Genomic DNA, 230,686 nt, shown 5'->3' with positions numbered 1-230,686 from the left:
CACCAACGAAAAAGAAAAGTGCAGGCAGAGAATGGCTCGATGCTATCGTTTTCGCTGTTATAGCAGCTACTTTAATTCGTGGTTTATTTATAGAAGCTTATACCATACCTACAGGTTCAATGGAACGCTCCTTATTAGTAGGCGATTTCTTATTTGTAAGTAAGGTTAACTACGGTGCTCGTACACCTATAACACCTATTGCCTTTCCTTTTGCTCATCATACGATGCCCGTAACGGGTACCAAAGCTTATTGGGATGGTTGGCAATTACCTTATTACCGTTTACCTGGTTTTCAGGATATAAAGCGTAATGACGTAGTGGTTTTCAATTATCCTATGGACGCTGATGAACCTTTAAATCGTCCAATTGATAAACGTGAGAATTATATTAAAAGATGTTTAGCTATTGGCGGCGATACTTTAAGCATTGATAATGGTGTTGTTTTTGTAAACGGAAAACAAGTTGATATTCCAGAAAGAAGCCAAACAACCTATTACGTTAAAACTGATGGTAGCGAATTTAACCCTAAAGCCTTAGAAGACATTGATACTGATGTAGAGCGTGTTAGTGCCGATGAATATGTTTTTATCATGCCATCTACAGAAATCAGTAAAGTGAAAGCTTTTTCTAATGTGAAAGTTTTTACACCCATGATAGCTCAAAAAGGGGAGTTTAAACAAGAGATATTCCCTCATGATCCTAATTTGAAATGGAACGAGGATAATTACGGACCTATCATTGTTCCTAAACAAGGCTGGACAGTTACTTTAGATAGCTTAACTTACCCTATTTATAAAAGAGCTATCCAGTTGTACGAGGGTAACCAATTAGAAGTAAAGGGTAATGATTTTTATATTAACGGGAAAAAATCTAATACCTATACTTTTAAAATGAATTATTATTGGATGATGGGAGATAATCGTCATAATTCATTAGACTCTAGATATTGGGGTTTTGTACCGGAGGATCATATCGTAGGTAAAGCTTTATTCGTATGGATGAGCTGGAACGAAAATGGAACTTTCTTTGACAAGATAAGATGGAATAGACTATTTATGGGGATTCATTAATTCTCATTTAAGCTTAAAAAAAGCGAACTTCTGCTGAGGTTCGCTTTTTTGTGATTACACGTGTATGTTTTTTATTTATAACACGTATTTGATGTTTAGTAGTTATATTTGTAATGATAATTTAAATAGCTATGAATACCAAACTAACTTTAACCATTGAAGAAGAGATTATTGCCAAAGCAAAGAAATATGCTAAAAGTAAAAATCGTAGCTTGTCTGATATCATAGGAAATTATCTTAAAAGCCTTACGAAAGAAACTGAAAGTCAAAAAAATGAGCATTTAACTCCTGTAGTAAAATCTTTAAAAGGAAGTTTTAAAATAGCTAATGAAATAGACTATAAAAAAGAGCTAAGAGATAGATTACAAGCAAAATATTTGTAAAATGGATCATGTATTAATAGATACAGATGTAATTTTAGACTTCTTTTTTGACAGAGAACCTTTTGTTAAAAGTGCCGCAGAAGTTTTTACCTTATGTGAAAAAAAGCAGATAAAAGGTTTCACAACTCCAGTTATCATTTGTAACGTTTATTACCTCTTAAGAAAAATTGCACAGCATCAAGTTATAGTTGAAAAGTTAAAACAACTGCTTACTATAATAGATGTTCTTCAGATGGATAAAAACACGATTATGAATTCTTTAAATTCTGACTTCAAAGATTTTGAGGATGCGTTACAGAACTTTTCGGCTGTTAATCACAAGCTTGTTTCTTTTATTATAACCAGAAATGTTAAAGATTATCAAAAAAGTGAGTTAGCTGCTTTTACTCCAGATATGTATTTAAGCTATTTTAAAAATCGGTAAGATTTATAAAATAGGCAAACCAAATTTGGCAGCAGCCTCGTTCATATCTTTAACAACAGCTTCTATTAAAGGTATACCATTAATTTTTCTGTCCTTTTCTGCTTCTAGTTCTGGCTCGCCAGGGATGATAACTTTTTGATTTTCGTTAATAGGTTTAGCTTCTTTAAAACGCTTTATCCAATTATCCATGTGTGCTTTAAAATCTGCTTTAGGTCTAAAACCATCAACACGCATAGCACCTAAGAAATGACCAAGCCCTTGCCCTGGTTGATTTGGTAGCGGGTCCATAAATGCTACAAAAGGCGGAGCCCAAGGCCCATAACTAGCGCCAGATAATACTGCCGATAAAATATCAACCGTAGCACTTAAGCCAAATCCTTTATGGCTGCCATGTTCTCTATCAGAGCCTAGTGGTAGTAAAGAACCACCAGCTTTTAATCCGTGGGGGTCTATGGTAGCATTTCCTTCTTTATCTTGTATCCAACCGCTAGGTACTTCTGTGTTTTTTCTTTGTGCTATTTCTAATTTGCCATTAGCTGCTGTAGAAGTTGCCATATCTACCACCATTGGCGGGTAGTTTTCTGCCGGAAAAGCGTAACAAATAGGGTTGGTCCCTAGCATTCTTTCGGTAGAAAAGGTTGGTGCCACCAAAGGACTGGCATTGGTTACAGCAAAGCCAATCATATCTTGCTCTACAGCCATTAAAGTATGGTAAGCGGCAATACCAAAGTGGTTCGAGTTTCTTACTGCTACCCAGCCAGAACCACATTCTTCGGCTTTTCTGATAGCTACTTGCATAGCCCAAGGCGCAACAATAAGCCCTAATCCTGCATCACCATCAACGGTAGCCGTACTGTTAGTTTCGTGTACTACTTTAATATGTGGTTTGGTATTAATTCGTTTTTTCTCCCATAGCCTTACATATCCTGTTAAACGGGCTACGCCATGCGAGTCTATACCTCTTAAATCAGCTTTTATTAAAACATCAGCAGCTAGTTGGGCATGCTCATCAGAACATCCCATGGCTTTAAAAATATTTTCTGTAAAACTTCTTAATTGCTGCTCAGGGAAAATATGGTATTCCATTAAATAAGTATGGTAAATTTAAAATCTAAAGGTATAAAATGTTGGATTAGGTTTTGGATAAAATCATCTCCATGAGCTACATAAAATAAGCCGAAATTCTCTTTCCGTTCTTGCAAACCTCCACCAGGGAATAGGGCAGATTTTATTTTATCTAGATTGTTCATCGCGTCAGCAAAATTCTTTTTTTCGGCTTTTAAGAGTTTCTTCTCGAGATTCAGAATGGCTTTTTCTAGTCTTACTTTTACAGCTTCTGTACTTGGCGATAAAGTAGGGTCTATTTTATGAGCTCTTAATTTTAATCTTTCAAAAATACATTCTAGCTCTCGCCACTCGTTTTTTAAGTCTAAAACATGGTTAGAGTGTATTTTTAGCCAACGAGCTTTTAAGGTATCTATATCCTCGAAAATATCTTTAAAATCTAATTTTAGTCTGCTTAATTTATCCTTAAGTTTAGTATTGGCAATCATGGCCGAGTTTCTAAGTATCAAAATAGGGAAATCTACTTTATAGAAATCAAAATTTGATTTTAGTTGTAGCCAATAAATAACCTCAGCACCACCGCCTATATAAGCTATGTTGGGTAATATCACTTCTTGATAAAGTGGGCGCATCACCACATTTGGGCTAAATCTTTCGGGATGATTTTCTATTTCATGATTTAGTTCATCCTCGCTAAACGTTATATCTGTATTTAATACTTGATATTGATTGTTCTCAAAAACAATTCGCTCACGTAAATCATCCGTTAAATAAAAGAAGTTTATCTCACGAGCATTAACTTGCGGTGTTATCCCAATGCTCGTTAATACTTTATTAGTATCAGAGATATTTTTGAAGCTATGCTGCCCAACAATATCTTGTTTAATGATAGGAACAAACTGTTTTTTTAGCTGTGGATGATCTGCATCTATAATCACCAAACCGTGTTTTCCGAAAAGTTCATTCACTAAATATCTGGTAGCATCAGCAAGTTTAGTAAACTTAGTATAGGCTTCATCAACTATTTTACTCAATTGTAAAGCATTATCAGCAAGACCTAAAATTCCTTTATATTCATTTAAAGCTTGGATGATGGATTTCGTATCTACTCTGCCTGTTGCACCAGCTGTTTCTTTTTTCCACGCTATTTTTTTACCTCCAATATAGGTATGGTTAATTTCTTCAAAATCATGATCTTCTGAAGCCATCCAATAAACAGGAATGAAATTTTGGTTAGGAAACTCTTTTTTAAGGTCTTTGGCTAAATTAATAGCGGTTACTATTTTGAATATAAAATAAAGCGGACCTGTAAAAATATTGAGTTGATGACCGGTTGTAATGGTATAACTATTATCTTCTAATAGTTGGTTGATATGTGCCTGCGTTGCAGCAGATTGGTTGTTGATTTGTTGATATTGCTCCTTTAAAACCTCAACCAAAGTTTGCCTGTTGGCGATAACTTTTTTATCTGTTAGCAAGGCTTTAAAACCTGCAAGATTTGCTGAGTGCTTATAAAAAGGCTTTAAATCGGCATCTTGCCTGATGTATCTGATTAAGGCCGTTGAGAAACATCGGGTTTCTTCATAATCAATATACTGAGCTTCCATTGAAAACGAAAATAGGAGAAATTCATCATTTCCCCTATTTCTATCAATTATTTGACAATAGTTCCATAAAGGTCAAAGTCCTCGGCTCGGTCTATTTTAACTTGAACAAAACTGCCAGTAGTAGCATAATTATCTGCAGCATGTAGTAAAACTTCGTTATCTACTTCTGGAGAATCAAATTGTGTTCTGCCCACAAAATAATCGCCTTCTTTTTTATCAATTAAAACTTTATATGTGTTGCCAACTTTTTGCTGGTTAAGGTCAAAAGAAATACCTTGCTGCACTTCCATAATAGCCTCAACACGTTCTTCTTTTACCTCTTGCGGTACATCATCAATCAAATCATAAGCATGGGTTTTTTCTTCATGCGAATAAGTGAAACAGCCTAATCTATCAAATTTGGTTTCTTCAACCCAATTTAACATTTCCTCAAAATCTTGTTGAGTCTCGCCTGGGTAACCGCAAATTAAAGTCGTTCTCATGGCAATATCAGGTACTTTATCTCTAATCTGATTAACCAAGTCGATAGTTTTCTGTTTAGTTGTGCCTCTTCGCATTGATTTTAACATATTATCGCTAATATGTTGTAGTGGCATATCTAAGTAATTACAAATATTAGGGCGCTCGTTCATCACATCCAAAATATCCATAGGGAAACCAGACGGATAGGCATATTGTAATCTTATCCATTCAATACCATCAACATCAGAAAGGTGGCGCATTAAATCGGCTAATTTACGCTCATTATAAAGGTCTAAACCATAATAAGTAAGGTCTTGAGCAATTAAAATAAGTTCTTTTGTGCCATTTTTAGCTAAATGTTTAGCCTCTTTTACCAATTCTTCAATAGGTTTTGATAGGTGTTTACCACGCATTAAAGGAATAGCACAAAAAGAGCATGGTCTGTTACAACCTTCGGCTATTTTAAAATAGGCAAAATGTGATGGTGTTGTTAAAAGTCTTTCTCCAAGTAACTCATATTTGTAGTTGGCACCTACCGAGTTTAGTAGGTTTTGTAAATCGTTAGTACCAAACCAGGCATCAACATTGGTGATTTCTGCTGATAATTCTGGAGTATAACGTTCTGATAAACATCCGGTAACGATAACTTTTCCAACTTTTCCTTGTTCTTTAAGCTCGCTAAACTGCAATATCGTATCAATAGATTCTTGCTTAGCATTATCGATAAAGCCACAAGTATTGATAACAATAATATCGTTTTCTTGCACACGATCTGCCTCATGAACAACATCTATTTGATTACCTTTTAATTGCCCCATAAGAACCTCAGAGTCATAAGTGTTCTTAGAACAGCCTAAGGTAACTACATTAACACGTGGTTTTATGATAGGGGATTTTGTTGATTTTACTTTCATTATTTTTTGATTTCACCGATTTTTTGATTTCACTGTATTTAAACAGAGAATCTTTTTACTTCGCAGCTTGTATTGCCGAAATTTATTAACAAACCGGTTTTTACTTTACTAGCTTTTAAATAAGATATTACTTGACTTTGAAAAAGTTTAGGCATTATTCCTGTGACTGATTTTAATTCAACAATAATTTTATTTTCTACTAAAAAAATCACATCTAAATTTACCTACAGATTGTCCTTGAAATAAAACTGTGAATTCTTTTTCATACTCAAATTTCAAATTCTCCTTACTAAATTGAAGTATAAGAGCTCTAGCGTATATTTTTTCTAAAAAACCTGGGCCTAATTCTTTATGCACTTCATAACAGCATCCAATTATCTTATGTGTAAGAGTATCTTTTACTAAATTTGATTCTGCCATGTTATAGATAGATTATCTTGAGATCAGTGTAATCAAATCAATCTGAGTAATCATGTATTAAACAAACTATCCACAAACTCTTTTTTATTGAAAAGCTGTAAGTCGGTCATTTTTTCGCCAACACCAATATATTTTACTGGGATTTTAAACTGATCAGAAATTCCGATAACTACACCGCCTTTGGCTGTACCATCTAATTTAGTTAGTGCTAAGGCGTTAACATCTGTTGCTTGCGTAAATTGCTTACACTGCTCAATAGCATTTTGCCCTGTTGAAGCATCCAAAACCAATAAAATTTCATGAGGTGCACCAGGTACAACTTTATTCATGACATTTTTAATCTTAGAAAGCTCGTTCATTAAGCCTACCTTATTGTGTAATCTTCCGGCAGTATCAATAATAGCTATATCTTCTTGGTTTGCCACAGCAGATTGTAAAGTGTCAAATGCAACAGAGGCAGGGTCGGCATTCATGCCTTGAGATACTACTCTTACGTTAACACGCTCTCCCCAAAGTTTAATTTGGTCTACAGCTGCAGCTCTAAATGTATCGGCAGCACCTAAAACAACTTTTTGTCCGGCTTCTCTTAATTGATAAGCTAACTTGCCTATGGTGGTAGTTTTTCCAACGCCATTTACGCCAACTACCATAATTACATAAGGTTTTTGGTTAGTGTAAGAAGCTAGATTCTGAAAGTCTGAAGAGTTGTTTTCTTCTAATAATGCTTGAATTTCTTCTTTAAGAATACCATTAAGCTCGCTTGTATTTAAATATTTATCTCTAGCAACTCTCGCTTGTATTCTATCTATAATTTTTAGTGTGGTGCTAACACCAACATCAGAGGTTACTAATATTTCCTCTAATTCGTCTAAAACATCATCATCAACTGTAGATTTTCCAACAACAGCCTTACTTATTTTAGAAAAAAAAGTGTCTTTAGTTTTTTCAAGCCCTTTATCCAGCGCTTCTTTTTCTTCAACAGTTTTTTCTTTTTTCTTAAAGAAATCAAATAATCCCATAGGGTATAAAATTAAATAAAAAAAGCCATTCTAATGGTTATTAGAACGGCTTCAATATCATAGAAGTTTTAAATTAAGCGTTAGTGCCTTCTTTTGCAGCAACGATAGCATCTTTGATATGATCATTGTGTGCAATAACTTCTTTAAAGGTATAAGCGCCTGTTTTAGGAGACTTAACCATAGTAATAACCTTTGAATACTCTTTACCGGTTCCGGTTTTTAGGGTTGCAACTACTTTCTTTGCCATGTTAAATATTATTTTATGCTAACAGGTAGCTATTTCTTACTTAATTTCTTTGTGTAAAGTAACTTTCCTTAAAACAGGGTTAAATTTCTTTATCTCTAATCTCTCTGGAGTGTTTTTACGGTTCTTAGTAGTGATATACCTTGAAGTACCCGCCATTCCGCTTTCTTTATGTTCAGTACATTCTAAAATTACTTGAACTCTGTTGCCTTTCTTAGCCATTCTATTTCGGTTTTAAAAGTCTTTAAATTAGATAGATCCTTTATTGATGAATCTGTTAATAGCCTCGGTAATACCGATTTTATTGATAGTTTTTATTGCTGATGTGGAAACTTTTAAAGTTATCCAACGGTCTTCTTCAGGGATATAAAATCTCTTTAATTGAAGGTTAGGATGAAACTTACGTTTGGTTTTCACGTTCGAGTGAGATACGTGGTTACCTACTAATGATGCTTTTCCTGTTAAATCACAAATTCTTGACATGACTATATCGTGTTTTCTATTAAAACTCAGTTTTACAAAGAGTGTGCAAATATCAGAAAATAAAATGTATTAGACAATAGTATTCTCAATTATTTTTAGAATTTATTTCTTTTCCTGTGAATTGCTAAAAATCAAAGCCATATAAATAGCCTTTTATGTAGTTATCTATTTCTTATTGAGAATTTATTGCTAATTTGCTATAGTTTATGGATACATCAAAAAAAGTTAAAAAAACTTGTCCCAAGTGTCAATCAACTCAAATCGTAAAAAGCGGAATTATCAATAATAAACAACGCTTTAAGTGCAAAGATTGCCAATATTATTTCACTGTAGATAAAATAGGTAAACAAGTAGATAATTATTACATCATCAAAGCTTTGCAGCTATACGTTGAGGGAGTTTCTTACCGAGAAATAGAACGTTTGTTGGGTATAAGCCATGTTTCCGTAATGAAATGGGTTAAAAAGTTTCAGTTAACAAGACCGGTTAAAACGGTCTATAAACCTTCATATAAAATATTTAAACATCAAGAATTGATAGATTTTTATGCTCAGGAAGAGAATTTAAAAGGAGCAGGAATGATTGTTACAGAATTAGGAGACAAATATATGCTCATCAAGTGGGATAGGTTTAAATAAGCTTATGTATATAGTTAGCATTTTTAAGATTGAGGTTTGTTTTTAAGCGACTTTATAACAAGCTTTATAAAACTTTTATAAACCAAACAACCTAGAATTTTAATTATGTTAGAAAGTGTTCCGCAACAAAAGGTGGATAAAAAAAACCTTTGGAAAGTAATTGGTGTCTCCAGTGCAGGCACCCTCATTGAATGGTATGACTTCTATATCTTCGGAAGCTTAGCTGTTATTATAGCAACTAAATTTTTCCCGCAAGACAATCCCACAGCAGCGTTTTTATCAACTTTAGCCACCTTTGCAGCAGGTTTTGTGGTAAGGCCTTTTGGCGCATTGTTCTTTGGTAGATTAGGCGATATCATAGGAAGGAAATACACCTTTATGGTAACATTATTATTGATGGGCTTCTCAACTTTTGCCATCGGTTTAATACCAAGTTATGACACTATAGGTTTTATAGCCCCAGTTTTAGTTTTGATTTTAAGATTATTACAAGGATTAGCTTTAGGTGGCGAATATGGTGGTGCAGCAACTTATGTGGCAGAGCATTCTGAGCCTAACAAAAGAGGTTTAAGAACAGCTTGGATACAAACTACAGCCACAGTAGGTTTATTTATTTCGCTTTTTGTGATTCTGATTACTAGAAATGCAATGGACAAAGCCTCTTTTGAAGATTGGGGATGGCGTGTACCTTTCTTAATTTCTATTGTGATGGTAGCCGTTTCTTACTTCATTAGAAGAAATATGGATGAATCTCCATTATTTAAAAAAGCTAAAGCCGAGGGTAAAACCGTTGCTAATCCTTTAAAAGAATCTTTCGGGAAAAAGTTAAACTTCAAATTTGTTTTACTAGCCTTATTTGGTGCAACTATGGGCCAAGGTGTGGTATGGTACACTGGGCAGTTTTATGCTTTATCATTCTTACAAACCGTTTGTCATATAGAATTTGATCAAACCAACTATATCATTGCCTTAGGTTTAATGCTAGGCACAGGGTTTTTCGTGTTTTTCGGTTGGTTATCTGATAAAATAGGCAGAAAAGGTATCATGATGGTGGGTATGCTTGTCGCAATTTTAACTTACCGACCAATATATGATAAAATTTATCAGACAGCAGATGTAACTAATAAAGTAGAACTTCAGGATCAATTAAAAACGGATATTGCTGTTTCGCTTAAAGAAGGCACTTCAGATTCTATCAAAACTATAACAACTACCAAATACTATACAGATGGAACTATCTATACAGAGCTATCAGAACAAGTTATTTCAGCATCAGCGCAAGCGAGTAAAGCTAAAATTACTAAAATAGTAAATGTAGGTAATGAGAGCTTTTATATTCTTGTTGCTTTGGTACTGATACAGGTTATTTATGTAGCTATGGTTTATGGTCCAATTGCAGCATTTTTAGTAGAGATGTTCCCAACCAATATCAGATATACTTCTATGTCTTTACCATACCATATTGGAAATGGTGTTTTTGGAGGATTATTACCTGCTATAGCTACTTATTTAGCATCGCAAGCTACTACGGCTAATGAGGCCGCTGCCGCTGCAGGACAGGTATTACCTTTTGATAAGCCTTATTTAGAAGGTTTATGGTATCCAATTATTATTGCCGGAGTATGCTTTATTATAGGAGTACTCTACATTGGTAAACAAAAAGCTATGAACGATTAATTTTAAAAGACATGAATTTTATAAAAAGAATATTAGGAATAGTATGGATTCTTCTGGGAATTGCAGCTGGTTACTATTTATTGGTTAGCCAGGCTCTTCCAAAATTTGCAACAGGCAGTACGGAAGATTTAGTACCTGCCATTATTTACTGCTTTATTTTAGCCCCTATCATAGTAGGTGGGATGTTTGTTTTTGGTTTATACGCTATGCAAGGCGAGTATAATCAGGAGGATTAAGAGAAATGAAAGAGCGATTAATGAAGGAAAAGTTGGTTTTCTTTAGCGCCATATTTTGTGTGCTATTGCTATATCCTGTACTTTCAATTTTTAATCGCTCTTCTTTAATTTGTGGTATCCCAACCCTGTATTTATACCTATTTATGGGTTGGATTTTCATAATTGCCGTATTATTTTATGTGGTAAGAAAGGATAGTCGAGAATAGATATGAATACTTTATTGGTTGTCATATTTTCTTTTGGTTACCTACTTTTATTGTTTGGTGTGGCTTATTGGGCTGAGAAAAGATCTAACCAAAACAGCAATACACTTAAGCCTTACGTTTATGCGCTTTCTATGGCGGTTTACTGTACCGCATGGACTTTTTATGGCAGTATTGGCAGGGTGGCAGATTTTGGTCCTGATTTTTTAGCTATTTACATAGGGCCTACTATTGCAGCACCGCTTTGGTTCTTGATTATCAGGAAGATGATAAGAATCTGCAAAGCACAAAGAATTACCTCCATTGCCGATTTTATTTCTGCCCGTTATGGTAAAAACACCTCTTTAGGTACTTTAGCAACTATTGTTTGCGTGTTAGGCGTAATTCCGTACATTTCTTTGCAAATAAAGGCAATTGCTACAACCTTTGCTTTTTTAGTTAATCATCCTCAGCATACCAGTTCAAGTACAAACATCTCTTTATTAAGTAATATTCCCTTTTGGATAACTGTTTTACTAGCTATTTTTATCATCATTTTTGGTACACGTAAAGTAGATTCAACAGAAAGACATGAAGGGATGGTAACTGCCGTAGCCTTTGAGTCGATAGTGAAATTAGTAGCTTTTTTAGTAGGCGGAATTTTTGTTGTTTTCTTTCTTTTTAATGGGTTTGATGATATTTTTAGCAGAGCCGCCGCCATACCCGCATTGCAAAAGAGTTTTACTTTTGACTCTTCTTACAATTATACCGATTGGTTGGTGATGTGCATCCTATCTATGTTTGCTGTGTTATTATTGCCAAGGCAGTTTCAAGTTGCGGTGGTAGAAAATGTTGATGAGAAACATCTTTACAAAGCTATTTGGTTATTTCCTTTGTATCTTTTAATTATTAACGTATTTGTATTACCGATAGCCTTAGCTGGGCAGTTATTACCTATATCATCAAATTTTGAGGCTGATTTTAGTATACTCTCTCTGCCATTTGTATATCAGCATCAAGAGATTACCTTATTAGTTTATTTAGGAGGTTTTTCTGCAGCAACCGGGATGATTATTGTGGAAACTATTGCTTTAAGCACTATGTTAAGCAATAATTTTTTGATACCACTTATTCTTAAAGTAACTCCATTTAAAAAGATTTTCATCCATAAAGTAGAGCGGTCTATTAAAAATATCCGGAGGCTGTCTATCATCCTAATCCTGCTTTTGGCTTATGCTTATTTTGCTGAGATAGCAGAAAGTTACTCGCTAGTTTCAACAGGCTTAATTTCTTTTGCAGCTGTAGCGCAATTTGCTCCTGCTGTTATTGGCGGAATGTTTTGGTCTCGGGCTAATAAAAATGGAGCTTTATTAGGCATCATCAGTGGTTTTATCATTTGGTTTTTTACGCTAATTATTCCGGCTATTATTGGGGCAGGGTTATTACCTAAAGAAATTCTAAGTGAAGGTTTATTTGGTTTGGGATTATTAAAACCTAATCAACTATTTGGATTATCGGCTTTTACAACCTTAACACATGCTTTCTTTTGGAGTATGTTTATCAATGTTTTATTATACGTTTTAGGCTCTTTATACACGAAATCAACCAATCAAGAAGAAATACAAGCTGAACTTTTTATCAATGTTTCTAAATATCGAGTTGCTTACGAAACCTCAGTTAACAGAACAGGGCAAATCAAAATAAAGGAAATTAAAAGTTTAATGGAGCAATTCTTAGGACAAGAGAAAACCAAGCAGCTTTTGACACATTTTTCCAGAAGATATCAGCTTAATTTGTTACAAGAAGATGCCAATGCAGACCAACGCCTAATCACTTATGCGGAAAAAATTCTGTCAGGTGTTATTGGTTCTGCATCATCAAGAATATTAATAGAATCTATCGTTAAGGAGGAAGAAATAAGCTTAAATGAAGTTGTAGAAATCCTGAAAGAATCTCAGCAATTTATCAGCTTAAATAAAGAATTGCAGCAAAAATCAGAACAATTAAAAAAAGCTTCTGATGCCTTAGAACTGGCCAATATGCAAATGAAAGAGGCAGAAATTATTAAAGATGATTTTCTGTATAGCATTACGCATGAGCTACGTACGCCGCTTACTTCTATTAGGGCTTTCTCTGAAATTTTATACGATAACCCGGAATTAGATACCTTACAAAGACAGCAGTTTTTAGCCACCATGATTAAAGAAATTGAACGCTTAAGTAGGTTAATTACTCAGGTTTTGGATTTAGAGAAATTAGAATCTGGGAAGCAAAGTTTACATCATCAAGAAATAGCTATTAAAAAATTAGTTGAGGATGTCTTGCATGCTTTATCTCAATTAATAAAAGATAAAAATATCACCTTATCTACTTCTTTTCCAGAGCATATTCCAATAGTTCACGGAGATCAGGATTTATTATCCAGGGTGGTTAACAATCTGGTTTCTAATGCTATTAAGTATTGTAGTGAAAAGGATGGAGAAATAAAAGTAATGGTTTTAGAGAATGAGGGCTGTATAAAAATTAACATCACAGATAATGGTGAAGGTATCCCTGACAAGGATAAAAATTACGTTTTTAATAAGTTTTATCAAACAGAAAATCAAACCAAAAAGGCAGAAGGAAGCGGTTTAGGCTTAGCCATTTGCAAAAAAATTGTAGAGTTACACCAAGGGGAAATAGGCGTTGTTGATGCCGAAACATCTGGTGCTTGTTTTTATTTTACATTACCTATAGAGATTATATCATGAGCGTAGCTAAAAAAGTTTTAATAGTTGATGATGATCCAGCCATAGTCATGTCTGTAGAGTTTTTATTGCGGAAAGCGGGCTATGAGGTTTTTATTGCTTTAAGCGGTACAGAAGCTATCCTGAAAATAAAAGAGCATGAGCCAGAATTAATACTACTAGACATCATGATGCCTGATGTAAATGGCTATGAAGTTTGTGATTTTGTAAAGCAAAGCGAAGCTTACAAACATATAAAAGTGATTTTTATTTCGGCAAAAAGTAAAGATGAGGATATTAAACTTGCCTACAGCAAAGGGGCAGATTTGTTTATTATAAAACCTTTTTCTACCCGCCGTTTAATAGAGAAAATAACAGCATTAAATAAAGAAGATTATAAAACAATAAATTAAAGAGAAAAATGGATTTAAGCATCAAGTCGTTTGAAGATTATCAGAAAGTTTATCAACAAAGTGTTGAACAGCCAGAGCAATTTTGGGATACTGTTGCAAGCAGCTTCTTATGGAAAAAGAAGTGGAATAAAGTATTAGACTGGAACTTTAAAGAGCCTGATATCAATTGGTTTGTTGGAGGAAAATTAAATATTACAGAAAACTGTTTAGATAGGCATTTGGCAGATAAAGGCGACCAGCCAGCTTTAATTTGGGAACCAAACGACCCCGAGGAACATCACCGAGCTTTTACCTACAAGCAACTACACCAAAAGGTATGTTTGTTTGCCAATGTTTTAAAAAATAACGGAGCTAAAAAAGGCGATAGAATTTGCATTTACATGCCTATGGTGCCAGAATTAGCTGTTGCTGTTTTAGCTTGTGCCAGAATTGGAGCTATACACTCGGTAGTATTTGGTGGTTTTTCTGCTCAATCTATAGCAGATAGAATACAAGATGCTAATTGCAGCATAGTTATTACTGCCGATGGATCTTACCGAGGCACCAAAGAAGTGCCTTTAAAAAATGTAATGGACGATGCTTTGGTACAATGTCCATCGGTTAAAAGAGTTATTGTGCTAACCCGTAGCAGAACGCCAATATCCATGATAAAAGGTCGTGATGTTTGGTGGGAAGATGAAATTAAGAAAGTAGAAACTTTAGGTATGCTAGATTGCCCTGCAGAAGAAATGGATGCAGAAGACCCATTGTTTATTCTATACACATCCGGTTCAACCGGGAAACCTAAAGGCGTAGTGCATACTTGCGGAGGCTATATGGTTTACGCTGGTTACAGTTTCCAAAATGTTTTTCAGTACCAGCCAGAAGAAATTTATTTCTGTACTGCAGATATTGGATGGATTACTGGACACACCTATATAGTTTATGGGCCATTAGCTATGGGTGCCACAAGTTTATTGTTTGAAGGTGTGCCAACTTGGCCAGATGCAGGCAGATTTTGGGATATTGTAGCAGAATATAAAGTAAATATCTTATACACTGCGCCTACGGCAATTCGTTCTCTTATGCAATTTGGTTTAGATTTCGTTAAAGATAAAGATTTAAGCTCTTTAAGAGTGTTAGGTTCTGTGGGCGAGCCCATAAATGAAGAAGCATGGAATTGGTATAATGAGCATATTGGTAAAAAGAATTGTCCTATTGTTGATACATGGTGGCAAACAGAAACTGGCGGAATTTTAATATCTCCATTAGCTAACGTTACGCCTATAAAACCTTGTTTTGCAACCTTACCATTGCCAGGTATACAGCCTATTTTAGTTGATGAAAAGGGTGAAGAAATTGTTGGAAATGGTGTTTCTGGTAATTTATGTATCAAATTTCCGTGGCCCGGTATGTTAAGAACAACCTACGGAGATCATGAACGTTGCCGCGTAAACTACTTTGCTACTTATGATAATTTATATTTTACTGGCGATGGTTGTATGCGTGACGAGGATGGTTATTATCGTATTACAGGTAGGGTAGATGATGTTATCAATGTATCTGGACATAGAATTGGCACAGCAGAAGTAGAAAATGCCATTAACATGTTCTCTGATGTGGTAGAGTCTGCAGTGGTAGGTTATCCGCATGATATTAAAGGACAAGGTATTTATGCTTATGTGATACTTTCTAAAGAGACAGATGATGAAGAGTTAACCAGAAAAGATATAGCTATGACAGTTAGTCGTATCATTGGGCCTATTGCTAAACCAGATAAAATACAGTTTGTAAGTGGTTTACCTAAAACCAGATCAGGTAAAATTATGAGAAGAATTTTAAGAAAAATTGCTGAGGGTGAGGTGAATAGTTTAGGCGATACTTCAACCTTGCTAGACCCTAATGTTGTAGATGAGATTAAGAATAGTAGGTTATCTTAAATTCTAGTGGCATGATGCTTGGACATTATTTAGAAATATTTATTCATCTAAAAAAGGAGAACATCATGGACAAATTAGAATTAAAAGGTAAGTGGAATGAAATTAAAGGTAAAGTAAAGCAGGCTTATGCCGATTTAACCGATGATGATTTAACTTACCAAGAAGGCCAAGAAGATGAAATGCTTGGAAAAATACAAAGCAAAACAGGTAAAACCAGAGACGAAGTTGTAAAATGGCTTAGAAGCCTGTAAACAAAGATTAAACTAATGTAAGGTTACTTTTTTGTTACACTTATTATAAAAGTTTGGTATGAGCTTTGTTTAATTTTGAATGTAATCTTCTCAGTAAGATTATTCATACGTTTAGGTTTAGGTTTAGTAAAGATTAAGGAGACATGCCCATGTCTCCTTTTTCTTTTTCATATCTATTTTTCAAACAAACGGTCTGGATAATTTAAATATTGATTATACATGTTTAAAACTTTATATCTTGAAACATAACCCATAACATTTCCTTTTTTACTCACTAAAATATGATTAAGATTTATAAGTTCAGGATTACTAACTAATTGATTTCTAAGTTGAGCATATTCAATCAAAGTAAATTCTGTTTGTAAAAGTTGCTCAGCAATAATGCTATCATATTGTTCGAAATTTTTCATTAATTCTCGTACTGTTTTTAGTTCAATAATTCCTACAACTTTATTCTGATTATTCAAAACTGGTATTATAGCGTAGTCATGGTTAGAAAAGTGTTCAATAATTTTACGTAATGTATAGTTGCTATATACAAAACTATTCACTGTCTCTATGATATGATGCAAATTAATCTGGTTAAGGATAAATTTTTCTATTTGTAATGGTCCATGACCATCTTTTTTAAGAGGTTGATGAGCATCTATATAGTTTTTAAAAGTGTAGGCTACGGTTGTAGCTATCATTAAAGGGACAATTATCGCATAGCTTTGGGTGGTATCAGCAATTAAGAAAATAGCTGTTACAGGTGCTCGCATCACACATGCAAAAGTGGCAGCCATACCTAAAAATATAAAAGTATTGCCTTCTAAATCTAAATGAGTTCCGCTTATCATGATAACAAGTTTATATAACAAGTAACCACTTATACCACCTGCTACTAAAGATGGTGCAAAATAACCTCCTTCGCCACCTGCACTCAAACTCAGGCCGGTGCTAAGCGGCCGTAGTAATAGTAGTACCAATAAAATAAATAATCCCTGAAAAGGGATATTTAAATTTTGGAAGATGGAATTTTTCCAAACCTCAGTTTCTTGTCCGTGTAGTAAACGATTGATGCTTACATAGCCCTCGCCATATAAAGCTGGAAAAATATATATCAAACAACCTAAAAGACCACCACCTATTAAAGCCATTAAATACGGATTGTTTAGCCTAGACAATACTTTGTAGCAAAAACCATAAGTTTTAATCATGTATATGGCTGTAAAAGCACCGGCAAAACCTATCAAAACCACATAAGGTAAACTTTCATAAGAGAAAGCATCTACATGAGCATCAAACCTTAAGTTTTCGCCCATGATCATTTCAAATAAGATTTTTCCTGTAGCAGATGCTATCAGTAAAGGAATAAGTAAAGCAGGGGTGAATTCAGGTAATATCACTTCTAAGGCAAATAAAAATCCGCCAATAGGGGCATTATACATTGCAGAAATACCTGATGCCGTTCCGCAACCAATTAATAAAGTTCTAAGTTGGTAATTTAAGCCTAATGATTTTCCTAGATTAGAGCCAATAGATGCCCCAGAAGTAACAATAGCTGCTTCCATGCCAGAGCTTCCTCCAAAACCAATAGTTATACCTGCTGTTACAAACTTGGCATATATTAGCCTGATATTGATGAAAGACTGATGATTCTCTATAGCTTGAATTACATGCTGCATGCCTTTAAAAGCTACCAGCTTTTTAAAAATATTACCGTTTAAAAAAGTTACCAGCAACAAGCCTATCATGGGTAAGACAAAAAACAAATAGCCCGGAAAGAAACTTACCGCATAATTTTCTACCGCATAAATAATCTGTTTAATTAAAATAGCAGCTAAACCAACAATTAATCCTACTAGAGCACTTAAAATGATAACGGTTATATTCTTGTTTTTTTGCTGACTTACAATCTTTCTTAGTTTTACCCTCAGCTTTCTTAACTTTGTAATATTTGGTGTGTTTTTAGGCATGCGAATCAAGATAAATAATAATTACGATAAAACAGATGAGTACAAAAAAATATAAAATATTAGTGGTTAATGATGATGGTATAACTGCTCCGGGAATAAAAGCTTTAATAGAAGTGATGAAAGAGTTAGGAGAAGTAACCGTAGTTGCTCCTGATAGTCCGCAATCGGGTATGGGCCATGCTATTACTATAGGTAAGCCTTTAAGAATGGATAAGGTTAGTTTGTACGAAGGGGTAGAGATGTATAAATGCTCTGGTACGCCTGTAGATTGCGTAAAACTAGCTGTAACCAAAATTTTTAAAGGTAAAAAACCTGACATCTGCGTTTCAGGAATTAACCATGGTCTTAATAATTCTATTAATGTTTTATATTCTGGTACCATGTCTGCAGCTGTTGAAGGCGCTATAGAAAGTATTCCTTCAATTGGTTTCTCTTTAGATGATTACACATGGGATGCCAATTTTGAACATTGCAAAAAATACATCAAAGAAATTTGTTTACAAGTACTTAAAAATGGCTTACAACCGGGTGTTTTGTTAAATGTTAATTTTCCAGCAGGGTCTCAGTTAAAGGGTATCAAAATATGCCGACAAGCAAATGCTAAATGGGCCGAGGATTTTGATGAGAGACAAGATCCTTACAAAAGAAGTTATTATTGGTTAACAGGTGTTTTCCAATCGCATGACCATGGAGAGGATTCTGATGTTTGGGCCTTAAACAATGGTTTTGTTTCTGTTGTGCCTGTACAGTTTGATATGACAGCTCATCATGCAATTTCTATTTTAAATACGTGGGATTTTAATGTTTAAAAAAGATAATGTTTGGTTAGGCTTAGCACTAGGACTTGTTGTACCTGGTATAGCTTTTTTGCTAGTGCAATTGATAAAAAGAAATCTGGTAGTATTAGCAAAAGACGATTTATTATACATAGGTTGTGTAGCTTTAAATCTAGTACTTATAAAGTTTGTATATAAAGACGAGTACGAGCAAACAGTTAGAGGTATCATTTCTGCATCTTTTATTTGTGCAATTATCTTCTTTTTTTACAAATACAATCTTTAAACATCTATCATGAGATATTACATCGTAGCTGGTGAGGCCTCTGGAGATTTGCATGGTGCAAACCTCATGAAAGCGCTTAAAAATTTAGACGCTAAGGCCGAGTTTAGATTTTTTGGTGGCGATTTAATGCAAGCACAAGGAGGAACCCTCGTAAAGCACTATGCAGAGATGGCTTTTATGGGTTTCTTAGAAGTACTCATGAATTTAAGAACTGTTCTTAAAAATATTAGTTTCTGTAAACAGGATGTATTAGCTTACCAGCCCGATGTTTTGATTTTGGTCGATTTCCCTGGTTTTAACCTAAAAATTGCCGAGTTTGTCAAGAAGAACAACATCAAAGTATGCTATTATATCTCCCCTAAAGTTTGGGCATGGAACCAAAAACGTGTACTCAAAATTAAAAAGGTAGTAGATAAAATGTTTTGCATTTTACCTTTTGAGGTAGATTTTTATAAAGAATGGGGCATGGAGGTTGATTATGTTGGAAACCCTTTATTAGATGCTATCGCAGCCTTTACACCTCAGGATGATTTTCTAAAGGCATATAATCTAGGTGATAAAAAAATCATCGCACTTTTACCCGGAAGCAGAAAGCAAGAACTACAATACTTATTGCCAGATATGTTAGCTGTAGCCGATAAGCTACCCGAATATCAATTTGTAATTGCCGGAGCGCCTAGTTTTAATCAAGAACATTATGATAATTTTTTAAACGGAAGACATATTCCTGTTGTATTTGGTGCTACTTATGATTTATTGCACCATGCGCATGCTGCTTTGGTAACTTCCGGAACAGCAACCTTAGAGACCGCTTTATTTAAAGTACCAGAAGTTGTTTTATATAAAGGCGGAAAAATAAGTATTACTATTGCTAGGATGCTTGTAAAAATTAGGTATATCTCTTTAGTGAATTTAATTATGGATAAAGAGGTAGTTAAAGAATTAATTCAGGAAGATTGCAATGCCCCGCAAATCTTGAAAGAACTGAAACCTCTTTTAGAAGGAGAGAATCGAACGCTTCAATTACAGCAATATCAGCTATTAGCTGATAAAATGGGACTTCCAGGTGCTTCTGAGAAAACCGCAAAGCTTGTTCATAAGTATTTGAATAGTTAAGATAACTTACTTTTTACTGACGATTAACTGTTTCTTTTATGACAAGTGGGAATGATATTTGTAATATGTTTGTTTAAACATGTAATTACAATATGAGCAATCACTTATTTCAGACCTATAACTTAGGTCAACTTACCTTACAAAATAGAGCTGTTATGGCTCCAATGACTCGTTCAAGAGCTATAAATAACATTCCTAACGATTTAATGGTAACTTATTATCAGCAAAGGGCAGGAGCAGGTTTGATTATCACAGAAGGTACTTCTCCGTCACCAAATGGTTTAGGTTATGCCAGAATTCCTGGTATTTTCAATCAGGAACAAGTAGCGGGTTGGCGTAAAGTTACAGATGCTGTACACGCAAAAGGTGCTAAAATATTTATACAATTGATGCATACTGGTAGAGTATCTCACCATGTAAATCTCCCAGAAGGAGCAAAAGTTATTGCCCCATCTGATATGACTGCAGCTGGAGATATGTGGACAGATGCAGAAGGAATGAAGCCTCATACCCAGCCACATGCACTAACTACGGAAGAAGTTAAGGCTACCATTCAAGAATATGTAAACGCAGCAAAATTAGCTATTGATGCAGGTTTTGATGGCGTAGAACTTCATGCGGCTAATGGTTATTTGATTGAGCAATTTATTAACGGAGTTGTAAACAACCGTAAAGATGAATACGGCGGCTCTGTAGCAAATAGAAGCAAATTTTTATTAGAAATTGCCGAACAAACAATTGCAGCAATAGGTAAAGAAAAAGTAGGAGTAAGGTTTTCTCCATTTAGCGGTTTTAATGACATACCAGCTTACAATGAAGTAACCGAAACTTATGATTACCTCTCTAAAAAATTAAATGATTTAGGTGTGGCTTATTTACACTTTTTAGATCATTCTCCAAACGGGTTAGATTTAGTACCAGCAGATTTAAGAGCAACTGTAAGAGCTAATTTTAAAGGTGCTTTAATTTGGTGTGGTGCATATGATTTAGAAAGAGCTAACCAAGATTTACAAGATGGAAAAGTAGATTTAATTGCTTTTGGTAAGCCTTTTATTTCAAATCCTGATTTGGTAGAACGTTTAAAACAAAATGTAGCTTTAGCACAGCCAGATTTTAATACACTTTATACGCCAGACGAAAAAGGTTATACAGATTATCCTGCTGCTGTTTAAGTTAAAATAATTTTAAAAAGGTAGTTTCGCTGAAAAACGCAGAAACTATCTTTTTTAAAAGTTTATCCTATCCCAATCTTTATTTTGATTTATACTTCTATCTTTTAGGTTCTTTCTCATTCTACTCAATATTTTACTTTCGCTCACTTAAATTCTCTAAATTAAGAACACCTCTTGGGCACACCGCCGAGCATATACCACAACCAACACAAGAAGCTCTGATGATATTTTCGCCTTTTTGTGCGTAAGCTCTTACATCAATACCCATTTCGCAATAGGTAGAGCAATTGCCACAAGAGATACACTGTCCGCCGTTGGTAGTTATTCTAAATTTAGATTTAAACCTTTGAAATAAACCCAAAATAGCAGCCATTGGGCATCCAAACCTACACCAAACACGATTTCCAAAAATAGGATAGAAGCCTGTACCAATAACTCCAGAGAAAATTGAGCCTATAAAAAAGCCATACCATTGAGAAAAATTACCAGACCATGTGCCTAACAAGCCACCTTCCCAAGCAGAATTAAGCCATAACATGATGGTGGTAATGATGATGAAAACCAAAACACCATGTACAGTATAGCGTTCAATTTTCCATGCTTTTAAAGATTTATCAGAAAGTTGCCTGTAAGGGTCGCCCATGGTTTCTGCCAAACCGCCACAACCACAAACCCAAGAGCAATACCACCTTTTACCATACTTATAGGTAAGTAAAGGCGTGGCAATAAAAGTCATGACAGCTCCCCAAAAAATCATGAAATAGCCCAAACCTCCTGATGAAATCACATAATTAATATCATTTGGCCATAAATAACCATATTTTAAAGGCCAGAAATAAGAGAAATAGAATTCGGGCTCATTAAACATCAATAGCAATCCGGGCAAAACAAAGGCAAAACCCAACTGAAAAAACATCACCGAAAGGGTACGGATAATTTGATAGCGGTTATGTCTATATTTTCCAATAAACCTAAATCCCATCACCAAAACGGCAAGAGTATATAAAGTACCGTAAAGAAACCATTGGTCGGCAGCTTTATTTCTAAGTAGCCAGCTTAAAGGGTCGCACATCCTGATTAAGCCGTCCAGATACTGTGGAAACCAATATAAAATAATGTAAAAACCAGTAAGAACTAGTCCTGTAAACCAGGCGATAGCACCTCTGTTGGTCATTCCGTTTTTAAAGATGTTATTGTTTTTTATACCCGCTTCATGCTGAAAATATGGGTAGGCATAAACCAAAGTTCCGGCAATTATGAAACCTACAGATAGCCAAAAGAATAATACAGGTTGCGTAGCGCCAGCACCAAAAGCAGCTATAATAGTAGCTAATAAGCCAAATGCCAAAAGAGCAATGCCTGTTTTTTGAAGTATATTAGCTCCCGAACCATCGGTTATAGCTAAGGAAATATCTTTACTCATCTTTCTATCTTTACCAGATTAAAAACTTCTTTTTCTTTTTCACCGAGATTGCCATTTCAGGATAATCGGTATTAAATTTCTCTACAATTGCCGGGTAATGATTCTCAAAAAACTCGGGGTCGAAAAAACCTTTTTCTAATTCTTGCATAACGTTTTGTAAAGGCGTTTCATTTTTTATCCAGTCGTTTGCCGTTTGCTGTCTAAAGCGCATCCCAAAAAAATTAAATCCGGTAACAGCTTTACTTGCTGCTTTATAATTTATTCTACACGCTATTTTACCTTTCGGATGTTCCCAATAAAAGCTTTGTTCATCTTCCAAAGGTTTATTAAACATGTAGCCATAAGTTTGATACTCTATATCCAGAAACTTGGCCGAGTTAAACCAAATACCTCTTTCATAAGCTCTTTTATCACCACAGATATTTTGTGCTAAAGTTTCGGCTTGCATTTTACCTGTATACCAAAGTTGTTCTACAGCAGGGTGTAAGCTTATAGGCTGTCTAAATTGGGCGCAATCTCCAACGGCATAAATATCACGATAGTTAGTTTCCAAATATTCATTGATCAGAACACCTCTATCGGTTTCAATTTCGCTATTTTGAAGGAAATTAATATTAGGGTTTACCCCGATGGTTAAGCCTACAAACTGACAAGCTATTTCTTTACCATCATGAGTTATTACGGCTTTCACTTTGCCATTTTCATCGCCAATAATTTCTTTTAATTGTGTGTTTGTATGTAAATGGATATGATGAGCAGCTATATGTTTATTAATTAAACTGGCTTCTTCTTTGGGTAATACGCTATTCCAATAATATTGTTCTCTTATTAAAAAATGTACATTGATGTTTCTAGAACGTAGCATTTCAGCCATTTCTATCCCAATTAAACCACCACCTACAATAACAGCATCAGTAATGTCTTTGGTGTTTTCTTCCATCAAATCTACATCTTGTTTGCTGTATAAATCTTGCACACCTTTTAAATGTAAACCCGGCCATGCTAGCGTTTTAGGAGTAGAGCCTGTTGCAATAACCAGCTTATCAAAAGTTATAAGGCTACCGTCTTCAAGCTGCAATTGTTTTTGCTGGGCTTGTACTTGGGCAACTTTGGCAAATAGTAAATCAATACGGTTTTTCTCCCAAAACCAATCTTCGTATGGCTTGGTATGCTCGTATTTCATGTGCCCCATGTAAATATACATTAAGGCTGTACGGGAGAAAAAATACTCTGTTTCTGAGGAAATAACCAATATTTCGTGGTTACTGAGCTTACGGATATGCCTGGCTGTAGTAATCCCACTGATACCATTACCAATGATAACAACTTTCATGTTTGAGGTTTTATGGATACAAGCTACAAATTATTTGTCATTCAAAGACCAATTGTAATTGATATAGCTTAGTGGGGTGTTTTCTTTGATTTTTACCTTGGCATATTTATTAATGAAAGCGGCAACACTTCCTTCTGCTTTAGCAAAATCTGCCTTGTACCAATTAAAAATATTAGATAATTGAGCTTTGGAAGGAGATAGTTTATTAAACTCTGTATTATTTAAAAATGCCGAAGTATTTGCGTTTAAAAGACTTTGTACGTTATCTGCTGTGTAAGCTTTGTTTAATAATTTAGGGCAAGATACCGCTGCGCAGTTTACTGCAAAATGCACTCTGGCATCGTTTAATTCCTCAATCAGTTTTACCTTTTCTATTTCATTTAAAGTATAGCTTTTCCCTGCAAAAGTATAAGGTAGTTTTTGGTCCCATACTTTACCTCCAGAAATATCCATGATGGATTTTACAGGATAATTTCTTAGAATTTGATCTATGGTTGCTGCATTATAAATGTTTATCCAAAAAGCTAATTGTTCATCTTTAGACAAGGTACTTACCTTAACATTTACTAAAGATTTTAAATACTGTTGTAAGGTTAATTTATCTTTCATAAAAGCTTTATAATTAACTATACCAGCACTGTTTACATAAGTATTTAACAGCTTATTTAAAACAGCATGATTTGGTTTTGAATTTTGTAAGATTTCTAAACCTGAGCTAGAGACTATTTTCAACTTACTTTCTGCTGTAACCTGAGATACTACTAAAGAAGCTAGCATGAAAGCTGCGATATACTTTTTCATTTTATACATACCTTAAATACGGTTGAAGATGCGGATAAGTTTTTCACTATAGTAGATTATAGCGTTAAAATATGTTAAATGAGATATTCAGCTTCTTTGCTACTTAAAATCAGCTCTTTGATAAGCGCCTGGCGAGGCATGATCTCCTGCTTCAAAATCAAAATAAACAACCTTTATCCCGGGTATTTCTGTGATAGAAAATGTGCTTTCTGCTAAAAATATTCTTGCCCCTAAAGAGCCGCTAGATTGTGTTAAATAAAAAGCATTCGGGATACTTATGTAAGCCGTGTCGTTGCTTTTTTTCTTCCAAATCAATTGGTTATCTGGGTATTTTTTGTTGATAATCTCAATTACATTCTTTTCATCTAAGTTTTGAGTGGATACCTGATGATTTCTTTTTAAAGAGATATTTAGGCTAACTGTATCAACTTCTGCAAGCCAAGGTAGTTCTTTAAGTTCTACGCTTTTATGAGGAGTTTCGGTTGCAGTAGGTGCAACATTAAAATTAGAGCTATCTGCTGTTTCTTGTGTTTCTTGTTTGTTATCTCTTACACAAGATGTAAGTATGATGATAACCATTAATACAGAATATAATTTAAAATTCATCATGGTGTTTTTTTAATAGCTTCACAATATTGCTGCCAATAAAACTTATTTATGGCGTTGCCAAAGCAACTGGAAGCACTTTGCCATTAAAGAATTTATGCCCGGTTAAGGCAAAATCTGCTACATATTTACCCATTTCATAAGCTTGTACCGGAGATTGATAACCAGGAAATGCTTTTTCTAGCATCTCTGTTTGTGCCGAGCCTAGTGCTAAACAATTGACGCTTATTTTTTCTTCACTCAATTCTTGCGCTAAACATTCTGTCAAATTATGTAAAGCAGCTTTACTTGCCGAGTATGCCGCTAATCCTGGGAATTTAGAACTCCCTAAATAACCACCCATCGAGCCAATATTGAGAATATGAGCATTTGGTAATAAAAAAGGTAAGCAAGCTTGTATCATTCTAAAATGCCCCATCACATTAGATTGAAACATTTCTGCCATATCTAATTCGCTAAGCTCTTTAAAAGGTTTATTAATTAAAGCGCCTGCATTGTTTATCAAAATATTGAAGCTTCCCCATTTTTGTTGTATAAATTGGGCTAAACCCTGATAATCATCATTAACAATATCAAAAACAATAGGATATAAAACAGCATCAGGATTTAAGCTGAGCGTAATTTTCTGCAAATTTTGCAACTTTTCTTTAGAGCGTGACAATGCAATTACTTGATGACCTTTAATAGCCAATTCTATAACGGCTTCAAAACCAATACCACTACTTGCACCTGTAATGATGATTTTTTGAGGTAATTGCTCGTCTGTTAATGATGTAGATTGCATAAAAAATGTGATAGTCTATTTTTTAAATATGGTTTTGATACCTTTCTTAATCTTGTTAACTTTTTGTACGCCTTTGATAAATAATTCTGCATTCATATCACTATACTCGGTGTACTTATTATCAGATGTTTTAACAGAAGGATAAATCAATAAAATATTATGGTCGTTAATATCTTTATTAAGTGTTGAGTTTAAGTTATCTAGCATAGAATGATAAGAGATGGAACCTTTACGGGCTGATACAAATATCATCAAATGATCAAAAGGCGCATTACTGAGCAGTTGTGGATATTCATCAAAATTTAATAGGCTTAAACTATAAGCGGTTTTGCTTTTTACTATTTTGGTATATTTAATAATGGCATTCTGGGTTTCTGCCGCAGCATGAAAATCAATCATTACACTTAACTCATTAGCTAGTTTCAAAATTCTATCCATCCAATAAGAAAAACCATCTTCCAGCTCGGTTAAAGGTGGGCAAACCAAAACTATTTTTTTACTTGTATTTAATGGTTTTACAAAATCACAAAAGAAAATTGTTTTGGTTGTAGCATTGATGATTGCTTCAGATTTTGGTCCAAAAATTTTATCCAGAAAAGTTTCTTTATGCGGCCAACCCAAAATTAGTGTGCTTGCTAAAATTTCTTTTGATATACGCGTAATGCCATCAGATATGTTAATATCTATAGTAGCAATTGGGTTTACCAATGTTTCTGTTGCGGATGCGTATTTTACAAAATCTTCTAATTTTCTTTTTACCTGTACAATATTGGTTTCTGCATCGCTATCATTACTTACAATAGACAAAATATTGAGCGGGTAAGGAGATTTTTTATCTTTGATAAGAATTGTAAAATCAACGATAGGTTCAAGCTTATTAAAATTTGAAACTGGAATTAAGATGTTCTCATAATTAACAACTTCTTCGGGTTCTTCTTTAAAATCCGGATTATCTTGGTTTTGTACAATCTTTTTAACTGCTGCCTCGGTAGCAAAAGAAGCAACAACACAAGTTACTAATATTAAGATAATAGTTCCATTTAGAATGTTTTCATCCAAAATATTAGCTTTATAACCTACCAATATTACTGCTAATGTTGCTGCAGCATGGGCACTACTTAAGCCAAAAATAAGTTGCCTTTGTTCTGCTTTGTATTTAAACGTAATTTGAGTTATAAATGCAGCCACCCATTTACCTGCTAAGGCTACAATAGAAAGTGTTGCGGCTACAAATATGGCAGTATAGCCACTTAAAATTACTCTTATATCTACCAACATCCCAACACTAATTAAGAAGAATGGGATAAATATGGCGTTACCTACAAATTCTAACCTATTCATGAGTGCTGATGAATGGGGGATAAGTCTGTTTAATGCTAAACCAGCCATAAAAGCTCCAATAATAGGTTCTACACCCGCAACTTCTGCTAAGAAAGCCGATAAGAAAACTAATGAAAGCACAAAGACATAATTTGAAGTTTTATCGCCATCCATACGGTTAAAAAACCATTTGGCAATACGCGGTAATATCAAAAATATGATGAGTAAAAATATAGTTAATGATATTCCTAGCTTCATCCAAAATTGGGTGGTTAAACCTCCGTTTGCAGATCCTACAATAATGGCTAGGATAATTAAAACTGCGGTATCTGTTAAAATAGTTCCGCCAACGGTTATGGCTACAGCTGGGTTTTTAGTAACACCAAATTTGGTTACAATAGGGTAAGCCACTAAGGTATGTGTTGCAAACATACTGGCAATTAAAAGACTAGCATTTAAATCGTAACCTAAAATGTAATAGCAAGCAGGCAAACCTAAAGCAATAGGGATGATAAAAGTGAAAAATCCGAAGCCTAAACTTTTAAATTGATTTTTCTTAAACTCGTTCATATCCAGCTCTATACCGGCAATAAACATAATATACAGTAAACCTATGGTAGAGAATAAATCAACAGCCGAGTTTTTAGCCAAAAGGTTTACGCCATGTGGGCCAATAACAACCCCAGATAGGATAAGTCCTATAGTACCTGGTATTTTAAGCCTCCTAAGCAAAATAGGAGATAGTAAAATGATGAATAAAATGAGCGAAAATATTAATACAGGATTTTGTAATGGTAGCTCAAATTCATGTATTAGGTGCTCAAAAAAGTCAATATTCATAGCCTCTAAGATAACAATAATAATAAAAGAGACTTATTTATTTCTTTATAAATGGGTGTTTTGGAGAGATTTTTATCGCTCAAAATCTAGGCGTAAAGAAAATACATTGCTATAAAGTGCATCGCTTTGGTTACCTACATTGGTTAAAGCATAATCTATAGAAAAGTTCTTAATTCTAATACCTAAACCTATATTAGGTTGTATACTATAAGTTTGTTTGCCTTCAAAATCACTTATCTTTTGGATGTTACCAATACCGCTTCTAAGGTAAACGGTCTTTTTGAAATCGGCTTCTAGACCAATGGTTGGGTCTATACTTATAGGGTCGGCAGAGAGTAATACATTTCTTTGCCCATCTGTGGTTAAATTAAGATTGGTTTCTGTAGTTAGTCCAAATTTATCACCAAAAGCTTTATAATAAGCTGCACCTAAAATGATTCTTGGTAAGGTAGTTTCAGTTGAGTTTTGAGGAATATCGTTTCCGGTTGTAGTATATACACTTCCAAATTTGTCTGGATTATAACTCCAAGCATTAAAAGTGGTGGTAATATCTCTTCCAACGGCAGAGAAAATAAAGTTTTTTAATTTATATTGAGCGCCAACATCAAAGCCAAAGCCCCAAGATTTTCCGTATTCTCCAACTTTTCTATGGATAACTTTTACATTGGCTCCGTAACTTAAGCCATCCTCATCTTTTTGTCTTCCTTTGTGGTTGCGGGCATAACTAAACATAAATGCATAGTCTGCTGCCGAGAAAGAGCGTACTCTATCGTAATTAATGCTCCCATCGGCACTAATCAATTCTGAAGTGTCAGGGATATCATCTACACCAAATCTTATAACAGATACACCTACAACTGCAGTATTATCGGCAACAAAAGTGGCAAATCCTGCATAATCGTATTTCGCGATTCCGGCAAAGTAAGAAGAGTGCATTAAGCTAGCTTGTGCATTTGTTCTCATTCTGGTTAGACCGGCTGGGTTCCAATAGCCCGAAGTTACATCATTGGTTGATGAGGCTACTGAGCCTGACATACCAAACGCTCTAGAGCCAATACCAATCTGTAAAAATTCATTAGAATATTTTCTAGTTTGGGCTTGCGCAAGAAAAGGTATCGTTAAAAGTAATAGTAAGAAGCGTTTAGTCATTCAATAATTGCCGTTCTATCTGCTCAAATATAATTATAAATTTTTCTTCGATATCAAAAATATAATCAATTAGTATTTGAGTAAGTGTATCTTCTTGTTTTGTGGTAAGTGGATTGGGCCAGATACGCATAAAAATTCTTTTTAAAGCATAGCTAATGTTAGCCACATCCTCATAACTTTTAAGGTATTGCTCTTTTTTAAACATCTCGAAAAAAGTAAAGAATTTTTCTTGCTCTTTTACGCTATTGAGGTTTAAAAAAGCAGTTAAATGATGCTTTGATACATTATCTAAATGCTTATATAATCTTGTTGCATCTATTTTCTGATGTTTTAAAAGTAAATGGTCTAGTATTAATTCTATTGCAATATGGCCAGCAAAAAAAGGCTTTATAGGAGTATTTTCTAATAAGTCTTTTATTTTTAATTTTATTTGATGCTGGTGTTCTAAGAAAAATGTAGCATTATGAAATAGCTTATCTACTTTTAAGTGTTTCTTCCATCCTTTTAAAATAGCTAATTCATAAGGTTGTGTAAACTTATCTTCGTTTTTCTCTGGAAATATATTACTGATTTTATCCGCATTCTTTAACAAATCGGGCAAAATACTCCCTAAAACTTCATAAGAGTTGGGGTTGTAACGGTCAAAATAATAGTGCGAAAGGAAATTCATTTTTAATAGTTAAACCAATTCTATCTAAATCTTATATTTGCCACCTTGTTAATATAGTAAAAATTTTAAATCTTATAAGATGAATTTTGTTGAAGAATTACGCTGGAGAGGTCTTTTGCATGATATTATGCCCGGTACAGAGGAAGAATTGGCTAAAGGTATGGTTACTGGTTATATTGGTTTTGACCCTACAGCAGATTCTTTACATGTTGGTAGTTTATCGCAAATATTCACTTTAGTACGTTTCCAACAAGCTGGACATAAGCCTTTGGCTTTAGTTGGTGGAGCAACTGGTATGATTGGCGACCCTACAGGGAAGTCTCAAGAACGTAACCTTTTATCTGAAGAAGATTTACAAAAAAATCTTCAAGGTATACAAAAGCAATTAGAGCAATTTTTAGATTTTGATTGCGGTGCTAACAGTGCAGAAATTGTAAATAATTACGATTGGTTTAAAAACTATTCTTTTCTAGATTTCATCAGAGATGCTGGTAAGCACATTACTGTTAATTACATGATGGGAAAAGATTCTGTTAAAAAACGTCTAGAGAGTGAAGTGGGTATGTCTTTTACAGAGTTTACTTACCAATTGATACAAGGTTTTGATTTTTATCACCTTTGGAAAGAAAGAGGTTGTTTGTTGCAGATGGGAGGCTCAGACCAATGGGGGAATATTGTAACAGGAACCGAGTTTATAAGAAGAAAAGCGGGCGGACAAGCTTTTGCTTTAACATCTCCTTTAATTAAAAAATCAGACGGAACAAAATTTGGAAAAACCGAAGGCGGTAACATTTGGCTTGATGCTAAAAAAACTAGTCCATATCAGTTCTACCAATTTTGGTTAAATTCTTCTGATGAGGACGCTGCTAATTTTATTAAAATTTTTACTTTCTTTTCTAAAGAAGATGTTGATAATTTGATAGCTCAGCACCAGCCTGCTCCTCATTTAAGGTTATTACAAAAGGCTTTAGCAGAAGATATTACCAGAAGAGTACACGGCGAAGCAGCTTTGCAAACAGCTATCAATACTACTGATTTTCTTTTTGGCAATGGTTCTTTAGATTTCTTAAAGGCTTTAAGCCACGATGAAGTTTTAGGTGTTTTTGAAGGTATTCCGCAATTTACGATACCTAAAACATCTTTAGATACTGACACTGATATTTTAACTTTATTGGCAGAGCAAACTCAAATTTTTCCTTCTAAAGGCGAGGCCAGAAAAATGATTCAAGGTGGTGGGGTTTCTTTAAATAGAGAGAAAATTGCTACCGCAGATGTGGTTGTAAATTCCTCATTATTAATAAGTAATAGCTTTTTGGTAGTACAAAGAGGTAAGAAAAATTATTTTTTGATTATAGCAGAATAAATTTGCAAAACAAGACAAAATTTGTATTTTTGTGTACAAATGTCTGTTTTATGGAAAATGATAAAGTTGAAGAACCCCTCATAGAATACCTAACACAACCGCAAGAGATGCTTCATGCGGTTGTGTATTTGTTTGGTGGTTTAAGTGTTTTAAGTTTCAAAAAACCTATATCTTCAGATTTTGATTTACTTGAACTCACCAGAGCTGGTTTACCTAAAAAAGCATTGGTTCATTTAATTAAATCTATTGCTTTTACTTTTCAAGAGTTGGCTGCTATTATGCATATCTCTGAGCGTACTTTACAACGTTTTGATGAAAACGCTTTAATAGATGCAGCATATTCAGAAAAAGCCATTGAGCTAGCTCGTCTTTATGTAAGAGGTGAGCAAGTTTTTGGTTCTTTAGAGCGCTTTAAACTTTGGATGAAAACGCCTTCTTATGTTTTTAAAAATCAAACTCCTGCATCTTTCTTAGACACTTCTTTAGGTTTTGATTTAATCTCAAAAGAACTTGGTCGTATAGAGCATGGTTTATTTGCTTAATAATGGAGCTTTTTAGATTAGCCAATGCTAAATATATTGAGGATTTATCGGGTACAGGTGCCCGATTATATGGTGGCAGGTGGAATAGTGTTGGCACTCCGGCAGTTTATTTGGCTTCTTCAAAATCGTTGGCAGTTTTAGAGGTTTTGGTACATTTAAATCCAGCACTTTTTCCTGATGATTTTTGTATGGCAAGTTTTGCGGTACCTGATGATAGTTTTACAGCTTTGTCTATAGAGAAACTTCCGACAGATTGGAAAAATAATCAGGAACAATTACTTAAGCGATTTGGTGACGAGTTTATCCGTAAGAATGAATATCTAGGTTTAAAAGTCCCTTCTGCAATTGTTGATGATGAGTTTAACTATATTCTAAACCCAAATCATCCATTGATGAATAAAGTTAAAATAAAATTGGTGAAGCCTTTTATTTTTGATAATCGTTTAGTTTAACTTATCAACAGGTTACATCCTCTGATATCACTATTATCAAACCTACCCAACACCTCAAAAGTATTATCGTTATAACATTTACCTAAATCTTGAGTTGCAATAAATGAACAGGAGTTGATATTGGTTAAATCTATCACGTTGATGCCACCTGTTTTATTTTGTTCTAAATAGGTCAAGGGGTCATTTACATCCCTTATCATGACTTTCATCCAAGGTGGGCATTCAAAAATGCCATCTCTTTTAGAATATGCTTGCGATAAAAGCTCGGTCATTCCATATTCAGAGTGAATGTGTTTTACACCAAAACCTTTGCAAAGTGTTTGATGCAGTTCTTCTCTTATCATTTCTTTTCGCCTGCCTTTCATGCCTCCGGTTTCCATAATTATCAACTCAGGAAAATGTATTTGGTAGGCCTCAATAAAATCTAGTAAAGCATAGGTTACGCCAATTAAAACTGTTTTTTGGTTTTGTTTTCTTAGCTTTTCTAGTTTGTTGAAAAGTAATTCATGATCATACAATAAAAAAGCACTTTCTGGGTGTTGGCTGGTTTTAATCAAATCATCAATCATATAAATTAATGACGAGCCTTCTCTTTCTAAATAATTAGGTAGTAAAGCCAAAAAACAATATTCGGAAGCAGAACCATAAAATAATTCGAAACTTTGTTGATAACTATTCTCATAATAGCTAACATCTTGTACAAAATGTTTACTTGTAGAAGTACCTGTAGTACCAGAACTACTAAAAATAATTTCTGCTGTTTTATTTGGAGCTATAAGTTCGTGAGTTTTAAAAAATTCTATCGGTAGAAATGGTATAACTTTATATGTTTTGATGGATGACCAATTTGGATTTAAGTGCTGTACAAATTCTTGATATACAGGGATATTTCTCATCTGAAAGTTAAAAACTTCTAAAGCCAATTTATTAAATTGGGCTTCAGTTTTAATTTTGAAAATATGTTCCCTATCCACGTTCATAAGCTGCAAATATAAGCATTAGCCGTACGAAGCTTGATTTGATTAAATAAAATTATTGATAAGTAATAGTTTCTATGAAATGTATTAGTATTAATAAAATGTTTTTTTTATTGATATAATTTCAAAAAAAATAGCTTTTGATGATTAATATTGTAGCGTATTTGTTGAAAATAAGTGTTTTATTTGTGCTAGATAATCATGATATTAGAAAAAAACAATTGATAATATGAAAGAACAAGAGCCTAAAGGCCTCCCTATAGAGTTAACCTCAGAAGATTTAGAACAAGAAATACAACATGTTAACAACCCCATTGTAGGTTTAAAGCCTATTGAGAAAAAGTATTTGGGTAAGGTAATAGAAGTTAGACAAGAAAATAACCGTTATATATTTAGTGATGGAGATGCTTCTGTTGAGATAAGAGTAGTAAGCGATGAGATTATTAAGGTCAGAATGGCGCCTCATAGCGTATTCTTAGAAGAATTTTCTTACGCAGTACCAAAGTTAGACCAACGTGTGGCAGTTTTTACCTTTACTGAAGAAGATGATAGGTATGCCGTTTCTACCAATACGGTAACTTGCTTTATCAATAAAGCTGATTTTAGAATCTCTTTTGCAGATAATGACAGCAATATCATCAATGAAGACTTCCAAGCTATGCATTACGAAGAAAATGTACAGTTTGGTGGTTATTATGTGTATTGTACAAAAACTTGTTTCCCCGAGGAGAGTTTCTACGGTCTAGGCGATAAACCTACCGATTTTAATTTAAGAGGTAAGCGACTTCAAAATTGGAATTCTGATACTTATTCTTTTGCAAAACATCAAGATCCATTATACAGAAGTATTCCTTTTTACATCAGTTTAAATAAAGGTGTTGCTCATGGTATTTTCATGGATAATACCTTTAAAACGCATTTTGATTTTGCGCATGAAGATGCTGGTAAAACCAGTTTCTGGGCAGATGGTGGCGAACTTCAATATTATTACATTCACGGCCCACACATGATGGATGTGGTAAAAAGATACCACACCTTAACTGGTACCCATAAATTACCTCCGATTTGGGCTTTAGGCTATCATCAATGTAGGTGGAGTTATTATCCAGAATCTAAACTTAAAGATTTAGCAGATAATTTCAGGAAGAGAAAAATACCTTGCGATGCTCTGTATCTGGACATAGATTATATGGATGGTTACCGTTGTTTCACCTGGAATAAGAAGTATTTCCCTAATCCTAAAAAGATGATTAAGGAGCTTTCTGATGATGGTTTTAAAACGGTAGTTATTATAGACCCAGGTATTAAGGTTGATAATAATTACTGGGTATTTAAGGAGGGTAAAGAAAATAAATACTTCTGCCGTAGAAGTGATGATTATTTTATGGAAGGCCATGTTTGGCCAGGTCGTTGTCAATTTCCTGATTTCACCAACCCAGAAGTAAGACAATGGTGGGGAACTTTATTTAAAGAATTAGTTGAAGTTGGCGTTGCCGGTGTTTGGAATGATATGAACGAGCCTGCTGTATTTGGCTCAGGTACTTTCCCTGATGATGTTCGTCATCAATACGATGGTCATCGTGGGTCTCATCGTAAAGCACACAACGTTTACGGTATGCAAATGGTAAGAGCTACTTATGATGGTTTAAAACTCCTACAAAAAAATAAAAGACCATTCACCATTACCAGAGCAGGTTATGCAGGTGTACAAAGATACAGCAGCGTATGGACAGGCGATAACGTAGCAACTTGGGAACATCTTAAAATAGGAAGTATTCAAATGCAGCGTTTATCCGTATCCGGAATTCCTTTTGCTGGAACAGATATAGGTGGTTTTAGTGGCGAGCCTTCTGGCGAGTTATTCACTAGATGGATACAATTAGGTGTATTCTCTCCATTTATGAGGGCCCACTCTGCTGGAGATACTGCCGAGCGTGAGCCATGGAGTTTTGGTCCTGAATTAGAGGATATCAACCGTAAATTTATCGAGTTACGCTATAAACTTCTACCATATATCTACTCTACATTTTGGGAGCATCATCGTTATGGTTTCCCAATTTTACGTCCGGTAGTGATGATAGAACAACACAACCCTACCAATCATTATCGTGAAGATGAATTTACTTTCGGAGATAAAATTTTGGTTTGTCCTGTTTTAGAGGAAGGTGCTACCAGTCGTCGTTTATATTTGCCAGAAGGCCAATGGTTTGATTACTGGACACATGAAAGTATAACAGGTGGCAAAGAGTTAGATGTGCTAGCGCCTTTAGATTCTATGCCGATTTTTGTAAAAGCGGGTTCTGTTATTCCAGAATTCCCGGTTATGCAACATGTTAACGAGTTTGAAGTTGAAGAAATGATTTTCCAAGTTTACTATTCTGATTATGAAGTAAATTCTTTCTATTTTGAAGATCATGGAGATACTTTTGCTTACGAACAAGACATTTATCTGGAGAAGAAATTTGTAGTCAATGGAGATAAAAAATCTATGCTGATTAAACAAAGCATAGAGGGTTTATTTACACCTCGTTACGAAACTTATGATTTAAAAATCATCGGGCTTCCATTTAAGCCATCTAAAGTAGTGATAGATGGTAAAGATTATACCGGAGATCTTGCTTTTGATGATTTAAAAAGAGTAAGGTTAAAAGTGAATAAAAACTTTAGACAAGTTCAAATCTTTAAGTAATAAACAATAAAGCCGGATAAAAAATCCGGCTTTATTTATTTTAATCTGTACCCTAAGGATAAGCCTAAATTATTGTGATACATAGTTTTGTTATTGTTGGGGCTAACATCATAAATACCAAGTCCTAAACTCAAACCTAAATTAAATCCTTTTTTAAACTCGTAACCAAGCTGAATATTAGCGCCAAAATCTAAGTTTTTAAAATCATCCTCAGTACTATTACCAAAATTGGTTTTTTCTTCTTCTTTTGAAACTAATTCTAAGGTATTGCTAGAAGTGGTTGACTGCATGAATAGTTCCGTTTTAATTTTACCATTTATACCGATAGCTGCATAAGGTCCTGCACCGATAAAAAAGTTACCTTTCCCAGCATTAAATCTAAAAAGACCATAAATAGGAATTTCAATATAGTTACCTTTAATGTCACTTGTTAAAGAAAAAAACTTCCCGACATCATCTATGCCGATAATATCCTGTTTATATCCTTTAACAATATAATTTAAGCCTCCTTGTATATAGAAAAGTTTTCCAACATGATGTTCCGCAAAACCACTTATCGTAAAGGACGAAATACTATTTATATCTAAACTCATATTTGCTGGCGTAAAAAGTGTTTCTGTTGCAACAGAAGCATTACTAGATGTAACTCTTACTCCATAGGTGAATTTTTTAGGGCTATCTTGCGCCAAACTTTTAAAGTAGAATAAAGCCAAAAAGGGTAGAAGTAGTTTTGTTTTCATTAAATTAATTTTCGTTAAAAATATGATTTTATTTATTTCCTGATAAATTATTCTTTCAATCGCAATCCTTTTCATAAATTGTACATGTAAAAACAGGCATGGCTTGTTTATTGCTTAAATCCATCCAAAAAATCAAACAAGAAAGCATCAACTATAAAATTATTCATGGCAAAAAAAACTAAAGAAACTGATATAACAGAGGTTAAGAAAGAAGTAAAGAAAAAAGCGCCTACTGTAAAGAAAAAAGCTGTAGTAGAAAGTGCAGGGGTAGAAAAAGTGAAAAAAACAGCTATAAAGAAAGTTGCTAAAGCCAGTGAAGAGTCATTACCATTTCATGACTTTCAAGTTAAATACTATTCAAAATTTACCGATTTTGATATCAGTTTATTTAGAGCAGGTAAGCATTTCAAGTTGTATGAAAAATTTGGCTCGCATGTTCTAGCGCTTGATGGTGTAGTAGGAACTTATTTTTCTGTTTGGGCACCCAATGCCCAATATGTTTCTGTTACGGGTAATTTTAATGGTTGGGATAAAGGCTCTCATCCGCTCATGGTAAGGTGGGATGGTTCTGGTATATGGGAAGGTTTTATTCCTCATGTAGGCAATGGCGAAGTTTATAAATATTTCATCAGTTCTTTTAGTGGCGAGGAAATGGAAAAAGCTGATCCTTTTGCTTTAAGAAGTGAAGAAGCTCCTAAAACAGCATCTATAGTTTGGGATACTTGGTACGAGTGGAAAGACCAAAACTGGATGAAAAAAAGGCATCAACATAATGCGCTAAATAAACCTATGTCTGTTTATGAAGTTCATTTTGGCTCTTGGGCTCGTGGTCCAGAATCTCCTGATCAATTTCTTTCTTTCAGAGACATGGCACCAAAATTAGTAGCTCATGTTAAAGAAATGGGTTTTACACATGTAGAATTTATGCCTTTAATGGAGCATCCATTTTACCCGAGTTGGGGTTATCAAATAACGGGTTATTTTGCCGCTACTTCCCGTTACGGTATGCCACAAGATTTAATGTTCTTAATAGAAGAGTTTCATAAAAACGATATAGGCGTCATATTTGACTGGGTACCTTCTCATTTTCCTGGAGATGCCCATGGGTTATACAAATTTGATGGTACACACCTTTATGAGCATGCTGATGAACGGAAAGGCTTTCATCCAGATTGGAAATCATATATTTTTAACTATGGAAGAAATGAAGTAAGAGCTTTTCTTATTTCAAATGCCTTGTTTCTACTAGACCGTTTCCATACAGACGGTTTACGTGTTGATGCTGTAGCATCGATGCTATATTTAGATTACTCTAGAAAAGAAGGCGAGTGGATTCCTAATGAATATGGTGGCAGAGAAAATCTAGAAGCTATCTCTTTTTTAAAAGATTTTAATGAGGCTGTTTATGCTCATTTTCCTGACGTACAAACCATTGCAGAAGAGTCAACATCTTTTGGTGGCGTAAGTCATCCTACTTTTACAGGAGGTTTGGGCTTTGGACAAAAATGGATGATGGGTTGGATGAATGATACCCTTAAATATTTTAAAAAGGATCCAGCACATCGCAAATTTCATCATCAAGACTTAACATTTAGTACCGTTTACGCTTTTAGCGAAAACTTTATGTTACCACTTTCTCATGATGAAGTTGTACATGGTAAAGGTTCTTTGATTCATAAAATGCCAGGAGATGAGTGGCAAAAGTTTGCTAATCTAAGAACATTATACGGTTATATGTGGACACATCCAGGTACCAAGTTATTATTTATGGGTGGTGAGTTTGCTCAAACAAAAGAATGGAATCAGCAGTATTCTTTAGATTGGCATTTGTTAGAATATGCTCCGCACCAAGGCATCAAAAAATTAGTTGCCGCACTTAATAAACTTTACAAAACAGAACCTGCTATGTATGAACGTTCTTTTACAGGTACAGGTTTCGAGTGGATTGTAAATGATGATGCTGAGAACTCCGTTTTGGTATACGCTAGAAAAGGTAATAATCCTAAAGACGATTTAATTGTAGCCGTAAATTTAACTCCCGTTCCAAGAAATCAGTACAGATTTGGTGTTACAAGACCAGGCAATTGGCATGAAATTTTTAATTCTGATGATGAACAATATTGGGGTAGTGGTTTAAAAAATCCTCCTACAATTAGTGAAGCTCATGGTAGCCATTGGAAATCAAATTCAATAAAAGTTAATATACCGCCTTTAGCAGTTGTTGTATTTAAAGCTATTTAATAAAAAAAGGAGCTTGTTTTAAATTTACCTTTCATTTAAATGAGTACCAACCGCAAGAAGGTGCCTAGATAAGGTAATACGCTTTCCGGAAACAAGCTCCTTTTGTATTTTAAATCTAATGATAACAGCAAATTTGCCCTTTACATTGGATAAGCCCATCTTAATAAAAGTGTAAAAAAAGAGTAGCGCATTTTAATGTTACTAGCATGACTTTTTTAATCTTTTTTAATTTCCGCATTTAGTAAGAATTCATAATTTTGCACACTTATCAAATAGCTTAGATGAGCGACTCTATTAAACACGAATGCGGAATTGCATTCATCCGCCTACTCAAACCATTATCATTTTATCAGGAAAAGTATGGAACATCACTTTATGGCTTAAATAAGCTTTATTTGTTGATGGAGAAACAGCATAACCGTGGACAAGATGGCGCTGGTATTGCCACCATCAAACTGGATATTAAGCCAGGAAATAGGTATATCAGCAGGTACAGGTCTATGGAGAAAAATGCTGTTCAAGATATTTTCTCTTACGTGATGAAGAAATTTGCCGCCGTAGAAAAAGAAAATCCAGCTTTACTGAAAGATGCAAATTGGTTAAAAGAAAATATCAGTTTTACCGGCGAAGTATTATTAGGGCATTTGCGCTACGGTACACATGGTAATAACAGTGTTGAAGCTTGCCACCCTTTTCTTCGTCAAAATAACTGGATGACACGTAACCTTGTGATAGCTGGTAACTTCAATATGACAAATGTTGATGAATTATTACAGCAATTGTATGACTTAGGTCAGCACCCAAAAGAACAAGCAGATACTGTTACCGTACTTGAAAAAATAGGTCACTTTTTAGATGATGAAAATCAGGAGCTTTTTGATCATTTCAAAAAAGATGGATATGATAATGCTGAAATTTCTCGTCTAATAGCTCAGCATCTTGATGTAGGGAAAATTTTAAGAAAATCTGCTAAAACTTGGGATGGTGGTTATACCATTAGTGGTATTTTTGGTCATGGTGATGCTTTTATTTTAAGAGACCCAGCAGGTATTAGGCCAGCATTTTATTATCAGGATGATGAGATTGTTGTTGCAGCATCCGAAAGACCTGCATTACAAACAGCTTTCAATATCAAAATAGGTCAGGTTAAAGAAATACAACCAGGACACGCTTTAATCATTAAAAAAGATGGTACTGTAACAGAAGAAATGTTTACAGAGCCTGTAGAGAAAAAATCATGTTCTTTTGAGCGTATTTATTTTTCTAGAGGTAGCGATGCAGATATTTACAAAGAGCGTAAAAAACTAGGTCAGTTATTATGCGATAAAATTTTAGAGCATGTTAATCATGATTTAGAACATACCGTATTTTCTTATATCCCAAATACAGCCGAAGTAGCTTTTTATGGTATGGTAGAAGGTTTACATACCTACAACCGCAAAATACAAAGAGATGCTTTGGTAAATAGCCGTCATAACTTAACAGACGAAGATTTAGATAGGATTTTAAAAACTACACCAAGAGTAGAAAAGTTAGCTATCAAGGATGTAAAGATGCGTACTTTTATTACGCAAGATGCCGATAGAAGTGATATGGTTTCTCATGTTTATGATACCACCTATGGTTTAATTAAACGTGATGTTGATACCCTTGTAGCTTTAGATGATTCTATTGTAAGAGGCACAACTTTAAAACAAAGTATCCTAAGAATTTTTGATAGATTAGGACCTGTTAAAATTGTTATTGTATCATCGGCACCCCAAATAAGATACCCAGATTGTTACGGTATAGATATGAGTAGGATGGGAGAATTTGTGGCATTTGAAGCAGCCATCAAACTTTTGAAAGAAAGAGGAATGGAGCAATTGATACATGATGTTTATGCAAAATGTAAAGCACAAGCAAATGTGCCAAAAGAAGAGGTTATCAACCATGTAAAAGAAATTTATGCACCTTTTACACCAGAAGAAATTTCAGCTAAAATTGCTCAAATTATTACACCGCCAGAAATTGGTGCTAAAGTAGAAGTAATTTATCAAACCCTTGAAAACCTACATGAGGCCTGTCCTAACCATTTAGGCGATTGGTATTTCTCTGGAAATTATCCAACACCGGGAGGCAATAAAGTTGTAAACAGAGCTTTTATGAATTGGATGGAAGGCAAAAATGCAAGAGCATACGTATAGTTTTCTATAAACTTTTCAGGAGAAAGTCGGTTGGAGTAAAGCTCTAACCGACTTTTTTTATTGGCATACATTATGATTTTAAAGGGTATGATTTCATTAACCAAATTTTCGACTATAGTATTTTTTATACTGTTGTTTACTGCCTGCACAGAAAATAAACTCAGTCAAATTGATAAAGCAAAGTATGAATCGCTAATAAGAGAAAATGACAGCTTAAAAAAGCTTTTAAATGCTCGAGATAGCTTGATAAAAGTTCAAGAGCATACAAAAATCAAAGACACAATTAGCAAACAAACTTTAAAAGCCGGAAAGCATCCTATTACTTTACAGTGGATAAGTTGGGATAAACCTGGTTATGTTGAGGTAACCCCTGTAGCAAATGATTGGTATCTGATAGCAGGCACTCAAAACAACACAAATGGAGATTATCTTAAAATAGAAGGCAAAATAAGGCGCTTAAATGAAAAAGAACTTGAGTTTGAAGGTAGAATAGAAACTTTAGTAAGCAGTATCAACAATGGCGAGCCTTGTATAAAAGAAGGTAAACAAACCTTTTATGGGAAAGGAAATCGTAAATACTTTAGATTACAAAATATGACCAGTTGCGAAGGCGGTATGGTGGTAGATTATATTGATATCTATCCAGGAACAAGCAGCTTATAATTAAATTAAGGTTTCGGTAAATATCAGGTTATAAACCAATTTTAAAGCAAAGGTTATGATTAAAATCCCAGCTATCCTGTTTACTTTTTGGATGGTTTGCTCTCTTATTTTATGCCTTAAACGATGAGCAAAATAGGCTTTTAAAGTATCCATCCCAAAAAGGGTAATTAAAATACTTCCAAAAAATGGTATAATTTGCTCGCTTTTAAGTTCCCCGTTTAAAGAGTAAATCCCACTGGTAACACTTATCCAATACAATAAAATAAAAGGATTGAAAATGCACATGAAAAATCCCTTAAGAAAATAACCGGCATTTTTCTTTGAAGAGGGAATATGTTCATAAGTGATTTTAACTTTTTTCAACAAATAATAAAGCCCAATTCCAAAAAGAATGGCACTTCCTAATATCCCGATAGGTAAACGATATTTGTTTTCAAAATTAAGTAAAGAAGAGCCAAATAGAGTTACAGCTACATAAACGGCATCAGAAATGACTACTCCTAAAGCTAAAGAAACGCCTGCATGAAATCCTTTCTCAATACTCGTTTTAATCAACGCAAAAAATACGGGTCCTGTTACAAAAGAGAGCACTATTCCTAATCCTATACCCGAAACAATTAATTCTAACATGTAATAAAGGTTCTTTATGTGATGCTATGATGCGAATATGCAATTTTATTGGTTAAAATTAACTGTAAAATTACATTCGTTACAATTCAAATAAATTTTAGAAGGATAAAAGTATAAGGCGAGTTTGATTATACCAAACTACATAATCTAAAAATTAACGTTAAAGCTTAAGGGTTATTACTATTTTAGCGCATCAAATAAATAAGCAGGAAACATTTAAGTATATATGAAACTAAGTTTTGATTCTATATTCATGAATTTAGCTTCTGATTTAGCAAGGCGTTCGCATTGTGTGAAAAATCAAGTAGGGGCGGTACTTACAAAAGATACACGTATTATATCTATAGGTTATAACGGCCCACCAGCAGGTACGCATAATTGCGATGAAGAATGGCCTCAAGACGGTTGCCCAAGAGATTCTAGAAATAGCTGCTCTTTAGCTTTGCATGCCGAGGAAAATGCTATTTTATACGCTGTTAAAAATGGTACACAAATACAAGATGCTACTTTGTACACCACTTTATCGCCTTGTATTGCTTGTGCTAGATTAATTTTATCATCAGGCATTAAGCATGTGTATTTTAGAGATTCTTATGCAGCTTATAAAGGTTTACCTTCTGATGAAGGCGTAGATTTTTTAAATAAGTTTGGTGTAGTTTGTGAAAAGCTAAAAGAATAAAACAGGCAAGTTGTATGATAAACAACTTAACCTGCTTCTTTCGCGGGGTTTAAAGATTTTATTTGATACTAGCAGGTAATGCAATAACTACATTTTGCAATTGTAAAGTAAAAGTCACAGCCGCACTGGTTGTAATTTTTCCTTTATCATCATAAGCTTTAGCAGTTATGGTATTAGGTCCGGCAACAAATGGCGCACCTTCAATAAATGCAGAAAATCTTCTAGAATAATCTATAGCGATTTCAGTAGCTGAAATGGTTATACGGTCTTTAGAAAAGGATAATTTTCTGCTATCAGGAATAGTTTCTGTAGCTACTAAAGTAGTGCCTCTGTAAAATTCTACTTTAGCAATAGTTCCGTCGTTATCATACGCTTCAGCGGTTATCTCAACATAAGGTTGAGAACCAACATAGGTATAAGTTGTGGTAGGAGAGGTAATACTTACAATAGGAGCTTGGTTGTTGTCCTCGTCTTTTTTACAAGAAAATAAGGTTAAAGCCAAAGCTAAAGACATGGCAATTTTTGATAAGTTTTTAATCATAATATTTTTGTTTTAATTAATTAAGCAAAAATATTATGAAGAATTAAACGCTGTACTACCCGAAATGGGTAGGTTTTTTTAATTATAATTTTTAATAAAATGATAATAGAACATAATCCCTTTTTTAAATTCGGTTACTTTAATTCTTTCATTTACACCATGAAAACCCTCAGGATCTGTAAAAGGAGTAAACCTGAAAACTTGTGTAGTTAAATCGCCAAAGAACCTACTATCTGTAGCACCCAACACCAAATAAGGTGTTACAATAATGTCTTCCTGAAAAGCACTTATAGTTTTTTGCAAATAATCAAAAGTTTTATCGTTAACCTTAGCAATTTGTGCTGTTGCAGAGCTACCTTGTCTTAAGGTAACTTCAATATCAGGGTTGTTAATTACTTTTTTTACATGATTGATGACTGCCAAAGTATCAACCCCAGGTAATGTTCTGAAATTTACAGTAGCACTAGCCTCGCCTGGGATAAGATTTTCTTTTAAACCCGCATTAAAAATGGTAGTAGCTGTTGTTGTTCTTAAAGTAGCACTCCCGGCAGCGGTTTTTTCATAATTACTTTTAATGATAGATGAAAACAGCCAACGGTTAGCCATTGCCATTTTACTAACAAACGGCATTTCTGGACCAACATAATCCATAAAAAGATTGGTTACCGGACCTAACTCTAAAGGGAATTGGTTTTCTTTAAGCTTTACCAAAGCTTTGGCAAGCTCATCTATAGCGGTTTGTTTTTCTGGCATAGAAGAGTGTCCACCTGCAATTCTTGCTTTTAAATCTACTGTTACATAACCTTTTTCTGCAATGCCAACAACAGCAGCTGGTTTATCTAAACCTGGCACTTTATAATGGGTAATAATACCGCCTTCATCCAAAACCATAGCAGGTTTTATCCCTCTTTGCTTAAATAAAGCAGCAATTACTTTTGCGCCTCTTTTGCCTGTAACCTCTTCATCGTGGCCAAATACAAAATAAATATCATTTTCAGGGATGAAATTATCTTTCAAAAGTAGCTCAACACTTTCTAAAATGGCTATCAAGCTTCCTTTGTCATCAATAGTTCCTCTACCATAAATAAAGTCGTCTTTTAAAGCTCCAGAAAATGGATCGGCATGCCAATTCTTTCTAGTAGCTTCTTCTACAGGTACAACATCCTGATGAGCCATTAAAATGATAGGTTGTAATGCCTTGTTTTTACCTTGCCAATGTAATATCAGGCTTAAGCCGTTAATTTTTTCTAGTTTTAATTTAGAAAAAGTTAAAGGATAAGCTTGCACCAAAAAAGTATGAAAATCTAAAAATGCAGCACTATCTATTAAATCAGGACGATCATAAGAAATGGTTTTAAATTGAATAGCTTTCTGTAAATTTTGTATACAAGTTTGAGGTATATTTATAAATTCTGCGGGTTCAGTATTTATTTGCTTGCTTTTAAAAGTGAAAGTATTGATTAAAACTACTGCTCCTAGCAAGATAACACCCACAACAAGCATAGATGATAATTTTTTCATTCCATTTAGATTTTCTACAAAATAGGAAATTTTTATTACTATCAAATCAGATAAGGTTTTGGAAAAGCCCCAAATCATAGCTAAACTTATTTACCTTATTTACTAGTTACAAAGCTTTAAATTTTTACCTTTGCGCATGCAAGAGAAAATCCTCATTTTAGATTTCGGCTCGCAATATACCCAATTGATAGCCCGTAGGGTAAGAGAGCTAAATGTTTATTGCGAAATCCACCCCTTTAATAAGGTCCCAGCAATTGATGAATATACAAAAGGTGTTATCCTATCAGGGAGTCCGTCTTCTGTAAGACAAGCCGATGCCCCACAAGTAGATTTCAAACAATTTCATGAGAAACTACCTTTGCTAGGTGTTTGTTATGGGGCACAATATATGGCGCAGCATTCTGGCGGACAAGTTGTAGCATCAGAAATTAGAGAATACGGAAGAGCAAATTTGGAGTACATTCATGCTAATAATCCTTTATTACATGGTATCCCTGCCAAATCACAAGTATGGATGTCTCATGGAGATACCATTAAAGAAATTCCTTCAAATTTTGAGGTTATTGCCAGTACAGATACTGTGAAAGTTGCTGCTTACCAACTAAAAGGCACACAAACTTACGGTATACAATTTCACCCAGAGGTAACACATTCTACAGATGGGAAGCAGTTATTGCAAAACTTCTTGGTAGATATTTGTGGCTGCTCACAAGATTGGACTCCACACGCTTTCGCGGATATTACCATAGATGATTTAAAAAGTCAATTAGGCGATGATAAAGTGGTTTTAGGTTTATCTGGCGGGGTTGATTCGTCTGTTGCGGCATTGCTTTTGCATAAAGCTATTGGCAAAAATTTACATTGTATTTTTGTTGATAATGGCTTATTACGTAAGAACGAGTTTGAATCTGTTTTAGAATCTTATAAAGATTTAGGTTTAAACGTAAAAGGTGTTAATGCTAAGCAGTTATTTTACGATGCCCTAGCTGGTTTAACAGATCCTGAGCAGAAAAGAAAAGCCATAGGCAGAGTTTTTATAGAGGTTTTTGATGATGAAGCGCATCAAATTTCTGATGTAAAATGGTTAGCACAAGGTACCATTTATCCGGATGTGATAGAATCAGTATCGGTAAATGGTGGTCCGTCTGCAACTATAAAATCTCACCATAATGTGGGTGGTTTGCCAGATTTTATGAAGCTTAAAATTGTTGAGCCTCTAAAATCCTTATTTAAGGACGAAGTTAGAAGAGTTGGTAAAGCACTAGGTTTACCAGAGAATATCTTAAACAGACATCCTTTCCCGGGGCCAGGTTTAGGTATCAGAATATTAGGAGAAGTTACTCCAGAAAAAGTAGCTATCTTACAAGAAGCAGATTATATCTACATAGAAAACCTAAAAAAAGCAGGTTGGTATGATAGAGTTTGGCAAGCAGGAACTATTTATTTGCCTATACAATCTGTTGGGGTTATGGGAGACGAAAGAACTTACGAAAACGTTGTAAGTTTAAGAGCCGTAGAATCTGTAGATGGTATGACTGCCGATTGGAGCCATTTACCTTACGAGCTACTAGCTAAAATATCTAATGAAATTATCAATAATGTTAAAGGTATAAACCGGGTAGTGTATGATATCAGTTCTAAACCGCCTGCTACCATTGAGTGGGAGTAGGGTTTATGTATTACTATTTTTAGCTTTCTTGGCGGCTTGTTCGCCAAAAACCACTCCTAAAGTTGTTGAGCGTATAGAGCCCGCACCAGATAGAGAGATTAAATTAAAGCCAAAACTAGAAACAATACCCGAAGATAAACTAGCAGAAAAGCCAGAAATGGTGATTTCGCTGGTTCTTCCTTTTGAACTTTCCAGTATCAACCATCAAACGGCTGGTTTAAATGATATTGCCAAAGCAGAAATTGCGATTGATTTTTATCAAGGTTTTAAGATGGGTTTAGATTCTGTAGCAAACAATTTAGGGGGTAACTTTAAGTTACAGGTTTACGATTCTAAGGATGATCCTGCTAATATTGCTATTCTAGCAGCTAAAGCAGGTATCAAAAATTCCGATTTAATTGTTGGGCCTATTTTCCCTAATGGGATAAAAGCTTTTGCCACATACAGTAAAAATATGCAGAAACTGGTGGTTTCTCCTCTAGCAGCAACAGGTCCGGAGCAGTTTAACAATCCTTATTTAATTACCATTAACAATTCTTTAGAACAGCATACCTTAAGTGCTGTTAATTTTATAAAATCTGATTTAAAGCCTCGAAAAATCATCATGATTAGAAGTGGGCAGGCAGATGAGTTTAAATTTGCTGTTCCATTTAAGAAATATCGCGATAGCTTATTAAAACAAACCGCATTTTCTGAAATTGGTATAAAAGCTGTTGGTTACGAAAATGTGTTTAAGCATTTAAATCCGGTTGGTTTAAATGTTGTTGTTTTGCCAGCTACGGATAGAAACTTCCTGCTTTCTATCACTAAAGAATTATTAAAACTAAGTGCAAACTTTCAAATTGCGGTTATTGGGCATCCCGGCTGGGAGAAGCTACAGTTTTTGGATGCTACAACCATGCAAAAACTCAACACGCATATAACCTCATCTTACAAAGTAGATTATAAAACCCCTAGGGTAGAGCAGTTTTTAGCTAAATACAGAGCGAAATATAGTTTAGAGCCTAGTGAGTATGCCATCAAAGGTTTTGATATTGCTTATTATTTTGCTTCTTTAATGAGTAAAAATGGTAAAGCTTTCGCTGATGACTTGACCAAAACATCGTTAGAAGGTTTACACAACGAACTTGATTTTTTGAAGGATGCTAAATTGGGCTACTATAACCACAGCTTAATGATTTTAAAGTATCAAGATTATCAGCTTAAAAGGGTTAAATAAATGAAAGCTATTCACCAATTGGCTACGGTAGAGCAAATTTTAGCCCATTACCAGCAAGACCAGCCTTTGCATCGTTTTTTGGCTATATACTATCGTCAAAACAAGCAAATGGGGTCTAAAGACCGTAAAATAGCTAGCAGGTTGGTTTACAATTACTTTAGGCTAGGTCATGCTCTTCATCAGGAAACTTTGCTTAACCGCTTAATTATTGCCGAGTTTCTTTGCAATACCATTAGCAATTCTTTTATTGCTTTTTACAAGCCAGAATTGGAAACTGCTATCAATTTCACCCTTAAAGAAAAGCTTGTTATAGCAAAACAAGAGTTTCCGGCTTTCGATGTTTTAGATATTTTCCCTTTTCATAAACATCTTTCAGAAGGGGTAGATACAACTTTATTCTGTAGTAAAATTCTAGTACAGCCAGATTTATACATCAGGGTTAGAAAAGGAGCCGAAAAACGTTTTACCAGCACTTTGCTAAATGCTGATATTAATTTTCAGCATTTGGGAGAACAAACCTATGCTTTAGCAAACGGCACAAAACTAGATCATTTATTTACTGATAAAGGTTTATATGAGGTGCAAGATTTATCCTCGCAGCAAGTAGGACATTATTTTAAACCACAAAAATGGGATAAATGGTGGGATTGCTGTGCAGCATCTGGCGGTAAATCATTACTATTACATCAGCAGCAGCCAGATATTAAACTTTTAGTTTCTGATATTAGAGCTTCTATTTTAGACAATTTGGATGAACGCTTTTTACATGCAGGTATCAGAAACTATCAGAAAAAAGTACTGGATTTAACCTTAGACCAATCTTTATTCTTGCATGATTATGAGTTTGATGGTATCATCTTAGACGCACCTTGTAGTGGTTCTGGTACGTGGGGAAGAACGCCAGAAATGATTAATCAGTTTGAAGAACATACCATACAGTTTTTTCAAGATTTGCAGCGTAAAATTATCCGTAACGTTATATCTTATCTAAAACCAGGTAAGCCTCTTATTTACATCACCTGTTCGGTTTTTAAAGAAGAAAATGAGGTTCAGGTTGCTTGGATACAAGAAGAATTTAAATTACAAATAGAGAGTCAGGAACTTATCAAAGGTTATCAGCATAAAGCTGATACTATGTTTGTAGCTAGGTTAGTTAAATAGTTTTATTAATTTTAATAAGAAATTAATTGTTTCTTTTCGATAAGAAAATTAAACCTGCTAAATCATAATATCTCTAGGATAGCGAAAAATACTATGCAAAAAACCACCATGAAAAGAGAGCTAGGGCTGCTAGACTCTACAATGATTGTAGCCGGCTCTATGATTGGCTCAGGAATATTTTTAGTGAGCTCTGATATCGCTAGACAAGTCGGTTCTCCAGGTGTTATACTTTTAATTTGGCTTATTACAGGCGTTATTACCTTAATAGCAGCTTTAAGTTACGGAGAGTTAGCAGGCATGATGCCACAAGCAGGTGGTCAATATGTTTATTTAAAAGAAGCCTATAATCCCATGATTGGTTTTCTTTTCGGATGGACGGTTTTTACCGTTATACAAACCGGAATTATTGCTGCTGTAGCCATTGCATTTGCTAAATATACCGCAGAGATTATCCCTTTTTTCGATCAAAAAAATATTTTATTCAGTTTAGGAGATTTTGGCTTAAATCATACGCAATTGTTAGCTATCATTATGATATGCTTTCTAACCTTTATCAACCTACAAGGAGTGAAAAGTGCCAAGCTGGTACAAACAATTTTTACTATTGCGAAGCTATTGGCTTTATTAGGGCTTATTATAGCAGGTATTTATGTTGGTTTAAATAGCGAAGCTTTTTTTTCTAATTTGGATAATTTTTGGGCTCCTTACCAAACTAAAGTGAACGAAGATGGAACAATTTCTACAGAGCTACTTGGAGGTGTTTTACTTTTTGGTGCCATGGGAGCCGCCATGGTGGGTTCTTTATTTTCATCAGATACTTGGAATAACATTACCTATATTGCCGGTGAGGTGAAAAATCCTGAAAAGAATATTCCACTGAGCTTATTGTTTGGAACTTTAATCGTAACCATACTTTATATCTTGGCCAATGTGGCTTATTTGATGCTATTACCTGTAAGTGGTTTGCCAGATGGTGCTACGGTTTTAGAGCGTGGAATCATGTTTGCCTTACAAGATAGGGTAGGTACGGCAGCGGCTTCAGTTATTTTTGGAAGTGCAGCAGCAGCTATCATGGCTTTATTGATTATGGTATCTACTTTTGGTTGCAATAATGGTTTAATACTTTCTGGGGCAAGGCTATACTATGCCATGGCTCAAGATGGTGTGTTTTTCAAAAAAGCGGCAACTCTAAATAAAAAAGATGTACCAGGTTTTGCGCTTATCCTACAAGCTTTTTGGGCTGCTTTATTGTGTCTATCTGGTACTTATGGGCAGTTATTAGATTATAGTGTCTTCTCTGCTTTATTATTTTACATTATCACCATTGCTGGGATATTTGTGTTGAGGATAAAAAGACCAGATTGGAAAAGACCGTATAAAGCTTTTGGCTATCCTTTTTTACCAGCGCTATACATCTTGTTAGCTTCTGCTATTTGTATAGATTTACTCATTTACAAGCCAGATACTTGTGGCTGGGGTTTAGCTATTGTTGTTTTAGGAATTCCAGTTTATTATGTTTGGAAATATTTTGATAAAAAATAAACTCAATTTACCCTATGAAAAAACTTTTATTGATGTTGGTGATAGCTTTTGCTACAGCCAAAAGTTTTGCACAAACTGAAGCTCCAAAAATTGAAACACCTCCTGTTACTAGAGAGATTACTGTGGTAGATTCTACTGGTTTACCTTATTCTACAGAGTATTGGAATAAAGCAGTAAAATCAGGTAAATATAAATTAGAGCGTAGGTATGAAATGGGACAAAAGCCTGTTTTTTTGCTTAAAGAGCGTACAGAAGATGAGATTGATGCGCAATTAGCAAAAGCTCCAAGACCACGTTTAAGTACTTGTTTTAAAGATGGAGACACCTTTAAATATTCTAATTTAACAGATGTTAAAGGTAAGAAAATAGCTGCTAAAGATTTGATAGGGAAAATTTTAGTGATAAATTTTTGGTTTGTTTCCTGTGCGCCTTGTAGACAAGAAATACCAGAGTTGAATGATTTGGTAAAGAAATTTTCCAACGAAAAAGATGTGATTTTTGTAGCTATAGCCTTAGACCAAGCTGAGCAAATAGAAAACTTCCTAAAACTATTTCCTTTTAATTATACTCAAGTTCCAGATGCGAGGTATTATGCAGATAAATTTGGCGTTACCCAGTATCCCACTCATGTTATCATAGATAGAAGCGCTAAAGTAAGTTATCACTCCGTAGGGGGTGGTGCGGTTAATACTTATTGGTTAAAGAAAACCATCAAGAGCTTATTGTAATTCTCATCTTGATATCATCTATGATATAATCTCGTCATAATCCATACATAATTGTTAATTTTGCCGCCTGTTAATAATTTGTGGAATGAATAAAAATGTAAAAGTAGGTATAGTACAGATGTCTTGCACTTCAAACAAGCAAGAAAATCTAGATAAAGCCATCCAAAAAGTAAGAGAAGCAGCCGCAAAAGGTGCTCAAATCATTTGTTTACAAGAACTTTTTACTTCCTTATATTTTTGTGATGTAGAAGATTACGACAATTTTGCCTTAGCAGAACCTATTCCTGGTCCTTCTACAGATGCTTTGCAATCACTAGCTAAAGAATTGGGGGTAGTGATTATTGCTTCACTTTTTGAGAAACGTACTGAAGGATTATACCATAATACAACAGCAGTTTTAGATGCTGATGGAGCTTATTTAGGAAAATATCGTAAAATGCATATACCTGATGATCCGGGTTTTTACGAGAAATTTTATTTCACTCCGGGTGATTTAGGCTATAAAGTATTCAAAACTAAGTTTGCCACTATAGGAGTATTAATCTGCTGGGATCAGTGGTATCCAGAAGCGGCTAGAATTACCGCATTAATGGGTGCCGAAATCCTATTTTATCCAACAGCTATTGGTTGGGCAACCACGCAAGATGATGCAACTAATGAAGAACAACACAATGCTTGGCAAACCATCCAAAGTTCTCACGCAGTAGCTAATGGTATCCATGTAGTGGGAGTAAACAGAGTAGGAGTAGAAGCCGGAGTAAAATTTTGGGGGGGCTCATTTATTGCTAATCCATTTGGGAAATTATTATATAAAGGCTCTGTAGAGCAAGAAGAAGTACATGTGCAAGAAGTAGATTTAGCCAAATCCGATAGTTACAGAGTTCACTGGCCTTTCTTAAGAGATCGTAGAATTGATTCTTACCAGCCTATTGTTAAAAGATTTATTGATGAAGAGTAGATGTCCGAAGTCGGAGGACCGAAGACGGAAGTCTATAGCGTTTTAAGACTTAATATTATGGCTTTTAAATTTGAAGGGCTCAAAGTTTGGCAAAAAGCAATGGATTTATCATTTGATATTGATTTGCTCACAAAATCTTTTCCAAAAGATGAACTATATGTTTTGACTTCTCAGATTAAAAGAGCTTGTGATTCCATCTCTCTAAATATTGCAGAAGGAAGTACCGACCAATCTAATGCTGAATTTGCAAGATTTTTATCTTATTCAATTCGCTCAAATATTGAGGTAGTAAGTTGTTTGCATTTGGGCAAAAGAAGAAATATCATTAATCAAACTGATTTTGAAAAGCTCTATACAGAGTGTGAATAAATTCATTTTATGCTAGTTGTATTAAAGAAATCCTTAAAATAAATGAGTAAAGAAAATATAAATCAAACTTCATACTCTAGACTTCGGTCTTCGGACCTCAGTCTTCCGACCTCTTACTACTTCCCACCAGAGTGGGCGCCACATGAAGCAACATGGCTTTCTTGGCCGCATAAAGAAGCTAGTTGGCCGGGTAAAATAGATAGTATTTATAAGCCCTATGCTCAATTTATCCAAATATTAAGTTTAACAGAAAAAGTTAGAATCAACGTAAGAGATGAGGAGATGAAGGCCTTTGCATTACAGCATATTGAGGCAGCTGGAGCTGATTTATCTCAAATAGAGTTTTATTTTAACCCTAGTAACGACGCTTGGTGCCGAGACCATGGGCCGGCTTTTTTGATTAACCCAAATGCCGAGCAAAAGAAAATTATTGTTGATTGGGGTTTTAATGCTTGGGGTGGTAAATATCCTCCTTTTGATTTGGATGACGTTATCCCAACTAAAATAGCCGAGCATTTTGATATTCCAGTTTATCATCCAGGAATTATCATGGAAGGTGGTTCTGTAGAATTTAATGGTGCTGGAACTATTTTAACATCCAGAAGTTGCTTGCTAAATGAAAATAGAAATCCGCATTTAAATCAGGAACAAATAGAAGAATATCTTAAAACTTTTTACGGTCAGCAACAAGTACTTTGGGTGAGTGATGGCATTGTAGGTGATGATACAGACGGTCATATTGATGATACCGTAAGATTTGTGAATGAAAATACCGTTTTAACCGTAGTTGAGGATAATCCGGAAGATGAAAATTACGAACTCTTGCAAACCAATTTAAGAGAGTTAAAAGAGATGCGTTTGTTAAATGGTGATGCGCTTAATATTATAGCATTACCCATGCCAGATGCTGTTATTTTTGAAGATACCCGCTTACCAGCTTCTTACGCTAATTTTTATATCAGCAATGGCCATGTGATAGTGCCAACTTACCGTTGCGATAAAGATAAAATTGCATTGGACATTATAGCTAAATGTTTTCCAGACAGAGAAACTATCGGGATAGATTCAACAGATATTATTTGGGGATTAGGAAGTTTTCACTGTTTAAGTCAGCAAGAACCTTTGGTATAAAATTAAACTATAAAAAAAAAGCCTCGAAATTCACGATTTCGAGGCTTTTTTATATAGTTAGGATATTTCTTTATTTTCTATAATAAGCTGCTGCTTCTGGCAGATATTTTTTAATATCATTAATTCTAGTAGCATCACTAGGGTGAGTGCTTAAAAATTCAGGTGGTTTTTGACCATTACTTTTGGCCGCCATTCTTTGCCAAAAATCTATAGCACTTGCAGGGTCATATCCGGCCATAGCCATAAAAGTTAAACCCAATCTATCTGCTTCTGATTCTTGTTTTCTAGAGTTTGGTAATAAAACCCCAGCTTGTGCACCAATACCAAAAACCTGTTGGAAAACACCATATCCAGCTTCTGATTTGGTTACCGCAGCACCAGCTAAAGTACCTAATCCTTGCGCTATCATCGTTTGCGAGTAACGCTCGTTAGAATGTTTCGCAATAGCGTGAGCAATTTCATGCCCCATTACTGTAGCTAAGCCAGCGTCTGTTAAAGTTACAGGTAAGATGCCTGTATATACAGCAACTTTACCGCCCGGCATACACCAAGCATTAACATCAGGACTTTGGACCAAGTTAAATTCCCATTGAAAGCCAGCAATTTGGTTTCCATAACCATTATCATTCATGTATCTGGTTACGGCTGCTGCTATTTTATTACCAATATCTTTAACTTTTCTGCTTTCTGCTGTATTGTTAACAACTTTATTTTTTGGATCAGATAAGAACTCACGGTAGCTTTGTGCCGCCATTTGGTTCATTTCGGTATCACTTACCAAATTTGCTTGCCTTCTGCCTGTTAAAGGTACTGTAGAACAAGCGGTAAGAATAGCTGTAAATGCAGCTACTGATAAAATTTTGATGGTTTTGTTCATATATAATTAATAAAAATTATTTTTTCTTAAACAGATTTACTTTGGATTCTCGGCCTCGTAATAGTCTTTCTATGTTTTTCTGATGTGTAACCAATATCAAAACACAAATGCACATACCGTAAATAACGATAGCTTTTACTGAAACTTGATATACGAAAATAACACTTAGTGGAAAGGTAAAACCTGCCGAAATAGAGCTTAATGATACGTATTTACTCAATAAAAGTACAACTGTAAAAACCAGAACACAAAGCAATGCTGCTGGCAAGTGAACGGCTAAAATCATACCAAAGAGTGTAGCAATACCTTTACCCCCTCTAAAACCAGCAAAAACAGGAAAAAGATGTCCCATTACAGCAACTATACCTAAAGCTAATTGGTAATTTACATATTGAACAGAGTGCTCTGGTCCGGTTACAGATAGTCCAATAAAATAGGCAAGATTAGTAGCAGTCCAACCTTTTAAAATATCGATAATCATCACAGGAATACCAGCTTTTTTACCTAATACCCTAAATGTATTGGTTGCACCGGCATTACCACTGCCATATTCTCTAACGTCTATCCCGTAAAAAGCTTGTCCTATCCAAACCGCTGATGGGATAGACCCCAAAAGATAAGCTAATAATATTGCTCCTAAAGAATATATTGATATCATGTATGTGCAATTATATTAAATAGCTTTTTCTTTCTTGTATAAAAATGAAAATCATTTTATGAAATTAAAGCTTTAAGACTCATATCCAAGCTTTTAACAGAATGTGTTAATGCCCCCATAGAAATGTAATCTACGCCACAAAGGGCATAATCTATGGCGTTTTCTGGTGTAATACCGCCAGATGCTTCTGTTAAAACACTTTTATTCACCAATTTAACAGCCGTTTTTAAATCTTCAAAACCAAAATTATCTAATAAAATTCTGTCTATGCCGCCGCATGCTAAAACTTCTTCCAGTTCTTTAATATTTCTTACCTCAATCTCAATTTGCAACTTTTTTTGATGTTGTTTGATATAAGATTGTGCTGCTTGAATGGCATTTTTAATTCCTCCGGCATAATCCACATGATTATCTTTAATCAAAATCATATCATAAAGACCAAAACGATGGTTAACGCCTCCTCCAATTTTAACAGCAAGTTTTTCTAGGTAACGTAAATTAGGAGTGGTTTTTCTGGTGTCTAAAACTTGGGTCGAGCTACCTTTTAATTTTTCTACAATTTGCTTAGTGGTTGTAGCTATACCACTCATTCTTTGCATGGTATTTAAAACCAATCTTTCGGCCATTAGAATGGAACGTACATGGCCACTCACAATTAATACAATATCACCATACTTAACTTTTTCTCCATCTTTAATAAAAACATCTATTATTAAATTTGCATCAACTTCTTTGAAAATTTCTAAGGCAATTTCAACACCAGCTACTATTCCTTCATCTTTAATCAAAAGCTTAGCTTTTCCTTGTGCATCTGCCGGTATGGTTGATAAAGAAGTATGGTCTCCATCTCCAATATCCTCAAATAGGGCTGTTTTTATAAATGTAGTAATGATTTCTTTATCCAGTTCCATAAAATTTTGAAAGCGCAAAAGTATAAAAATTTAAAACTGTTGCTAAGCTTTATTTTCTTCTATCCTGATTTGGTTAATTAAGAATTTACCGCCCATATTTTTAAGTTCATAGCTTACCCTGAAGTTACCTTTCGAAGTATTTAGAACTAACACTCCAAACTTATAATTTGCATTGGAAATTACTTTATGGATAATTTTAGAAGAAATTGGAGGATGTTTAAGAAAGAAATCTTTTAAAATAATTTCGGCTTGTGAGCCAGAGTATATTTCTTCCTCATTTAAGATGCTTAATTCTATAGTAGAGGAGAAATACTTTGATAATTCTTTACTATTACCAGTTTTAAAAGCATTAGAAACTTCATCAATAACATCAAAAGAGAGCGCCGTTTTAAATAAAAAAAGTAACAAAATAGTGAATGCTGGTTTCATAAATGTTTGATTAATGAGTTAAAACTACATAAAAGATGCCATAAATATTGTTTCAATATAGCAATTTAAGGCATATATCACTTCCCTTAAAATTATATATTTGCATTGTGAAAAATAAAAAAGTTGCACTTATAATTCTTGACGGCTGGGGATACGGTCGGAAAGATACCTCAAACGCCATTAATGTGGCAAACACTCCTTTTTTTGATTCTTGTCTTCAAAAATACCCAAATAGTACTTTAGAAGCTTCAGGTTTAGCTGTAGGTTTGCCAGAAGGGCAAATGGGTAACTCAGAAGTTGGCCACATGAACCTTGGTGCTGGGCGTGTAGTTTACCAAGAGTTAGGGCGTATCAACAAGGCGGTAACTGATAAAGAATTTACTTCTAACCAGGCTATCAAAAATGCTTTTGAGTATGCTAAAAAAGAAAATAACGATGTTCATTTTATTGGATTAGTTTCTGATGGTGGTGTACATTCGCACATCAATCATTTAAAAGGATTATGTGATACAGCGCAGGATTTTGGTTTGGAGAATGTTTTTATCCACGCTTTTTTAGATGGTAGAGATACAGACCCAAATTCTGGATTAGGTTTTATAACCGAGTTAAATGATCATTTGCAAAGTACATCAGCAAAATTAGCTTCTGCTATTGGTAGGTATTACGCTATGGATAGAGATAACCGTTGGGAACGTGTAAAATTAGCTTATGATTTATTGGTTAAAGCAGAAGGTAAAAAAGTAGATGCCATAACCAATGGTATTCAAGAATCTTACGAAGAAGGTGTTACCGATGAATTTATAAAACCTTTAGTAGTTTGCGATAAAGAGGGTAATCCTACTGCTACTATTAAAGATGGCGATGTGGTCATCTGTTTTAACTTTAGAACAGACCGTGGACGTGAAATAACGCTAGCCTTATCGCAAAAAGCATTTCCAGAGTATGATATGAAGCCTTTGGATTTGTACTATGTTACCATGACTAGCTACGATGAAACTTTCCAAAAAGTTAATGTAGCTTTTGGTAAAGATGATTTGGTGATGACCCTAGGCGAGGTTATAGAACAAGCAGGTAAAAATCAAATCAGAATTGCTGAAACAGAGAAATATCCGCATGTTACTTTCTTTTTTTCTGGTGGCAGAGAGAAAGAGTTTAAAAACGAAAAAAGATTGTTAATTCCTTCTCCTAAAGTAGCTACCTATGATTTACAGCCAGAAATGAGCGCTCATGGAATTACAGAAGCTATCATCCCTGAATTGGTTGCAGAATGGCCAGATTTTATTTGCTTAAACTTTGCTAACCCAGACATGGTTGGGCATACAGGTGTATTTGATGCCGTTGTTAAAGCAGTAGAAACTGTAGACCACTGTACAGAACAAGTTGTTAAAGCTGGTTTAGCACACGGCTATTCTTTCATCATCATTGCAGACCACGGTAATGCAGATTTTATGGTGAATGAAGACGGTTCTGCCAATACAGCTCATAGTACAAACTTAGTCCCTTGTATTTTAATTGATGAGGATTACAAGCAAGTTAAAAATGGTAAACTTGGAGATATAGCGCCAACTATACTAAAAATAATGAATATAAACATCCCAGCCGAAATGACTGGTGATGTATTGGTATAAATGATTAGGATACTATTGATCATATCCGCATTATGCTTAACAGCTTGTTCTTTTTCTGATAAAAAAAAGGAACAGGCTGTTAACTATTACAATCTGCAAAAATATTTTTTTGAAGAAGCAGGTAGATTAAATCAATCAAAACCAAAAGTTGTAAAAACAGTAAAGCACAATAATGTTTCTGAAACACAAAACATAAAAATTGAAGATTGGACACAAGAACTTGCTCTTTTTATAGAATCAGATATTAATAAAGCTGCTTGGAAAAATAGCTATCAAAAAGATAGTACCAGCACCAAAATCTCTTATATAGCTAAAGAAGAAAATTTAAGAACAAGAAAAATTGTTATTCTACTTAACGGTAATAAGCCAACAAAAATTAGCATTACCAACCAAACAAAAAACAACTTATATCATACCAAAGAAGAACTTACTTATATTCCAGATACGCTTTACCAAATAGAGAAATTTCAGGATGTAAAAGTTCTGGGTATAAATAACTATAAAGTTTCAGGTGTAATAGATTAATTTTTGATATTGATAAGTAGTTGTTTAGATTTTTCTATCTGAGAAACAATATCTTTCCTGGCAGCGTTTTCTGATAAAACTTTCTTTAAATCCGTGATAGAAGAGTTGGCAGCAGCAATAGCCACATTTTTATTGTAAATGTCATTTACTTTTTGACTTTTAAAGGCACTGTACTCTTGGTACGCTAAGCCTCTATTCTGGTAGAACTTCATGTCGCTAGGCGTAAGCTCAATACCGCTAGAGAAATCTTTAATAGCACCAAGTAAAAGTTCTTCTTTCTCAGGATTTTTATAATCTTTTATTTGGCTACTTAAAAGCATTTTTGCTTTACCTCTATAATAATAAGCAATAGCTTCTGAGGGTTTGTAAGCAACTAATTTATCAAAAGACTCTATTGATTTTTTATAATTTGAAGAATGGTAATAAGCATAACCCAAAAGATAAAGTGCATTCATATTGCTATGATCTTGTTTAACAGCTTGTTCAAAAAAAGTAGCAGCAGTAATAAAGTCGCCACTCATCATGGCTTTTTGCCCAAGGCGCTCAAATGGAGTTTGTGCCACTAGGGTAATGGGTAAAATAAGAGCTAAAACTGTTAAAATTTTATATTTCATGGATATAACTATTACCTTTAAAGATTGTAAATTGTGAAAATATAAACGATTTTAAAACTAAAATATTTCTTTTTCTGCAATTAATTAACTGACTATTTTTCAGTTTACAAAGATGGTAATAAATAAAACTGGCCACATGAAGTAATTATTAACCTAAAATTATCATTGGCATAACTGTTGAACTTTTAAATAATTCAAAAATAATAGACAAATAGGTAAATCTAATCTGCCAATTTGGCTTTATTCAAAACATAAGATAATATGAGCAAATTCGATCCGTTCGATTTTAACCAAGCAATGCCACTAATAAATGAAGATACCGAGTTTTTTCCTCTCATGTCTCAAGAAGACGAGGAAGAAATGAATAATGAACAAACACCAGAAATTCTTGCTGTTTTGCCTTTAAGAAACACAGTTTTATTTCCCGGAGTTGTTATTCCTATTACAGTTGGTAGAGATAAATCTATCAAACTGATAAAAGACGCTTATAAAGGCGATAGGGTTATTGGTGTAGTAGCGCAGCTAGATGTGAGTGTAGAAGACCCAAAATTTGACGAGCTTAATAAAGTTGGTACAGTAGCTGTTATTGTTAAAATGCTACAAATGCCTGATGGTAATACCACCGTCATTATACAAGGTAAAAATCGTTTCGAGCTGGTAGAGCAAGTACAATCAGAACCTTATATAAAAGCTACTGTAAAGAAATTTGAGGAGGTAAGACCAAAGGTAGATAAAGAATTTAAAGCGATGGTTTCATCTGTCAAAGAGATGGCCATGCAAATCATTCAATTTTCACCAAATATTCCTTCTGAGGCTGCAATTGCTATTAAAAATATAGAAAGCGTCCCTTTTTTAATCAACTTTATATCTTCTAATATGAATGCCTCTGTTGCAGATAAGCAGAAGATGTTAGAAGTTGCAAATTTAAGAGATAGGGCTCAAATGGTTCTAAGCCATTTAAGTACCGAGTTACAATTATTAGAGCTTAAAAATCAAATCCAAAATAAAGTAAAGGTTGATTTAGATAAGCAGCAAAGAGATTATTTCTTAAATCAACAACTCAAAACCATTCAGGAAGAATTAGGTGGTAATTCTCCGGATATGGAAATTGATGATTTAAGAAAAAAGGGTAGTAAGAAGCAGTGGTCTAAAGAAACAGCTAATCATTTTAACAAAGAGCTAGATAAATTAGCCAGAATGAATCCGGCTGCGGCCGATTACTCTGTGCAAATTAACTACTTAGAAGTGTTGTTAGATTTACCTTGGCAGCAATTTACTAAAGATAATTTTGACTTAAAACGAGCTCAAAAAATATTAGATAAAGACCATTATGGTTTAGATAAGGTTAAAAAGCGTATCATAGAATATTTGGCTGTATTAAAGCTAAAACATAATATGAAAGCGCCTATTTTATGCTTAGTTGGCCCTCCGGGAGTTGGTAAAACTTCATTAGGGAAATCAGTGGCAAAGGCTTTAGGAAGAAAATATGTAAGAATGGCTTTGGGTGGTGTAAGAGATGAGGCTGAGATAAGAGGACATCGCAAAACTTATATTGGTGCTATGCCGGGGCGTATTATTCAGTCTATTAAAAAGGCAGGAACCTCAAATCCGGTTTTTGTTTTAGATGAGATTGATAAAGTAGGAAATGATTTTAGAGGCGACCCTTCATCGGCTTTATTAGAGGTTTTAGATCCAGAACAAAATAACGCTTTTAATGATCATTTTGTAGAGTTAGATTATGATTTATCTAACGTGATGTTTATCGCAACAGCCAATTCTTTAAGTAACATACAACCTGCTTTATTAGACAGGATGGAAATTATCGAAGTAAATGGCTATACGATTGAGGAAAAAATAGAAATCGCTAAGAAGCATCTTTTACCAAAACAAAAAGAACAACATGGCTTAAAAGCTAAAGATGTTAATCTAAAATCATCAGTCATAGAGAAAATTATTGAGGATTATACCCGCGAATCTGGTGTTAGAGGTTTAGAGAAAAAAATAGGTTCGGTAGTGCGTGGTGCCGCTACCAAATTAGCCATGGAAGAAAGCTATAATGTTAATTTTACTGCTAATGATATAGAAGAAATTCTAGGTCCGCCAATTTTTGATAAAGATTTTTACGAAGGTAATGAAGTTGCTGGTGTAGTAACAGGTTTAGCTTGGACACAAGTAGGCGGGGATATCCTATTTATAGAAGCCAGCCTAAGCCCTGGAAAAGGTAGAATGACTTTAACGGGTAATTTAGGAGATGTGATGAAAGAGTCTGCTACCATTGCCATGGCTTACATGCGAGCACATGCTGCAAGTTTCGGTATAGATTATCGTGTTTTTGACCAATGGGATATTCATATCCATGTTCCTGCTGGGGCAACTCCAAAAGATGGTCCTTCTGCCGGAATAACCATGTTAACAGCTTTAACATCAGCATTTACACAAAGAAAAGTTAAAGAACATTTAGCCATGACAGGTGAAATCACCCTACGTGGTAAAGTTTTACCTGTAGGCGGTATTAAAGAAAAGATTTTAGCAGCTAAGCGAGCGAATATTAAGGATATTATCTTATCTAAAGCAAACAGAAAAGATATTTTGGAGATTAAAGAGTCTTATATCAAAGATTTAAACTTCCATTACGTAACCGATATGACGGAAGTTATTAAACTTGCTTTGTTAGATAAGAAGGTTAAAAATGCTTTAGATATTGTTTATAAAGAACCTGTTAAGCAAAACCAAAACTAATTTCAAAACCCGGTTAAGCCGGGTTTTTTGTTTCAGGGTAAAATAAATGACTTCACTCATATTTTATTCTATATTTAAAAGCTATTTTTACTTTATATAAGCTATTTATCAATTATACCATGATCAAGATTCTTGTTACTACCGATTTTTCCTCCAATTCTAAAGCAGCAATTAAATTTGCAATTAAATTTGCTGAGCAATATCCAGAAGTTTCATTAACTTTTTTCCATTCTTATCATATTTTAAAGCCTACTTCTTATAGCGATGCTAAATTTGAAGCTTATGAAAAAGCTCAAAAAGAAAACATTAATAAAAGGTTAGAAAAGTTTGTAAAAGATGTTTACCATACTTCCGGGATAAAGCCATCAGAAATAAATTGTGTTTGTAGAGAATCTGTAGTGGCGCATAGCAATATCATGAATTATGCTAAACAAGAAGGCTTTAATTTTATTTCTATTGGTACAAGAGGAGCAGGTAAAATAGAAAAACTATTTGGTACACATACCTCTTATGTCATTAGTCAATCATCTATTCCTGTAATTGCAGTACCTAAAACCTATCGTTCAAAAAATATAGAAAGAGTTTTGTACGCTTCAGATTTGATTCATTTAGATAAAGAGTTAGATCAAGTGGTTGATTTTGCTAAGCCTATTGATGCTAAAATAGAAGTTGTGCATTTTGGTTTCCCTTCTGATATAGAGAAGAAAATAAAATTAGCAGAAGAAAAAGTTAAAAACCACGCTGATTACCCGGTAGATTTTCATGTACAGCCCAGCGACTTCATAAAATCTCTAGTTGATAATATAGAAACAGCAGTAAAGAAAAATAAACCTTCTATATTGGTAATGTTTACCGATCAAAAAGTTTCTTTTTTTAAAAAGATGTTGTTTTCTGGTAATACAGAAGAATTTGCGTTAAACACTAAAGTTCCTTTATTAGTCTTCCCAAAATAAATTGAAGAAAATTTTTACTTGTTTATGTAGTCTGCTATTTATTAAAACAATAATAGTTCAAGCTCAAGAGACTAATTATAAATACGAATTTGGCTTTAGAAGCGAAAACGATGCTTATTTAGCTATCGGCCAGGATCAGTATTATACCAATGGTTTGTTTTTAAACTTTAGGTCGGCTATAAATCCTGCAAAAAAACAAGATACCAGTAAGCTAGTAAAGAAGATATGGGCTTTAAGCATAGCGCATAAAATGTATAATGCAGCATCAGGAAATATTAGAAATATAGCTAGTGTTGATAGGCCATTTGCAGCTTATGCTTATGGTGCAGCTTCTTTAAATTATTACTTTAAGAAGGAAACTATTTTAGGAGTAGAATTACAAGGCGGTATTCTTGGTCCATCAGCTAAAGGAGAGGAGGGGCAGAAATTTTACCATGAGGTTTTTGGTTTTTATGATATTAATGGCTGGCAATTTCAGGTTAAAGATGAAATAGGTGTAAACCTTCTCCTTAATTATCAAAGTCTTTTATATCGTAACCAAAAACGTACTTCAGATTTTAGCTTACCAGTAGAAGCTACAATAGGTAATACCTTTACAGGTTTGAAAGCGGGGGTGTTGTTTAGAACAGGTACATTAAATCCGCTTTACTATAGCATGGCAACAAATAGTTTTGTATCTACCTACAAAGAAGCTAAAGTTAAAGAAAAAGAGCTGTACTTCTTTTTAAAACCATCTTTAGATGTAGTTATTTATGATGCAACCATTTCTGGAGGTTTATTTAGGCAAGATAAAGGACCGGTAGTTTATGATGCTAAGCCTTTGGTTTTTTCGCAAGAATTGGGTGTGGCTTTTGCGCAAAAAAGGTGGACTTTCAATTTCTCTTTGATTTTTAAATCAAAGGAATTAAAAAGTGCAGCCAAAGCACATCAATATGGTATCATGGATTTGTATTATAGGTTTAATTAATGTATGATAGGAGATTCTACTTATAGAAAAGACATTGATGGGTTAAGGGCTATTTCAATAATAGCAGTAATCTTATTCCATCTTAAATTAATAACTAATGGATACTTAGGGGTAGATATTTTTTTTGTAATAAGTGGGTATTTGATAACAAAGCAAATCTATACGCAAACATTAGTAGGTGAATTTTCAATAATAAGCTTCTTTGAAAGAAGAATAAGAAGGATTGTCCCTTTAGTATTATTTACATCTTTTTTAGCGCTTATCTTAGGCATGTTTACTATGTTGCCCGATGATTTGGAAAATCTGAGCCAATCCGTAATTGCTACAAATTTTTTCAGTAATAATATCCTGTTATTATTAACTTCTGAAAACTACTGGAAACTCGTAAATGATTATAAGCCACTAATGCACACGTGGAGTTTAGGTATAGAAGAACAGTTCTACATTATTTATCCACTCATATTTATAATATTTAAAAAAAGCAGTTTAAGAATTTTAAAAGTATCACTCGTTTTTTTAGCATTATCTTCATTTGTTTTATTTATAGTTATAGATAAAAGTGCTTATAAGTTTTTTTTACTACCCTTTAGATATTTTGAATTAGCTGCGGGCGGCATAAGCTATATTTTATTTAGTCAGAAGAGGTTTTCGAGTAATGTAAAATGGGTTTCTCTGTTAGGTTTATTATTTATTGTTTTCTTTGATTTTAAGCTTGTTAATGAAGTTAAAATTTTGATTATTGTTATTAGTTCTTTAGGTATTCTATTTAGTCAAGATGATAGTGGTTTATCTAAATTATTAGAAAACAGAGTCATGGTTTGCATAGGTAAGCTAAGTTTTAGTTTATACATGTGGCATCAAATAGTATTAGCTTTTTATAGATATTTGTATTCTTCAGAAATAGTTATACTTTCTATTATTAGCTTCTTCGTTATTATAATATTTCTCTCTGTTTTTTCTTATAGGTTTATTGAAGTTCCGTTTAGGGATAAAGATAGGATACCAACAAGATATTTTTTTAGTGCTATTATTTTAATGCTATTTGTGTCTACATTTATTTCTTTAGCTATTTACACACGAGCAGGTATTATTAGAGACGTTCCGGAGCTTGATATTAAAAGTGCGAGTATTAAAAAGAACTTCAATATCCTCAATGTTAGAGATAATCCGCATATAAACTATAATTCTAGGATTTATAAATTAGATAAAAATTTTAAAACTCAAAAGATTAGAATCTTAATAATTGGAGATAGCTTTGCTCGGGATTGGGCAAACGTTTTATTAGAATCTAGTTATAAAGATAAAATTGAAATTTCTTATATTGTAAAACTTATTACACACCCTGAAGCAAATATTCGAATTAATAATTCTGATGTAATTTTTTTCTCTCCAATTCTTAAAGAGGATTTTGAACCTTTAAGAAAGCAATATCAAATACCACTAAATAAATTATGGATTATAGGGACTAAGAATTTTGGTTCTAATAATGGTGTTTTTTATAACCAAAAGGGTAAACTAAATTATTGCTTCCAAAGAACAAAGGTTGAAGCTAAATATGTCGAAGAAAATATGATATTAAAGAAACAGTGGGGTAATAGGTATATAGATTTATTAGGTTCAACAATGGATACTGATGGTTTAATGCCAGTTTTTACTCCCGATTGTAAATTCATCAGTCAAGACGGAATGCACTTTACTGAAAACGGTGCGAAATACTTTGCAAAAGTATTATCTATAAATAAATATATCAGGAAAAAAATTAATCCCAAGTGATATTCCTATTGATTTTCTTAAGCGCTTGTTTCTTTTTGCTCTCTAATCGTTTATGAACAGCTGCTTTGCTAGGTTTAGTGGGTTTTCTTGGCTTTTCTTCTATTAAACTTTCTTTAATCAGCTTAAAAAGTTTTTTAATAGCAAGTTCTTTATTTCTGTGTTGACTACGGTCATCATCAACTACAATATGCAATAAACCTTCTTTATCAATTCTGTTTGCTAGCTTTTGTATGATGAGTTGTTTTTGATGTTCATCGCAGGCAGCTGTTTGGTTAATATCCCAAATCAATTCAACTTTAGAAGAAACTTTATTTACATGTTGCCCGCCTTTACCACCACTTCTAGAAGTTTTAAAGGTAAGTTCTTGAATAAGAATCTGAAAATCTGGTTTCTTCGGCATAACTAAATATCTAAATCTCTTTCAAAGGTTTCGCAATTAATTTAATTTAGCAATTATAAATGCAGAATTTTAAAATATTACTGTTCTTTCTCCTTTTTACTAGCGTACAGCTTTTTGCTCAAAACGGGGGTAATGGCGTATTTCAGTTTCTTAATTTGCCTAACTCTTCCAGAACAGCGGCTTTAGGTATGGGCTATCAGGTTGCACCTATGCAAGACATCAGCGTAAGCTTTATAAACCCTTCTTTATTATCAACCAAACAAAAAAATACAGCTTTGTTAAATTATAGCAATTATGTTTCTGATATTAATTTAGGAGCTTTACAATATAATTTGGCAGTTCAAGATATTCCTTTATCGGCTACGCTATTATATATAAACTACGGTAGCTTTAATGAAACTAATATTTCTGGCGAGCAAACAGGTAATACTTTTTCAGGTGGAGATTACCTCTTAAATATAGGGATTGGACATAACTGGAATAAGCAAATTTACTATGGTTTAAATTTTAAGACCATTTATGGTGCTTATGATATTTATAGGTCTTTCGCCTTAGCAGCGGATGCTTCAATAACTTATCAGGATACTGTTAATAATTTTTCGGGAGGTATCATTCTAAAAAATATGGGCTATCAACTAAAGCCTTTTAATAACCAAAGAGAAAATTTACCTTTTGAGATAGCTTTAGCCATATCTCAAAAGCTTAAATATGCACCTTTCAGATATCATATCACTTACAATAATCTGCAACAATTTGATTTAACTTTTCAGGATTTAGAAAATCCTGATAACCAAATTGATTTAGTTACTGGGGAGCCTATAGCTGTCCAATATTCAAAAGCGCAAAAGTTAATGAGGCATTTTATTTTTGGTTTAGAATTAATGCTTTCTGATGCTTTTCAGCTTCAGTCGTCTTATAATGTGCGTAGAAATCAAGAGTTAAGTATCAGCAATACAGGTGGTGCGCCGGGGCTTTCATTTGGTTTTGCTTTGCAATTGAAAAGATTAAGCTTTTCTTATGCACACTCCAGATTAAACGTTGCAGGTGGAAATAATTTCTTTACCCTACAACTAAAACCATCAATTTTTAACACTAAAAAATAATGCTAATTCGGGGGCAATTATATAGCTTTGTCTCCCGGGATGAGTAAAAATATAATTGTAGCTATAGATGGCTATTCTTCTTGCGGTAAAAGTACTTTAGCTAAAGCCTTAGCAAAAAAACTCCATTTTATATATGTAGATAGTGGTGCCATGTATAGGGCCGTTACTTTATATTTTCTACGTAACCAGACTGATTTAAGCAATCACGATTTAATTATTGATGCTTTAGAACATATAGATTTAAATTTCCATTCTAGAGATTATCAATCGCACATTCTTTTAAATGGTGAAGAAGTATCTGAAGAAATTAGACAAATGCCTGTTTCTGAAAATGTAAGTAAAATAGCAGCTATAAAAGAGGTAAGGCAAGCTATGGTAAAACAACAACAGAAGATGGCAAGATCTAAAAATATGGTGATGGACGGACGAGATATAGGTACTACTGTATTTCCTCATGCTCAAGTAAAACTATTTATGACAGCCGACCCAAAAATAAGGGCAGAACGTAGGCATAAAGAATTATTAGCAAAAGGTGAACAAGTAGAACTAGAAGAAATATTTGAAAATATAGCTCACAGAGATTACTTAGACACCACACGTGAAGAAAGCCCGTTGGTAAGAGCCGATGACGCCATAATTTTAGATAATACCAATTTGTCAGAAGAGCAACAGTTAGATTTTGCTTTAGAGAAAATTAAGCCTTTCCTTAATTGATACTTACCCAGCCTTTAATGTCCTTTTGTTGGATATAGAAAAATCCGTCCGTTTTGCCTAGTACGGTAAATTGTTCTTCAGGATTTAAAATCCCAATTTCAATATCATTTACAATTGGTTTGGCATATAAATATTTTTGTGTTTTAAATTTAGGTTGATTGCTTATTTTCTCTAGTTTAACATTATTAGTATTTTCAATTTCTCCTAACTCGTTCTCATAAATAATAGCTGCATTTGAAACCGCTAGTATTTTTATAGGGATAATTTTGTTGTTCTTTTTAATGATAATTTCTTCACCTAAATATTTGATTTCATTTTTGAGAGTAGGTGTTGTAGTGTTATTCAGAAGAACATAGTCTAACGGGTCTATTGCCCCTGAAGAGGTGTAAATGCCAAAATGGAGATGAGGAGAGGTGCGTTTGGCGTTACCCGTATTTCCAATTAAACCAATAGTATCTCCTTTATTAACTATTTGCCCGTCTTTTACAAGCTGGCTATCTAGGTGAGCATAATAAATAGATTGAGAAATGCCTAATCTTTGCCAAATTACTTTACCTCCAATAGCAGTTTCTTGCACTCTGGTAATAGTTCCTTTATCTACCGCTAAAACCGGTGTTCCTTTTTTAGCGAAAATATCTATCCCTTCATGTTTACGGCTGCCTCCATCTCTGTCCATTCCCCAAAAACTTTGAATGTTTTTATTTCCAGCATTACTTACAGGAAAGCCTAGTTTCGGCTCATCAACAATTTTTAGATTTACTTTTCCACTGATTAATAATTCAGGTTGAAGTCGTAAAATCAAAATTTTATCATCTTGGTTTTCATAAATCAACGTAGTATCGGCTGATTTTAAACTCCAATAATTACGATTTTTGTCACCCTCAAAAAGATCAATAAAGATTTTGAAATTTGCTTTCTCGTCAGTCTTTATGCTAAAGATATACTTCCTTCCTTTTTTATAGTTTATTTTATAACCTAAAGCCTGTGGTGTATGGTCTTTAAAAAATATTTCTTCTTGGTGTGGGGTTTTAATTTCTTGTGTAGGACTAGTAATAGCCTTGCCACCTCGCTCTTTCCATAAAATAGCCATTTTAGAATTTGCTAAGTCAGCGCTTTCTAACGATTTTAAATATTCCTGATATGGCGATGTTTTAAAAATAGTTTTGCAAGAAGCAATAAAAAGTAATAGGATAGTACTATAAAAAATATAAATCTTAAGGTTTTTTCTCATACTGTTGCTCATCAGCTGGGATATCTTGTATAGATTTAACACCCTCACTATCTGGAGTAAAATCTTTCATAGAAGTCACTTTTTTTGAAGGGTATTTTTCTTTTAAATCAAGTTCTGCCGTAATTTCATCCTGATTCTTTTGTTTGATTTTATCTTCTTTTTTGTTTTTCATAACCTTGTATTGAATGATGTAAGACTATGCAAGTACTGTACCCAAAATGCAAATGCTTAAAAATCAATAAAAAAAGCTTTTTATTTCTTTTTCTGTAAGAATATATTCCTACCTTTGCAGTCCCCAAAGCGGGAAAAAAGGAGACAAATTATTTAATGGCAAAAAAACAAGTAGCAGAAAAGGAGTTAAAAGCAAAAGAAGCAGAACTTCAAGAGACTGTAAAAAGAGAAAAAGAGGTATTTGAATCAGAAGCTGATTCATTATCTATTGAAGACATTAAATCTTCATCACTCGTAGCAGACCCTAACGATTTTGATTGGGATGCAGACGATAAAGTGTTTGGTAACTACAACCAAGCAGATAGAGAAAAAATGGAACAGATGTATGCTGGTACATTCAACTCTGTAGAAAAAGGAGAAATTATTTCTGGAACTGTTGTAACGATAAACAGTAAAGATGTGGTTTTAAACATCGGTTTCAAATCTGATGGTTTAGTTCCTTTAAACGAATTCCGTGATACACCAGACCTTAAAGTTGGTGATTCTGTTGATGTATTTGTTGAGCAAAGAGAAGATGCTAACGGACAATTAGTTTTATCTCGTAAAAGAGCAAAAACTCAACGTTCATGGGAAATGATTAATGAGGCGTTAGAAAACGATACAATCATCAACGGTTATGTGAAGAGCAGAACTAAAGGTGGTTTAATCGTAGATATAATGGGCGTAGAAGCCTTCTTACCAGGTTCACAAATTGATATTAAACCAATTCGTGATTACGATATTTACGTTGGTAAGACGATGGAATTCAAAGTTGTTAAAATCAACCACGAATTCAAAAACGTTGTTGTTTCTCACAAAGTTCTTATCGAAGACGATTTGGAAAGCCAAAAAGTTGAGATTGTTTCTAAATTGGAGAAAGGACAAGTTCTTGAAGGAACTGTTAAAAACATTACAGATTTCGGTGTATTCATTGATTTGGGTGGTGTTGACGGTTTACTACACATTACTGATATCTCTTGGGGTCGTATCGAGCATCCAAAAGAGGTATTATCTTTAGATGAAAAAGTTAATGTTGTTGTTCTTGACTTTGATGACGAGAAAAAACGTATCGCTTTAGGTTTAAAACAATTAACTTCTCACCCTTGGGAATCTTTAAATACTGATTTAGCTATCGGTTCTAAAGTAAAAGGAAAAATCGTAACTGTTGCAGATTACGGTGCATTCTTAGAAATCATCCCTGGAGTAGAAGGTTTAATTCACGTTTCAGAAATGTCTTGGTCTCAAAACTTACGTAACCCACAAGAGTTTATGAAAGTAGGAGATGAGATTGAAGCGGTAGTTTTAACTTTAGACAGAGATGAGCGTAAAATGTCTTTAGGCATTAAACAATTAACTCCTGATCCTTGGGAAAAAGCGGCAGAAAGATATCCAATCGGAAGCAAACACAAAGCAGCTGTTAAAAACATGACTAACTTTGGTGTGTTTGTTGAAATAGAAGAAGGTATCGATGGTTTAATCCATATTTCTGATTTATCATGGTCTAAAAAAGTTAATCACCCTAACGAATTCACTAAAGTTGGTGAAGAATTAGACGTGGTAGTTTTAGAGCTTGATGTAGATAACCGTAAATTAAGCTTAGGTCACAAACAATTAGAAGAAAACCCTTGGGATACTTTTGAAACTATCTTCACTTTAGATTCAATCCACGAAGGAACTGTAACTAAAGTAACTGACAAAGGCGCTTTAGTAGCATTACCTTACGGTGTTGAAGGTTTTGTACCAACAAAACACTTAAACAAAGAAGACGGTTCTGTATTGAAAAATGATGAGACTTCAGAGTTTAAAATCATTGAGTTCAATAAAGATTCTAAGAGAATTGTAGTATCTCACGCCCGTATATGGGAAGAAGTGAAAGCTGAAGCTGTTGCAGAAGAAAGAGCTACTAAGAAAAAAGAAGCAAGTGCAGCAAGTAATGCAGTTAAAAAAGTTAAAGAATCTGTAGAGAAATCTACTTTAGGAGACTTAGACGTATTGGCACAATTGAAAGATAAGATGGAAGGCGATGCCAAAAAAGCTGCTAAAAAGAAAGAAGAAGCTAAGTAATTAGCAATTTCTATCATAAACGAAGCCCCTCTGTGAAAACAGAGGGGCTTTTTTTATGCAGTTTGCATCTTTAATTAATTAAATTATAACAAAAACAATTGTAATATTTGATATTTTAGTAATCTAGATAGGTGTAATTTACGAAAAGTATTAAATTAGTACAAAAAAAGGATTTTATGAATTTAGTTTTACGTTATTTGGTTTGTATTTTCTTATTCTTAACGCATACTTGTATAGCTAAAATGATTGATTTAGATATTCATAGTAAGTTTAATTATGTTGAAAACAAGGATAAGAATTTTAATTCGTTAGTTACATGTACACTAGTTGCTTCAATATCCTCTAAAACCCAGCTTGGATGCGATGGAATAAAAATTGGTACTGCAACGGTTACCGCGTCAGGTGGGACAGGGCCTTATACTTATCAATGGTTGCCATTCGGAGGTACTAACGCTACTGCATCTGGGCTTACTGAGGGGACTTATACCGTAACTGTTACAGACGCTAATGCTTGTCAAGTATCTCAAACCTTTACTGTTGAAGCTCCTGATTTGCCTCTATCAGCAACCACAACCTTTACAAATGTTTCTTGCCCCAAAGGCACTAATGGAACTATTAATATAACCCCGTCTGGTGGGATATCTCCATATTCATATAAATGGAATGATGGCATTACTACAGAAGATAGAAATAACTTAAAGAAGGGGATATATAGTGTATTAATTACAGATGCTGCCGGATGTACTATTATAAAATCAGTAACAATCAACGAATCTGCTTTGGCGATAAATTTAATAAGTGTATCAAACGCAAATTGTGGTTTCAATAATGGTGAATTAAAAGTAGAAGCACAAGGAGGTACTGCACCTTATACTTATAAACTTCAAGGTGTAACTATGCCATCTGGGACTTTTTCAAATATATATGCTGGTGCTTATTTAGTTTCAGTAACTGATGCTACAGGATGTACGGTATCAAAATATTTTGCTATTAATGATGTAGAAATGCAGTCCATTGTATTATCGCAAACCAATGTATCTTGTAATGGTGGTGCTAATGGAACAGTAGAAGTAGTTAATCTCTCTGGGGCTTCACCTGTTCAATATGAGTTAAATCGTAGTGGGACAAGACAATTTTCTGGATATTTTGCTGGTTTAAGTGCAGGAACTCATGTAATAACCGTTTATGACGGAGGTAATTGTATTTCCAATAATACAATCACAATTACTGAACCAGAAGAAATAATTGGTATCATATCAGTAACTCCTGCTAGTTACATGGGCGCAGCAGATGGTGCAATTACATTAAGCCCATCAGGAGGTAAAACACCTTATACATATAATTGGGGAGGTGGTATCACAACTAAAGATAGAACAAATCTTACAAGTGGAAATTATACAGTAACAATAAAGGATGCTAATAACTGTACAAAAACATATACATTAAATTTATCTGCATTAAATAGTTCGCCTACAGCAAATAATGATGTATTAATTATAAACAAAAATTCTTCAGCTACCATAGTAGATGTATTATCAAATGATAATATCTTACCTGATGTAGGAGAAACATTAACAATTTCTGGGGTGAGTTCGGCAATCAATGGTACTACCAGTCTTATGAGTGGGGTTGTGAGATTTACGCCTGCCGCTAATTTTATTGGTACCACCAGTTTCACATATACTATTTCTGACGGTAAAGGAGGTCTAGCTAGTGCAACTGTAAATGTTACAGTTAACGATGTATTACCTGTTGATTTGGTTAATTTTAATGCTGCACCACAAAATAATGCAATTAAGCTAATATGGTCAACAGCTTCAGAGCAAAATAACCTGCAATTTGAAATTGAGAAATCTGTTGATGGATTTTTGTTTGATCTGTTAGCAATTGTAAAGGGCAGTAATACAAGTAATACAATAAATAATTATCATACTTTTGATAAAACTCCTACCAATGGGACTAATTACTATCGTTTATCTCAAGTAGATTATAATGGCAATTACAAACATTTAGGAACTACAGAAGTTTATTATGATTTAACCGGTGAGAAAATTAGTATCTATCCTAATCCAGCTTCTAAGCAGATAACATTGCTTTTTCCTTTTGGTACAGAAAAAATAGAAATAATTGATTTGAACGGGAGGATTTTACAAAGCTTAGAAATAAAAAAGACAGAAAATAATTTCATCATTGATACAAGTAATTTAATACAAGGTAGTTATCTAGTTCGTTTAAACGGACAGAGTGGCACAATAATTCGTAATTTTATTAAATTATAATGGTGTTTATTAAACCTTGAAGAATGCTCTAATATTGATGGAGATTGTTTGAAAAGTAATCTTTTTTTTGTTCTAATATGCATAGGTGTAAAAACGAAATTTAAAAATTTCACCTCTTTTATCTTATTTTTTCTATTTTTGACCAAACCAAAAGACTGATGCAAAATTTAACCCTTCTTGACGGTCAGAAATTTCAAATTACTTTAAAACGCCTTTGTCATCAGTTAATAGAAAATCATAATGATTTTTCTGATTCTGTTATCATTGGTATACAACCACGCGGACCTTATTTATCCAATAGAATTGCTAGTGAGCTAAAGCAAATCATCCCGAATGCTACTATCAATCATGGTAATTTAGATATTACTTTTTACAGAGATGATTTTAGAAGAAGTGATTCTCCTTTACTACCCAATAGCACACATATAGATTTTATCATCGAAGGAAAAAAAGTAATTTTAGTAGACGATGTTTTATGGACAGGCAGAACTATTAGAGCTGCTATGGATGCCATGCTTGCTTTTGGCAGGCCCGCAAAGGTAGAATTACTGGTTTTAGTAGATAGAAGATACTCTAGACAATTACCTGTTGAGCCAGATTATATAGGTATACAGGTAGATTCTATATCATCACAAAAGGTGGTTGTAAGTTGGAAAGAAGCAGACGCAGAAGATAAAGTTATTTTGATATCAGACAATAAAAAGTAAAATGCCAGAACAAGCAAATAGATTAAGCAGTAAGCATCTTTTAGGAATTAAAGACCTTAATACAAAAGATATTGAACTGATTCTTGAAACTGCTGATACTTTTAAAGATGTGATAAACAGACCTATAAAAAAAGTTCCATCTTTAAGAGATATCACCATAGCAAATATCTTCTTCGAAAATTCTACCAGAACAAAGCTTTCTTTTGAGTTGGCACAAAAAAGACTATCGGCAGATGTTATTAATTTTGCTGCTTCAAGCTCGTCTGTAAGTAAAGGAGAAACCTTAATCGATACGGTAAACAACATCCTCTCCATGAAAGTGGATATGGTAGTCATGAGACACCCTTACGCTGGTGCTGGTGTTTTTTTAAGTAAACATATCAATGCGCAAATTGTAAATGCTGGTGACGGAGCGCATGAACATCCAACGCAAGCATTATTAGATGCTTTCTCTATCAAAGAAAAATATGGTGATGTAGCAGGTAAAAAAGTAGTAATTGTTGGTGATATTTTGCACTCAAGAGTAGCTCTATCTAATATACTATGTTTACAAAAACTAGGAGCAGAAGTTAAAGTTTGTGGTCCTACAACGTTAATTCCCAAATATATCCATACCCTAGGTGTAAAAGTAGAACACAATTTAAGAAAAGCATTAAACTGGTGCGATGTTGCCAATATGCTGAGAATACAACTAGAAAGACAAGATATTAAGTATTTTCCATCATTAAGAGAATACTCTATGATGTATGGACTAAATAAACAAATTTTAGACTCTTTAGATAAAGAAATCACGATTATGCACCCAGGCCCTATCAACAGAGGGGTAGAGATAACCAGCGATGTAGCAGATAGTAAACAGTCTATCATCTTAGACCAAGTAGAAAACGGTGTTGCCGTAAGAATGGCAGTTTTGTACCTATTAGCCAGCCAAAAGCAATAAATTCATGGATGCAGAAGAATTAGCTTTTTTAGAAAGTTGGGAAATTAGAAGAAGAAAATGGAGGTGGGGCAGAGTTTTTTTTAATACCATTTTATATATAGCTGTTCCTGTAGTGCTAACTATAGACTTTATCAATTTTTTCATCATTGCTGATACAAATTTTGGTTTTTTTAGTTTAGAACATTTATGGGAGTTTTTAAAAACACTTTTAGTTTTCTCTCTTATTATTGGCTCGTCTTTTGGAGTATTTTATTGGTATTCTAACGAGCTAAAATTCCAAAGACTTACCCGAAAGCAAGAAAAAGAGAATAAAAACATAATTTAAATTAATGTTATTAGTTTTTATATTAAATGTCTGTTAAATTCGTTTCAAACATTTAATAATTAAATTCTGGTGCATTTGTTTAAATACACAAATAACCTTTTAGAATGTTAAATTACTATGCTTAAAAAAATTACTGTATTTACATCATTCCTATTTTTTGGTTTACAAATTCAGGCACAAATTCCACTTCAATATGATTTAAATAATCAGTATAAAAAAGGTTTAGAGTTATTAGAGCAGAAAAAATATGTAGCTGCCTCCTCTATTTTTCAGGAGGTTGAGAAATTACGATACACAACATCTACACAAGTTGATGGCAGATTAAATATTTCTGAAATAAAAATAAATGCTCAATATTATAGAGCTTTATGTGCATTAGAGCTTAAAAATGAAGATGCTGAGGAATTGTTTCTAAAATTTATTAGGCAACATCCAGAAAACGCTAAAACAAAACAGGCATATTTTCAAGTTGGTAAATCATACTTTCAACAAGGGAAATATCAAGACGCTTTAAATTGGTTTACTAAAGTAAGCTCTATAGATTTGGTTGGAGATGATGAAACAGAGTATAAATTTAAAACCGCGTACTCATATTTTGAAACTAAAGATTATGCAAATGCCAAACCGCTATTTGGTTTAGTAAAAGATCGTCCTTCGGTATATCAAGAACAGTCTATTTATTACTATGCTTATATTTCCTATCTGGATAAAGATTATAAAGTTGCCTTAACTAACTTCGAGAAGCTAAGAAATGCTAAAAATTACGAGTCTAGCTATCCATATTATATCTCTGCTATTTATTTTTTAGATAAGCGTTATGATGATGTTTTAGCCTATACCATACCGATTTTAAACACCACCAAGCAGCAATATGAGACAGAAATGTTCAGGATTGTAGCCGCTTCTTATTTTGCTAAAGAAAATTACAATGAAGCGCTTAAATATTATGAGCGTTTTATGGCAAATGATAAAGGAAAAACCCAAAACAACCAAGACTCTTACCAAATAGGCTATACTTATTATAAGCTAAAAAACTATAATAAATCTATAGATCAATTAATCAAGCTTAATAAAGATTTGAATAATTACAGTCAGTATGGTTTATATACTTTGGGTGATTCTTATATCCAAACCAATAATAAACAAGGTGCAAGAAATGCTTTTTTAGAGAGCTCAAAACTAAATTTTGATAAACAACTTAAAGAAGATGCTTTGTTAAACTTTGCTACGCTATCTTACGAATTACAGTTTCATAACATCGCATTAGATGCAACTCAAGAATATATCAAAACCTATCCGCGTTCTGCTAAAATTAACGAGGCTAAAACCTTATTAGCAAATGTGTTATTAAGCACCAAAAATTATCGCGATGCTATTGATATCTTAGAAACCATCAACAATAAAAATGAAGATGCGCAGGAAGCTTATCAAAAAGTAACTTATTACAGAGGTCTAGAGCATTTTAATGAAAGAGCTTTTGAGAATGCTATTGGTATGTTTTTGAGGTCTAATAATTTCCCTTTAGATAAAGACATCCATGCTTTAGCCACTTATTGGTGTGCAGAAGCCATGTACGAAGTGCGTAAATTTGGAGAATCTGTAGAGTATTTTGAGAATTTCTTAAAAATGCCAGCTGCCAGAAAAACAGATTTATTTAATTACGCCAATTATGCCTTAGGTTATGCCGCTTTAGAAGGAGAGAATTATCCCAAAGCAGTAACGCACTATAATAGATTTTTAAATGGAAGTGAGAAGGATAGTAAAACTATTAATGATGCTACATTAAGATTAGCTGATGCTTATTTTGGAGCTAAAAATTACGGCAGTGCATTAACTTATTACAACAGAATTATAGCGCTTAATACCAGCAGTAAAGATTATGCTTTATTTCAAAAAGGGATTATTGAAGGCTTACAAAATCAGCCTCAAGCAAAAATTGCAACTTTACAATCTCTGTTAAGTCAGTTTCCAAATTCTAACTATGCTGATGATGCAGGTTTTGAAATTCCTTATACCTACTTTTTAATAGGTGAGGGAGAAAAAGCTAAAGCAGATTTAACCGTCTTTATAGCTAAATATCCTAGAAGTGCTTACGTTTCTAGAGCGCTTATTACCATTGGTTTGGTGCAATATGACCAGAAGAATGATAATGAAGCTTTAGCGACTTTCAAAAAGGTAGTGAGCGATTATAAATCAACCGACGAAGCTCAGCAAGCTATCAAATTAATAGAAAGAATTTATGTTGACATGGGTAACGCATCAGCATTTATAGATTATGCTAATTCAACCTCCATAGGAAACTACACTTTAGCAGAACAAGATAATATCATGTTTCAGGCGGCAAATAACATGTATTTAAGAGGAGATTGGGCAGGTGCTGTAGAGTCTGTAAACGCTTATTTTGATAAATTCCCTAAGGCCATTAAAGATAAGCATGCAAAATTCATTAGGGCAGAGAGCTATAAAAACTTAGGTAAATTTGCTCCAGCCATTATTGATTATGAATATATCCTTAACGATTGGACGAGCGAGTTTACTGAAAAAGCCTTAATCAGTATCTCAAATATCTACTTAAAAAATAAGCAATATAACGAGGCTATTGTACACCTTAAAAAGTTAGAAATTGCTTCTGAATATAAATCAACCTATCAATTTGCTATCAATAATTTAATGGTGGCTTATGAAGGCTTAGCCGTTCCAGATCAAACATTAAAATATGCCCAAATTATAAAAGACTATGAGAAATCATCAGAGCAAGATAAAAATCTAGCTACTTTATATGCCGGTAAGGCTTATTTGCTAACCGCAGATACAACAACGGCTGTTAAAGAATTAACTTTCTTGTCTAAAAATGCTAAAACTATTCAAGCGGCAGAGGCAAAATATCTTTTAGCCAATATTCAATATTTGAAAAAGGATTATAAAGAATCTCAAAAAACATTATTTGATTTAATTAACAACCTGCCCAATTATGATTATTGGGTGGCTAAGAGCTTTATTTTATTAGCTGATAACTATGTGGCTTTAAAAGATACTTTTCAAGCTAAAAGTACCTTGCAAAGTATCATAGAAAACTATGAGGGAGACGACGATATATTACCAACAGCTAAAGAAAAACTTCAAGCTATAACAAGTAAATAAGAAATTTATTTTATCAGCATTTCTATAATAAGAAGTACAATTAAATGATAAACATGATATTAAAATATAAGATAAAAGCATTTTTAAGTTTAGGATTGATGATTTCTTTGCCTGTTTTTTTACAAGCACAGGTTAAGCCAGAGGAGCAAAAACCTAAAACTACTCAGCAACCTACAGAAGAAGAAAGCAAAACATCTGTAACAGAGGAAATAGAGGTTGTTAGAGAATATAAACCCATTTTGGCTGATGCTGTTAAAATAAGACGTAATCCAGATTTAAATAGTAATAAAGCTTTTAATCCGAGAGTTCGGTATAATTTATTAGATAAAAGATTAGAGCTCAACTCAGAAATAAGGACTTTAGAAGCGCAGCAATTAAAACCTATTAAAGATGAAGATTTGCAGAATAACTACGCAAAAGCTGGTTTAGGTAATTTAGGAACTACTTTAGGCAGCTTACATTTAGGTACTGGCAGAGACCAAGCACTACAAGCTGGGTTTAATTTTGACCATTGGAGTATGAGTGGTAAGTTAAATCAGCAAAAAATGTCTGAACAAGATTTAGGTATTTACGGCAGAAGTATAGGCGAACAAATTGTATTAGATGGAAAGATTAATTATAACCGTAGAACTAATTATTTTTATGGTTTAGACCCGGCAGGTTCTTTTACCAATACAGACCCAGTTAAGCAAAGATTTAATTTTATTGAAGGTAAAGGCGAGCTTTACAATCGTGTTGATGCTTATGACGAAAATAAGCTGGCTTACGCCGCTCAGTTATACGGTTATTTATTTAATAATATTTTTGAAGGGAAAGAAAACACCATCATTGTTTCTGGTGGTTTAAGCAAAAACATTAGTAAGTTTCAAATTGGTGCAAATGCCAATTTAGATTTTACCACTACTAGAGATAGGGGATATGGTTCCTTAAATAATCATATTTTAAAGTTAAATCCTTTTGTTAAAATAGATGGCGAGCAATTTAAAGTTATAGCGGGTATTAATTATGTGAATGAATTTGGTGGTGATAACCAACGTATGAATTTATTCCCTGCTGCTAGTTTAGATTTTACATTGATAAAAAATTACCTGTCTGTTTTTGGTGTTTTAGGTGGCGATGTTCATAAAACCCGTTTAAAAGATTTAAGCTATACCAATCCGTTTTTAAACGAGAATATTAACATCAGAAACCAAATAGAAAAATTTAGTATTGAAGGTGGTGTAAAAGGTACTTTATCTGCTAATATTGGTTATAAAGCATCGGTACACTATAAAACTATTGGAGATTTTAGCTATTTCGTAAACGATTCTACAAGACTGCAAACTTTCCAAGTTGAATATCTTACAGAAAACAGTAATGTCTTAGGTTTAACCGGAGAGCTTAATGTTCAATTTTCAAAAGCCTTTAGGTTAGATGGTAAACTAGAGTTAAATCAATACAACTTAAAAAACGAATTAAATGCTTGGTATTATCCAGGTGTTAGATTAAGTTCTACAGCATCATTCAACATCACAGAGAAACTGAAAATAGATGCTGATGTTTATTTGCAAGGAGAAACTAAAGCAAAGCTGTATAATACATCATCGGTAGATCCTAATGATTTTCAGGTAAGAACCATTAAAGCTTTTGCTGATTTGGGCGCAGGGGCATCTTATCAGATAAATAATAAATTTGGTGCATTTTTAAGGGTTAATAACCTTTTAGGTACAGCTTATGAGCGCTATTTATTTTATCCAAACTACGGATTTAATATCTTAGGTGGTTTAAGTTATGGTTTTTAAAGGCAATATTTTTTGGTAGGATAAAAAAGACTATTTTTACAACATCAATGGATATTTCCTTTAATATAAAAGATATTTTAGACAAGCATAGTCTGGTTATTTTGCCAGATTTAGGTGTGTTTTATAAAAAAAGACAGGAAGGTTTTTATGATGATCAAAAACAGGCTTTCTGTCCACCTAAAGAAATCATTGGCTTTTCTAACATCATCCCAGAAGAATCTCAAAATCCAGCTTTAGAATATATTTGCAAAACCAGAAAGGTTTCAATGGCATCTGCAGATTATTTATTAAACCAATTTGTATCTGAGCTCCGTGATATCTTAAACCAAAAGAACGAGTTACCCTTACAAGGTTTAGGTAAATTAATTAAAAAAGATGAGGTATTGGTTTTTGAAGAAGAAAAAGCAATTGAAACCAATTTAGCTTACTTTGGTCTACCTCTAGTTAGTTTAACTACTCATAACGAAACCGAAAGCACAAAAGATAAACATGAGGAAGAGGAGTTATCTTTTTCTTTAGCGGAACAGGCGTTACAAGCTTCTTTACCAATAACAGATGGTACGCATAAAAGAAAATCTAACAGGTGGATTTTTATATTTATCCCGGTAATAGTAGTTTTAATAACCGCTTTATCACTTTATTTCATTAGACCCGATTTATACAATCAGTATTTTAATCCTAACCTTTATAGTAAAGACAATAAGGTAGTGGTGCCAATTGGTTTGCCACAAGAAAATAGCCGTATAGGTATTAGTCAAAAAGATGCTACAATAGCAGACTCTGTTTATAATGAAATAGAGAAAAATGCAAAAGCACAAGGCTTAGAAATAGAGAAAATTAAAGATTCTACCAATGTTACGATTAGCAACACTGCTGTACCAAATAAGTCTGATATACGTTATGAAATTATCATTGCTGCGTGGCAAACCAGAGCTAAGGCAGAAGATCAGGTTAAAAAACTTAAAGCAAATGGTATAAATGCTTTTATTGTAGAAGATGCCGATGGGCCTATGATTAAAATAAGTGCTGCCACTTTTTATAATAAAGCAGAAGCAGAGGCCGAATTAAAAAGAGTAAGAGAAGAATTAAATCCAGAGGCTTTTATTAAGCCTATAAAACCTTTAAAATAAATTATATATGTTTTTACAAGATATCGGAGTAGATACTTTATCCAATACCATCCAAGCTATGCAAGCCCCACAACAGGCAGAAGAATTAAGCTTATTTGACTTGTTAACAAAAGGTGGCTGGGTAATGATTCCCTTAGCCTTATTAGCTTTTTTAGGTTTGATTATATTTTTTGAGCGTTATTTTACCATCAGAAAAGCAGCAAAAGACGAATCGCAGTTAACCATGCAGGTACGCTCTAGTATCAAAAGTGGAAATCTGGATGCTGCCTTAGCTATTTGTAAAAGTAGTAATTCTCCTTTAGGTAGAATGCTACAAAAAGGCTTGTTAAGAATTGGTAGACCCATAAAAGATATAGAAGGAGCCATAGAAAACGTAGGAAAGCTAGAAGTTTCTAAGCTTGAAAAAAACATTGGTATTTTGGGTATTATAGCAGGTATTGCGCCTATGTTAGGTTTCGTAGGTACTATTATTGGAGTAATTACCATTTTTCATGATGTATCCGTAAAAGGAATTATAGAAATTGGTACCATTTCTGGAGGTCTATATGTGAAGATGATTTCATCTGCCACAGGTCTTATCATCGGTATTATTGCCTATATCTTTTATAATATCTTAAATATCATGGTAGATAAGGTAATCCTAAAAATGGAGACAGATTCTATCGAATTTATTGACTTGTTAGAAGAACCAGGAAGATGAATTTAAAAAAAAGAAAAAGACCACATGTAGAAGTACATACAGCAGCGTTAAACGATATTATGTTTTTCCTGTTATTGTTCTTTCTATTGGCTTCTGCAGTTGTAAACCCAAATGTGGTAAAGTTATTTTTACCGAGATCTAGCTCTGGACAGGCTGTTCCACAAAAAACCATAAATGTCTCTATCACTAAAGAATTAGAATATTTTGTGGAGAAAGAGCAGGTGCCTTTTGAACTTCTGGAACAAAAGATTTTACCCTATCAGCAAGCCAACCCTGATTTAACTATTATTTTGTTTGCAGATAGAAGTATTGCCATTGAAAATATCGTTAATTTAACAGATATAGCGAACAAACTCAAAATAAAGCTTGTTTTAGCAACAGAAACTAAAAAATGATTAACCTCTTAAAATCAAATCCTGATAACAATTACCCAAAAGCCATTGCCTGTGCTTTAGGGCTTCTTATTGGTTTTTTATTGTTAAGCATTTTTTACATCATTAACACGGCACAGCCACCTGAAGAAGTTGGTGTAGGAGGAATTATTGTTAATTACGGGACTTCTGATGAAGGTATGGGTAATGATTATATGAGTATCGAGGAACCTTCTGTAGATCCTAATGCTAATTTAACCGCCCCAGATAAAATTGTACCCGATGCTAATACAGCCGAGACACCTACCACGCAAAATAATGCTAACGATATTGTAACGCAGGATATGGAAGATGCGGTGGCTGTTAAAACTAAAACAAATGCTAGTAGTACAGCTCCTAGCCAAAATACAGATGTTAAAGAAACAAAGCCAACCATTAACCAAAACGCTTTATATAAGGGGAATAAAAATAAAGGTTCTGGTGCTGGCGATGGTATTACAGGTACCCCGGGAAACCAAGGTAAACCAACTGGCGACCCTTTAGCTAACAATTATGATGGTACTGGCTCTGGCAATGGAGGCGTGGCATTATCTTTAGCGAGTAGAAGATTTGTGAGTAGTCCTACTATTAAAGATAATGGACAGAAATCAGGTAAAATAGTTGTTGAGATTAGGGTTGATAAAAACGGAGTTGTTACCAGTGCCAAAGCGGGTGCGAGAGGTACAACTTTAACAGATGCTGATTTATGGGATAAATGCGAAGCCGCCGCAGTAGGTTCAAGATTTAATATCTTAGAATCTGCCCCAGAAACACAAATTGGATACATCACTTTTAACTTCAAAGTGAAATAAAACGAATTTTTAAACGGTATATAGGTGTCTAGAATCTCATATCGCAATACGCATATCTAAAAAGGCATCTCAATACTCACTTCTCAATACGCATATCTAACAAAAGTGTCTCCATACTCAAATCAAAAAAAATATCAGCAAACGCTGGATTATTTATACGCTAAGTTGCCGATGTTCACTCGTATCGGAGCTGCGGCTATAAAGAAAGATTTAACCAATACATTAGCCTTTTGTGAGGTTTTGGGTAATCCTCATCAAAAAATAAAAACCATACATGTTGCGGGTACCAATGGAAAAGGTTCCGTATCACACATGCTGGCAGCCGTTTTACAAAAGGCGGGTTATAAAACCGGTCTATATACCTCGCCACATTTAAGAGATTTTAGAGAGCGTATTAAGATAAACGGAGTAATGATGTCTGAAGATGATGTTATTCGCTTCGTAACGCTTCATCAAAAAGTTATAGAGGATATATCACCTTCTTTTTTTGAGGTAACCGTTGCTATGGCTTTTGATTATTTTGCCCAGCAAGAAGTAGATATAGCTGTTATAGAAGTAGGTTTAGGAGGGAGATTAGATTCTACTAATATCATCACTCCAGAGCTTTCTGTTATTACCAATATTGGTTATGACCATGTGAATATTTTGGGCGATACTTTAGCGCAGATAGCATCTGAAAAGGCAGGTATCATCAAGCAAAATATACCAGTTGTTGTAGGAGAATATTTAGATGAAACATTGCCTGTTTTTATTGCGAAAGCTAAGCAAGAAAATGCTAATACACGTTTTGCTGCTGATGAACTTGAAGTCAAAGTCATCAATCAAACAGCTCAAAAGATGGAGCTTGAGGTGAAAAGCAAATTCATAAATGCTCAATTTAACTTAGATTTGGCAGCAACCTATCAAATTAAAAACTTAAAGACTGTCTTATTAGCTGTTGATGAACTTCAAAAGAAAGGCTTTAACATAACTTTAGAAAATTTAAAAGATGCGCTTTCTGCTGTAAAGAAAATAAGTGGTTTAATGGGGCGTTGGCAAGTTTTACAGCAAAAGCCTTTAGTTATTTGCGATACCGGCCATAATGAAGATGGTATAAAAGAAGTTCTGAAAAATATAGCGCTTACACCTCATCAAAACCTACACATGGTTATCGGTATGGTGAAAGATAAAGATATCGCTAAAGTCTTAAGTTTATTACCGCTTGATGCTACTTATTATTTTTGCGCACCTCAATTAGAAAGAGCTAAGCCTGCACAAGAACTCGCTGATGAGGCCATTTCTTTAGGCTTTAAAGGCAAAGTATTCCCTTCTGTTTTAGATGCCTTAGAAGCAGCTAAAAATGAAGCTAAAAAAGATGATTTGGTTTTTGTAGGAGGCAGTACTTTTGTAGTGGCAGAGGTGGTATAAGTTTTAATCAATTTCCACACTTCCATTAACACTTGCTAACATAGCACTAATTTTTAATAGACACTCTTCATATTCATTTTCTGCATCAGCATAGAATGTGATGGCGCTACCAGCATGAAAAGATAGGTATTTAGAACTTTCATTGTACAGAACACTTCTAATGACTACATTAAAATCAAAATCTTGATTGGGCGTGATATAGCCTATGGCTCCAGAATAAATACCTCTTTTACTTTTTTCATACTGCTCCATCAATTGCATGGCTTTTATTTTTGGAGCACCTGTCATACTTCCCATAGGGAAAGTATTTTTAATGATTTCTGTTAAACTCAATTTTTCGTCTACTTCACAAACAACAGTAGAAATCATTTGATGTACTTGCTTAAAGCTGTAAATACCAAAAAGTTCCTCCACAGCTACAGTTCCTTTTTTTGCCGATTTAGTTAAGTCATTCCTTACCAAATCAACAATCATCACGTTTTCTTGCTGCTCCTTTGGATGATTTGCCAAGGCTTCCTTGATGGCTTTATCTTCTTCCGGATTTTTTCCTCTTTTGGCAGTTCCTTTTATAGGTTGCGATGTTATTTTACTTCCTCTTTTGGCTAAAAAACGTTCTGGACTAGCACCTAAAACGTATTTATCTTTCCATTTAAAAAAGCTAGAAAATGGGGTAGGAGATAGTTGACTTAACCTTTCATAAACTTGTATAGGATTTATGCTTGTGAGCTCTTTATAAAACTCGATACAAAAATTGGTTTCATAAATATTTCCGGCTGCTATTTCTTGCTGTATTTGTTTTACCGTTTCGATATATTCTTTTTTAGAGAATTTGCAGTTGATTTCAATAGGAGGTAGGCTTTGCTCTTCTTCTATGCTGGTGTTAGAAATAGCGGTTAAAACTTGCTCAGCATCATCACTTATGATATTCAAATCATCGCCTTTTACAAGAATAAGATGTTTGGGTACAAAGAAAAATAAGTCTGGAAAAGCTAATGAATCTTTGTTGCGAGATATTAAATCCTCTACCTCATTTTTTAAATCGTAAGCAAAGCCACCAATTAACCAGCTTTGGTGTTTGTTTTTGAATGCTTCTAATTGCGAGAAAGCATCCCCGTAAGGAGTTTCTAAGCAATCTATAGCGTCTACAGCAATTAATAAATCGAAAGTAGAATAGGGATCTTTATATTGGTGCGAATCAAAAACGGCGCAGTATTCATGCTGGTTTGCCCATCTTAAAGCTTGTTGTTTAAATACAAACTTATCCTCTATCTTTAACTGCATCATTTGCTGCAAACTTAGGCAAGAAAATAAAAAATCCGAAGGCTTAGCTTCGGATTTTTTTATTTAACACATGGTTAGTGTTTGTGTTCTGTCTGGTCCAACAGATAAATATTTAATAGGAACCTCTAAATGCTTTTCTAAGTAAGCAATATAGTTTTTTAATCTTGCAGGCACTTCTTCTGGTGAGCGTATACCTGTTAAATCTTCATTCCAACCTTCTAACTCTTCGTAAACAGGTTCTGGCTGTATACTGCAAATATCGTAGGGCATATAATCTATGGTTTCGCCATTATAATTATAATGGGTACAAGCGTATATTTTGTCAAAACCGCTTAAAACATCGGCTTTAGTCATCACCAATTGGGTAACACCATTTAATAAAATAGCGTATTTTAAAGCTGGTAAATCAATCCAACCGGTTCTTCTTGGTCTGCCTGTTGTAGCACCAAACTCATTACCAATTTTTCTTAATTCTTCGCCCATTTCATTATCTAGCTCTGTAGGGAAAGGGCCGCCACCAACACGTGTGCAATATGCTTTAAAAATACCAATTACATCGCCAATATTTTTTGGTGCAACACCTAAACCTGTACAAGCACCCGCAGTAGTAGTGTTAGATGAAGTTACAAAAGGGTAAGAACCAAAATCAATATCTAACATGGTACCTTGTGCACCTTCTGCTAATACTGTTTTTCCTTGTTTTAGATAATCATTCACCAAATGCTCGCTATCTACAAAAGGGAATTTTTTAATAAGTTCAATGGCTTCAAAAAAAGCAGCTTCTTTTTCAGAGAAATCTTCAACTTCTCCGTAGTGGGCTAAAATACTTTTATGCTTTTCTACCAGTTTTTGGTAACGTTCTTTAAAATCAGGTAAACCAATATCACCAATTCTTAAGCCGTTTCTACCAGTTTTATCCATGTAAGTTGGTCCAATTCCTTTAAGGGTAGAACCAATTTTACCATCGCCCATTTTCTTTTCAGATGCGGCATCTAAAAGTTGGTGTGTTGGTAGAATTAAATGTGCTTTACGACCAATAAATAGATTTTTCTTTGCTAATAAATCATGTCCAGCATCTTTTAATTTATCTAATTCTCTTTTTAAGATAATAGGGTCTATAACCACACCATTACCAATAAGATTTAAAGTGTTTTTCTCGAAAATTCCGGAAGGGATAGTATTAAGAACGTATTTTTTACCATCAAACTCTAAAGTGTGCCCGGCATTAGGGCCACCTTGGAAACGAGCGATTAGGTCATATTGAGGTGCTAAAACATCAACAATTTTTCCTTTACCTTCGTCGCCCCATTGAAGGCCTAATAAAACATCAACAGCCATTATAAATTAATTAGTTTTTATTGTTGTAAGATTCGCAGTAACCACTACTTAACCTGGTACAATTACCATAAAGATTTAAAGAGTGGTGCTGGATATTAAATTTAAGTAAATCGCCCATCATGGTTTGTATTTGTTGAACGCGAGGGTCGCAAAACTCAACTACTTTACCACAATCTAGGCAAATAATATGGTCGTGTTGTTTGTAACCATAAGATTTTTCAAACTGAGCCATGTTTTTACCAAACTGGTGCTTGGTAACCAAATCACAAGATAGCAAGAGTTCTAACGTGTTATAAACAGTAGCCCTGCTTACACGGTATTTCTTATTTTTCATGTGTATGTAGAGAGATTCTACATCAAAATGATCTGTTCTGGAGTATATTTCTTCGAGTATGGCAAACCTTTCGGGAGTTTTTCTAAGATTTTTATTCTCCAGATAAGATTCGAAAATTTTTTTTACCATCTCAATGGTTTCTTGTACAGCCATAGCGATTGTTAGAGTGTCAAAGTTATCAAAATTTACAATATAGCTAAATGCTTTTTAGTTTTTTACTGATATTGTTTCCTCAGAAGAGTCAAAACGTAGTACATCTGTAATGCCTTTCACCTCTTTTATCTTCTTAATTAGATTCTCAAGGTGTTGAGTATCATTAACATATATCATGATAGTGCCTTGGAAAATACCGTCTTCAGTATCCATTGTAATAGAACGCATATTCACCTTAAAATCATTAGAAATAACCTGTGTTAAGTTATTGATCAGGCCAACCTCATCAATACCTGTAATTTTAAGTCCGGTAAGAAAGGCTAATTGCTTCTGACTGTTCCATTTAGCTTTTACAATTCTGTAGCCAAAGCTCGACATTAATTTGGTTGCATTAGGGCAGTTTGTACGGTGTATTTTTATGCCATCTGATACGGTTACGAAACCAAAAACATCATCACCTGGGATAGGATTACAACAATTAGATAGCTTATAATCTATCTTTTGCATATCCTCACCAATTAATAAAACATCGCTATCATTAGATTTAACTTGTTTAATGATGTTTTGTATTTTCTCAGAATCTATATTTTGCTGAGGTTTTTGCTCAACAACTTTTTCTGATGCTACAAATTCTTTGAGGTCTTTTAAATCAATGATGCCTTTAGCTACATTGTAGAACAAATCTTGCGTAGATTGTAACTTAAAGAAATAGCTCAGTTTATAAATGTTATCAGAGTTATAAGTAATTTTTAAAGATTTCAATTTACGTTCTAAAATCTCTTTACCATCTTCTGCTATTTTGCGTTTTTCTTCCTTTAAGGATGATTTTATTTTAGCTTTAGCTTTTGCGGTAACCACAAAATTTAGCCAATCTTCTTTGGGTGTTTGTTTACCTGAGGTGATAACCTCTACTTGGTCTCCGTTTTGGAGTTTGTAAGATAAAGGCACCAGTTTATGGTTTACTTTAGCACCAATACAACGGGCACCAATATCAGAGTGAATTTCAAAAGCAAAATCTAGCGCAGTAGCTTCTATTGGGAGTTGTATTAAATCGCCTTTAGGGGTAAAAATGAAAATCTCATCAGAGAATAAGTTCATCTTAAAATCATCCAAGAAATCTAAAGCATTAGCTTCAGGATTACTTAAAAGCTCTCTTACTTTTTGCACCCACTGGTCTAAACCACTGTCTGATGATGATTCTTTGTATTTCCAATGCGCAGCAAAACCTTTCTCAGCAATCTCATTCATACGTTGTGTTCTTATCTGAACCTCAACCCATTGCCCTTTAGGGCCCATAACGGTTGTATGTAAAGATTCATAACCATTTGCCTTAGGCGATGAAATCCAGTCTCTTAAACGGTCTGGATTTGGGCGATATAAATCCGTAACAATAGAATATGCCTTCCAGCTATCGGCTTTTTCGTTTTCGGGTTTGCTATCTAAAACAATGCGTATAGCAAATAAATCATAAACTTCTTCAAAAGGAATACCTTTTTTCTTCATCTTGGTCCATATAGAATGGATAGATTTTGGTCTTCCTAACACGTTGGCATGTAGGTCTTGTTCAGCTAAAATCTTATTAATCGGACCTATAAATTCTTTAATAAATAGTTCTCTTTCCGCCTTTTTTTCATTCAGCTTTTGAGCGATGAATTTATACGTTTCTGGCTCCATGTATTTCATGGATAAATCTTCAAGCTCAGATTTTATGGCGTATAAACCTAAACGGTGCGCTAGTGGAGCGTATAAATAAACGGTTTCAGAACAAATTTTAAGTTGCTTATCTCGCGGCATAAAATCCATGGTACGCATATTATGCAAACGGTCTGCTAGCTTAATCAAGATCACCCTAACATCATCAGCTAAGGTTAACAACATCTTTCTAAAGTTTTCTGCCTGCATAGAGCTGTTAGCATCAAAAACTCCTGAAATTTTGGTTAAGCCATCAATTATTTTAGCACATTTTTTTCCAAATTCTCTTTCAATATCTTCTAAAGAGATGTGGGTATCCTCAACTACATCGTGTAATAAGGCGCAAACAATAGAGGTAGTACCCAAGCCAATTTCTTCTGCGGCTATTTGTGCTACAGCAATAGGATGATAGATATAAGGCTCGCCAGATTTACGGCGCATATCTTTATGATTCTCAACAGCCATATCAAAAGCCTGTCTAATCATCTTCTTATCGCCCTTCTTCATGGTTGGTTTACAGGCTCTTAGCAGAGCTCTGTAACGTTTCAATATCTCTGATTTCTCTGCTTCTAAATCTATTATGTAGTCTTTCATCTAAAAATTATCTGTAGCACAAACGATTTTACTTTCCTCTAACAATTATTGGGTTACTTATTATGCAGAAAGGTAATTAATAAGTGATAAATTTGTATATTAAAATTATGAAAATCAAAGGTTTTTTTCTAGGATTCATTTTCTCCCTAATGTCATTTTACGTAATGGCACAAAAACCTATTTTACCTGTTACTGGCAAAAACGATACAATTAAAGTAGCCCTAACAGATGTTGATGGTATCTTAGTCCCTTGGATAGTTCTAAATGAGGTTTCTATTGTAAACAGAAGGATATTTAAATCTCCGGAGGATTTGGCAAAATACAGAAGACTAAAGTATAATGTTCTAAAAGTTTTGCCTTATGCTCGTTTTGCAGGACAAAGATACAGACAACTAGAGAAAGATTTAGCACTCACTTCCAATAAAAGAAAACAAAAAGAGTTAATTAAGAGTTGTGAGAAAGAGATTAAAGATTTGTTTAATCGTGAGATAAAAAATATGACCATCACACAAGGTAGTATTTTAATTAAATTGATTGATAGAGAAACAGGTAACTCTAGTTTTGATCATTTAAAAGAAACCAAAGGAAGAGTTCCTGCATTTTTTTTACAATCTGTAGCAAAAATGTTTGGCCATGATTTAAAGGCCAAATATGATGTAGAGCAGGAAAGAGATATTGAAGCTATCATATTAGCTTCAGGATATTACACTTATCAGTAATGAGCGAAAAAACAGTTTATCAGTTCCGTGTAGAAGATATTAAAGGAACTGAGGTGAGTATGGAGGCCTATAAAGGTAAAGTTTTATTGATTGTTAATACAGCATCAGAATGCGGTTTTACTCCTCAGCTAAAAGATTTAGAAGAGCTTAGGCAGACCTTTGAAGGCGAGAAATTCGAGATTTTGGCTTTCCCGAGTAATGATTTTGGTCAGCAAGAGCCCTTAGAAAATGATGCTATAGGTAAATTTTGTAGCATTAATTACCATACTAGATTTTCTATTTTTAAAAAAGTAAAAGTAAGAGGTCCTTATGCTCATCCCTTATTTAAATTCTTATCAAATAAAGAATTAAACGGTAGGGTGGGCTCTACACCAAGATGGAACTTTCACAAGTTCTTGGTAAATTCTAAAGGTGAAGTGGTAGACTTTTTCTATCCTTTTACCAAACCCAATACTACTCGGGTGAAGAAAAAAATCCAAAAGCTATTAAGCGTTACCAAATAAGCATGAAGTTAGATTTATTATTTATTGCCGTTCATCCTGATGATGTTGAATTGGGTGCTGCCGGAACTATCCTAAAGCATAAAGCTATGGGTAAAAAGGTAGGTGTGGTAGATTTAACTCGAGGAGAATTAGGTACGAGGGGTTCTGCCGAAACAAGAGATGAAGAAGCGGCAGCAGCAGCTGAAATTTTAGGTCTTGATATCCGTGAAAATCTACGCATGAGAGATGGTTTTTTTCAAAACGATGAGCAGCATCAGCTTCAAATTATAGAGGTGATAAGAAAATATCAGCCAGAAATAGTGGTTACCAATGCTCATGATGACAGGCATCCCGACCACGGGAGGGCTTTTCAATTGGTTAATGATGCTTGTTTTTTAGCGGGTTTACCAAAAATTAAAACCACTTATCAGGATGCGGAGCAAAAGGCTCATCGCCCAAGATTATTATTATCTTTTATTCAAGATACTTATATAAAACCTGATATTGTTATTGATATTTCGCTGTATCACCAACAAAAATTACAGGCTATAAGGGCTTATAAAACTCAATTTTATGTTCCGGGAGTAACACTTGATGAACCCCAAACTTATATCTCAAATCCAGATTTTCTAGAAGTTATCATAGGGAGAAGCAGAGAGATGGGTAAATCTATCCAAGTACCTTTTGCGGAGGGTTTCCTTTCTAAGAAGATTTTAGGCGTAGATAGTCTTTTTGATTTAAGATAACCAAATTATCATTCTTAGCATTTTAAAAAACAACACAAACTGTATCTTGTTAATTATAAAACCAATTATCAAGATATGTCAAACGTTTTTTCAAAAGTCAAAAATATTTACCAGCTTTTTAAGTCTGTTGATTTTAAGCAGTTAGAAGCACTTTCTCAAAAAGTAGATTTAAAAGAAGTCATGACCCAATTTAGCAAGCTTGATGAAAAGCAGCTTGCAGGTTTGATGAAAATGGTTGGGGGTAATAAAAAAGTAAAAGAATTACCTCCTATAAATGGTGATTTTTATGAGCTATCTGACTCTTTATCTCCAGAAGATAGAGCCTTACAACTCAAGGTAAGAGCTTTTATGGAGACAGAGATAAAGCCCATTGTTAATAAATATTGGAACAGGGCTGAGTTTCCTCATGAGATTATTCCTAAAATGGCCGAGTTAAATATTTGCGGATTAACTTATGAAGGTTATGGTTGTCCTAACCGTTCTTTTCTAATGGAGGGTATTCTAGCTACCGAAATGGGTAGGATAGACGCTTCTATTGCTACATTCTTTGGCGTACAAAGTGGCTTGGCAATGGGTTCTATTTACATATGTGGTTCTGATGAGCAAAAACAGCGTTGGTTGCCAAAAATGCAAAAAATGGAATTGATAGGTTCTTTTGGATTAACCGAGCCAGAAATTGGTTCTGCAGCAGCAGGCGGTTTAACCACAACAGCTAAAAGAAATGGTGATATATGGGTTTTAAATGGTCAGAAGAAATGGATTGGCAATGCCACTTTTGCTGATGTTAATGTTATTTGGGCTAGAGATTTAGATGATAATCAGGTAAAAGGATTTGTTGTTGAAAAAGGTAACCCTGGTTTTTCTGTAGAGAAGATAGAAAATAAAATGGCTTTAAGGATTGTACAAAACGGCCTTATCACCTTAAAAGATTGTGTAGTAACCGAAGAAAACCGACTACAAAATTGTAATTCTTTTAAAGATGTTGCTAAAGTTTTACAGATGACTAGGGCTGGTGTTGCTTGGATGGCTGTAGGATGCGCAAGAGGAGCTTACGAGAGTGCTTTAAAATATACCAGAGAACGCGTTCAGTTTGGAAAGCCGATAGCTTCCTTTCAGTTGATTCAAAATCATTTGGTAGAGATGCTTTCTAACCTAACAGCTATGCAAACCTTGGTTTTTCAGCTTTCTAAATTGCAAGATGAAGGTAAATTAACAGATGAGCATGCATCCTTAGCAAAAGTATTTTGTACCATGCGTACCCGCGATGTAGTAAGCAGAGCGAGAGAAGTAATGGGAGGAAATGGAATTTTACTAGAATACGATGTCGCCCGTTTTGTTGCAGATGCAGAGGCTATTTATTCTTATGAAGGAACTAAAGAGATAAACTCTTTAATAGTAGGCAGGGCAATTACAGGCTTTAGTGCTTTTGTTTAAATTGAACATATTTTAGCGCAGGTATAAATGCCTGCGCTAAAATTATTTTAAAGCTCTTTTAATACTTTCCTCATCACTTCCATACCTTCGTCTATATGGTTTTCTTGTATAACAAGTGCAGGTCTAAATCTGATGGTACTATAACCACATCCTAAAAACATTACTTTATGTGCCATACCTTTGCTTACAAAATGGTTTCTTTGTTCTGGAGTATCAAAATCAAAAGAACATAATAATCCTTTACCCCTAACATTTTTTATGCGTTCATCTTCTTTTGCTATTTCTTGAAGTTGTTGATAGAGGTAATTCCCAACATGGGCAGCATGGCTGCAAAGTTGGTCTTCTTCAATAATTTCTAAAATTTTTGAAGCTCTTACCATATCTACCAGATTACCTCCCCACGTAGAATTAATTCTGGATGGCACAGTGAATACATTATGTTCTACTTCATCAAGCTTTTTACCGGCTAAAATTCCACATACCTGCATTTTTTTACCAAAAGCAATGATGTCTGGTCGGGCATTTTCCCCAAAATGCTCATGACACCAAAATTTACCTGTTAAACCAACGCCAGTTTGCACTTCATCATAAATTAATAAAGCTTCATTTTCATCACAAAGTAGGCGAACTTGTTCTAAAAACTCTTTTCTGATATGGTTATCACCGCCTTCTGCTTGTATAGGTTCAATGATGATGGCACAAATATCATCCTGATACTTTTTAAAAGCATCTTTTATTTCTTGGATAGATTTAGCTTCTCGTTGAATTAAATCTTTCAGATTTTCATCTGTTAAAGGATATTTTACTTTAGGGTTTGATACCCTAGGCCAATCAAATTTGGCAAACCATTTTGTTTTATTGGGTAGGGTATTGGTTAAACTTAATGTATAGCCTGTTCTTCCATGAAAAGCTTGTTCAAAATGTAAAACTTTAAAGCCTTTTTCTTGCTGATAGCCTTTGGAAAAATTCTTTTGTACTTTCCAGTCCATAGCTGCTTTAAGGGCATTTTCTATCGCTAAACCACCTCCTGCAATAAAAAAGGCATGTGGTAAATAATCTGGGATACCTACCCTAGAAAAAGTTTGAACAAACTGAGCGTATTGTGCTGTATAAATATCAGAATTTGATGGGTTGGTTAATGCTGCTAACAATAGGTTTTGTTTAAAATTATCATCTGCTAACATTTTTGGATGATTATAGCCTAAAGGAACAGACGCAAAACAGGTGAAAAAATCTAATAAGGTTCTGTCATGCTTACTATCATAAATGTGTACGCCTTTACTTTTTTCCATATCAAATAGTAAGTCGTAACCATCAGTTAACACATGTTTGCCTAAAACCTTTTCTACTTCTTTTGGGGCTATATCAATTTTATACATAACACTATCATTTGGTTTTAATATACAAAAAACACCCTAAAAAGCCAAAATGATTTAATGTAGATGAAGATGTTACCTTTGAATAAACTAGAATTTATCTAGCATACCTAATATCCCAAAAATGCCACCTGTATGTATCATCAATATTTTACTATTAGATTTAAAGAAGTCTTGCCTAGCTAAGTCTTGTATAGCAAACATGGCTTTTCCGGTATAAACAGGATCTATTAAAATACCTGTTTTGGAGGTGAAATCTTTGATGAACTGAATCAATTCTGGAGTAGTTTTAGCATATCCACCAAAGTGGTATTGGTCTAGTAAAAGATAATTTGAGTTATTTATCAGTAAAGGTTCAATATCATTTTTTAAGAAAGCGCCACCTTTTAATACAGGTACCATAGCAAATGTGCTAGCTAATTTGTTTAGGTCTATAGCGTTAATAATACCCGCAGCAGTTGTACCCGTACCTGCAGCACAAAAAATATAATCGTAAGATTGTTTTAATTCCGTAATAATCTCTCTACAGCCTATCTCTGCCTCTTTACCAGCACCACCTTCATCAATAAAATAGGCTTCTGGATGATCATTAAAGTGTTCATCAAAAAGTTGCTTTTTGTTTTTATAGGTATCTCGGCTGGTAAAAATTAAATCCATACCATGTATTTTGCATAAACCTAATAAGCTATTATTTGCTTCTTCGCCTCTCACAAAAGCAGTAGTTTTGAAGCCAAATTTAGCACCTGCAGCAGCTGTAGCTAACAAATGGTTAGAGTAAGCTCCACCAAAAGTTACCAGATGGTTTTGCTGGTTTGCTGATGCTTTTATGAGGTTATATTTTAATTTACGCCATTTATTGCCTGAAATAAAAGGGTGTATTAAATCGTCTCTCTTAATAAAGAGCCTGATATTTTGCTGCTTAAAAATAGGATAGGATACTTCTTCCTCAGGACTATAAAATTGCAGGTTAAGCATCATGCAAAATAAAAAAAGCCATCCTAATTAAAGAATGGCTTTTAAATATTTTATGGATAAAATTACTTTCCTATACCAATGCCCAAACCAGCTGTAACGGCATTGTATTCTCCAATATTATAAGCTCCGTATAATCTAAAGATAGCTAAATGTAAAGAAAATCCTACGCCTGCCCTCATACCTGAAATATCTTTTTGGTTGATTTTGATAGGATCTTTTATAGTTTCTTTGTCATTAACACCAGAACCAGTTTTAATTATATAATCTCCTAGAACACCTACTTCTGTTTTTGCTGTATTATATCCAACACTAATAAATGGAGTAAAAATGGCTAGTTTCTTAGATAAAATAGCATCAACAGTAAAGCCTGATAGTTTTGATTCTACGCGTTGGTTAAGATCTCTACCTTGATTAGGTCCTCCAACTTCATTATCATAATTAACTTGGTCTTCAACTGCAATTTTATAATCTACATTAACTTGATTGTAACCAAATGCAAGTGAAATATCTACAGGGATAACTTTTTCTGATTTTCCAGGCAAGAAAGATGTAATTTCTTTTTTAATACCTACTCCCCATGAGTTTATTTGCCCACCATCCCCAATTTTTACTGATGGTACAAACCTTACAGAAACATCGGTATTTTTGATTAAACCTATTGTTAATTGCACTTGAGGAGAAGGTGCGATATTGTAACCTGTACCTTGTGGCATTTGAAATTCTGCTGCTACATCTCCATTATCGTCTAATACTTCTATGGTAGAAGCAGAATTATCATCACCAAAAATAGTTGGGGTAAAATTACTTTGCCCAGCTTTAACTCTTGTATTTGATAATCCTAAAGAAGATACATCAAAACGTTGGTCTGAGGCAGGAACAAAAGCCCCGGTTGCTTGTATCCTCAAATCAAATCTACCTAAATTCTTTGTTTTGGCAGAGTTAAACCAACCACTATTCATTCCAAAGCCGAAACCTTTAAAAAAAGGATTTAAATAGGCTTGTGCTAGTTTTGTAGCGTCTTCTTTACCTGCTTTTACAAGCTCACCAATATCATCTTGACCTTTAGAAGCAACAGAAATGCTTACGAGAAACAAAGTAAGCATCGTAATTTTACTGATACGTAATAATTTATTCATTTTAGGAGTGATTTAATTCAGTTCCTAAAGTATATCTTTTTAATAAGAAATGGAAAAAAATTAAGTACAAATACAAATTTTTTAGTAAAGTCTTTCATCATGGTTTTTCTTAGTTTTTCTGATAGTACGAACCTTTAGTCAAATGTGATACCATTTTTTTGTAATTGATTGAAAATTATTTAAAAGGTTTAATTTTGTTTATGGATTTTAATGAAGAAGCATCAGAATTAGAGGAGAGCGACTTGTATGAGCATCTTAGAATCAAGGTTGACAAGGGGCAATCTTTACTAAGAATTGATAAGTTCTTGATGCATCGTGTGGAAAATGCTTCAAGAAATCGTATTCAAAATGCTATAGAAATGGCAAATGTACTGGTAAATGATAAACCAGTGAAAGCCAGCTATAAAGTAAAACCAGATGATGATATTTCTATTGTTTTACCTCATCCACCAAGAGATACAACTGTTTATCCGGAAGATATCCCTTTAGAGATTGTTTACGAAGATGATGATGTGCTGTTGGTAAATAAAAAAGCCGGAATGGTAGTTCACCCTGGTTTTGGTAATTGGAACGGTACTTTGGTAAATGCCTTAGTTTTTCATTTTACACAACTGCCACAATTACCCGGAAATGATGGCAGGCCAGGGTTGGTGCATCGTATAGATAAAGATACTTCTGGTTTACTCATCATCAGTAAAAACGAAAGAGCTATGACTTTCTTAGCTAAACAGTTTTTTGACCATAGCATTAGCAGAAAGTATATTGCTTTGGTTTGGGGCGATTTGGAAACCGATGGTACCATAAGCGGTTATATTGGCAGAAGTGCTAAAGACCGTAAAGTGATGGATGTTTATGAAGATCCTGAAAAAGGAAAATGGTCTGTTACGCACTATAAAGTTTTGCAACGTTTTAACTATGTTACTTTAATAGCTTGCGAGTTAGAAACAGGCAGAACCCATCAAATAAGAGCGCACATGAAACATATAGGACATCCTTTATTTAATGATAGCCCTTATGGAGGAGACAAAATTAGAAAAGGGACCTTGGTGGCAAAGTATAAAACTTTTGTAGAAAATTGTTTTCAGATTATCCCTCGTCAGGCTTTACATGCGCAATCATTAGGCTTCATACATCCGGTAAGTAAAAAATATATTCATTTTGAAACAGAATTACCTGATGATTTTAAGCAGGTTATAGAAAAATGGACGAATTATATCCAGCATCACTAAAATCTTATCATAAAAGAAACGTTCAATTTCTAAATTTGCAGCATGGCTAAACGCTTTATCAATTTTAACGGGGAGATTTATCAGGAAGAAGAGAAGCTACTGACTATTGCAAATAGAGGCTACAGGTATGGTGATGGTATTTTTGAAACCATGCGTATGTCAAAAGGAAAGCTAAACTTTGCTGATTTGCATGCCGATAGGTTGCAAAGCGGGATGAAGACTTTGAAAATTGAGGGATATTCTCAATTAGATGCCTACTTTTTAAAAGATAAAACTGAAGAGCTTTGTAAGCGGAATAAGATTGCGCAAAATGCTAGATTTAGGTTAACCATTTATAGAAATGCTGGTGGACTGTATACTCCAGATCAAAATAAAAGTGCTTACAGCTTGGAGATTAGCCCTTTAGATTCTCCTTATTATGATATGAATACGAAGGGTTTAATTTTAGATGTTTATGAGGATATTCCAAAAGCAGTTAACAAATTAGCGAATCTTAAAACCTGTAATGCCTTAACTTATGTGATGGCAGGTTTATATAAAAAGCATCACAAATTAGATGAAGCTTTTATTTTAAACCAACATGGTTTTTTATGCGAAGCTATCAGTGCAAATGTATTTATTGTTTACGAAGGTAATATATATACACCAGCTTTAAGTGAAGGCTGTGTAGGTGGTGTTATGCGCCAAGTGGTTATGAAACTAGCACAAAAAAACAATTTACGAGTTGTAGAAGCACAAATAAACCCCGAGATATTAAATATGGCAGAAGAAGTTTTTTTAACCAACGCTACCAAAGGCATACAATGGGTAATGGGCTTTAACAGGAAAAGGTACTTTAATGAAGTATCAAGGTTTTTAGTAGAAAAACTTAATCAAGAAGTTTAAATCCTAACCAACTAACAACCTAACCAACTAACAACCTAACCAACTAACCACCTAACCAACTAACCACCTAACCACCTAACAATCCAACAACCTAACAATCCAACCAACTAACCACCTAACCAACTAACCACCCACCTAAACCTTAACCCCTCTCAAAAACTCCTCTATCTGCATTCTTTTTTTGCCTTCTAGTTGAATTTCCTTTACAATTATAAAGCCATCTAAGGCAGCAAATTTCAGATATGTTTTACCATCTGTTAAGTATGCGCCTGGCTTTATATTAACTACAGCATTTTCTATCTGGGCAGAGAAAATTTTGAAAGTTTTATCTTGTAAATAAGTAAAAGCAGCAGGGTATGGGCTTAATCCTCTAATATGGTTATAAACCTTTTGTACTGGTTGGTTCCAGATAATTTTACAATCCTCTTTAAAAATTTTGGGGGCATGTTTAAGCACAGCAATATCAAAATCATCTTGTGGTTTTTCCTGATAATTACCTTCTTTAATAGCTGTAACAGTTTCTGTAAGCAATTTAGCACCCACCATCATCAATTCATCGTGTAACTGTCCAGCAGTCATATCATTGGTAATAGCAACTTTCTCAGAGAATAAAATATCGCCAGTATCTATTTCGTGTTTTAAAAAAAAAGTAGTTACACCAGATTCTTTTTCTCCGTTTAAAATAGCCCAATTAATAGGTGCAGCCCCACGGTATTGCGGTAGTAAGGATGCATGAAGGTTTATAGTTCCTAATTTAGGCATATTCCAAACGGCTTCTGGCAACATTCTAAAAGCTACTACAACCTGTAAATCAGCAGCTAGTGCTTTTAGCTCTTTTAAAAATTCTGGAGCCTTTAATTTCTCGGGTTGTAAAATATATAAATGATGCTCTTTAGCATATCTTTTTACAGCAGATTCTTGTATTTTTTGCCCTCTCCCTGCTGGCTTATCAGGTGCTGTAATAACGCCAACAATATCAAAACCAGCTTTTACCAAGGCATCTAAAGATGCTACTGCAAAATCTGGTGTACCCATAAATACGATTCTCATACTTATATTTTCAATTATGTTTTAGTTGTATAATAAATATTTTTTTCTTGTTGCTTTGTATGATTCCAATCCGTTTGCCCAGCTAGCTCTTATTTCTGCTTCTGTTTTGCCGTCTTTAATTTGCTGCATCAATTGAGCATTACCTGCCAGTTTGTTAAAAAATGGGGTAAAGAATTTTTCTTTGTCAGGAAAATCTTGGTAAAGTTGCAATAAGATACCCAAATTAAGTTGGGTTTGATTTTGAATATCCTTTAAAGCTGTATTTCTAAAATCAATACCATAGCAAACCTGATTTTCTAGAGGAGGGTTTTTACTCATCCCAACAATACTTACTGGAGTAAAATTAAATTCATACTTTCCTTTCAATGCCGGATGCCCTAAAACTTGGAAAGGATAAAGCGTTCCTCTACCTTGGCTTATAGCTGTACCTTCAAACATACATAAACTTGGGTATAGGTAAATAGATAAAGCATTAGGTAGGTTAGGAGAAGGTTTTACAGGTAAGGTATAAACCATATCATGGCTGTAATTTTTAACTTTAATAATTTTTAAGTCGCACTTTGCCCCATTGCTAAGCCATTTTTCTCCGTTTACCATTTGTGCAAATTCTGCTGGTGTTAAACCATGGCCAATAGGGATTTTATGCATACCCACACCAGATTTAAATTCTGGCTCTAAAATAGGTCCATCTATCAACTGCCCATTAGGGTTAGGCCTATCTAATATTAGTAGAGGTATTTTATTATCGGCGCAAGCCTGCATCACATAAGCTAAAGTTATGGTATAAGTATAAAACCTTACGCCAACATCCTGTATATCATAAACTAAAACATCTATATTGGCTAAATCTTCTTTTGATGGAGCGTGTTTCTTACCATACAAAGAGATTACTGGCAAACCGGTTTTTTTATCCGTGTAGTTTCCAACTTTCTCGCCAGCATCAGCATCGCCTCTAAAACCGTGTTCGGGACCAAAAATAGCTTTAATATCAACACCTAAACTTTTTAAAGTATCTACTAATGATACTTTATTAATTTCTGCAGTTTGATTGATTACTAAACCTACTTTTTTACCTTTTAAATAGGGTAAATAAGCCTCTGTTTGTTGTGCTCCTGTAAGTATAGTTTTCTCTGTTTGTACATCTTGATGAGTATTAGAGGTTTGATGATTACCTGCCATACAACCGTAAGAGGACAATATGAAGGTTACAATAAGGCTGATTTTATACATAGAATATTAATTAAACGTGTTTTTTTGCGTAAATGGTCGCATATTTGTGGCTTACAAATAAACAAAAAGAATTTTTGAATCTTGCATTTTTTATAGCCAAAAGGCTTTCCTTTAAAGCAGAGCGTACATTTTCTAAATTGATTGTACGTATTGCCATCCTAGGCATAACGCTTGGTTTGTGCGTAATGTTATTGGCTATTGCGATTATGAAAGGTTTTAAAACCGAAATAAGAGAAAAAATAAGAGGTTTTAATGGCGATATTCAAATACTTAAATACGATTTAAATTCTTCTTATGAGAACTCTCCTTTTATTCTGGAGCAACAGCAATTAAACCAAATCAAACAGCTTCCGCAGCTAGCTGTGGTAGATGCTTTTGCAACAAAGCCTGGTATTATAAAAACCCATGACGAGGTAGAAGGTGTTGTTTTTAAGGGGGTTGATAGCACTTACCATTGGGGTAATTTTCAAAAAGTTTTGATACAAGGGAAAGTTCTGGATTTTACAAAACCCAACCATCAACAACAGATTTTAATTTCTGAATTGGTTGCTAAGAAATTAAATTTAAAGGTTGGCGATAACTTTTTGATGTACTTTATTCAGGAATCTTTACGTAAACGTAAGTTTGAAATTGTTGGTATTTACCGTACAGGAGTAGAAGAAGTAGATAAGATTTTTGTTATTGGAGATATGGATTTGGTAAGAAGGTTAAATAAGTGGGATGATAACCAAGTTGGAGGGTATGAGCTAAGAATTAAAGATTTTAATCAGCTTGATGCAAGCAGTTATGATGTTGGAGATGAATTGCCTACCCAGCTTAAAGCAGTTTCTGTAACCACCAATTTTCCCAGTATTTTTGAGTGGCTTTCTTTATTGGATATTAATGCACAAGTGGTTTTAGTTTTGATGTTGATGGTGGCTATCATCAATATGATTTCTGCTTTACTCATCATTATCCTAGAACGTACACACATGATTGGCTTATTGAAAGCTTTGGGCGAATCTAATTGGGGTATCAGAAAGATTTTTCTTTATAATGCGTTTTACCTGGTTGGTTTTGGTATGCTAATGGGGAATATTTTTGGACTAGGTTTAGGCTATATACAACAACAAACCCACTTTTTTAAGCTTGACGAAGCTTCTTATTACATGAGCTTTATTCCTATCCAATTTGAATGGTTAGATATTGTACTCATCAATATAGGAACATTGGTAATTTGCTTAGCCGTTTTAATTATTCCATCTATGTTGGTTAGTAAAATCTCTCCGGTTAAAGCTTTATCATTTAAATAATGATTTGTTTAAGTTTAATCTGAAACTCACACCACTCGAGCCAATTTCTAACCTTTCATTACCTACTGTTCTTAAAGGATATTTGATAAAAGGTTCTATCGCTAAAGAAGTAACATTTTTTACCGGAATATTAATGCCTACAGAGAAATTTAAAGTACGGGCAAGCTGTAAGTTTGAAAATAAGTTGTTATTGTTTTCTTCTTCTAAAACAATGTTATTGGTTTCTACGCCTGTAAAACTATAATTTACAACCGAAATATTATTTAAATAACGCTCGTTTAACAAGGTATAAGAGCTAAAACCGCTACTGATAAACCAGTTTATTTTTTTCGAGCTAGAAGTGTATTTAACCTGTAAAGGAATATCTATACCCACCAACCTGGCATTAGAAAAATTTTGTGTAACTACTGCAGCCACAGCGTTGGTAAAAGCTTTTTCTGTAGCCGTATTATTTTGCTGAGGATTATTACTGATAAAAGCTGCTGTTTGTTTGTTAAGGTTAAAACCAGAGCTTATGCTAAACTTATTAGATAACCTGTACTCAGAAATAATTCCTACAGCCAAGTTTAAATCTTCGTTAACACCCTCTTGTGTAAAATTCATAAAGGTAGAAGCATCTAAACCTAGTCTCATTTTTTTTAAGGTTTTAAATGGTTTAGCAATAGCATTTTTCACATCTCCTGTATAAGCATTTTGTGGTGTAGCAGCTAAAGCCAGTATAGAAGATGTTTGGCCATTAGATGTGCGATGCTTTCTATCAGCCGTAATAACTTCGCTTGTTGATGGAGCAAAATCTACCGGAGTAATGCTATGCTGTGTAAGCTGTGTCATGAGACTGATATTTTTAGCACTAATTTCTACCGGAGAAGCTGATGTATCGTTTAAGAAAAAATAGTCATCTACCACAAAATTGCTTGCCAAAGCCATAGAGGCTTCTGCATGAGCTTTCGGAGTTTTAACAAAAGTTTCTCTTTTCTTTATTTCATTTTCTGATACTTCAATTTGGTTATCCATCGCTATTTCAATTTCTTTTGAAACTGCTTTATCTTTAAGATGAATAGTTTTAGAGGGTTTTTGTATGATATTTTTACCTATTTGAAGAGGTTTTAACGTTTCTTGGTTTTCTATTTGAACCGTGATATTCAACAACCATAGTATCGCCAGTGCAGCAGCCATACCGCTAGGTACACTCCATAATAAAAAGGCTCTTAATTTTTTACGCTTTACTTTTTGTTGATATTTTTTCCAGCCGTCATCAGCCATTTGATCATGGTAAACATCAAATGTATCTTTTATATGATCTCTCAGCTCCTTATCAAATTGCTCGTTCATAATTCAGATAAAAGTGGTTATTTACTAGTTTTCTTAATTTATCTTTCGCTCTAGATAAATACACCCTTGAGCTACTGGAAGGGATGTCTAAAATGTCTGAAATCTCTTCATGCGAATAGCCATCAATCTCATAAAGGTTAAAAATTAACCTGTGTATTTCTGGTAATTCATCCAATAATTTTAAAATATCCTGTGCATTTATTTTAGAAATAATTTGGTTATTGGCTGGTTTCTCTTCGGCATATTCTATATCTAAAACCGTAGAATGTTTAAGATTTTTTCTTCTGCTATCTATGGCCGAGTTTACCACAATTTGTCTAAACCAAGGTTTTATCAATCTTTCATTTTCAAAAGTTTTAATGGTTTTAAACAATTTAATAAAAGCATCATTAACAGTTTCTAAGGCATCATCACGGTTAATACAGTAACGCAAAGAAATCCCCATAGCATAGGCATAAAAGCGCTTATAAAGCATTTCTTGTGCTTTTACATCGTCTTTTCTACATTTTATGATAAGCTCTTGGTCGCTTAAACTGCTATAAGGATGCTTCATTTTTATTTTTCCAGTTTATAAATGTAGCTGGAATTTCCGTTTAATCTAGTGAGTATTAAATATTTATCTTGATTGGTGATTTCAAATGTACCATTGAAAATGAAACTCCAATCAAAATCTGCCGTCCAAAAGTTTTCATCTCTAAAAATAGCTTCATTACCTTCTACACTAAAAGAGCCGCTACCGCCTCTCATGGGCGAGTTTAAACCAGGTATAAAACTATATTTACCGTTTTTCAGTTGAAGTACAAAAGGACTAGGCTCATAACGATAAGAGCTATTTTGAATGTAAAAAACACCTTTATAATCTTTTTCGAGGAGCTCTACCCGGCTGGTTTTTTCACAGGCAGCAAATCCTATAAATAAAACAAGAATAAGACTGAAAACAGTTGATTGCAGATTATTCAAATACATAAAAGCGGTTTTATACCACTACTTACGTATGCTTTCTTCTTACTGATACACCGTTATCAAAGTTTTTTTGCTTCATTCCAAAATACATCCATTTCTGCTAACGACATATCTTTTAAAGATTTGCCCGTTTCTAAAGCTTTACTTTCTAAATATTGGAATCTTTTAATAAATTTTTTATTTGTTTTCTCTAAGGCGTCTTCCGGGTTAATGTCTAAAAAGCGGGCATAATTGATGAGTGAAAACATCAAATCACCAAACTCATTTTCTGCTTTTTCTTTATCTATTGCATGTTTATCTGCAATATTAAATTCGTTTTTAAATTCCTGAAGTTCTTCTTCAACTTTTTCCCAAACTTGGGTTTTATCATCCCAGTCAAAACCTACTCCGCGGGCTTTTTCTTGAATTCTAGACGCTTTTATTAAAGCAGGTAAAGATGCAGGAACACCACCTAGAACAGATTTATTTCCTTCTTTTAGTTTAATTTTCTCCCAGTTTTGCTTTACTTCTTCTTCTGTTTCTGCTTTGGTATCGCTGTAAATATGCGGATGTCTGTTAATTAATTTTTCACAAATACCATTTAACACATCAACGATATTAAAATCATTAGTTTCTGAGCCTATCTTGGCATAGAAAACCAAATGCAACATCAAATCGCCCAGTTCCTTTCTAATTTCTTGCATGTCTCCTTCTAAAATAGCGTCAGAAAGTTCGTAGGTTTCTTCAATGGTTAAATGCCTTAAGGTCTCCATGGTTTGCTTTTTATCCCAAGGGCATTGAGATCTTAAATCATCCATGATAGCTAATAACCTTTCAAAAGAAGTTGCAGGACTGTGCTGGGTATCAAATACGTTCATGGTTTAATACTTGTAAGTTAAACCCACTCCATACTGTTTAATAATAGTTTGATGGGTAGGGTGAAGCGCAAAAGGATTTCTAGAAAATAAATAGGTGTCTAATTGATGACTGCCTTTTTTAAAGTTGTAAGCTAAATAAAGATTTTCTAACCTTATGATTTTTTCCTCAACATCAATTTGTCTTGTTGGGCTTGATAGAGAAACTGTTTTATAATTAAAATCAAAACCGTAGAGCATATTAATTCCCAAATTGAAATTTTTATAGTTTAAACGATTGTTGAAGCTTCCAGTTTTATAATCATCAACCATATTAGGTTGAGGGATATAATCTGCGTCACTCTTACTATTATACCAATTAAAATTTAAAGTAGTATTCCATTTAAAATTAGAATTTTCAAAAATTACAGACTCTAGGTTAATGGATTGCAATACACTAGAGTTGATTAAAACATTTGGAATATAGACGATTTCAGAAAATCCTGGTAATAAAATATTATCTATAGTAGGATATTCAAATTTCGACCAATTATAGGTTAAAGAGTTTTTTTTGTAACTAATTTTTGCTGCTGCTTGGTAATAATCTAAATTACTTTCACTTTTTTCGAATGGAACTAAAAAGTTATAATTCAAATTTATAGGGCTTGTAATTAAACCTCTAGATACTCCTGTCAACTGAGGATTATTGTTTAAAGTAATATTTCTGAAATAAGATGAGTTTAATAAGATTTGCAAATCTTTCTGTTTGATAGGATAAAAGTCTAGACCAATAAATGGTGTAGGTGAATTTTTTTTATAGGATGGATTATTTTTGTTAAAATCAAACAGCCATGCATTTCTAAAAGCTAAAAGGTTTTTATAGTTAATTTCAAGATATGGTGTTAAGTAGGATGATTTGAAATTTGCTGTGGCTGAATCTGAACCTCTAGATGATAAATTATTATTGAAATAATTAGTAGTGCTCGTGTTTTGATCATAAGAGTTTTTTGCAAGCTCTAAATCTATAGCTGTTAAAATGCTAAATAAATTCGTTTTTTTAGTGTATGATAAATGATTTCTTAATCTTAATGATTCAAGTTTGGCATCTTCTAAATATAAATTATTTGAATTATAGTTTGTCATTTGAGAAAATCGCTCAATGTTTATATCAAATGCTGATTTATTATAACCTAAAGAAAGTAAGTTTTGGAAACCTATTTTGCTTTTGTACCTGATATCAACACCATTTTGAAATAAATATTGTTTACCTGTGTTTTTTGATATACTGGTTTGAGAGTAATCAAAGTTGGAAAGATTACCTTGGGTATCTTGTTCTTGTTGAAAATAAGCGCTATTGAGGCTAATATCAAAATTCTTATTTAATGAATATGAAAATAAAACATTTGCCAGGGGTGAGCTTATCGAAGGCAAACTAGAAGTAAAGCGTCTTCTGTTGTTAACAAGGTTACTATTAGATAAACTAGTAAATTCTGGGTTCTTTTGTTTACTAAAAGCACCAGATATTTTGAATGTAATTTTATCTGACGAATAATTTAAAGAAGAATAGTACTGCTGGTTAAATTCTAAACGAGTACTATCTTTAGAAAAATTAGAATACAAAGATTGAGTTGAAGTAAAAGGATTATTAAAAGCAAATAAACTCTGCGGTTTTCTGTTTTCATAATCTTTAAAAGATAGTTGAGTAGAAAAGTTACCTGACCACCCTTGTCTTTTTTCCTTTTTAATTTTAATGAGAAAGATTGGCCTACTTTGTGTATTCCCAAAAAGAACTCTAGCACCTAGATTTTCAATTAAGCTAATGCTTTCTATATCAAACAAACTATAAACCGATATATTATTCATGATAGAACCTTCTACAAGATATAATGGTTTAAAGTAGGGTTGTGTAGTTATATTGCCTAAGAAAAATGTTTTAATGATATCATCAATATTATCAATAGGTAAATTTCTAAAATCTTTACTTTCGATAGTTTTGGAGATAATTAAATCCTGATTTAGAGTTAATCGCCCGACATCTAGCCTAGAAGTATCCTGAGCAAATAAGAAGGAGCTACTAAAAAGTAGCAAAAAAAGTAGATGTTTCAACTATAGATTTTTTTGTAAATATAAAATTTTAACAAGAAAAATGAAATATTACGGTATAACCTTTGATAGCTATAAACTATATCCACAATTTATGAAAAACATGAACCAAGAACCCATTCATCTAAAAATAAGATTAGATGGTGAAGAAACTCAGCTGAATGCTAAAAAAGAGGAAACTACTGATGGAATTAGTTTTTTTAAAATAGAACAGCAAGGTAAACTCATTACGCAAATAAGAAAAATAGATAACGAGTGGGAACAGCTTTGGGGCGATTTAAATCAACAACACATTGATGAAATAGGTACAGCATTGGATAGGGAGGAAGATTAGTTTATAAAGAATATAGAAACCTAAAATAGAATGTCTCAAATCACCACTTTATGTCAGGCTGAGCGGAGTTGAAGCCTTTTTTGAGTATATAAAAGAACATTTCGACTCCGCTCAATGTGACAAATGTGATTTTTAGGACAGCTTCTTTTAAATTTTATCTGTTGAAAAAATCAACCCCAAGTAGGAAACTGTGTTTTATTTAAATCTAAAGCGGTAATAGTGGCCATATCAGCTTTGCTCAGTTTAAAATCAAAGATGTTGAAGTTTTCAATGATATGTTCTTTTTTAGAACTTCTAGGGATAGCAACAACACCTCTTTGGTAATGCCATCTTAAACTTACTTGTGCGTTGGTTTTATTATATTTTTTGCCAATTTCAGCTAAAACAGGGTTGGTAAATAGTCCGTTTCTACCTTGTGCAAAAGGTGTATAAGCTTCCATTTGTACCTTATTTTGTTTTGAATCTTTATAAGTATCTACCTGATGGAAAAAAGCATGAGATTCTACTTGGTTTACCGTAGGGACTATTTTAGCTTCTTTCATAAAATCAGCATATTGAGCAGGTGTAAAATTACTGAGGCCAATAGCTCTTATTCTACCTTCTTTATAAAGTTCTTCCATCATCTTCCATGAGCCTTTAAAATCTCCTCTTGGGCGGTGGATGAGGTATAAATCCAGATAATCAGTACCTAGTTTCTTTAATGAAGTCTCAAAAGCAATTTTAGATTTTTCATAGCCAGAATCGGTTACCCATACTTTTGAAGTGATGAAAAGTTCTTCTCTTTTAATTCCGCTTTCTTTAATAGCTGCACCTACGTATTCTTCATTTCTATATAAAGTAGCAGTATCAATTAGTCTATAACCTACAGCAAGTGCCTCCTCTACGCTTTGCTGACATACAGATTCTCTTAATTGAAAAGTGCCAAAACCAAGTACTGGCATGAGAACGCCGTTATTAAGCTTTACATTTGGCACCAACTTATTTTTTTGAGGAGGGTTTACAAAACCGTATGTATCATCACTTAAAAAAGGAAGCATTAAGGCAGAAGCAGCAAACAATGCACTTTTCTGAATAAAAGCTCTGCGTTGTATATGATTTTCTTTTTCTTCTTTCATGTTAGTCATCAAATTGGTTCATAAAATAATTGATTTGCTTGTGTGAGCAATAACAAATCAATAGGCAATTTATAGCAATTCTATATCAAACCGTTATACTTGATGAGCAATAAGATATGGTAGATTGGCATTTTTTTCTATTGATTGATTTTGTATCAGTCACCAGTTCTAAGTTCTTTTTCGATTTCATTAGCCTTCTGCCTTCCGCCTTTAGCCTTCCGCCTTTAGCCTTCCGCCTTTAGCCTTCCGCCTTTAGCCTTCTGCCTTTAGCCTTCTGCCTTTAGCCTTCCGCCTCTTCAGCTTTTCACAGCTCTTAACATCTCACGCTTTCCAGCCGCTCCAGGGGCTTTTTCTATTTTCATGTTAAGTGATTTCATGATGCGTTTTAAATCGCCAGTGATGGCATAAGTAACAAACACACCACCTGGTTTTAAAAAAGAAATGGTTTTAGTGATGGCTTCTTTGGTCCACATTTCTGGTTGGTTAGAAGATGCAAAAGCATCAAAATAAATCACATCAAAAAGTTGTGTGCTAGAGAAGTTTTCTAGTGGAATAGGTGCAATATGAAGCTCACAAAATTCATTTAAAGCAACAGGCTTTTGTAAAGCTTCATCATATAATTTGGTAAACATCCCCCAGGTATTAGCAGATACAATTTCTTGGTAAGCTGTTTCTTCAATCAAACTTAAATTAAGTGGATAAGCTTCGATACCTACATATTGGAGCTTTATTTCTTTGCCTTTACAAAAATCAGCAGTTAGTAAGAAGTTTAAGCCTGTACCAAAACCAATTTCTAATACAGAAACTTCTGTATGTTGTTTATCAGCCAGATAATAACGTAAACCAGAATTTAAAAATACATGGTTACTTTCTTGTAAAGCACCGTTTCGGCTATGGTAATTTTCTTTGATAATAGGATGATAGATGGTTTTAGAACCATCTGCTGTAGTAACAACTGTTAGCCTATCAGGCTCTAGCATATAACAATGATATTTAAATTAAAAAACTTTTGTGCCTCTTGATACCCATTTAGACCATTTCTTATTGTAGGTATGTACCTCAGAAGTTTGTACACCGTCTGATTTATATACAGGATATCCCTGATTGACCCATTCAAATATACTTCCATACAAATTAAAAACATTTTTATACCCGTTTTTAATAAGTTTTTCTCCTATTTTCTCGCTTCTATAACCTACAGAGCAATATACAACTATTGTAGCATCTTTTGGAATATCGTAAATATCTCGCATATCAAACCAGATATAACCTACATTTCGAGCGTGTTTTAAATGACTAACTTCAAATTCTTCTTTTTCTCTGGTATCTAATAAATACACATTCTTTAGCTGTTTTAAAGAATCAACAGTAATGAGAGGTACATGATGACTGTAAATACTATCCAGCATTTCTTTAAATTCAGGGTTTTTTATTTGTGCTGATATAGACTGTGGTAAAGCCAACAGAAGTAAATAATAAATTTTTTTAAACATCATAAATTAACGCTACGACTCATATTTGCGTATAAATATACGGAAGCAAATACATTTTTGTTTGCCTGATGGCACAGGATTTTAATTTTAACTCCAAATAAAAAGCCGTTTATGAAATAGCTAAACTATATCATAAACGGCTTAAATAGCAAACACTTTGATTACCAGATTTTTATTCTATTTTCTGGCGCTTTATAAAGTTTGTCTCCTGGTTTCACATCAAAAGCAGTATACCATGCATCCATATTTACCAAAGGTCCAATAGTTCTGTATTCGTTTGGCGAATGTGTATCTACAATAATTAGCTGAGCTGCTGTTTCTGGTAAAGAACTACCTCTCCACACTTGTGCCCATGCTAAGAAAAATCTTTGATCTGGCGTAAAACCATCTATTTTAGTATTTGATTTTCCTTGCTCGGTCATTTTAAACGCTTCATAAGCAATATTTAAACCACCAAGGTCGCCAATATTTTCTCCCAAAGTTAATTTACCGTTTACTGGGATGGTATCTAACACCCTGTATTGATTAAATTGTTCTACCAAATCAGCAGATTTTGCTTTAAATCTTGCTAAATCATCTGCTGTCCACCAATTCCGTAAAGCTCCATCTTTATCATACTGGCTGCCAGAATCATCAAAACCATGAGACATTTCATGCCCAATAACAGCACCAATACCTCCGTAATTGATCGCATCATCTGCATTAGGGTCAAAGAATGGGAATTGTAAAATACCCGCTGGAAATACAATTTCATTCATCACTGGACTGTAATAGGCATTTACCGTTGGTGGTGTCATTCCCCATTGTGTTTTATCTACTGGTTTTCCTAATCTGCTTATCATTTTGTTATAAGCCCACTCGCCAGAGTTTCTAACATTTTGGAAGTGCGTATTTGGTTTAATTACTAAGCCATCATAAGTTTCCCACTTATCGGTATAACCAATTTTAGGTGTAAAAGCATGTAATTTATCTAATGCTTTCACTTTGGTTTCTTCGCTCATCCAATCTAAAGCTTTAATTCTTTTTTCAAATGCAATAGAAAGGTTGTTTACTAGTTCTTTCATTCTTGCTTTAGCCTCTGGCTTAAAGTGTTGCTGTACATATAATTGTCCTAGCAAATCACCAATGGTACCATCAGTTAAAGAAGACATTCTTTGCCAGCGTGGCGTTTGTACTTTTTGGCCGCTTAAAACTCTTGAATATTCAAAATTTGCCTTTACAAAGTCTGAACTGAGGTGTGAAGCAGCATTTTTAATGATATTCCACTTTAGATAAGTTTTTAAATCAGCAACAGCAGTTTGGGTTAATAAGCTATCAGCAGATTTGAAAAATTTAGGATTGCTTACTAAAATGGTGTCCTCTCCCTGAACTTTCATTTTTGCTAATAAATCCTTCCAATTTAGGTTGGGTGTGGTTTTAGAAAAATCTGCAACAGCAAACTTATTGTAAGTTTTATAAGGGTCTCTCATTTCTAAACGGCTCATTTGTGCCGCAGCGAATGATTTTTCTAAATTAAAAATAGTAGCAGCATGTTTTTTGGCTTCTTCTGCCGATGAACCTGTAAGTGTAAATAGCTTTTGTACGTATTGGTTATAAGCGTCTCTTATTTTTACACTTCGAGCATCATCTTTAAGGTAATAATCTCTATCAGGTAGGGTAGTGCCACCTTGGCTTAATTGAGCTACCATTAATTGTGGGTTCTTCCTATCTTGACCAATATAAAAGCCAAAAACTGGCGAAGCTATACCTTGTGTACGTAAAGTAGCAATAGCATGAATGATATCATTGGTGCTTTTTAAGGCGTCTATTTTAGCTAAATCTGCCTTTATTGGATTGTAGCCCAGCTTTTCTATGGTTATACTATCCATAGCGGCTTTGTAGAAATCTCCAACTCTTCTTTCTGGCGAGCCAGCAGGAGCGTTAGTTTTGGCCGCAGCATTATTTAATATGGTTTTTACGGCATTGATGTTGAAATCTCTCAATTCGTAAAAACTACCCCATCTGGTTTCTTTAGCTGGAATAGGATTATTTTTAACCCAAATACCATTGGCATATTGTGCAAAATCATCGCCTGGCTTCACACTAAAATCCATATTGGCAGGGTCAATAAATTTTTTTACTTCTTTTTTGCTCTTGTCATCAGAGCTTTTGGGCTCTGTAGCAAATAATGTTAAGGCAGCCATACTTAATCCTATGGCTGATAGGGCAATGCTGAATTTCATAATTCTGTTAGTTAATTAGCTGACTAAATTTACCTTTTACACCAACAAAATGTTTAAACATCAATAATTTTGTTACTAACGATTAAACCAGTTATAAATAAATCTTAAACCTGTTTTAGATAAAAAGGCATCAAGAATGTGTGTATTCATTCTTATTTTCATGGTGATACAAGATTATACAACTATTAACTCATGATACATAAAAATATTGTTACAAGGATGAATAGGCGTTAAGAATTGATGAATAGCATTTGCTGATGATATAAATCTCATAAGAAACCGTATTTTTGCGCTTTATTAAGATTTCCGTAAACATAATATGAGCATTTCTAAAACCTATAACCCAAAAGAGGCAGAAGCAAAGTGGTACCAGTATTGGCTAGATCATAAATTCTTTAAATCCGTTCCGGATGAGAGAGAACCTTACACTATAGTCATTCCTCCGCCAAATGTTACTGGGGTTTTACACATGGGGCACATGCTTAACAATACCATCCAGGATGTATTGATACGCAGAGCCAGAATGAAAGGTAAGAATGCTTGTTGGGTACCAGGTACAGACCATGCCTCTATTGCTACCGAAGCTAAGGTTGTTGCCATGCTTAAAGAGAAAGGCATCAACAAAAAAGATATTTCTAGAGAAGAATTTCTGAAATACGCTTACGAGTGGAAAGATAAATACGGAGGCATCATCTTAGAGCAATTAAAAAAGCTAGGTGCTTCTTGCGATTGGGATAGAACAGCCTTTACCATGGATCCTGCTTTGTCTGAAGCCGTGATAGATACTTTTATCCATCTACATAAACAAGGACTTATTTACCGTGGTGTTAGAATGGTAAACTGGGACCCGAAAGGTTTAACAGCCGTTTCTGATGAGGAAGTTATCCGTAAAGAGGTAAATCAGAAGTTGTACTATATTAAGTATGCTTTAAGTCCACAGTCAGCGGACGGCGGTCAGCAGACTACTGACTTACAATACTTGATTATTGCAACTACGCGTCCAGAAACCATCATGGCTGATGCCGCCATTTGTATCAATCCAAATGATGAACGTTACAGTCATTTAAAAGGTAAAAAAGTCTTTATCCCACTAATTAATAAAGAGATTACGGTTATAGCCGATGAATATGTGGATATGGAGTTTGGTACCGGATGTTTAAAAGTAACGCCAGCACATGATTTAAACGATTATGAATTAGGTATTAAACACCATTTAGAGGTTATTGATATTTTAAATGATGATGGTACTTTAAACGAAAAAGCACAAATTTTAGTAGGCGAGGATAGGTTTATCGCTCGTAAGAAAATAGCTAAATTACTAGAAGAAGCAGGGCATTTAGAAAAAGTTGAGGATTATAAATCTCAAATAGGTTTTTCTGAACGTACCGATGCAGCCATAGAACCTAAACTTTCTATGCAGTGGTTCTGTAAAATGGCAGAAATGGCTGGCCCGGCTTTAGATTATGTAAACAACGGTGATATTAAGCTGATACCAGACAAATTTATCAATACCTACCGCCATTGGATGGAGCATGTGAAGGATTGGTGTATTTCTCGTCAGTTGTGGTGGGGCCAGCAAATACCGGCTTGGTATGCGCCTAATGGAGAAGTTGTGGTTGCTAAAACAGCCGAAGAGGCTCTAAATCAGTTTAAAAATCTAAAATCTGAATTTGTAAATCTAACATTAAACGATTTAAGGCAAGATGAAGACGTGGTAGATACCTGGTTTTCTTCTTGGTTGTGGCCAATATCGGTTTTCGATCCAACGGTTTGTGGTCATCCAGAAGCTAAAGGAAATGCCGATGTAAATTATTATTATCCCACCAATGATTTAGTTACAGCACCTGAGATTTTGTTTTTCTGGGTAGCTCGTATGATTATGGCCGGCCACGAGTTTAGAGGCGAAGTACCTTTCAAAAACGTATACTTAACAGGTATTGTTAGAGATAAAATAGGCAGAAAAATGTCTAAATCTTTAGGCAACTCGCCAGATCCATTAGATTTAATAGCGCAATACGGTGCCGATGGTGTACGTGTAGGAATGCTTTTATGCTCGCCAGCAGGTAATGATATCATGTTTGATGAATCATCTTGCGAACAAGGAAGAAACTTTGCTAATAAAGTATGGAACGCCTTTAGATTGGTTAAAGGTTGGGAAGTTGATGAAACTTTACCCAATGTAAATGAAACTACCATAGCTTGGTTTGACAGTCGTTTTAATGAAGCTTTAGCAGAAATAGAAAGCAATTTTAACCAGTACCGCTTATCAGAAGCATTAATGGCTTCTTATAAATTAGTTTGGGATGATTTCTGTGCTTGGTACTTAGAAATGGTAAAACCAGCTTATCAACAACCTATTGATGTTGCAACTTATAAAGCTACTGTTGCTTATTTTGAAAACATTCTAAAGCTATTACATCCGTTTATGCCTTTCTTAACAGAAGAATTATGGCATGATGAGGTTTTTGGAGCAAGAGCAGCAACAGATTGTTGTATCATTGCTCAAATGCCAGAAAGTAAGGCTGTAAATGCGCAGTTATTGAAAGAAATAGAGGTGGTAAAACAAGTGGTATCAGAGATTAGAAATATCAGAAATACCAAACAAATTTCGCCTAAAGAAGCTTTAAACTTGGCTATAAAAGTAAGTTCTGATATCAATTTCGAATCTTATAAAGCTATTATTGCTAAGCTGGCAAACATCAGCGAAATATCTTATACGCCAGATAAATTAAGTGGTGCTGCTTCTTTCTTAGCTGGTAGAGACGAATTCTTTGTTCCTTTAGCGGGAAATATAGATGCCGAAGCAGAAAAAGAAAAAATCAATAAAGAAATTGTTTATTTAGAAGGCTTTTTAAAAGCTGTTGATGCTAAATTGAGTAACGAGCGTTTTGTGCAAAATGCAAAACCTGAAGTAGTAGCTAACGAGCAAAACAAAAAAGCCGATGCCGAAGCAAAAATCAAAATATTAAAAGAAAGCTTAGCGGCTTTTTTATAGTAGAAAGTACAGCGTAGAAAGTATAAAGTAGAAAGAAGCAATCCATTAAAATAAGATTGCTTCTTTTTTTGGAATTAAAAGTTAAAAGTTAAAAATTCAAAAGGAAAAATTCAAAAACCTTTAAGAATGCCTAAAATGATATTCAACTGGTAACAGGAAACCAAAAACTGGCAACTGAATTTAAATCAATCAATAGGGAAATTCAAAAGGAAAAGATCAAAATCTATCAATCTCTCATTCAAAAATCAATCCTTCAATCAATATAAATGTCAATCTCTCATTCAAAAATCAATCCTTCAATAAATACAAATGACATTGCTTCTTCATTCCTCATCGCAACGACCTAACCACCTAACCAACCAATGCCTAATGAACTACTCCCTAACCACCTAACGACCTAACCACCTAACAAACTAATGCCTAATGAACTACTCCCTAACCACCTAACAAACTAACCACCTAACAAACTAACCAACCAACAACCCATCTATATGGTTAACAGGTTTTAATTCTTCTATATGATTTCTTAAAAATTCTTTGATTTCCCAACGCTTCGTATCGCACCTTACATTGTCTAAACCCACGCGATAAGTTTCTCCGTTTTGATGGTGAAAAATAATAGCGTTAAACCGAGTTTCAAAACCTCTTAAAGAAGTAAAAGACAACTTTAAATCTTGTTGCTCGATACCCGAGTTATCTTTTATCAGTAGAAATTCATTTGTGATTAAGATAAATTGGTTCTCCTCAATCTTGAAGATGTAATAGAGGTGAAATACCAATAAAGTCACAATTGGGCTAATGGTGTAAACCAAATAAGAAAATAAATCCTTAATGAGCACCTGATTAAAAAATAATAAGCTGGTAATAATACCAATGTTGAGAGTCGTGAGATAGATTAAAATTTGATGCTTAGAAAGCTTAGTTTCCTTGCATTTGATGTAAATTTTATCACTCATGATTTATTGTTTAATTACACGTTTATACGGAGTGATTCCATAAAGGTTATCCTCTCAAATAAAAAATCAAACGGGATAAATCATTATTTATTCCTATAAAAAGGCAGTTCTTCTAAGAATTGATAAGTCTGGTTCACGTAATCCATCCTGCAATAAGCATGTGTAATACCATTGGTAACCACCAAATAATTTACCTGATGAATCATGTTATATCTAGCAGCTTGGTCAAAAACATCCTGATTTATTTTTACATGAGTAGCCTTACATTCTACCAAAACATCGGCTTTACCATCTTTATCAAAAACAACAATATCAGTACGTTTTTTTAATTGATTTAGGTTTAAACCTCCCTCTAATTTGATTAAGCCTTTTGGATATTTTTTTTGGATGATGAGATATTGCACAAAATGCTGCCTAACCCACTCTTCTGGTGTTAAAACCAATTGCTTTTTCCTTAGCTCATCATAAATAAAAAGCTGCTCTTCTTTTTGCGTAAGCTTAAAAGGGTAGGGCGGAAGGTTTAAAGGTATAGGTTTAAACATGCTGCTAAATTAGAACGAATTTTAAATATGCTGAATTATTTTGATGATTATAGCTAATTTCGTTCATCATGACGGCAGAAGAAATCATCAAAGATATTAAGACTAGAAAGCTAAAACCTATTTACCTTTTGCATGGCGAGGAAAGTTATTATATAGATTTAATTGCTGATGCGCTAGAACAATATGTCTTGTCTGATGCCGAAAAGGGCTTTAACCAAACCATTTTATATGGTAAAGATACAGAAGCTATACAGGTGATCAATGCCGCTAAGCGTTACCCTATGATGAGTGATTATCAATTGGTTTTGGTAAAAGAAGCGCAGGAATTGAAACTAGATAAAGCTGCTGATCAGTTTCAAGCTTATTGCGAAAAGCCCTTGCCTAGCACTATTTTAGTGCTTTGTTACAAGTATGGAAAGTTTGATAAGCGTAAGAAAGTTTATAAAGTTTTAGAGAAAACGGGCTTAGTTTTCGAATCTAATACCATTTACGATAACAAAGTTCCAGCTTGGATAGAAGATTTTATCAAAAGCAAAAAGCATCATATCAATCCTAAAGCATCAGCACTTTTAGCAGAATATTTGGGTAACGATTTAAGCAAAATTGCCAACGAGCTAGAAAAATTAATGCTGAATGTGCCGCAAGGACAAGAAATTACAACCAAAGAAGTTCAGGATAATATTGGTATCAGTAAAGAGTATAATGTTTTTGAGCTGCAAAATGCTTTAGCCAGAAAAGATGCTTTAAAAGCCAATCAGATTATCAATTATTTTGAGGCTAATCCAAAATCGAACCCTATTGTATTGGTGATGGGTAATTTAAATACATGGTTTACCAAGATTTTGAAGTATCATTATGTTCAAGATAAATCGCAATTGGTCAAAGAACTAGGTGTAAACCCTTACTTTGTAAAAGATTATGATTTAGCTGCTCGTAACTACAACTTAGGTAAAACATTTCAGGTGATTTCTTTATTGCGAGAATACGATTTGAAATCTAAAGGGGTAGAGTCTACTGGCAATACAGAACACGGCGATTTGATGCGTGAATTGGTGTGGAAGATATTGCATTAATTGAGCTTTTTTAGAATCTTAATACTTAATCTGAACTAAAATTGCTATTTATTATTTTTAGTTTAAGTTGTTAATCTAATTTAAAAACGCTGTTTTAAAAAAATCAAAAAGAGTATTTAACTATTGAGATGATGATTTAAAATCTAAAATCACAAAATATGAGTTATACTTATTCTTGTTCTTCAATCCATTTAACGGTCATTAGTAAAAAGTCTAAACTCTTTTTATAATCCAACTCGCCATATTCTAGTCCTAGCGCTTTAATATTACTATAATAGTTGTTCAATTTAATATAGTAGTTTTTCTCCAATTGAATTGTTGTTGCTTCTAGTCCAATTTTTTCAAGTAAAAACCATTTCTCTAACAGCCTTGCGGTTCTCCCGTTACCGTCTTGGAATGGGTGAATTTTAACGAATACTAAATGGATAAGCGATGCATAGTAAAATATCTCATATTGATTAAGTCCTAACTTTAAGAGTTTTTCTATGTCTCTAAAAAGTTTTTCTAATTCATCATTAACCAATCTAGGTTCGGCTGCAACATACTCAATCTGATCATTGCTGTTTAAAACATACATTGGATTTTGCCTAGTAACTCCTTGATAAGAAACGGGTAAAATATTTGTGGTAATAAGTGCATGAGCTTGCTTTAGATTCTCAAGATTCAAACTATGAGTATCAATAAAGTCGTATGCAGCGTACAAATCATCAGCCCTTCTGGTATAATCTGGCTTGAATTCTACTTTTAGAAATTTATGCTTAAAATAGCTGTCAAAATCAATATCTTCTCCCTCTATCTTGGAGGAATAAACAGATGAAACAGATTTATAAAACTGAAAGTAATCTACAGGAATCTCATTCTTCTTAATCTTAGATAACTTATCAAGTGGTAATACATTAATGGCTCTTGTATAATCGTCTAACAGTTCACTATTAAGTGTTTCAAATGTCATATTCAAAGATATGTAATTAAGCTTAATAGTGCTTAAAATGTTAGATACACATTAAGGTGTTAGATAAAGTTTTAGTAGGCGTCTTTAAAAAATATTATTCACAATTAAGCATTATACTTATTCTATCCTCTTATTAAATCGTTTTATTCCAAATGATTTTACAGCAATTCCAAGATTCCATTCAAAGTATCCATTATCTAAATCAGGATGAACTTTTTTATAATCTGTAAAGCTATATCCAAGGGTTCCAAAAACAGATAAATAGCTGTAATTTTTTAATTTAAAATACTTGTTTAAAGTTGTACCAAAAATAAGCCCCCCAGTTTTATTGAAAGTAAATGCTTGATTCAATTCATCCTCATTAATCACAAAAAAAGATGTTCTATTGTATCCTAAATAGGGCTCAATAGAAATTAGTTTTTCAAAATCAAACGAATATCCTACATAATAATCAAGTTTTATGTTATTGAGTGTAGCAGTTGTTAGAAGCGTTTGTCCATTAAAATTCAACTCCTTTTTAGGGTTAATAGACCAAGGTTTAAATCTAAAACCGAAATTAAGTTTATCAACTGTAAGAAAGAAGTTGAAATTCGGTCCTCCGTGTTGCCCAATCCAGCTTGTTGTTTTATTTCTATAATAATAATTAGAAACGGCAATATCCATACGAAATCCAATTCTGGAACGTGTATGGCATTGCACAACTTTATAAGGTTCAATGTTAACTGTATCCTTTTTTTTAGGACTATACTTCATTGAAATATAAGGCTCTATAACTAATGTATCTGTTGAACAGATTATTTCAGGAGTCCATTTTTGTCCAAAAGAGTTTAAGTTGATTAAAATCGTTGATGTAAATATGAAAAATAATTGTTTCACAGTATTCTAGTCAATAAACTGATGATGCACAATTTTATGATTAGTATTCAATTGTTAATTTTAGTTTCTCGAACTCTTGTTTTTTTCCTTGTTTTCCGTTGTCGAAAATCAAATTCAGCCAATGTCTTGAAGACTCTATAAATTGAGTTTGGTTTTGATGCTTAAAATTTTCTAAAAATGTTTTATCAGAAACTGATTTATACTCAAAAATTGCATTTGTTAAAACAGAAATATCATTTTTATGTGTTTTAGGTTCGTTTTCATGTTTATTTTCTCCTTTGAATGGCAATCTAAAAGTCCATGGTAAATCAGATTGGTCTTCATTTTTTATAATGTCAATTTCCATTCCTTGTGGAAAATAATCAGGTTGATATTTAAAGGCATTTTTAAAAATTGTTTCACTGTTATCAGTGTTTACTATACATAGTCCAAAAGGCGAAAAATAGTTAGTTTTATATGCTGCTCTTTGCCAAAGCCCCATAGATTTAGTCTTGTCGCTAGTAATCTCATTTACATCATGCACCCACAAAATTTCTAAGAAAAAGTTGTCGAAATAAAACTTGCGGTTTGCAGTCCCTTGCCCTAAGTGAACTCTGTTACTTCCTTCAGTTAATCCGAAGTTTACCAATTCGTCAGCATCCTGTCCATTATTGTCTGTAAAAATAAAAATATGGTCAATACTCATTGATTAGCATTAATGTTAGTATATGGTTTTTCTGCTGTCGTTGGCTATACGAATTATTTCACCTCATCAATCACCCTTTCCGGTGGGTTAAATAAATGCTGTTGTTTTCTTTTACATTCAGCATAAAATTGGTTATAAGCTTTTTCCATTTCTTCTACCTCATTTATCCCCTTGTATTCCATAAAATATACCCTGGCAACAGGTTTGAAATTTTCGAGGTAATCAAGCAGGGTAACGCCAAAAAAAACCTGAAGAGGTGTTTCTTTTATACGTTTAAAAATATAGTTAAGTCCGCTTCCAAAGTGAATCTTATTCAAATGCATAGAGTACATTCCGGCCTGAGGGTATAGCCCCAACATGATGCTAGGATCTCGAAGTAATCCTGCTGCATAATTTAAAGATTCAATCATTTTCCTCGACTTCCTATCTATCGGAAAACAGCCAACATACTTTAGAAGTGGAAAAATTTTCAGTTGTGACTCAACACTCATCGCTTTAAATTCCTTTTTTAAAATTGATCGGCAAACGCGGTGTAAAATAGCACCATCGTTATAGCTGTAATGGTTCATCAACATTAAACATGAACAATCTTTTGATACATCTAAATCACCGATAAATTTAATAGAAGAGAAATGACGCAAAACCCATCTTTCTACAATATTTGCAGCAATCCATTTTACAATTTTATTAGGAGGGTAGTCTTTTATCATTTTTAATATAAATAGTTTTTAATGGTATGTATGTGATGAGCAAAGATATTTTTTTTAAAATAATTAAAGAAATTGTCTGTTGATTTACAATTAAGTAATCTCTGTATGTTAAATAAATTTTTTTAGGATAACAATCTATTTAATTTGATTATTTTTAATATAATTATAACGAAGTATTTTTACTTACATATATTTAACTTGATTTATAAAATAATACGCTTACTTAATATCAATAATTCTTCATGCCCATCATTAAGTCCAAATATCGTCCTCCATTTTATCTTTTTAGCGCTCATTTACAAACTATTGTACCTGCGATAAGCTTTAAAATAAATCATAAGCTTTATACCACAGAAAAATTAGAGACATCAGATGGTGATTTTATTGAATTAGATTGGATAAAAGGTAGTCAAGAAAAGCTCATGATTCTTTGTCATGGCGTTGAGGGCAACTCCAGAAGTCATTATGTACAACAGATGGCAATACACTTTAGTAAACTTGGATGGACGATTTTAGCTATTCATGCAAGAAGTTGTGGTCGAGAAATGAATCGTTTGCCGCAGGCTTATTACGGCGGGTTTACAAATGATATTGAAACTGTGATATTAAAGTATGCAGAAAGCTATCCTTCTATGGTGCTTGTTGGTTTTTCATTAGGGGGTAATATGGTACTAAATTTTGCAGGCAGACACCATGCACCTCACAGCCTAAAAGCCGTTATTGGTTTTTCTGTACCTTGTGAACTAAGAAGCTCTGAACGTAAACTTGACGGTTTATATAATCGTATCTACTCCGTAAAAATTTTAAAGAAATTGAAGAATAAAATCCGTAAGCTAGAAGCCAATCATCCTGGTGCTTACGATTTAGAAAAGCTAGACAAAATAACCTCATTACAAGAATTTTCTGTTTATTTTACAGCACCTTTTTTTGGTTTCAAGTCTTTAGATGACTTTTATAAAGCAAGTAGTTGCTTGGATGCTCTTTCGAATATCAAGATTCCAACCTTGTTGGTGAATGCTAAAAACGACCCTCTATTAACAAATGGTTGTTTTCCAGTGGAGATTGCTAAGCAAGCAGATCATCTATTTCTGGAAATGCCTAAGCGAGGAGGTCACTCTGCCTTTCCTATCTCTAAAGCAGAATCATGGATGCCTTTGAGGGTAGAAGAATTTTTAAAAGAGGTTAATTCAAAAGTATGTTAGTTATTGAATAGCTTTTTTGAGAATAGTTTATGATTAAGAAGTGGAAACTCTAAAAGCGAAATATGTTTGTAAACGTTTACCGATGCCTTTTAATCATGGATGATTGAGTAGCTTTGATGTCTTCATCAACGGTTTTTTACACATGGTAAAACATAGCGTTTTTCCTGATGTTATCAGTCCATACATCATTTTTACTTTGATGATGAAATGGAGGAATTAAATTGTTTGTATAATATTTTAATATACATATAAAATGAATTATTGGTTAGTAAAATCAGAGCCATTTAAATACAGCTGGGAGCAGTTTAATAAAGATGGTAGAACTTTTTGGGATGGTGTGCGTAATTACCAAGCCAGAAATAATCTAAAAGCCATGAAAGAAGGCGATTTAGTGATGTTTTACCATAGTAATGAAGGTAAACATGTGGTAGGTATTGCTAAAGTGGTAAAGGAATTTTATCAAGACCCTACAACTGATGATACCAATTGGGTAGTGGTAGATTTAGCTCCTGTAGAAACCTTAAAAAATCCGGTAACTTTAGAAACCATCAAAAACGACCCGTTTTTAAAGGATATTTCTTTGGTAAGACAAGGTAGATTGTCTGTAATGCCACTCAAGCAAAATGAGTTTGATAGAATTATAGAATTAGGTTCTTAAGTAGAAAGTAAAAAGTAGAAAGTCAAAAGTAAAAAGAACTAGCATGCGGATATTTAGGAACTTCCAAAAATATTAAAATTCAATTTTCCGAAGAACGAAAGACGGCCTATGAAGATTTGGCCGGAAAGCCCCATAAATCTTTTGCATCAACTTTCATAAAGAACTAGCGGAAAACAATCCGACAGGTGTTGTAGAAACTTTCATCGAGTAAAACCATTCACACCACTCAGGATTGTAGATAAAGATTTATTTAGAGACGAAACTACAAATATTCATCAGTCTTGCCTGCCTGCCGGTAAGCAGGAATTTTTGGCCACTTTTTTTTCAAGAAAAAAGTGGTTAGGGTTGGCCGCCTATGAGGCCGAAAAGTCTTGTGCGTAAAGGTATTTTTTTCTTAGATTTAGTATAAATTATTAAAGATGGATATTTCGTTAAAATATAAGATAGTAGAGAAAATTGTCACGAGTAATGATGAAGCTTTATTGAATGAGATACAATCTTTAATAGGTTTATCAGAAAGTGACTTTTGGAGTGATATTCCATTAGAAGTAAAAAAAGCAATTCATCAATCTCAATTAGAACATGATAAAGGTGAGGGTATTCCTAATCCTCAAGTAATGGAGGAAATGAAGAGTCGCTTTTTAAACAGATAATATGAGATATTATCCAATCATCTGGTCTCCCATTGCGAAAAGTAGTTATTATAACATTCTAGAATATTTAGAACATCATTGGACAATAAAGGAGATTGAAGCCTTTTTTAATCGGACAGAAGAAGTATTAGAGCACATTTCAGTAAATCCTTTACTTTTCCCTTATTCTAAAGAAGGTGGTATACATAAATGTGTGCTTTTGAAGCAAGTAAGTTATTTTATAGAATTAAAGCAAATAATGTAGAACTTTTGGTGTTTTGGGATACACGCCAAGACCCAGCTAAATTAGTTTTATAGAGTTGTTTTTAATTTTTGCGTTTTTGATGGATTCCAAACCTCATAAATCAAAAATCCCATCAACAAACCATACTCTATTATCACTAAAACTATACTTTCTTGATAAGGCCGAGTGCTGTAAGTATAATAGCTTAGGCAAATCAATAAACTCCAAACTATACCAAAGCGCCATTTTACAAAAGGGCTTAGTGCAACTAAAAATAAGATATACCATGGGTGTACAATAGCTCCAAAAATATTGTAAATGAAAATTAACCAGAAAATACCTTCAAGCAAATTTTTGCTTTTAATATAGGTGATGATAAAGCCCGCTAAAGTAAGAGCAATAAGTAACTTACTGGTTTTTGCAATGGGGTTATAGTTGTAGATTTCCCATCCTATAGTTCTAAATAATTGATAAAAGCTTCCGTTAAACTCGAATTTTCCATAATAAAGATTTAAGCTCTCTTTAAAATTTAACAATAATTTTTCTGAATGTATAAAAGGCAAGAATAGTAGTAGACAAACAAAGCCTGTAATCAGGCCGATGAAAATCGTTTTTTTTAAACCTACTTTTTTGATCAACAAGGGGATAAAAATGATAGGTAAAAGTTTGCTGCAAATAGCTAATGCTAAGGAGATAGCAGCTAAAATCCATCTGTTTTTTAATAGCATCCAAACAAATAGGAGAGTAAAAAATATCATCACCGCTTCAAAATGCAGGTTCCCGGTAAATTCAATAATGACTAAAGGATTTAAAGCATATAAGAAAACCAATCGTTCATCTTTTTGATAATGGTTTAAAAGCTTTTTAATAAGGATGATATTTCCAACATCAAACAACAGGATAAAACTCCTTAAAATAACAACAGATGCTAGCAGATTTCCTTTACCCGGTATAGCACTTAAGTAAAAAGCAAGCTGATTTACAGGAGGGTAAACCGAGTAATAATCAGGAGAATTCATGTTATTAAACAAGAATATATCTACCCAGGCAGCAGGGTTTTGTATAAAATCAGCAGGTTGATAACCAAAAGGATTGATTCCTTGGTGCAACAATTGCCCATCCCAGATAAAGCGGTAAACATCATCACTTAAAATAGGAAAGCTAAAAAGAATTAGAAACCTGATGAATATAGAGGTCCGAAAAATTAACCTGTTTGAAATGTGTCTATCATTGATAAGTGTAAAATAGCAGGCAAAGGCGATAGCTATTCCTAACCAAAACTCAAAAATTTGTACCCGGTCTGCTATACCATAACTGAGGTAGCAGATACTCAGTAAGTAAACAATAATTTTAATTAAATCTGAGGCTTGATAGCCTTTAATATTTAAATTCATTTAAAAATTACTTAATTTACGGATCTCAAATTAAATTATAATTAAAGTTTAATTCAGCAAAAAAAACCATGTTACCATATAAAGCCATCATTGTTGATGATGAAGCTAAAGCCCGCTCTTTATTGAGGAACTTTTTAGAGGAATACTGTCCTCAGGTTTTGGTTATAGATGAAGCTCCTGATGTAAAAACTGCTGTAAAGCTCATCAATAAAAACGAAATAGACCTTGTTTTTTTAGATATTGAAATGCCTAATGAAAACGGATTTGCTTTATTTGATTATTTTAATTCGCCCAAATTTAAAACTATATTTTGTACTGCTTATTCAGAATATGCAATTAAAGCTTTTGAAGTTTCTGCAGTTGATTATATTCTTAAACCTATAGGAATACAGAAACTGATAGATGCAGTAAATAAATTAGAAGGTTATCATCTTCATAAAGAAAATCAACTTAAAATACTTCAGGATAATTTATCAGAAAAGCGTATCAAAAAGCTGGCGGTTAACATTGGTGACGGTATGATATTTCTGGACTTGAATGATGTTTTTTATTTTGAAGCCGATGGGTCTTATACCCATGTACACCACAAAGAAGGTAAGCACCTGGCAGTAAAAAAAATAAAATATTTTGAAGATTTATTGTGTACAGATGCCCGCTTTTTTAGAATCCACAGGTCTTATTTAATCAATACAGAGTTATTGAAAAAGTACAGTAAAAAAGAGGGCTTATTTGTGAGTTATGATGACCAAGTGATGCTGCCTATATCCAGAGAGCGAAAAGAAGAATTTGAACAATTTATGCAACAAAATAACCTTTCTTAATGAAAAAAATATTTTCAATTATCCTTTTTTTTAGTTTCAGCAGCGTCTTAAAAGCCGATACCTTGAAAGATTCTTTATTAAAAGAAATCTCATCGTACCAGAAACAGGATACCACCCGGGTAAATTTATTGGTTGATTATTGTATAGCCAATATTTTTACAGGAGATACACTAGCTTTAAAATATGCTCAGGAAGCTTTTCAGCTAGCAAAAAAGCTAAAATTTAAAAATGGCGAAACCGCTGCATTAAACTGTTTGGGTAACTATTATTACCAGCAGGCCATTTACGATAAAGCCATCGTTTATTATATAAAAGCTTTGCGTTTAGCAGAGCAAGAGAAAAATTATAGAAACATCATCATTGGTAAAAGCAACCTAGCCAGCCTATATACCAGAACTAATCAGCAACAAAAGGCACTTCAGGAATTTAAAGAAGCGGATGCTATTTTAATGAAAATGGGAGCAGGTTTATCTCAAAATAGGGCTGCTATTTTAACCAATATGGGTGCAGCCTACTCCTCTTTAGGAGATCATAAACAAGCGGTAATTTATCATCAGAAAGTATTAAGTATTTGTGAAAGATTACAGATTTCTTATGGTATAGCCCTATCCAAGGGTAATATTGGCGAAGAACTCAACTATTTGGGTAAGCATCAAGAGGCCCTTACTTACCTCACTTCCTCCATAGCGGTAGCCAAAGAAAATGGTTTTACTAAACTTTTAGGTAATAGTTATAAAAGTATTGGTCAGGCCTATCTTAAACTTAATCAACTGGAAAATGCGGTTAAATATCTTAAAGAAGCTTTGCAAATAGCTAAACAGGATAACGATCAAAACACGCTGTTAAAAATTAATAAAACACTTTTAGAAGTTTATGAGAAACAGGGCGATTTTAAAAATGCCTATCAGTCAACGTTAGCTTATATGGCCGTAAATGACAGTATTTATGGTAAAGAAAAGCAACAAATTATTGCAGATGTAAATGCCAAATACGAAACAGAAAAGAAAGAAGCGACTATTCGAAATCTCAATCAAAAGCAAAAAATAGCCCAATTACAATCAGCCAAAAAAAATATTTACATCTACAGTATCATTGGAGCTTTTCTGGCTATTGCCGCTATAGCATATTTCCTTTTTTCTAGATACCAAATCAAACAAAAGAATGAATTGCTAAAAACACAATTGGCAGAAGCAGAAAAGTTATTGATAGCAGAAAAGAAAGTTACCGAAAGTGAGCTTAAGGCTTTAAAAAGCCAGATGAATCCGCACTTTATTTTTAATGCCTTAAACAGCATACAAGAGCAGTTTATGTATGGCGATAAATTAAAAGCAAATGAGCAATTGAGCAATTTTACCTATCTAACCCGGCAAATTCTGGAAGTATCAGGTAAAAAAAGTATCAGTTTAAGTACAGAAGTAGAGCTACTTACCAAATATCTGGAACTGGAAAATATGCGATTCCAACAAGACTTTCTCTATAAGTTAAATGTAGAGGAGCATATAGATGACGATTATCTGAAAATACCACCTATGTTAATACAACCTTTGGTAGAAAATAGTATTAAACACGGTTTGATGCATAAAACGGGAGCGAAAATTTTAGAAGTTGATTTCCGTTTATCGGAAGATGAAAACTGTATTTTGTGTACGGTAACCGATAATGGTATTGGCAGAGAAGCATCAGCTCAAATTAAGGCAGTTCAACACGAATCATTTTCTACTAAAGCCATTGCACAAAGGTTACAGCTGTTAAATCCAACACGTACCTTAGATGAGGTCTTTAGCTATACAGATTTAAAAGATGAGAAGGGTTTAACAGCAGGTACAAAAGTAGAAATGAAGCTGCCTCTTATTTTTTCAATATAAATCTTGTGAAATAAAAAATGCAGTTCATGAAGCTAGACCTTGGTTTCATGAACTTATAATTTTAAAGATGTTGATTTTAAATACTTTTGAATAAACAAAATCAAAATCTAAAAGTCATGAAAAAAATTCAACTCTTATTTTTACTACTTGTTACCTTAGCAACAAGTGTAACTTTTACCTCTTGTAAAAAAGATGATGGTCCAGACAACCAAACCTTATTGGTGAAAAAATGGTATTATAAATCTTATGCTAGTGGCGATTTTAGTACAACCTCATTTTATTTAGATGATTATTGGGACTTCAAAGCTAATGGTACTTTTGAAGAAACTTGGGATTGGGGCGATGGTAATTATACTTTAATAAATGATCAAAAAACCATTTCTATAAGTTTTCCCGGTCCTCGTAAAGCTGTAGCTAATATGAAATTAGGAAATCATGTATCAGGAGTTAGCAATGGTACTTTAGCTTCGGAGATTAGAACTTTTGAATTTAACATCACCAAATTAACAGCTACAGAATTAGAATTTACTTATGGAAGTGGAGAAGATATACAAACCTATAAATTTTCTACCACGCCAAACCCTGTTAATAATAGATAGTTTAAGTTATAAAGTGTTATTAAAGTCGGTGCTGTTAAAGTCCCGACTTTCTTTTTTTATTAATTTTGCTATTCATGCAAAACAAATCATTTACAGACCAACTAGGCAGGACAATTAATATAAATTATCCACCCCAAAGAATCATATCTTTAGTACCCTCGCAAACAGAATTGTTGTTTGATTTGGGTTTGTATGAAGAAGTTGTTGGTATTACCAAGTTTTGTATTCATCCCGCAGAACAATTCCAGAAAAAGACTAAGATAGGAGGAACAAAAACCCTTAACATCAATAAAATTAGAGCCTTAAAGCCCGATTTGATTATCGCTAACAAGGAAGAAAATCAGCAAGATCAAATAGAAGCCTTAGCACAAGAATTTCCAGTTTGGATAAGTGATATCAATACCTTAACAGAAGCTTTAACGATGATAAAGCAAGTAGGGGAGCTTGTAGCAACCAAAGCTAAAGCAATTCAAATTGCTGATACTATCAAAGCTAATTTTGATAATTTAATACCTTCATCAAAACCATTAAAAGCAGCTTATTTCATTTGGAAGGACCCTTATATGCTAGCTGGTAAACATACTTTTATTGATGATATACTAAAATATGGCGGTTTTGAGAATGTGCTATCAGAAAACAGATACCCAGAAATAACTTTGGAAGCTTTGCAAAAATTACAACCTCAGGTCATCTTACTTTCTACAGAACCCTATCCATTTAAACAAAAACATATAGAAGAGCTTCAAAAATATTTTCCAAGAGCTTTTATCACTTTGGTTGATGGCGAAATGTTTAGCTGGTACGGCAGCAGATTATTAAAAGCACCAGCGTATTTTTCTAACCTTTATAAAAATCTAACCATAAATTTACCTGTCAAATAAGCTTTACTCTGCCTAAGTATTGGCTATCAGATTGTCTGGAACGGTCGGCTGCCATAAAGCCTATATAAACATCAACTTCCCGTTTAGCAAAATCTAATGGTAGCTGTAAGCTAAAATTTCCGCTTTTACGCAATGCTCCATCATATACAACGCTTATTCCCTCTTTAGCTACAGGGTCATAAACCAAAGCGAGTAATTGGTCTGCTAATCCTATATTTTGTGTTGCATCCCATGAAAATTGTAATACTCCCTGCTGTGTATGGTTAAGATTAGGGTTTAAGGCCTGTTCAAGGTCTCCACCGCTTATCTTAAATAAGGCTGGGTCTATATAAAAGCCTGCATCATCAGCTACTAAAGCATGTTTTCTGGTATAGGCGATAGCAGCCCGATAGCCGCCAGTTTTGGTGAAATACCCTTTATATCCAACTGTTAAGAGTTCTTGGACAGGCTTAAGATAATCCTGTATCAGTTTAAACTTAGCTTGATTAAGTAATTCTTTTTCTGTGAAAACAGTTCTTTTTCTTGGTAATGAGCGCATATAATTGCCTCTGCTACTTTGTACGCCTACCACTGTTCCTACTTTTCCGCTGAAGGCACCTAGTATGCCGTCTTTTATTTTTCCCATAGTTTGATGTAGATTGATTTCTATAAAACTAGTTAATTAATATGTAATTACAAAGTATTTATAAGTAGCTTATAGGGTTATAAAACGAGTGAGTACCCTGTTATCACCCTGTTAGCACCCTGTTAGTACCCTGTTAGCTAGGAAAAATTGGTAAATAAATTACGATATGTTGATTGTTGTTCACCTCAAGAAATTGGATTGTCGGCTTATCTTTATTAGGCTAACTACCATTTATATCCGCCGTATTTAGAGCTTTTGAAATAAATCTGGTTATTTTAGTAGCAGTTAAATGATGATATATTCATCAAAATATCCATAAAGATTTTAATAAGATGGAATTTAAAATATTGTTTAAAAGAATTTTATTTTATAATTAAAATTCATAAAATTAAGCCACTAAGTATATCCCAATAGAATAACAAATACAAGTAAATGAACTCCACTGAGATAAGAAATAGCAACCTTTTAAAACGATACCGAGCGTTTGGAATACTTGTTTAAAATGTATGAAAAATGTTGCAGAAGCATACACTTTTTGTGAAGTAGAAGAAAAGTCGGAACCGTTGATTGAATCTGACTAATATGATGAATTATGATTTTTGATTAAATGATTATATTATGATTGACATAAAAAAATAAAATTCTATGATTGAAAATACTAACAATATAAAATCAAATGAATCAGATAAATCACAAAAATCAGTGGTTAAGACAAATTATAAATATTCTGAATTAACAGGCAAAATTATTGGCTGTGCAATGGAAGTGCATAAGATATTGGGGAATGGTTTTCAAGAAGTTATTTATCAGAGAGCATTGGCAAAAGAAATGATGTTGCAAGGTGTTGGGTTTTCAAGGGAACACGAAATGCCTATTTTTTATAAAGAAGAGCAAATTGGAACAAGAAGAGTAGATTTTTTGATTGAAGATGTTATATCTGTTGAATTAAAGGCATTAACTCACACAGAAGATGTCCATTTGGCTCAAGCCATCAATTATTTAGAAGCTTATCATTTAGAAGTAGGTTTACTCATTAATTTTGGGGCGAAGAGTTTAGAATTTAAAAGACTTATCAATTCAAAGTTCAATCAGAAATCAATTCAATCAAGAACATCAATATAATCAGTGGTTCAGACAATGGGAATCGAACTTATACTATAAAAATGCTGAGGGGAACATTAAAATTGATGTTCAACTTGAAGGAGAAACTGTTTGGCTCATCCAAGATCAAATGGCTACTTTGTTTGGTAAAGCCAAATCAACCATTAATGAGCATATCAAAAATATATACGGAAAAAGAACTTGAAGAAGCTGCTATAATGAAGAAATAGCATGATTACACCTTGTTAGCAAATTTCATAAAAGCATTTTTTATCCATTCAAGAAAATAAATATCTTCGTAGCCAAAATAAATACGGTTATACCTATGAAGAAAATTTTACTTATTGCAATAGTAGTTGCTGTTGCAACAAATTTAAAAGCACAAACTACAGCAACTAATTTAGCTCAAAGGCCAGCTATCACTAAAACAACTGATAGTTTAAAGAAAGACAGTGTTGCAAAACCAGCTGCAACAACTTTTTCTAAATTTAGGTTAGGTGGAAGCGGAGGTTTAAGTTTTTTATTAGCTAAAATTAACGATCAAGTACCTGCAGAATCTAAAGATTATGTAAGAGGTCTTAAATCTGGAGCTCATTTTAGTGTGGATGCGAGTTACTTTTGGAGACAACAGATCGGCTTAGGATTAAAATACATTAACTTTAATTCTAAAAATGAAGGTAAAGTATTTGCCGATGATGGCTCTGGTTTTGGACCATCTCTTCAAAATGTAGAAGATAATATTACTACACAGTTTATTGGTCCAATACTTTATAGTCGATACTATTCTAAAAATAGAAAAATAGAATTAATAACAGGTTTTGGTTTAGGTTATCTGGATTATAGAGATATTGGTAAACTTATGAATACTGATATAACTATAAAAGGAGGTACTGTAGGTGTGAATATGGACTTTAGCGCAGATTTTTACCTCTCCAAAAATCTTTCTTTTGGCCTAGGTATTGGGTTAGTAGGTGGCACACTTAGGAAATATGATATGCAAATAGGCAATATGACCCAAACCGTTGAATTAGAAGAAGGCAATTATGAAAGCTTAACCAGACTAGATATTTTCACCGGCTTAAGATGGAAATTATAAATCTTTAAAAGCTTAATGTTTTGCAACCTATTGATGTAGAAACGTTTAACTGGTTAATCTAAGACAGCTCTTTTAAAAATCAAAAAAAATAAGAAAAGCATTTGATTTAAATAAGACAAATTATATCTTTGCAGTCCCAAAACGTTAAAGCCTTTTGGAGAATAAAATCCTAAATGCGGAAGTGGCGTAATTGGTAGCCGCACCAGACTTAGGATCTGGCGCTTCACGGCGTGGGGGTTCGAGTCCCTTCTTCCGCACAAACCAATCCCTTTCAAGAAATTGAGAGGGATTTTTGTATATAGTCGTATCATTTAAAAAATACTCAGAAATGAACATTACACAGGAAAAAACCGGTGATCTTAATGCAGTGGTAACCGTAAAAATCAGTCCTGATGATTACCAGGAGAAAGTAAATAAAGCCATTAAAGAACAGGCTAAAAAAGCTAAAATTCCAGGATTTCGTCCAGGAATGGTTCCTCCTTCACATATCAAAAAAATGTATGGTAAAAGTATTTTAGTGGATGAAATCAATACCCTGCTTTCTGATACTGTAAATAACTATTTACAACAAAATAACATCGAAATCTTAGGGCAGCCTCTTCCAAAAGAAGATGATAGCCAATTTAACTGGGATTTTAACGATGAGTTTGTATTCAATTACGAGCTTGGTCTAGCACCAGAAATAAATGTTGAGTTTACTTCAAAAGACAAATTAACGCAATACGTAGTAAAAGCAGACAAAGAAACTTTAGATGCTCGTATCAAAAACATCAGAAGAAGTTATGGTAAAATGACAAATCCTGAAGTTGTAGAAGCAGGTGATGTAATTTTTGGCGAGTTTGTTCAGCTAGATCAACATAACGAGGTTCTAGAAGGCGGTATCAATGTAACTTCTTCATTAAGATTAGAGATTGTAAGTGATGAAAATATTCAAAAATCTTTAATCGGTTTGAAAAAAGGTGATGTTGTTGAAGCATTTGATTTAGTAAATGCTGTTAATGACCATACACAAATCGTTAAAATCTTAAAATTAGATGAGGAGAATCCAATCATCCCTCAAACTAAATTTAAGTTAACCGTTAAAAATATCAATAGATTAGAAGAAGCTGATTTAAATCAGGAGTTTTTTGATAAACTATTTGGTGAGGGTGCTGTAACTACAGAAGCAGAATTTGTAGCAAAAATTACAGAAGAAGTTGAGTCTATGATGGCTCAGGATGCAGACCGTAAGTTAGCAGCAGATTTGTACCAATACGGTGCTTCTAAAGCAGATATGCAATTGCCTGATGATTTCTTGAAAAGATGGTTAAAAATGACCAACAAGGAATTAACCGACGAAGAATTAGAAAAAGGTTATGATGATTTTGCTAAAAACCTAAGATGGACTTTAGTAGAAAACAAAATTATCAAAGATAATAGCATCGAAATTAAGTATGAGGATGTTTTAGAGGCCGCTAAACAACGTTTAGATGCGCAGTTTAGAATGTATAGCCCTCAAGCTTTAACAGAAGAGCAATTGAGTCAATATGCTGTACAGTTTTTACAAACCAAAGAAAATGCTAATCGTATTTTTGATGAAGTGAAAGCTCAAAAAGTATTTGATTTCTTAAAAACCGTTATCACGTTAGATAAAAAAGAAATTGATTATGTGAAATTTCAAGAGTTAGCTTAATTTAAGTTACCTCAGGCAAGAAGCAGCTTCAAAAGAGCTGCTTTTTGTATTTATAAAAAGGACATGTTAAGGCAATAAACTTTCTTTACAAAGAGTTGTTAAATATAAAGTCACTGTTAGCGCCATGATTAAATAAATTATTCTTTTAGATTTAAATAAATATTACATATAATTGATGATGATAATATTGCGCTTTTAGAAGATTTAAATAACTTGTGTTGTGGTTTACATTTGATAAAACACGGTAAAAAAAAGCTTTAATTAAAAATACATACAATGAATATAGATAAAAACGAGTTCCGTAAATATGCCGTTAAGCACCACAGGATAGGTGGTATGCATGTAGATAAATACATCAATAATGTAGAGGGGATCATGATGCCGAAATCCATGACACCTTATATCATAGAAGAGCGCCAGTTAAATGTTGCTCAGATGGATGTTTTTTCGAGATTGATGATGGATCGTATCATTTTCTTAGGTGATGCCGTATATGATCAAAATGCCAATATCATTCAAGCACAGTTGTTGTTCTTACAATCTACAGATGCTAAACGTGATATTCAGATATACATCAACTCGCCAGGAGGTTCTGTATATGCTGGTTTAGGTATTTATGATACCATGCAATTTATATCTCCGGATGTGGCAACCATTTGTACAGGTATGGCAGCTTCTATGGGTGCAGTATTGATGTGTGCTGGTGCAAAAGGTAAAAGAGCTGCTTTACCTCATGCCCGTATCATGATTCATCAGCCATCTGGTGGGGCGCAAGGTGTGGCTTCAGATATGGAAATCAATTTAAGAGAAATGCTAAAGCTTAAAAAAGAACTTTATGACATCATTTCTAAACATTCTGGTCAAACTTATGAGTGGGTAGAGAAAGCATCAGACCGTGATTACTGGATGAAAGCAGATGAGGCCAAAGAATTTGGAATGATTGATGAAGTGTTAAGCGTAAATTCAAATAAACAATAATGAGTAAAAATCAAAAAGATATCAAATGCTCTTTCTGTGGTGCTGGTAAGCAGGATTCTTTAATGCTTATTGCCGGATTGGATGCGCACATTTGTGATAAATGCGTGGCACAGGCTAATGATATTCTGGCAGAAGAATTTACCCTAAGAAAAGGTAAAAATGCACATGCCACCCTTACTTTATTAAAACCACAAGAAATAAAAAGCCATATAGACCAATATGTAATAGGGCAGGATAGTGCTAAAAAAGTATTGGCCGTTGCGGTTTATAACCATTACAAAAGGTTAAATCAAAAGATTGGTAAAGATGAGATAGAGATTGAAAAATCTAACATCATGATGGTGGGCGAGACAGGTACAGGTAAAACATTGTTAGCCAAAACTATTGCCAAAATTTTAAATGTACCTTTTTGTATTTGTGATGCTACAGTTTTAACCGAAGCTGGTTATGTTGGTGAAGATGTGGAGAGCATCTTAACCCGCTTGCTACAAGCTGCCGACTATGATGTAGCTGCGGCAGAAAGAGGGATTGTGTATATTGATGAGGTTGATAAAGTAGCTCGTAAAAGCGACAATCCATCCATCACCAGAGATGTTTCTGGTGAAGGTGTGCAACAGGCCTTGTTAAAAATATTGGAAGGTACTATTGTAAATGTACCTCCTCAGGGCGGTCGTAAGCATCCTGACCAAAAAATGATTCCGGTAAATACCAATAACATTCTATTTATTTGCGGAGGTGCTTTTGACGGTATCGAAAAGAAAATTGCCAATCGTTTAAGAACACAAACTGTAGGCTATAAAATTAAAACGGAAGATAGTGAGGTAGATCTAGAAAATCTGTATAAATACATCACACCGCAAGATTTAAAATCTTTTGGGATGATACCAGAGTTGATAGGAAGGGTGCCCGTATTAACTTATCTTAATCCTTTAGATAGAGAAACTTTATTAAACATTTTAACAGAGCCTAAAAATTCATTGATTAAACAGTATAAAAAACTGTTTGAGTATGAGGATATCAGTTTAGAGTTTACCAAAGAAGTTTATGAGTTTATTGTAGATAAAGCTTTAGAGTTTAAGTTGGGGGCTCGTGGTTTAAGATCTATTTGCGAAGCCATCATGATTGATGCGATGTTTGAAATACCATCACAGAAGCAGAAGTCGAAAACTTTATTGATAGACATGGATTATGCCCGGGAGAAATTTGAAAAATCAGATCTCAAAAAATTAAAAGTTGCATAATTGAAGCGCCCCGGACAAATATCACGGGGCGTTTTTGTTATCAACCATGGTTATAATTAAAAAAGAAATTTATGAACGAAGAGAAAGACGTGAAAAAGAAAACAGTTAAGGTACCACAACATGAAGTAAATAGTCCGGTAAAAGTTGGACTAAAATCTAAAGATGATATCGTGAAAAACTGGTTGCCACGCTATACAGGCAGAGCATTAGATGAATTTGGAGATTATATTATCCTGACTAATTTTTCTAAATATGTACAGCTATTTGCTGATTGGCATGATGGAGCGCCCATATATGGTTTAGACAAACCTATGCAAAGCGTAACTGCAGATGGTATTACCATTATCAATTTTGGGATGGGGAGTGCCTTAGCGGCTACCATGATGGATTTATTAACTGCCATAAAACCCAAAGCAGTAGTTTTTTTAGGTAAATGCGGTGGTTTAAAAAAGAAGAATCAAATAGGGGATTTGATTCTTCCTATTGCTGCCATTAGAGGAGAAGGAACTTCTAACGATTATCTGCCGGCAGAAGTACCAGCATTACCTGCTTTTGCTTTGCAGAAAGCTATTTCTACTACCATAAGAGACCACTCTAGAGACTATTGGACGGGAACCGTTTATACTACCAACAGAAGGGTTTGGGAGCATGACAGAGAGTTTAAAAAGTACTTGAAAGGTTTGAGGGCTATGGCTATTGACATGGAGACAGCTACCATATTTACAACTGGCTTTGCTAACAAAATTCCAACCGGAGCTATCTTACTGGTATCAGACCAACCCATGATTCCGGAAGGTGTTAAAACCGCAGAAGCAGATGCCTCACAAACAGCTGTAAAACATGTAGAATCTCATTTAAAAATAGGTATAGACTCTTTAAAACAATTAATCAACAACGGATTAACGGTTAAGCATCTAAAGTTTTAAGGATTGATTTCTATCAGAATGGTTAGAAATCCTGTTAAGTATCCGAGGGTATCGTCTGTTAAAGTAGTTTTATGATGTTTATTTAAATTGTGATAAAGATAATTTTACAAACCAATATGTTTGTATCTGATAAGGTTAAGGGATTTTTTAAAATATATGTTTTAAACTTATTTTAACAGAATGAAATAAATAGTTTTAAATTATCTAGCTATGGAGAAAGAAAACGAGCAATTGCTTGAAAAGATTAAGGGATGCATCAGCTATTATTACCCTAAAGGTTTGAATGAGGTATTTGATTGGGAGGTAATGTATGAAACCGTAGAGTACAAATCCTTAATGCAAAAATTAGAAAAATCAGGCAGCGATTGGTCACAATGGAATTTATTTAAAGAAAATTTGGATAAGATGGGAATTGGTTTTTCAGATTATTCTACGCCTGCTAAATATAATGGATGTTTTCATATACAAATCAGATTGATGCCCTCGCTTATTTTATTGATATGTGTAAGCCCAATATTTCCAGCTTATTTTTTTATGACTATAGAACCTCCTCATGGAGTAAGGGCTTTTTGGTGTAAATGTCCTTGGGAACATGAGCAATTTCATCAAGTGCTTGAACTTTTTAAAAGTATATATCCAAAGCATGTTCTAATCCCAGAAGAAATATTAAAAGTAAAAATTCCTAATTATTCAGTAGACCCATTTAATTTAGGTGAAGCCAGAGTTATAAACTATTTATTTACCCATCTAACTCAATTCGATGATATGCTGATTTGAGATTTATTATTTTAACGGAAAGTCAGTAAAACATGTAGAATCTCATTTAAAAATAGGTATAGACTCTTTAAAACAATTAATCAACAACGGATTAACGGTTAAGCATCTAAAGTTTTAAGGATTTGGCTATCTATATATTTAGAAAAACCCGTAAAGTAAGTATTTTACGGGTTTTTGCGTTTTTATATAAATTTATTTGCAATAATTTGCGTTTTTAAATTTATTTTTTCTTAATATTACGTAAGAAAACGCAAAATATGGTGATAAGATTTACTTTGCTATTCCTTTTTGTTATAAATTTAAATGCTGCTTTTGCTCAAAACAGTACAAAGAGAGGGCTTAGGGGGGCATGGCTTACAACCTTTTCTAATATAGATTGGCCTGTTAGGACACAATCTGTTGCTCAGCAAAAAAGTGCATTAATCAATATTTTAAATCATCATCAAGCAACGGGTATAAATGTGATATACCTGCAAGTAAGAAGTCAGTGTGACGCTTTATATGCAAGTACCATTGAACCTTGGTCTGCCGATTTGACTGGAACGCAAGGGCTTGCGCCTTCTCCTTTTTGGGATCCTTTACAATTTGCTATAGAAGAGTGTAAGAAAAGAGGGATGGAGCTTCATGCTTGGTTGAACCCATACCGGGCGATTAGTAATGTTAATACAATCAATAGTTTTGCTGCTAACCATGTGGCTAGAAGGCATCCCGAATGGCTGTTACAAGCTGGTAATTTAAGAACGCTAGACCCTGGTTTACCTGAGGTTAGAACTTACATCAATACTGTTATCTCGGATATTGTTAACCGATATGATGTGGATGGGATACACTTTGATGATTATTTTTACCCTAATGCTACTTTTAATGATGATGTTACTTTTCAGAATCATGCTAGAGGTTTTACTAACAGGGATGATTGGAGAAGAGATAATGTGAACCTTCTGATACAAGGAGTATACCAATTGATTAACGCAGCTAAGCCCTGGGTTAAGTTCGGGGTGTCGCCATCTGGTATCTATAGAAACAGTAGCAACCCAGATATTGGAACACCAACTTCCGGCCTACAACATTATTCGCAATTATATGCTGATTCTAAAAAATGGATTGCTGAAGGATGGGTTGACTATTTAACTCCGCAGGTATATTGGTATATAGGGCAGCCCGGTGCAGATTATAGTCGTATAGTACCATGGTGGAATAATAATGCTGCCGGAAGACATATCTATATTGGTATGGCTGGTTATAAAGTTAATGATGCTACCCAAGGAACAAATTGGACACAGCGATCAGAGATACCGAACCAAATTAGATTAAACAGAAGTTTTGCTAATGTTTATGGCGAAGTGTTCTATAATACCAACAGCTTGTTAAGTACCACAAGGCTTAATTTTAGAGATTCTTTAAGACTACGTTTCTACAATACAAAAGCACTATTGCCTTTAATGCCTTGGAAAGATAATGTAGCCCCGCAAGCGGTTGCTAATCTACAAGGGGCTAAGTTTGGAGCAGATTCTTTGGTGTTAAATTGGTCTTTACCCAATCAGAATAGTTTAGGAGAGTTTGATAAGGTAAAGCAAATTGTGGTATATAGGTCTTTAAACGCTACCATCGATTTAACAAATGCAGCAAATATTTTAGCTATAGTACCTGCTGGTGCGGGTAGATTTGCCGATAAAACCATAGGTAATGGGAATTATCATTATCAAGTAACAGCCTTAGATCGTTTTCATAATGAAAGTATTGGGTCTAATATCGTTTCAACTCTAACCACCAGCTTACCAGGCGAACAAGAAATTAATCATCAAGTCGTTAAGATTTATCCTAACCCAATTACACAAAATCAAGTTCATTTGGTTTTTCCTGATACCTACAAAGAAGATGAGATAGCGGTATCCATTGCGGATTTAACAGGAAGAAAAGTATTTGAGGAATCTTTATCTACGAGAAGGCAATCCAGTTTCTTGCTAAATGTAAATCTGCAATCAGGCTTATATATTTTATATATACAAGGGAAAGGTTTGATAGAGCGTTCTAAAATAATTATTCAATAAATGTTAAAAGAAAATTAATCCAACTATATCACTTAAAAATTATTATTATGAGAAAAAAATTACTTTGTATGTTGCTTTTGGCTGGGAGTTTAAATGCTTACAGTCAAGGACCTTTAACAAAAAATTGGGAAATTCTTGCTACAACAACTACGGGAGCTTTGATTGGTAATACATCTTTACAGACAACTATTGCCTATAATAAAGTAACAGATAAACTTTATTTGCCTGAGCGTAATAATAAAATCAGTATCTTGAATCCTGCTACTGGAGCATTGAGTAGCCCATCAACTCTAACTGTGTTAAATACGGCACCAGCTTGGACACAAAGTTTTAAATATACTAAGATTAGAGTTACCGATGATGGTGTGATTTATGCGTGTAATATGACTAATCCAGCGTCTGTTACAGATGCTGCAACAATTTACATTTATAGGTGGGCTTCAGAATCAGATACTGCACCAACTACATCTGCAATTTCGATAACCGGTCGTGTTGGAGATTCTTTTGCTGTAACTGGTACAGGAGTAAATACTGTAATATATTTAAGTGGAGCTAATAACACGAAATTATTTATCTGTAAAACTACAGATGGAGTAACATTTACACTTGATAATACAGTAACCTTAGGAGCTGCTAGTCAAGCAAGATCTTCTATTTCTGCTATTCCATCATCATCGGATATATGGATAAATGCTCCAAGTGTTGAAGCAAGAAGAATTTCCATAGCTTCAACTGGAACGATTACTTCCACTAGTGCGGTAGCTTCGTCTGCAATCAATCAAATTTACGCTAATACAGAATACATACAAGAAGGTTCAGAAAAGTATTTAGCTGTTTCAGGTGCGGTAATAGGAGGGTCATACAATGCTGCCACAGGACTAGGATTTGATTTTAAATTGTATAAAATAACAAATTTCACGACACCACCTACAGACGGTGTTACAGAAGTTGGAACTGGCAAATTAAGTGATGTGACAGCAGCAGCTCCATTAACATTTTATCAAAATACAAATGCTTATGCGGATGTTGCTTATAAAAAGAACGGTAATGGAACTTATACTTTCTATAATTTAATTTGTAATAATGGTATGGCTGCTTATACTACTGCGTCAACCCTTCCAGTTTCTTTAACTTCATTTACTGCTGGATTATCCAATGGCGTTAGCAAATTAAATTGGACAACTGCCTCTGAGTCTAATAATAGGGGGTTTGATGTTCAAAGATCTACAGACGGAGTGGAATTCGCCTCAATTGGTTTTGTTGCTTCTAAAGCTGTACAAGGTAATTCTTCATCCTTAATTAATTATAGCTATGAAGATAAAACAGTGCCAGCAGGTACCCACTACTATCGTTTAAAACAAATCGACTTAAATGGCGATGTTGAATACTCAACGATTAGAGTAGTAAATAATGTTTTAAATGAATTAGCTGTTAAAATTTATCCTAATCCTGCTCAAAATACTTTGACCCTAAGTACACCGCTTTCTTTAAAAGGAGCTAGTTATACCGTTTACAATATGGTAGGTCAAGATTTTATTAAAGGAAAAGCCGATGAACTTACTAGTATTGATGTATCCACTTTGATGCCAGGTATCTATTTTATTAAAGTTATAAGCTTACAAAACGAAGTACAATCCATAAAATTTGTAAAACAGTAATACCTATACAGTAAAAAAAACAAGAAGCAGGCAGACTTCGCCTGCTTTTTTATTCAACTGATTGTTTTTGCGGTTTTTTACAGTGTGGAAAAATAAAATTGCATAAAAACGCAAAATTAAAATTTTATGCTTATATTAGCTTAAAGCAATTGTAAAAATCAATAAATAATTAATTAACAGCCAATTATTCTTAATTCGTGAACTTTACTCAATCAAATTTAACATTATGAAAAAAAGACTAATCGCGAGTGTTTTTGGACTAGTCTTGTTCTCTTTGCAAGTTTTTGCGCAACAGAAAGAGATAAGTGGAAAGGTAACAGACGCTGGAGACGGACAACCGCTCCCTGGTGTTGCTGTGTCTTTAAAGGGGACTTCAAAAGCCATACAAACCAATGTAGATGGAAATTATAAAATTTCTGTGCCGGAAAATGCAGTTTTAGTATTTTCTTTCGTAGGTATGCAAACTACTGAAAGAACAGTAGGCGCTTCTAACGTTATAAACGTAGCTTTAAGTGCCGATACTAAAGTTTTAGGTGAAGTTGTTGTAACAGCTTTAGGTATAGAAAGAGATAAACGTACACTTACCTATGCTGTTCAAACCGTAAAAGGAGATGATTTAAGAGATGCTAATCAATCCAATATCATCAACAGTTTACAAGGGCAAATAGCTGGTGCGCAAATTACCTCGTCAGGAGGATCTCCTGGTTTACCATCAGAAATTATTTTAAGAGGTGTTTCATCCCTAACCGGGGACAACCAGCCTTTAATGATTGTAGATGGAATTAGGGTAAGTAATGCATCTACAAATGGTACCATCAACCGACTGGCCGATTTCAATCCAGAGGATATAGAAGATATTTCTATATTAAAAGGAGCGGCAGCAGCAGCGTTATACGGGATAGATGCCGCTTCTGGAGCTATCATCATCACTACTAAAAAAGGTAAAACGGGTGCTGTACAAATTAACGGAGGATACAAAAGCTTTGTAGAAACTGTAGGAAAAACACCAGGTCAGCAAAAGTTATTTACCACAGGTATTGGAGGTGTTTTTGATGAAAGATCAACTTCATCTTGGGGTCGTAAGTTTAGATATGATGAGCCTATTTACGATAATATTAATCGTTTTTTTGAAACCGGTTTTGTAAATGATGTCAATTTAAATATTAATGGAGGTACCGAAAAATACAATTATTACATGAGTGGTAATTATAGAGATGGTTCTTCGATAATCCCAAACACAGGTTCAGAAAGGATTACTTTTCTTTTAAAAGGAACAGCAAAGCTTGCTAAAAACTTAAGTTTAGGTGGGTCTGCCAATTATATTTCTAATAACATTAAAGAAGGTATAGTAGGAGGCACATCAGGTGGTTATGCAAATAGTATTTATAATTATCCATTACGTTATGACATTTTAAGGTATGAGCAGCCTAACGGCTCTCCTTTTTATGAGTATTCGGATATCACAGGTTCAGATGAAACCTTAATCCTTTCACCTATGTGGAATGTGATGAAAAATCCAAGAAATACAAACACCCAACGTATAGTTGTTAACGGAAACTTAGATTATAAAGTTAATAACTGGATAAATCTATCCTACAGAATAGGTCAGGATTTCTACAATCAAACCTACTCTAATATCACAGTGGAAGGTACACCAGGTTTATTAACAGGTCGCCTTTTTGAGAATAAAGGTAATTACAAGTTTATCACCAATATCTTAAACAGTACTTTCGATAAAAATATCACTAAAGATTTAAGAGCGACCTTAATTCTTGGAGGTTCATCAGAGTATTTTGAATCAAGAACAAATGCCATTTCGGGCGAGAATTTTATTGTACCTGGTATTTATAGTGTTAACAACATCGACAGAAATAACTTAACCGTTACAGAGGCTTTTCCGCGTAGAAGACGCTATGCAACCTATGGTGATTTTAAGTTGGATTACAAAAGTATGTTAACTATCGGTATAACGGGTAGAAACGACTGGACATCTACTTTGCCAGAACAAAACAGGTCTTTTTATTCACCTTCTTATTCGGCTAGTTTTACATTTTCAGAGTTGTTTGAAAACAGAGGTACTTGGTATGGTAAATTAAGAGCCAGTTATGCAAAAGTTGGTAAAGATGCACCTATTTACAGAACAAATACAAATTTAAGACAGTTTTTGGGTGTAGGCGGAGGTTATCAAAATGATCCTACCGGTGGAAATGCAGACTTATTACCAGAAACTACGATTGAGAATGAATATGGAGCTGAATTTAGAATACTTAAGAACAGGTTAGGGATTGATGTTGCATACTATGATAAAGAAAGTAGCAATCAAATTGTTACTGCCAGAGTACCACTAACAACGGGTTTTGTTATTAAAGCTTTTAATGCAGGTAGGTTAAGAAACAGAGGGGTTGAAGTTTCATTAAACGGTAGCCCGATAAAAGGTAAGAACTTTAATTGGGACGTTACCTTAAATGGTTGGAGAAACAGGTCTAAAATGCTAGAATTCCCAGGTCAAATTACAGTATTCCCTTATACATTTGGCCAACCTTATACAGCTGCTATCGCAGGGTCTATGATTGATATGCCTGTATTAGGTATTATTGGTACCGATTATCTTAAAAATGAAGACGGATTTACCATTATAGATAATACAGGTTATCCGGTTATTAACTCACAAAGTTCACAACTATATATTGGTAACAGAGAGCCAAAATTAAACTTAGGTTTATTAAATAAATTTAATTACAAAGCATTTACCCTATCATTCTTATGGGACTTCCGTTTTGGGGGTGATGTATATAACGCCACACGGTTAGGGATGGTTTCTAGAGGATTAGCAGAAGATATTGGTGTGTACAGAGATAAAATGTATGTTTTTAACGGAGTTGTACAGCAAGCAGATGGTTCTTTTATCAAAAATACCAGAGAAGTAGCATTAGATTTTGCGTTTTTCACGAATAGATACACACCTGTTGGAACTAATTTTATAGAGACCGTAAACTGGGCCAGAGTTAGATACATTACTTTGGGTTATAGTGTACCTAAAAAAATGGCAGAAAGACTTAAAGTAGGAAGATTAAGCTTTGAAGCATCAGCTCAAAATCCAATTTTAATTACCAATTATAGCGGAGGTGATCCGGAAGTAAATAGTGCAGGACCTAATGCCGGAGGCGGAGGGGGAAGTACCATGGGAGTTGATTTTGGAAATATTCCTTTGTCAAGAACATTTTCATTAGGAGTAACTGTAGGATTTTAATCAAAGAATGATGAAAAATATTTTTAAAACATTTTCGATATTACTGGCGGTATTTCTATTAACATCGTGTTCTAAACTCGATATTAATGTAAATCCAGTAAACCCGGTAACCTCACCATCTAATTTAAGGTTACCAGCCATTTTAGGAAATATGGCCTATCACAATTATTCACATGCTCGTTTTGCTAGTTATCACTCTTTTTACCTTACTACAAGATTATCAAATACAAGAATCGAGTCTCAATTAGATTATAACGCCATTACCCGTTTAGGCGCATGGAGATGGCATTATTTTGATGTTGGAAGTAATTGTAGAGGCTTAATTGAAACTGCACAAAGAGAGGGCTCATTTAATTATTTAGGTGTAGCTAAAATTATGTTAGCTTACTCTTACCTTACTGCAACAGATTCTTTTGGAGATATGCCTTATTCTCAGGCTTATAGTGCGAGTTTCAATCCTGTTTACGATCCGCAACAACAAGTATATGCAGGTATTGAAAGCTTATTGAATGAAGGTTTGGCTGATCTTGAAAAAGCGAGTCCTTCTGATAGACCTATGAATGCTACTTCCGATTTAATTTTTAGTGGCGACTTGAGAAAATGGGCTGCTTTTGCAAAAGCAGTAAAAGCTAGAATGTATTTGCATACAGCAAATTTTGATAATGGATACGATCGTTTAATTACCACTGTAGATGATGCATTAGCAAATTTTGATGATGCGATATACAAATATCCAGCTGGTGCTACCAGAGAATGGGAAATGAATTTATGGGGCCCACAAGTTGCAAGTCCTGAATTTAACTTCGCTGATATAAGAAATGTATTGGTGGAATCTATGCATACCGATTTTTTAATGAATTATTTAACATTAAATGAAGCCGGTTTAACTTACGATCCTAGATTGTTTAAACTTACAACGCCAGGAGCCAATAACAGGTATTTAGCTGCTAGAGCTTCAGAAGGTTTGTCTACGCTGGGTTTACCAACAGGAACTACCATGGCAGATTTTGCGAACTTGTATAATGGTTTTTGGACAAGAAATGATTCTCCTGCGCCATTTATCCTAAAGGAAGAGCTTTATTTCATAAAAGCAGAAGCTTTGTTTTATAAAGGAAATCTTGAGGCAGCACACGCAGCTTATGAGCTAGGTATAGAAACTAACTTAAGAAGATTAGGGGTTTCTGATGCTGATATTGCCGCATATATGACTACATCTAAAGTAGTTTCAGATCCTACTGTATTAAAAATCAGTGATATCATGATGCAAAAATATGTTGCCATGTATCTTCAAGGAGAAACTTGGGTAGATATGCGTAGGTATGGATATAGTACAACAGCTTATCCGGGAATCTATTATCCAAGAAATGCGCTTGCAGAATGGCAAGGAAGATGGATTCAAAGACTTCCGTACGATAGACAAACCGAATATATTTATAACCCACAGGAGATTGCAAGATTTGGTGCAGATGCCAGAGATTGGGTATTTAATCCAGTGTGGTGGGCAGAACAGTCACAATTAAAAAACTAACGACATGAAATGCATTAACATATTTTTAATTGCAGGATTGGCCCTAGGACTGCTATCCTGTAAAAAAGAAAGTCCGATTACAGATTTAGGTAATACACTTGATAATAATGCCCACAGAGCAACTTTAAGAGTTACTTTAAATAACAGAACACCCGCAATAGGAGACTCTATTATTCTTACAGCCTCTACATGGCATATTAATGACATTATTGATAAAGTAGAATTTTCTGAAACTGTAGTAGAAAAGTATGCAGTAAACCTTGTTTTGAATAATACTACTTTAAATTCTTTTGTGGATGATGTACCCGTATATCTTGTAGTAGATTCTGTTGAAACAGATAATATCTACTATACCATTATAAACGAGAATAATGAGCTGAACAAATTTTACGAAACACTTAGCGATGCTTACGTTATCAGAAATGTTTATAAAAAGTTTGTACCACAGGATATTAAGGATGCAGAATTAATCAATGCGCTTTCTGATGAAGGATTTGCCTCTTTGAAAGATCATTTGAGTAGAAATATTAATGTTTTAGATTATAGAGCTTTATTTCCAACGGCACCTACTAGTGATATTAGTGGTGGTTCCTTAACAGCAGCCGGAAGAGCTAATCTAAACGCTAACTTAACCAGGCAGCTTTTGATTAATAATGCTTTGAGGACGGCAACTAAAAAAGGAGAGCTGATTACAAATCTGAAGGTAAAGGTAACCTCACAAAATAAAGCCTTTAACGAAGTATTAACAGTTTTTCAGGCTAAATATTAGACATATTAAAGATGAAAAAATATTTATTGTATTTAATGGCGGTTTTTTTGTTTGCAGGAGCTTGCAAGCAAGATGAAATCAGCAGAATTGAGCCCACGGGAGAATTTGATGTTTATTTTGATTTTCCTCAGGGTAATATCACCGCTCCAACCAAACTTATTTTAACAAACCGTTCAAGGTTTTCAGAAAGGTTTTTATGGAACTTTCCGCAGGGTAAAATTTTAACTAATGAAGGGCTACAAGATATATCTTCTAGTACCAAGATTGTGCCTGATACTATAGTGTACGAACTGCCAGGCACCTATAAAGTAACCTTAACAGCTTGGCAAGATGGTAGGGTGGATTCTTTGGTTAGAGAGCTTGTTGTAAGAAAGAGAACCCCAGTTATTACAGCTCCAGCCAATATAGAGGTGTTTAATGATTACGAATTTCAGGCTTCTGCCTTTAAATTTCCAGATAGAGATATTACATTCTCATGGGATTTTGATGAGCCAGGTTTAGTTTCAAATGAACAAAATCCAACTGTTGCTTTTGAAAGAGAGGGTCTTCATACCATAACATTAACTGTTAATGATGGTGAAGAAATACTAACGGTAACCAGGATTATTGAAGTAAAAGGTGAGCTGGCAAGAAGCTTGTATTTTACAGATGCCATTACCCAGAGGATTTATAGACTAAGTTTTGCGCAAAACGCAGTTGTTCAACAAACTAATATTGCTACAACTTTACACCCATTATCTATGAGTGTTTTTAATAACAGAATTTATGTTGTAGAGACAGGTAAAGGATTAAGGTTTAGTTCAGGTGTAAATGCAGCCCCTGATGGGAATATTACTTCTTATGATATTAATGGTTCTAATCCGGTAATTTTAACCAGGTCTTCCAACTTTGTAGCACCTCCTGCACCACAAGTTGTTGATTATAGAAATGATCCATGGATGCATACTTTTGATAATAGCGGAAATATTTGGTTTACAGAACGAAACGGTGGGGTAAGAACAGTACCTCTTAACGCTGTGGATGCACAGTATCCACTATCAAGATTTGCTCTAACTGCAGCAAATGCTGGCGTATCAACTGCTACTTATTTTGATGGTGATATAAAATTTGTAAATAATGAGCTTTGGCTTTCTAAAACCGGTACAACAGGAAAAGGAATCTGGAGATTTAGTACAGCTGGAAACTTCATTGCACCATTAGGTGGAAACATTATGAATTATGCCATCAGATCATTTGTAGTAGACCAAGTGCATGGTAAGATTTATTTTGCTGTTAATGTTGGGGCTTATGGTTTGTACAGAGCAGATCTTGATGGTAACAATGTAGTAGCTATTGATAATGGCCCAAGTATGCAAGTAGCAGCAAATGCTTTTTCACAAGAAGGTTCTGCAAATGAATGGGTTTACATAACTGGTTTAGCATTAAATTTAGATGCCAGTTTACCAACTGGAGGGTATTTATATTATGGATACCGTAGCGATTTGGATATATCAGGTGATCCTAACGCCCCTACAATTAGAAATAATCCTGCAGTAAACTCAGGTGTGAAAATATATCCTTTGGATGGTAGTACTGCCCCAGCCTTTATACCAGCTACCAGAGGTTATGCACCTTATGGTATTGCTATAGACAATGTTAGAAGATAAATGAATATTAAGACTGTCCTTTTTTTAAGGGCAGTCTTCTAAAAATTTAGAATGATGAAAAAAGTATTTTATATCTATTTTTTAGTCCTGATAACCATTCAGGCTTGTCAGAAAGAGGTAGCTATAGTTCCTGACGGTTATAATACTGGAGCCGTGAGAGAGAAACCTACAACTCCTTATGTGTCAGATAGAAATTTTAAAGTTGTAGCTTATTATGCCGAAGGCAGAGAACCAGATTCTATAGAATTAGCTAAGTTTAAAATGATCACCCATTTACATTTTGCCTTTGCTTATCCAAATGCAAATGGTACACTTAAAGCTATAGCTCGTCCGGCTAATTTTGAGAAAATGAAAAAATTAGCTAAAGAAAATGGGGTAAAGTTTGGTGTTTCTATAGCTGGAGTATCAGCCGCAGAAAAGCAGATTTATGAAAATATTGTAAAAGACCCTGCATTAAGGTCGGTCTTTATAAAGAATATCGTAGATTTTGCGGTTGTTAATGACCTTGATGGTATAGATATCGACTGGGAATACCCTACAGCAGATAAAGGGCAACACATTACTTATGAAAGTTTCATGAGAGAGCTTTCTACAGAACTACACGCTTGGCATAAATATTTAAGTGCAGCGGTTACTGCAGGTGTTTTTCCTGGTGGAATTAGAGATGGTATTACCCTTGGAGCTGTAGAGGCTATGGATTTTATTAATCTTATGGCTTATGATGGCGCTGGTTATAAGGGAAATCCTAACCATGCTTCATTGGTACTTACTGAGGATGTTATCAATTACTGGTTAAACCAAAAAGGTATCCCTAAAGAAAAAGCTGTAGTAGGTATACCTGCTTACGGTAAAAATGCAGCGAATGCCGCTTTAACCTTTAGAGATTTGATACGTCTTGGTGCTGATCCTGACGCTAATTCTTTTACTAATTCTGATGGTATAACCTATTATTATAATGGTATCCCTACTGTGAAACAAAAAGCACAAATGGCAAAAAATAATGCTAATGGAATTATGTTTTGGGAATTTTATCAGGATATAAATGGTGATAAATCTCTGTTAAAAGCTGCAAATGATGCTATAGGCAGAACTTACTAAACCTTAACAAAATCTTTATTATTTAAAGAGGCTGTCTCCAAAAATCGTATTTGTCCTGATTGGAACAGATTTTAGATGTTATCTAATTCGCTCAGAAAAGGCTTCGACTCCCTGCTTACCTAAAGCAGGTGCTCCGCCTGATGCAAAGAGTACTGATTGGAGACAGCCTTTTAAAAAAAAACTTTTTATGAACAAAAGGTATAACCTGCTATTGCCTATACTTTTCTTTTTATTAGGTGGTAAATTAGTTGCACAGCAAACACCTAAAACAGAGTTTAGAGCTGTTTGGGTTGCAACAGTTAAGAATATTGACTGGCCTTCAAAACCAGGACTTCACTCTTCTTCACAGCAGGAAGAATTAATTAAACTATTTGATGAGCATGAAAAAAATGGCATGAATGCTATTTTTTTACAAGTAAGACCATCAGCAGATGCGCTTTATGCTAAAAGTAACGAGCCCTGGACCATGTTTTTGTCTGGTAAACAAGGGCTTGCTCCAGAGCCATTTTATGATCCATTGGCTTTTGCTATAGCAGAAGCACATAAGAGGGGTATGGAATTACATGCATGGTTTAATCCTTACAGAGCAACAAATGATTTAGATACGGCTAACGTATCTTCCAATCATTTACTTTATAAAAAGCCTGATTGGTTTTTTACCTATGGTACAAAGAAATATTTTAATCCAGGTTTACCCGAAGTAAGAGACTATATCACTAAAATTATCACCAATGTGGTAAGAAATTATGATGTAGATGGGGTGCATTTTGATGATTATTTCTATCCATATCCAGATAAGCAAGCCATGCCTGATAGCTTGACTTTTAAAGCATACCCTAGAGGGATAATGACGATAGATGATTGGAGACGAGATAATGTTGACCTATTGATTAAACAAGTATCTGATAGTTTAAGGGCTATTCAGCCCTATCTAAAGTTTGGTATTTCTCCGTCTGGGATATACAGAAATATGAAAGAGGATCCCCAAGGTTCAGAAACTACAGGTTTTCAACATTATAGCCAACTATATGCTGACAGTAAAAAATGGTTACAACAAGGTTGGATAGATTATATCAACCCTCAAATATATTTTCCATTTAACTATGCACCAGCTGCTTATGAGAAGTTGGTAGATTGGTGGGCTAAAAATGCTTTTGGTAAGCATGTCTACATAGGACATGGGGTTTACCGTTTAGTAGAAGATAAAAATGGTTGGAATGATAAGCAACAAATGCCTAATCAAATCAGATATTTAAGAAATAATCCTCATATACAAGGGAGCGTTTTTTTTAGTTCTAAGTCTGTAACCCATAACCTCGGAGGTTTTCAAGACTCTTTAAGGCAAAATTTTTATAAATATAAAGCTATACCACCAGTAATGACATGGTTAAGTGATACTGCGCCTTCGGCACCGGAGCATCTTATAGCAAAAAAGGAAAAAGGTAAAATTATATTGAGTTGGAAGTCTGCAAATCAAATGGGTGTTTCATCATCAGTAAGAAAATATGTATTGTATCAGTTTGATAAGAAAGAAGAAATTGATCTGGGTAATCCGGCAAAAATTATTAAAGTTATTTGGGCTCCAGCTAATCAAATAGAACTTCACATTAATAAGCGTAAGAAACATCAATACATCTTAACAGCCTTAAATTTTAATAACAGAGAAAGTAAACCGTCTAATATTATAAATAAGTGATGCGTTTTTATGCGTTTTTTTTAAAAAAAATTGCGTTTTTGCGCATTTATTTTTATATTTAATAATCATCTAAGTGCTAATATTACCCAATACGTTCAACTTAAAAAAGATTGTATGAAAAAAAACTTGTTTTCAGTGCTAATTTTACTTCTTTTGGCTACGCTTCATGCGATAGGACAAGAGACAGTAGTGTCTGGTACAGTTACATCATCCGAAGATGGTTTAGTATTACCAGGAGTTTCCGTCCAGATTAAGAGCTCGGGTCAGGGGACTCAAACAAATGCAGAGGGAAAGTTTACTTTAAGAGTTAAAGCAAACGATGTGCTTGTATTCTCTTATTTAGGATATGTAAGCCAAGAACTCGCAATTAATAATCAAACGAATATTAATGTCAGTTTAAAACAAGATAACAAGGCATTAAATGAAGTTGTAGTAACTGCTTTAGGTGTTAAGCAAAATAAGAGATCATTAGGTTACTCTGTACAAGAAATTACAAGTCAGGATATTACTTCTACCAATCAGGCAAATCCTTTGAACGCTTTAAAAGGTAAAGTTGTAGGTGTACAGATAACAGGTTCTGGTGGAGCTGCCGGTGCTGGTACAAGGGTACAAGTAAGAGGTATTAATTCCTTAAGCCCGTCTGCGGATAACCAGCCATTATTTGTTATAGATGGTATACCTGTGTCTAATGCTACAGATAATTTTGGGGCAGATAATTTTCAAACACCAAATCGTATTGCAGACATCAATCCTGATGATATTGAATCCATGACCATATTAAAAGGGCCTGCTGCATCTGTTCTTTACGGCCTAAGAGCAGCTAATGGTGCTGTTGTTATCACCACAAAATCTGGTAAAAGCGGCAGAACAGAGGTGAGTTATAGGACATCTTATAGCTTTGACGACGTAGCTAATACTCCTCCGATACAAACAAGATATGGTAACGGAAACAACGGTGCTTTAGCAAGCAATGTTAATACATGGGGACCTCCAATTGCACCAGGTACAGCAGTTTATAATCCTTATGATTTATATTTTAAAACCGGGCATCAATTGCAAAACTCGGTAACCTTAAGTGGTGGTAATGATAAGGCCAATTACTATACTTCATTTTCAAATTTTGATCAAACAGGTGTTACTCCAAATTCTGAATACGGAAGAACATCAGTAAAAATGGCTGGTACTTACAGAGCGTCTGATAAACTGAAATTTGATGCTTCTGCTAATTATGTTAATTCTGGTGGTACAAACCCTAGAACAGGTATCAGTTCTGGTGCGATTTTTTATCTGATGCGCCATACTAATACAGTGAATCCAGCTGATTATCTTAATCCCGATGGTTCTCAGAAAGTATATAATGCAGCTATTGATAACCCTTTCTATTTTTCTGAAAATTCATTCTTAACAGATAAAGTAAATAGGATAATTGGTAATACTGGTGTTGATTATTCTCCAAATAACTGGTTAAATTTTAACTATAAGGTGGGAGTAGATCATTATACCGATTTTAGAAAATCTTATAATGAAGTTGGTTTACTAATCTCCAGACTGGGATCCATGTCTGAACAAAGAATTGGTTATTCTGAGATAAATTCAAACTTTTTGGCTAGAGCAACCAAGCAAATTAATGAGGATTTTTCTGCTACTTTTTTGTTGGGACATTCTTATACCGCAATTAAGCGCTCTAGCTTAAGTACCAATGGTTCTCAAGCGGTTGTTCCGGGTTTAGAAAGTATCAATAATTATGTTGTTTATACAACTGCCAGCGCAAATCCTCAAAGAAATATTATTGGTGTCTTTGGAGATTTAAAATTGGCTTATAAAAATCAATTGTTTTTGGATTTAACGGCAAGAAATGATTGGTCTTCAACTTTACCAAGAGATAACCGTTCATTCTTTTATCCATCTGCAAGTTTAGCATACATATTTACTGATGCATTAAACCTAAGTAAAGAGTCTTTTTTATCATTTGGTAAATTGAGAGCGTCTTATGCAGAGGTAGGTAAAGATGCAGACCCTTATCAGATTGGTGTTTATTATTCTACTTTACAAGCTTTTAGCGGAGTTAGTGGAATCAATAGGAATATAACTTTTGGTTCAGAAACATTAAGACCAGAAAGAACAAAGGGGTTAGAGTTTGGTACTGAATTAAGATTTTTTAAAGATAAAATAACTTTAGATGCTAATTACGCCATCACCAATAGCGTTGACCAAATTGTACCCGTACCAGTAAGTTATGCTTCCGGATTTGATTTATTTGTTACCAACGCAGGTGAGATAAGAAATAATTCTTTAGAATTTTTATTAACAGCAAATATCATCAGCAATAAAGATTTCAAATGGAATTTAAATGCAAATTGGTCTCAAACAAAAGGTAGAGTATTATCTATGCCAGAAGGGGTTAATGAGATTACTTTTAATCCAGAAAGTCCATGGAATAAACAAATTATAAAAAGAGGAGGTAGACCAGGCGACTGGTATGGTTGGCCTTATAGAAGAGTAACTGATGACCCAACCGGTGTAAATAATGGCAAATTATTGATAGGTAATGATGGATTTCCAATTGTGCCACAACCCTTATCAGAAAATTATTTAATAGGTAATGCTTTTCCAGATTGGATTGGTGGTTTGGGATCTTCTTTTAGCTATAAAAACTTTGATTTCTCTTTTCAGTTTAACTTTAGAAAAGGTGGATTTGTAAATGATATATCTAAATGGCAAAGATATATTACCGGTATAGGAGCCGAAACAGAGTTGAGAAATGCTGTAGTTGTATTTAATGGAGTTAGAAATGTTGGAACTCCTACAGCCCCTCAATATGTTGTTAATGAAACTCCTGTTACGATAGATCAAAACTTTTATAATAACGCATTCCAATATAGGTTAGCTCCAGAAAACAATGGTTTTCAGGATGGTTCATGGATAAGATTGCAAAATATTTCTTTAGGATATCGCCTACCTAAATCCTTATTGCCGAACAGTAGCTTTGTTAAATCAGCATCATTATCTGTTACAGCAAATAATTTATGGGTAACAACTCCTTTTGTTGGTTTTGATCCTGAGTCTAGTACCTATGGTGCAGCATCAAATGCAGTTGGATATGTAGGAACAGGTATACCTACTACAAGAAATATTTATTTGGGTTTAAACGTTACCTTCTAACTTTAACAATATGAAAACGAATAAAATTAAAATATTAACTTATGCTTTTTGTGGCCTAATGGTCATGAGTTCATGCGAAAAGCAACTCGATATTAACCAAGACCCTGATAGGTTAACGGGCGGACAAGTTACAGAAGCTGGATTATTACCATCCGCCATACAATATACTGCAACTTCTTTTTGGAATGTTGGACAATTTGGTAATTTCTATCCTCAATATCTGGCAGGTAATGCTAATCAAGCCGCTAATATTGATTCTTATAATCCTTATGGTTTTGATAATATTTGGGAATCAGCATATTTAAGAGCTCTTCCTACACTGAAAGATTTAAGAGAGCGAGCAGAGCAAAATAACTTACCGCATTATGCTGGTATCGCAAAACTGTTAACTGCTTTAACTTTGATGCAGAGTACAGATATTTGGGGAGATTTACCTTATTCAGAAGCTTTTAATCCATCTGTTACTTTAAGCCCTAGATATGATTCGCAAGAAGATATATATAACAATTATTTAAAAAGCTTGTTGGACGGTGCTATTGCTGATTTATCTCAACCACAACCTGCATTAGCAAGTGCTAGAGTAGGTACAACAGATTTATTTTATAGAGGTAATATAGATAGATGGTTAAGAGCGGCCTATACTGCAAGAGGAAGATATTATATTCATTTATCCAAAAAGAACGCTGCCAATGCAGCTTTAGCCGTAACAGATATAGACAGAGGTATTAATGATGCTACTGGAGCTTCTGACTTGCAGCTTGTTTATACTACAGAAAGGAATCATCCTTGGTTTACCAATTTGTCTGTAACGGCAGCAGCGTCACGTTATGCAAGACCCTCTAAATATTTTGTAGATCTTTTAAATGGAAGTTTAACAGGTGTTTATCCTGCATTATTTGATCCAAGATTACCTTTACTTGTTGATAATGGAGGTGCAGCAAGTTATATAGGTCGTCCGGTTGGTACACAAGACAATGAGCAAGGAGCAAATTTGGCTAATACCGATATTACCGCTAATACTTATTATGGTAAAACTACTTCTCCTGTCCCAATTTTAACTTATGCCGAAGCTCAATTTATTAAGGCTGAAGCCTTGTTTAGTGTAAATAAATTAGAGGCTTATAATGCTTATTTAAGTGGTATTAGAGCGAGTATGCAAAAATTTGGTGTAAGTACTGCCAATGCAGATTTATATGTTAATAACCCATTAATTTCAAAAGGTTTTAATGCTTTAACATTATCTGATATCATGCTTCAGAAATATATTGCTTTATTTTTACAGATGGAAACATGGACAGATATGAGGAGATATGATTACGATACCAACATTTATAGAGGTTTAACTCCGCCTTTTACCAATAGAACTAATGGTGCTGTACAATGGATTCAAAGAGGGAATTATCCAGATAATGAACCTGGCAGAAATCCAAATGTTCCTAGAATTCCTAATCAAGGTGTTAAATTATGGTTGTTTCAATAAATGATAAAGTTATGAAATTATATAAATTTAGATATTTAATGGTTCTTTTAGCATTACCTATATGCTTTACTGCATGTGAAAAAGATGCTGACCAATGGCTTAAAGATAATGTTACCGTGATAGGTAAGTTACCTGTAATAGCTGGCTTTAGTATAACGCCAACACAAGCTAACAATAATGTAACAGCTGGACAAAATGTAAGATTTGATCTTAGATACTGGTCTGATGATCCTATTGATAAGGTTGAACTTAAAGCAACCGTAGGAACAGGTACGCAACAAACAGTTTCTACCACTCCTTATCAAAGTGCTTATTCTAATGTTTCTAAGACAGACTCTCTTCTTTTAAATTATACGGTACCCAATGTTAGTGTTGGTACCACTATAAATATGCAGGTGGTTGTTACTAATAAAAATACCTTAACTAAAAGTTCAAATCTAGTTTTGACAGTAAGATAAAACTTGTAGGCCGAATGATATTGTAAAAAATATATTCGGCTTATACTTTTAACTTTTGCGTTATTTTGCGTTAATTTGTTTGATAAACGCATATATCGACAATATGATATTTATGAGGCCAATTTTGATTTTTTTGTTGTTGTTAGGATTCAATTCCTTTGCTCAACCCTTCAAATTTGCTCATGTTACAGATACCCATATTGGTAATGTAACAGGTGCTGATGATTTACGTAGAACCGTTAAGGATATCAATCGTAACTCTGAACTTAAATTTGTTATCGTATCAGGTGATGTAACTGAATTTGGCTCTGATGAAGAGCTAAAATTGGCTAAGCAGATTTTGGATAGTTTAAACAAGCCTTATTATGTAACTCCGGGTAACCATGATACCAATTGGTCTGAGAGTGGCGGAAATTCATTTTTAACTACTTTTAAATCGGGTACTTTTACCTTTACTTATAATGGATACAGGTTTGTAGGTACTGGTTCTGGTCCGTATATGAGGATGGGGCCGGGTCAAATTCCTAGAGAAGATATTGTTTGGCTAGACTCTGTTTTAAATACCGTTAAGGATAGAACTCCAATTATTTATGTGAATCATTATCCGCAGGATTCTTCTTTAAACAATTGGTACAGCGCTATCGATATTCTCAAGAAAAAGAATATCCAATTGATGCTGTGCGGGCATGGTCATCAAAACAAAAAATATGAATTTGAGGGTATTCCAAACGTGATGGGACGTTCTAATTTAAGGGCTAAAGATACTGTTGGAGGTTATAACATTGTTACTATAGCCAATAACGAAGCTACATTTACCACTCAAAAACCTTTAACTGATTTAAAAGAAACTTGGTTAAGTGTAACACTTAAAGACCATGCTTTTCATCTTCAGCCAAGTAACTATCCACGACCAAATTTTGCTGTAAATAAGCAGTATCTTCAGGTAAAAGTGAAGTGGGAGTTTCAGGATGATAGTGATTTGGGTGTTGGTATAGCTCAATTTAAGCATTTATTTATCAGTGCTAATACCAAAGGTGAGGTTTATGCTTTAACCAAGACTAAAGGAAAGCAGCAATGGAAATTTCAAACACAGGGTAAAATATACAGTACCCCTTATGTTTATCAAAATAGTGTTTTAGTTGGCTCTACAGATGGGTATTTGTATTGTTTAAATGCTAAAACTGGAAATTTAGAGTGGAAGTATAAAACAGCTAAAGCTATTTTGGGCAGTCCTTTAGTTATGGATAATAGGGTTTATTTTGGCTCGTCTGATGGGCATTTTAGAGCTTTATCTGTAACTGATGGAAATTTAATCTGGGACTATCCGCAAGTTAAGGGTTTTGTGGTAACCAAGCCACTTTTGTACCAAGGCAAGCTGTATTTTGGTAGTTGGGGAAATTATTTTTATGCTTTAGATGCCAAAACAGGTAAAGAGGCTTGGAAATGGACCAATGGCTCTGCCAACAGGATGTATTCGCCGGCCGCATGTTGGCCTGTTGCTGCAAATGGTAAAGTTTTTATTGTAGCACCAGATAGGTATATGACCGCTTTTGATGCCGAAAGTGGAAAAGTTATCTGGCGGGAGACGTTAGCAAATAACAGGGTAAGAGAATCTATAGGTTTATCTGTTGATGAACAATTGGTTTATGCTAAAACCATGGATGGTAAAATTATAGGCGTTTCTACATCGGCAGAAAATTTTAAGGTTAGCTGGGAATCTCCATTACAATTGTCTTATGAGCTTAATCCGGCAGCTATTACAACCTATAAAAATCAAGTTTTTATATCTACCCATTCTGGTTTAGCTGTGGCGCTTAACCAAAAGGATGGAGCGGTAATTTGGAAACATAAAACCTCAAATTGTTTAATCAATACCATTAAACCCATCCGTAATAATGCAGTAATGGTAAGTACAATGGATGGCAAAATAAGCTATCTAAAATATAAGCAACATGATTAAAAAACTCATCATATTTTCCCTGATGTTATTATCAGGCGGAGTGCAGGCGCAAGAATTTTTACAAGTTTCTAAGGCTTCGCAACAATGGGCAGATAGCGTTTATAAAAAGCTAAACAGGAGAGAGAAAATTGCTCAACTCATGGTATTGAGGTTATCAGAAAGAAGTGGTGATTCTGCTATTTTTTATACCAAAGAAGTATCAAGATATATCCAAAAATATAACATTGGTTCTATTTGCCTTTTTCAGGGGAAAGCTATCCAACAAGCCCTAACGGTTAATCAGCTACAACAGCAAGCCCGTACACCTTTAATGGTTTGTATAGATGGCGAAACTGGTGTTGGGATGCGCTTTGATGACATCTTACGTTTCCCCAATCAATTAACTTTAGGTGCTGTAGCCAATGCAGATTTAGCTTATCAAATGGGGCATGCTATGGGTATACAATGTAAAAGGGCAGGTATACAGGTTAATTATGCGCCTGTGGTTGATATCAATAACAATCCTGCTAATCCGGTAATAAATGTAAGGTCTTTTGGGGAGAGCAAATACAAAGTAGCTAGGTTTGGCATAGCGCTTACGCAAGGTATGCAGCAAGCAGGTGTGATGGCTTGCGCTAAACATTTTCCGGGGCATGGCGATGTAAGTGTTGATTCTCATTATGATTTGCCGGTAATCCCTAAATCTAAATTACAATTAGATTCTTTAGAGATTTATCCTTTTAAAGAAATGATTAAAGCTGGTGTTGGCAGTATGATGATGGGGCATTTATACATCCCAGCTATTGATGCTACAGTTAATCAAGCTTCCTCCTTATCCAAAAAAAATGTAACTGATTTGGTAAGGAACGACTTAGGTTTTAAAGGGATTAATTTTACCGATGCGCTGGAAATGAAAGGTGTTGCTAAGTTTTATCCGCAAGGTGAGGCAGCAGCACAGTCTTTAATTGCAGGTAATGATATGTTATGTTTGCCTGGCGATATTAAAGGGAGCATCAAAAGGATTAGAAAAGCTATCCGTAAAAAAGAATTAAGCTGGGAAGATATACAGGCTAAAGTAAATCGTGTTTTAATTGCTAAATACAATTTAGGTCTTTATCAAGTACCTGTTATTGATACTATAAATTTAGTTAACGAGCTTAACGAGTTGGTTGTTCCTTTAAAAAAGGAAATCTATAAGCAAGCTATTACAGTGCTTAAACAAACAGATTCTACCATTTCTCCGCTTAACTATAAACAAAAAATAGCATTTGTAGGTGTGGGTTTAAAAGCTGAAAATCATTTTTCTGAGCTCTTGAAAAATACCTATACGGCAGATAGCTATTGTTTACCTTACGATGCGACTGAAAAAGAAGCCAATGTTTTATTGCAGCAATTACAAAGCAAATACGATGTAATGATTATTGGTGTGCATCAATACACAAAATACCCGGCTAACAATTTTGGTATTAGTCAAACAGCCATCAATTTTATTAAGCAGGTTAACCTACAAAATAAAGCTATTAACATTGCTTTTGGTACACCTTATGCCATGAGTAATTTTACCGATTTAAACAATCTGGTAGCTGCTTATGAGGATGATAAATTGATGCATGAAGCCGTTTTAAGTTTTTTAAAAGGTGAGATAAAAGCCAATGGTACTTTGCCAGTAAGCATTGGTGGGGGCTATCATTTTGGGTTTGGCATTGCAAATAAATAAAAGAGAGAGAATTAAAAAAAATAAACATGGAAATTGTAACAGAAAAAGAATCTAACTACCACGACTTAGATAAAATGAGCGTTGGAGAAATTTTATATAACATCAATAAAGAAGACCAAACAGTTGCCGATGCTGTTGCTAAAGCTATTCCTCAACTGGAGAAATTAGCGACCATTACGGCCGAGAAAATGAAAAAAGGTGGTCGCTTATTTTATATAGGTGCTGGTACTAGTGGCAGGTTAGGCGTTTTAGACGCATCAGAATGTCCGCCTACTTTTGGTGTTCCGTTTGATTGGATTGTTGGTATTATTGCAGGTGGAGATACTGCCATACGCAGAGCCGTAGAGTTTGCAGAAGACGATACAGAGCAAGCCTGGAAAGACTTGCAAGAATTTGATATTACCGAAGACGATGTGGTAGTAGGTATTGCAGCATCAGGCACTACACCTTATGTGATAGGAGGATTGAATACCGCCAATGCACATGGTATTGTTACAGGTTGTGTAGTTTGTAATGTGGGTAGTCCGGTGGCTGCAGAAGCACAATACCCGGTAGAAGTAGTTGTTGGTCCTGAGTTTGTTTCTGGCTCTACCCGTATGAAATCTGGTACAGCACAAAAACTTATTCTCAATATGTTAAGTACCAGTGTTATGATTCAACTGGGTCGTGTAAAAGGCAATAAAATGGTTGATATGCAATTGACTAATCATAAGTTATTTAGCAGAGGTATTAACATGATTATGCAAGAAACAGGTAAAGACCACGATGTTGCAACGCAATTACTAGAAAAATATGGTAGCGTAAGAAAAGCTATTGAAAGTGTTCTTATTAGCCATTAAAAATTAAATCATACATGGAGCCCATTACGCTATTATCTTTTTTAATCATTTACTTTTTGGTGCTTATAGGGGTATCATATTTCACCTCTAAAGGCTCATCAGATAATGCTAGTTTTTTTATTGCTAACAGAAACTCTAAGTGGTATTTTGTTGCCTTCGGGATGATAGGTACTGCACTTTCGGGTGTTACATTTATCTCTGTTCCTGGTGCTGTAGATAAAAGTGCTTTTGGTTATTTTCAATTTGTTTTAGGAAATGCTGTGGGCTTTGTTTTGATAGCTACGGTATTGCTACCTTTGTACTATAGGTTAAATATCATTTCTATTTATTCTTACTTAGAGCGTAGACTAGGTTTCTGGAGCTATAAATCTGGAGCCATGATCTTTTTGGTTTCTCGTACCATAGGCTCTGCTTTTAGATTGTATTTGGTAGCTATTGTATTACAGAAATTTATTTTCGATGCATGGAATGTGCCTTTTTGGATAACCATCATCATTTGCTTGTTATTGATATGGTCTTACACTTTTAAAGGAGGTTTAAAAACCATTATCATTACAGATACCTTACAAACAGTATTCTTACTTTCATCTGTTGTATTGTCTATCTATTTCATCGCTAAAAGTTTAAATCTTGATATTGCTAGCACTATAGAAACAGTTAAAACCAGTAGTTATTCGCAAATTTTCTTTTGGGATGATTTTGTGGGTAATAGAAATCATTTTATTAAACAGTTTCTAGGTGGTTTATTTATCACTATTGCCATGACAGGCTTAGACCAAGATTTGATGCAGAAAAACTTAAGCTGTAAAAATATAGGTGAGGCACAAAAGAACATGCTTACCTTTACAGGGATATTTGTTTGTATCAATATTTTCTTTTTAAGTGTGGGAGCTTTACTTTATACTTTCGCTGCAGCCAAAGGTATTGATGTAAAAGCTTTAGGTACACCAGACCATCTTTTTCCAGAAATAGCCTTAAATTATCTAGGAGTAGTGCCAGCCATTGTTTTCATGTTGGGTTTAACTGCCGCTACATTTGCTACAACAGATTCTGCTTTAACAGCCCTTACCACTTCTTTTTGTGTAGATTTTTTAGGTTTCGATAAAAAGCAAGATCAAAATTCATCAAAACTGGTTAATATCAGGCATTATGTTCATATTGTTTTTTCGGTATTGATTTTTCTTGTGGTATTGATATTTAAACTTATCAACGATGATTCTGTTGTTAATGCTATTTTTAAAGCTGCAGGGTACACTTATGGACCTCTGTTAGGCTTATTTGCTTTTGGGATGTTAACTTACAGAAATGTAAAAGATAGTTTAGTTCCTATTATTTGTATTTTATCGCCAATTTTGTCTTTTGTTATTGATGCTAATTCTTTAAGCTGGTTTAATTATTCGGTAGGTTTCGAGTTGATCATTATCAATGCTGCGATAACCTTTTTATGCTTATTAGCCATTAGTAATCAAAGAGAAAAAGTATTAAAATTTTAGATTAAAGCTATTCTTATGCAACATATAGGCGAGTTACTCCTGTCAGTTTTACCAAAGGAAAGAATTAAAACCCGACTGATAGATTTAGTAGCTTATGCTTCAGATGCAGGTTTTTACCATTTACAACCCAAAGCTGTTGTACAACCTGTTTCTGTTGATGAGGTTATTGCACTTTTTCAATTTTCCTTAAAACATCAAATTCCTTTAACCTTTAGAACTGGCGGAACCAGTTTATCTGGCCAATCCATCACAGATGGTATTTTGGTAGATTTAAGTCAGTATTGGGATAAAGTTATTGTAGAGAACGAAGGTAAATATGTAAGGGTACAACCTGGGGTTATTGGTGCTAAAGTAAATCATACCTTAAAGAGATACGGTAAAAAAATGGGTCCCGATCCATCTAGCATCAATTCTGCTATGATGGGGGGGATACTTTCTAATAACTCTAGTGGGATGTGTTGTGGTGTTAAACATAATTCTTACCACACAACTAAATACATACGTTTCGTTTTACCAAATGGGCTCGTTTTCTCAACCGAGTATCCACAAGATTACCAAAGATTTAAAGAAGAATGCCCGGCTATTTATCAGCAAATCATCCATTTAAAAGCTCAAATTACTGCTGATGAATCTGTACGGGATTTTATCAGAGCTAAATATCAAACTAAAAATACCGTTGGCTACTCGGTAAATGCCTTTATAGATTATGATGAGCCTTTAGATATTTTAGCCCATTTATTAATTGGTGCCGAGGGAACTTTAGGCTTTATAGCCGAAGCAGTTTTAGAAACTTTAGATGATTATAAAGAGAAATCTACTGCTTTATTATATTTTCCAGATATTTATGAAGCTTGTAAGGCTATCATCCCGTTAACGGTTTCTGGTGCAGAGGCAGTGGAATTGATGGATAGGGCTTCTTTACGTTCTATAGAGCACATTAAAGGTGTACCCGATATTTTAAAATCTTTACCAGAAAGTGCTTCGGCTTTATTGATAGAATATCAGGCAAATACGCAGGAAGATTTACAATTAAAAATCAATCAGTTTTTTGCTTTAGCACCAGATTTAAAGCTTTTAAACAGTGCAGAGTTTACTACCGACCCTTACCAGCAAGACTTTTTATGGAAGTTGCGTAAGGGGATGTTCCCATCAGTAGGTGCGGTAAGAGCTAGTGGTTCTACCGTTATTTTAGAGGATATTGCTGTGCCGGTAGCACATTTAGGTGATGCCATTTCTGATTTGCAAGTACTTTTTAAGCAATATCAATACGATAACGCCATTATTTTTGGTCATGCTAAGGATGGTAATATCCATTTTGTGGTGACGCAATCTTTTAATACACCAGAAGAAATAAAGCGTTATGATAGCTTTTTAAAGGATGTGGTTAATTTGGTTGTTCACAAATACAAGGGTACTCTAAAAGCAGAACACGGAACAGGCAGAAATATGGCTCCTTTTGTGGCTACCGAGTGGGGAGAAGATATTTATCAGGTGATGAAAGCTTTAAAAGAGCTGATAGACCCTCAGAATTTATTAAATCCGGGTGTTATTATCAATGCTCATAAAGAAGCTCATATACAGTATTTGAAAGATTTACCTTCTGTAGAAGAAGAGGTAGATAAATGTATGGAGTGTGGCTATTGCGAATACATTTGCCCGAGTAGGAATATTACGCTAACACCTCGCCAGCGTATCGTGGTAAGGCGTGAGTTGGTTAACTTACGTGATAAAAGAGCATATCAAAAGCATGAAGAATTATTGCAGCAGTTTCAATACGATGGTATGGATACCTGTGCTGTTGATGGTTTATGCGCTACTGCTTGTCCGGTAGAAATTAATACCGGTGATTTAATTAAACGCCTGAGAAGAGAAAGTCATAACAGGTTTGCCAATAACACAGCGCTGTGGGTAGCGAAAAACTTTGCTTTGGCAGAAACTTTTGCTGGTTTAGGTGTTAAAATAGGAGAAGGCTTAAATGCTGCTTTTGGTAAAAACAGCATGCGTAGTTTTACTAAGGTTGTAAAAAAGCAAATCCCGAGTTTCCCTTTATGGTCTAACCAATTAAAAACTACTGGTAAAACAGCTATTCTTAAACAGCATGATGCTTTAAGCGGTGTCGTTTATGCGCCTACTTGTATCTCCAGAACAATGGGAGGTAGCGTAGAAAAAGGGAAAAAGAATATCATCTCTACCATGGCTGCTATTTCAGAAAAAGCAGGTTTAAGCTTTATCATTCCAAAACAGATTGATGGTTTGTGTTGCGGACAAATTTTTTCTTCTAAAGGTTATCAGGATGCTTATCAGTATACCAGCAACCAAACTATAGAAAAATTGTGGGCAGCATCAGACGGTGGCAAGTTGCCTGTGATGTTAGATATCAGCTCTTGTACTTATACTTTACAGGGATGTAGAAGGGTGCTTACAGATGCTAATAAGCAAAAATTTGATGCGCTTAAAGTCATAGATAGCATTGATTATATAGCAGATTATATCATTCCAAGGATTCAGCATATCAAAAAAAAGAAAAATATTGTGCTGCACCCAGTGTGTTCTTTAAAGAAGATGGGTTTACAGCAAAAATTTATAAAAGTAGCACAGTTTTTTGCTGATGAGGTTACTGTTCCTTTTAGTGCAGGTTGTTGCGGTATGGCAGGAGATCGTGGCTTTCTTTTTCCGGAATTAACAGCTTCTGCAACTTTGCCAGAAGCCCAAGAAGTTAATGCTTGTGGTACTTTTGATGGTTATTATTCTAGCGGAAAAACTTGTGAAATGGCCATGTCTGAAGCGGTAGGGCATAACTATGAGTCTATTGTATATTTGGTTGATGAGTGTTTGGAGGGAGTAGTTGGTTAGGTTTTAGTTGGTTAGTTTTTAGTTGGTTAGTTTGTTAGGTTTTAGTTTGTTAGTTCTAAAATATGAGGACTTATCTTGTGCTCGTTTGTAACGAGTGCTTAATGTGGTTTTACGATTTCATCGTTTTTAATCTTTAAGGCTTAATTTTTTAACCACAAAGTTCGCAGAGGTCACGGAGTTGGATGGTGAGTTTTATTGATTGATTTTTGAATGAGAGAATGATTGATTTTGTATCAGTTGCATGTTGTATCTATATGGGACATTTTAGAGATTTTTAATTTTTCCTTTTTAATTTTTAATTTTTCATCTTGTGCTCGTTTGCAACGAGAGCTTAACATGGTTTTACGATTTCATCGTTTTTAATCTTTAAGGCTTAATTTATTAACCACAAAGTTCGCAGAGGACACGGAGCTGGGCGGATATCCTAGACACGAGATTGTCTATAAAATATTTATTTATCAAATTCTTAAATAACCCAGCTAAGTCTATTTATCTTGCGTTCGTTTGCAACGAGAGCTTAACATGGTTTTACGATTTCATCGTTTTTAATCTTTAAGGCTTAATTTATTAACCACAAAGTTCGCAGAGGACACGGAGCTGGGTGGTGAGTTTTATTGATTGATTTTTGAATGAGAGAATGATTGATTTTACAGAAGTTATTGGTTGTAGGTTATCGGTTAGCAGTTCTGGGTGGTGAGTTTTCTATTTTTAATTTTTCTTTTTTAATTTTTCTTTTTCTGCTCTCTGAGAATGCTGTCTCCTCCGTGGTTTGAAAAAATAAAACAGCGTTCACCAAGAACATAAAACTCTTTTTAGTTTTAAAAATCTCTGCGAACGCTGTGTTTAAAAAAATTACTTCTTATTCTCTATACTTGGTTTTAAAAACCTTATCGGGCTATTAAACTCTTTTGCGGTTTTTACCACATAATCCTGAAAAGAAGCTGCGGTATTTAAAACTGCTCCATCTTTCCAAGCGGCAAATATGGCATATTCAAAACTATTGTCTTTTGGCGCCTGTATTCTAAAAGTATGGTTACCGCCACGTTCTGCCGAGAATTGGTATTGTGGTTTGTAAGTATCTTTTACAACGATAGCTTTACCAATAAAGTCCATCATGTATTCTGCTCTGTCATCTATCTTCTCTGGGTCTTTAATACCTTCTGGTCCAGAGGATATGATGATGCCATTTTGTTGATATAAATCTTCTTTACCCGGTTTTTTACGTATACCGCATCCCATTAAAACATCTAAATTTTTTGGAAGAAACTTGGTATAATTTACTTGACAAGTGCTATAGTTTTGATGTGCATAAGCGGTGTAAAATTGTTCTAACTCATAAAAACCTTTACCAGAATCCCAGTTCATGGTTTTTATTTTAATGATAGAACGTAAAGGACCATTTACTACAACATCATAAGCATAACGGGTATCACTAATCTGACCGGCATTCCACATACTTTTAGGTGCCATAGCGGCTTGGGCAGGGGTGAATCTTGGTCGTGTTACAGCATCTGGCTTTGCCGGGTTTTCAAAAAGGCAGATAGCGCCACCTCCAAAACTATCTCCAACACTTTGTATATCAGAACCTAAATCTTTTGAAATATTGCTTACACCATAACCATCTAAATTTTCCATGTATAAGCGTTGCGACATTAATAAGGGCTTTCTTTTAGCAAAAACATCTACCGAGTTTGCAAACCATATTTTCCAGCCAACATGTTCAGATTCCCAGAAAGGCATAATATGACGCGTATAGCTACCTATGTTTGCATGGGTATAGTGTTTGTTCCAACCTCTAATATTTTCGCCCATGTAAATGTAAATGGTTTTACTTTCTCTAGGCTTTAAATCGGTCATAAAGAATAATTCATCCCAAATCCCATCTTTATCTAAATCATCCAGTTGATGAAAAATAGCATGTCCATTAGTTTCTTTCCTTAACTCATGTCCGCCTTGATTTCTTAACTGCTGTTCGCTAGGTTCTGGTGCTGGAGGTAAAGAAGGGTCTACCACGGTTACCCACATTTCATGAATATCAGGAATTGGAAAATCTTCTCTTTTGATGATGATAGGACAGTTTTCTCTGCTGATATCTAAATCATTTACCAAAGTGTAGGCAATTCTTTGCGATGGATAAAAATCGCCTTGTGTATACCATGGTTTGGTTTGTGCGGCAACATACAAACTACACAGCGTTAGCAGAGCCGAGAGGGTTGTTTTTGTGAACATGTTTTTAAAATATGATGTGCAAAAATTGGTTTATCGATATAGAAATCGATTTCAAATATAGCAATATTTTAAAAAGATGTATTTAAGAAGTAGAGATTTTAGCTTTAAATAACGTGTACGCTTTTGGCGTAATTTGTTAATAAGCTATCCTGAGCATTTAAATCTGTAATGAGGTAATCAATACTATTAAGATGGCAAACTTTAAGCTTTTGGATAGAATTTAATTTTTCTGCAATACTTACAATAGCAGTTTTTTGTGCCGATTTAATCATGGCTTTTTTTACTTGTACCACTTCCCAGTCAGAATCTGTAACACCTTCTTCTAAAGAAACGCTATTGGCACCTAATAAGCATAAATCAACTTTAATATCACTAAGTTCGCTAATCACCTTAGAGCCTATGCTTATTTGAGCATTTCTAGAGAGTTGGCCTCCTAACAAAATAACCTGTAAATTTGGTTTTTCTGCCAGTTCTAGTGCTACTAAAGGGCTAATTGTAAAAAAAGTACAAGATAAATGATCAGGAATCATCCTTACCAGTTCTATCATGGTTGTACCACCGCTGGCCAATAAGGTCATGCCGTTTTGTATCAGCGATAAAGCTTTTCTAGAAATTTCCTTTTTAGCATCTTTAGCGTAAGCGTCTACTTGTTGGAAGGGGTAATGAAAAGATTTTGATAAAGCACCGCCATGTACTTTTAAAATCTTACCACTTTCTGCAAGTTCGTTTAAATCTCTTCTTATGGTATCTTCAGAAACTACCAATTGCTCGCTCAAATCAGATGATAAAACTTTATTATGTAAGTTTATTTGTTTGAGGATATAGGCATGACGTTCTTCTTTTAACATATTTTTAGGTTTAACACAGCAAATGTATTTAAATGCGACTTAAAACTCAAATGGTATTTATCGGTAATAGAAATTAAAGTTTCTTTCAAAACTATCTATGCCGCCAAACAGGGTATCGAAAATTTGTTCGGTATTGATTCCTTTTTTCATCATATTGGCCATTTTGCTAATTAATAAAGGGTTTTGCTTGATGATGTAATATACCATACAATAAGAGATGGTATACATATCATGGACTCTGTTTTTGTCTTGCCAACTGTTATGGCTGTTTAAGAAAGCACTGATATTTGTAGGAGTATTTCTATTATCGACTTTCATTTTATCCAGATAATGAAATTGTGCATTTACCTGTATTTTATAATTTTCTTCTTTTAGAGATTCTAGAAACTCTGCCAATCCTTCATTAAACCATCTGGGAGGATTTCTGATACTATTCCTTAAAAGAGCATGGCTCATTTCATGTAAGATAATCTCTATATCTGCTACACTTTGGTAAAGCACATAAGATTGGTTGGTTATGGGCGAATAAAATCCAGATTCTGTTAAGCCTTTTAAGCCAAATTCTTGTAAAAGGGCTCTAAAGTCTTTTCCTTTGTTGTATAAGTTAATGTTGATAGTTAAACTGTCATTTTCTGCATCCTTAAACAAACCATTAAATATTTTGACTTCATAGGTTGCTAAGCGTTCTATTTTTGCTCTTTCTTCTGGTTTTAAGCTAAAACCAATTTCTTTGATAGCTAATTTCTGGCTGTAACAGCCAAAGCTGCAAAGCAATAATAATATAATGATAGGTAGTTTCACGAGATTTAATTTTGCCACCATTTTATTGTTTTATCCATTTTGATGAGGGATAAAGGCTCTCCAATACGTGGTGTTTGTAAATTTAGGTTTTGGGTAGTATCGGCAATATGGCTCAGCTTATTGATGGGCTCTGTCCAGGCATGTAAGGCTAGGCTAAATTTAGCCCAATGAACAGGTAGAAGTTGTTTGGCTCTTAAATCAGCGGTAGCTAGGGCAACCTGCTCTGGAAACATGTGGATGAGCGGCCAGTTAACACCATATTGTCCACATTCCAGAATAGCTAAATCAAAAGGACCGTATTTATCGCCAATGGTTTTAAAATGGGTATCATAGCCAGAATCTCCACCTAAATAAATACTCAATTTATCACTTTTAAAAACAAAAGAACTCCACAAGGTATTGCCTCTGGTAAACTTTCTGCCAGAAAAATGCCTTGCCGGGGTAGCTGTTATTTTAAAGTCTAAAAGCTGAGTTTCATCATACCAATCTAAGGATTTGATAGTTTCAGTTTTTGCACCCCAGTAGATTAAATGAGCCTCAACACCCAAAGGAACAATGAAGTTCTTCGTCTTTGGAATTAATTTTTGGATGGTTGGATAATCTAAATGGTCGTAATGATCATGTGTGAGGATCAATAAATCAATCTCTGGAAAATCGGCAGCACTGTAATCATAGCTATACTTGAATGGTTTCCCGAAAAGTGGGATAGGAGAAGCTCGGTTAAAAACAGGATCTACCAGAATGGTTTTTCCATCAATAAGCATCAAATAGGACGAATGCCCAAACCAAATGATTAAGGGTTCATCAGATTTAAGGTTTTTTAAATCGGTTTTAACAACCTTTATAGGCTGCTTAGGCTCTGTTTCTTCTTTGTTAAAAATAAACTCTTGTAAAACTTTAAAAAAAGACGATTCTGGTAAGCTTACTGTAGTTGGCGAAAGGTTTTGGAAGCTTCCGTTTTTATAATTTGGAGAAGCTTCTATTTGTTTGACTTGTGTTTCGGTTGGTGAACCACCAAAAACCGCCGACTGTAAAAATAAGTAGGTTGCCATTGCTGCTATCGCAATGATAACGAAGAAATATATCATCATTTTTTTAAATACCCGCATCGTTAGAAACTCCTTTGGCTATACTTTCTGCCCAATCTTGTTCTCCTTTACCTTGTGCTATAGCGCCAAGCAAGCGGTTGTAAACCAAGTTAAGTAAGGGGGCAGGCATTTCTGCATCTAAAGCCATTTTTGAGGCTAAGCGAGCATCTTTAAAACCCAGTGTAGACTTAAAACCTACTGGTTGATAATTGTTGTTGGCAATTAAAGTTCCGTAATTCTTATAAATAGGAGCGTTAAAGACTGTATTACCGAAGAAATCGGCTACTTGCTTGCGGTCTAAACCATTTTTTTCTGCCAGGGTAAAGGCTTCTGCCATGGTTTCCATAGAAGCCATAATCATGAAATTGCCAGTAAGTTTAAGCACATTGGCTGCTTTAACATCCTCACCAAAATCATAAACGGCTTGTCCAACTTGTTCTAATAAGGGTTTAGCAAGTTTTTTAGCCTGCTCTTGTCCTGATAAACAAATGAATAATTTTGCTTCTGCAGCAGCTGTTGGTCGGCCAAAAACAGGGCTGCTTAAGTAAAAAGAGCCATTTTTTTGGTGTATTTCATTTAAGCTGGCAGATGTTTCTGGCGCTATGGTGCTCATGCTGAGGTGTATAGCGCCCTTTTTTAAGGCTGGGATAAAACCACCATCTCCCTTGCATACTTGGTTTAAAGCATCATCATCAGCCAGCATGGTAAAAACAAAATCTTTATCCGCAACAGCTTCTGCTGGGCTGCTTGCCAGTTCAAAATTTCCTGTAAGTTGTTGCGCTTTTATGGCAGAACGGTTATAGATACTTACTTCATGTCCGGCGTTGATGAGGTTTTGTGCTATGGCAATACCCATATTTCCTAAACCAAGGAAAGCTATTTTTTCTCTCATTTTAGTTGATATAATCACGGTCTTCATCACTTAAACCTTTTTTGTCATTATGGTTTAAGTAATCATCCTGAGGTTTATTTACTTCAAAAGGGATGTCTTTTGTGTTTTCTGTTGCCAAAGGTGCTTTCTTTTTTGGCCTGGCTATAATTAATCCAATGATAAAACCAAAAATGGTTACAATCAACATCATCAGAAGTTTTGAAACGTAAATTTCTTTCCAGAGGATGGTAAACAAAACTTCATCTGTGTTTTGCATAAATATCACGGTAATTAGTACCGATAATACAATAATTGTTAATGTTTTAAAGCTCATATCAATAATTTAAAATCAAACCAAATTCTAATATCGGTTTTTTGTTTATGCTTTCTTCTGCCGGCATGATAATTTTTGTTCCGAAATCTACATTTGGCAGATAAAATCTTAGGATATTCAAATCCATTCTAAACTCGGCACCATAAGACCTTAACCCGTTTCCCTTTCCTATGTTTTCAAAATCTGTAAAAATGCCACCTTTAAAGCGCTTGATGTAAGCTAGAGGTCCTACTTCCCAATCGGGGTAAGCTATAGGGAAACGATAATCAAGCAATAAGGAATTATGGAGTTTGTTTAGTGCCGGTAAATTAAGAAAACCACTTGCTCTAGCAATATCTGTATTGAAAGTATAAACACCACTATTGCTTTGCCAGTTATAGTTAAGCTGTAAGCTGTGATTGCTAAATAAGCCGGGTGTATTCACAAAAGTTTTTAAAATGAGGTTGCTACCATCAAAATTATTATCGAAAGGTAAATGTTCATATAAGATATTGAAATTAACCAGCCATGGTGTAGCTAAATCTCTCTCGCTTCTTAAAGTGCCTAAACCCATGTAAAATTGGTACTTCATAGGGAAGCTTATTTGCATAGGAAAATTATTGGGTTGCAAACTTAAATTATACCTGCTGGTATAACTACTACTGATGTTAAAGCCTGTTGAGAAGCCCTTATTGAGCCAGTTGGTGGCAAAAGGAATTGTGATACCAAAATTACTCACATGTTCTCTCCAGGTGAAAGGTGCAATAGTTTCGCCGCTAGGACTAACTAATCTTACATAACTAAGCCTGCCACGGTTTTCATAATCAGCAGTAAAAATAGGATAGTATTTTTTAAAGCTTAGAGCAGCCCGGTATTCGCTGGTTCTTAATCCAGCATTATAGGCATATCCTAAGGTAGATGAAAAAGTGTTGAGTTTATTATCTGATGCTAAATCAAAACCAATGACGTATTGATTGTCTATTTCACTTTCTGTACTTATTGGTCTTAAGCTATGGAAATTAAAAAGATGAGCCGCCTCTTTGTAAGGTTTAATCGGATATTCCTTTTTAGGGATGTCTTGAAAAATGTTAGAAGTGTTTTCTTGCGATATAAGCGGTTTAAAATACTCAACAAAGTAATTGTCGTCTTTAGTTGATAAAGTTGTTTTAACGGTGTTTAAATTGATTGATACAATGCGGTGGCCAGTATGTTGGTAGTCGCAAAAATAAATTTCTTGACTTTTAACGTCATAAGATGGTTGGTAAGCCCCAAATTGAGCGTTGCTGATTCTACTTATTGCTTTTGTCGCTATATCAAAACTGTAGATATTATCTGTACCATTAAAGTGTGCTTTAAAAAGAATTTGCTGGTTGGCAAATGTTGGTCTAGAGATCAGTTGCCTTACCGGAGCAAATAATTTCTCTGTAGCACCATTTTCTAAATCATAAACCAATAAGGTTTTGCCATCTTGGTTTACAGCTGTTACTACTACTTTTTTACCTTTATCATCATATTGTGGTGTTTGTAAAATATAGTTCTGGGGGTTTGGATAGCTTTTTAACTCTTCACCATTTTGCACACTTAACTCAACTAAAGAAAATTGATTATCGTAACTAACTTTTACAGCGATTATTTTTTTGCCGTCTGTGGATAGGGCAGGAGAGAAATACCTGCTTTTGTGTGTTAATTGTTTAAACCTTCTGTCTTTAAGGTTGTAAATGCAAATAACATTGAAAGACTGCTTACCATATCTTTTATCCTGACGGTATTCATCCCATACCACCAAATCTGCTGCGTAGTGTAAGTTGGGTTCTAGTTGTGTGCCTATTCTTAAAAGTGTTTTTTCTTTTTTGTTTTTGATCAGTGTGATAGCAGGTGTCTCTGCATACGACTTTTTGAGGCATACCAAATTACCTTCTGCTGTTAGGTAAGGTAGTTGATAAAAAGTGGGTATATCGGCTTCTTCATGGTAAGCTGTTTGGTATAAAGTTTTACCCGATGTATTTGACTGCTTTGTCCAAAGCGAGTCTAGCTCTTGCATGGTGTTTTTATAAAGTTGATGAGTACCTATACCAGCATGTTTTTTTAGGGACGATGAGAAGTTATAAGGGCGTATAGGAAAGCGGGCCATTCTACTTAAAGTTTTATCTAAAATTTGCTCGCCAAAATCTCTTCTCATTTTGCTGGTGAGGAAGTATCCTAAGGTGTAATAATTGGGTATAATATCTTTGAAAGAACCCAGATAATTTTTAGAATAGGAGTAGTGTTTATTGCTGCCTAAGTTGGTTCTTAAAGCCAATTCAAAATAGGGTTGCCTGCCTCGTCCTCCGGGGCTTAAAACTGTTTCCGTAACAACGGCATCTCCTTCAAAAAACCAAGGTGGTAAATTGATACCGAAGAGCGCCAATTTTAACTCTTCAAAAATTGGAGCGCCTAAATCTGGTACCAACTTATCAAACTGCACTACGTGTCTTAGTTCATGTAAAGCCAAACCATTTAGCCAATCTTGCGAGTCGAATTCTTGACCTGGGATAGTGTAAAACTCCGACCTTCTTGGTGCCATTTGTACAAAGCCATTTGATACCACGCCTCGGTTCTGTAAAATGATAGAGATAGGTTTCGGTTTGCGACCTAAAGACTTGCTCACATCTTCAATCATTTTCTCAAGTAAGTTGGCCATTCGCTGCGCATCTTTTTCTAAGAGGGTAGGGTAGATGATTTGAAACTGAGGCGTGTTAATTTGGTTAAACTTTACACTTGGTGGGTTTTGTTCGCTACTGAAAAGTTGCCCAAACACCCTATGAGAATAAAAAGTTAAAATTAATAAGCTTAATAAACTGATTATAAATATTTTATTTTGATTTTTTGGTACCATTAAATCTTTATGCTAATATATTTAGTATTTGTATTTTTTTAAATGTTAAATTGTTTGAATTTAAAATTTATTTGATTTATATAAATATCTGATTATAAAATTTTTATATTAATATATATAAAATCAAATATGATATGAATTGATGTTTTTAAACAGCCATTTTTCTTTAAAATAGGCGTCTTTTCGCCATTCCAATATAGGTTTTTTAAATCATTAAAAAAATACACTAAGAAGAAGTTTTAGTGTTCTTTTTTGTTGCGTAAGGAAGCTCTAAAAATTTTTGTTTTTTAGAAATTGTATACAGCATACTAAAGTCATTCATCCTAAAACTATCCCTTAGATTTAGATTTTTTTATCTTTTTTCTTGTCGTTCGAGCTATAGCATAAGCTCAATTTGAAACTACAATTATTGATTTTTACAATAATTATTGAGTATACTTAGTGTATTTTATTTTGTTTTTTTAGTAATGAATCATTTGCAATAAATAGCCAAATTGATTTGCTATAGTTAAAGGATAGAAGAGGTTAAAAGGAGAGATTAACTTAATAATTAATGCCACAAGTGCGATAAGATGAGTGTTGCTATAAGGATTTATTATGGCTATAAAAGACGTCTGAAACTAAGCTTGTAAATAGTAAATATCTTATCTAAATAATTCCCAAATAAAGCCGTTAAACTGTGAAAAAAATAAGAGATAAATGATCTTTTTATGGGTGTAAATTCTTGCTTAATTTTCTTTTCTCAAGTCTAGTTTTTACAATGGGATATAAGAAAATTGTTGCTAAAATAATGCTTGCTCCGGCGTAAAATCCGTTGGTCATTTGCTCGTCTTTTCCGAAGATAAATAAGGCTAAAATGATGGCGTAAACAGGTTCTAAATTGGTGATTAAAGCTACCCTAAAAGCACTCAATTCTTTCATTACCATTACCCCTGCAACGTATGCTACTGAGGTACAAATAATACCTAAAATGAGTAAATAAATAATGTCTGAAAGGTTTAAAATCATGGCTTTTGTGTAGCCATTTGTAAGTAATAAATAGAAAGAAATCCAACAAAAAGCGCCTATCAATTCATAATAAGTAATAACTGTTGCAGCTCTATTTTTTACTTGTTTAGAGTTGATGATGGAAAAAATACTGGCACAAAATGCACTAGAAATTCCCATTATAATACCCGTTTCATACTCCGTTTCGAACTTAAAAATCATGTAAATACCTACGATAATTAAAAATCCGACTAAAATTTCGAGTTTTGAAACAGATTTGGAGCTAAATAAAGGCTCCAGAACGGCTGTAAATAAAGTTAGGGATGAAAGGCACACCATAGCAACGGATACGGTAGAAGCTTTAATAGCACCAAAAAACAAAATCCAGTGTAAACCAACAATGCCGCCAGTTAAAAAAAGCTTGATAAATTGCTCTTTATTGACACTGAAATTTATCTTCTTATACTTAAACCAAAGGTATAAAGAGCTAAAAGCTATCAATACCCGATACCATGTTAAGTGGGTTTCATTGATGGTAATAAGGGCACCCAAAATAGCAGTAAACCCCCACACAAATACGGTTAAGTGTAAGATAAAAACATTACTCAGCTTAAATTTCATGATTATTTTGGCGCTTTGATAGCTAAATATACACCTAAAAGTGCAAAAATTACATTAGGTATCAATACTGCTATAATAGCTGGTAAGCCTCCTTTAAGCGCAAAAACATTAGCAAATTGTATAAAGAGGATATAAACAAAGCTTAATAAAATACCCAGACCAAGGGGTAAGCCCACGCCACCTCTAACCTTTCTTGAGGATAAAGCAACACCAATTAAGGTTAAAACATAAGTAGAGAAAGGGTAAGTCCAGCGTTTATATTTCTCTAATTCAAGGTTTACCATAACGCCTGTACCCCTTATTTTTTCTTTTTCAATTTTCTCGTTAAGTTCCCAATAGTTCATGGCCGAGTATATATTGTCTCTAATGTCAAAATCTACTGGTTTCATATCTAAAGTGGTATCTTTTTCTACGCCACGTTCCATCCGCTCTTTTAAACCATCAACATGTCTGATGCTATAGTTTTGAATTTTCCATTTTCTGGAAACAGAATCCCAGCTAATTCTATCACTCATGAGCTTGGATTTAAGCTCTTTATCTTTAAATTTTTCTAAAGAGAAACGATAACCTGTATTGTTGAGGTTATCGAAGGATTCCATGTAGATGTAGGTGTTTTCATCTAATTGTAGATGCACATGCTCTCTGGATGTATCTTTAATTTTAGTATAAGTATTTTCAAAATTTATCATCAACCTGTTAGTTTCTGGAATGATGAACAGGTTAAAAATCATGTTTACGATAAAGATGACTGTTGCGGCAATAAAATAGGGGCGTAAAAAGCGGTTAAAACTTGCTCCACCACTTAAAATAGGGACAATTTCTGTTTGGTCGGCCATTTTAGCGGTAAAGAAAATAACCGAAATAAAGTTGATTAAAGGCGATAAGAAGTTGAGATAAAATGGGATAAATCCACCATAATATTCAAAAACAATTTGGCTAATGGTGGCTTTGCTTTTTAAAAAATCATCAAGCTTTTCAGATATATCAAATACAACAGAGATCACAACAAAAATCCCTAATGTAAACACAAAAGTTCCCAGGTATTTCTTAATGATATACCAGTCTATCAGCTTGATGTAATTATCTAAAAATTTCATTTACAATCTTTGAGCAAGCGCCTTAACCATTTTATTTTTCCAGTCGTAAAATTCTCCTGCTATAATTTTTTCTCGGGCTTCTTTTACCAACCAAAGGTAAAAATGTAAGTTATGCAAAGTAGCAATTTGTGCGCCTAATATCTCTTTAGAGTGGATTAAATGCCTTAAATAAGCTTTGGTATAAAACTGGTCAGAGAATAAATCGCTATCAGGGTCAATAGGAGAGAAGTCATCCTTCCATTTCTCATTTTTGATATTGATAATACCATGCCTAGTGAATAACATGCCGTTTCTAGCATTTCTGGTAGGCATTACGCAGTCAAACATATCAATACCTAAAGCAATATTTTCTAATATATTGATAGGGGTACCCACACCCATCAGATAACGCGGTTTGTCTTGAGGAATTATTTCGCATACCACCTCTGTCATCCCGTACATTTCCTCTGCCGGTTCACCAACAGAAAGCCCGCCAATGGCGTTTCCTTCCCGGTTTTGTTCAGCTATAAATTCGGCGGATTTTCTTCTTAAATCCTTATAAACAGAGCCTTGTACAATAGGGAATAAGGTTTGCGAGTAGCCGTATTTAGGCTCTGTACTATCAAATCTATCAATGCAACGCTTTAACCAACGATGCGTCATATCTACGGATTTTCTGGCATACGTATAATCACAGGGGTATGGTGTGCATTCATCAAAAGCCATGATAATATCTGCACCAATGGTTCTTTGGATATCCATCACATTTTCTGGTGTAAACAAATGCTTAGAGCCATCAATATGCGATTTAAAAGTAACCCCTTCTTCTCTTATCTTTCTTACTTCTGTTAAAGAATACACTTGGTAGCCACCGCTATCGGTTAAGATAGGTAAATCCCAACCGTTAAATTTATGTAAGCCGCCAGCTTTTTCTATCACATCTAAACCTGGTCTTAAATAAAGGTGGTAGGTGTTTCCTAAAATAATTTGGGCTTTAATATCATCTTTTAGCTCACGCTGATGCACCGCTTTTACTGTACCGGCAGTACCAACAGGCATAAAAATGGGTGTTTGAATGGTTCCGTGGTCTGTTGTTATTTCTCCTGCTCTGGCTTTTGATAAAGGGTCTTGCGCTGCTAGTTTAAACTTCATTAATTTTTTTGATGATAAAATACCTGCAAAAGTAAGAAAAAATAAAGCATTTAAGGATAAGCAATGGTTAGTTAAAAGCACTTAAAAATATCTTTTGCTGGATGTTGAGTTTTTGTTAAACAAAGTATGATTATATTATACTAAAGTTTGAATTTTGGCTAAATTTGAGAACTTTCTAAACTTATTTATACATATTGGAAGCTTATTTACATTACTCTTTACTTATACTGTTACAAATTGCTTTCGTTGTACAATTATATTATTTATGGGTTGTTCAACATCGATTTATCACCTACAAAATACCGCAGGTGGTATATGCTAGCCATCAAAAAGTTTCGGTAATTATCTGCGCCAGAAACGAGGCTTATAATTTAGAAAGAAATCTGCCTTTTATCTTTAATCAGAAAGGGATTGATTATGAGGTAGTAGTGGTAAATGATTGTTCATCAGACCAAAGTGAAGAGATTTTGAGGATGTTTCAGGCTCAGTATCCAAATTTAAAAGTAGTTGTTAAAGAAGAACATCCACGATTTAAAACAGGAAAGAAGTTTGCCGTTACTTTGGGTATTAAGGCTGCTAGTCATGAAATACTAGTTTTTACGGATGCAGATTGTAAGCCAGCCTCTGATTATTGGTTGGTAAATATATGCGAGCATTATTTGCATCCACAAACAGAAATTGTTTTAGGTTTTTCTCCGTACGAAAAAAAAGCTGGGTTTTTAAATAAGCTCATCAGGTATGAAACGTTCCAAACGGCACTTAATTATTTTTCTTTTTCCCTTTCGGGAGATGCTTACATGGGTGTAGGCAGGAATTTATCTTATAAAAAGTCGCTCTTTTTTAAAGGGAAAGGTTTTGCCGCCCACATGCACATACCTTCTGGTGATGATGATTTATTTGTTAATCAAAACGCTACGGCTACCAATACAGCAATAGAAATAAGGCCAGAAACTTTTATGCTTAGCGAGCCTAAGCTTACTTGGGCAAGCTATTGGAACCAAAAAATAAGGCATTTAGGTGCGGGTAAGTTATATAAAGCATCGCATCAAAAAAGTTTAAGCATGCAGGCTATTTCTGCCATTTCATTTTATGCTTTTTTAATAGCCTGTTATGTGTTTCAAATAGAGGTTCTTATCATTAGTATCTTACTGTTTTTAAGATTTTTAGCTCAAATTTTTATCTTTTACAAAGCTATGCTTAGGTTACACAGTAAAGATTTAATATATTGGGCATTCATTTTAGATTTTTTTTATTACTTATACCTTGTCATTTTAAGCATAAGAGGCTTGTTTAGAAAGAAAATTGTATGGAAATAAATCCAAACTTTTCGGAAAATGCCAGAAACGATTACCATCTGGTTTTGAGTGCTAAAACAGGCAACCAAAAGGCTTATGCTGAGCTCATGCATCGTTATAAAGATTCTATCTACTTTATGGTTTTAAAAATGGTTAATCATAAGGATGATGCAATGGATTTAACGATTTCTACCTTTGCCAAGGCATTTGAAAATATTGAAAAATACAAGCCCGATTTTGCTTTTAGTACCTGGTTGTTTAGGATTGCTACCAATAGCAGTATAGATTTTATCAGAAAAAAGCGTTTGCAAACCACTTCTTTAGATAGTTTTAATCATGAAGAAGGAGAAGAAAGGGTTTTAGAAATTAAGAGTGATGTTCTAAATCCTGAAGAATCATCCATTAAAAAGCAACAAACAGAGCAGTTAAAGGAAATTATAGATAAACTTCCTATACGTTACAAAACATTAATCATCTTAAGATATTTTGATGAGCTCTCTTACGAAGAAATTTCTGTACAATTAGATTTACCTTTGGGTACGGTAAAAGCTCAACTCTTTAGAGCAAGAGACTTACTATCAAACATATTGAATAAAAGAAAAAAAGACCCTGGTAGTGAATTCTAGTATTATCTCTCAATATTTTCCGGATTTATCGGATATCCAAAAACAACAATTTGATCAGTTGTTTGAGTTGTATTCTTTTTGGAATGCCCAAATAAACGTCATTAGTCGTAAGGATATAGATTTATTATACGAGCGTCACATCTTACATTCTTTGGGTATTGCTAAGGTTTATGCTTTTAAACCCGGTCAGCAAGTATTAGATGTTGGTACTGGAGGAGGTTTTCCGGGTGTACCTTTGGCTATTTTATTTCCAGAAACGGAGTTTTTACTGGTTGATTCTATTGGTAAAAAAATAAAAGTAGTAAACGAAGTAGCAAATGGTATTGGCTTAAAAAATCTAAAAGCCATACATAGCCGGGCCGAGCAGATTAATCAAAAGTTTGATTTTATAGTTTCCAGAGCTGTAACACAGTTGAAAGATTTTTATCCATGGATAAAGGGTAAATTTAAAAAGCAAAACTCTGAAGGCTTAAAAAATGGGGTTCTTTATTTAAAGGGTGGAGATTTAAGGCAAGAACTTCAGGAGTCTGGGCTTAAACAAATAAAGCTTTACCCTTTGCAAGATTATTTTAAAGAAGAATTTTTTGAAACTAAATATGTAGTTTATTTGCCAGCACAGTAATATTTACCAAAATCTATTTAAAACATGCTCTATGAAATTGGTCTAACCTTGATAAAAGGTATAGGAGATGCTACCATTAAAACTTTATTGAGCTATTGCGGTAGCCCAGAAGAAATATTTAGAACCAGTAAGCAGCACTTGGAGAAAATACCAGGTATAGGTTCTAAAACTGCCGATTTAATTATCCATCATTCATCATTTGATAGAGCCGAGAAAGAACTGAAGTTTATAGAAAAATACAAAATACAACCTATTTTTATTCAGGATGAGGATTATCCAAAACGCTTAAAAAGTTGTTATGATGCTCCGGCTATGCTGTACTTTAAAGGTAATGTAAAGCTTAATCAGCAAAAAGTTATAGCTATTGTGGGCACCAGAAATGCTACAACTTATGGCAAACAATTTTGTGAGCAACTCATTAGTAGCTTAAAACATCATCAACTTTTGATTGTGAGTGGCTTAGCTTATGGGATAGATATAGCAGCACATAAAGCTTCATTAGAGCATGAAACTCATACTGTTGGGGTTTTGGGGCATGGTTTAGATAGGATTTATCCGGCTTTACATCGTTCCATTGCAGAGAAAATGATTCATCAAGGTGGTTTACTAACCGAGTTTAGGTCAGAAACTAATCCAGATAAACAAAACTTTCCTAAGCGAAATCGTATCATAGCAGGTATGGCCGATGCTACTTTGGTAGTAGAAGCTACCAAAACAGGCGGTGCACTTATCACAGCAGAAATTGCAAATTCATACAATCGAGATGTTTTTGCAGTACCTGGTCGGGTAGATGATGAGCTATCTGAAGGTTGTAACTTCTTAATTAAAACCAATAGAGCTCACTTATTAGACCGTGTAGAAGATTTGGAATACATTATGGGCTGGGATAGGGATGAGGTAAAGCCAGTAAAGCAACTTCAGATTTTGCCCAATTTAACTAAAGATGAAGAGAAGATTGTAGCTATCATCAAAGACTATAATGCTATTGCTATAGATGATTTACAGGTTAAATTAGATATGCCCCAGAGTAAATTGGCTATGTTGTTGTTAAATTTGGAGATGCAATCCGTGATTATATCATTACCCGGTAAAGTGTATAAAATGAATCACTAGTTACGCTTCAAAAGGGTTTTTAGGATAATCAAAAAGCACCATATTACCTGTGTTTTTACTCACCATTTTCCAACTATCTAAAGGAAACTCTAGTAATACCATACCACAGGTTGGGATATTGTAAATATCAGCATTACTGAGGTAAAGTGCTAGGTCTGTGATTCCATTATTATGACCAAAAAGGGCTATAAAATCATGTTCATCAGAAAATTGATTCACAATATTTAGTAAAGTTTGATGGTTAGCTTCGTAAATTTTAGGCTCTTGTATAATATCTGTTTCCGAGTATTGAATTTCTTTGGCGATGATTTTACAGGTGGTGATGGCTCTTAAAGCAGGACTAGAAACTAATTGTTGAGGATTTAATGTTCTGGAAACTAATCTTTTACCCATTTCTGGAGCATTTGATAGGCCCCTGCTGTTAAGTGGTCTATCAAAATCTTTTGTATTTGTAACTCCCCAATCTGATTTAGCATGTCTTACAATTAAAAGTCTTTTCATCTGTTGCTAAAAGTAATAATTTCTTCTTCTTTTATCAGGTTCATACAATTAAAATGTTGAAGTGGACATTTCTCTAAGCCAAATTTAGAGCAGGGTCTGCAAGATAGATCAACATCAACAATTAAAGATTCGTTAATTTTATAAGGAGATACACCCAATAACTCTGGAGTTGTACCTCCCCAAATAGAAACCAAGGGCTTGTTAAAGGCTTCAGAAATATGGGTTAAACCTGTATCAAAGCCAATAACGGTGTGTGCTTGTGAAACCAAATAAACCGATTGATCTAGGTTTATTTTACCACAGGTATTAAATATTTTTTCTCCAACAGCTTCCTTTATAGTTTTTGCATTTTGTGCTACATCATCGCCACCTAATAAAACAATAGGTTTTGCTATTTCTTTACAGGTTTTGATGATTTTCTCAACCGGCATTCTTTTGGTAAAATGCGTTGCCCCAATTATAAAAGCTACATAATCTTGTTGATGGGAAGAAGGTAATAAATCTGTTTTCTCATAACTCCCATTGATGTAATAATCTATAGGTTTATGATCATTTTTAACACCTAAAAACGCAACTGTTTCCAGATAACGTTCTACCAAATGCTTAGGATTAATAAAACGCTCGCTTTTAAACTTTAAAGCCAGCCATTTTTTAATTCTTTCTTTTTTATAAGTTGATGCTGGTATACCTGTTCTTAGTTTGATAATGCTGGTTCTTAGATTATTATGTAAATCTATAATATAATCAAATTTCTCCTTTTTGATATCAGCAATAGTTTCATTTAAGCTAGGTTTTAAGATATGGAGTTTATCCAAATAAGGATTGTTGTTATAGATATATTTGAATTGTTGTTTGGTTAAAAAATGAATTTCTGCTTCTGGCAATTGCTCTTTTAGGCATCGTACAACAGGTGTAGTGTAAATAATATCACCCATAGAGCTAAAGCGAATCACTAGAATTTTCTTAACCATTTGACAAAGCTTTAGATGTTTTTAATTTTATCGATGATTGATGTACTAGAATAGCCCGGTAAAAAGCTCAAAGTTTTTACTTTGCCACCGTTTTCTAGCACTTCTTTTGCGCCTACGATATTATCTAAAGTATAATCCCCACCTTTAACCAAAACATCCGGAAGGAGATGATTGATTAAATTTTGAGGAGTTTGTTCTTCAAAAATTACAACGGCATCTATAAATTGCATGGCAGCTAGTAGGAGCGAGCGGGTTTTCTCATCATTTATCGGTCTTGATGGACCTTTTAAAGCCTGAACAGATTTATCGGCATTTAAACCAATAATTAATTTGGTTCCTAAAGCGGCAGCTTCACTTAAATAAGTGATATGGCCTGCGTGTAGCAAATCAAAACAACCATTGGTGAAAACTACTTTTTCGCCGTTAGCTTTCCATTTTTGGCTAAGTTCAATCGCTTTTTCTAAGCTTATAATTTTGTTGTTTATAGTCATGCTGTTTTAAAAAGTATCATCTACAGCTTTACAAAAGATATGCCCTATCAAAATGTGCATTTCTTGGATTCTTGCAGTAACATCATCAGGAACTACGATGTTTAAATCGCAAATGTCATTCATTTGGCCACCATCTCTTCCGCTAAGACCAATAATTTTACAGCCCAATTTTTTAGCTGCTTGTATCGCAGAAATGATATTTTCGCTATTGCCACTAGTAGAAATGGCTATAAATAAGTCGTTTTCTTGTGCATAAGCATTTATTTGTCTGCTAAATACATTTGCAAAACCATAATCATTACTAATAGCTGTTAATGCAGAAGTGTCAACAGTTAAAGCTATAGCTGGTAAAGCTTTTCTTTCTTTTACAAAACGACCGGTAAATTCTGCAGCAATATGTTGGGCATCAGCGGCACTACCACCATTACCTGCCAATAAAATTTTACGACCCTTTAAGATGCTTTCTTTAACTAACTCGCAGCCTTTTTCAATATCGGGAACTAATTGTTCAATAACTTTATTGATGGTAGTTTGGTGTAATTTTAACTCGTTTAAAACCATGTTAATCTTCTATTTCACTAATGATTTCTTCTATAGATGTGGTAGCGCTACCTACGTATTTGATTACAATGGCAGCGGCATAATTAGCAATTTGGCAAGCCTCATGCAAGTTAAAACCTAATGCTAAACAGTAAGCCATTGTTGCAATTACGGTATCCCCAGCACCTGTAACATCATAAACTTCTGTAGCTTGCACAGGCAATACTTCACAAGATTGAGGCGTTAAGATAGCCATTCCTTCTTCTGATAAGGTTACCACCAGATGCTCTGTATGGGTGTTCTTGAAAATAACATCAGCAGCAGCTCTTAACTTTTCCTGATTATTAATGTTCTCTATTCTTGAAGTTTCTGATAACTCTTTACGATTGGGTTTTATTAAAAAAGCTCCTTTATACTTATTATAATCTATGCCTTTAGGGTCTATTACAACTTTTTTATAGTTACTATTAGCGTAGCTAATGATGTTTTGGCAAAGGTTGAAGGTGAGCAATCCTTTGTTATAATCAGATAGAATAATGATATCAGCATCTGAAATCAAAGGTTTTACAGCTTCAAAAATTTGTTGTTCTAGCAAGCTGTTTATTTCATGAAGATTTTCTCTATCTATCCTAACAATTTGATGATTGCTTGCTAAAACTCTGGTTTTAATGGTGCTACTTCTACTATCATCAAAAAATAAAGCATCGTTATGGATGTTTTTATCTTGTAGAATGTTCTTTATTTCTTTTCCAAAATCATCAGCACCTACAACACTTGCTAAACTAACTTTCCCACCTAAAGCTGTAATGTTGTTAGCAACATTACCTGCACCTCCAATAATTTTAGACTCGTTTTTAACATTTACTACCGGAACAGGCGCTTCTGGCGATAAACGATTAGCATTTCCGAAGATGTAATGATCTAACATGACATCGCCAATAACCAATATATGAGGTGTTTTTTGTTGATTTAAATCTGATAATTTCTTGGAAAGCATTTCTTCTCTTTGATTCAAATATAGCTAAAAGATGTTTTTATAGCGTTTGTTTTTTATTCTTGAAGTAAGTATTGATACTGGCTAAATCAAAAGCATTAAGGCACTTTTCTTTAGTTAAACCACCTTTTCTAGCTACATATACGCCATAGTTCATGTCGTAAAAACCTTCGTTACGGTGTGCATCTGGATTTATAGCTAATAAAACTCCTTTTTCTAATGCGTATTGATGCCATCTCCAATCTAAATCTAAGCGTAGAGGATTTGCATTAATTTCTATAACTACCTGGTTTACAGCGCAGGCATCAATAATTTTTTTATAATCTAAAGGATAACCGCTTCTGCTCAATAATAAGCGACCTGTTGGGTGGCCCAAAATAGTAGTATATGGGTTTTCAATAGCTTTTATTAAACGTTGAGTAGCTTTTTCTTCATCCATTTTTAGGTTTGAGTGTACAGAAGCCACAACAAAATCAAATTTTGCAAGGATTTCATCAGGGTAATCTAAACTTCCGTCTGATAAGATGTCTGATTCTATACCTTTGAAAATTTTAAAAGGAGCTAATTTTTGGTTTAACTTTTCTATTTCTTCATGTTGCTGTAGAACACGTTCTATACTTAAACCGCTAGCATAAACGGCTGTTTTAGAGTGGTCGCACAAGCCTAAATACTCAAGTTTTAAGGTGTCTCTGCAATAAACTGCCATTTCTTCAATACTATGTACACCATCACTCCAGGTACTATGGTTGTGTAAGGTGCCTTTTAAATCTGCATAAGTAATTAAAGAAGGTAGTTGTTTATTTTGAGCTAAGACTATTTCGTTAAAATCTTCTCTTAATTCTGGTTCTATATACGCTAAGCCCGCAGCTTCGTAAATGACATTTTCTGAAGTATAGGCTGTTGAATGATCAGGTAAAAGTGCTTTAACTTTTTCTACATGAGCCTCAACACCTGTAGTTTCAAACAAACGATAAGCTAAAGTAGTTTCATCTGCTTCAAAGCATTTTATGCTTAAGCTGTTCTCGTCTTTAAATCTGATGCTGTTATCTGTAATTTCAAGATTGGAGATACCTTCTATTTGTTGAATTTTATCAGTGAAAAGTTTAAAATCTGCATTAACGATGATAAATGAGAGCTCATCAATAATCTCACACTTCCTTCTAAACTCTCCGGTTACTAATATTTTAGTAGCATTGCTTAGTTTAATCAGTAAGTTTTGATATTGTGTAACGATAGGTTCTAAACGGGCATATAAAAAACGACCATTACTTGCCATCTTAAACTCAATAGCTTTTTTTATTTCTTCTTGAGTTTTTAAGCCAAATCCTTTTGCCTCTATTAAACGGTTTTCATTACAAGCATAATAGAGCTCGCCAACATTTTCAATACCTAAACTTTTCCAGATGATGATGATTTTTTTAGGCCCTAAACCTTTGATGCTGAGCATATCTAAAATCCCGATAGGGGTAATAGTAACCAAATCATTTAATTCCTTTAAACCTCCAGTATTAAAGATCTCTATAATTTTGGTAGCGATGCTTTTTCCGATACCATCTATTTTATCGAGCTCATCTTGGGCTTTATCTTTTAATTTGAATGGAAGTTTATCAACCTTAAAAGAAGCATTGGCAACAGATTTTATTTTAAATGGATTTTCTTCATGAAGCTCCATCAATTGCGCTAATAGCTTTAAGGTTTTAGATATCTCTTTATTTTCCATGTTGTTTTAAAAAAGATATCAAAGGTAAGATAATGAAGCAAAACAATAGAAAATAATGCGCTGCATTTTGAAATACCAAATTAGTATATTTGATTATGGTAACTATTATTAACAAAGGAACTCCTCTAGAGGAGATTAAAAAGCAGATAAATACTGTTGTTGCGAAGAAAAAAAATAACATCAAAAAATTTGCTGGAACAGTGAAGTTAGATGTAGATCCTATGGAGTGGCAAAATAAATTAAGAGATGAGTGGAGATAAGCTTTTTACCGACTAAAGAATTTTAAATTTTTAGTTCAAATAAAAAATCCCCTTGTCAAATTTTAACAAGAGGACTTATATAAGATATTAAATTTACTCAACCACCAAATTATAAGGCATTTTTGCTTGTATACCTTTCATTTGGGTAATTTCTTTGATGTTTTTGTAATGAATATAGCTATCGCCTAATTCTTGTTTTACAAAATAGGTTTTGATGTTTTCACCAGATTTATCTAGAAAACCTAGGAGACCATCTTTCTTCTCAGGATAATTGACAATTCTATACTCTTTGATTTTAGCTTTTTTAGCAGCAGCTTTAATAGCATCTTCAATATTCCCAATACGGTCTACTAAACCTAATTTTACTGCTTGTTGGCCTGTCCAAACGCGACCTTGCCCAATGCTATCTACATACTGCTGAGAGATTTTTCTGCCATCGGCAACTCTCTTGGTAAAATCATTATAAGTACGGTTTACTTCTTTTTGTAGAAGCATTTTTTCTGCCTCGGTTAAAGGTCTAGAGATGTTTCCTAAATCTGCATATTCGCTGGTTTTAACACCATCAAACGTTACCCCAAGTTTCTCATTAAAGAAGCCTTTCATGTTAGGTAAAATGGCAAATACACCTATAGAGCCCGTAATAGTATTAGGCTCGGCGAAGATAGAATCTGCAGCACAAGCAATATAATATCCTCCAGATGCAGCATAATCTCCCATGGTAACAATAATAGGTTTAACTTTTTTAGTCAATACCACTTCTCTCCAAATAACATCAGACGCTAAAGCACTACCACCAGGGCTGTTTACTCTTAAAACAACAGCTTTAATTTTGTCATCCTCACGGGCTTTTCTTAATGCTCTTGATACAGTTTCAGAACCAATAGTATTTTCATCACCCTCACCACCCATAATATCACCATTAGCATAAACTACCGCAATTCTGTCTTTTGCAGTACTGGTATTTTTGATAGATGAAACATAATCTGATAAACCAATGGTAGTTAAATCATCTTTTGAATCTGTTTTGGTGAGTTTTTTTAGCTCAGCAAGAACTTCATCTTTATATTTTAAACCATCTACCAGCTTAAGTTTAACAGCGTCTTCAGGAGAACGAGATTGTAATTTATTAGCGATAGCATACACGCTATCCTGAGGTATTTTTCTGCTAGCGGCAATTCCTTTAGTGAAATTTTCGAATAAAGAACCTAATAAAGCTGTCATTTGTTGCTTATTAGCGTCACTCATACTTTCAAGAATAAAAGGCTCAACGGCACTTTTATAAGTTCCTACTTTTATAATTTGAGGTTCGATAGCTAGTTTTTCTAAAGCGTCTTTAAAAAAGCTAATTTGTGAACTAAAACCTTTAAGTTCTAATATACCTTGAGGGTTTAAATAAACTTTGTTAGCTACTGATGCCAAATAATAAGCACCCTGACTGTAAACTTCGCTATAAGCAATGATAAATTTACCAGATTTTTTGAAGTTTATCAGCTCGTTCCTGATTTCTTCTAAAGTTGCCATACCTGTTAAAATATAGCTAACATCCAGATAAATACCTTTAATTTTGTCATCCTCTTTAGCGTTTCTGATACTTTTTAGGATATCATTTAAACCTAATACTTTTTCACTTTTTATAGGACCAAAGTCAACATCCTCAAAGGGGTTATCTGCTGAACGCTCTGTTATAGGATAATTAAGATTTACATAAAGAATGCTGTTTTCTTTAACTTCTGCGGTTTTCTCTGTACTACTTACCAATGCGGTAATCCCTCCGATAAGGATAACTGTAAATATGAGTAAGGTTAGGAAGAAACCTAACATAGATGCGAAAACAAATTTGAAGAATTGTTTCATAAAAAGAATTAATGTTTTAACTATGTAAAATACAAATATAAGTTTTAGACAATCAAGGTTTTCATTTGTTACAACATTTATGTGTCAGGTTTATTTAGGTTTAGGTACTAATTTAGGAGATAGGTTAAAAAACTTAGAAAAAGCTATTGCTTTAATTGCTAAACAGGTAGGGGATATCGGCGCATGTTCTTCTATTTACAAAACAGCAGCTTGGGGTAATACCCATCAGCCAGATTTTTTAAATATGGTGGTAAGTGTAAAGACAGATTTTACTCCTGAAACTTTATTAGAAAAAACACAGCAGATAGAATTATACTTGGGAAGAGAGCGTATTAAACATTGGGGAGAACGTATTATTGATATAGATATATTGTTTTACGGAGAATTTATTCAAAATTCAAGCAACCTTATTATTCCTCATCCGTATATAGGCCAAAGAAAATTTGTTTTAACCCCATTGAACGAGCTTATTCCTGATTTTTATCATCCTAGCTTAAAACAAACAGTGAGGAATTTGTATTTATCTTGTGAGGATAAGTTGCAGGTAGAGAAAACAGCTTTTAAACTAAATTAATTACATGGATAATCATGAAATAATTGTTGACCTTTCATATTTAAAAGAAGTGGCTAGCGGAAATGTAGAATTTATGGTGGAGATGATTGATATCTTTCTCGACCAAACACCAGGGTATCTGGTTAATTTAAAAGAGGCAATTGAAAATAAGAACTGGCAAAAAATTGCTGAATCAGCACATAAAATTAAACCAACATTAGGTTTTATGGGAATAGAATCTGCAAGGGAAACCATGGCAGAAATAGAGTTGAATGCCCGTAAGCAAGAGAATTTCGAAAATATAGTTTTAAAGCACAACCAAATGCAAGAAGTCTTTAAAACTATATTTGTTAAATTAGAAGAGAAGAAGCAAGAGCTTCTTGCTCAAGACAATTAAATTTCTTTTATTTCAAAATTATAGCTTTCCATAATTAGGTTAGCTAAAAGTTTTTTACAAGCTGTTTCCACTTTTTCAGAAGCAGCTTCTTTATTTTCTGCCTCTACTTCTAATGTAATATGTCTGCCAATTCTTACATTGCTAATTTCTGGAAGACCTAAATTTTTCATGCTTCCGGTTACTGCTTTACCTTGAGGGTCAAGAATCTCTTTAAGCGGCATTACATCAATCTCTGCTAAAAACTTTTTCATTTTATTGTTTAAGGGTCATATTTGATTAAGTTGCGAACTTAACCAAAGAATTTAATTTTTTGAATAACTAAAATGTATTTGTGATAATATGATATACCAAACTAAAATAAGCGGTATGGCGGCAAATTTAAGAAAAGCAAGGCATACTACAGAAATAATAAGGAAAATGAATTTATATTGATTTTCTTTCCAGCGTAAGTTGCTGATTTTCATAGAGAATAATCTTATCTCGCTTACTAAAAGCCAGCACAAAATAAGCGTTAAGCTTATTAAAAACCAAGGCTGGCTTACAAAAGCAAAGCTATCTGCTAAATATGGTAAAGAAATAACTAAAAAAGTATTCATTGGTGTATTTAAACCGATGAAATCTTCTGTTTGGCGTTCATCTACATTAAACTTAGCTAATCTTAAAGCAGAGAAAACGGTAATCAAGAAACCAGCATAAGCTAAATAGGGAATGGATACACCTTGCAACATTTGATAAATGATAACACCTGGTAAAAAACCAAAGCTTATCACATCAGCTAAAGAATCTAACTCTTTTCCTATCGCTGATTTTACATGAAGTAAACGAGCTGCAAAACCATCAAAAAAATCAAATATTCCTGAGAGTATAACAAAAAAGGCAACCGTTTTAAGGTCGCCATTAAATGCGTATATAATTCCTATACAACCAGAGAAAAGGTTAGCACAGGTTAGCATATTAGGAATGTGTTTTTTTATCATTTTTTAGAGGATAAAGGAGTAAGGAATAAAGATAAAAGACTTATGGTCTTTATTCCTTGTTCTTTAATCTTTTTTCTCTATTTAGCTATTCATAGACACTAAAAACTCTTCATTAGATTTTGTTCCTCTAACTTGAGTAAGTAAGAATTCCATTGCTTCTTGCGAATTCATATCTGCTAAGTGGTTTCTTAAAATCCAAACTCTTTGTAGCGTTTCTTTATCTAACAATAAATCGTCTCTTCTAGTGCTTGAAGCTGTAAGATCAATAGCAGGGAAGATACGTTTGTTAGAAAGTTTTCTATCTAATTGAAGTTCCATGTTACCGGTTCCTTTGAATTCTTCGAAGATAACCTCATCCATTTTAGAACCTGTATCAGTTAATGCAGTAGCTAAAATAGTTAAAGAACCACCGTCTTCTATATTTCTGGCTGCCCCAAAGAATCTTTTTGGTTTGTGTAAGGCGTTAGCATCAACACCACCAGAAAGTATTTTACCAGACGCTGGTGCTACAGTATTGTATGCCCTTGCTAAACGAGTGATAGAGTCTAATAGGATAACTACATCATGGCCACACTCTACCATTCTTTTTGCTTTTTCTAATACGATGTTAGCAATCTTAACATGTCTTTCAGCAGGTTCATCAAAAGTTGATGAAACCACCTCAGCTCTTACGTTTCTGGCCATATCAGTTACCTCTTCCGGACGCTCATCAATCAATAAAATAATTAAATAAACTTCTGGATGGTTAGCTGCAATAGCGTTGGCAACTTCTTTAAGTAAGTTTGTTTTACCTGTTTTAGGTTGCGCTACAATTAAACCACGTTGGCCTTTTCCTATTGGTGTAAACAAATCCATAATTCTGGTAGAGTAATCTCCAGGTTTAGTGAATAAGTTTAATCTTTCTGAAGGGAAAAGTGGCGTTAAATAATCAAAAGGAACACGGTCTCTTACTTCGGCAGGTACTCTACCATTGATAGATTCTACCCTTACCAAAGGGAAATATTTTTCACCTTCTTTAGGTGGTCTTATACTGCCTCTAACGGTATCGCCAGTTTTTAAACCAAAAAGTTTAATTTGTGATTGAGAAACATAAATATCATCAGGAGAGGTTAGGTAGTTATAGTCAGAAGATCTTAAAAAACCATATCCATCAGGCATAATTTCTAGTACACCTTCATTGGTAATCACATTATCAAAATCAAAGGCAGATTCTTGAGCTCTTTGTCTTCCGTTGGTATTAGGTAATCTATCTTTCTGATTTTTTTGATCAGCTTTAGCTTCCTGAGAAATAGTTTCTGTGTTTTCTGCTACAGCTACTTCTGCTTCAACTTCTTTTTTAGGAGCTTTTTCTACAGCTACTTTTTCCGCTTTAACGGGCTGCTCTGGATGATCAAATAAAGATACTTCTTGTGCCGGACTTAAATCTTTTTTAGATTTCACCTCAACCGGAGCGGCTTTAACTGTACGAGCTCTTTTTTTAGGCTTTTCTTCTGTTACAACTGCATCTTCCACTAAACCTGCCGATTTTGCAGCATTTATAAGTTCGTGTTGTTCTTTGATTTTTGTAATCAATTCTGCTTTACGCAATTCTTCGGTATTATCTACTCCAAAGCTTTTTGCGATTTCACGTAGCTCTGAAACAAGCTTATCGTTCAATTCGTTTATATCAAACATTCAAAATGAATTATGTTCAAGGATTTTATTGTTAGAATTTACCCCTTAAGCTTTTGTTAAGATTTCTAAGATTTGATATTAGAAAAACTAAAAAAAATCCGTAGACAAGGATAAATTGAGATTTCTCTGCAATTGTAGATATTTATTTTTTAAGTTCAAATTTTTTTGCAATTATTTTTTCAAATACTTAGCTATTTTTTAACAAATTTGCAGCCAAAACCAAAAGAGGTCATGAACAAAGCAGAAATTATAAGAGAAATAAAATCAAAAAAATCTTTTTTAAGTATTGGCCTCGATACAGATATCACCAAAATTCCTAAGCATTTACACAGATACGATAATCCAGTTTTAGAATTTAATAAACAAATTATTGATGCTACAGCGGATCTTTGTATCTCTTACAAGATTAACACTGCTTTTTATGAGTGTAATGGTTTAAAAGGTTGGGAATCTTTGATTAAAACTTACCAGTACCTGCCTAAAAATACTTTTTCTATAGCTGATGCCAAAAGAGGAGACATAGGCAATACATCTTCTATGTATGCAAAAGCTTTTTTTGATGAAAGCGCCTCTGAAATGAGTTTTGATGCGGTAACAGTTGCACCTTATATGGGTAAAGACTCTGTAAGTCCATTTCTTAATTTTAAAGGTAAATGGACAATCTTACTAGCTTTAACATCTAATGAGGGAAGTCATGATTTTCAGCGCTTAAAAGATCATGATGTGATGCTTTTTGAGCATGTTATCAAAAAATCACAGGAATGGGCAACAGATGAAAATATGATGTATGTAGTTGGTGCTACCAGGGGAGAAGCTTTTTTAGAAATCAGAAAACATGCTCCCCATCACTTTTTGTTGGTGCCAGGTGTTGGCGCACAAGGAGGTTCTTTAGCCGATGTTTGTAAATACGGGATAACAGCTGATTGCGGTTTGATTGTTAACTCTTCCAGAGCTATTATTTATGCATCAAACGGAGAAGATTTTGCAGAAGCAGCAAGAGCACAAGCCTTATTGGTACAAAAAGAAATGGCTGCCGAGCTGCAAAAAATAGGTATCAGTTAAACAATAAAAATTTTTAGCGTTAGAAATTAAGAGACTTATTTCAATTAAAAATAAAAATCTTAATTTTAACTATGCTTCACTATGAGAAAATTCTTCATTATATATGGAGGTTTAGACTGTTTAATTTTCATGATTTAAGGACTGTTAAAGGAGAACAGGTAGAAATAATTCATCCAGGCAATATCAATGTTGATGCTGGCCCGGATTTTTATGATGCCAAAATAAAAATAGGCAATACGCTTTGGGCAGGTACAGTAGAAATTCATTTATCTTCATCAGACTGGTTGAAACATCAACACCAGCATGATAAAGCTTATGATAATGTTGTTTTACATGTGGTTTGGGATGATGATACAGCCATACAACGCAGTGATGGAACTTATATCCCAACTTTAGTTTTAAAACATAGGGTTGAAGAAGCAACCATCCAAAAAATAGAAGGATTAGCTTGCAGTAATGAGTCAATTCCTTGTGCTGAGCAGCTTAAATTGGTTGATGAATTTTATATCAAGCAATGGTTAGATAGGATGGTGGTAGAAAGGTTGGAAGAGAAATCGGCTTATTTTGAAGCCCTGCACAAGCAATTAAAAGGGAGTTGGGAAGATACTTTTTATATAGGCTTAGCAAGAAGTTTTGGTTTTAAAGTAAATAGTTTGCCTTTTGAGTTGTTGGCAAAAAATCTTCCTCAGCAAATTTTGGCCAAGCATAAACAAAACAGTTTACAAATAGAAGCTTTAATTTTTGGGATGTCTGGTTTGTTGCATGAGCGTTATCGGGATGAATATCCGAAAAAGTTAAAAGCAGAATTTGATTTTCTTCGCCAGAAATATCAATTAAATCCTTTAGAACCATCGGTATGGAAATTTTCTAAAACAAGACCAGATAATTTTCCAACCATTAGACTGGCACAGTTTGCAGCTTTAATTAATCAATCTCAGCATTTATTTTCTAAAGTAACAGCAACATCAGATGTAAAAGCTTTAAAAGTGTTGTTTAGTGATTTAAACGTTCATCCTTATTGGGCAAATCATTATCTTTTTGATGAAGAAGCGGTAAAAGCATCAAGAAACATTGGTGACGCGTCGGTTAATCATATCTTAATTAATACCATAGCACCTTTGTTGTTTAACTACGGAAAGCAAATATCAAATCCTAAATTTGTTGATTATGCAACTACTTTACTAGAGAACGTTAAGGCCGAAAAAAATGTTATTATCGATAATTTTACCAATATTGGACTTAAAATTGATAGTGCTTCTGAATCACAGGCGGTTATACAATTAAAAAAATACTATTGTGATGAAAAAAAATGCTTAAATTGTGGGATTGGAATTAAAATTTTAAAAGTGTAAAAACATGTTTCAACGTATGATTACTTTTTTTGAAAGGCATTCTTTTGGGGTTTGTACCTATCTGGGTGAGCGGTTCCATATCTCCATTGCCAAAATAAGACTGTTTTTTATTTACAGTTCTTTTTTAGCTGTAGGTTTTCCTATTATATTTTATTTTTTAGCTGCATTTACTTTAGATATACGCAGTTACGTAAGAAAAATAAGGCTAAAATATTGGGATATTTAAACACCTAGTATCTCTGCTATTTCTAAGAAACCTTTATCCCGGGCAAGGTCGGCAGGTAATTTGCCGCCTTCCATTCTAACATCTACATGTGCACCTTTTTCTAATAGCATAATAATAAGTTCTATATTACCATTTTGTGCAGCAGAGTGTAAAGGAGTGATGCCAGATTGTTGTACCACGTTTACAGCAGCACCATTTTCTAGTAACATACGACAGATGTTGGTATAGTTGCCTGCCGCAGCAGAATGTAAAGGGAGAACTTTATATGTATTATTGGCAGGTAAATTTACATCTGCACCTTTTAAAACCAGATAGCGGGCTATTTCCTCATTACCAAAATAACAAGCCAAACCTAAAGCTGTAAAACCATCCTCAGAAAAATCATTTATAATATCTGGATTTTGGAATACTTTATGGGCTACAGTATCAAATTTATCGGCAGAGCAAGCTTCAAAAAAACTGATATCATCAGAAAAATCAAGAAATAATTTAATAAGACGATGTTTTTTATAGTAACAGGCTAACATAAGTGGAGATACGCCAAGACTAGTTTCTTCTTTTAAAGCAAGCGGGTTTTGCGCTAAATAAGCTTTAATATCCTCTTCGTTGTCTTTTATTATTAAATCTTCTAAGCCGTAATGCTGCATGTTTCTATCTAATAAAGAATAATATTAGTGCATAATTTTTTAACTTCCAACAAATAGTTGGATAATTAAATTTAGATGATGATAAATTCTAAATAAAAAGCTGATAATTTTATAAAAGCTTTTGCTTTAAATTATATTTGTTCCTGAAGTAAAACTTATAAGAATGCCCATAAGAGGAAATCAGTTTAAAACCAATACGTTTAGAGAGGAGAGAAAGCCGGCTGCCGATGCAGAGGGAGGTTTGCCCTATAAAAAGGAAAAGAAAGAGTATTTTCCGGCCATAAGTTTTAATAATGACCGTTTTGTAAAGATTGTAGGTTTGTTTTTACTCCTATTAGCTATATATTTTGCTGTAGCTTTTAGCTCTTATTTATTTACTTGGGAAGAAGACCAAAGTTATGTAAGTGATGCCAATGGCGGCTGGACAAATTTGTTTAAAACAGCCGAAGAATTAGCTTCAAACGGAGTTTTAAACCCTGATATACAAAACTGGGCTGGTAAATTGGGTGCGTTATTGGCCCATCAATTTATCTATAAGTGGTTTGGTATCGCTTCTTTCTTATTCATCTTCATTTTTGTTGTTTTAGGCTACAGATTGCTGTTTAAGGTAGTACTTTTTCCTGTATCAAGAGTTTTTGGCTATAGTTTCTTCTTGCTAGTTTATACTTCTTTGTTTATTGCCTATTTTCATCATTTTATTGCAGAATATCCTCACTTTTTAGAAGGAGAGTTTGGATTTTATCTCAATCAAATATTGGTTGCGCAAATAGGTTCTGCGGGTGTGGGCGGCTTATTGGCATTTGCTGGTTTAAGTACTTTGGTTATTGCTTACAATATTGATTTTAATTTACCAGAGAAAAAAATTAAAGCTCATCAAGAACAAGAAATAGAAGAAGAGCTGGAGGAAGAAGGTGATATCGCAAACATCAGATTTGCAAAACCAGAAATTGAAGAAGAATATCCATCAGAGCCGGTGGAGTTCCCACTAAACACAAAGAGGCAACAACAGGAAGTCATCATCCCAACAAAAGCTTCTATAGAAATAGAAGAACCAAAAGAAGAAAATATTGTTCAGGAGTTCGAAACACCTATAAATCAGTTGTTAAAAGAACAGCCGATAAGAAATACGCCTAATCTGGATTTGGAAACCATTATACCAACGGTAACAGAGCCAGAGGAAGAAGTAGAACTGATGGTAGAAAAAACACCAGAGGAAGCTAAAGCAGAAGAATTGGTAGAACAATTTGGTGCTTTTGACCCAACATTAGAGCTTTCTTCGTATAAAAATCCAGTTTTAGATTTATTAGAGCAATACGGTAGCAATAAAATTTCTGTTGACGCAGAAGAGCTAGAGTCAAACAAAAATAAAATTGTTGAGACCCTTAATAACTATAATATCGAGATAGAAAAAATTAAGGCTACTATTGGTCCAACGGTTACTTTATATGAAATAATCCCTGCACCGGGGGTACGTATCTCTAAAATTAAAAACCTAGAGGATGATATTGCATTAAGTTTAGCTGCTTTAGGTATCAGGATTATTGCACCAATGCCAGGAAAAGGAACTATTGGTATTGAGGTTCCTAACCAGCACCCGGAAATGGTTTCTATGCGTTCTATCATCGCTACAGAAAAATTCCAAAATACTACGATGGATTTACCTATTGCCTTAGGTAAAACTATCTCTAATGAAGTTTTTATTGCCGATTTAGCCAAAATGCCACACATGTTGGTAGCTGGGGCAACTGGGCAAGGTAAATCTGTAGGTATTAATACCATATTGGTTTCTTTACTTTATAAGAAGCATCCATCGCAGCTAAAACTGGTATTGGTAGACCCTAAAAAGGTGGAGTTAAGTTTGTTTAGAAAGATAGAAAGACATTTCTTGGCTAAGCTTCCTGGGGAAGAAGATTCTATCATAACCGATACAAAAAAAGTTATCCATACTTTAAATTCTTTGTGTGTAGAGATGGATCAGCGATATGATTTACTGAAAGATGCGGGGGTAAGAAATTTAAAAGAGTATAACGAGAAATTTATCAAGCGTAAGCTAAACCCAAACAATGGACACCGCTTTTTACCGTTTATTGTTTTGGTGATAGATGAGTTTGCAGATTTAATGATGACCGCAGGAAAAGAGGTAGAAACACCAATTGCCAGATTAGCACAATTAGCCAGAGCTATTGGTATCCACTTGGTTTTAGCTACACAAAGGCCATCGGTAAACATCATTACAGGTACTATTAAAGCCAATTTTCCGGCAAGGTTGGCCTTTAGGGTTACCTCTAAAATAGACTCGAGAACCATTTTAGATTCTGGAGGTGCAGACCAACTGATAGGGAAAGGAGATATGTTATTATCTACCGGTAGCGATTTAATTCGTTTACAATGTGCTTTTGTTGATACGCCAGAGGTAGATAGGGTAACCGAGTTTATTGGTAACCAAAGAGGATACTCATCGGCTTATTTATTGCCTGAATATGTTGGAGATGATAGCGACCCTGGTAGTGTGAAAGATTTTGATCCATCAGACCGCGACCCTATGTTTGAAGATGCTGCTCGTTTAATTGTGATGCATCAACAAGGTTCTACGTCTTTAATCCAGCGTAAGCTTAAATTAGGATATAATAGAGCCGGTAGAATTATAGATCAGCTAGAAGCTGCAGGGGTAGTAGGGCCTTTTGAAGGAAGCAAAGCGAGAGAGGTTTTAATTCCTGATGAATATGCTTTGGAACAGTTCTTGGATAATATGAACAAATAAAATTTTATGTTGAAGATGAAGATAAGCCTGTTAATTGCTGTTTTATTATTTGTTTTTAAGGGTGCTTTTGCCCAGCCAGATGCAAAAGCAAAAGCTATTTTAACCGACGTAAGTAAGAAATTTAGGAGCTATAATGTGGTGAAAGCAGATTTTACTTATTCTTATCTAAACAGGCAAAACAACACCCGTGATAACCAAAAGGGAACTTTATACATACAATCTAAAACCAATAAATTTAAAGCTATTTTGCCTTCACAAGAGCTTATTTCTGATGGTAAGGTACAATGGACCTATCTGAAAGAGGATAAAGAGGTACAGGTTAGCGAGATTGATAATAGTCCTGATGCTTTAAACCCGGCACAAATTTTTACCATTTACGAAAAAGGCTTTAAATATGTGTATACCGGTGATGTAAAAGCCGGAGCTAAAATTTTGCATAATATAGAGCTGGCTCCGCTTAGCAACAGGTCTTTTTCTAAAATTAAATTACAAATAGATAAGCAAAGCAAACAGTTATATTCTTTCTCTGTTTTTGATAAAAATGGTAATATTTACGCTTATACCATCCAAACTTTTGTACCTAATGTAAAAGTATCACCTAGCTTATTTACATTTGAAGCAGCAAAATATCCAGGCGTTGAAGTAGTTGATTTAAGATAAATTATGTCTTTAAGCATCACCCAGCACACATTAGAAAAATTAGAAAATCTTTTAAAAGATTTTGGCTACAAAGTAAGGTACGAGAAGGGTAATTTTAAAACCGGATTTTGTATTATAGAAACCAGTAAAATGGTGGTTGTAAATAAGTTCTCCAATTTAGAAAGTAAGATAAATGCTTTGGCAGAATTAATTAAAGGCTTAGAGTTAGAGGATAGCCATTTAAGCGATAAGCAGAAACAATTTTATTACTCGTTAAAACAAACCAAACTACAATTTTGAAAGTCACGTTTTTAGGCACAGGTACATCGCAAGGAGTTCCGGTAATTGCTTGCGGTTGCGAAGTTTGTACTTCTTCGAGTGCTTATGATAAACGTTTGCGTAGTAGCATTTTGGTAAGTTCTGATGAAACCACTTTGGTGATAGACTCTGGTCCGGATTTTAGGTACCAAATGCTGCGTAACCAAATTCAGCACTTAGATGCGGTAGTTTTTACACACGAGCATAAAGACCATATTGCCGGTATGGATGATATTAGAGCTTTTAACTATAAGCAACAAGCTGCTATGGAGGTTTATGCTACAGAACAAGTTCAGCATGCGCTTAAACGCGAGTTTTATTATGTTTTCTCTGATTTTAAATACCCTGGGGTTCCGTTAGTAAATTTAAACACCATTCATGATGAGACTTTTATGGTGGGCGATATAGCACTTTTACCTATAGAGGTAATGCATTATAAGCTCCCTGTAAAAGGTTTCAGAATTAAGGATTTTACTTACATTACGGATGCGAAAACAGTTTCAGAAGAGGAGATAGCTAAGATAAAAGGGAGCAAAATATTGGTGATAAATGCTTTGCAGAAAGAAAGACATATCTCGCATTTTACTTTGGATGAGGCTATTGCTTTTGCCGAGTTGATTGGAGCTGAGGAAACTTACTTTACGCATATCAGTCATAGATTAGGCTTGCATGATGAAGTAAGCTTATTATTACCTAAAGGTATCAAATTGGCTTATGATGGTTTAAGTATTAATATTTAAAGCTTGTCTGATTTTTAAATAAAAAATTATATTTGCAGCATATACCCAGGTGGCGAAATTGGTAGACGCACCATCTTGAGGGGGTGGCGCCTTATGGGCGTGGCAGTTCGAATCTGCTCCTGGGTACTTTTTTAAGGAAATACTTTATAGATTTCTTTCCTGTGAGCTATGGTAATTAAAACTATAGTATTTTTGTCTAGTAACCTTATACCTATGCGATAATCTCCAGATTTTATACGATAATAGTCTTTATAACCCTGTAATTTTTTTATTTGCTTAACTTGAGTAAGTGATTTTGCGTTTTCAAGTTCAGTGAGAATTTTTTCTAATTTTAGTTTAATTTCTGAAACTTTAAGCTTATCAAGACTTTTTATAAAAGATTTATCAATTTTTAAATCCATTTAATCTTCAGAAATTTTCTTAAACAAAACTTCTTTTGAAACATATTTACCAGTTTCGGCTTTTTGCATCATTTCTCCAAATAATAAATCTTCCAAATCATCTGTAGAAATGGATTTTACATTATCTCCCAATTTTTTTGCAAGAGAAGCTAATATCTTTAAATTTTCGGGGTTTTTACTTTCTATTATTAATGCAGCCATTTGGGTAGTATTTATACAAATATAAGCAATAATTTATTTTAATATTTAACCAATTGAAATGGATAACACTTATACATCGTTGATGATGATCAATACTATATTTTATCGCTGTTTATACAATTTTGAGCTATAATTAATTCTATATAATTTTGTTAAAACCTATTTTAATTAGTTTCATGGCCCAAACAAGCCCACATCACCCAGACGAGTACATTGCTCAATTACCTTTAGAAAGACAAGAGGTGATGCAGAAATTAAGAACTACCATTCTGGGTAACTTACCAGAAGGATATACCGAGGAAATGAGCTATGGGATGATAGGTTTTGTTGTACCACATTCTTTATATCCAAATGGCTACCATTGCGACCCTAAATTACCTTTACCTTTCATAAGTTTGGCATCTCAAAAGAATTTTATAGCACTTTACCACATGGGTTTATATGCTGATGAAAATCTATTGCAATGGTTTAAAGAAGCTTACCCTCAACATAGTAAAGCTAAATTAGACATGGGGAAAAGTTGTATCAGGTTTAAGAAAATTAGTGAAATTCCTTTTACTTTAATAGCTGAGCTTGTACAAAAAATGAGTGTAAAGGATTGGGTTAAAATTTATGAAAGCATATACAAGAAAGGGTAGCCACTACTTTAATTAATACAAATTTATACTTTTAACACTATAAATCTATCTAGATTTTGCGCAAACGTTACAATTTCTTTTGTAACTGTTATTTGTAATTTTAATTACAAAAAGTTTCTTATTAAAATTTATTTAAAGCTATTTTTTGTAATTTTTATAATTTTAAATACATTAATTTTTTTAAAATAGACTTTCATTAATTTATCTTCTTTTTCCATCTTTATCAATTTTATATTATTGCACTTGTCCTTATAAACTTATGAAGTTGTTTATAAGGTATTTATAATATCTAAGACGCTCAAAAATTTAGAATTATAATTAACCAATTTATAACTACCACTAATTTAAGTCAAATGAAAAAAAATCTACACTCACATGGGTTTATAAAACTCACTCTCTTTAGCATTTTGTTATGTTTAGGATTTGAAACTTTTGCACAAATAGGGACTGGTTGGGGAACAGCTGTATCTATAGACCAACAAGTTCAATTAGAGAATTATTCAGATCCTTCTGGGGATAACACAGACTTTACCTGGCCAAGAACAAGTGCTTATATTGATGCTCAAGGTAATCCAGAATCATCAGATAACAGCGATGTTACAAGCAAGTATAATTATAATTCTTCTACTGGAGTTAGTACGTTTACACTTAAAAAGTATCCAGGTAATCGATCAGAATTACGTGTATTTGATGTTAATAGCAGCACTAGAAATTACACAAGTGGAACGCGTCAGTTTGAAGGGTATATTACAGTTGGAGATAAAATGTTTGATAATGCTATTTTCCAATTATTTGGTGGAGAAGATAACGCTACGATGTTACAAATTAGATCTAACTCTTATGATATGGATGCAGCTGATTCTAAATTTAGGATTTTTTATGATCCTAATTGTTTCGATGTTGAGGGGAACAGGGATTTAGAGTTTAATGTTGTAAATAGGAAAATTAAGTTGAATGTGATCCATATTCAACAAACCTCCTCAAATCCAGGAAAAGTTTATATACTTATTGATGATGAATTAAAGTTTTCTTTCTCTGAAGAAATAACAACGGCAAATTATTTTAAATATGGTATTTATGGAAGAGAAAATGATTCTGAAACCAATGGAATTACAAATGCTGCTGTAGTTTGGGAGGATGTAAGGATTTGGAAAGGGGGAACATTTGATCCTAATGCTAGCTCTACACCGCCTGCAGCTCCTTCAAATTTAACTGCAACAGCTGTTTCTTCAAGTCAAATCAATTTAAGCTGGACAGATAACTCTAATAATGAAACTAAGTTTTATGTTCAGCAATCAAATGACGGCGGTACAACTTGGTTTGGTATTGGTAATCCAGCAGCTAATGCTACTTCTTTATCAGTTACCGCCTTAAATGCTAATACATCTTATTCTTTCAGAGTAAGGTCAGAAATTGATGCGAGTAGGAAATCTGCTTATAGCAATACGGCTACAGCCACTACTACTGGAGCTGTACCAAATGCGCCTTCAAACTTAACAGCAACTGCAGCTTCTGCAAGTTCAATAACTTTAAGCTGGCAAGATAATTCATCTAACGAAACTAAGTTTTATGTACAGCGTTCTAGCGATAATGGCGCAACATGGGTTGGGTTAGGTAATCCAGCAGCTAATGCTACTTCATTTACCGCAACAGGTCTAAGTGCGAATACTCCATATTGGTTTAGAGTGAGGTCTGAGATAGATGCCAATTCTAAATCGCCTTATAGTAATACCGCAACAGCTACAACACAAATAGCATATTACCGTTTCAGATTAAAAGCTAATACTAATTTAGCTCTACAAAGTAATGATGCTACTATCACTACTAGTGAAAATGTTAACGTTGGAACTTATTCTTCTAGTAGTCAAACACAACAATTCCAAATTGTACCTACAGATAATGGTTTTGTAAGAATTATCCCTCGTTTAGAGAGTAGTTTCGCTCTTTCTTCTTTAGATGGTGCTGCAAATGATGGTGATAATGCAGAGTTAGATCCTTACGCTTCTTACAATCGTCAGCAATGGAAATTGGTTCCTATTGCAGGTAGTGATGCTCATAAAGTAGAATTACGATTAGCATCTGCGTACGCACTAGATTGTGCTGATGTTACACCTGTAAACGGCTCAAATGTTCAAATCTGGACTTACAACACTGCTAATACAAATTTACGCCAACAATGGGTGATAGAGCCTGCTAATGGTGGTGCTGCAATCATGGCAGCTAAAGAAAGTAGTAGGTTAAATTTATTGCAGGTAGAAGAAAGTCAAGCACAGCACTTAAGTCTTGCATTAAAGAATCAGGAGGTTGTTTTCTCTATTCCGCAAGATGGTTTTACTACAGTTAAAGTTTATAATATCAACGGTCAGTTATTAAATAGTCTGGTAGCTAAGTCTTTAACAAAAGGTGAGCACAAGATAAATTTCGACTCATCAAAATTAAAAGGTTTATATCTTATCAGATTGACTTCTGGTAATCACGTTAAAACAATTAAGGTATTGTTTTAATAGCATAAACTTCATTTTATAAGCCAGTATTATGAATAATACTGGCTTATTTTTTTATATCAATTAAAAATCTTATTATACTTATTCCTATACGCGATAGGCGTTAAGCCAGTTATTTTTTTGAAGATGGTTCTAAAGGCTTTAGTATCGGTATAACCAATATCGTACATCACTTCATGAATATTTTTACGGCTCGATTCAAAACTGCGTTTAGCATACTCCATTTTTACCCTATTGATATAGGCAAGTACCGAGTTATTGGTTGCCATTTTAAACCTCCTCTCGAAACTTCTTCTACCTAATTTTACCAAATCTGCAAGTTCATCAATGGTTATTTTTTCTTGGATATGGAGGTCTATAAAATCTTGTGCTTGTTTAATAGCTTCATCTGGATGGTTCTTTTGCCCTTGAAACATGGCAAAAGCAGCCTGACTTTCCCTGTCAATATCAACAGCGAAATATTTTGAAGCTAAAATAGCGGTTGGTCTATCCGTATATTTTTCTACCAAGTGTAATAGTAAGTTCCAATAAGAATTAGCGCCACCGCTAGAATATATGCCATTTTCTTCGGTAATGATACTACCATCAACCACTTCAACATCAGGAAACATCATCCTAAATTCATTTTGAAAACCCCAATGGGTAGAACATTTTTTACCAGCCAATAAGCCAGTAGAAGCCAGTAAAAAAGCCCCCACACATAGCGAAGCTACTTCTGCACCTTCTTGATAATGTTGTTTTATCCAAGGTAAAAGTTCTTCATTTTTAGCAATTGCGGTTTTCATATCTCCAAATAAAGCAGGTATCACCACCAAATCTGTTTGTGCCACATCTTCTAAAAGTTTTGATGTATTTACGGAAAATAAGCCATCATTAAGTTTTACTTCCTTTTTTAAACCTACCAGCTGAACTTCAAATAAAGGGCTTTTGCCCGCAGCCATCATAAACTGGTTTACTGCAGAAAATAAATACTGAGGGTCTGCAATGGCTTGCATAACCGAACTTTCTGGTACTAAGATGCTAACACGTTTCATATTAGAGGATAAAATGCTTTTTCTAAGATAAAATTATTTGTCGTAAATAACCCTTTATTTGACATTTATCCAGGTTTCCTTTTTTAAAGGAAGTACCCATATTTGTATCGTAACAACATCAAAATATAAACCTATTAAAGCTTAAGAAAATGGAAAAAGCAAAAATTACAGTTCAAGCAAATGTTAACGCCCCACTAGAAAAAGTATGGGATTATTATACCCAACCTAAGCATATCGTTAATTGGAATTTTGCCGATACTAGCTGGCATTGCCCCGCTGCAGAGAATGATATGCAGGTAGGAGGCACCTACAAAGCCCGTATGGAAGCTAAAGATGGCAGTAATGGTTTTGATTTTGAAGCAGTTTACACTGAGATAAATGAGCATAAAAGTTTTAGTTACGAATTTGGTGGTAGAATAGCTACCGTAACTCTTCAAAATTTAAATCAGCAAACGCTTGTAACTGTAACTTTTGACCCTGAAGATGAAAACCCTATTGATATGCAGCAAATAGGTTGGCAAATGATTCTAAACAATTTTAAATCTTATACAGAAGCTTCTTAAACCTTAAAAATATGAATAACCTCATTTACCCTTGCTTATGGTTTAACGGAGAAGCCAAGGCAGCAGCAATATTTTACAATGCTATATTCCCCAATTTTAAAATTTTAGATGAAAATGAATTAGTTGTGGTTTGGGAGCTAAATGGTACAAGATTTATGGGCTTAAATGGTGGTCCGCAATTTAAGTTTAGCGAGGCAGTTTCTTTTGTTATAGAGTGTGCTACACAAGAAGAAATAGACCATTACTGGGATAAGCTTACTGCCGATGGTGGCTCAGAAAGTATGTGTGGATGGTGTAAAGATAAATATGGCGTTTCTTGGCAGGTAGTACCTCAAGTATTAGGAACATTAATGTCTGACCCTAATAAAAGAGATAGAGTGGTGGCCGCATTTATGCAAATGAAAAAATTCGATATACAAACCTTAATTCAGGCAGCAAATGGTTAGCAATAAGTTTGAAATAGAAATTAATGCCTCAGCAGCACAAGTTTGGCAGGCATTAACCAATACCACTGCGTTAGACGAGTGGATGAAAAATGTTAAAGTAGAAACAGCTTGGAAAGCTGGTGCTGCCATTACCTATACCTGTTACGACGAAAATGGAGATGTATTTGTCTGGAATGGGCAAAAAATGGTTTGGGATGGTATCATCAAAGTATTTGAAGAAAATAAAGAATTTACCTGTTCTTATCCTGATAAAAGTACAGGACTGGTAGAAGAAAGCTATATTTTAGAAACCTTATCAGCTCATAAAACTAAATTGCTTCAATTACAAGTTTTTGAGCAGCAAGAAGTGGCTGATGCTTACCAAGAGGGCACTTTAGAAATGCTTAACTTACTAAAAGCTTATGTAGAAGCTCATCAACATCATGTTTAAAATTTCTGCTTATTTAAGTTTTAGAGGTAATTGCCGTGAGGCCATGTTGTTTTATCAGCATTGTTTGGGGGGCAAGCTCAGCTTTCAAACCGTAGGAGAATCTCCTATGGCAGCACAGCTACCTCAAAACATTAAGGATTTTATTTTACATGCCATGCTCATTACCGATAATTTTGCGCTCATGGCTAGTGATATCAGTCCAGAAAGCGGACTTTTAAATGGTAATGCGCTTTCGCTGATGCTGGATTGTCATCAGGAAGAAGCTATATATACCGCATTTTACCAATTATCAAAAGGAGGCATCATTAAACAAGCCCTTCAAGAAACCCACTGGGGTGCATTATTTGGCGAACTAACCGATAAATATGGCCATCATTGGATTTTAAATTTTAATAAGAACCAACAACTATAAACATCATGAAAAAAGAAAAAATTATTTACTGGGTAGCCACCAGCATCATCGCCTTATTTGAAGGTGTTATGCCTGCACTTACCTCACAAACAGAACTTGCTAAAGAAGGCATCAGGCATTTAGGTTATCCAGCGTATTTTGGAAATGCTTTAGTAGTCTTTAAAATAGTAGGCGTTTTAATCCTTATCATCCCTCAAATCCCTAAAAGAATAAAAGAATGGGCCTATGCCGGTTTTACTTTCAACTTTATCTTTGCGGCCATTAGCCACGGTTTTGTTGATGGTATCAACTTTCAAACCTTCTTCCCATTTATCATTTTAGGTATTTTAATGCTTTCTTATGTTTATTACCATAAGCTGCAAACAAGACAGGAATTTTAGGGATATTAGCCATATCTTTGACATGTAGACTATTAAAAACATCAACCTAAAATGCAACAAACACCTCAGCAACTTTTATTAAATGGTGCAGCTACACCATTTGCGCAAACATATTTTCATGGCACCAAGGCAAATCTTCAACTTGGCGAACACATAGCCATTGGTTTTAACTCTAATTACGGTCAGCAAAAGAATGCACAATACATTTTCTTGTCCGCAACTTTAGATGCTGCAATTTGGGGTGCAGAATTGGCTTTGGGAGAAGGCAGAGAAAGAATCTATTTGGTAGAGCCTACTGGCGAACTAGAAAATGATCCAGATTTAACAGATAAAAAGTTTCCAGGAAATCCTACACAGTCTTATCGCTCTAAACACCCTTTTAGAGTAGTAGGAGAGGTAGCAGTATGGCAAAGACATCCAAAAGAACAAATTGAAGCCATGAAAGTTGCTTTAGCCAAGCTTAAAGCCGAAGGAATTAATTCATTAAATGATAGAACAGGGTAAATAATTTTGGATAACTTATTTATCATGAGTAATTACGTTATCTATCAATCATCAAGAGACTTTACAATAAATGAATGCGAATTTGGTATTTACATTTAATAATTTATTGTAAAACAGATATAAAAAAAGCCTATAGAAATAATCCTATAGGCTTTAGTGTGGAGTCGGAGGGATTCGAACCCTCGTCCAAACATGGGATGAGTTGCGCTTTCTACATGCTTATTTTGTAATTGATTTTCGAGCTAAAGTTGGCCACAAACAGCCTGCTTTAACCTTAGTTTCTTTAGTTGTCGGGATAAGTTCGAAACTAACTTATCCTTATTCCGGCTTTTCGGTGCTTCCTTATCGGGTGTCGCCAGACATAACTCCCGGGAAACATCCTGCTTCCGCTACTTTAGCGAGACGAGGCTAATTTTAACTCAGTTAAAATTAAGCAGCAAGAGCGTAATTATTTTCGCCTTTTATAGTTTGAGAATCCTGATTATAGCGATGTTTTCTCAATTCGCTGCATGCTTACACACTGATCTTCCATCCTGTCAATTCCGGTCGACCCCATTTGTTTTTAATTAAACACAAAACTAAACAATAGTTCTAGCTTAACTATAAACAATTTCTTTTTCTTTATCAAACACCCTGCCAGGGTAAACTTTTAACGCTTCTTCTAAACATCTCATAGCCTTTATCAAGTCGGGCTTATTTAAAACATAAGCTAGTCTAAGCTCATTCTCACCCACACCTGGTGTAGCATAAAATCCTGAAGCAGGAGCTAACATTACGGTCTGATTTTCATAAGCAAATTCCTCTAGCATCCATTGGCAAAACTTATCAGCATTATCAATAGGAAAACGGGCAACTACATAAAAAGCACCTCCTGGGTTAGGGCAAAATACACCATCCATTTTGTTCAAAGCTTGAACCAAAATATCTCTACGCTCAGCATACTCATGGTTTACCTCTGTAAAATAACTATCTGGTGTAAAAGTAGTAGCGGCGGTACCAGCAATTTGTTCTACCATACCGGGGCTTAATCTTGCTTGCGCAAATTTAAGTGCTGTTGCTATTACTTCTTTATTTTTGGTAATCATACAGCCTAATCTTGCTCCACAAGCGCTATAACGTTTAGATACTGTATCTATAATGATGACATTATTTTCAATTCCTTTAAAATGCATAGGAGAGAAAAACTGTTTATCATCATAACAAAACTCGCGATAAGCTTCGTCTGCTATAATAAATAAATCATGCTTTAAAGCTAAGGTCTTTAAATCTTCAAATTCTTGCTTGGAGTATAAATAACCAGTAGGATTATTAGGATTACAAATCATAATAGCCCTTGTTTTAGAAGTAATTGCTTTTTCAAACTCAGCTATAGGAGGCAAAGCAAAACTATTATCGATAACAGACAAAATAGGCTTTATGACACTGTCACTCTGGCAGGCATAAGCGTTATAATTTGCATAAAAAGGTTCTGGAATAATAACTTCTTCTCCTTGGTTTAGGCAAGTCATTAAACTTATAATAATAGCTTCGGAACCTCCTGTAGTTACCAAAATATCCTCGGGTGTAATGTTATAACCTAACTTATTATAATAATCAGTTAAAGCATCTCTGTAAGAAACAGTTCCTTCAGAGGCTGTATAAGCCCAAACTTTAAAGTCTATATTTTTAATCGCATCCAACATTACAGCTGGGGTCTCAATATCGGGTTGACCAATATTGAGATGATATACTTTTTTACCATCAGATTTTGCTCTCTCAGCAAAAGGGGTTAGCTTCCTGATAGGCGAAGCTGGCATTTGTTGTCCTTTATTGGAAATTTTAGGCATAATCCACAAAATTAGTGGTTGTTTGTTTAGGGTTTATGGTTTAATCTTTTTTAACAAAGAAAAGCCTTTCCTGAAATTACAGAGAAGGCTTTTCCTGAATTTAATATGTTTAAAAATTACTTGGCGGCAATAACTTCACCTTTTACATATAACATCTTTTTAGGTGTTTTTGAGTTAGAGCTGATGGTTACCGATTTATTAAACGGTGCAACAGCTGCTGCATTATAAGTAATGGTAATAGAACCAGACTCTCCTTTTTTAATAGGTGTACCTGCTTTAGGTGAAACTTCCGGTACGGTACAACCGCAAGGAGAGGAAATATCAGAAATAATTAAAGGCTCATTACCAGTATTGGTGTATTTAAAAGTAAATGAAACTGGTTTGCCTTGAGGGATTTTGCCAAAATCATGTGTCTCTTCTTGAAATTTAAATTCAGCTTTATTGTCTTGCATAGCAGTGAAACCTATGAAGCCCACAAGTACTGCCATAATGATTAAAATCTTTTTCATTTTTTCGAAAATTTATTCAAATGTACTAAACTCAAAATTTGTTCCAAACATTTTACTGAAATAAGCTTTAAAATTCGTCATCCAATTGATATTTTCATATTTTTGAAATCTTACAAACCGGCTGATATGAGAGAGGCACCACATAAAATGACTAATGCTTTTGATACTTCTGAACTTAGTTTTGACGATTTTAAATCATTGGTAATCAATGATTATAAGATTGCATACGAAAGTAGGCAAGCTAGTATTTTGGGCCGTAGAGAGGTGTTAACGGGAAAGGCTAAGTTTGGGATTTTTGGTGATGGAAAAGAGGTAGCTCAACTGGCAATGGCAAAAGCTTTTAAGCCAGGAGATTGGCGTTCTGGTTATTACAGAGACCAAACTTTTATGTTTGCCGCAGGTATGAGTAATATTTTAGAGCTTTTTGCTCAGCTTTATGCTCATACAGACGTAGAAAAAGATCCTTCTTCTGTTGGAAGGCAAATGAATTCTCATTTTGCTACCAGGTTTGTGAATGAAGATGGTACCTGGAAGAGCCAAACAGCCATGAAAAATAGCTCTTCGGATATATCACCAACCGCAGCGCAAATGGCCAGATTAGTGGGTTTAGCCCATGCTTCTAAGTTATATCGTCAAAATCCAGAGCTACAAGAATTTGAAAATTTTTCTATTCATGGTAATGAAGTAGCGTTTGGTACCATCGGTAATGCCTCAACTTCAGAAGGTGTTTTTTTTGAAGCTATCAATGCAGCTGGTGTTTTACAAATTCCTATGGCTATATCTATCTGGGATGATGCTTATGGTATATCTGTTCCAGCAAAATATCAAACAACTAAAGAAGATATTTCTGAAATATTAAAAGGTTTTCAAAGAGATGATGAAAAACCTGGATTCGAAATTTTTAAAGTAAAAGGCTGGGACTATGTTGCACTTTGCGAAACTTATGAAAAAGCTATACAAATTTGCAGAGAAGAACATGTGCCTGTTCTTATTCATGTAACAGAATTAACGCAACCTTTAGGGCATTCTACATCAGGTTCTCATGAGCGTTATAAATCAAAAGAACGTTTGGTATGGGAAAAAGAATATGATTGTATAACGCAAATGCGTAAATGGATGATTTCTTCTGCTATTTCTACAGAAGAGGAGCTTGATGAACTTGAAAGTTCTATCAAAATTGAGGTAAAAAAGATGCTTAAACAAGCTTGGGATGATGTGATGAAGGATATCAACCAAGAAAAAGATGAAGCGCTAAAACTTATTGATAGATTAGCTTTAGAAGAGCCTCTAGTTGGTGAAATTGCACAAAAATTGCGTTCTGAAATCGATCCCCTAAGAAAAGAAATTCTTTCTGCTTGTAAGAAAGCCCTGCGTTTAACCAGAAATTTTAATTCGTCCTCGAAAGAAGAGTTAATGCAATGGCTTTTATCACAAATTGCACATAACCAAGAAAGATATAACTCTAAATTATTTTCACAAACTCCTTTATCACCGTTAAAAGTTCAATCAATCGCTCCAATTTATTCAGAACAAACAAAAGTTGTTGATGGGAAAGACGTTCTAAACGCTTGTTTTGATTACAATTTTAATAAAAACCCCTTATTGGTTGCATTTGGTGAAGATTTGGGAAGAATTGGCGATGTTAATCAGGGTTTTGCTGGTTTACAAGCTAAATACGGGGAGCTAAGAATTGCAGACACAGGTATTAGAGAAATGACTATTATTGGTCAAGGTATAGGTTTGGCTTTAAGAGGATTTAGACCTATAGCAGAAATCCAGTATTTAGATTATTTAATTTTTGCTCTAAATATTTTAAGTGATGACTTAGCTAGCCTTAGTTACAGAACCAAGGCTGGCCAAATTGCTCCTTTAATTATCAGAACTAGAGGACACCGTTTAGAGGGTATTTGGCATGCAGGTTCGCCTATTGGTATGATTTTGAATTCTTTAAAAGGTATTCATTTTTGTGTTCCTAGAAATATGACACAAGCTGCCGGGATGTACAATACTTTATTTAAAGGTGATGAGCCTGCTTTGGTGATAGAGTGCTTAAACGGTTATCGTTTAAAAGAGAAATTACCAGATAATGTTGGCGATTTTACTGTAGCCTTAGGAGAAATAGAGGTGTTAAAAGCAGGAAAAGATATAACAGTGGTTTCTTATGGTGCTACCTTGAAATTGGTGATGGAGGCTGCAGAAGAGTTATTAGATTATGATATTGATGTAGAAGTGATTGATGCGCAAACACTTATGCCTTTTGATATAGCTATGGATTGTGCTAAATCTTTAGAAAAAACCAATAAGTTATTAGTAGTTGATGAAGACGTACCGGGCGGTGGAACAGCTTATATTTTAAGAGATATTTTAGAAAGACAAAATGGCTATTATTTATTAGATATGCAGCCGCAAACCTTATCAGCAGCAGAGCACCGTACTTCTTATGGGTCTGATGGAGATTATTTTGGTAAGCCTAGTTTAGATGATATTGTAGATAAGATTTATCAAATGATGCAAAATTCTAACCCTAAGAAATATCCGGGATTTTATGCTTAAGTTATTGAGCTTGCCTAGTTAATAAACCTTCTTTTAGCGCATATTGGCAAGCTATAATTTTTTCTAGATGTAATTCTTGAATGATATATTTAACAATTATTGAAGCCATCAAAATCATATCCACACGTAAAGGAATTAACCCCTCTATCTCAGATCTTTGTTGATGATTAGAAGTAATAATTTCGTTGATCAAATCATTTAGTTCTAGGGGTTCTAGGGTAATCCAAACTTCATCTATGGGTTTAATAAATCCTCTAGCTACAAATATCTCTCGATATGAGTCAAATGCACCAGCGGTTCCAATAAGTTTTGTTGGCCGATAGGCTTGGCAAGCTTGTTTTAAATCTCTTAAAGTATTTAAAAAGTGATTATGGATATTATGGATATCCTGTTCTTGTATAGGGTCATGATGATAGAAATCTGCTAATAACCTAGTTGCGCCAATACGGTAACTATTTTTCCAGAAAACTTGTTGCTCATTACACAGTATAAACTCTACGCTTCCACCGCCAATATCCATAACTAAGCAGTTTTCATTTTCTAACGCTCCGGCTGCCTTGGTACCTTCATAAATCAATAAAGCTTCTTCCTGTCCGTTTATAATTTCTATATGGATTTTACTTTGCTTATAAACATCTTGTATGAAACTTAATCCGTTAGAGGCATCTCTTACCGCAGCAGTTGCAGTAGCTTTTATTGCTGTAATGTTATATTTTTTTAACACCTCTGCAAAATAGGCCAAAGCTTTTAAACCTCGCTGGTAAGCCGCAGGCATAATTTCTCTTTTATTAATACCACCTTCACCTAGCTTCACAGCAATAGTTTTGGTATAAACAATTTTTATTTTACCAGCCTCTATTTCACCTATAAGCAGATGAAAGGTGTTAGTTCCAATATCTATTGCAGCAGAAAGCATTTTATAAGGTTAAATCGGGTATCAATCCTGAATCACTCTTTATAAAAAAACCATTTTGCTAGCTCTTTATAAGTAACCTTTTTGCCGTACATTAAAATGCCTACTCTGTATATTCTTGATGCTATCCAAGTAGTAAAAACAAACCCTGCAATTAATAAAGCAATAGATAAAGCAAGTTCCCAAGTTGGCACTCCAAACGGAATTCTAATCATCATAGCAATAGGAGAGGTTAGTGGTATCATAGACAACCAAAATGCCAAAGGCCCATCTGGGTTATTGATAATCACATTCATCCCTACAATAAAAGTAAAAATAAGAGGCAAGGTTATGGGAAACATAAACTGCTGTGTTTCGGTTTCATTGTCTACAGCAGAGCCTACAGCAGCAAATAAAGCGCTATAAATTAAATATCCTCCAATAAAATAAAACAAAAAAGAACCTATGATATAAGGAAAATTAATACTACTTGCAGCATTGATGAATTTTAGAGCCGGGCTTTCTTGTACTTTAGTAGGGTTTGTATCAGTATTTACTGTAGCATCAACTTTTTCTGTTTTAATAACTTGTTGGTCTGGAGCTAAAAATTTTCCAGCAGCTACTGATATTGTACTTGATAAGATAATCCATAATAAAAACTGCGTTAAACCAACTGCGCCTATACCTAATATCTTACCTAGCATTAACTGAAAAGGTTTTACAGAAGAAACGATAACTTCAACAATCCTGTTGGTTTTCTCTTCAATTACTCCTCGCATAACTTGTGCCCCGTAAATGAAAAGAGAAAGATAAATCAAAAAAGATGATATAAAACCTACCACATAAGTTGCACCTATGTTAGCGTCTTTTTCTCCTTCATCGGTAAGTTGTTTTGCATTAATATTGATTTGGGTTTTAGAACTTTTAAGAATAGCTGTATCTATACCAGCAGCTATAAGTTTTTTGTTTTGGATGATGTTTTCCATTTGCTTTTCAACATCATTAAGCAAACTGAAACCAGGCTTTTTTGCAGATAAAATTTCTATATCATTTGAAGAGGCATAATCTTTTGGAACATAAAGTAATAATAAGTCTTTTTTATTTTTGATTTTAGCTTTGTTAGCCGCATAACCTCCATCAGCATATTTAAAAGTTATGGTTTCAGAATTTTTAAACTCGTTTTTAAAAATCCCACTTTCATCCAAAACTAAAAACTCCTTTTTGCTTTCTCCTTCATTTTTATAAATGAAAAATACAGCCGCATACATGGCAATAAATAAAGAAGGAACCAGGAAAGTGAGGATAAGAAATGATTTCTTTTTTACCCTACTGAGGTATTCTCTTTCGATAATTAAAAATACTTTTTTCATGGAGACTTAGTTTAACGCAGTAACTTTTTGGATGAAAATTTCGTTGATACTCGGAATAACCTCTTCGATATGCTTGATTTGAACTTGAGGTATAAGTTCTAACAATACGTCATTAGTGCTAATTCCAGAGTTTAATTTTATAGTAATTTCTTTTGTTTCATCCAAAATATCTTCTTGAATAACCTCGAAATTACTGTACTGAGAAAGATTTAAGCTACCCTCATATTTTATTTTGTAAGTTTCATTACGATAAACATTTTTAATGTCTTTGATACTACCGTCTAATATTTTATGAGATTTATGGATAAGTGCAATATGATGGCATAATTGTTCTACAGACTCCATTCTATGAGTAGAAAATATGATGGTGGTTCCTTTTTTATTCAGTTCAAGGATTTCATCTTTAATAATTTCTGCATTAACAGGGTCAAAACCCGAGAAAGGTTCATCCAGAATAATTAATTCAGGGTCGTGGAGTACAGTAGCTACAAACTGTACTTTTTGTTGCATTCCTTTAGAAAGATCTTCAACTTTTTTCTTCCACCAGGTTTGCATCTCCATTTTTTCGAACCAGAATTTTATCCTTTTAATGGCATCAGCCTTACTTAGCCCCTTAAGTTGGGCTAAGTAAAGCATCTGTTCGCCAATTTCCATTTTTTTATAAAGGCCTCTTTCTTCTGGTAAGTAGCCTATTTTATTAATATGTTGAGGATTTAACTTTTCACCATTAAAATAAACCTCGCCGCTATCAGGCGCTGTAATTTGGTTAATGATTCTAATCAGTGAAGTTTTACCAGCACCATTTGGGCCCAATAAGCCAAATATTTTACCTTTTTCAATTTCTATACTTACATCGTCTAAGGCCCGGTGCTTTGCATATTCTTTAACAATATTTCTGATGCTTAACATGAAGTATTTATGTTAGTTGATAGGAACAAGTTTATAAATAATCCCCGGATTTTCAACAGTCATATATAAATAACCATCCGGACTTGTTCTTACGTCTCTTACCCTGCCAATGTTTTGGAAAAGTAATTCTTCTTTAACTACTTTATTATTAACCATTTCGCAACGATTTAGATATGAATATTTAAGAGAACCAATCATCACATTATTATCCCAACCTTTATAAATATTTCCATTTGCAAATGCTAACCCGCTTGGTGCAATAGAAGGTACCCAATAATGTAAAGGCTGCTCCATACCTTCTTTTGCCGTTCTGTTGGTAAGAATAGTACCATTGTAATTGATACCATAAGATATTACAGGCCATCCATAATTCTTTTTAGGTAAAATAAGATTTAGCTCATCACCACCACGTGGGCCATGCTCATGAGAAATAATCTGACCATTTTTAGGATTTACAGCTAAACCTTGAGGGTTTCTATGTCCGTAAGAATAAATAGAAGGAACAACCTTTTTATCGCTTAAAAATGGATTGTCTTTAGGAATAGAACCATCAGCATGAATGCGATGTATTTTACCTAAACTATTATTATCTAAGCTTTGTGGATTTCTGTCATGGTCGCCACGTTCTCCAACAGAGAAATAAAGATAACCATCATTAGCAAATATCATTTTTGCACCGTAATGTCTTCTTGTTGATTGGTAAGGCTCTGCAACAAAAATATCTTTTTGTTCTGTAAGCTGGTTTCCACTCAATTTTGCCATCATAATGGCTGTTGTAGAAACTGTTTTGCCATCAACTTTTTTAAATTTATTATAAGACAAATAAAGGGTTTGGTTTTTCTTAAATTCAGGATGTAACAAAATATCCATTAAACCACCTTGTCCTTCTGATAAAATTTCTGGCAAGCCTGAAACTTCAGTAGCTTTTTTATCCTTAGAGATTCTTTTTAAGCTAGCTTCTTTGTAAGTAACCAATAAGTCTCCATCTGGTAAAAATGCAATAGACCATGGAGATTGTCCGCCAGCATAAATTGTATCTAACCTAATGGTAAGTTTTTCTGTTTTAAAAATATTTGATTTTGGCTTAGCCGATACCGCATATTTATCAGCGTTTTTAAGTCTGTCTAAAATGTAATCTGCTAAATTATAGATTTCGTTATCCTTAAAAGCAGCGGCAAAAGATGGCATTCCACCATCTGGATAACCATTTTTAATGCCTTTAAAAATATCAGCTCTGGTGTTTCCATACTTCCATTTCCTGTCTATAAAAGTATTTAAATTCTCGCCATGGCAGCCTCCGCAATAAGTTTTATAATGTACAGCAGCTTGACCAAAGTTTTTACTTTCTTGTAATTTAACAGGAGTAATAGTCGGTTTTGTTTCCGATTGGTTTTGATATAAGGCTGCAGATATAGCAACAGCACTTATAACAGTAATGATTGGTTTAAACATGTTTGAGTGGTTTCTTGAAAGTTTAACTTGATGAAGTTACAATTTTGATTAAAAATTGTTGCCATTATCATCTATTATTTTAGATACAAAAGTGAAAAAAAGTGCTTAATTTTTAATTTAAATCGATTTCTAAAATCTAATTTATCAAAATAAACACATAAAAAAAGGCGAAACTTAACATTTCGCCTTTCTACTTTTTATCTTACTCAAAGTATTCTTTCATCCTATCGAAGAAACTTTTCTCATTCTTACCAGGGTTTGGTCTAAAATTTTCTGAAGCTCTTAATTTTTCCAGAAGCTCTCTTTCTTCATGGTTGATAGTTTTTGGTGTCCAGATATTAACCTGTATCAACTGGTCTCCTTTGTGGTAAGAGTTTACTTCTGGTATACCTTTGCCTTTTAAACGAAGAATTTTTCCACCCTGTGTGCCTGGTTCTAATTTAATTCTTGCTTTTCCGTCTATGGTAGGTATATCTACACTTGTACCTAAAGCAGCATCAACAAAGCTTACATGTAAATCATAAATGATATTAATACCTTCTCTTTTTAGAGTTTCGTGAGGCACTTCTTCAATTAAGATGATTAAATCTCCTGGAACGCCGCCGCGTGGGGCAGCATTACCTTTGCCACTCATACTTAATTGCATACCTTCACTTACACCAGCTGGTATATTGATGCTGATAGTTTCTTCGCCTCTGGTAACACCATCGCCATGGCAAGTGTTACATTTAGAAGAAATGGTAGAGCCCTCGCCATTACAAGTAGGGCAGGTGCTGGTTGTTTGCATTTGCCCTAAAATAGTATTAGTAACTCTTCTTACAGCGCCACTTCCACCACAAGTTTTACAAGTACTAAAAGAGCTTTTATCTTTAGCACCAGTTCCGTCGCAAGTATTACAAACAACTTGTTTATTAACCTTAACCTTCTTTTCTACGCCATTAGCAATTTCTTCTAAGGTGAGTTTTACTTTAATGCGTAGGTTACTGCCACGTTGTACCCTTCTACCGCCACGAGACTGCCCTCCGCCACCAAAGAAACTATCAAAAGGATTACCACCGCCAAATACATCTCCAAATTGGCTAAATATGTCTTCCATATTCATGCCACCACCGCCATAGCCTCCGCCAAATCCTCCTTGCGCACCTGCATGCCCAAATTGGTCGTAACGCTGGCGTTTCTCCGGATTACTTAATACTTCGTAAGCTTCAGCCGCTTCTTTAAATTTATCTTCAGCCGCTTTATCATCAGGGTTTTTATCTGGATGATATTTGATAGCCAACTTTCTGTAAGCTTTTTTTATCTCATCAGCAGATGCGCCTTTTGAAACACCAAGTATATCGTAATAATCTCTTTTACTCATGTATTTATTTGTTGAATGATTGAATGATAGATTTTAAATTATTGAAAAGTGTTTATTCACTTAAAAATCAATCCTTCAAAATTTAACTTATGCTCCAACTACTACTTTAGCGAAGCGTATTACTTTGTCATTTAAATAATATCCTTTTTCTACCTCATCAATCACTTTTCCTTTTAAATCATCAGAAGGGGCAGGGATATTGGTGATAGCTTCATGTATTTCTGCATCAAAGGGTTGACCTTTAGCTTCCATTTCTTTTAAGCCTTTTTGCACCAATAAAGATTTTAGTTTGTGATGCACTAAATTAACACCTTCTTTAACAGGTTCTATTTCTTGCGCAGTTTCCATAGCTTTAGCTGCTCTTTCAAAATCATCAAGAACAGATAATAGAGATACAATTACGTCTCTTCCAGCAGTTTGTAATAAATCTATACGTTCTTTGGTAGTTCTGCGTTTGTAGTTATCAAACTCTGCATAAAGCCTAATATATTTATCATTTAAAGAAGCTACCTCATCTTTTAACTTATCTACTTCAGAGATTTCATCAGTTGTGATATTTTCTTCAACTTGGTTTTGTCTTGCCTCGTTTACTTGCTCAATTTCTTCTCTTACTTCTTTCTCTGCCTGAGATTCTTGTGTATGGTCTGTCATTTTGTTTGTATCTTGATTTTCCACAGTCTTCTTTTTCTTAAACATATTATAATTCTAATATTATTACCGAATACCAAAACTTTGCCAGATGCAAAAAAACAGTCAAGCTGTCAGTTTAGTACTTAATAGCATTACATTTTGACTGTTTTAGGTATTTTCTAATGTTTAAACGGTGGCGTCTTCCACTACTTTACCGCTTTCGCATTTGATAATTCTTGAAGGGAAGGTTCTGATGATATGATAATCATGCGTAGCCATTAAAACGGCGGTTCCAGACTGGCTTATTTGCCTTAATAATATCATAATTTCTTCTGATGTTTCTGGGTCTAGGTTACCTGTTGGTTCATCAGCTAAAATCAATTCTGGATCGTTTAACAAGGCTCTAGCTATCACTACTCTTTGTTGCTCGCCACCAGAAATTTCATGTGGCATTTTCTTCATTTTACTACGTAAACCAACTTTTTCTAAAACATCCTTAATTCTTTCTGCAATTAAGTTTTTGTCTTTCCAGCCAGTAGCTTTAAGTACAAATTGGAGGTTTTCTTCTATGGTACGGTCTGTTAATAACTGAAAATCCTGAAAAACAATACCCAGTTTTCTTCTTAAAAAAGGTACATCTTGTTCTTTTAAAGTCTTTAATTCAAAACCTACAGCATGCCCATCTCCGCTAGCAATGTGTAAATCGCCATAAATAATCTTAAGCAGGCTACTTTTTCCAGAACCGGTTTGTCCAATAAGGTAAACAAATTCACCTCTTTTAACTTCCAGATTCACACCAGAAAGCACTAAGTGTTTTTGCTGAAAAATATCAATATTATTAAGTTGTATTACCGTATTCCCAATCATTTTGTTAGATATCTAATTTAAGAATCTGCCCAAAAGGCAAATCCTTTACCATATTCATTATATATTCTGCCTTATCGCCTAAACCTATTTTTTCTAAAGATTTATCTGGCCTATCTATTCTAAAATATGCAAGAAGCGTAAATTTCTCGTCACGTAGCTGTACGTAATCCGGTATTTTTGCCACTCCTTTTACTTTGATTACATACATATTTTCAAAGTTAAAATTTTTTGTTTGCTGATGATGGTTATTTTTAAATCAATTTAAAGTGGCTAAAAACTTCATGGTATCAATACCATCAGCATAATCCCAAAGCTTTGGTTGCTGGCTTTCTCCAAAGCTAGCTTTAGCATTCTGAATATTTAAATTTAAATGAGTTATAACAACCTGTATTTGTTCGCTTCTTTCTGTAATATAAGTTTCGGCGGTTTTTAAATCCTCATATTCCTCAAAATATAAAACAGATAGAGGGGAGCTTAATTGCTCGTTTCTGGTTAATAATAAAAATCCATTATCTAAATGTTCTACTTTATTTACCAGATATATAGACTTGTTATAGTCGTAATTGTTTTGATATTTATGATGATTGATAATGGTGTTATATTCTTCTATCGCTTCAAAAAATGGAATAAAATTGTAGTCTTTAGGAACTAAAACTTTAGAAACGTTACGGCATCCTAAACCGTAATAATCTAAAATGTCTTTCCCTAACGCTTTAAGTTCTATTTCAGATTCCTTACCGGATAATACAGCAATGCTATTTCTGTTTTTTCTGATGATATGCGGTACTTTAGAAAAATAATATTCGAAATACCGGGAACTATTATTACTTCCGGTAGCAATAACGGCATCAAAATTTTCTAACCTATTTACAAAGCTGATTTGGGATTTAAATTCAGGTTCAATCTCTATCAATTTGTTTAAGATGTAAGGAATTAGCATATCATCCTGAGAAGATAATTTAATAAGTGCATGATGCCCGGCCAATAAAACGCAAATAATATCGTGGAAACCAACCATAGGAATATTCCCCGCTAAAACCAATCCGATTTTTTTTGCGCTTGAGCGAAATTCATAATCGTTAAGCCAATAAGTAAGGTCTTCGGCGTTTAAAGAACTCGCTACAGCTTTCACAGCATTATTAACTTCACGCTCTGTAAACCAGCCATTTTTATTTTTGGCTTGTAAAATAAGCTGTTGTAATTGCTCATCTGGTTGAAGCATGTAAGCTCCTAATGTCACCAAAGCCTCAGCTTTTTTCTCTTTATTAAAATTAGACATAGATTTTAAAACTCTAATACTGTAAATGTGTTATATTTGCAGCTTAATTTTGGAAGACACAAAACTACGTTTAAGACTGAAGATATTATAAGATATGGCTATTAAAATTACAGATGAGTGTATAAATTGCGGAGCATGTGAGCCTGAATGCCCGAATAATGCTATTTACGATGCCGGACAGCCTTGGAAATTTTCTGAAGGAACCAGTTTAAAAGGTATTATTGATTTTGGCGGAGGAGAAACACTTGATGCAGATGAAGTACAAAGTGCTATTTCTGATGAAGTTTACTATATAGTTTCTGATAAATGTACAGAATGTAAAGGTTTTCATGACGAGCCACAGTGTGCGGCAGTTTGCCCAGTAGATTGCTGTGTGGATGATGAAGATGTTAGAGAAACTGAAGAAGAACTTTTAGCTAAAAAGGCTTGGTTACACCAAGAAGGTTAAAAAAATAAAATCCGACATTTAAAAATGCCGGATTTTTTTATGATTTAGTTGGTACTATTAAAACAGGACATATAGAATGCCTACTTATGTTTTCTGCTACAGAACCTGCAATAAAATGGCTTAATCCTGTTCGGCCATGCGTACCCAAAACAATTAAACTCGCATTAAAATTTTTAGCAGTATTGATAACTTCATCTGTAATATTGCCTTCCAAAATAAACTCGCTAACAGCTAAACCCTGTGCAAATTCATCTTTAATTTTATTTACCAAGTTAGTAGCACTTTCCTTCTGAATATCTAAAATATTAGGGATAGATATGCCTGGGTCGCCCAGTAAAGGGTCAGCAGCAATATTAGCTGTTACCGGGAACTCATTTACGTGTATTAAACCAACCTCAGCACCTAGTGTTTTTGCTAAAGCGAAACCATATCTTGCAGCGTTATAAGAATATTTACTATCATCAACCGCAATTAAAATTTTTTGAAAAGTGGCGAAATTTTCCATGATGTCATTCATTTGTGTTAATTTACATAAAATTATTTTTACATTATAATTTTATGGACAAACAGTTTGCAATTGCTTTTTTATCCGTGGTGCCATTAAGAGCAAACGCATCACATACCTCAGAAATGGTTTCGCAAGTTTTATTTGGAGAAACCATGCAAGTGCTTGAGCAGGAAGACCATTGGCTAAGAGTAAAAACTTATTTTGATGATTATGAGGGCTGGATTGATGAAAAGCAGGTGAAGTTTTTGGATGATTCTTCAATACAGAAGTTAAATCAAAATACTCAGTTTCTAACTTTAGACATCAATACTTTAGCTTTAAAAGGACCTCAAAAAGAGCCAATTTATTTATGTGCTGGTAGTTTGCTGCCGTTTTTTGAAGAGGGAAAATGTACTTTAGATGATGAGCAATATCAAATTATTAGTAATAATGTTATGATGCCTAATGCTGATGATTTTGCCGGCGATGTAGAAGAAATAGCAAAGAGATTTTTAAATGCACCTTATTTATGGGGTGGCAGAACGCATTTTGGTATAGATTGCTCGGGCTTTACCCAAATGGTTTTTAAAATGTTAGGAAAAAAAATCAAAAGAGATGCCTCTCAACAAGCAGAACAGGGTACTTTAGTTAATTTTCTTACCGAAGCTAAAGCTGGTGATTTAGCTTTTTTTGATAACGAAGAAGGGAGAATTACCCATGTTGGTATCATGCTTAATAATAGCCAAATTATACATGCATCCGGAAGAGTAAAAATTGATTTTATAGATAATCAAGGAATATTCTCAACAGATTTAAAAAAATATTCGCATAAGCTTCGTATAATTAAAAGATATCAAAACTAATCGTGGTTTTTCGGGTTTAAATACCTAAATTCATTAGCTCATTAAAGTTTTATAAGCCTTTTGCGATTTATTATCCTATTTATTTTTCTAAGCAGTTTTAAAATGCTTCACGCTCAGGTAGTTTTACAACCAGGTAAACTACCAGAAAAAGCTTACATTACAACTTATGCAAATATTCTTAATGTCGGTAATCGCACTTATACCATCAGCCAGATAAGAGCGCAAGAAAATATACTTTCATTTCAGCCTATAAAAAGTAACGAAGCTAGTTTAGGTTTTACTAAAGATACTTATTGGGTTAAATTCTCGATTAAAAATAATACAGGTCATGAATTGATGTATTATTTAGAAACTGCCGAACCTGTTACGGACAATGTAAACTTATACTTATTTAAAAGTACAGATAAGCACAAATTTACATTACAAAAAAGTGGAGATAACATTGATTTCTCTGAGAAAAGTATTAAAAATAGAGCGACTTTATTCAAGATAGAATTAATGCCTCATGAAGAGAAAAACGCTTATTTAGAGATTATTAATGATGGCGAGAAGAATAATCTACCGCTGATATTGATTAGTCAGGAAAGTTTGCTACAAAAGGTTTATCATGAGCAAATCGTATTTGGTGTTTTTTATGGGATATTATTACTAGTTTCCATTTTTTATCTTTTCTTTTACTTTGCTCTTCAAGATAGATCTTTCTTATATTATTCTGTATATGTGATATTTGTAGCACTTTGCCATTTTTCTCTGGACGGCTATTATCATCAATACTTAAGTAAAACCAACTCTTGGTTCTCGCTACATGCTGTCATCATATTTGCCATTTTAGGTTCATTCTTTTTTGGAAAATATACCGAAGAGTTTCTCAATATTAAGAAATACAATCCGCTACTACATCAGTTTTTCAAAATCATTTATATAGCCTTAGGTGTGGTTTTACTCGGTGTTTTATTAATTCCTTCATTTTTAGAGTTTTCGTACCCTATAGTTAATATTTTAACCTTACTAGGGATGTTGTTGATTTTAGCATCTGTTATAAGCTTAAATGTAAAAAAGCAGCCTATTGATGTGTTTTTTACTTCAGGTATAGCTATATTATTTTTGAGTTTTACAGTTGCTATTTTATTAAATTTTGGAGTTTTATCTCTAGGGATTGATAATGTTACCAAACTTGGGATAGGTTTAGAGGTGATAGCCCTTTCTTTATCTATGTCTAATCGTATTAGATTATTGAAAACAGATAGAGAGAAATTACAAACTATCGCTTTACAACGTTCGCAAGAAATGAATGAGGTGAAATCTTATTTTTTGTCTAATATGAGTCATGAGTTAAGAACACCTTTAAACGCTATTTTGGGTATCGCAAATTCGTTAGAAGCCGAAATAAAAGATGAGAAAGTAAAAGAAAAGATGGAAACTATCAAATACGTTTCTGATAGTTTGATATCATCTGTTAACGATATTTTGGATTTTTCTAAAATTGAAAAAGGCGAACTACAACTGCAAAAGACAAAGTTTGAACCTATTAAAACCTTAGAAAAACTAACCTTTAATGCAATTATACAAGCAAAAGATAAAGGCTTAAGATTTGAGTTTGTAAAGCCTGAGGCTACAGATTTAGAAGTAATAGGAGATGAAGCTCGATTAAGTCAAATTATTAATAATATTCTTAATAATGCCATAAAATTTACCATTAAAGGAGGGATAAAGTTCATTATAGAGCATGAGGTTGTAGATGAGAAATTGAATCTCTCAATCTCAATAACAGATACTGGAATAGGTATAAGTCAGGAGAAGATGAATACCGTTTTTGATATGTTTACTCAGGTAGATATTGATAACAAGCGAAAATTTGGCGGCTTTGGTATAGGCTTATGTATTGTAAAAGCTTTGGTTGATTTACATGAGGGTGAAGTGAATTTAGAAAGTACCTTAAATGAAGGGACAACTTGTAAAGTGTTGTTAAGTTATCAATTAGCGCCTCAAGAGGCTAAAGTGGTAAATTTATTCCCTACAGATAACCGAGATTTATTAGGTAAAACAGTTTTAGTGGTTGAGGATAATCAGCTAAACCAAATGGTTGTGAAGATGATTTTAAAGAAATGGGCTAATACTAATGCCTTATTTGCGGCTGATGGTGCAGAGAGCTTAGAAGTTCTAAAAAATAACGAAGTAGATATTGTTTTAATGGATTTACAAATGCCCGTAATGGATGGTTATGAAGCTACCGAGGCCATAAGAAATGGTAGGGCTGGTACTCATAATAAAGATATTCCTATCATCGTATTAACTGCTGATGTGATGGAGAGCACTAAACAACGTGTGTTTGAATTAGGTGTGAATGATTACATGACCAAGCCAGTAGACCAAAACCTCTTATACGAGAAAATCACTACACAATTATCTAAGGTTGGATAGATTTAAGCTGTAAAATCCCAAACTTTTACTTGTTTATCATCACTTACAGAAATGATAGACTTCCCATCTGCAGACCAGCAAATATCGTTTACAGAAAGACGGTGGCCAGGCAATCCTTTATCAATACTTAAATTTTTAAATAAACTTAAGTCTTCGGCTCTCCAAATCTTTATGGATTTATCTCTGCTACAAGTTATAAAATAAGGTAGGGTAGGATGGTAAGCAATTTTATATATAGCAAATAAATGAGCCGGAAAATTATGTTCGCAAGCCCAATTCTGAGTGTACCAGCTTCTTAAATGAGCATCTCTAGAACCTGTTAGCAAAAAGCGATGGTCTGGAGAGAATTTTACTGCGCCAACCCCCATGCTATGCGCCTCAAACTCATGTATAAAAGTATAATCCTGAAGGTTATAAACCCTTACTATATGATCATTAGAAGCTGTTACCAGATAATTTAAAACATCGCTAAAATCAAAAGATCTTACTTTTTCATTTCCTGATTTAAACTGATGAATGATGCTTTTATCTGTAAGAGAGATGATAAAAATACTGCCATTATCTGTAGAAATAATGAGTTCTTCTTTAACAGGATGATATTTGATATGGAAAATAGCAGATGCTAAAGGAATTGCTTTTAAAAGTTTGGTGCTTGTTAAGTCAAAAAATAAAAGTGTCCCATCATTACAACCAGCAATTAATAGCTGCTGAGGAATAACAATTTCTAAAGCATAAATAGTGCTTTTAACTTGATTGAAAATACGAAGATGCTTTTGGTTAACTAAATCCCACTCAACAATTCCTTTATCATTACCAGCCGTATAGGCTAATGAAAGTTCTGGATGACTGATAACGGCATAAACTGGGTTATTATGACCTTCTAAAGTATCTACTCTCATCAATTAAAAACTAAAATCTAGTATTTCAAATTTAATGTCTCACATTTATTTATGTCTAGCTTCCAGATTCTTAGCAATATCTTCTAAGGTAAAGCCTTTTTCTTTTAAAAGAACCAAAAGGTGGAAAACTAAATCAGAAGATTCATTTATAAAATCGGTGTCTGTTTCTGCTAAAGCAGCAATAACAGTTTCTACACCTTCTTCACCAACTTTTTGAGCAATTTTATTTAAACCTTTTTGACGTAGTTTATTAACGTATGATTCTTGACTAGGATTATCATATCTATCTTTAATGATAGCTTCTAGTTTAAAGATAAAATTTTGATTATAATCAGTAAAAAAACAACTTCTAGAACCTGTATGGCAGGTTGGGCCAACAGGGTTAGCTTTTATTAAAATGGTATCTTTATCACAATCTATACTGATAGATTTAACAAAAAGAAAATTTCCGCTTTCTTCACCTTTTGTCCATAACCTATTTTTTGAACGAGAAAAGAAAGTAACTTTTCCTTCTTGCTCTGTTTTTAAATAAGCTTCTTCATTCATGTAGCCTAACATTAAAACTTCTAATGTTTGCTCATCCTGAATAATTACTGGCACTAAGCCATCGCTTTTTTGGAAATCTATTTTCACTACTATTGAAATTTTAATTTTTTTAGATTTTGTCTCGTGTCAAAAATTCTTAAGATAATAATCTGTTTGTTTTCATGAATGTAAATCAAACTATTATGTTTTGTAATAACACATCGTCTAAATTGCTGTTCTTCATAAATGATAGGATACAATTTAGGGTTATTGTCTATAAGTTTTATTTGATGCTCAATTTCATTTAAAAAAAGGGTAGCAACTTTAATATTCTATTTTGATACAAGGTATTCTAGGATAATGGATAAATCATTTTCAGATTCAGGAGACCAAACTATCTCATTAATCATTTATAGATTTTTTTTAATTTATCCATCACCTCATCATGCGGTTTCCCTTTACCTGATTTTACGGATTCCATAGCATTAAAAACACTCTCTTGTTGCTCATTTGTTAGCAAATCCCATTGTTTATGGTCTACAGAAGCCCCTTCGTTTTGAGAAATAGCAATCAAATTCAAGTCTGCTAAATTTTGTAATAGCTTTTTAACTTTTGGATTTAATATTTCTATTGTGATGGATTCCATAACTTAAAATTACTAAAAATTAGTTTTTATATCCTTACCGCTATGTTATTTTGTTTTAATAAAGCCTTCAATTTTGGAATTAATATCTCGCCGTAATGAAAAACAGAAGCAGCTAAAGCGGCATCAACATCAGATTTTTGAAAAACATCTATAAAATCTTGTTCATTACCGGCACCACCAGAAGCTATAACAGGTATGGTAACCATATCATTAATTTCTTTTAGGAGGATATTATCAAAGCCAGATTTTGTGCCATCTTTATCCATTGATGTTAATAATATTTCGCCAGCCCCTCTACTTTCTGCTTCCTTTATCCAGTGTTGTGTTTGTATTTCTGTAGGAATTCTACCTCCATTTAAATGAACAAAATCTCCCTGAGGTAAATGCTTAGTATCAACAGCTAAAACCACAAATTGTACACCGAAAGCATTGGCTAATTCATTAATTAATTCTGGTCTTCTTACAGCGGCAGAATTGATAGATATTTTATCGGCACCAGCATTTAAAAGTGCTTCAGCATCTTTTAACTCGCTAATACCACCGCCAATGGTAAAGGGAATATTAACCTGACGGGCAACCGCTTTAACCATATCTAAAGTGGTTTTTCGCTTTTCGTGAGTAGCGGCTATATCTAAGAAAACCAACTCATCTGCACCTTGTTGAGAGTATTGCCAAGCCAATTCTACAGGGTCTCCGGCATCTCTTAAATCAACAAAATTTACACCTTTAACTGTTCTTCCGTCTTTAACGTCTAAACAAGGAATAATT

At 34.1% G+C, this 230,686-nt stretch carries 215 protein-coding genes, 2 tRNA genes, 1 other RNA gene and 1 pseudogene (2 of these 219 only partly in view); 120 read left to right on the top strand and 99 right to left on the bottom strand.

What is annotated here, in order from left to right; all coding sequences use genetic code 11:
* From lepB to H510_RS0101355, 3 genes are all read left to right on the top strand, one after another.
* On the top strand, positions 1–1,070 hold the 3' portion of the coding sequence (gene lepB, locus H510_RS0101365; protein ID WP_026902665.1) for a signal peptidase I. 40 nt of this gene lie to the left of the window's left edge; only the last 1,070 of its 1,110 coding nucleotides appear in the window; the start codon falls outside the window, past its left edge; its stop codon occupies positions 1,068–1,070.
* A 131-nt stretch (positions 1,071–1,201) separates the two neighbouring features.
* On the top strand, positions 1,202–1,453 hold the full coding sequence (locus tag H510_RS0101360; RefSeq protein ID WP_026902664.1) for a DUF6364 family protein: 252 nt from the start codon (positions 1,202–1,204) through the stop codon (positions 1,451–1,453).
* A gap of 1 nt (position 1,454) precedes the next feature.
* Positions 1,455–1,877, top strand: coding sequence for a type II toxin-antitoxin system VapC family toxin (locus H510_RS0101355; RefSeq protein WP_026902663.1), 423 nt, complete (start codon positions 1,455–1,457; stop codon positions 1,875–1,877).
* A 3-nt stretch (positions 1,878–1,880) separates the two neighbouring features.
* Here the strand turns inward: H510_RS0101355 and H510_RS0101350 are convergent, their stop codons facing one another.
* The 9 genes from H510_RS0101350 to rpmB form a co-directional block, all read right to left on the bottom strand.
* Entirely contained in the window at positions 1,881–2,963 is a 1,083-nt protein-coding gene (locus H510_RS0101350) for an Ldh family oxidoreductase (protein ID WP_026902662.1), read from the bottom strand.
* The gene (gene bshC, locus H510_RS0101345; protein WP_026902661.1) at positions 2,963–4,549 is read right to left on the bottom strand and encodes a bacillithiol biosynthesis cysteine-adding enzyme BshC; all 1,587 of its coding nucleotides are present in this window, start codon (positions 4,547–4,549) and stop codon (positions 2,963–2,965) included. The genes H510_RS0101350 and bshC overlap by 1 nt, the downstream gene beginning before the upstream one ends.
* Positions 4,550–4,596: 47 nt before the next feature.
* Positions 4,597–5,925, bottom strand: a complete 1,329-nt coding sequence (gene rimO / locus H510_RS0101340) for a 30S ribosomal protein S12 methylthiotransferase RimO (RefSeq protein ID WP_026902660.1) — start codon at positions 5,923–5,925, stop codon at positions 4,597–4,599.
* Between the two features lie 38 nt (positions 5,926–5,963).
* Positions 5,964–6,080: a GxxExxY protein gene (locus tag H510_RS20640; RefSeq protein ID WP_425413787.1), complete on the bottom strand. Its 117-nt coding sequence runs from the start codon at positions 6,078–6,080 to the stop codon at positions 5,964–5,966.
* Between the two features lie 34 nt (positions 6,081–6,114).
* Positions 6,115–6,345 carry a GxxExxY protein gene (locus H510_RS20530; protein ID WP_051290993.1) on the bottom strand — a complete coding sequence of 77 codons (231 nt, stop codon included), beginning with the start codon at positions 6,343–6,345 and terminating at the stop codon, positions 6,115–6,117.
* Between the two features lie 50 nt (positions 6,346–6,395).
* Positions 6,396–7,364 carry a signal recognition particle-docking protein FtsY gene (ftsY, locus tag H510_RS0101330; protein WP_026902659.1) on the bottom strand — a complete coding sequence of 323 codons (969 nt, stop codon included), beginning with the start codon at positions 7,362–7,364 and terminating at the stop codon, positions 6,396–6,398.
* Positions 7,365–7,437: 73 nt separating this feature from the next.
* Positions 7,438–7,611 (bottom strand): DUF4295 domain-containing protein, encoded by a 174-nt coding sequence (locus tag H510_RS19800; RefSeq protein ID WP_081659159.1) that lies wholly within the window; start codon positions 7,609–7,611, stop codon positions 7,438–7,440.
* Between the two features lie 36 nt (positions 7,612–7,647).
* Entirely contained in the window at positions 7,648–7,830 is a 183-nt protein-coding gene (gene rpmG, locus H510_RS0101320; RefSeq protein ID WP_026902658.1) for a 50S ribosomal protein L33, read from the bottom strand.
* 27 nt (positions 7,831–7,857) lie between these two features.
* Positions 7,858–8,091, bottom strand: coding sequence for a 50S ribosomal protein L28 (rpmB, locus tag H510_RS0101315; protein WP_026902657.1), 234 nt, complete (start codon positions 8,089–8,091; stop codon positions 7,858–7,860).
* A 206-nt stretch (positions 8,092–8,297) separates the two neighbouring features.
* On the opposite strand from rpmB, the gene H510_RS0101310 reads away from it, so the two are divergent.
* The 7 genes from H510_RS0101310 (at position 8,298) to H510_RS0101280 (ending at position 16,133) form a co-directional block, all read left to right on the top strand.
* On the top strand, positions 8,298–8,729 hold the full coding sequence (locus tag H510_RS0101310) for an IS1/IS1595 family N-terminal zinc-binding domain-containing protein (RefSeq protein ID WP_026902656.1): 432 nt from the start codon (positions 8,298–8,300) through the stop codon (positions 8,727–8,729).
* A gap of 105 nt (positions 8,730–8,834) precedes the next feature.
* A complete protein-coding gene (locus tag H510_RS0101305; RefSeq protein ID WP_026902655.1) occupies positions 8,835–10,406 on the top strand; it encodes an MFS transporter in 1,572 nt (523 codons plus the stop codon).
* A gap of 11 nt (positions 10,407–10,417) precedes the next feature.
* Positions 10,418–10,642, top strand: a complete 225-nt coding sequence (locus H510_RS0101300) for a DUF6814 family protein (RefSeq protein ID WP_026902654.1) — start codon at positions 10,418–10,420, stop codon at positions 10,640–10,642.
* Positions 10,643–10,850: 208 nt separating this feature from the next.
* Positions 10,851–13,574, top strand: a complete 2,724-nt coding sequence (locus tag H510_RS0101295; protein ID WP_026902653.1) for a sensor histidine kinase — start codon at positions 10,851–10,853, stop codon at positions 13,572–13,574.
* Positions 13,571–13,963 carry a response regulator transcription factor gene (locus H510_RS0101290; protein ID WP_026902652.1) on the top strand — a complete coding sequence of 131 codons (393 nt, stop codon included), beginning with the start codon at positions 13,571–13,573 and terminating at the stop codon, positions 13,961–13,963. Before H510_RS0101295 ends, H510_RS0101290 begins: the two co-directional genes overlap by 4 nt.
* An 8-nt stretch (positions 13,964–13,971) precedes the next feature.
* Complete coding sequence (acs, locus tag H510_RS0101285) at positions 13,972–15,882, top strand: acetate--CoA ligase (RefSeq protein ID WP_026902651.1); 1,911 nt, start codon at positions 13,972–13,974, stop codon at positions 15,880–15,882.
* Between the two features lie 65 nt (positions 15,883–15,947).
* Positions 15,948–16,133 (top strand): CsbD family protein, encoded by a 186-nt coding sequence (locus tag H510_RS0101280; RefSeq protein WP_026902650.1) that lies wholly within the window; start codon positions 15,948–15,950, stop codon positions 16,131–16,133.
* Positions 16,134–16,306: 173 nt separating this feature from the next.
* On the opposite strand, the gene H510_RS0101275 is transcribed toward H510_RS0101280, so the two are convergent.
* Complete coding sequence (locus H510_RS0101275) at positions 16,307–18,091, bottom strand: chloride channel protein (RefSeq protein WP_026902649.1); 1,785 nt, start codon at positions 18,089–18,091, stop codon at positions 16,307–16,309.
* A 35-nt stretch (positions 18,092–18,126) separates the two neighbouring features.
* Here H510_RS0101275 and surE point away from each other — a divergent pair, with 35 nt between their 5' ends.
* The 4 genes from surE to H510_RS0101255 all read left to right on the top strand — a co-directional run bounded on the left by surE (position 18,127) and on the right by H510_RS0101255 (position 21,441).
* A complete protein-coding gene (surE, locus tag H510_RS0101270; protein ID WP_026902648.1) occupies positions 18,127–18,900 on the top strand; it encodes a 5'/3'-nucleotidase SurE in 774 nt (257 codons plus the stop codon).
* Complete coding sequence (locus H510_RS0101265) at positions 18,893–19,153, top strand: hypothetical protein (RefSeq protein WP_026902647.1); 261 nt, start codon at positions 18,893–18,895, stop codon at positions 19,151–19,153. The genes surE and H510_RS0101265 overlap by 8 nt, the downstream gene beginning before the upstream one ends.
* 9 nt (positions 19,154–19,162) lie before the next feature.
* Entirely contained in the window at positions 19,163–20,269 is a 1,107-nt protein-coding gene (gene lpxB / locus H510_RS0101260; RefSeq protein ID WP_026902646.1) for a lipid-A-disaccharide synthase, read from the top strand.
* A 92-nt stretch (positions 20,270–20,361) separates the two neighbouring features.
* Positions 20,362–21,441, top strand: a complete 1,080-nt coding sequence (locus H510_RS0101255) for an alkene reductase (protein ID WP_026902645.1) — start codon at positions 20,362–20,364, stop codon at positions 21,439–21,441.
* 133 nt (positions 21,442–21,574) lie between these two features.
* On the opposite strand, the gene H510_RS18015 is transcribed toward H510_RS0101255, so the two are convergent.
* The 8 genes from H510_RS18015 to H510_RS0101215 all read right to left on the bottom strand — a co-directional run bounded on the left by H510_RS18015 (position 21,575) and on the right by H510_RS0101215 (position 30,367).
* Entirely contained in the window at positions 21,575–22,864 is a 1,290-nt protein-coding gene (locus tag H510_RS18015; RefSeq protein WP_051290992.1) for a 4Fe-4S binding protein, read from the bottom strand.
* A gap of 10 nt (positions 22,865–22,874) precedes the next feature.
* A complete protein-coding gene (locus H510_RS0101245) occupies positions 22,875–24,197 on the bottom strand; it encodes an NAD(P)/FAD-dependent oxidoreductase (RefSeq protein WP_026902644.1) in 1,323 nt (440 codons plus the stop codon).
* A gap of 30 nt (positions 24,198–24,227) precedes the next feature.
* On the bottom strand, positions 24,228–24,998 hold the full coding sequence (locus tag H510_RS0101240; protein ID WP_026902643.1) for a DUF547 domain-containing protein: 771 nt from the start codon (positions 24,996–24,998) through the stop codon (positions 24,228–24,230).
* 99 nt (positions 24,999–25,097) lie between these two features.
* The gene (locus tag H510_RS0101235) at positions 25,098–25,607 is read right to left on the bottom strand and encodes a hypothetical protein (RefSeq protein WP_155977765.1); all 510 of its coding nucleotides are present in this window, start codon (positions 25,605–25,607) and stop codon (positions 25,098–25,100) included.
* 46 nt (positions 25,608–25,653) lie between these two features.
* Positions 25,654–26,388, bottom strand: a complete 735-nt coding sequence (locus H510_RS0101230; protein WP_051290991.1) for an SDR family NAD(P)-dependent oxidoreductase — start codon at positions 26,386–26,388, stop codon at positions 25,654–25,656.
* A 15-nt stretch (positions 26,389–26,403) separates the two neighbouring features.
* On the bottom strand, positions 26,404–28,548 hold the full coding sequence (locus tag H510_RS0101225) for a cation:proton antiporter (RefSeq protein ID WP_026902640.1): 2,145 nt from the start codon (positions 28,546–28,548) through the stop codon (positions 26,404–26,406).
* A gap of 72 nt (positions 28,549–28,620) precedes the next feature.
* Positions 28,621–29,697, bottom strand: a complete 1,077-nt coding sequence (locus H510_RS0101220) for a putative type IX sorting system protein PorV2 (RefSeq protein ID WP_026902639.1) — start codon at positions 29,695–29,697, stop codon at positions 28,621–28,623.
* Positions 29,690–30,367, bottom strand: coding sequence for an ACP phosphodiesterase (locus H510_RS0101215; protein ID WP_026902638.1), 678 nt, complete (start codon positions 30,365–30,367; stop codon positions 29,690–29,692). Before H510_RS0101215 ends, H510_RS0101220 begins: the two co-directional genes overlap by 8 nt.
* Positions 30,368–30,446: 79 nt before the next feature.
* Between H510_RS0101215 and tyrS the strand changes: the two genes are divergently transcribed.
* Genes tyrS through H510_RS0101200 form a run of 3 tightly spaced genes read left to right on the top strand, consistent with a single transcriptional unit; the run spans position 30,447 to position 32,724 of the window.
* Positions 30,447–31,730: a tyrosine--tRNA ligase gene (gene tyrS / locus H510_RS0101210; RefSeq protein WP_026902637.1), complete on the top strand. Its 1,284-nt coding sequence runs from the start codon at positions 30,447–30,449 to the stop codon at positions 31,728–31,730.
* A 50-nt stretch (positions 31,731–31,780) separates the two neighbouring features.
* Complete coding sequence (gene parS, locus H510_RS0101205; protein ID WP_026902636.1) at positions 31,781–32,272, top strand: type II RES/Xre toxin-antitoxin system antitoxin; 492 nt, start codon at positions 31,781–31,783, stop codon at positions 32,270–32,272.
* A 2-nt stretch (positions 32,273–32,274) separates the two neighbouring features.
* Positions 32,275–32,724 carry an RES family NAD+ phosphorylase gene (locus H510_RS0101200; RefSeq protein ID WP_026902635.1) on the top strand — a complete coding sequence of 150 codons (450 nt, stop codon included), beginning with the start codon at positions 32,275–32,277 and terminating at the stop codon, positions 32,722–32,724.
* On the opposite strand, the gene H510_RS0101195 is transcribed toward H510_RS0101200, so the two are convergent.
* The gene (locus H510_RS0101195; RefSeq protein WP_026902634.1) at positions 32,721–33,704 is read right to left on the bottom strand and encodes an acyltransferase; all 984 of its coding nucleotides are present in this window, start codon (positions 33,702–33,704) and stop codon (positions 32,721–32,723) included. The genes H510_RS0101200 and H510_RS0101195 overlap by 4 nt on opposite strands.
* A 226-nt stretch (positions 33,705–33,930) precedes the next feature.
* Here H510_RS0101195 and H510_RS0101190 point away from each other — a divergent pair, with 226 nt between their 5' ends.
* Positions 33,931–36,390, top strand: a complete 2,460-nt coding sequence (locus H510_RS0101190; protein WP_026902633.1) for a glycoside hydrolase family 31 protein — start codon at positions 33,931–33,933, stop codon at positions 36,388–36,390.
* Between the two features lie 35 nt (positions 36,391–36,425).
* Here H510_RS0101190 and H510_RS0101185 read toward each other — a convergent pair whose 3' ends face one another.
* Positions 36,426–37,130 carry an outer membrane beta-barrel protein gene (locus H510_RS0101185; RefSeq protein ID WP_162143045.1) on the bottom strand — a complete coding sequence of 235 codons (705 nt, stop codon included), beginning with the start codon at positions 37,128–37,130 and terminating at the stop codon, positions 36,426–36,428.
* Positions 37,131–37,295: 165 nt separating this feature from the next.
* Here H510_RS0101185 and glgB point away from each other — a divergent pair, with 165 nt between their 5' ends.
* From glgB to H510_RS0101165, 3 genes are all read left to right on the top strand, one after another.
* The gene (gene glgB, locus H510_RS18010; RefSeq protein WP_036691477.1) at positions 37,296–39,371 is read left to right on the top strand and encodes a 1,4-alpha-glucan branching protein GlgB; all 2,076 of its coding nucleotides are present in this window, start codon (positions 37,296–37,298) and stop codon (positions 39,369–39,371) included.
* Positions 39,372–39,652: 281 nt separating this feature from the next.
* Positions 39,653–41,557 carry an amidophosphoribosyltransferase gene (locus H510_RS0101170; protein ID WP_026902631.1) on the top strand — a complete coding sequence of 635 codons (1,905 nt, stop codon included), beginning with the start codon at positions 39,653–39,655 and terminating at the stop codon, positions 41,555–41,557.
* A 243-nt stretch (positions 41,558–41,800) separates the two neighbouring features.
* Positions 41,801–42,220: a hypothetical protein gene (locus H510_RS0101165; RefSeq protein ID WP_155977763.1), complete on the top strand. Its 420-nt coding sequence runs from the start codon at positions 41,801–41,803 to the stop codon at positions 42,218–42,220.
* Here the strand turns inward: H510_RS0101165 and H510_RS0101160 are convergent, their stop codons facing one another.
* Positions 42,221–42,850: a LysE family translocator gene (locus tag H510_RS0101160; protein WP_026902629.1), complete on the bottom strand. Its 630-nt coding sequence runs from the start codon at positions 42,848–42,850 to the stop codon at positions 42,221–42,223.
* A 226-nt stretch (positions 42,851–43,076) separates the two neighbouring features.
* Between H510_RS0101160 and H510_RS0101155 the strand changes: the two genes are divergently transcribed.
* The gene (locus H510_RS0101155) at positions 43,077–43,529 is read left to right on the top strand and encodes a deoxycytidylate deaminase (RefSeq protein ID WP_026902628.1); all 453 of its coding nucleotides are present in this window, start codon (positions 43,077–43,079) and stop codon (positions 43,527–43,529) included.
* A gap of 58 nt (positions 43,530–43,587) precedes the next feature.
* Here the strand turns inward: H510_RS0101155 and H510_RS0101150 are convergent, their stop codons facing one another.
* The gene (locus H510_RS0101150; protein ID WP_026902627.1) at positions 43,588–44,070 is read right to left on the bottom strand and encodes an Ig-like domain-containing protein; all 483 of its coding nucleotides are present in this window, start codon (positions 44,068–44,070) and stop codon (positions 43,588–43,590) included.
* A 78-nt stretch (positions 44,071–44,148) separates the two neighbouring features.
* Complete coding sequence (locus H510_RS0101145) at positions 44,149–45,591, bottom strand: M20/M25/M40 family metallo-hydrolase (protein ID WP_026902626.1); 1,443 nt, start codon at positions 45,589–45,591, stop codon at positions 44,149–44,151.
* A 136-nt stretch (positions 45,592–45,727) separates the two neighbouring features.
* Between H510_RS0101145 and guaA the strand changes: the two genes are divergently transcribed.
* The 8 genes from guaA to H510_RS0101105 all read left to right on the top strand — a co-directional run bounded on the left by guaA (position 45,728) and on the right by H510_RS0101105 (position 54,368).
* On the top strand, positions 45,728–47,260 hold the full coding sequence (gene guaA, locus H510_RS0101140) for a glutamine-hydrolyzing GMP synthase (protein WP_026902625.1): 1,533 nt from the start codon (positions 45,728–45,730) through the stop codon (positions 47,258–47,260).
* The gene (locus tag H510_RS0101135; RefSeq protein ID WP_026902624.1) at positions 47,217–48,479 is read left to right on the top strand and encodes an ABC transporter substrate-binding protein; all 1,263 of its coding nucleotides are present in this window, start codon (positions 47,217–47,219) and stop codon (positions 48,477–48,479) included. Before guaA ends, H510_RS0101135 begins: the two co-directional genes overlap by 44 nt.
* A complete protein-coding gene (locus H510_RS0101130; protein WP_026902623.1) occupies positions 48,480–49,640 on the top strand; it encodes an RsmB/NOP family class I SAM-dependent RNA methyltransferase in 1,161 nt (386 codons plus the stop codon).
* 108 nt (positions 49,641–49,748) lie between these two features.
* Positions 49,749–51,182, top strand: a complete 1,434-nt coding sequence (locus H510_RS0101125; RefSeq protein ID WP_245584770.1) for an APC family permease — start codon at positions 49,749–49,751, stop codon at positions 51,180–51,182.
* 14 nt (positions 51,183–51,196) lie between these two features.
* Positions 51,197–51,910 carry a TlpA family protein disulfide reductase gene (locus H510_RS0101120; RefSeq protein ID WP_026902621.1) on the top strand — a complete coding sequence of 238 codons (714 nt, stop codon included), beginning with the start codon at positions 51,197–51,199 and terminating at the stop codon, positions 51,908–51,910.
* An 85-nt stretch (positions 51,911–51,995) separates the two neighbouring features.
* Complete coding sequence (locus H510_RS0101115) at positions 51,996–52,868, top strand: carbon-nitrogen hydrolase (RefSeq protein WP_026902620.1); 873 nt, start codon at positions 51,996–51,998, stop codon at positions 52,866–52,868.
* A gap of 57 nt (positions 52,869–52,925) precedes the next feature.
* The gene (locus H510_RS18005; protein WP_051290989.1) at positions 52,926–53,237 is read left to right on the top strand and encodes a four helix bundle protein; all 312 of its coding nucleotides are present in this window, start codon (positions 52,926–52,928) and stop codon (positions 53,235–53,237) included.
* A 42-nt stretch (positions 53,238–53,279) separates the two neighbouring features.
* A complete protein-coding gene (locus H510_RS0101105; protein WP_026902619.1) occupies positions 53,280–54,368 on the top strand; it encodes an agmatine deiminase family protein in 1,089 nt (362 codons plus the stop codon).
* A gap of 70 nt (positions 54,369–54,438) precedes the next feature.
* On the opposite strand, the gene H510_RS0101100 is transcribed toward H510_RS0101105, so the two are convergent.
* From H510_RS0101100 to H510_RS0101085, 4 genes are read right to left on the bottom strand one after another with little or no spacing between them, the layout of a single operon-like run.
* Positions 54,439–55,245, bottom strand: a complete 807-nt coding sequence (locus H510_RS0101100) for a M48 family metallopeptidase (protein WP_026902618.1) — start codon at positions 55,243–55,245, stop codon at positions 54,439–54,441.
* A 16-nt stretch (positions 55,246–55,261) separates the two neighbouring features.
* Entirely contained in the window at positions 55,262–55,903 is a 642-nt protein-coding gene (gene plsY, locus H510_RS0101095; protein WP_026902617.1) for a glycerol-3-phosphate 1-O-acyltransferase PlsY, read from the bottom strand.
* A 56-nt stretch (positions 55,904–55,959) separates the two neighbouring features.
* Positions 55,960–56,814: a carboxylating nicotinate-nucleotide diphosphorylase gene (gene nadC, locus H510_RS0101090; protein WP_026902616.1), complete on the bottom strand. Its 855-nt coding sequence runs from the start codon at positions 56,812–56,814 to the stop codon at positions 55,960–55,962.
* A gap of 42 nt (positions 56,815–56,856) precedes the next feature.
* On the bottom strand, positions 56,857–57,243 hold the full coding sequence (locus H510_RS0101085) for a DUF4783 domain-containing protein (RefSeq protein WP_026902615.1): 387 nt from the start codon (positions 57,241–57,243) through the stop codon (positions 56,857–56,859).
* A gap of 107 nt (positions 57,244–57,350) precedes the next feature.
* Here H510_RS0101085 and gpmI point away from each other — a divergent pair, with 107 nt between their 5' ends.
* Both gpmI and H510_RS0101075 read left to right on the top strand, forming a co-directional pair.
* Entirely contained in the window at positions 57,351–58,871 is a 1,521-nt protein-coding gene (gpmI, locus tag H510_RS0101080) for a 2,3-bisphosphoglycerate-independent phosphoglycerate mutase (protein WP_026902614.1), read from the top strand.
* Positions 58,872–59,396, top strand: a complete 525-nt coding sequence (locus tag H510_RS0101075) for a hypothetical protein (RefSeq protein WP_026902613.1) — start codon at positions 58,872–58,874, stop codon at positions 59,394–59,396. It begins immediately after the preceding gene.
* On the opposite strand, the gene H510_RS0101070 is transcribed toward H510_RS0101075, so the two are convergent.
* Positions 59,393–60,010 (bottom strand): tetratricopeptide repeat protein, encoded by a 618-nt coding sequence (locus H510_RS0101070; protein ID WP_036691466.1) that lies wholly within the window; start codon positions 60,008–60,010, stop codon positions 59,393–59,395. The two genes, H510_RS0101075 and H510_RS0101070, sit on opposite strands and share 4 nt — an antisense overlap.
* Before the next feature lie 261 nt (positions 60,011–60,271).
* Here H510_RS0101070 and lon point away from each other — a divergent pair, with 261 nt between their 5' ends.
* The 4 genes from lon (at position 60,272) to H510_RS0101050 (ending at position 66,442) form a co-directional block, all read left to right on the top strand.
* Positions 60,272–62,749, top strand: coding sequence for an endopeptidase La (gene lon, locus H510_RS0101065; protein ID WP_026902611.1), 2,478 nt, complete (start codon positions 60,272–60,274; stop codon positions 62,747–62,749).
* A 119-nt stretch (positions 62,750–62,868) separates the two neighbouring features.
* Positions 62,869–63,702 (top strand): universal stress protein, encoded by an 834-nt coding sequence (locus H510_RS0101060; protein WP_026902610.1) that lies wholly within the window; start codon positions 62,869–62,871, stop codon positions 63,700–63,702.
* 1 nt (position 63,703) lies between these two features.
* Positions 63,704–64,669: a lipid A deacylase LpxR family protein gene (locus H510_RS0101055; RefSeq protein ID WP_026902609.1), complete on the top strand. Its 966-nt coding sequence runs from the start codon at positions 63,704–63,706 to the stop codon at positions 64,667–64,669.
* A gap of 3 nt (positions 64,670–64,672) precedes the next feature.
* On the top strand, positions 64,673–66,442 hold the full coding sequence (locus H510_RS0101050; protein WP_026902608.1) for an acyltransferase family protein: 1,770 nt from the start codon (positions 64,673–64,675) through the stop codon (positions 66,440–66,442).
* On the opposite strand, the gene arfB is transcribed toward H510_RS0101050, so the two are convergent.
* Positions 66,429–66,842: an alternative ribosome rescue aminoacyl-tRNA hydrolase ArfB gene (gene arfB, locus H510_RS0101045; protein ID WP_026902607.1), complete on the bottom strand. Its 414-nt coding sequence runs from the start codon at positions 66,840–66,842 to the stop codon at positions 66,429–66,431. The two genes, H510_RS0101050 and arfB, sit on opposite strands and share 14 nt — an antisense overlap.
* A 59-nt stretch (positions 66,843–66,901) precedes the next feature.
* On the opposite strand from arfB, the gene porQ reads away from it, so the two are divergent.
* Both porQ and cmk read left to right on the top strand, forming a co-directional pair.
* Complete coding sequence (porQ, locus tag H510_RS0101040; protein WP_026902606.1) at positions 66,902–67,945, top strand: type IX secretion system protein PorQ; 1,044 nt, start codon at positions 66,902–66,904, stop codon at positions 67,943–67,945.
* Between the two features lie 39 nt (positions 67,946–67,984).
* Entirely contained in the window at positions 67,985–68,659 is a 675-nt protein-coding gene (cmk, locus tag H510_RS0101035) for a (d)CMP kinase (protein WP_026902605.1), read from the top strand.
* Here cmk and H510_RS18000 read toward each other — a convergent pair.
* Together H510_RS18000 and H510_RS0101025 are read right to left on the bottom strand one after the other, a co-directional pair.
* Entirely contained in the window at positions 68,652–69,890 is a 1,239-nt protein-coding gene (locus tag H510_RS18000; protein WP_051290988.1) for a M23 family metallopeptidase, read from the bottom strand. The genes cmk and H510_RS18000 overlap by 8 nt on opposite strands.
* Positions 69,874–70,062 carry a hypothetical protein gene (locus H510_RS0101025; protein ID WP_026902604.1) on the bottom strand — a complete coding sequence of 63 codons (189 nt, stop codon included), beginning with the start codon at positions 70,060–70,062 and terminating at the stop codon, positions 69,874–69,876. The genes H510_RS18000 and H510_RS0101025 overlap by 17 nt, the downstream gene beginning before the upstream one ends.
* Before the next feature lie 155 nt (positions 70,063–70,217).
* On the opposite strand from H510_RS0101025, the gene rpsA reads away from it, so the two are divergent.
* The 12 genes from rpsA to H510_RS0100965 all read left to right on the top strand — a co-directional run bounded on the left by rpsA (position 70,218) and on the right by H510_RS0100965 (position 85,796).
* On the top strand, positions 70,218–72,164 hold the full coding sequence (gene rpsA / locus H510_RS0101020) for a 30S ribosomal protein S1 (RefSeq protein WP_026902603.1): 1,947 nt from the start codon (positions 70,218–70,220) through the stop codon (positions 72,162–72,164).
* A gap of 176 nt (positions 72,165–72,340) precedes the next feature.
* Complete coding sequence (locus tag H510_RS0101015) at positions 72,341–74,443, top strand: Ig-like domain-containing protein (RefSeq protein WP_026902602.1); 2,103 nt, start codon at positions 72,341–72,343, stop codon at positions 74,441–74,443.
* A gap of 158 nt (positions 74,444–74,601) precedes the next feature.
* Positions 74,602–75,150: a bifunctional pyr operon transcriptional regulator/uracil phosphoribosyltransferase PyrR gene (pyrR, locus tag H510_RS0101010; protein WP_026902601.1), complete on the top strand. Its 549-nt coding sequence runs from the start codon at positions 74,602–74,604 to the stop codon at positions 75,148–75,150.
* 1 nt (position 75,151) lies between these two features.
* Complete coding sequence (locus H510_RS0101005; protein ID WP_026902600.1) at positions 75,152–76,090, top strand: aspartate carbamoyltransferase catalytic subunit; 939 nt, start codon at positions 75,152–75,154, stop codon at positions 76,088–76,090.
* 4 nt (positions 76,091–76,094) lie between these two features.
* Complete coding sequence (locus H510_RS0101000) at positions 76,095–76,415, top strand: hypothetical protein (RefSeq protein ID WP_026902599.1); 321 nt, start codon at positions 76,095–76,097, stop codon at positions 76,413–76,415.
* 117 nt (positions 76,416–76,532) lie between these two features.
* Positions 76,533–79,556 (top strand): tetratricopeptide repeat protein, encoded by a 3,024-nt coding sequence (locus H510_RS0100995; protein ID WP_026902598.1) that lies wholly within the window; start codon positions 76,533–76,535, stop codon positions 79,554–79,556.
* 53 nt (positions 79,557–79,609) lie between these two features.
* The gene (locus H510_RS0100990; RefSeq protein WP_026902597.1) at positions 79,610–81,337 is read left to right on the top strand and encodes a TonB-dependent receptor; all 1,728 of its coding nucleotides are present in this window, start codon (positions 79,610–79,612) and stop codon (positions 81,335–81,337) included.
* 47 nt (positions 81,338–81,384) lie between these two features.
* On the top strand, positions 81,385–82,467 hold the full coding sequence (locus H510_RS0100985) for an HU domain-containing protein (RefSeq protein WP_026902596.1): 1,083 nt from the start codon (positions 81,385–81,387) through the stop codon (positions 82,465–82,467).
* 7 nt (positions 82,468–82,474) lie between these two features.
* A complete protein-coding gene (locus H510_RS0100980) occupies positions 82,475–83,167 on the top strand; it encodes a MotA/TolQ/ExbB proton channel family protein (protein WP_026902595.1) in 693 nt (230 codons plus the stop codon).
* Positions 83,164–83,562 carry an ExbD/TolR family protein gene (locus tag H510_RS0100975; RefSeq protein ID WP_026902594.1) on the top strand — a complete coding sequence of 133 codons (399 nt, stop codon included), beginning with the start codon at positions 83,164–83,166 and terminating at the stop codon, positions 83,560–83,562. The genes H510_RS0100980 and H510_RS0100975 overlap by 4 nt, the downstream gene beginning before the upstream one ends.
* Complete coding sequence (locus tag H510_RS0100970; protein ID WP_026902593.1) at positions 83,559–84,389, top strand: hypothetical protein; 831 nt, start codon at positions 83,559–83,561, stop codon at positions 84,387–84,389. The genes H510_RS0100975 and H510_RS0100970 overlap by 4 nt, the downstream gene beginning before the upstream one ends.
* 171 nt (positions 84,390–84,560) lie before the next feature.
* The gene (locus H510_RS0100965) at positions 84,561–85,796 is read left to right on the top strand and encodes a bifunctional folylpolyglutamate synthase/dihydrofolate synthase (protein WP_051290987.1); all 1,236 of its coding nucleotides are present in this window, start codon (positions 84,561–84,563) and stop codon (positions 85,794–85,796) included.
* A gap of 3 nt (positions 85,797–85,799) precedes the next feature.
* Here the strand turns inward: H510_RS0100965 and H510_RS0100960 are convergent, their stop codons facing one another.
* Genes H510_RS0100960 through H510_RS0100945 form a run of 4 tightly spaced genes read right to left on the bottom strand, consistent with a single transcriptional unit; the run spans position 85,800 to position 91,188 of the window.
* Positions 85,800–87,080 (bottom strand): anthranilate synthase component I family protein, encoded by a 1,281-nt coding sequence (locus tag H510_RS0100960; protein WP_342662609.1) that lies wholly within the window; start codon positions 87,078–87,080, stop codon positions 85,800–85,802.
* 60 nt (positions 87,081–87,140) lie between these two features.
* Positions 87,141–88,415, bottom strand: a complete 1,275-nt coding sequence (locus H510_RS0100955; protein WP_026902590.1) for an adenylosuccinate synthase — start codon at positions 88,413–88,415, stop codon at positions 87,141–87,143.
* A 10-nt stretch (positions 88,416–88,425) separates the two neighbouring features.
* Positions 88,426–88,902 carry a Fur family transcriptional regulator gene (locus tag H510_RS0100950; RefSeq protein ID WP_026902589.1) on the bottom strand — a complete coding sequence of 159 codons (477 nt, stop codon included), beginning with the start codon at positions 88,900–88,902 and terminating at the stop codon, positions 88,426–88,428.
* 54 nt (positions 88,903–88,956) lie between these two features.
* Positions 88,957–91,188, bottom strand: a complete 2,232-nt coding sequence (locus H510_RS0100945; RefSeq protein ID WP_026902588.1) for a RelA/SpoT family protein — start codon at positions 91,186–91,188, stop codon at positions 88,957–88,959.
* 149 nt (positions 91,189–91,337) lie between these two features.
* Between H510_RS0100945 and H510_RS0100940 the strand changes: the two genes are divergently transcribed.
* The 4 genes from H510_RS0100940 to H510_RS0100925 all read left to right on the top strand — a co-directional run bounded on the left by H510_RS0100940 (position 91,338) and on the right by H510_RS0100925 (position 94,569).
* On the top strand, positions 91,338–91,907 hold the full coding sequence (locus H510_RS0100940) for a DUF4294 domain-containing protein (RefSeq protein WP_245584769.1): 570 nt from the start codon (positions 91,338–91,340) through the stop codon (positions 91,905–91,907).
* Entirely contained in the window at positions 91,907–92,410 is a 504-nt protein-coding gene (locus H510_RS0100935) for a glutathione peroxidase (RefSeq protein ID WP_026902586.1), read from the top strand. The genes H510_RS0100940 and H510_RS0100935 overlap by 1 nt, the downstream gene beginning before the upstream one ends.
* A 2-nt stretch (positions 92,411–92,412) precedes the next feature.
* A complete protein-coding gene (gene bshB1 / locus H510_RS0100930; protein ID WP_026902585.1) occupies positions 92,413–93,135 on the top strand; it encodes a bacillithiol biosynthesis deacetylase BshB1 in 723 nt (240 codons plus the stop codon).
* A gap of 75 nt (positions 93,136–93,210) precedes the next feature.
* A complete protein-coding gene (locus tag H510_RS0100925) occupies positions 93,211–94,569 on the top strand; it encodes an acyl-CoA dehydrogenase family protein (RefSeq protein ID WP_026902584.1) in 1,359 nt (452 codons plus the stop codon).
* A 47-nt stretch (positions 94,570–94,616) separates the two neighbouring features.
* On the opposite strand, the gene lat is transcribed toward H510_RS0100925, so the two are convergent.
* From lat to H510_RS0100910, 3 genes are all read right to left on the bottom strand, one after another.
* Positions 94,617–95,948, bottom strand: coding sequence for an L-lysine 6-transaminase (gene lat / locus H510_RS0100920; RefSeq protein WP_026902583.1), 1,332 nt, complete (start codon positions 95,946–95,948; stop codon positions 94,617–94,619).
* 87 nt (positions 95,949–96,035) lie between these two features.
* A complete protein-coding gene (locus H510_RS0100915) occupies positions 96,036–96,923 on the bottom strand; it encodes a 1-aminocyclopropane-1-carboxylate deaminase/D-cysteine desulfhydrase (protein WP_026902582.1) in 888 nt (295 codons plus the stop codon).
* Between the two features lie 59 nt (positions 96,924–96,982).
* Positions 96,983–98,056, bottom strand: coding sequence for a DUF6588 family protein (locus tag H510_RS0100910; protein WP_026902581.1), 1,074 nt, complete (start codon positions 98,054–98,056; stop codon positions 96,983–96,985).
* Between the two features lie 200 nt (positions 98,057–98,256).
* Between H510_RS0100910 and H510_RS0100905 the strand changes: the two genes are divergently transcribed.
* Together H510_RS0100905 and H510_RS0100900 are read left to right on the top strand one after the other, a co-directional pair.
* A complete protein-coding gene (locus H510_RS0100905) occupies positions 98,257–99,285 on the top strand; it encodes an RluA family pseudouridine synthase (RefSeq protein ID WP_026902580.1) in 1,029 nt (342 codons plus the stop codon).
* A gap of 42 nt (positions 99,286–99,327) precedes the next feature.
* Positions 99,328–100,170 (top strand): aminotransferase class IV, encoded by an 843-nt coding sequence (locus H510_RS0100900; protein ID WP_026902579.1) that lies wholly within the window; start codon positions 99,328–99,330, stop codon positions 100,168–100,170.
* A gap of 135 nt (positions 100,171–100,305) precedes the next feature.
* Here the strand turns inward: H510_RS0100900 and fmt are convergent, their stop codons facing one another.
* Both fmt and H510_RS0100890 read right to left on the bottom strand, forming a co-directional pair.
* The gene (gene fmt / locus H510_RS0100895) at positions 100,306–101,220 is read right to left on the bottom strand and encodes a methionyl-tRNA formyltransferase (RefSeq protein WP_026902578.1); all 915 of its coding nucleotides are present in this window, start codon (positions 101,218–101,220) and stop codon (positions 100,306–100,308) included.
* 21 nt (positions 101,221–101,241) lie between these two features.
* Positions 101,242–102,450, bottom strand: coding sequence for an exo-beta-N-acetylmuramidase NamZ family protein (locus tag H510_RS0100890; protein WP_026902577.1), 1,209 nt, complete (start codon positions 102,448–102,450; stop codon positions 101,242–101,244).
* A 74-nt stretch (positions 102,451–102,524) separates the two neighbouring features.
* Between H510_RS0100890 and H510_RS0100885 the strand changes: the two genes are divergently transcribed.
* Positions 102,525–103,742, top strand: a complete 1,218-nt coding sequence (locus tag H510_RS0100885; protein WP_026902576.1) for an ABC transporter permease — start codon at positions 102,525–102,527, stop codon at positions 103,740–103,742.
* Here H510_RS0100885 and H510_RS0100880 read toward each other — a convergent pair.
* From H510_RS0100880 to H510_RS0100860, 5 genes are read right to left on the bottom strand one after another with little or no spacing between them, the layout of a single operon-like run.
* The gene (locus tag H510_RS0100880; RefSeq protein ID WP_026902575.1) at positions 103,731–105,074 is read right to left on the bottom strand and encodes a porin family protein; all 1,344 of its coding nucleotides are present in this window, start codon (positions 105,072–105,074) and stop codon (positions 103,731–103,733) included. The two genes, H510_RS0100885 and H510_RS0100880, sit on opposite strands and share 12 nt — an antisense overlap.
* Positions 105,058–105,627 (bottom strand): RNA polymerase sigma factor, encoded by a 570-nt coding sequence (locus H510_RS0100875; protein ID WP_026902574.1) that lies wholly within the window; start codon positions 105,625–105,627, stop codon positions 105,058–105,060. Before H510_RS0100875 ends, H510_RS0100880 begins: the two co-directional genes overlap by 17 nt.
* Positions 105,628–105,629: 2 nt before the next feature.
* A complete protein-coding gene (locus H510_RS19420; protein ID WP_155977761.1) occupies positions 105,630–106,040 on the bottom strand; it encodes a hypothetical protein in 411 nt (136 codons plus the stop codon).
* Between the two features lie 56 nt (positions 106,041–106,096).
* Positions 106,097–106,894 carry a nucleoside triphosphate pyrophosphohydrolase gene (mazG, locus tag H510_RS0100865; RefSeq protein WP_026902572.1) on the bottom strand — a complete coding sequence of 266 codons (798 nt, stop codon included), beginning with the start codon at positions 106,892–106,894 and terminating at the stop codon, positions 106,097–106,099.
* Positions 106,895–106,897: 3 nt separating this feature from the next.
* Positions 106,898–108,976, bottom strand: coding sequence for a TonB-dependent receptor (locus H510_RS0100860; RefSeq protein WP_155977760.1), 2,079 nt, complete (start codon positions 108,974–108,976; stop codon positions 106,898–106,900).
* A 40-nt stretch (positions 108,977–109,016) separates the two neighbouring features.
* Here H510_RS0100860 and H510_RS0100855 point away from each other — a divergent pair, with 40 nt between their 5' ends.
* Complete coding sequence (locus H510_RS0100855; RefSeq protein ID WP_026902570.1) at positions 109,017–109,307, top strand: hypothetical protein; 291 nt, start codon at positions 109,017–109,019, stop codon at positions 109,305–109,307.
* A 170-nt stretch (positions 109,308–109,477) separates the two neighbouring features.
* Here H510_RS0100855 and H510_RS17990 read toward each other — a convergent pair whose 3' ends face one another.
* From H510_RS17990 to H510_RS0100835, 4 genes are all read right to left on the bottom strand, one after another.
* Positions 109,478–110,422 (bottom strand): aldo/keto reductase, encoded by a 945-nt coding sequence (locus tag H510_RS17990; protein WP_026902569.1) that lies wholly within the window; start codon positions 110,420–110,422, stop codon positions 109,478–109,480.
* Between the two features lie 296 nt (positions 110,423–110,718).
* Positions 110,719–111,402 carry a tRNA (5-methylaminomethyl-2-thiouridine)(34)-methyltransferase MnmC2 gene (gene mnmC2, locus H510_RS0100845; RefSeq protein ID WP_026902568.1) on the bottom strand — a complete coding sequence of 228 codons (684 nt, stop codon included), beginning with the start codon at positions 111,400–111,402 and terminating at the stop codon, positions 110,719–110,721.
* Between the two features lie 18 nt (positions 111,403–111,420).
* Positions 111,421–111,918, bottom strand: a complete 498-nt coding sequence (locus H510_RS0100840) for a rhodanese-like domain-containing protein (RefSeq protein WP_245584768.1) — start codon at positions 111,916–111,918, stop codon at positions 111,421–111,423.
* A gap of 158 nt (positions 111,919–112,076) precedes the next feature.
* Positions 112,077–114,137 carry a M13 family metallopeptidase gene (locus tag H510_RS0100835; protein WP_026902566.1) on the bottom strand — a complete coding sequence of 687 codons (2,061 nt, stop codon included), beginning with the start codon at positions 114,135–114,137 and terminating at the stop codon, positions 112,077–112,079.
* A gap of 319 nt (positions 114,138–114,456) precedes the next feature.
* Between H510_RS0100835 and H510_RS0100830 the strand changes: the two genes are divergently transcribed.
* Positions 114,457–117,132 (top strand): valine--tRNA ligase, encoded by a 2,676-nt coding sequence (locus H510_RS0100830; RefSeq protein WP_026902565.1) that lies wholly within the window; start codon positions 114,457–114,459, stop codon positions 117,130–117,132.
* A 467-nt stretch (positions 117,133–117,599) separates the two neighbouring features.
* Here H510_RS0100830 and H510_RS0100825 read toward each other — a convergent pair whose 3' ends face one another.
* Together H510_RS0100825 and H510_RS0100820 are read right to left on the bottom strand one after the other, a co-directional pair.
* Positions 117,600–118,088, bottom strand: coding sequence for a hypothetical protein (locus H510_RS0100825; RefSeq protein WP_026902564.1), 489 nt, complete (start codon positions 118,086–118,088; stop codon positions 117,600–117,602).
* A gap of 83 nt (positions 118,089–118,171) precedes the next feature.
* Positions 118,172–118,630: a type I restriction enzyme HsdR N-terminal domain-containing protein gene (locus tag H510_RS0100820; RefSeq protein WP_026902563.1), complete on the bottom strand. Its 459-nt coding sequence runs from the start codon at positions 118,628–118,630 to the stop codon at positions 118,172–118,174.
* Positions 118,631–118,698: 68 nt separating this feature from the next.
* Here H510_RS0100820 and holA point away from each other — a divergent pair, with 68 nt between their 5' ends.
* Complete coding sequence (gene holA / locus H510_RS0100815; RefSeq protein ID WP_026902562.1) at positions 118,699–119,703, top strand: DNA polymerase III subunit delta; 1,005 nt, start codon at positions 118,699–118,701, stop codon at positions 119,701–119,703.
* Between the two features lie 169 nt (positions 119,704–119,872).
* On the opposite strand, the gene H510_RS0100810 is transcribed toward holA, so the two are convergent.
* From H510_RS0100810 to H510_RS0100795, 4 genes are all read right to left on the bottom strand, one after another.
* Positions 119,873–120,655: a Fic family protein gene (locus H510_RS0100810; RefSeq protein WP_026902561.1), complete on the bottom strand. Its 783-nt coding sequence runs from the start codon at positions 120,653–120,655 to the stop codon at positions 119,873–119,875.
* A gap of 117 nt (positions 120,656–120,772) precedes the next feature.
* On the bottom strand, positions 120,773–121,531 hold the full coding sequence (locus tag H510_RS0100805) for a hypothetical protein (protein WP_155977759.1): 759 nt from the start codon (positions 121,529–121,531) through the stop codon (positions 120,773–120,775).
* A gap of 40 nt (positions 121,532–121,571) precedes the next feature.
* Positions 121,572–122,216 (bottom strand): VOC family protein, encoded by a 645-nt coding sequence (locus H510_RS19415; protein WP_051290986.1) that lies wholly within the window; start codon positions 122,214–122,216, stop codon positions 121,572–121,574.
* 53 nt (positions 122,217–122,269) lie between these two features.
* A complete protein-coding gene (locus H510_RS0100795; RefSeq protein WP_026902559.1) occupies positions 122,270–122,926 on the bottom strand; it encodes a 1-acyl-sn-glycerol-3-phosphate acyltransferase in 657 nt (218 codons plus the stop codon).
* A 242-nt stretch (positions 122,927–123,168) separates the two neighbouring features.
* Here H510_RS0100795 and H510_RS0100790 point away from each other — a divergent pair, with 242 nt between their 5' ends.
* The 4 genes from H510_RS0100790 to H510_RS20050 all read left to right on the top strand — a co-directional run bounded on the left by H510_RS0100790 (position 123,169) and on the right by H510_RS20050 (position 125,683).
* A complete protein-coding gene (locus H510_RS0100790; RefSeq protein ID WP_026902558.1) occupies positions 123,169–124,128 on the top strand; it encodes a YheT family hydrolase in 960 nt (319 codons plus the stop codon).
* Positions 124,129–124,381: 253 nt separating this feature from the next.
* Positions 124,382–124,786 (top strand): EVE domain-containing protein, encoded by a 405-nt coding sequence (locus H510_RS0100785; protein WP_026902557.1) that lies wholly within the window; start codon positions 124,382–124,384, stop codon positions 124,784–124,786.
* A 419-nt stretch (positions 124,787–125,205) separates the two neighbouring features.
* On the top strand, positions 125,206–125,439 hold the full coding sequence (locus tag H510_RS0100780; protein ID WP_026902556.1) for a hypothetical protein: 234 nt from the start codon (positions 125,206–125,208) through the stop codon (positions 125,437–125,439).
* Between the two features lies 1 nt (position 125,440).
* On the top strand, positions 125,441–125,683 hold the full coding sequence (locus tag H510_RS20050) for a hypothetical protein (protein ID WP_155977758.1): 243 nt from the start codon (positions 125,441–125,443) through the stop codon (positions 125,681–125,683).
* Positions 125,684–125,730: 47 nt separating this feature from the next.
* Here the strand turns inward: H510_RS20050 and mptB are convergent, their stop codons facing one another.
* Positions 125,731–127,056, bottom strand: a complete 1,326-nt coding sequence (gene mptB, locus H510_RS17980) for a polyprenol phosphomannose-dependent alpha 1,6 mannosyltransferase MptB (protein WP_051290985.1) — start codon at positions 127,054–127,056, stop codon at positions 125,731–125,733.
* 68 nt (positions 127,057–127,124) lie between these two features.
* Between mptB and H510_RS0100765 the strand changes: the two genes are divergently transcribed.
* The 4 genes from H510_RS0100765 to H510_RS0100750 all read left to right on the top strand — a co-directional run bounded on the left by H510_RS0100765 (position 127,125) and on the right by H510_RS0100750 (position 131,222).
* A complete protein-coding gene (locus H510_RS0100765; protein WP_026902555.1) occupies positions 127,125–127,877 on the top strand; it encodes a LytR/AlgR family response regulator transcription factor in 753 nt (250 codons plus the stop codon).
* 62 nt (positions 127,878–127,939) lie between these two features.
* On the top strand, positions 127,940–129,742 hold the full coding sequence (locus H510_RS0100760) for a tetratricopeptide repeat-containing sensor histidine kinase (RefSeq protein WP_162143044.1): 1,803 nt from the start codon (positions 127,940–127,942) through the stop codon (positions 129,740–129,742).
* 116 nt (positions 129,743–129,858) lie between these two features.
* A complete protein-coding gene (locus tag H510_RS0100755) occupies positions 129,859–130,341 on the top strand; it encodes a hypothetical protein (RefSeq protein WP_026902553.1) in 483 nt (160 codons plus the stop codon).
* Positions 130,342–130,415: 74 nt separating this feature from the next.
* On the top strand, positions 130,416–131,222 hold the full coding sequence (locus tag H510_RS0100750) for an ABC transporter substrate-binding protein (RefSeq protein ID WP_026902552.1): 807 nt from the start codon (positions 130,416–130,418) through the stop codon (positions 131,220–131,222).
* Here H510_RS0100750 and H510_RS19410 read toward each other — a convergent pair.
* Complete coding sequence (locus H510_RS19410; protein ID WP_026902551.1) at positions 131,215–131,847, bottom strand: DUF6266 family protein; 633 nt, start codon at positions 131,845–131,847, stop codon at positions 131,215–131,217. The two genes, H510_RS0100750 and H510_RS19410, sit on opposite strands and share 8 nt — an antisense overlap.
* Positions 131,848–132,492: 645 nt before the next feature.
* Here H510_RS19410 and H510_RS0100740 point away from each other — a divergent pair.
* The 25 genes and pseudogenes from H510_RS0100740 (at position 132,493) to H510_RS0100620 (ending at position 167,275) form a co-directional block, all read left to right on the top strand.
* Complete coding sequence (locus tag H510_RS0100740; RefSeq protein WP_081659155.1) at positions 132,493–132,969, top strand: GxxExxY protein; 477 nt, start codon at positions 132,493–132,495, stop codon at positions 132,967–132,969.
* A gap of 304 nt (positions 132,970–133,273) precedes the next feature.
* Positions 133,274–134,044, top strand: coding sequence for a hypothetical protein (locus tag H510_RS0100730; protein ID WP_026902549.1), 771 nt, complete (start codon positions 133,274–133,276; stop codon positions 134,042–134,044).
* Positions 134,045–134,219: 175 nt separating this feature from the next.
* Positions 134,220–134,301: transfer RNA gene (locus tag H510_RS0100725), tRNA-Leu, on the top strand.
* Positions 134,302–134,372: 71 nt separating this feature from the next.
* Positions 134,373–135,716 carry a trigger factor gene (gene tig / locus H510_RS0100720; protein ID WP_026902548.1) on the top strand — a complete coding sequence of 448 codons (1,344 nt, stop codon included), beginning with the start codon at positions 134,373–134,375 and terminating at the stop codon, positions 135,714–135,716.
* Between the two features lie 276 nt (positions 135,717–135,992).
* On the top strand, positions 135,993–136,694 hold the full coding sequence (locus H510_RS0100715; protein WP_026902547.1) for an ATP-dependent Clp protease proteolytic subunit: 702 nt from the start codon (positions 135,993–135,995) through the stop codon (positions 136,692–136,694).
* Entirely contained in the window at positions 136,694–137,935 is a 1,242-nt protein-coding gene (gene clpX, locus H510_RS0100710) for an ATP-dependent Clp protease ATP-binding subunit ClpX (protein ID WP_026902546.1), read from the top strand. Before H510_RS0100715 ends, clpX begins: the two co-directional genes overlap by 1 nt.
* A 71-nt stretch (positions 137,936–138,006) precedes the next feature.
* Complete coding sequence (locus tag H510_RS0100705) at positions 138,007–138,861, top strand: AMP nucleosidase (protein ID WP_026902545.1); 855 nt, start codon at positions 138,007–138,009, stop codon at positions 138,859–138,861.
* A gap of 210 nt (positions 138,862–139,071) precedes the next feature.
* Complete coding sequence (locus H510_RS0100700) at positions 139,072–139,638, top strand: hypothetical protein (RefSeq protein ID WP_026902544.1); 567 nt, start codon at positions 139,072–139,074, stop codon at positions 139,636–139,638.
* 31 nt (positions 139,639–139,669) lie between these two features.
* A pseudogene (locus H510_RS20635) lies at positions 139,670–139,756 on the top strand (AMP nucleosidase); the annotation flags it as partial.
* Between the two features lie 139 nt (positions 139,757–139,895).
* The gene (locus tag H510_RS17970; protein ID WP_051290984.1) at positions 139,896–141,689 is read left to right on the top strand and encodes a glycoside hydrolase family 10-like protein; all 1,794 of its coding nucleotides are present in this window, start codon (positions 139,896–139,898) and stop codon (positions 141,687–141,689) included.
* Positions 141,690–141,736: 47 nt separating this feature from the next.
* Positions 141,737–143,347 carry a T9SS type A sorting domain-containing protein gene (locus H510_RS19405; protein WP_081659154.1) on the top strand — a complete coding sequence of 537 codons (1,611 nt, stop codon included), beginning with the start codon at positions 141,737–141,739 and terminating at the stop codon, positions 143,345–143,347.
* A gap of 226 nt (positions 143,348–143,573) precedes the next feature.
* Complete coding sequence (locus H510_RS0100685; protein ID WP_026902543.1) at positions 143,574–146,597, top strand: SusC/RagA family TonB-linked outer membrane protein; 3,024 nt, start codon at positions 143,574–143,576, stop codon at positions 146,595–146,597.
* Positions 146,598–146,604: 7 nt separating this feature from the next.
* Positions 146,605–148,125, top strand: a complete 1,521-nt coding sequence (locus H510_RS17960; RefSeq protein ID WP_245584767.1) for a SusD/RagB family nutrient-binding outer membrane lipoprotein — start codon at positions 146,605–146,607, stop codon at positions 148,123–148,125.
* Between the two features lie 4 nt (positions 148,126–148,129).
* The gene (locus H510_RS0100675) at positions 148,130–148,894 is read left to right on the top strand and encodes a hypothetical protein (RefSeq protein WP_026902542.1); all 765 of its coding nucleotides are present in this window, start codon (positions 148,130–148,132) and stop codon (positions 148,892–148,894) included.
* 11 nt (positions 148,895–148,905) lie between these two features.
* Positions 148,906–150,540 (top strand): PKD domain-containing protein, encoded by a 1,635-nt coding sequence (locus tag H510_RS0100670; RefSeq protein WP_026902541.1) that lies wholly within the window; start codon positions 148,906–148,908, stop codon positions 150,538–150,540.
* A gap of 51 nt (positions 150,541–150,591) precedes the next feature.
* A complete protein-coding gene (locus H510_RS0100665; protein WP_026902540.1) occupies positions 150,592–151,638 on the top strand; it encodes a glycosyl hydrolase family 18 protein in 1,047 nt (348 codons plus the stop codon).
* Between the two features lie 187 nt (positions 151,639–151,825).
* Positions 151,826–153,334, top strand: a complete 1,509-nt coding sequence (locus H510_RS0100660) for a glycoside hydrolase family 10-like protein (protein WP_036691459.1) — start codon at positions 151,826–151,828, stop codon at positions 153,332–153,334.
* A gap of 114 nt (positions 153,335–153,448) precedes the next feature.
* Entirely contained in the window at positions 153,449–156,496 is a 3,048-nt protein-coding gene (locus H510_RS0100655) for a SusC/RagA family TonB-linked outer membrane protein (RefSeq protein WP_026902538.1), read from the top strand.
* Positions 156,497–156,506: 10 nt separating this feature from the next.
* Complete coding sequence (locus H510_RS0100650) at positions 156,507–157,976, top strand: SusD/RagB family nutrient-binding outer membrane lipoprotein (RefSeq protein ID WP_026902537.1); 1,470 nt, start codon at positions 156,507–156,509, stop codon at positions 157,974–157,976.
* A gap of 11 nt (positions 157,977–157,987) precedes the next feature.
* Entirely contained in the window at positions 157,988–158,434 is a 447-nt protein-coding gene (locus tag H510_RS0100645) for a hypothetical protein (protein WP_155977757.1), read from the top strand.
* A gap of 112 nt (positions 158,435–158,546) precedes the next feature.
* Positions 158,547–160,394: an outer membrane protein assembly factor BamB family protein gene (locus H510_RS0100640; protein WP_036691456.1), complete on the top strand. Its 1,848-nt coding sequence runs from the start codon at positions 158,547–158,549 to the stop codon at positions 160,392–160,394.
* Entirely contained in the window at positions 160,387–162,090 is a 1,704-nt protein-coding gene (locus tag H510_RS17955; protein WP_036691453.1) for a glycoside hydrolase family 3 protein, read from the top strand. Before H510_RS0100640 ends, H510_RS17955 begins: the two co-directional genes overlap by 8 nt.
* A gap of 26 nt (positions 162,091–162,116) precedes the next feature.
* Positions 162,117–162,929 carry an N-acetylmuramic acid 6-phosphate etherase gene (gene murQ / locus H510_RS0100630; protein WP_026902534.1) on the top strand — a complete coding sequence of 271 codons (813 nt, stop codon included), beginning with the start codon at positions 162,117–162,119 and terminating at the stop codon, positions 162,927–162,929.
* Between the two features lie 14 nt (positions 162,930–162,943).
* Complete coding sequence (locus H510_RS0100625) at positions 162,944–164,422, top strand: sodium:solute symporter (protein ID WP_026902533.1); 1,479 nt, start codon at positions 162,944–162,946, stop codon at positions 164,420–164,422.
* Positions 164,423–164,437: 15 nt separating this feature from the next.
* On the top strand, positions 164,438–167,275 hold the full coding sequence (locus H510_RS0100620; RefSeq protein ID WP_036691450.1) for an FAD-binding and (Fe-S)-binding domain-containing protein: 2,838 nt from the start codon (positions 164,438–164,440) through the stop codon (positions 167,273–167,275).
* Between the two features lie 852 nt (positions 167,276–168,127).
* Here H510_RS0100620 and H510_RS0100610 read toward each other — a convergent pair.
* From H510_RS0100610 to tgt, 10 genes are all read right to left on the bottom strand, one after another.
* Positions 168,128–169,504, bottom strand: coding sequence for a DUF4861 family protein (locus H510_RS0100610; RefSeq protein ID WP_026902531.1), 1,377 nt, complete (start codon positions 169,502–169,504; stop codon positions 168,128–168,130).
* 104 nt (positions 169,505–169,608) lie between these two features.
* Positions 169,609–170,352 carry a DeoR/GlpR family DNA-binding transcription regulator gene (locus H510_RS0100605; RefSeq protein WP_026902530.1) on the bottom strand — a complete coding sequence of 248 codons (744 nt, stop codon included), beginning with the start codon at positions 170,350–170,352 and terminating at the stop codon, positions 169,609–169,611.
* Between the two features lie 57 nt (positions 170,353–170,409).
* A complete protein-coding gene (locus tag H510_RS0100600; RefSeq protein ID WP_026902529.1) occupies positions 170,410–171,174 on the bottom strand; it encodes a DUF1570 domain-containing protein in 765 nt (254 codons plus the stop codon).
* A complete protein-coding gene (locus H510_RS0100595; RefSeq protein ID WP_036691448.1) occupies positions 171,159–172,244 on the bottom strand; it encodes an MBL fold metallo-hydrolase in 1,086 nt (361 codons plus the stop codon). Before H510_RS0100595 ends, H510_RS0100600 begins: the two co-directional genes overlap by 16 nt.
* A 4-nt stretch (positions 172,245–172,248) precedes the next feature.
* Positions 172,249–173,133 carry an NAD(P)-dependent oxidoreductase gene (locus H510_RS0100590; protein WP_026902527.1) on the bottom strand — a complete coding sequence of 295 codons (885 nt, stop codon included), beginning with the start codon at positions 173,131–173,133 and terminating at the stop codon, positions 172,249–172,251.
* Between the two features lies 1 nt (position 173,134).
* A complete protein-coding gene (locus tag H510_RS0100585) occupies positions 173,135–173,446 on the bottom strand; it encodes a hypothetical protein (protein WP_026902526.1) in 312 nt (103 codons plus the stop codon).
* 1 nt (position 173,447) lies between these two features.
* Positions 173,448–176,300 carry a TolB family protein gene (locus H510_RS0100580; protein WP_026902525.1) on the bottom strand — a complete coding sequence of 951 codons (2,853 nt, stop codon included), beginning with the start codon at positions 176,298–176,300 and terminating at the stop codon, positions 173,448–173,450.
* A 708-nt stretch (positions 176,301–177,008) separates the two neighbouring features.
* A complete protein-coding gene (locus H510_RS0100575; RefSeq protein ID WP_026902524.1) occupies positions 177,009–177,908 on the bottom strand; it encodes a DMT family transporter in 900 nt (299 codons plus the stop codon).
* Positions 177,909–177,910: 2 nt separating this feature from the next.
* Positions 177,911–179,005 (bottom strand): LptF/LptG family permease, encoded by a 1,095-nt coding sequence (locus H510_RS0100570; protein WP_026902523.1) that lies wholly within the window; start codon positions 179,003–179,005, stop codon positions 177,911–177,913.
* Positions 179,006–180,136, bottom strand: a complete 1,131-nt coding sequence (gene tgt / locus H510_RS0100565) for a tRNA guanosine(34) transglycosylase Tgt (protein WP_026902522.1) — start codon at positions 180,134–180,136, stop codon at positions 179,006–179,008.
* A gap of 194 nt (positions 180,137–180,330) precedes the next feature.
* On the opposite strand from tgt, the gene H510_RS0100560 reads away from it, so the two are divergent.
* Genes H510_RS0100560 through dprA form a run of 4 tightly spaced genes read left to right on the top strand, consistent with a single transcriptional unit; the run spans position 180,331 to position 183,792 of the window.
* Positions 180,331–181,452 (top strand): glycosyltransferase, encoded by a 1,122-nt coding sequence (locus tag H510_RS0100560; RefSeq protein ID WP_026902521.1) that lies wholly within the window; start codon positions 180,331–180,333, stop codon positions 181,450–181,452.
* Entirely contained in the window at positions 181,443–182,057 is a 615-nt protein-coding gene (locus H510_RS0100555) for an RNA polymerase sigma factor (protein ID WP_026902520.1), read from the top strand. The genes H510_RS0100560 and H510_RS0100555 overlap by 10 nt, the downstream gene beginning before the upstream one ends.
* The gene (gene rsmG, locus H510_RS0100550) at positions 182,047–182,679 is read left to right on the top strand and encodes a 16S rRNA (guanine(527)-N(7))-methyltransferase RsmG (RefSeq protein WP_026902519.1); all 633 of its coding nucleotides are present in this window, start codon (positions 182,047–182,049) and stop codon (positions 182,677–182,679) included. The genes H510_RS0100555 and rsmG overlap by 11 nt, the downstream gene beginning before the upstream one ends.
* A 24-nt stretch (positions 182,680–182,703) precedes the next feature.
* Positions 182,704–183,792: a DNA-processing protein DprA gene (dprA, locus tag H510_RS0100545; RefSeq protein ID WP_026902518.1), complete on the top strand. Its 1,089-nt coding sequence runs from the start codon at positions 182,704–182,706 to the stop codon at positions 183,790–183,792.
* On the opposite strand, the gene H510_RS0100540 is transcribed toward dprA, so the two are convergent.
* From H510_RS0100540 to H510_RS0100515, 6 genes are read right to left on the bottom strand one after another with little or no spacing between them, the layout of a single operon-like run.
* On the bottom strand, positions 183,793–184,293 hold the full coding sequence (locus H510_RS0100540) for a SixA phosphatase family protein (protein ID WP_026902517.1): 501 nt from the start codon (positions 184,291–184,293) through the stop codon (positions 183,793–183,795).
* Positions 184,290–185,264, bottom strand: a complete 975-nt coding sequence (locus H510_RS0100535) for a glycosyltransferase family 9 protein (RefSeq protein WP_026902516.1) — start codon at positions 185,262–185,264, stop codon at positions 184,290–184,292. Before H510_RS0100535 ends, H510_RS0100540 begins: the two co-directional genes overlap by 4 nt.
* Before the next feature lie 11 nt (positions 185,265–185,275).
* Positions 185,276–185,755 (bottom strand): D-glycero-beta-D-manno-heptose 1-phosphate adenylyltransferase, encoded by a 480-nt coding sequence (gene rfaE2 / locus H510_RS0100530; RefSeq protein WP_036691444.1) that lies wholly within the window; start codon positions 185,753–185,755, stop codon positions 185,276–185,278.
* Positions 185,756–185,761: 6 nt separating this feature from the next.
* Positions 185,762–186,316, bottom strand: coding sequence for a D-sedoheptulose 7-phosphate isomerase (locus H510_RS0100525; RefSeq protein ID WP_036691442.1), 555 nt, complete (start codon positions 186,314–186,316; stop codon positions 185,762–185,764).
* 1 nt (position 186,317) lies between these two features.
* Positions 186,318–187,310: a D-glycero-beta-D-manno-heptose-7-phosphate kinase gene (rfaE1, locus tag H510_RS17950; protein ID WP_051290981.1), complete on the bottom strand. Its 993-nt coding sequence runs from the start codon at positions 187,308–187,310 to the stop codon at positions 186,318–186,320.
* A 19-nt stretch (positions 187,311–187,329) separates the two neighbouring features.
* Positions 187,330–189,009: a DNA polymerase/3'-5' exonuclease PolX gene (locus tag H510_RS0100515; RefSeq protein ID WP_026902513.1), complete on the bottom strand. Its 1,680-nt coding sequence runs from the start codon at positions 189,007–189,009 to the stop codon at positions 187,330–187,332.
* A 95-nt stretch (positions 189,010–189,104) separates the two neighbouring features.
* Between H510_RS0100515 and H510_RS20040 the strand changes: the two genes are divergently transcribed.
* Positions 189,105–189,269 carry a hypothetical protein gene (locus H510_RS20040; RefSeq protein ID WP_155977756.1) on the top strand — a complete coding sequence of 55 codons (165 nt, stop codon included), beginning with the start codon at positions 189,105–189,107 and terminating at the stop codon, positions 189,267–189,269.
* 93 nt (positions 189,270–189,362) lie between these two features.
* On the opposite strand, the gene sppA is transcribed toward H510_RS20040, so the two are convergent.
* The gene (sppA, locus tag H510_RS0100505) at positions 189,363–191,123 is read right to left on the bottom strand and encodes a signal peptide peptidase SppA (RefSeq protein WP_026902512.1); all 1,761 of its coding nucleotides are present in this window, start codon (positions 191,121–191,123) and stop codon (positions 189,363–189,365) included.
* A gap of 79 nt (positions 191,124–191,202) precedes the next feature.
* Between sppA and folK the strand changes: the two genes are divergently transcribed.
* Both folK and H510_RS0100495 read left to right on the top strand, forming a co-directional pair.
* Entirely contained in the window at positions 191,203–191,697 is a 495-nt protein-coding gene (folK, locus tag H510_RS0100500; protein ID WP_026902511.1) for a 2-amino-4-hydroxy-6-hydroxymethyldihydropteridine diphosphokinase, read from the top strand.
* A 4-nt stretch (positions 191,698–191,701) separates the two neighbouring features.
* Entirely contained in the window at positions 191,702–192,073 is a 372-nt protein-coding gene (locus H510_RS0100495; RefSeq protein ID WP_026902510.1) for an Hpt domain-containing protein, read from the top strand.
* On the opposite strand, the gene purS is transcribed toward H510_RS0100495, so the two are convergent.
* The 3 genes from purS to rho all read right to left on the bottom strand — a co-directional run bounded on the left by purS (position 192,070) and on the right by rho (position 194,724).
* The gene (purS, locus tag H510_RS0100490; RefSeq protein ID WP_026902509.1) at positions 192,070–192,324 is read right to left on the bottom strand and encodes a phosphoribosylformylglycinamidine synthase subunit PurS; all 255 of its coding nucleotides are present in this window, start codon (positions 192,322–192,324) and stop codon (positions 192,070–192,072) included. The two genes, H510_RS0100495 and purS, sit on opposite strands and share 4 nt — an antisense overlap.
* A gap of 51 nt (positions 192,325–192,375) precedes the next feature.
* Positions 192,376–193,050 carry a CDP-diacylglycerol--serine O-phosphatidyltransferase gene (pssA, locus tag H510_RS0100485; RefSeq protein ID WP_026902508.1) on the bottom strand — a complete coding sequence of 225 codons (675 nt, stop codon included), beginning with the start codon at positions 193,048–193,050 and terminating at the stop codon, positions 192,376–192,378.
* 81 nt (positions 193,051–193,131) lie between these two features.
* Positions 193,132–194,724: a transcription termination factor Rho gene (gene rho / locus H510_RS0100480; RefSeq protein ID WP_026902507.1), complete on the bottom strand. Its 1,593-nt coding sequence runs from the start codon at positions 194,722–194,724 to the stop codon at positions 193,132–193,134.
* 231 nt (positions 194,725–194,955) lie between these two features.
* Here rho and pyrF point away from each other — a divergent pair, with 231 nt between their 5' ends.
* The 3 genes from pyrF to H510_RS20450 all read left to right on the top strand — a co-directional run bounded on the left by pyrF (position 194,956) and on the right by H510_RS20450 (position 197,364).
* A complete protein-coding gene (pyrF, locus tag H510_RS0100475) occupies positions 194,956–195,786 on the top strand; it encodes an orotidine-5'-phosphate decarboxylase (protein WP_026902506.1) in 831 nt (276 codons plus the stop codon).
* Positions 195,787–195,857: 71 nt separating this feature from the next.
* Positions 195,858–197,138, top strand: a complete 1,281-nt coding sequence (locus H510_RS0100470) for a DUF2851 family protein (protein ID WP_026902505.1) — start codon at positions 195,858–195,860, stop codon at positions 197,136–197,138.
* A 4-nt stretch (positions 197,139–197,142) separates the two neighbouring features.
* Positions 197,143–197,364: a PspC domain-containing protein gene (locus H510_RS20450; RefSeq protein ID WP_026902504.1), complete on the top strand. Its 222-nt coding sequence runs from the start codon at positions 197,143–197,145 to the stop codon at positions 197,362–197,364.
* On the opposite strand, the gene H510_RS0100460 is transcribed toward H510_RS20450, so the two are convergent.
* Positions 197,361–198,011, bottom strand: a complete 651-nt coding sequence (locus H510_RS0100460; RefSeq protein WP_026902503.1) for an ankyrin repeat domain-containing protein — start codon at positions 198,009–198,011, stop codon at positions 197,361–197,363. The two genes, H510_RS20450 and H510_RS0100460, sit on opposite strands and share 4 nt — an antisense overlap.
* A gap of 163 nt (positions 198,012–198,174) precedes the next feature.
* On the opposite strand from H510_RS0100460, the gene H510_RS0100455 reads away from it, so the two are divergent.
* From H510_RS0100455 to H510_RS0100435, 5 genes are all read left to right on the top strand, one after another.
* On the top strand, positions 198,175–200,772 hold the full coding sequence (locus tag H510_RS0100455; RefSeq protein WP_026902502.1) for an FtsK/SpoIIIE family DNA translocase: 2,598 nt from the start codon (positions 198,175–198,177) through the stop codon (positions 200,770–200,772).
* Positions 200,773–200,787: 15 nt separating this feature from the next.
* Positions 200,788–201,432, top strand: a complete 645-nt coding sequence (lolA1, locus tag H510_RS0100450; protein WP_026902501.1) for an outer membrane lipoprotein periplasmic chaperone LolA1 — start codon at positions 200,788–200,790, stop codon at positions 201,430–201,432.
* A 3-nt stretch (positions 201,433–201,435) separates the two neighbouring features.
* Positions 201,436–201,711, top strand: coding sequence for a hypothetical protein (locus H510_RS0100445; RefSeq protein ID WP_026902500.1), 276 nt, complete (start codon positions 201,436–201,438; stop codon positions 201,709–201,711).
* Positions 201,708–202,469: an MBL fold metallo-hydrolase gene (locus H510_RS0100440; protein WP_026902499.1), complete on the top strand. Its 762-nt coding sequence runs from the start codon at positions 201,708–201,710 to the stop codon at positions 202,467–202,469. The genes H510_RS0100445 and H510_RS0100440 overlap by 4 nt, the downstream gene beginning before the upstream one ends.
* Before the next feature lie 43 nt (positions 202,470–202,512).
* Positions 202,513–202,595 (top strand) — tRNA-Leu (locus tag H510_RS0100435).
* A 5-nt stretch (positions 202,596–202,600) separates the two neighbouring features.
* Here H510_RS0100435 and H510_RS0100430 read toward each other — a convergent pair.
* Positions 202,601–202,870, bottom strand: a complete 270-nt coding sequence (locus tag H510_RS0100430) for a type II toxin-antitoxin system RelE family toxin (protein ID WP_026902498.1) — start codon at positions 202,868–202,870, stop codon at positions 202,601–202,603.
* Positions 202,871–203,071 carry a hypothetical protein gene (locus tag H510_RS0100425; protein WP_026902497.1) on the bottom strand — a complete coding sequence of 67 codons (201 nt, stop codon included), beginning with the start codon at positions 203,069–203,071 and terminating at the stop codon, positions 202,871–202,873.
* 176 nt (positions 203,072–203,247) lie between these two features.
* Between H510_RS0100425 and H510_RS0100420 the strand changes: the two genes are divergently transcribed.
* A complete protein-coding gene (locus tag H510_RS0100420) occupies positions 203,248–203,709 on the top strand; it encodes a DUF1801 domain-containing protein (RefSeq protein WP_026902496.1) in 462 nt (153 codons plus the stop codon).
* Positions 203,710–204,062: 353 nt separating this feature from the next.
* Positions 204,063–206,213: a fibronectin type III domain-containing protein gene (locus H510_RS19400; RefSeq protein ID WP_081659153.1), complete on the top strand. Its 2,151-nt coding sequence runs from the start codon at positions 204,063–204,065 to the stop codon at positions 206,211–206,213.
* A 59-nt stretch (positions 206,214–206,272) separates the two neighbouring features.
* Here the strand turns inward: H510_RS19400 and H510_RS0100410 are convergent, their stop codons facing one another.
* The gene (locus tag H510_RS0100410) at positions 206,273–207,247 is read right to left on the bottom strand and encodes a GlxA family transcriptional regulator (protein WP_026902495.1); all 975 of its coding nucleotides are present in this window, start codon (positions 207,245–207,247) and stop codon (positions 206,273–206,275) included.
* Between the two features lie 149 nt (positions 207,248–207,396).
* Here H510_RS0100410 and H510_RS0100405 point away from each other — a divergent pair, with 149 nt between their 5' ends.
* Genes H510_RS0100405 through arr form a run of 6 tightly spaced genes read left to right on the top strand, consistent with a single transcriptional unit; the run spans position 207,397 to position 209,982 of the window.
* Entirely contained in the window at positions 207,397–207,810 is a 414-nt protein-coding gene (locus H510_RS0100405) for an SRPBCC family protein (RefSeq protein ID WP_026902494.1), read from the top strand.
* An 11-nt stretch (positions 207,811–207,821) separates the two neighbouring features.
* Positions 207,822–208,256, top strand: coding sequence for a VOC family protein (locus tag H510_RS0100400; RefSeq protein ID WP_026902493.1), 435 nt, complete (start codon positions 207,822–207,824; stop codon positions 208,254–208,256).
* Positions 208,249–208,686: an SRPBCC domain-containing protein gene (locus H510_RS0100395; protein ID WP_026902492.1), complete on the top strand. Its 438-nt coding sequence runs from the start codon at positions 208,249–208,251 to the stop codon at positions 208,684–208,686. Before H510_RS0100400 ends, H510_RS0100395 begins: the two co-directional genes overlap by 8 nt.
* The gene (locus H510_RS0100390; RefSeq protein WP_026902491.1) at positions 208,679–209,098 is read left to right on the top strand and encodes a VOC family protein; all 420 of its coding nucleotides are present in this window, start codon (positions 208,679–208,681) and stop codon (positions 209,096–209,098) included. The genes H510_RS0100395 and H510_RS0100390 overlap by 8 nt, the downstream gene beginning before the upstream one ends.
* 5 nt (positions 209,099–209,103) lie before the next feature.
* On the top strand, positions 209,104–209,478 hold the full coding sequence (locus H510_RS0100385) for a DoxX family protein (protein WP_026902490.1): 375 nt from the start codon (positions 209,104–209,106) through the stop codon (positions 209,476–209,478).
* 51 nt (positions 209,479–209,529) lie between these two features.
* Entirely contained in the window at positions 209,530–209,982 is a 453-nt protein-coding gene (arr, locus tag H510_RS0100380; RefSeq protein ID WP_026902489.1) for an NAD(+)--rifampin ADP-ribosyltransferase, read from the top strand.
* A gap of 156 nt (positions 209,983–210,138) precedes the next feature.
* On the opposite strand, the gene ssrA is transcribed toward arr, so the two are convergent.
* From ssrA to H510_RS0100370, 3 genes are all read right to left on the bottom strand, one after another.
* Positions 210,139–210,536, bottom strand: a transfer-messenger RNA (tmRNA) gene (ssrA, locus tag H510_RS19785).
* A gap of 42 nt (positions 210,537–210,578) precedes the next feature.
* Positions 210,579–211,808, bottom strand: coding sequence for a pyridoxal phosphate-dependent aminotransferase (locus H510_RS0100375; protein WP_026902488.1), 1,230 nt, complete (start codon positions 211,806–211,808; stop codon positions 210,579–210,581).
* Positions 211,809–211,924: 116 nt separating this feature from the next.
* Complete coding sequence (locus H510_RS0100370) at positions 211,925–212,317, bottom strand: DUF1573 domain-containing protein (protein WP_026902487.1); 393 nt, start codon at positions 212,315–212,317, stop codon at positions 211,925–211,927.
* 126 nt (positions 212,318–212,443) lie between these two features.
* On the opposite strand from H510_RS0100370, the gene H510_RS0100365 reads away from it, so the two are divergent.
* Positions 212,444–214,870: an alpha-ketoacid dehydrogenase subunit alpha/beta gene (locus H510_RS0100365; RefSeq protein ID WP_026902486.1), complete on the top strand. Its 2,427-nt coding sequence runs from the start codon at positions 212,444–212,446 to the stop codon at positions 214,868–214,870.
* A 1-nt stretch (position 214,871) separates the two neighbouring features.
* Here H510_RS0100365 and H510_RS0100360 read toward each other — a convergent pair whose 3' ends face one another.
* The 9 genes from H510_RS0100360 to H510_RS0100320 all read right to left on the bottom strand — a co-directional run bounded on the left by H510_RS0100360 (position 214,872) and on the right by H510_RS0100320 (position 223,629).
* Complete coding sequence (locus H510_RS0100360; RefSeq protein ID WP_026902485.1) at positions 214,872–215,786, bottom strand: Ppx/GppA phosphatase family protein; 915 nt, start codon at positions 215,784–215,786, stop codon at positions 214,872–214,874.
* A gap of 32 nt (positions 215,787–215,818) precedes the next feature.
* Positions 215,819–217,132 (bottom strand): ABC transporter permease, encoded by a 1,314-nt coding sequence (locus H510_RS0100355; protein ID WP_026902484.1) that lies wholly within the window; start codon positions 217,130–217,132, stop codon positions 215,819–215,821.
* Between the two features lie 6 nt (positions 217,133–217,138).
* On the bottom strand, positions 217,139–218,041 hold the full coding sequence (locus H510_RS0100350) for an ABC transporter ATP-binding protein (RefSeq protein WP_026902483.1): 903 nt from the start codon (positions 218,039–218,041) through the stop codon (positions 217,139–217,141).
* Between the two features lie 12 nt (positions 218,042–218,053).
* A complete protein-coding gene (locus tag H510_RS0100345) occupies positions 218,054–219,493 on the bottom strand; it encodes a PQQ-dependent sugar dehydrogenase (RefSeq protein WP_026902482.1) in 1,440 nt (479 codons plus the stop codon).
* 202 nt (positions 219,494–219,695) lie between these two features.
* Positions 219,696–220,853: a molecular chaperone DnaJ gene (gene dnaJ, locus H510_RS0100340; RefSeq protein WP_026902481.1), complete on the bottom strand. Its 1,158-nt coding sequence runs from the start codon at positions 220,851–220,853 to the stop codon at positions 219,696–219,698.
* Positions 220,854–220,940: 87 nt separating this feature from the next.
* Positions 220,941–221,549: a nucleotide exchange factor GrpE gene (locus H510_RS0100335; protein ID WP_026902480.1), complete on the bottom strand. Its 609-nt coding sequence runs from the start codon at positions 221,547–221,549 to the stop codon at positions 220,941–220,943.
* A 120-nt stretch (positions 221,550–221,669) separates the two neighbouring features.
* A complete protein-coding gene (locus tag H510_RS0100330) occupies positions 221,670–222,350 on the bottom strand; it encodes a cell division ATP-binding protein FtsE (protein WP_026902479.1) in 681 nt (226 codons plus the stop codon).
* A 4-nt stretch (positions 222,351–222,354) separates the two neighbouring features.
* A complete protein-coding gene (locus H510_RS0100325) occupies positions 222,355–222,558 on the bottom strand; it encodes a hypothetical protein (RefSeq protein WP_026902478.1) in 204 nt (67 codons plus the stop codon).
* A gap of 48 nt (positions 222,559–222,606) precedes the next feature.
* On the bottom strand, positions 222,607–223,629 hold the full coding sequence (locus H510_RS0100320; RefSeq protein ID WP_026902477.1) for an acyl-CoA reductase: 1,023 nt from the start codon (positions 223,627–223,629) through the stop codon (positions 222,607–222,609).
* 94 nt (positions 223,630–223,723) lie between these two features.
* Here H510_RS0100320 and H510_RS0100315 point away from each other — a divergent pair, with 94 nt between their 5' ends.
* A complete protein-coding gene (locus H510_RS0100315; RefSeq protein ID WP_026902476.1) occupies positions 223,724–224,077 on the top strand; it encodes a 4Fe-4S dicluster domain-containing protein in 354 nt (117 codons plus the stop codon).
* 37 nt (positions 224,078–224,114) lie between these two features.
* On the opposite strand, the gene H510_RS0100310 is transcribed toward H510_RS0100315, so the two are convergent.
* Entirely contained in the window at positions 224,115–224,594 is a 480-nt protein-coding gene (locus H510_RS0100310) for a universal stress protein (protein ID WP_245584766.1), read from the bottom strand.
* 41 nt (positions 224,595–224,635) lie between these two features.
* Between H510_RS0100310 and H510_RS0100305 the strand changes: the two genes are divergently transcribed.
* Positions 224,636–225,427: a C40 family peptidase gene (locus H510_RS0100305; protein ID WP_026902474.1), complete on the top strand. Its 792-nt coding sequence runs from the start codon at positions 224,636–224,638 to the stop codon at positions 225,425–225,427.
* A 102-nt stretch (positions 225,428–225,529) separates the two neighbouring features.
* The gene (locus tag H510_RS0100300) at positions 225,530–227,848 is read left to right on the top strand and encodes a hybrid sensor histidine kinase/response regulator (protein WP_081659152.1); all 2,319 of its coding nucleotides are present in this window, start codon (positions 225,530–225,532) and stop codon (positions 227,846–227,848) included.
* A gap of 2 nt (positions 227,849–227,850) precedes the next feature.
* Here the strand turns inward: H510_RS0100300 and H510_RS0100295 are convergent, their stop codons facing one another.
* From H510_RS0100295 to hisF, 5 genes are all read right to left on the bottom strand, one after another.
* A complete protein-coding gene (locus H510_RS0100295; RefSeq protein WP_026902472.1) occupies positions 227,851–228,747 on the bottom strand; it encodes a WD40 repeat domain-containing protein in 897 nt (298 codons plus the stop codon).
* Positions 228,748–228,792: 45 nt separating this feature from the next.
* Positions 228,793–229,398: a bifunctional phosphoribosyl-AMP cyclohydrolase/phosphoribosyl-ATP diphosphatase HisIE gene (gene hisIE / locus H510_RS0100290; RefSeq protein ID WP_081659151.1), complete on the bottom strand. Its 606-nt coding sequence runs from the start codon at positions 229,396–229,398 to the stop codon at positions 228,793–228,795.
* Positions 229,383–229,601 carry a type II toxin-antitoxin system RelE/ParE family toxin gene (locus H510_RS20630; protein ID WP_425413786.1) on the bottom strand — a complete coding sequence of 73 codons (219 nt, stop codon included), beginning with the start codon at positions 229,599–229,601 and terminating at the stop codon, positions 229,383–229,385. The genes hisIE and H510_RS20630 overlap by 16 nt, the downstream gene beginning before the upstream one ends.
* Before the next feature lie 77 nt (positions 229,602–229,678).
* Positions 229,679–229,918, bottom strand: a complete 240-nt coding sequence (locus tag H510_RS17940) for a hypothetical protein (RefSeq protein WP_036691435.1) — start codon at positions 229,916–229,918, stop codon at positions 229,679–229,681.
* A 26-nt stretch (positions 229,919–229,944) separates the two neighbouring features.
* Positions 229,945–230,686, bottom strand: partial view of an imidazole glycerol phosphate synthase subunit HisF gene (hisF, locus tag H510_RS0100280; RefSeq protein WP_026902470.1) — the 3' portion only. The gene runs 14 nt beyond the window's last position; 742 of the gene's 756 nt are visible here — the last part of the coding sequence; the start codon falls outside the window, past its right edge; its stop codon occupies positions 229,945–229,947.

The organism is Pedobacter glucosidilyticus DSM 23534 (assembly GCF_000425145.1).
In the GTDB taxonomy this organism is placed as follows: Bacteria; Bacteroidota; Bacteroidia; order Sphingobacteriales; family Sphingobacteriaceae; genus Pseudopedobacter; species Pseudopedobacter glucosidilyticus.
The sequence above is the reverse complement of the archived record's forward strand: the minus strand, read 5'-3'. Positions and strand labels throughout refer to the sequence as shown.

Excerpts from the sequence above, each read along its gene's own strand:
- H510_RS0101360 (WP_026902664.1), top strand. The coding sequence starts at position 1,202 with ATGAATACCAAACTAACTTTAACCATTGAAGAAGAGATTATTGCCAAA.
- H510_RS0101355 (WP_026902663.1), top strand. The coding sequence starts at position 1,455 with ATGGATCATGTATTAATAGATACAGATGTAATTTTAGACTTCTTTTTT.
- H510_RS0101350 (WP_026902662.1), bottom strand. The coding sequence starts at position 2,963 with ATGGAATACCATATTTTCCCTGAGCAGCAATTAAGAAGTTTTACAGAA.
- bshC (WP_026902661.1), bottom strand. The coding sequence starts at position 4,549 with ATGGAAGCTCAGTATATTGATTATGAAGAAACCCGATGTTTCTCAACG.
- rimO (WP_026902660.1), bottom strand. The coding sequence starts at position 5,925 with ATGAAAGTAAAATCAACAAAATCCCCTATCATAAAACCACGTGTTAAT.
- H510_RS20640 (WP_425413787.1), bottom strand. The coding sequence starts at position 6,080 with ATGCCTAAACTTTTTCAAAGTCAAGTAATATCTTATTTAAAAGCTAGT.
- H510_RS20530 (WP_051290993.1), bottom strand. The coding sequence starts at position 6,345 with ATGGCAGAATCAAATTTAGTAAAAGATACTCTTACACATAAGATAATT.
- ftsY (WP_026902659.1), bottom strand. The coding sequence starts at position 7,364 with ATGGGATTATTTGATTTCTTTAAGAAAAAAGAAAAAACTGTTGAAGAA.
- H510_RS19800 (WP_081659159.1), bottom strand. The coding sequence starts at position 7,611 with ATGGCAAAGAAAGTAGTTGCAACCCTAAAAACCGGAACCGGTAAAGAG.
- rpmG (WP_026902658.1), bottom strand. The coding sequence starts at position 7,830 with ATGGCTAAGAAAGGCAACAGAGTTCAAGTAATTTTAGAATGTACTGAA.
- rpmB (WP_026902657.1), bottom strand. The coding sequence starts at position 8,091 with ATGTCAAGAATTTGTGATTTAACAGGAAAAGCATCATTAGTAGGTAAC.
- H510_RS0101310 (WP_026902656.1), top strand. The coding sequence starts at position 8,298 with ATGGATACATCAAAAAAAGTTAAAAAAACTTGTCCCAAGTGTCAATCA.
- H510_RS0101305 (WP_026902655.1), top strand. The coding sequence starts at position 8,835 with ATGTTAGAAAGTGTTCCGCAACAAAAGGTGGATAAAAAAAACCTTTGG.
- H510_RS0101300 (WP_026902654.1), top strand. The coding sequence starts at position 10,418 with ATGAATTTTATAAAAAGAATATTAGGAATAGTATGGATTCTTCTGGGA.
- H510_RS0101295 (WP_026902653.1), top strand. The coding sequence starts at position 10,851 with ATGAATACTTTATTGGTTGTCATATTTTCTTTTGGTTACCTACTTTTA.
- H510_RS0101290 (WP_026902652.1), top strand. The coding sequence starts at position 13,571 with ATGAGCGTAGCTAAAAAAGTTTTAATAGTTGATGATGATCCAGCCATA.
- acs (WP_026902651.1), top strand. The coding sequence starts at position 13,972 with ATGGATTTAAGCATCAAGTCGTTTGAAGATTATCAGAAAGTTTATCAA.
- H510_RS0101280 (WP_026902650.1), top strand. The coding sequence starts at position 15,948 with ATGGACAAATTAGAATTAAAAGGTAAGTGGAATGAAATTAAAGGTAAA.
- H510_RS0101275 (WP_026902649.1), bottom strand. The coding sequence starts at position 18,091 with ATGCCTAAAAACACACCAAATATTACAAAGTTAAGAAAGCTGAGGGTA.
- surE (WP_026902648.1), top strand. The coding sequence starts at position 18,127 with ATGAGTACAAAAAAATATAAAATATTAGTGGTTAATGATGATGGTATA.
- H510_RS0101265 (WP_026902647.1), top strand. The coding sequence starts at position 18,893 with ATGTTTAAAAAAGATAATGTTTGGTTAGGCTTAGCACTAGGACTTGTT.
- lpxB (WP_026902646.1), top strand. The coding sequence starts at position 19,163 with ATGAGATATTACATCGTAGCTGGTGAGGCCTCTGGAGATTTGCATGGT.
- H510_RS0101255 (WP_026902645.1), top strand. The coding sequence starts at position 20,362 with ATGAGCAATCACTTATTTCAGACCTATAACTTAGGTCAACTTACCTTA.
- H510_RS18015 (WP_051290992.1), bottom strand. The coding sequence starts at position 22,864 with ATGAGTAAAGATATTTCCTTAGCTATAACCGATGGTTCGGGAGCTAAT.
- H510_RS0101245 (WP_026902644.1), bottom strand. The coding sequence starts at position 24,197 with ATGAAAGTTGTTATCATTGGTAATGGTATCAGTGGGATTACTACAGCC.
- H510_RS0101240 (WP_026902643.1), bottom strand. The coding sequence starts at position 24,998 with ATGAAAAAGTATATCGCAGCTTTCATGCTAGCTTCTTTAGTAGTATCT.
- H510_RS0101235 (WP_155977765.1), bottom strand. The coding sequence starts at position 25,607 with ATGATGAATTTTAAATTATATTCTGTATTAATGGTTATCATCATACTT.
- H510_RS0101230 (WP_051290991.1), bottom strand. The coding sequence starts at position 26,388 with ATGCAATCTACATCATTAACAGACGAGCAATTACCTCAAAAAATCATC.
- H510_RS0101225 (WP_026902640.1), bottom strand. The coding sequence starts at position 28,548 with ATGAATATTGACTTTTTTGAGCACCTAATACATGAATTTGAGCTACCA.
- H510_RS0101220 (WP_026902639.1), bottom strand. The coding sequence starts at position 29,697 with ATGACTAAACGCTTCTTACTATTACTTTTAACGATACCTTTTCTTGCG.
- H510_RS0101215 (WP_026902638.1), bottom strand. The coding sequence starts at position 30,367 with ATGAATTTCCTTTCGCACTATTATTTTGACCGTTACAACCCCAACTCT.
- tyrS (WP_026902637.1), top strand. The coding sequence starts at position 30,447 with ATGAATTTTGTTGAAGAATTACGCTGGAGAGGTCTTTTGCATGATATT.
- parS (WP_026902636.1), top strand. The coding sequence starts at position 31,781 with ATGGAAAATGATAAAGTTGAAGAACCCCTCATAGAATACCTAACACAA.
- H510_RS0101200 (WP_026902635.1), top strand. The coding sequence starts at position 32,275 with ATGGAGCTTTTTAGATTAGCCAATGCTAAATATATTGAGGATTTATCG.
- H510_RS0101195 (WP_026902634.1), bottom strand. The coding sequence starts at position 33,704 with ATGAACGTGGATAGGGAACATATTTTCAAAATTAAAACTGAAGCCCAA.
- H510_RS0101190 (WP_026902633.1), top strand. The coding sequence starts at position 33,931 with ATGAAAGAACAAGAGCCTAAAGGCCTCCCTATAGAGTTAACCTCAGAA.
- H510_RS0101185 (WP_162143045.1), bottom strand. The coding sequence starts at position 37,130 with ATGAAAACAAAACTACTTCTACCCTTTTTGGCTTTATTCTACTTTAAA.
- glgB (WP_036691477.1), top strand. The coding sequence starts at position 37,296 with ATGGCAAAAAAAACTAAAGAAACTGATATAACAGAGGTTAAGAAAGAA.
- H510_RS0101170 (WP_026902631.1), top strand. The coding sequence starts at position 39,653 with ATGAGCGACTCTATTAAACACGAATGCGGAATTGCATTCATCCGCCTA.
- H510_RS0101160 (WP_026902629.1), bottom strand. The coding sequence starts at position 42,850 with ATGTTAGAATTAATTGTTTCGGGTATAGGATTAGGAATAGTGCTCTCT.
- H510_RS0101155 (WP_026902628.1), top strand. The coding sequence starts at position 43,077 with ATGAAACTAAGTTTTGATTCTATATTCATGAATTTAGCTTCTGATTTA.
- H510_RS0101150 (WP_026902627.1), bottom strand. The coding sequence starts at position 44,070 with ATGATTAAAAACTTATCAAAAATTGCCATGTCTTTAGCTTTGGCTTTA.
- H510_RS0101145 (WP_026902626.1), bottom strand. The coding sequence starts at position 45,591 with ATGAAAAAATTATCATCTATGCTTGTTGTGGGTGTTATCTTGCTAGGA.
- guaA (WP_026902625.1), top strand. The coding sequence starts at position 45,728 with ATGCAAGAGAAAATCCTCATTTTAGATTTCGGCTCGCAATATACCCAA.
- H510_RS0101135 (WP_026902624.1), top strand. The coding sequence starts at position 47,217 with ATGATATCAGTTCTAAACCGCCTGCTACCATTGAGTGGGAGTAGGGTT.
- H510_RS0101130 (WP_026902623.1), top strand. The coding sequence starts at position 48,480 with ATGAAAGCTATTCACCAATTGGCTACGGTAGAGCAAATTTTAGCCCAT.
- H510_RS0101125 (WP_245584770.1), top strand. The coding sequence starts at position 49,749 with ATGAAAAGAGAGCTAGGGCTGCTAGACTCTACAATGATTGTAGCCGGC.
- H510_RS0101120 (WP_026902621.1), top strand. The coding sequence starts at position 51,197 with ATGAAAAAACTTTTATTGATGTTGGTGATAGCTTTTGCTACAGCCAAA.
- H510_RS0101115 (WP_026902620.1), top strand. The coding sequence starts at position 51,996 with ATGAATAAAAATGTAAAAGTAGGTATAGTACAGATGTCTTGCACTTCA.
- H510_RS18005 (WP_051290989.1), top strand. The coding sequence starts at position 52,926 with ATGGCTTTTAAATTTGAAGGGCTCAAAGTTTGGCAAAAAGCAATGGAT.
- H510_RS0101105 (WP_026902619.1), top strand. The coding sequence starts at position 53,280 with ATGAGTAAAGAAAATATAAATCAAACTTCATACTCTAGACTTCGGTCT.
- H510_RS0101100 (WP_026902618.1), bottom strand. The coding sequence starts at position 55,245 with ATGAACAAAACCATCAAAATTTTATCAGTAGCTGCATTTACAGCTATT.
- plsY (WP_026902617.1), bottom strand. The coding sequence starts at position 55,903 with ATGATATCAATATATTCTTTAGGAGCAATATTATTAGCTTATCTTTTG.
- nadC (WP_026902616.1), bottom strand. The coding sequence starts at position 56,814 with ATGGAACTGGATAAAGAAATCATTACTACATTTATAAAAACAGCCCTA.
- H510_RS0101085 (WP_026902615.1), bottom strand. The coding sequence starts at position 57,243 with ATGAAACCAGCATTCACTATTTTGTTACTTTTTTTATTTAAAACGGCG.
- H510_RS0101075 (WP_026902613.1), top strand. The coding sequence starts at position 58,872 with ATGATTAGGATACTATTGATCATATCCGCATTATGCTTAACAGCTTGT.
- H510_RS0101070 (WP_036691466.1), bottom strand. The coding sequence starts at position 60,010 with ATGAAATATAAAATTTTAACAGTTTTAGCTCTTATTTTACCCATTACC.
- lon (WP_026902611.1), top strand. The coding sequence starts at position 60,272 with ATGAGCAAATTCGATCCGTTCGATTTTAACCAAGCAATGCCACTAATA.
- H510_RS0101060 (WP_026902610.1), top strand. The coding sequence starts at position 62,869 with ATGATCAAGATTCTTGTTACTACCGATTTTTCCTCCAATTCTAAAGCA.
- H510_RS0101050 (WP_026902608.1), top strand. The coding sequence starts at position 64,673 with ATGATAGGAGATTCTACTTATAGAAAAGACATTGATGGGTTAAGGGCT.
- arfB (WP_026902607.1), bottom strand. The coding sequence starts at position 66,842 with ATGCCGAAGAAACCAGATTTTCAGATTCTTATTCAAGAACTTACCTTT.
- porQ (WP_026902606.1), top strand. The coding sequence starts at position 66,902 with ATGCAGAATTTTAAAATATTACTGTTCTTTCTCCTTTTTACTAGCGTA.
- cmk (WP_026902605.1), top strand. The coding sequence starts at position 67,985 with ATGAGTAAAAATATAATTGTAGCTATAGATGGCTATTCTTCTTGCGGT.
- H510_RS18000 (WP_051290988.1), bottom strand. The coding sequence starts at position 69,890 with ATGAGAAAAAACCTTAAGATTTATATTTTTTATAGTACTATCCTATTA.
- H510_RS0101025 (WP_026902604.1), bottom strand. The coding sequence starts at position 70,062 with ATGAAAAACAAAAAAGAAGATAAAATCAAACAAAAGAATCAGGATGAA.
- rpsA (WP_026902603.1), top strand. The coding sequence starts at position 70,218 with ATGGCAAAAAAACAAGTAGCAGAAAAGGAGTTAAAAGCAAAAGAAGCA.
- H510_RS0101015 (WP_026902602.1), top strand. The coding sequence starts at position 72,341 with ATGAATTTAGTTTTACGTTATTTGGTTTGTATTTTCTTATTCTTAACG.
- pyrR (WP_026902601.1), top strand. The coding sequence starts at position 74,602 with ATGCAAAATTTAACCCTTCTTGACGGTCAGAAATTTCAAATTACTTTA.
- H510_RS0101005 (WP_026902600.1), top strand. The coding sequence starts at position 75,152 with ATGCCAGAACAAGCAAATAGATTAAGCAGTAAGCATCTTTTAGGAATT.
- H510_RS0101000 (WP_026902599.1), top strand. The coding sequence starts at position 76,095 with ATGGATGCAGAAGAATTAGCTTTTTTAGAAAGTTGGGAAATTAGAAGA.
- H510_RS0100995 (WP_026902598.1), top strand. The coding sequence starts at position 76,533 with ATGCTTAAAAAAATTACTGTATTTACATCATTCCTATTTTTTGGTTTA.
- H510_RS0100990 (WP_026902597.1), top strand. The coding sequence starts at position 79,610 with ATGATATTAAAATATAAGATAAAAGCATTTTTAAGTTTAGGATTGATG.
- H510_RS0100985 (WP_026902596.1), top strand. The coding sequence starts at position 81,385 with ATGGATATTTCCTTTAATATAAAAGATATTTTAGACAAGCATAGTCTG.
- H510_RS0100980 (WP_026902595.1), top strand. The coding sequence starts at position 82,475 with ATGTTTTTACAAGATATCGGAGTAGATACTTTATCCAATACCATCCAA.
- H510_RS0100975 (WP_026902594.1), top strand. The coding sequence starts at position 83,164 with ATGAATTTAAAAAAAAGAAAAAGACCACATGTAGAAGTACATACAGCA.
- H510_RS0100970 (WP_026902593.1), top strand. The coding sequence starts at position 83,559 with ATGATTAACCTCTTAAAATCAAATCCTGATAACAATTACCCAAAAGCC.
- H510_RS0100965 (WP_051290987.1), top strand. The coding sequence starts at position 84,561 with ATGTTCACTCGTATCGGAGCTGCGGCTATAAAGAAAGATTTAACCAAT.
- H510_RS0100960 (WP_342662609.1), bottom strand. The coding sequence starts at position 87,080 with ATGATGCAGTTAAAGATAGAGGATAAGTTTGTATTTAAACAACAAGCT.
- H510_RS0100955 (WP_026902590.1), bottom strand. The coding sequence starts at position 88,415 with ATGGCTGTTGATGTTTTATTAGGCCTTCAATGGGGCGACGAAGGTAAA.
- H510_RS0100950 (WP_026902589.1), bottom strand. The coding sequence starts at position 88,902 with ATGGCTGTACAAGAAACCATTGAGATGGTAAAAAAAATTTTCGAATCT.
- H510_RS0100945 (WP_026902588.1), bottom strand. The coding sequence starts at position 91,188 with ATGAAAGACTACATAATAGATTTAGAAGCAGAGAAATCAGAGATATTG.
- H510_RS0100940 (WP_245584769.1), top strand. The coding sequence starts at position 91,338 with ATGTCATTTTACGTAATGGCACAAAAACCTATTTTACCTGTTACTGGC.
- H510_RS0100935 (WP_026902586.1), top strand. The coding sequence starts at position 91,907 with ATGAGCGAAAAAACAGTTTATCAGTTCCGTGTAGAAGATATTAAAGGA.
- bshB1 (WP_026902585.1), top strand. The coding sequence starts at position 92,413 with ATGAAGTTAGATTTATTATTTATTGCCGTTCATCCTGATGATGTTGAA.
- H510_RS0100925 (WP_026902584.1), top strand. The coding sequence starts at position 93,211 with ATGTCAAACGTTTTTTCAAAAGTCAAAAATATTTACCAGCTTTTTAAG.
- lat (WP_026902583.1), bottom strand. The coding sequence starts at position 95,948 with ATGTATAAAATTGATATAGCCCCAAAAGAAGTAGAAAAGGTTTTAGGC.
- H510_RS0100915 (WP_026902582.1), bottom strand. The coding sequence starts at position 96,923 with ATGATGCTTAACCTGCAATTTTATAGTCCTGAGGAAGAAGTATCCTAT.
- H510_RS0100910 (WP_026902581.1), bottom strand. The coding sequence starts at position 98,056 with ATGAATAAATTATTACGTATCAGTAAAATTACGATGCTTACTTTGTTT.
- H510_RS0100905 (WP_026902580.1), top strand. The coding sequence starts at position 98,257 with ATGGATTTTAATGAAGAAGCATCAGAATTAGAGGAGAGCGACTTGTAT.
- H510_RS0100900 (WP_026902579.1), top strand. The coding sequence starts at position 99,328 with ATGGCTAAACGCTTTATCAATTTTAACGGGGAGATTTATCAGGAAGAA.
- fmt (WP_026902578.1), bottom strand. The coding sequence starts at position 101,220 with ATGAGAATCGTATTTATGGGTACACCAGATTTTGCAGTAGCATCTTTA.
- H510_RS0100890 (WP_026902577.1), bottom strand. The coding sequence starts at position 102,450 with ATGTATAAAATCAGCCTTATTGTAACCTTCATATTGTCCTCTTACGGT.
- H510_RS0100880 (WP_026902575.1), bottom strand. The coding sequence starts at position 105,074 with ATGAACGAGCAATTTGATAAGGAGCTGAGAGATCATATAAAAGATACA.
- H510_RS0100875 (WP_026902574.1), bottom strand. The coding sequence starts at position 105,627 with ATGAAGCATCCTTATAGCAGTTTAAGCGACCAAGAGCTTATCATAAAA.
- H510_RS19420 (WP_155977761.1), bottom strand. The coding sequence starts at position 106,040 with ATGTATTTGAATAATCTGCAATCAACTGTTTTCAGTCTTATTCTTGTT.
- mazG (WP_026902572.1), bottom strand. The coding sequence starts at position 106,894 with ATGAACGTATTTGATACCCAGCACAGTCCTGCAACTTCTTTTGAAAGG.
- H510_RS0100855 (WP_026902570.1), top strand. The coding sequence starts at position 109,017 with ATGAAATATTACGGTATAACCTTTGATAGCTATAAACTATATCCACAA.
- H510_RS17990 (WP_026902569.1), bottom strand. The coding sequence starts at position 110,422 with ATGAAAGAAGAAAAAGAAAATCATATACAACGCAGAGCTTTTATTCAG.
- mnmC2 (WP_026902568.1), bottom strand. The coding sequence starts at position 111,402 with ATGCTAGAGCCTGATAGGCTAACAGTTGTTACTACAGCAGATGGTTCT.
- H510_RS0100840 (WP_245584768.1), bottom strand. The coding sequence starts at position 111,918 with ATGATGTTTAAAAAAATTTATTATTTACTTCTGTTGGCTTTACCACAG.
- H510_RS0100835 (WP_026902566.1), bottom strand. The coding sequence starts at position 114,137 with ATGAAATTCAGCATTGCCCTATCAGCCATAGGATTAAGTATGGCTGCC.
- H510_RS0100830 (WP_026902565.1), top strand. The coding sequence starts at position 114,457 with ATGAGCATTTCTAAAACCTATAACCCAAAAGAGGCAGAAGCAAAGTGG.
- H510_RS0100825 (WP_026902564.1), bottom strand. The coding sequence starts at position 118,088 with ATGAGTGATAAAATTTACATCAAATGCAAGGAAACTAAGCTTTCTAAG.
- H510_RS0100820 (WP_026902563.1), bottom strand. The coding sequence starts at position 118,630 with ATGTTTAAACCTATACCTTTAAACCTTCCGCCCTACCCTTTTAAGCTT.
- holA (WP_026902562.1), top strand. The coding sequence starts at position 118,699 with ATGACGGCAGAAGAAATCATCAAAGATATTAAGACTAGAAAGCTAAAA.
- H510_RS0100810 (WP_026902561.1), bottom strand. The coding sequence starts at position 120,655 with ATGACATTTGAAACACTTAATAGTGAACTGTTAGACGATTATACAAGA.
- H510_RS19415 (WP_051290986.1), bottom strand. The coding sequence starts at position 122,216 with ATGAGTATTGACCATATTTTTATTTTTACAGACAATAATGGACAGGAT.
- H510_RS0100795 (WP_026902559.1), bottom strand. The coding sequence starts at position 122,926 with ATGATAAAAGACTACCCTCCTAATAAAATTGTAAAATGGATTGCTGCA.
- H510_RS0100790 (WP_026902558.1), top strand. The coding sequence starts at position 123,169 with ATGCCCATCATTAAGTCCAAATATCGTCCTCCATTTTATCTTTTTAGC.
- H510_RS0100785 (WP_026902557.1), top strand. The coding sequence starts at position 124,382 with ATGAATTATTGGTTAGTAAAATCAGAGCCATTTAAATACAGCTGGGAG.
- H510_RS0100780 (WP_026902556.1), top strand. The coding sequence starts at position 125,206 with ATGGATATTTCGTTAAAATATAAGATAGTAGAGAAAATTGTCACGAGT.
- H510_RS20050 (WP_155977758.1), top strand. The coding sequence starts at position 125,441 with ATGAGATATTATCCAATCATCTGGTCTCCCATTGCGAAAAGTAGTTAT.
- mptB (WP_051290985.1), bottom strand. The coding sequence starts at position 127,056 with ATGAATTTAAATATTAAAGGCTATCAAGCCTCAGATTTAATTAAAATT.
- H510_RS0100765 (WP_026902555.1), top strand. The coding sequence starts at position 127,125 with ATGTTACCATATAAAGCCATCATTGTTGATGATGAAGCTAAAGCCCGC.
- H510_RS0100755 (WP_026902553.1), top strand. The coding sequence starts at position 129,859 with ATGAAAAAAATTCAACTCTTATTTTTACTACTTGTTACCTTAGCAACA.
- H510_RS0100750 (WP_026902552.1), top strand. The coding sequence starts at position 130,416 with ATGCAAAACAAATCATTTACAGACCAACTAGGCAGGACAATTAATATA.
- H510_RS19410 (WP_026902551.1), bottom strand. The coding sequence starts at position 131,847 with ATGGGAAAAATAAAAGACGGCATACTAGGTGCCTTCAGCGGAAAAGTA.
- H510_RS0100740 (WP_081659155.1), top strand. The coding sequence starts at position 132,493 with ATGATTGAAAATACTAACAATATAAAATCAAATGAATCAGATAAATCA.
- H510_RS0100730 (WP_026902549.1), top strand. The coding sequence starts at position 133,274 with ATGAAGAAAATTTTACTTATTGCAATAGTAGTTGCTGTTGCAACAAAT.
- tig (WP_026902548.1), top strand. The coding sequence starts at position 134,373 with ATGAACATTACACAGGAAAAAACCGGTGATCTTAATGCAGTGGTAACC.
- H510_RS0100715 (WP_026902547.1), top strand. The coding sequence starts at position 135,993 with ATGAATATAGATAAAAACGAGTTCCGTAAATATGCCGTTAAGCACCAC.
- clpX (WP_026902546.1), top strand. The coding sequence starts at position 136,694 with ATGAGTAAAAATCAAAAAGATATCAAATGCTCTTTCTGTGGTGCTGGT.
- H510_RS0100705 (WP_026902545.1), top strand. The coding sequence starts at position 138,007 with ATGAACGAAGAGAAAGACGTGAAAAAGAAAACAGTTAAGGTACCACAA.
- H510_RS0100700 (WP_026902544.1), top strand. The coding sequence starts at position 139,072 with ATGGAGAAAGAAAACGAGCAATTGCTTGAAAAGATTAAGGGATGCATC.
- H510_RS17970 (WP_051290984.1), top strand. The coding sequence starts at position 139,896 with ATGGTGATAAGATTTACTTTGCTATTCCTTTTTGTTATAAATTTAAAT.
- H510_RS19405 (WP_081659154.1), top strand. The coding sequence starts at position 141,737 with ATGAGAAAAAAATTACTTTGTATGTTGCTTTTGGCTGGGAGTTTAAAT.
- H510_RS0100685 (WP_026902543.1), top strand. The coding sequence starts at position 143,574 with ATGAAAAAAAGACTAATCGCGAGTGTTTTTGGACTAGTCTTGTTCTCT.
- H510_RS17960 (WP_245584767.1), top strand. The coding sequence starts at position 146,605 with ATGATGAAAAATATTTTTAAAACATTTTCGATATTACTGGCGGTATTT.
- H510_RS0100675 (WP_026902542.1), top strand. The coding sequence starts at position 148,130 with ATGAAATGCATTAACATATTTTTAATTGCAGGATTGGCCCTAGGACTG.
- H510_RS0100670 (WP_026902541.1), top strand. The coding sequence starts at position 148,906 with ATGAAAAAATATTTATTGTATTTAATGGCGGTTTTTTTGTTTGCAGGA.
- H510_RS0100665 (WP_026902540.1), top strand. The coding sequence starts at position 150,592 with ATGATGAAAAAAGTATTTTATATCTATTTTTTAGTCCTGATAACCATT.
- H510_RS0100660 (WP_036691459.1), top strand. The coding sequence starts at position 151,826 with ATGAACAAAAGGTATAACCTGCTATTGCCTATACTTTTCTTTTTATTA.
- H510_RS0100655 (WP_026902538.1), top strand. The coding sequence starts at position 153,449 with ATGAAAAAAAACTTGTTTTCAGTGCTAATTTTACTTCTTTTGGCTACG.
- H510_RS0100650 (WP_026902537.1), top strand. The coding sequence starts at position 156,507 with ATGAAAACGAATAAAATTAAAATATTAACTTATGCTTTTTGTGGCCTA.
- H510_RS0100645 (WP_155977757.1), top strand. The coding sequence starts at position 157,988 with ATGAAATTATATAAATTTAGATATTTAATGGTTCTTTTAGCATTACCT.
- H510_RS0100640 (WP_036691456.1), top strand. The coding sequence starts at position 158,547 with ATGAGGCCAATTTTGATTTTTTTGTTGTTGTTAGGATTCAATTCCTTT.
- H510_RS17955 (WP_036691453.1), top strand. The coding sequence starts at position 160,387 with ATGATTAAAAAACTCATCATATTTTCCCTGATGTTATTATCAGGCGGA.
- murQ (WP_026902534.1), top strand. The coding sequence starts at position 162,117 with ATGGAAATTGTAACAGAAAAAGAATCTAACTACCACGACTTAGATAAA.
- H510_RS0100625 (WP_026902533.1), top strand. The coding sequence starts at position 162,944 with ATGGAGCCCATTACGCTATTATCTTTTTTAATCATTTACTTTTTGGTG.
- H510_RS0100620 (WP_036691450.1), top strand. The coding sequence starts at position 164,438 with ATGCAACATATAGGCGAGTTACTCCTGTCAGTTTTACCAAAGGAAAGA.
- H510_RS0100610 (WP_026902531.1), bottom strand. The coding sequence starts at position 169,504 with ATGTTCACAAAAACAACCCTCTCGGCTCTGCTAACGCTGTGTAGTTTG.
- H510_RS0100605 (WP_026902530.1), bottom strand. The coding sequence starts at position 170,352 with ATGTTAAAAGAAGAACGTCATGCCTATATCCTCAAACAAATAAACTTA.
- H510_RS0100600 (WP_026902529.1), bottom strand. The coding sequence starts at position 171,174 with ATGGTGGCAAAATTAAATCTCGTGAAACTACCTATCATTATATTATTA.
- H510_RS0100595 (WP_036691448.1), bottom strand. The coding sequence starts at position 172,244 with ATGATGATATATTTCTTCGTTATCATTGCGATAGCAGCAATGGCAACC.
- H510_RS0100590 (WP_026902527.1), bottom strand. The coding sequence starts at position 173,133 with ATGAGAGAAAAAATAGCTTTCCTTGGTTTAGGAAATATGGGTATTGCC.
- H510_RS0100585 (WP_026902526.1), bottom strand. The coding sequence starts at position 173,446 with ATGAGCTTTAAAACATTAACAATTATTGTATTATCGGTACTAATTACC.
- H510_RS0100580 (WP_026902525.1), bottom strand. The coding sequence starts at position 176,300 with ATGGTACCAAAAAATCAAAATAAAATATTTATAATCAGTTTATTAAGC.
- H510_RS0100575 (WP_026902524.1), bottom strand. The coding sequence starts at position 177,908 with ATGAAATTTAAGCTGAGTAATGTTTTTATCTTACACTTAACCGTATTT.
- H510_RS0100570 (WP_026902523.1), bottom strand. The coding sequence starts at position 179,005 with ATGAAATTTTTAGATAATTACATCAAGCTGATAGACTGGTATATCATT.
- tgt (WP_026902522.1), bottom strand. The coding sequence starts at position 180,136 with ATGAAGTTTAAACTAGCAGCGCAAGACCCTTTATCAAAAGCCAGAGCA.
- H510_RS0100555 (WP_026902520.1), top strand. The coding sequence starts at position 181,443 with ATGGAAATAAATCCAAACTTTTCGGAAAATGCCAGAAACGATTACCAT.
- dprA (WP_026902518.1), top strand. The coding sequence starts at position 182,704 with ATGCTCTATGAAATTGGTCTAACCTTGATAAAAGGTATAGGAGATGCT.
- H510_RS0100540 (WP_026902517.1), bottom strand. The coding sequence starts at position 184,293 with ATGAAAAGACTTTTAATTGTAAGACATGCTAAATCAGATTGGGGAGTT.
- H510_RS0100535 (WP_026902516.1), bottom strand. The coding sequence starts at position 185,264 with ATGGTTAAGAAAATTCTAGTGATTCGCTTTAGCTCTATGGGTGATATT.
- rfaE2 (WP_036691444.1), bottom strand. The coding sequence starts at position 185,755 with ATGACTATAAACAACAAAATTATAAGCTTAGAAAAAGCGATTGAACTT.
- H510_RS0100525 (WP_036691442.1), bottom strand. The coding sequence starts at position 186,316 with ATGGTTTTAAACGAGTTAAAATTACACCAAACTACCATCAATAAAGTT.
- H510_RS0100515 (WP_026902513.1), bottom strand. The coding sequence starts at position 189,009 with ATGGAAAATAAAGAGATATCTAAAACCTTAAAGCTATTAGCGCAATTG.
- H510_RS20040 (WP_155977756.1), top strand. The coding sequence starts at position 189,105 with ATGGTAACTATTATTAACAAAGGAACTCCTCTAGAGGAGATTAAAAAG.
- sppA (WP_026902512.1), bottom strand. The coding sequence starts at position 191,123 with ATGAAACAATTCTTCAAATTTGTTTTCGCATCTATGTTAGGTTTCTTC.
- folK (WP_026902511.1), top strand. The coding sequence starts at position 191,203 with ATGTGTCAGGTTTATTTAGGTTTAGGTACTAATTTAGGAGATAGGTTA.
- H510_RS0100495 (WP_026902510.1), top strand. The coding sequence starts at position 191,702 with ATGGATAATCATGAAATAATTGTTGACCTTTCATATTTAAAAGAAGTG.
- purS (WP_026902509.1), bottom strand. The coding sequence starts at position 192,324 with ATGAAAAAGTTTTTAGCAGAGATTGATGTAATGCCGCTTAAAGAGATT.
- pssA (WP_026902508.1), bottom strand. The coding sequence starts at position 193,050 with ATGATAAAAAAACACATTCCTAATATGCTAACCTGTGCTAACCTTTTC.
- rho (WP_026902507.1), bottom strand. The coding sequence starts at position 194,724 with ATGTTTGATATAAACGAATTGAACGATAAGCTTGTTTCAGAGCTACGT.
- pyrF (WP_026902506.1), top strand. The coding sequence starts at position 194,956 with ATGAACAAAGCAGAAATTATAAGAGAAATAAAATCAAAAAAATCTTTT.
- H510_RS0100470 (WP_026902505.1), top strand. The coding sequence starts at position 195,858 with ATGCTTCACTATGAGAAAATTCTTCATTATATATGGAGGTTTAGACTG.
- H510_RS20450 (WP_026902504.1), top strand. The coding sequence starts at position 197,143 with ATGTTTCAACGTATGATTACTTTTTTTGAAAGGCATTCTTTTGGGGTT.
- H510_RS0100460 (WP_026902503.1), bottom strand. The coding sequence starts at position 198,011 with ATGCAGCATTACGGCTTAGAAGATTTAATAATAAAAGACAACGAAGAG.
- H510_RS0100455 (WP_026902502.1), top strand. The coding sequence starts at position 198,175 with ATGCCCATAAGAGGAAATCAGTTTAAAACCAATACGTTTAGAGAGGAG.
- lolA1 (WP_026902501.1), top strand. The coding sequence starts at position 200,788 with ATGAAGATAAGCCTGTTAATTGCTGTTTTATTATTTGTTTTTAAGGGT.
- H510_RS0100445 (WP_026902500.1), top strand. The coding sequence starts at position 201,436 with ATGTCTTTAAGCATCACCCAGCACACATTAGAAAAATTAGAAAATCTT.
- H510_RS0100430 (WP_026902498.1), bottom strand. The coding sequence starts at position 202,870 with ATGGATTTAAAAATTGATAAATCTTTTATAAAAAGTCTTGATAAGCTT.
- H510_RS0100425 (WP_026902497.1), bottom strand. The coding sequence starts at position 203,071 with ATGGCTGCATTAATAATAGAAAGTAAAAACCCCGAAAATTTAAAGATA.
- H510_RS0100420 (WP_026902496.1), top strand. The coding sequence starts at position 203,248 with ATGGCCCAAACAAGCCCACATCACCCAGACGAGTACATTGCTCAATTA.
- H510_RS19400 (WP_081659153.1), top strand. The coding sequence starts at position 204,063 with ATGAAAAAAAATCTACACTCACATGGGTTTATAAAACTCACTCTCTTT.
- H510_RS0100410 (WP_026902495.1), bottom strand. The coding sequence starts at position 207,247 with ATGAAACGTGTTAGCATCTTAGTACCAGAAAGTTCGGTTATGCAAGCC.
- H510_RS0100405 (WP_026902494.1), top strand. The coding sequence starts at position 207,397 with ATGGAAAAAGCAAAAATTACAGTTCAAGCAAATGTTAACGCCCCACTA.
- H510_RS0100400 (WP_026902493.1), top strand. The coding sequence starts at position 207,822 with ATGAATAACCTCATTTACCCTTGCTTATGGTTTAACGGAGAAGCCAAG.
- H510_RS0100395 (WP_026902492.1), top strand. The coding sequence starts at position 208,249 with ATGGTTAGCAATAAGTTTGAAATAGAAATTAATGCCTCAGCAGCACAA.
- H510_RS0100390 (WP_026902491.1), top strand. The coding sequence starts at position 208,679 with ATGTTTAAAATTTCTGCTTATTTAAGTTTTAGAGGTAATTGCCGTGAG.
- H510_RS0100385 (WP_026902490.1), top strand. The coding sequence starts at position 209,104 with ATGAAAAAAGAAAAAATTATTTACTGGGTAGCCACCAGCATCATCGCC.
- arr (WP_026902489.1), top strand. The coding sequence starts at position 209,530 with ATGCAACAAACACCTCAGCAACTTTTATTAAATGGTGCAGCTACACCA.
- H510_RS0100375 (WP_026902488.1), bottom strand. The coding sequence starts at position 211,808 with ATGCCTAAAATTTCCAATAAAGGACAACAAATGCCAGCTTCGCCTATC.
- H510_RS0100370 (WP_026902487.1), bottom strand. The coding sequence starts at position 212,317 with ATGAAAAAGATTTTAATCATTATGGCAGTACTTGTGGGCTTCATAGGT.
- H510_RS0100365 (WP_026902486.1), top strand. The coding sequence starts at position 212,444 with ATGAGAGAGGCACCACATAAAATGACTAATGCTTTTGATACTTCTGAA.
- H510_RS0100360 (WP_026902485.1), bottom strand. The coding sequence starts at position 215,786 with ATGCTTTCTGCTGCAATAGATATTGGAACTAACACCTTTCATCTGCTT.
- H510_RS0100355 (WP_026902484.1), bottom strand. The coding sequence starts at position 217,132 with ATGAAAAAAGTATTTTTAATTATCGAAAGAGAATACCTCAGTAGGGTA.
- H510_RS0100350 (WP_026902483.1), bottom strand. The coding sequence starts at position 218,041 with ATGTTAAGCATCAGAAATATTGTTAAAGAATATGCAAAGCACCGGGCC.
- H510_RS0100345 (WP_026902482.1), bottom strand. The coding sequence starts at position 219,493 with ATGTTTAAACCAATCATTACTGTTATAAGTGCTGTTGCTATATCTGCA.
- dnaJ (WP_026902481.1), bottom strand. The coding sequence starts at position 220,853 with ATGAGTAAAAGAGATTATTACGATATACTTGGTGTTTCAAAAGGCGCA.
- H510_RS0100335 (WP_026902480.1), bottom strand. The coding sequence starts at position 221,549 with ATGTTTAAGAAAAAGAAGACTGTGGAAAATCAAGATACAAACAAAATG.
- H510_RS0100330 (WP_026902479.1), bottom strand. The coding sequence starts at position 222,350 with ATGATTGGGAATACGGTAATACAACTTAATAATATTGATATTTTTCAG.
- H510_RS0100325 (WP_026902478.1), bottom strand. The coding sequence starts at position 222,558 with ATGTATGTAATCAAAGTAAAAGGAGTGGCAAAAATACCGGATTACGTA.
- H510_RS0100320 (WP_026902477.1), bottom strand. The coding sequence starts at position 223,629 with ATGTCTAATTTTAATAAAGAGAAAAAAGCTGAGGCTTTGGTGACATTA.
- H510_RS0100315 (WP_026902476.1), top strand. The coding sequence starts at position 223,724 with ATGGCTATTAAAATTACAGATGAGTGTATAAATTGCGGAGCATGTGAG.
- H510_RS0100310 (WP_245584766.1), bottom strand. The coding sequence starts at position 224,594 with ATGAATGACATCATGGAAAATTTCGCCACTTTTCAAAAAATTTTAATT.
- H510_RS0100305 (WP_026902474.1), top strand. The coding sequence starts at position 224,636 with ATGGACAAACAGTTTGCAATTGCTTTTTTATCCGTGGTGCCATTAAGA.
- H510_RS0100300 (WP_081659152.1), top strand. The coding sequence starts at position 225,530 with ATGCTTCACGCTCAGGTAGTTTTACAACCAGGTAAACTACCAGAAAAA.
- H510_RS0100295 (WP_026902472.1), bottom strand. The coding sequence starts at position 228,747 with ATGAGAGTAGATACTTTAGAAGGTCATAATAACCCAGTTTATGCCGTT.
- H510_RS17940 (WP_036691435.1), bottom strand. The coding sequence starts at position 229,918 with ATGGAATCCATCACAATAGAAATATTAAATCCAAAAGTTAAAAAGCTA.